Origin of the sequence: Geothrix terrae, from assembly GCF_022808775.1 — a bacterium.
In the GTDB taxonomy this organism is placed as follows: Bacteria; Acidobacteriota; Holophagae; order Holophagales; family Holophagaceae; genus Geothrix; species Geothrix terrae.
On sequence record NZ_JAKZLA010000001.1, the window covers coordinates 1 to 226,065 of the forward strand.

The window sequence follows — 226,065 nt, forward strand, 5'->3', positions numbered from 1 at the left end:
CTTCGTCGCGGCTTTTCCCCAGGGGTCACACCCGTTCCCATCCCGAACACGGCCGTTAAGACCTGGAGGGCCGATGATACTGCTCCCCACAGGAGTGGAAAAGTAGGTCGCTGCGACGTTAAATCCCAAACGGGCCATCCTTCGAGGTGGCCCGTTTTCGCGTACGGATCTCCGCATCCGCAGGCCATTTATCTGTCGCGGCGGATACACTGAAGGTTCCGCGTGGAGGATCTGATGAGCAAAGGTGTTTACACCTTCGGGGGAAACCGTAACGAAGGGGGCGCGGCCATGCGCAACCTTCTGGGGGGCAAGGGCTGCAACCTGGCCGAGATGGCGGGGCTGGGCATTCCAGTGCCCCCGGGATTCACGCTCACCACGGAGCAGTGCAACGCCTACTACACCCATGGCCGCAAGCTCGCCGAGGGCCTCAAGGCCGAAGTGGTCGATGCCTTGAAGTGGCTCGAGGGGGTGCGCGGCTGCGGTTTCGGCTCCCACGAGAACCCGCTCCTGCTCTCCGTGCGCTCGGGCGCCCGCGTGTCCATGCCCGGCATGATGGACACGGTGCTCAACCTGGGGCTCAACGACCAGACCGTGCTGGCCCTGGAGAAGGCCAGCGGCAATCCCCGCTTCGCCTGGGATTCCTACCGCCGCTTCATCACGATGTACAGCAACGTGGTGCTGGGTGTGGAGCACGCGCTGTTCGAGGCGGAGCTGGAGCGCGCGAAAGAGCGGCTCCACAAGCACCAGGACACGGAGCTCAGCGCGGATGATTGGAAGACCCTCGTCGCCGCCTTCAAGGAGATCGTGCGGGAAGAGACCGGGCACGCCTTCCCTCAGGAGCCCATGGAGCAGCTCTGGGGCGCCATCCGCGCCGTCTTCGAAAGCTGGAACACCGCCCGCGCCATCACCTACCGACGTCTCCACCGCATCCCCGATGACTGGGGCACGGGCGTCAACGTGCAGAGCATGGTCTTCGGCAACATGGGCGACGACTGCGGCACCGGCGTGGCCTTCACGCGCGATCCTGCCACCGGCGAGAAGCTGTTCTACGGAGAGTACCTCATCAACGCCCAGGGCGAGGACGTGGTGGCCGGCATCCGCACGCCCCAGCCCATCACCCGGGCGCAGGCCGACGGTACCGGTCTGAAGAGCCTCGAAGAGGCCATGCCCGCGGCCTTCGCGGAGCTGGACGCCACCTGCAAGCGCCTCGAGACCCACTTCAAGGACATGCAGGACATCGAGTTCACCATCGAGCGCGGGAAGCTCTACCTGCTGCAGACGCGCAACGGCAAGCGCACCGCCATGGCCGGCATCCGCATCGCCATCGACCTGGTGGACGAAGGCCTCATCGACAGCCACACGGCCCTGAGGCGCATCGATGCCGACAGCCTCTCCCAGCTCCTGGCGCCCGTCTTCGATCCGAAGGAGAAGGATCGTCTTCGCAAGGAGGGCCAGCTGCTCACCAAGGGCCTGAACGCCGGTCCCGGCGCGGCCACGGGGCGCATCGCCCTCACGGCCGAGCAGGCCGAGAAGATGGCTCAGGAGGGTCCCGTGGTGCTGGTGCGCGTGGAGACCAGCCCCGAGGACATCTCCGGCATGGTGGCTTCCCAGGGCATCCTCACGGCCCGCGGCGGCATGACCAGCCACGCGGCCGTGGTGGCCCGCGGCATGGGCAAGCCCTGTGTCTGCGGTGCCTCGGCTGTGCAGATCGACGTGGCCAAGGGCCTGGTGAAGGTGGGCGACCATCAGCTGAAGGCCGGCCACGACTGGATCTCCATGGACGGCTCCACGGGCGAGGTGTTCGCCGGCAAGCTGAGCGCCCATCCCTCCGAAGTGAATCAGGTGCTGGTGGACGGCCGCCTGAAGGCCGAGGATAGCGAGCTCTACCAGCGCTTCGCCAAGATCATGGCCTGGAGCCACGAGGCCAAGCGGATGAAGGTCCGCACCAACGCCGACACGCCCCATGATGCGGCTGTGGCACGGGCCTTCGGTGCGCAGGGCATCGGCCTCTGCCGCACGGAGCACATGTTCTTCGAAGGCGACCGCATCATCGCCGTGCGCGAGATGATCCTCGCCACGGACACCGAGGGCCGCAAGAAGGCCCTGGCCAAGCTCCTGCCCATGCAGCGTGAGGATTTCGAAGGCATCTTCAAAGCCATGGACGGCCTGCCCGTGAACATCCGCCTGCTGGATCCGCCCCTGCATGAGTTCCTGCCCCAGGACGAGGCGGGCCAGCGGGAGATGGCGGAAGTGCTGGGCGTGGACCTCGGCACCGTGGAACGCCGCGTGACGCAGCTCCACGAGTTCAACCCCATGATGGGCCACCGCGGCTGCCGTCTGGGCATCACCTTCCCCGAGATCATCCGCATGCAGGTCCGCGCCATCGCCGAGGCGGCGCTGAATGTGGCCGCCGAGGGCGTCAAGGCCATTCCCGAGATCATGGTGCCGCTCATCGGGACCGTGCGGGAGCTGACCTACACCAAGACCGAGATGCTGGACGAGATCGCCCTGGTGAACCAGGAGCGCGGCACCCAGTTCGCCTGCCCCATCGGCACCATGATCGAGATTCCCCGGGCCGCCATCACCTCCGACAAGATTGCCCAGGAGGCCGAGTTCTTCAGCTTCGGCACCAACGACCTCACCCAGATGGGCTTCGGCTTCAGCCGCGACGACGCGGGCAGCTTCCTGCCCGAGTACGTGGGCAAGAAGCTGCTGGAGGACGATCCCTTCCAGAGCCTGGATCAGGAGGGCATTGGCGAGCTGGTGCGCATCTCCTGCGAGAAGGGCCGAGCGGCGCGTCCCGGCATCAAGCTGGGCGTCTGTGGCGAGCATGGGGGCGATCCCCGCAGCGTGAATTTCTTCCACCGCGTGGGGCTCGACTACGTGAGCTGCAGTCCCTATCGCGTGCCCATCGCCACCCTGGCGGCCGCCCAGGCCGCACTGGACTGACCGAGCCTTAGACGAACGCCACGGACTGGGTGGCGGACGTCACGATGTAGCACCGCTCATTGTTCGAGCGCGGGTCGGCCGGGAGCAGGAAGAACCCCGGCCGCCCCGGCTGGTACCCCTGCGTGGTGCCCACCAGCACCTCCCCGTCCTTGAAGGTGACCTTGACCTTCCGGCCGGGGGCCGGGGCGTTGGGCGGGAATTCGTTGGTCTTCTGATGCTCCGGATCGCCCTGGAGGCTCCGGACGAAGTACAGGGCCTTGAGGTCCGGCACCTTCACCTCCAGTGGCTTGGCATCGATGCTTCCGTTCGAGGAGATGTGGAAGAGATCCTTCGCCGGAAGGAAGTCGTTGGTCTGGCCCTTCAGGGTCGTTCCGTCCAGGAATCGCGCCACCACTTGGTTCATGGGAGTCTCCGGGCCATTCAGGCCGGCGGGCGTCGCATACGCCCGCGTATGGGTTTTGGTGCCTTTAAATTACAAGCGCCTGGTTTCCCGCGCAAGCCCCTTGGCCTCGGGGAGCCACTGGGCGGGCAAACCGGGCCTGGGACTGCCCTGTGGGCACGATAGAATCGCCCTTTTGAGCGGATCATGGCCAAGACTTCCACCAAGGCGACATCAGATCAGCCCGAGATCATCTATTCGATGATGCGGGTCGGCAAGATCTACAACAACAAGCCCGTCATCAAGGACATCTCGCTCAGCTATTTCTATGGCGCCAAGATCGGCGTCCTGGGCCTCAATGGATCCGGCAAGAGCACCGTGCTGCGGATCATGGCGGGCGTGGACCACGACTTCAACGGCGAGGCCGTGCTCAGCAAGGGCTACACCACCGGCATCCTGGACCAGGAGCCCCAGCTCGACGAAGCCAAGACTGTACGCGAGATCGTCGAGGAGGGTGCCGCCGAGAAAGTGAAGTGGCTGAAGGACTACAACGCCATCAGCGACCAGTTCGCCGATCCCGATGTGGACATGGACACGCTGCTGGCCAAGCAGGCCGAGCTGCAGGAGAAGATCGACGCCCACGACTGCTGGGACCTGGACTCCCGGCTGGAGCAGGCCATGGACGCCCTCCGCTGCCCGGACCCCGACACGAAGATCGCCGTGCTGTCCGGCGGCGAGCGCCGCCGCGTGGCCCTCTGCCGCCTGCTGCTCCAGGAGCCGGACATCCTGCTGCTGGACGAGCCCACCAACCACCTGGACGCCGAGACCGTGGCCTGGCTGGAGAAGCACCTCCAGGACTACAAGGGCACGGTCATCGCCGTCACCCACGACCGCTACTTCCTGGACCATGTGGCGGAATGGATCCTCGAGCTGGACCGGGGCGAGGGCATCCCCTGGAAGGGCAACTACTCCAGCTGGCTGGAGCAGAAGCAGGGCCGCCTGGCCAAAGAAGAGAAGTCCGACCAGAAGCGCCAGAAGACCCTGGAGCGCGAGCTGGAGTGGATCCGCATGTCTCCCAAGGGCCAGCACACCAAGAGCAAGGCCCGCATCGCCAACTACGAACGGCTGGCGGGCGAGGAGGGCCGCCAGAAAGAGCAGGAGCTGGAGATCTACATCCCCAGCGGTCCCCGCCTGGGCGACCTGGTGGCGGAGCTGGAGGGCGTCACCAAGGCCTACGGCGACCGCGTGCTCTTCGAGAAGCTGAGCTTCGCCATCCCCCGGGGCGGCATCCTGGGCGTCATCGGCCCCAACGGCGCCGGCAAGTCCACGCTGCTGCGCCTGCTCACGGGCCAGGAGCAGCCGGACGCCGGCACCATCCGTCTCGGCGAGACCGTGCGCATGGCCTACGTGGACCAGCTCCGCGCTGGCCTCAACCCAGACAAGAGCGTGTTCGAGGCGGTGTCCGGCGGCTACGAGCAGATCGAGCTGGGCGGCAAGCTCATCAACGCCCGCGCCTGGCTGAGCCGCTTCGGGTTCTCCGGCGACTCCCAGCAGAAGAAGGTCTCCGAGCTGAGCGGCGGCCAGCAGAACCGCCTCAATCTGGCCCTCACCCTCAAGAGCGAGTCCAACCTGCTCTTCTTCGACGAGCCCACCAACGACCTGGACGTGAACACCATGCGGGCCCTGGAGGAGGCCATCGAGTCCTTCGCCGGCAGTGCCGTGGTCGTGAGCCACGACCGCTGGTTCCTGGACCGCCTGGCCACGCACATCCTGGCCTTCGAGGGCGACTCCCAGGTGCAGTTCTTCGACGGGAACTACACGGAGTACGAGCAGTACCGCAGGGACGTACTGGGCCTGAAGCCCTTCGATCCCCACCGCATCAAGTACCGGAAGCTCACGCGATGAAGATGGACGCCTCTCCGGTCCTCGCCTTCACCACCGCCGCGGCGGGCCTGCTCCTGGGCGCGCCCGCCCTGTGGATCGGCCTGGACCAGGGTGCCATCGCCCTCTGGACCTTCGGTGCCGCTGGCCTCCTGCTGGGCCTGCCCTCCCTGGTGGTGGGGCAGCGCGTCCGGGAGGGCTTCGGGAACCGCAGCCTGGAGCGGGAGCGCCTGACCCTCCGCCTCGCCAGCCACCTTCTGCGCCTCCTGGCCCTGGGCGCCATCCTGACCGCCGCGGCGGCCCTCATGGGCGACCGCAGGCCCCAGGCGGGTTCCACCCCGCTCATTCTGGCGGGCGTGGCCCTGGCTCTCCTGGCGCCCCTCTGGTGGGCCAAGCGGGCCCAGGCGGGGATCCATCCCAGCCTCGCATCGGACGCTTCCCGAACCCGCGCCCTGATGGAGCTGGGCGGCCTGCTCTTGGCCGGGGCGCTGCTCGACCGCTGGTTCCCCTGGGCCGATGCGGCCGCCGGGCTGGTCATGGGCCTGCGCCTGTTCATCGAGGGGCAGGCACTGGCCCGGGGCACGACCCTGGCCGCGGCGGCCTCCTGCGGCGGCTGCGGAAGCTGCGGCTGCAGCTAGGCCGATGCGCGTCCTCGAGCTGTTCTCGGGCCTGGGGGGCTGGCGCCTGGCCCTCGGGAACAAGGGCAGCGTGGCGGTGGCCTATGATGTGAGCGAGGCGGCCAACGCCACCTATGCCCTGAACCACGGTGAGGCCCCGAGGGCCCGTGAACTGGCCACGATCCCCCTCGTGGAACTGGCGGCCGCCGGGGCCGACACGTGGCTCATGAGCCCGCCCTGCCAGCCCTTCTGCCGCATGGGGAACAAACATGGCCTGGAGGACCGCCGCTGCCGGGCCTTCCGCCATCTCATGGATCTGTTCGACCAGGCGCCGCCGGAGCGCCTGGTGCTGGAAAACGTCGGCGGTTTCCTGGGCTCGGACGCCCATGCCCTGCTGGCGGAGCGCCTGCGCGCACACGGACTGTACCGCCTGGACCTGGAAGCCTGCCCCAGCCGCTTCGGCCTGCCCAACCAGCGGCCCCGCATCTTCATCGTGGCCTCGCGGAAGCCTCTGGCGGCGCAGCCCTTGCCGGACCTGCCCCCGTGCCCCCTGGAAGACTTCCTGGACGCGGAAGGGGACGAGAGTCTGTATCTGCGGCCCGAGGTCCTGGCCCGCCACCGTCACGGGATGGACTTCGTGGCGCCGGAGGACCGCCGCAGCACCTGCTTCATCGGCGGCTACGGCCAGCGCTTCGTGGGCAGCGGCTCTTTCCTGAAGACGCAGCGCGGCGTTCGCCGGTTCTCGCCCACTGAAGTGGCGCGGCTGCTGGGCCTGCCCGAACGCTTCCGCTTTCCCGCGGGGCTGTCGCTGGAGGCCCGCTACCGGCTGCTGGGCAACAGCCTCTCCATCCCCGTCGCGGCGTGGGCTCTGGATCACTTGTAGACTGCTGCTCATGCGCCTGCTGCTGTCCGCCTTCGCTCCGGAACTGGGTCCCTTGGCCGGAGATCCGCCGCCCGGCTGGGAAACCGCCACCGTGGGCATCGGCGCCGTGACGGCTGCGGTGGCCACGGCGCGGCTGCTGGCGGAGCGGCGGCCTGAGGCGGTGCTCTTCCTGGGCACCTGCGGGCGCTATGACGAGCGTCTGGCCCTGTTCGAGTGCCTGTGGGCCTCCGTGGCCATCGCCACGTCCCAGGAGGAACGGCAGGGCGGCGCCTATCGGCCCGGCCTCGAACGCATCCGCTGGGCGTCCACGCTTGCCGGGCCCCTGCCGCCGCAGGCCGTGGCCGTGCCGCCCGCCATCACCAAGACTCTGGAAGGCGCGGCCCTGCTGGCCTCCGTGGCCCCGGCCGAGCATCTGGAGCTCACGGGTGTCTTCGCGGCCTGCCACGCCGCCGGCGTGCCTTGCGGCGGGGCGCTGGTCGTCGTGAACGACGTGGGACCCGAGGCGCCGATGCAGTGGAAGGCCAACCACCTCGAAGGCAGCCAGCGGCTGGTGGAGACGCTCAAGGCCTCGGGCTACTTCGAAGAGGCGTGAGGGAAAGGGCGCCATCGCCGGTCTCGACGCGCCAGCCTGCCGGAACGGCGGACAGGCGCACGCCGGAGCAGGGCCCCGTGATCCAGGCGGCCACGTCCGCCTGATGCAGCGTGGCCAGGGTCTCCGGATGCGGATGCTCGAAGCGGTTACGCAGGCCCGCCGGGATCAGGGCCACCTCGGGTCGCAGGGCCGAGATCCAGGCCGGATCCGAGGCGTTGCGGCTGCCGTGGTGCCCCACCTTCAGGAGGCGGTGCGGCCCGGCCTCGTGGACGGCGCCGGGATCGCCCAGGTCCAGCAGGTCCCGCTCCTGGATGGCCAGGGCGTCGCCCATGAGCCAAAGCTCCCGGTCCCGCCAGGTCACGCGCAGCACCGTGGACACCATGTTGGCGTCCGGCAGGGCGTAGGCCCGGGCGGGCCAGCGCACGCTGAAGGCAGCCTCGCCGCGGGTCCATGCGTCGCCGCGCAGCAGACCTGCGGGATCGGCGCCGGCGGGGAGGAAGGCTTCCCATGGGTCCTCGTCTTCCGAGGTGACTGGCACTGAGGTCGAGGCCAGCGGCCAGATCCGCGCCAGGGTGGCCCAGCCGCCCGCGTGGTCGCCGTGCGCGTGGGTGAGCACCAGGTGCACGGGCTCCCGCACCCCGCGCCGGCTCAGCACCCGCGCCAGGCGACGGCCCGTCCACGGCCCGGGTCCCGTGTCGATGAGGGTGGCGTCGCCCCCGGGGACGCGCAGCAGCAGGGCGTCGCCCTGACCGACGTCCACGGCCTCCAGCGAGAGCAGATCTGTCGCGCGGCCCACGCCGCGGAAGGCCAGCAGCCCCAGGGAGGCGGCGACGAGGCCCAGGGTCAGCGCCCGGGTGCGCCGCAGCGTCCCCTGCAGGTGCGCCAGGGCCAGCCAGCCCAGGGCCAGCAGGAGCCAGGGCCACAGCTGGCCCGTGGCCAGGGGCGCGATGCCCGTAAGCGCGGGCACCAGGCGGTCGCCCATCCAGGCGAGCAGGGCCGCCGCGCCCTGGGTGAGGCCGGGCAGGGGCACCAGGATCAGCAGGAGACAGAGGGGAGTCAGGAAGGCCACCAGGGGCAGCACCAGCAGGTTCGCGAGAATGCCCCACCAGGGCGCGCCGCCATGCAGCAGGGCCAGCAGCGGCATGGTGGACAGCCAGGGCGCCGCCAGCCGCGCGAAGGGCAGGGCGAGGCGGCCCAGCAGCGGCGACAGCAGGCCGGCCAGGGGCTCCGCTCCCCACAGCAGGCCCAGCAGGGCCCACCAGGCCAGGAGGAAGCCCGGCTCCACGCCCGCCGCCGGGTGGCCCAGCAGCCAGAGCAGGAGGGCCAGGTGCAGGCCCGCCACCGGTGGCAGCTTCCAGCCGCTGCTGCGGCCCACGGCCCAGGCGATGCCCATGAAAAGCCCCCGCCACACCGGCGCCGAGAAGCCCACCAGGCCCGAGTAGAGCAGGCCCGCCGCGATGGCGCCGGCCGCGGCTCCCCGCAGGCGCAGGCGGCGCAGGAGGGCTTCCACCGCGGCCATCACGAGGGTCACCTGGAGGCCAGATACCACCAGGATGTGGATGGTGCCGCTCTCGGCGAAGACGCTGAAGTGCGTCTCGTCCGCCGGCGGGATACCCATGGCCAGGGCCCCCCACAGATCCTTTGCGGTGGCGCCCAGGGGCAGGGCCTCGAAGCGCCGCCGGGCGAAGGCCTGGAGGCGCAGCAGGGGGGAGGGCGCGGGGGGCCCGGCGGCCTCCATCAGCTGGGCCGAGGCCAGGTGGATGCGCCGGGGGGCCTCATCGCTGCGGGCCCGCCAGAGGGGGCGTTCCGCCAGAAAGACGGGGGCGGGCTGCACGGGCCGCAGCTCGGCGCGCAGGCGAACGGGCGCACCCGGAAGGGGCGGCGCCTGCTCGCCCTCGGCAGGGATGGTAAGGGGCAGGGAGAGGCCCCTCAGCGGCTCGGGGGCGGATACCTCCAGGCGGCTCCGCAGCCGCTCGCCCTGGAGGGTCCAGGGGGCATCGATGCGGCCCTCCAGGGCCTGGAAACCGGTGGGCAGGGCTGCCTCCCACCGGGCCTTCCGCGCCAGTCCCAGGAAGGTGAACCCCGCCAGCCCCAGGGCGAGCGGGACCACCGCCCAGCGGCGGATCCGGAACAGGGGGAGGGTGAACAGCCAGGCCAGGGCGCCGAGGGCCACCCACCGCGGGGCGAGGTGGCCGTCCCACCGCTCCGGAAGCAGCCAGGGCACGGCGCAAGCGGCCGCGAGGGCCCAGGCCAGGGGCCAGAGCGAAGCCCCGGACAGGCGCTGCCACAGGCTGGATCTGGAGAGCATGGGGGCAGTCTACCTGGGCTGTCCAAACCTTGACAGGGGGCCCCGGGCCAGGGACCCTGACAAACATGAATCCAGCCCGGGCCCTGCTGGTGGACGACGATCCCACCATCCTCGATGTGGTGGGCACGCTGTTGTCCCGGCACGGCCATGAGGTGGTGGGCACCGGGTCCGGCCGGCGGGGGGCCCAGTTCCTGAGGAACGAGCGGTTCGACCTGGCGGTGGTGGATCTCATGCTGCCGGACCTGAATGGCCTCGACCTGGCCCGGGAGGCCGTGGCCAAGCCCGACACGGTGGTGGTCGTGCTGTCCGGTTCGACCTCGGTGGAGACCGCCCTCCAGGCCATGCGCATGGGGATCTACGACTACGTGCCCAAGCCCTTCCGTACCGAGGAGCTGGAGCACACGCTGCTGCGGGCCATCGAGAAGGCGCAGCTGAACCAGGAGAACAAGCGGCTGCGGGAGCAGATCGAAGGACAGGCCGAAGGCCCGTCCATGGTGGGCTGCTCCGACGCCTGGCAGAAGCTCCAGAGCCTGCTGCGGCGTGTGGCGCCATCGCCCTCCACCGTGCTGATCACCGGGCCCTCGGGCACCGGCAAGGAGCTGGCGGCCCGGGCCATCCACCAGTGGAGCCCGCGGTCCCAGGGGCCCTTCGTCCCCATCCACTGCGGCGCGATCCCGGAGACGCTGCTGGAGGACGAGCTCTTCGGCCACGTGCGGGGGGCGTACACGGACGCCCGCAGCGATCGGGCCGGGCGCTTCCAGCAGGCGGAGGGCGGCACCCTCTTCCTGGACGAGATCGGCACCATGCCTCCGAGCCTGCAGGTGAAGCTCCTGCGCGTGATCCAGGAGCGCGAGTTCACCCCGCTGGGGTCCGCGCGCACGCTGAAAGCCGACTTCCGCCTGGTGGCCGCCACCAACGAGGATCTGGCCAGCCTCGTGGAGCAGAAGCGCTTCCGGGAGGACCTGTTCTACCGGCTGAACGTGATCCCCGTGCAGATCCATCCCCTGCGCGAGCACCCTCAGGACATCCCCGTGCTCGTGGCCCACTTCCTCCGCAAGTTTGCTCGGGAGCTGAACCTGCCCCTCAAGCAGGTGGAGCCCGCCGCCCTGCAGGCCATGGAGGCCTACCCCTGGCCCGGCAACGTGCGCGAGCTGGAGAACGCCGTGGAGCGGGCCATGGCCCTGGGTTCCGATCCCGAGCGGCTGCTCCACCAGGACCTTCCCGCGTCCGTGGCGGGACTCCTCCCCTCCCCGGCCTTTCCGCACCTGCCCCAGAACCAGGGTCTGGGCCGCTTCCTGGAAGACCTGGAGCGGCACCTGATCGAGGAGGCCCTCCAGGCCACCGGTTGGAACAAGAGCGAATCAGCCCGGCGCCTCGGCATGCGCCGCACCACCCTGCTGCACCGCCTCCGGGCCCTGGGCATCCCTCTGGATCGCCAGGACGGGATGGCGGAACCGGCCGTCCCCGTGGAGACCTCTGATGCCTGAACCGAAAGGCGCCCTTCTGGCCCTGCTTTGGGCGTGTCTGCCGCTGGGGGCCTGGTCGCCCAAGGTCCACGAGGCCCAGACGGCCAAGGCCGTCCGCCTGCTGCCCAAGGGCATGGCCGCTTTGCTGAGGGCCCATCCCCGGGAACTGCTGGAGGGCGCGCGCGGCGTGGCCAACGACCAGCCGCCCACCGTGGAGCAGGTGGAGGCCCAGTTCCGCACGGTCCTCCGCCTCAGCGACGAGAATCGCCGGCCCGAGGACATCGTCCGCGACCTGGGCGTGCTGGCCCACATGGTCCAGCTGCTGGCGGATCCCTCCGTGACCGAAGGGCTGAGCCCGCTCCGGGAGAGCTTCGAGGCCTACGCCGACCAGAACCTGACGCACCTGCTGGTGACTCAGGAGCCCTACTGGGCCGCCACGGGCAGCCTGGACCCGGGGCCGCCCCTGCGCCGCCTCCTGGCCACCAAGCTCGAACGGAACCGCCGCCTCCGGGATCACTTCGACGAGGATACGGGGCGCCGCATCGGCCCCTGGGACGATCTGTCCGTACCCTTCGCACAGCTTCAGCTGGCTTTTTCCAATGGGGTGCACGCCACGGCGAACCTTTGGATCCTGGCCTGGCGGGCGGCCGGCGACCAGTGGGAACTTCCGTCCGAACCGTGAATTCCCGCGCCTGACGGCGCTAGGCGAATGCGCGCACCTTAGGTTATCTTTCAGGACATCCCCTCTGGAGCAGTCATGGGCACCTACACCCGCCTCGGGTCCTATCTCCTGGCCTCTGAACTGGCCAACGATCCCTTCGGTTCGATCCATCGGGCGGTGGTCATTGCCGGGAGCAATTTCGATCGCCACATGCTGGTGCGGACCTTCTCTGAGGAGATGTTCCAGGCCGGCATGAACGCGCACCTGGCCGAGGCCGGCCGCGTGGTGTCCCTCCTGGGCGGCGCCCGCATCTACGGCATGGGCTATCGGCTGGAGACGGCCAAGACCCCCCACGTGGCCTGGGACTACGTGCCCGGCCGGAGCCTCGCCCAGCTCATCGAGAAGGCCCGGCAGGAGCAGATCCCCTTCGGCGTGGATCACGCCCTGACCGTCATCCAGGGCGTGGCCCAGGGCATCGTCCAGATGCAGGCCAAGGGCGTCAGCCACGGCGTGCTGAGCCCCTACAGCGTGTGGGTGAGCTTCGAGGGGGCTACACAGCTCGTGGACGCGCCCTTCGCCGCCATCGCCAAGGGCATGCTGGCCAAGGCCCCCATGGCCAAACGCAAGCTGGCCCCCTACCTTCAGGGGCCCGAGAACAACGCCCTCCAGACGGACCTCTTCGCGCTGGGCGCCGTGCTCTACGAGCTGCTCACCTTCGAGAAGCTGCCCGTCGGCGGCGACCTCCAGGCCACCCTGGACCAGGCCACCCTCAAGGCCGCCCAGGAAGAAGCGCCGCTGCCCACGGAGATCCGCGCCTTCCTCGGCCGCCTGCTGCTGGGCCGCCAGCCGTTCGCCACGGTGGAGGACTTCAGCACCGAGCTCGAACGCGTGCTCTACGACGGCGAGTACAGCCCCACCACGTTCAACATGGCCTTCTTCATGCACACGCTCTTCCGGGAGGAGAACGACCGGGATGCGGCGGCCATGAAGGCCGAGCAGGGCGACAACTTCCTCGGCTACACCGCCGCCGGCGAGAGCCTGCGCAGCGGCGCCACCCGCGCTGAGCACATCGACGGCCATGCGGACGAGCAGGTCAGCCAGAAGAACCGTACGGTCCTCATCGGCGGCGGCCTCGCCGCGGTGGTGATCCTGGGCCTGGGCTACATGTTCTTCGGGCGCCCCAAGGTGGATCCGGCCGTCCAGGCGCAGCTGGCGGAGTTCCAGCGGATCAAGGCGGAGATCGAGCAGCAGAAGGCCGACCTCGACGCCAAGGCCCGGGCCGAGGCGGATAAGACCGCCCAGCTCCAGAAGCAGCTCGGCGAGACCAAGTCCTCCGAGGAGAAGGCCAAGCTGCAGAAGCAGCTCGAAGAGTCCCAGCAGCGCAAGCAGGAGGTCGAGCGGCAGCAGAAGGCCGCGGAGCAGCGGATGGCCGAGCAGAGGGCCGCCGAGCAACGGCTGGCCGAGCAGAAGAAGGCCGCCGAGACCAAGGTCGCCGCGGCGCCGCCGGTGCCCGAGGCGCCCAAGCCGCAGCCCATGCAGGAGGCCTCGCGCCCGGCGGCGGTGCCCACGCCCGTACCCACTCCCCAGACTGCCGCGTCCAGGCAGGTGGCTGCCGTCAATGACCAGCCCGCCCGCGTGGTGAACCAGGTGGTCCCGATCTTCCCCCTCCGGGCCGTCCAGATGCGGTGGGAGACGAACCTGGATCACATCGTGCGCCTGAAGGTGTTCGTGGGTGAGCAGGGCCAGCCGCTGAAGGTGTCTGTGATCGAAGGGGTATCCGGGGCCTTCGGCTTCGACGAGGCGGCCATCGACGCCGCCAACAAATCGAGTTTCGCCCCCGCCATCCGCGACGGGAAGCCCGTGCGCGGCTGGACGCCCGAGATCGTCTACAAGTTCCCCAAGCGGAGGTAGTCGACGTTCCGCGTCGGGAAACGGGCCCTCCGGGGCCCGTTTCTCATGCCACGGACTGCGCCGCTGCGTTGGCCAGTCGATCCACCCGCTCGTTCTCCGCGTGGCCGGCATGGCCCTTCACCCAGCGGGCCTCCACGTGGTGCCGCGCCAGCTGCGCGTCCAGGGCCTGCCAGAGGTCCGCATTGAGGACGGGCTTGCCGTCAGCCTTCTTCCAGCCGCGCCGCTTCCAGTCCTTCAGCCAGGTGGTGATGCCCTTCACCACGTACTGGCTGTCGCTCTGGAGCAGCACCTGGCAGGGCTTCGTGAGCGCCTCCAGTCCGCGGATGGCCGCCGTCAGCTCCATGCGGTTGTTGGTGGTCTCCGCCTCGGGGCCCGAGGCTTCCTTCTCCTGGATGCCGGACGCGAGGTGCACCCGCAGCAGGTACCCCCAGCCACCCGGACCGGGGTTCCCTAGACACGCGCCGTCGCAGTAGAGCTCGATCTTCATCCCACCAGGGTAGGGGAAGTGGCGGCCACCTGTGCCACGGCCTTGCGGAGCAGCTCCACACCCAGGTCCAGGTCCTCCGGCCGGAGGTTCATGGCGGGGCGGAAGCGCAGGCCCTTGAAGCCCGTGGAGAGGATCATCATGCCCAGCTCGTGGCCCTTGGCCACCACGGCGTTGCGCAGCTCCGGCGTGGCGATGTCCAGGGCACAGAAGAGACCGCGGCCGCGGGGGTTCGAGGTGAGCTCGGGGAAGTCGCGGTGGATCTCCTGCAGGCCCTTGAGCAGGCGCGCGCCCTGCGTCACGCCGTGCTCCAGCAGGTTCTCCTCGCGGATGACGTCGATGATGCGCGTGCCGCGCACCATGTCCACCAGGTTGCCGCCCCAGGTGCTGTTGATGCGGCTGGGCACCTTGAAGACGCTCTCCACCTCGTCCAGCCGCCGGCCCGCGGCGATGCCGCAGGTCTGGGCCTTCTTGCCGAAGGCGATGATGTCGGGCTGCACGTCGAACCACTGGTGGGCCCACCACTTGCCCGTGGCGCCGAAGCCTGTTTGCACTTCGTCGAAGATCAGCAGGAAATCGTGACGATCCGCCAGGACTCGGAGTTTCTTCAGGAATTCGCCGCGGAAGTGGTTGTCGCCGCCCTCGCCCTGGATGGGCTCGATGATGAGGCAGGCGATGTCATCCGGATTCTGGGCCACGGCGGCCTCGATGGCGGCGATGGATTCCGCCTCCGCGGCCTCGACCTTGGCGAGGTCCACGGGGAACTCCAGCTTGGGGTTCGGCACCCGGGGCCAGGGGAACTTGGGGAAATACTGATGCTTGCGGGGATCAGCGGTGTTCGTGAGGCTCAGGGTGTAGCCGCTGCGGCCGTGGAAGGCCTCGCGGAAATGGATGACCTGCGACCCCTTCTCGCCTTTGCCCGCCGCCAGGTTCTTGCGCACCTTCCAGTCGAAGGCGGCCTTCAGGGCGTTCTCCACCGCCAGGGCCCCGCCGTCGATCCAGAACAGGTGGGGCAGGTAGTCCGGCGCGGCATGGGTGCCGAAGGCCTCCACCCACTCCGCGAAGGCCGTGGTGTAGATGTCCGAGTTGGCCGGCTTGTTGACGGCGATCTCGCCCAGGTACTGGACGAACTCGGGCTCCCGCAGGCGCGGGTGGTTGTGTCCCAGGGGCGTCGTGGCGAAGAAGGTGTAGAAATCCAAATACTTGCGGCCGTCGCGGGCATCGACGATCCAGGAACCGTGGGATTTCTCCAGGTCCATCACCAGGTGGAAGCCGTCCACCAGCATGTGGCGGCCCAGGGTGTCGAAGACGGTGTTCGGATCAATGTGCAGGCTGGTCATGGCGGCCCTCAGAGATATCGGTTCAATGTATGGTTGGGTCTGGAGCGGAGAGAGGCACGCATGATTCCCTGGATATCGGTTCAGGAAGCCCCGTTGGACGCCATGGCTTTACGAAATGTCATGGAGGACCCCCACGCCGGCGCCCTCGTCCTCTTCGAAGGCCGGGCCCGGGATCACCACGAAGGCCGCCCGGTGCTGGAGCTGGCCTACGAGGCCTACGTGCCCATGGCCGAGAAGGAGCTGGGCCTCCTGCGCGAGCGGGCCATCGAGCGCTACGGCCTCACCCGCTGCGGCATCCACCACCGCATCGGCGTGGTGCCCCTCACCGAGGCCGCCGTTCTAGTGGCCACCAGCAGCGCCCACCGTGCCGAGAGCTTCCAGGCCGCCGCCTGGATCATGGACGAGATCAAGCAGCGCGTCCCCATCTGGAAGCGCGAGAAGTATCGCGATGGCTCCGAGAGCTGGGTGGAGTGCACGCACCGGTTCCAGATGTAGTGAGGGTCTGAGGGCCTCATCTCCGCCCATCCAGGGCGCAAACCGCTGCGCGATTTGCGTATACGCACGGGCGTAGCCCGCGAGCCTCGATGGGCAGGATCTCCAGGATTGAATTTCGCTAAAAATTCGCCATACTTGGATCCCCCAGGAGGATCCAGTGCTGGCGATGTGGGTTCCCGAGCTGCCGTTCCAGCTGGCCTGCGGGCGGGACGGGGGCCTGCGGGACCGGCCCCTGGCCTTCCTGAGCCCCGAGAGCCCCCGCTCACCCGTGCTCTGGTTCGTGAACCGGCTGGGCCGGGCCGAAGGGCTGGCCCCGGGCCTGCCCCTGGACCAGGCGCTGCGACGGGCGCCGGGCCTGCGGGTGCTGGATCCCTCGCCCCAGATCTGGTGGGAGGCCCAGGCGGACCTGGGGACCTTCCTCCAGCACTGGACCCCCCAGGGCCAGCTCGGCCGCCTGGGGGAGGCGCTGGTGGAGCTCCAGGGCACCCAGCGGCTCTTCGGGCCCCTGGCGGACACCGCCGAGCGCATGCGCCGGGAGCTGGCCGAGCGCCGCGGCTGGGCCAGCCATGGCGGCCTGTCCCTCAGCGCCACCGCCGCCCAGCTCGCCGCCCGGGCCGAGCATGAGCTGGAGCGGGTGGGGGAGGGGGCCGAGGCCGCCTTCCTGGCCCCCCAGCCCCTGCGCCGCCTGCCGGATCTGCCCCCGCGTCTGCACGACCGCTTCCACCGCCTGGGCCTGCGGATCTTCGGCGACCTCCAGCCCGTGCCCCTGCCCGTGCTGGCGGAGCTGATCCACCCCAAGCTGGCGCCGGACCTGCGGGCCCGGGTGCGCGGCGAGGACCGGCCCCGCCTGCCCCTGCTCACCGAGCGCCCCGGCCACGCCCGCCACGGCTGGCGCCTCCAGCCCCCCCGCCTGCCCGAGGAGGTGGCCCTGGCCACCCGCTGCCTGGACTGGCTCTGGTCCGATCCCCGCCATCCCCGGACGCTGACCCTGCGCTGGTGGGACGTGGATGGCGAGCCCCACACCTGGCGGGCCGCCCCCGAGGACCTCATGGCGCCCCCCCTGGTCCTGGCCCGTCGCCTCCAGCAGGCCTTCCTGGCGGGCGCCACCCGCCGTCTCCTCGTGCGCGAGGTGGAGCTGCGCCTGGCCTGGGGTCTGGGCCGCGAGCGGCCCCTCTTCGAGGATCCCCGGAACGCCAAGCTCGAGCGCCTCGAACCCGCCCTCGCCCGCCTCCGCCGCCGCTTCCCCGACCGCGCCGTCCTGCCGGGGTGGATGGCCCCGGGCGCCTGAGGCCCCCATGTTCGCCCTCGGCATCTCCGATTTCAGCGTTGGTGAAGGCGTCTACCCGGCGAAACAGCTGCTGTCGCTGGCGCGGCGCCTGGGCTACCGCGACCTGGTCTGCTGGGACCGGGGGGTGGCGGGCTATCCGAAGCTGCGGGCGGAGCTGGAATGGATCCACGAGGCGCGGCGCCTGGAGGGCCTGCCGCCGGACCCGCGCTGGGCGGGCTTCCGCCTGCACCTGGGCAGCCGCTTCACCTGGCGGGGCCACGGCTACGGCGCGCTGCCCTTCACGGACGCGGGCTACGCCACCCTGAACCGCCTGCTCTCGGCCCAGGCCCACGACGCGGCGCCGGGGCCCGACATCCCGGGCCTGGGCGCGCCAGAGCCACCCCGGGACTGCGTGCTGCTGGCCGAGGATCTCGCGGGCCTGGACGCGCTGCTGCGGGAGGGCCTCTACGGCGCCCTGCTGGCCCACCCCCGCCGGGTCCAGGAGGCGCGGAAGGCGCTGGCGGCGGGCCTGGAGGTGGTGGCGCCCCAGGTGCTGCGCTTCCGCACGGCCGAGGGCCTGGAGATGCACCGCCTCAAGCGGGCCATCGACCAGCAGGCCACGCTCATCCGCACGGAAGCCCTGTGGGATCCCGCCGAGGCGGCCGTTCCCCGCGCCGACTGGGAGGCGCGTTTCCCCTTCGGCGAGCCCGCCGTGGAACGGGCCACGGCCGCCGTCCTGGAGCGCATCTCCGGCTGGTCCATCCACTGGGGCGCGTGGGTGCTGGCCGAGCCCCTGGGCCGCGAAGGCGCGGACCTGGATGCCCTCCTGCGCGAGAAGGTGCGTGCGGGCGTGGCGCGGCGCTTCCCGGAGCTCCGCGGGGACATCCTCGCCCGCATGGAGCGGGAGCTGGACCTCATCTCCAGCATGAGGTTCGCCCGCTACTTCCTGCTGGTGGAGGACATCGTGCGGGCCGCCCAGGGCGCGAAACCCCGCATCTGCGGCCGGGGCAGCGGCGCGGCCTCCCTGGTGAGCTACGCCCTGGGCCTCAGCAACGTGGATCCCGTGGCCACGAACCTCATGTTCGAGCGCTTCCTCACGAAGGAGCGCAAGGACCCGCCGGACATGGACATCGACTTCGCCTGGGACGAGCGGGAGGACGTCATCCAGAAGGTGTTCGAGCGCTACGGCCGCGACCGCGTGGCCATGGTGGCCAACCACGCCTTCTTCAAGGCCAAGGGCGCCCTGCGGGCCGTGGCCCAGGCCCACGGGCGGCCCGACAGCGAGCTGAAGCAGCTGGCCCGCTACGTCCGCGGCTGGGAAGGGGGCCTTGTCCGCGCCGCCGAGAACCCCGCCTGGGACACGATCCTGCGCCAGGCCCTGGCGCTGAAGGGCCACTTCCACCAGTTCTCCGTGCATCCCGGCGGCACGGTCATCACGCCCGGGCCCTTCTGGGAGCACGCCGCCTTCCAGCCCGCGCCGGCCAAGGACAAGGTGTCGACCACCACCTGGGACAAGGACGGCGTGGAGAACTACGGGCTGGTGAAGATCGACCTGCTGGGGAACCGCAGCCTCGCCGTCATCCGCGACGCCTACGCGGTGCTGGGCGACGCCGTGCCCGCCGAGCCGGGCGACCACTCCCGCAACGACCCCGACACCCAGGCCCTGCTGGCCCGGGGCGACAGCATCGGCGTCTTCTACGTGGAGAGCCCCGCCACGCGCCAGCTCCAGCAGCGGGTGCGTAAGGGCGACTTCGAGACGCTGGTGATCCACAGCAGCCTCATCCGCCCCGCCGCCTACCGCTGGGTGGACCGCTACGTGAAGCGCAGCCGCGGCGAGGAGGCCTGGGAACCCAGCGACCCCGTGTTCAACGAGCTGCTGTCCGAGAGCCATGGCGTGCTGGTCTACCAGGAGGATGTCATCAAGGTCTGCGTGGCGCTGGCGGGCTGGAGCCACTTCGAGGCCGACCAGCTCCGCAAGCTGCTGGGCAAGCCTGACTGCGAGGAGAAGCTGCCCTACTTCGAGGCCCGGTTCCGCGCCGGCTGCGCGGTCCGCGGCGCGCGACAGGCGACCGTGGACGAGGCCTGGGACATGATCCGCACCTTCCAGGGCTACTCCTTCTGCAAGCCGCACTCCGCCAGCTACGCCCAGGTGAGCTTCGAGAGCGCCTGGATCAAGGCCCACCACCCGGCGGTGTTCTTCGCGTCGGTCATCACCAACCAGGGCGGCTACTACCCCGCCATCGCCTACCTGGGCGACGCCCGCCGCCACCGCCTGGTGGTGCGGGGCCCCGATGCCAACGCCTCTGCCTGGGCCTTCAGCGCCGAGGGCGAGCAGGCCCTGCGCGTGGGCCTCATGCAGGTGCAGGGCGCCCTGGCGCCCGAGGTGCACCGGCTGCTGGAGAACCGGGAGCAGCAGGGCCCCTTCGCGGGTCTGGACGACCTGCTGGGCCGCGTGAAACCCTCCGTCACCACCGCCGAGGCCCTCTGCGCCGCCGGGGCCTTCGACCGCTGGGCCCCCGACGGCGACCGCACGCGCCTCATGTGGGCCCGCCTGGGCGGCGTGCCCCCCGGCGTGCGCCCGCGCCCCACGGACGCCTTTGACCGCGCGGATCTGGAGCTGCAGACCATGGACCTCACCCTGGAGATCCACCCCGCCGCCCTCGCCCGCGTGCGGAAGGGCGGGGGGCCCGACCGCGCCGCCGACGTGGCCAAGATCCTGGCCGGGGAGAAACCGGGGCGCCATCTCCGCTTCTGGGCCCTGGTGGTGGCGGACAAGGAAGTCGCCACCGAGAAGGGCGAGCGCATGCAGTTCGTCACCTTCGAGGACGAGACCGGCCTCTGCGAAGCCGTCGCCTTCCCCCCCGTCCTCCGCCGCCGCCAGCGCCCCTTCCGCGTGGGCGAGGTCGTCTCCATCCGCGGGACGACGACGCTGCAGGACGGGCTGGCGGTGTTCGAGGTGGGGTGAGACCTCGCGCGCGGTGGAGGCTGGTCCGGTGGGAACCGCCGGGGGTTCAAGCCAATCCAGGCCGCTGGCCGGGCTTCAGCTCGATCGCAGGTTTCACGATTCCTCGACGATGGCGAAGGCCCGCACGGGGAAAGTCCCCATCCCTTCCACGCGAGGGGGCGCGGCGTGGAAGCGGAACCCTTGGACGGGCACCTGATCCAGCCCCGTCAGGTGCTCCACAATGGGGATGCCCGCCGCCAGCAGGACGGAGTGGACAGGCCGGGCGCCGTCGCGGGTGTCGTCGATGTTCAGCGAATCGATGCCGACGAGTGCGGCCTTCTGCGCCACGAGCCATTCGGCCGCGTCCGAGGTGAGGTAGGGATGCCCCTCCCCGTACTGCTCGGTGCCCCAATGGCGGTCCCATCCAGTGTGGACCAGCACCGCCTTGCCCGCGACGTCGTAGGGGAGGAACGCAGCGCGGTCGATGGCCCGCTGGGCGCTTCCGGCGAGGCGGAGGACGAGGCCCTCAAGATTCGCCAGCGAGGCCAGGGGGATGCCGGCGAGGTCGGCACCGCCTTCATACCGGTGGAAGGGCGTGTCCAGGTAGGTGCCGGTGTTCGCGACCATGCTGATGCGGCCGATGTGGAATTCGCAGCCTGGCGCGTAGATGGTGCGGGAGGATTCCCGGCTGAGGTGCCCGGTGATCTCCGGGCCTGGGAGGCCGGGATAGGTCACCATCCCGTGCCGGATGGTGTGGCTCAACTCGATCAAGCGCCGCGGGCCCGGCCGGACTGGGCCCGCCTCCGTTCCGTGCTCAGTTCCGCGCGACCCCTTGTGGGGTTCCCGGAGCAGCTGCCGGTTCGTGAAGCGGACCGACTCGACCATCAGGAGGCTGAGGCTCCGGATGAACATCCCGGCCAGCTCCTGGTCGGTGATGTCCGTGCCGGGGATGTCCAGGCGGAAGCCCTGAGCCTGGAGGCCGCCTCCGTTGAGGAAGGTCACCTCCGCATCGAACTGAACCCGCCATTCGTCCGTCATGACCATGTCCTCCAGGGTTCAATTTAGGCGAAGTTTTTCTAAAAATATTTCGATATTTTTTAAAGATAAAGTTAAGATTATCTAATGGACCTCGACCCTCGCCGTCTCTTGATCTTGCGGGCCGTAGGGCTCCGGGGCGGCGTCTCCGATGCGGCCCAGCTGCTCCACCTGACGCCCTCGGCCGTGTCCCAGCAGATCGCCCTGCTCGAGCGCGAAGTCGGGGTCGACCTGCTGGACCGTTCGCAGCGCCCCGCGGGGTTGACAGCCGCCGGCCGGCTCCTGGCGGCGCGGGCGGAACGGATCCATGTGGAATTGACCGAGGGCCGGCGCGAGTTGACGGCGCTGAGCGGGCGGCTGAGCGGTCCGGTGGTGATCGCCTCGTTTTCGACCGTCATCCGGCACCTCGTCGTGCCGACGATCCGGACGCTCGCCAGGACCCACCCTGACCTCCAGCCCCGCGTGATCGAACTGGAGGGCCCGCCCGCCCTCAAGGAGCTGCGCAGCGGTGGCGTGGACCTGGTGATCGTGGAACACGACGGGGGGGTGGAGGAACCCTCGTACCAAGGTCTGGCGGCAAGGCCCTTGGCGGAGGACGGCTACCGGGTTGTCGTGCCGTCGGCGTGGCCGCTCGCCTCCCATCCGATGAAGGATCTGGCGACTCGCCGCTGGATCACGGGGCCGCCGGAAACCCCCATCGCCCAGGCCCTGGAGCGGCTCGCGGTGAGACACGCGTTCACCCCCGAGCGGGCGCACATCTGCGTCGAGTACCCGACGGTCCTCTCCCTCGTGGCGGCCGGTTTGGGCGCCGCAATCGTACCCGCGCTCGCCCTCGGTAGAGAGTTCGCCGATTGGGTCCATGTCACGGCAGTCCCCCACGTGGGGTTCCGACGGCTGAGCGCGCTGTACCGGGCTTCCGCCAAGGGCCCGGAACCCCTGGTGCCCGCCTTGATCGCCGCTCTGGATGAAGCCGTCCAGGCGCATGGCCTCCTCTCTGCGGGAGGGGTGGCCCGGGGACGCTGATCCCCCGATCCGACCTCTTCCCCCATCGAAGACATTCCACAGGGACCCCCCACGCGGCGGCGAAGGCTTCCCGAGCGGATTGAACTCACTCCGCGAGCCTCCTGCCACCAGGTTGTCAGGAGGGGGGGCGCAGACTCCTCGTTCACCTTGAGGAGGCCGTCATGTTCAATCGCCTGGAAGACTTCAGAACCACGTGGAAGGAGGAGGTCGAGGACACCTTGAAGATCCTGAGGGCCATCCCCGATCAGGCCCTGGAGCAGTCCGTGGCGCCCGGCTACCGGGACCTGCGCCGCCTGGCGTGGCACCTGGTGGGCGGCATGGGAACCCTCGCCGCCCAGATCGGGCTCCGCATCGGCGGGCCGGCCCGCGATGAGCGGGGCGAACTCGCAGTGCCGCCTCCCCAGCACATGGCCGCGATCGTGGAGGCCTACACCCGCTCGGCCGAATCCCTGCTGCAGGCCCTGGCGACCTGGGAGGACGCCGACCTCGAGAAGGTGGAGGTCGTCTTCGGGCACATGCACTGGCGGCGGGGCCAGGTCCTCCTCGCCGTGCTGGTCCACCAGGTCCACCACCGGGGCCAGATGACGGTGCTCATGCGCCAGGCCGGCATCCTCGTCCCCGAGTTCTACGGCCCCACCCGGGAAGGCTGGGAGGCGATGGGCATGCCCGCGCCCGCCGTCTGACGGGGCTTCCCGCTCCCCGGTTCCCCACCTGGCAGGGCCGACCCTGCCCTCACCTCGACAAGGAGTCGCCCATGAGCCACGCATCCCTCGCCCCGGCCGACATCGAGATCCTGGGGCCCTCCGACCGCGTTTCGCTGGCCACGAAGGAGACCATCCGCAGGTTCCACCAGGCCTTCGACGACCACGACCCCCAGGCCATGGAGGCGCTCGTGGCGGACGACTGCGTCATCGAGAACACCCAGCCCGCCCCGGACGGTTCCCGGCACGTCGGGAAGGCCGCGTGCCTGGCGGTCTGGCAGGGCCTGGCGAGCGCCGCCGGCACCTGGTTCGAGCGGGAGGAGGTGCTGGTCGCGGGCGAGCGCGTCGTCATCCGGTGGCGGTACCGGTGGGGCGCCGATGCCGCGCAATCCGTCCGCGGCCTCAACCTGATGCGGGTCCGGGAGGGACGCATCGTTGAGGCCATGGGGTACGTCAAGGCCTGACCGGGGCTCTCGCCGCCACCGCTTGATGGGGAATCATCCATGCTCGACGTGATCAAGACCAGCTACGCCTACGACACCTGGGCTACGGCCCGGGTGCTCGACGCCCTCGATGGGCTCAGCGACGAGGAATACAACGCCCCCGAGTGCAGCGGGAACGGGTCGATCCGGGACACCCTGGCCCACCTGCTGTCCTGCCAGTGGGGGTGGCTCTCCTGGCTCGACGGTTCCAAGAGCCTGGAGGAGGCCTACGGCCTGACCCTTCCCGGGGAGGCCATCGCCACGGTGGCCCAGGCCCGGGCCCACTGGGCCGCCATCGACCGGCAGACCCATGCCTACATCAACGCGCTGACCGACGCGGACCTGGTGGGATCGTGCGCCTGGACGGGCCTCGATGGCTTTTCCGATGCCGCCCCGCTCTGGAAACTGCTGCTCCACGTCGCGAACCACGGCACCCACACCCGCGCCCAGATCGTCGCTGGCATCCGGCGGGTGGGGGCGGATCCTGGAGACATCGACCTTCTCTGCTGGGAGCTGAACCACATGGGGCGCCGGTACCATGCCACGGCCTAGACGCGACCAACCCACCCGGCTGGAAGACTTGCCGAACATCGGCAAGTCCATCGCCGCCGACCTCCGCGGGATCGGCATCCTCGAGCCCGGCCAGCTTGCGGAGCGCGAGCCGCTGGCCGTGTTCCAGGAGCTGGCGGGAGCCATGGGCCCCCGCCACGACCCCTGCGTGCTCTACACGCTGCTCGCGGCGCAGCATTTCCTCCAGTGCGGCGAAGCCCTGCCGTGGTGGGCCTTCGCCACCGAAGGGAAGCGCCTGCTGGAAGGGCAGCCGACCCCGCCGGGAATGAGGCCTTGAACGGAGCTCAGTCTGCGAGGCATTGAAAGGATAGAAGGCCGTGCAGGCAGGACTCGAATTGATTTAGGGGTCCGGCCGAGTCGTGGGTTCTTGTTCTTTTCTTGGCCTGCGGAACATGTCAATGCCCAAGAGAAGGTACGCCATTGCAGTGGTCCACTGCCAAACACCACGCCAGCCAGCTGTCTTGTCGACGATGGCGACCACGATTCCAATAGACCCGACGCCAATTAGAAATAGTCCACCGCAGCGACTGAGGTTGGATTTAGATGCGACGTTCAACGTGGCCCCCATGGGCGAAGGGTTAGGTTGCATCTTACTAAATCAATCGTTAGCGAGAAGAAACAGTTATTGAATGGATTTTAGCCTGCGGCTTGAACTGTGCTGTCTCTCGAGAACCCTCAGGAAAGACACCTGTATAATCAATCCTGAAGGTTAAGTGCTCGGGATTATTCTGAAATTCAATATATTCGCGAGATTCGATAGCGCTTCTGGTGATCGATTTTGTTTTTCCATAGATCTTTTCCGCATCTAGAACCAAGGCCCCAATACGTAAGCCAGCCTCACTTACACAGGCCGGATTAAATGATTCAATGACAGTAATCTTCTTTGACCAGTCGATAGGTTTATCTGGATCCTCCTCGCCCGCATAAAGGGTCATCAAAGAATCTTTACCTAAGAGAACGTCAATCAAGGCGGCACCGTCTCCATCCGAAGTTCTTTCGAATGTTCCTTCTTGAAAGGCCTTTCTTGCTTCATCGAGAGACATTCCAAGCTTGATAGGCCCTATTCCTGTAGCTGTAATCAAAAAAGTTCGATGAGACAACATACTGGCATCCTGCTTTTCGATCTTTTGTGAAGCGGGTATCGCGGGTATCTTTGATCTATTAGGTATGGATTTGGAAAGGTCGCAAGAAGCCAAACCAATTATCATAACCAAGGTTAATGGCGGCACAAATTTTTGTATAATTTTTTCGATCATAACACCTCATATATTAAAACAAGTATAACTTAACGAATGAAGCTAACCGGACCCGCCTGCACCGAGGCGCTGAACGAAGCCGAGGAAGCGAGACGTTGAGAGAGAGAGAAAGGTAATGCAGGCGGGGTCCGAGTTGAGCGGAGGGTTAGGCAGTTCCGGCCGCAAAGTAAGGCAATTTGAAAGTCCTTGTTACACCATCGCCAGCGAACGAACTAGTTACTTTTGTACCGTTCGGGAATGAATGATGCTCAGACGTATTATCTGGGAAGCGGATCCTTACCTCTTCTCCAATGAAATTGATACCTGGAAATGGTTTCCGAACTTCGTCTGGGTAACAAACAGCCGCAAGGCTAGCAATCCTCCGAAGCGTATCTGCCCAGGTACCCACCACTGCGGTGGGCAAGGCATCTGACGGCAATGCATCTGGATCGAGAAGAACCCCCAAATTCATCAGGTAATTGGCAAGAATCCTGGACACACCAAATACATTGGCCATGTGAAACCTGAGATCCCGAGCGTATGAAAACGCAGAATTTCCGCCTGGGTGAATCCCTGTTACAGGCCCCACGACACCTGCCTCTACCAACCCCTCGATGTAATAGCCAGGGAAAGTGTTCGCTGCGTCATAAAAGGTAATGAGGCGCAACCGGCCCTGTTGGTGCTTGATGAAGTTATCAAGCTTCCCAATGAAATCTCGATAGGGATCTACCCTCCTCTTGTACTGCTCGATTTTTTTCTTGTTGGCCCTTTGTGCAGGATCTTCGAAAAAAGAGCCGACAATTTTCTCGCAATCCTCCATGTGTTCCATCAGAGAATCAAGCAGGTGATCTGTGGCCTCAAGCAGGAAGCCGTCATCTCCCGCCTTGATCGGCGGTTGGGCGATATGGTCGAATTTGACCAATTCAAGGGCGTCCAAAACATTCCCAAATCTTTTCAATACCGCTGAAGTCGATACATTGTAAGCCGCCAGTGGATGGCGTTTCATCTGCGATTCATGGAACAACTTGGATGGATCGCATCGATGCAGAATGCACATGGCGGCCGGTAGGGCAGCTGAGACTGGAAACTTTTCATTCACATCAATGATCATTATGGTTCCAAGAAATGCCTAACGATGGAAGCTGATCGGCCCCACCTGCACCGATGCGCTGAGCGGAGCCGAGGAAGCGGGAAGTTGAGAGAGAGTGGGAGACAACGCAGGCGGGGTCCGAGTTGAGCGGAAGGTTAGGCGTCAACCTCGATCAGCTCAAATTTGAACTCTACGAGGGGGTAGTTCATGTCGTCTCCTTTATATGCAGGCTCATCGAGTTTCACTTTTCCCATAAACCAACTACCTTTGGGTATTGCTTCAATTAATGTTGCAGATTTACCAATAATGTCTTTTCTATCTCTATAAAATCCATCTCTTTTTCCAATATCTGCAATTCGAATTTTTGCTCCGACTGGAGTTGATTTAGGTTTTGTACGCCGTGCGGGAACTCTCTCCTTACCGGCTTTGGTTCGGGTTTTGCTTTTAGAAGCGGCGAGCATCTTTCCAACGACCTCTGTCAAATGCGGCCGCAGAGCCGATGAAAATTGACTTGCATCCGAATATTCCCAAACTAATCCTCGGCTTTCGAGTTCTTCACGAAAGGCTACAATCTTGCCGAGTTGATTTATTTCATTTTGAGTTTTGGGTGGAGCAGAACTTGCTCTGTTGAAATAAAAAAGAATGTGTGGCTTGCCATGATTTTTCCAGTTCGTGTAGGCGAGTCTAAACTCTTCCTCGGTTCCTGAGTCAGCCTTTCCAGTCGGTGTTCCAAATCGCTTCCATAAAATGCCAACGAAGATATCATAAGGGCCAATTTGATCATTGATAATTTGCTGTGGTCGGCCCATGGCCGGAAATGAATGGGATTCCCATCGAATCAACTCCAATCGGACCTTGGTGTTGGGAAGAAGGGCAGCGATGGTCCTATTCAATTCATTAATAATTCCAGGCGTGCTTTCTCGTTCTGATGATACGTCACTGGGTGACGCAAGGAATACACGAATGGTCTCCAGAGTGTTGCTTGCGGCCATGATTTCTCCTGAATTCTGGGGATTGGCAATTTGACGCCTAACGAATGAAGCTAACCGGACCCGCCTGCACCGAGGCGATGAACGAAGCCGAGGAAGCGAGAAGTTGAGAGAGAGCGGCGGGCAATGCAGGCGGGGCCCGAGTTGAGCGGAGGGTTAGGCAGACCGGATTCGCTTAGCGAACGCACTGTCGATATTGGCGAGAAGCATATCGAAACCGAGTTTGAATTCACGCACCAATTCAAGCATATCGAGTCGGTTATGGATATAGAACTTGAGTTCTCGCGATGGCGATTCAACGAGATGGAGATGAATAAAGCCGTGATGAGCGTGATAGTCCCGCACATCACGCATTCTTAGAAACCACTCAGAGTGTTCCCGAATGTAGGTATGAAGCTCGGCAGGGATTTCTGACGGCGTTGTGCTGTTTCGACATTTTTTGACAATATCTGCGAAGCTTTTGAACTGTTGAGCGTTTGGTGCCGTAAGGAATTGTACAAGTGCGGCAAATTCATCAAGCAACGAGCGAATGAGAAACAAGAATGAAGCAAAGTTACTTCGCAGATTGTACAGTTCAAGAGAGAACGAGAGTTTCGGTTGATTTCTTTCACCAATAGTTTCTCGACGATTGGGATATTCCCTCATGAGATTGGCGGCAAGAGACTCCACAGATTGAAGGGCCAACTCTGCGCCGTGATATTTCTGGGACATCGAACGCCAAGCAATCTTGTAGTGTTCCGAAGCGGGCACTTCTTCCTGAATTAATCGATGGTTCGTGGAAAGCCTGTAATAGTACCCATGAAATTGGAAGGGCCACTCAGTCTCCTGAAGCGCCCGCATGAGCTGAGGGAAAAGCTCGTAATGGAGGGGCTCCTCGTAGCAAATTGTTTCCCCCTCCGGTGGAGGCAATAGCCATTGGTCTTTTCGCTCGACCGGTTTCCGTGTGAGTAGGAATTCCATAGGGTGAGGGCTGCCTAACGAATGAAGCTAACCGGACCCGCCTGCACCGAGGCGCTGAGCGGAGCCGAGGAACCGAGAAGTTGAGAGAGAGCGGAAGGCAATGCAGGCGGGGTCCGAGTTGAGCGGAGGGTTAGGCGACTCATTGATGGAACTCCAGCCTCATGCTCTGGGCCTGAACAGATGAACCAGGCCGTAGAGGCCTCGGCATTTCGACCAGTTCGAAGCCTGCTGATGTATATAGACGAACCGCAGAGGTGTCCCCGCAAGTTACGCCCAAGGATATCGACTTGGCACCCCGGGCCTTTGCCCATTGGATGGACGTAATCAATAATAAACGCCCCAAACCTTGACCACGATGCTCTGGCGCAACCCACATCTGGAATAGATGGATGGCCGAGGAATCAGCGCCATCGACTTTGGCCCAGGCCAGACCTGCCGGTTCATTCTCCGCGAAGGCAATCAAAGGCAAATCAAAGCCAGATTGACTAGCTGCCATCAGGCTCTCGGCCCATTGAGCGTCAGGGCGCTCAATTTCGTTTGCAAGGGTGCTTCCGAAGGCATCGGGGGAATCGGCGAGGGCTCGGAGTCGAAGGCCTTTATAGGTCTTCCACTCGGATGGTTGGAATTGACGAACTGAAGGGGATTGAGCCATGGGTGCGACGCTGGCGCCTAACGAATGAAGCTAAGCGGCCACGCCTGCGCCGAGGCGATGAGCGGAGCCGAGATAGCGAAATGCTGAGAGAGAGCGGAAGGCAATGCAGGCGGGGTCCGACTTGAGCGGAGGGTTAGGTTGTTAGTCGAAAAAATAGAAGAATTGGACCTTAGTGATGATGCCTTTTGCCGAATGGACCACCAAGGAATGGACGAAGCCGCTGAAGAGTTCCTGGGGGGCGATGAGAGGACGCTTTGAGAACCCAAAAATCGTTGGGACGACCGAAGCATCCGAGCCAACGACCAGGCCATCGAGTACAGGCCAAGCTGAGGATGTGATCGAAACCTCTTCGATGAGGAACGAACCCTTCGAGGGAAAGCCACCAATGGTGAGCCCATCGAATTCCAGAGTGAGGTAATCCTGTAGAGAGTTTGAATCACCGTCGTAGAACGGTCTTTTGGATTTGGTTTCTCGTTTGAGCTTGGCTAATTTCCTAAGGTCAGCTAACGATTTGCCTTCGAACAATGCAGTAGCTTTAGTTACCCAATCATCTACCTGCTCCACGGAAGGCCCGGGTTTAGTGATCATCGACTTAAGAGATTTGGCCTGTGGAACTGAGCAGGCATAGCTAAGGCTCGTGGCGCAGATCATCAAGACACAGGTTTTGGTTCTGAACGAAAGCATGGGAACAACCTAACTTTGTATTAGGCGAACTGAATGGCAGAAGCCAATGAACGCCTTTTGGGTGGAGGTCGAGGCTGGGCTATTTCGCGATCATGTTCCCACTTGGCCGACTTGATCCTCATCACAACCGGCTGAAAGGTGCGAAATGGCCGCTGAACGGTCAGGAGGGTCTGGCCGGGGGTCTGGATGGCGCGTGAGGGGCGATGAACCCTTCCGCTCGGGGCTCTGCTGGGAAAAGCCTTTTTTAGCCGGTGATGAACGGTGATGGACGGTGATCAAGCAGGGCAGGTCCTCGGATAAGCCCATGCTGTGTGCGGCCAGGGCCTCATCCGTGAAATCACTGAAATCACCGGAATCAGTGGCTGATGTGCCTTTTGGCTTTTTCATCCATGTCCATCCGTGGCTCCGCCCTCGGATCGGAACCTGTGGAAGGTCACGGGTTGACAGTGTTGCCGATCAGGAACGTGATGATTGTGTCGGTATCGAAGTTTTTGAACTTATGTTTTTAACTCTATTTTCATAAGCAATGACAAAATCTGTTTCCCAGGGGCCCTTATCTTCCGGGTTGCAGGGCGCGAACTGAAGGCTGCGCACAAACTCGGAAAACGTGGGATCGACCCGGCAATCAGCCGAGATTTTGACGATCTTCGAGACTCTGCCTTCTTTTGAAATGATCAGGTGAAACAGGATTTCGCCAGACGACCCCGGCCCGTTACGCAACGGGGTGTACATGAGGGGCGGGAGGATGGGTTTTTTCGAGAGCTTCAAGCGCGTGGAAACCACGAGGGGATGGCGTATCGTGACGGTGAGGGGCCCGGGGGCATCCGTCAGAACCGGTGGGATTTGGGCCAGACATGCCAGAACCAGCCAAGAAGATCCAACCATCATTGATGACTCCTGGGGATTGAAGGTAAATGACTTGGTCGCCATGCTGCCACTGGCCGACCCTGATCCCCGTCACAACCAGCCGAAGGGTATGAATTCGCTGCCGAACGGTTGCGTGCGGCCAGAACCTCATCCGTGAAATCACTAAATCAGTGGCTGATTTGCCTTTTGGCTTTTCCATCCGTGTCCATCCGTGGCTCAAACCATCCTTTTCATCCCGATCACCCCCGGAATCCCACCGCTCGCCCCAGGTCCCTTCCGGTTCCGGGGGCTTCGGTCCAGGATGCTTCGCGGAGGTGTCCCATGCGTCGGTTCGCTGTTGCCTTGCTCGCGGTTGCGCCCGTGCTCGTCGCCCAGGCACCGCCCCTCACGCTGCCCGAGGCCAGTCCCCGGGCCACGGTCAGCCAGACGGTGGGGCTGACGGACATCGACGTGAGCTACCATCGGCCGGCGGTGAACGGCCGAAAGATCTGGGGCGGGCTGGTGCCTTACGGCCAGGTCTGGCGGGCCGGGGCCAACGAGAACACCGTGGTGACCTTCTCCAGCCCCGTCCGCGTGGGCGGGACGCCGCTGCCGGCGGGGCGCTACGGCCTCCACATGCTGCCCACGGCCACGGCCTGGACCGTGATCTTCAGCAGCCAGTCCCACGGCTGGGGCAGCTACAGCTACGACGCCAAGGAGGACGTGGCCCGGGTGCCGGTGACGCCTGTGCCTGCGGAGCCGATGGAGCGCCTGGCCTACACCTTCGACGATCCCAGCGACCAGGGGGTCACCCTGTCGCTGCGCTGGGAGAAGCTGCGGGTGCCCATTCCCGTGGCAGTGGACACCAAGGCAGTGGTGGTGCAGAGCCTGCGGGAGCAGCTGCGCGGCCTCCACCAGTTCTACCCGGAGGCCTGGAGCGGCGCCGCGGGCTGGTGCGTCCGCAACGACGTAAACCTGGACGAGGCCATGACCTGGGTGGACCGCTCCCTCACCATGCGGGAATCCTTCACGGCCCTGCGCACCAAGGCCGCGCTGCTGGACAAGAAGGGGGACGCCAAGGGCGCCGAGGCCCTGCGGGCGAAGGCCCTGGCGAAGGCCACGGAGGTGGAGGTCAACCAGCTGGGCTACACCCTGCTGGGCCAGAAGAAGGTGGACGAGGCCCTCGCCCTCTTCCAGCGGAACGTGAAGGACCACCCCGACTCCTGGAACGCCTACGACAGCCTCGCCGAGGCCTACGCCCTCAAGGGCGACAAGGTCCAGGCCGCCGCGAACTACCGCAAGGCCCTCGACAAGGTGAAGCAGGAGGACCAGCGCACCCGCATCCAGGGGGAACTCGACAAGCTCAAGTAGCCTGAATGGGCGCTTGGGTTACCGGACCGAGGCCTGGGTCGGTCCGTCTGGTCGGCTGTTGATGTCTGGAAGCATGGATGAAAAAAGATGCATGATTCAGCTTGGCCGGACGGTAAATTCCCCTTATCGTGAATCCCCATGAGCCACCCCATGGAAAAGCGGTCCTGCCCCCGGATGGTCCTGAACCAGATCGTGGAATTCGAATGCGTGGACACGGTGCTGGGCCCGCCGGCGGAGATCCGGGCCACGGGCATCGGCCGCGACATCAGCGACGCGGGCGTGAGCCTGCTCACCAACTGCCTCCTGCACCGGGGCGAGGTGCTCACCGTCCATGTGCCCGTGGAGGCGGAGGCCACGCGGTCGGTCCTCTCCGAGGTGAAGTGGATCCAGCCCACACGGCATGGGATCCGGGTCGGCCTGAAGTTCATCGCCTGACGGGCACCTGCTAGGATCCCTGCATCCTTCACGCGGGGTTCCATGTTGGGACCGAGGTACCACAGGACAGGTGTATCCGTGGCGGCGACGCTGCTGGCGCTCACGGCCTGCACGCGGGCGCCGCGCCGGTACGTGGAGCGGCCCTCCTCCAGTCCGGTGGTGGCGCGGGCCATCCCCCGGCTGGGCTACACCCTGCAGGCCGGCGCCTTCGCCAAGGTGGAGAACGCGGCGCGCTTCGCCCAGGCGCTGCAGGCGCAGGGGCTGGAGGCGGCCTATTACAGCTCGGAGGACGGCCTCTTCCGAGTGCGCTTCGGGGACTTCGCCACCAAGGAGAAGGCCCGGGCCCGCGGCGAGGCCCTGAAGGCCGCTGGGGTGATCGAGGCGTTCTGGGTGGTGGCCCCGGACGGATCGGCCCCGGGGGCCTATGGGCGCCCCCGGGTCCATCCGGAGGACGAGCGGGGCCTGCGGGTCGGCCTGGTGGATGCCGCCAGGGGCTACCTGGGCGTGCCCTACCTGTTCGGGGGCACCACGGAGAAGGGCTTCGATTGCAGCGGCCTCACCGGCGCCGTGTACCGGCTCAACGGTTTGAAGCTGCCGCGTTCCTCCCAGGCCCAGTTCGACGCGGGCCGCCCCGTGGACCTGGACGGAGCCCGGGCGGGGGATCTGCTCTTCTTCGCCACGAACGGGGGCGGCCGGGTGAGCCATGTGGCGCTGTACCTGGGGGATGGGGCCTTCATCCACGCGCCGCGCCCGGGGCAGGGCATCCGCCAGGACCGGCTCTCGGACCGCTACTACAGCCGGGCCTTCGTGGGGGCCCGGAGCTACCTCTAGAATCGCCCTGGAAATAAATTCGTCGATTTTTTGAAAATTGGATGCGGAATGGCCTTAGACTGGAAATCGCCCGCCGGTCGTGCGGGTATCAAAAAGCGTTGCTGCCTCGCCTGGAAGGAACAATGCATCTACATCCAGGACGAAGAAAGCAGGTAGTTACATGGCTCAAGGAACCGTGAAGTGGTTCAACGCCGAAAAGGGTTTCGGATTCATCACCCCCGATGACGGAGGTGCGGATCTGTTTGTTCATCACTCCGCCATCGAGACCACGGGTTTCCGCACCCTGGACGAGAACCAGCGCGTGAGCTTCAACGTGGGTCAGGGCCAGAAGGGCCCCCAGGCCACCAACGTCACCAAGATCTAACCGTACCGTTCACACTGGATCGGCCTCCTTCGGGGGGCCGATTTCTTTTTCCGGGGCCCGCCACGGCCGGTCCCGTTCAGCTTATTTCCTTGGCCCGAAAGGCCTCCGACCGTATTCTGGTCCCTTGCGCAAGGAGGAGCCCATGGCTCACGAAGGTCACGAACACGGACCGGACTGCAACCACGATCACGACGATTCCTTTGAAATCGAAGTCGTTGAACTCGAAGACGAGAATGGCGAGAAGGAAGAGTTCGCGATTCTGGAAGAGCTCGAGTTCGAGGGTCGCGACTTCGCGATTCTGGCCCCCCTGGCCGAGCTGCAGGCCCAGGAGGACGGCACTGCCGACCCCGAGGAGGGCCTGAGCCTGGAGATCTTCGAGGTGAAGGACGACATGTTCACCCCCCTCGAGGACGAGGAGCTGGCCGAGCGCCTCATGAAGCACCTCGACGAGCAGGAAGCCAAGCTCAAGGCCGAGGAAGAGAAGGACTGAGCGCCACACCCATCATCCGTACGAAGGCCCCCGGTCGGGGGCCTTCGTGCGTAGCGGGAAGAGCCGGTACTCTGGAGGGATGCTGTCTGATCCCGTCTTCTTCGATGGCCGAGTGCTTTTCCTCACGGAGGATCCGGAAGGGATCCGCCGCCAGCTCGCCGGCGAAGACCTGGCGCCGGACCAAGCGCTTCCCCTGCGGGACCAGATCAGCACGGACGAGATCACGCCGGCCTTCATCTGCTACCACTACGACGAGAAGCTGGGCGACTTCCCTTACCTGGGTCTGAAGTGCGGCGAGGCCTTCCCGGTGAAGGAGGGCTCCGTGCGAGCGGGTGGCTTCGCGGTGAGTGTGGCGGGCAAGCGCCGGGGCAAGGGCAGCAGCCGCGAGGCCAGCCCCTACGCCGAGTGGTGCGCGGGTATCCGCCTGGTGATCGCCGAGAGCTTCGAGCGCATCTACCGCCAGAACTGCCAGAACCTGGGCCTGCTCGCCAGCACGGACTTCGGGCTGATCCCGCGGATCCGCCGAGGCGAGGCGATCCCCCTTTCCGAGTTCACGGCGGGCCTGGATCCCGTCACGGCGGAGATTGTCCGGCGGGGCGGCCTCTTCGCCTACAACGCCGCCCGGATGAAGGGCGAGGTGAAACCGCTGCTGCCCGCCCATGAGCCACGTCCCATGACCTACGCCGAGAAGCTGCTGGCGCGGCACGCCGTGGTGGACGCCGCTGCGGGGCAGGTGGGCCTGCCCGCCGTGGCGCCCGGCGACGGCCTCTTCGTGCAGGCTGACTGGCGCTTCAGTCATGAGTACGTGACGCCCATGGCGGCCAGCTTCTTGGAGAAGGCCCTGGGGCCGGATGCCGTGCTGCGCGATCCGGCCTCCATCCTCGCCTTCCGCGACCACCTCACCTTCCTGCGCCACAGCATGAAGGCCGAGCACCGGGCCCTGGGACTGCTCGCGGTCGCCGAGGGCCTGAAGCCCGCGCAGGAGGCCTTCTGCGCGAAGCACGGCATCCGGCTCCACGGGGAGCTGGCGGACGGCTCCGGCAGCGAGGGCATCTGCCACGCGCTCATGGCCGAGCGCTACGCCCTGCCGGGCCAGGTGGTGGTGGGCACGGACTCGCACACGCCCCACGCCGGGGCGCTGGGCTGCCTGGCCTTCGGTGTCGGCACCACGGACATCGCCAACGCCTGGGTGACGGGTGATGTGCGGGTCACCGTGCCGCCCACGCTGCGGGTGCGCCTGGACGGGCGCCTGCGCCCTGGCGTCTCTGCCAAGGACCTGGTGCTGCACCTGCTGGCCCAGCCCCTCATCCGCGAAGGCGGCGCCATCGGCCACGTCATCGAGTACCAGGGTGAGGCCCTGCGGGACTTGGACACGGACGAGCGGGCCACCCTCACCAACATGGCGGCGGAGATCGGCGGCTTCACGGGCCTCATCGCGCCGGACGCCGAGACCGTGCGCTTCGTGAAGGAGCGCCGGGGCGTGGAGATCACGCTGGAATCCTGGATGTGCGGTGACGAGGGCGCCGAGTACGCCCACACCCTGGAGGTGGATTGCGCGGCGCTGGGTCCCATGCTGGCCCGCCCGGGCGACCCGGGGAACGGCGTGGCCCTGGCGGATCTGGACGGGGCCGTGCCCATCCACATCGCCTACCTGGGCAGCTGCACCGGCGGCAAGCGCGAGGACCTGCGCCGGGCCTATGAGGTGGTGCAGGCCGCGGCGGCGGAAGGGCGACGCGTGCCCGAGGGCGTGCGGTTCTTCGTGCAGTGCGGCAGCGAGGACGTGCGTCGCCACGCCGAGGAGCAGGGCTGGCTCGCGGCCTTCGAGGCCGTGGGGGCCGTGGTGCTGGGCAGCTCCTGCGGCGCCTGCATCAATGCGGGGCCCGGGGTGTCCACCCGGCCCGACGAGGTGACCATCAGCGCCATCAACCGCAACTTCCCCGGCCGCAGCGGCCCGGGCCAGATGTGGCTGGCCAGCCCCGCCACCGTCGCCGCCAGCGCCCTGGCCGGGTGCATCGCGGAGGCGGAGGCGTGATCGATCCGGTGCTCGCCGCCCGCTACCGCGCCCTGGTGCTGGCGAACCTCGCCCGGCCGGGCGCGCCGGCCTGGGATCCGCAGGGGCCTGTGGCCGTGGTGGATGTGGCCCGCCAGCGCCTGGGCCTGCTGGAGGGCGGCCGCCTGGTCTTCGAGGCCGTCATCTCCACGGCGAGGAACGGCCTGGGCTGCGAGGAGAACTCCTACCGCACACCCACGGGCTGGCACCGCATCCTCGCGCGCATCGGCGAGGGGGCCGAGCCCGGCGCGGTGTTCAAGGCCCAGCAGCCCACCGGCGAGGTGTGGCGGGGCGAGGCCCGGGAGGAGGACCTCATCCTCACCCGCGTGCTCACCCTGGACGGGCTGGAGGAGGGTTGGAACCGCGGGCCGGGGCGGGATTCGCGGCTGCGCTGGATCTACCTCCACGGCACCAACCAGGAGCACGAGCTGGGCACGCCCGTGTCCCATGGCTGCGTGCGCCTCTCCAACGCCGATGTGGTGGATCTCTTCGGCCGCCTCGCGGAGGGTGATCCCGTGCTCATCGCCGAGGATCTGCCGGGCGACGAGTTCGGCCTGGGTCGCCTGCACTTCGCGGGTGTGGCGGGCAGCGGCATGAGCGCCCTGGCCCAGTTCGCGGCCATGAAGGGCGGCCGGGCCAGCGGCAGCGACCGCAGCTTCGACCGGGGCCAGCGGCCCGGAGCCCGGGCGCAGCTGGAGGCCCTGGGCGTGGTCATCCACCCCCAGGACGGCTCGGGCCTCGAAGGCGACTGCGCGGCCCTGGTGGTCTCCACGGCCGTGGAGGACGAGGTGCCGGACGTGGCGGCGGCCCGGCGCCTGGGCGTGCCCGTGCTGCACCGCTCGGAGCTGCTGGCTCACGTGGTGGCGAAGTACCGCACGGTGGCGGTGACGGGCACCAGCGGCAAGTCCACCACCACGGCCATGGTCTTCGAGATCCTGCGGGGCGCGGGGCGCGATCCCTCCGTCATCACCGGCGGCGAGCTGGTGGCCCTCCAGCGGGAGGGCCGCTGGGGTAACGCCTGGGCCGGCGCGTCGGACCTGCTGGTGATCGAGGCCGACGAGAGCGACGGCTCCGTGGTGCGCTACCGCGCGGCCGTGGGCGTGATCCTCAACCTCCAGAAGGATCACAAGGAAATGGATGCCGTCGCGGAGATGTTCCGCGCCTTCCGGGCCCAGGTGCGCGAGGCCGCCGTGGTGGGCGAGGCGGAGAACCTGCGGGCGTTCGCCGTGGGCGCGATCACCTTCGGGTTCGGGGAGAAGGCCGGCTTGCGGGCCGAAGGCTTGTCGCTTGAGGCGGAAAGCTCCGCTTTCCGCGCAGGTGGAAAGGACTTTGTCCTTCCTGTGCCTGGGGTCCACAACGTGGAGGACGCCCTGGCGGCCCTCGCGGCTTGTCAGGCGCTGGGCGTTCCTCTGGAGGACATGGTCGTGCCCTTGGCGGCCTTCCAGGGGGTGGCGCGGCGCTTCCAGGTGCTGGGTGAGCGGCGCGGCGTGACGGTGGTGGACGACTTCGGTCACAACCCCGCCAAGGTGACGGCCTCGATCCGTGCGGCCCACCTCCGCACGGTGGCCACCGGCGGCCGGGTGCTGGCGGTGTTCCAGCCTCATGGCTTCGGACCCCTGAAGTTCCTCCGGGCGGAGTTCGTGGAGACCTTCGCCACCGAGCTGGCGCCCCAGGACCGCCTCTGGTTCCTGGACGTGTTTTACGCCGGCGGCACGGCCGCGCGGGACATCACCAGCGCCGAAGTGGTGGCCGAGATCGCCGCGAGAGGCGCCGCCGCCCAAGCCGCGCCCTCGCGGGAATGGCTCGTGGAGCGTCTGGCCACCGAAGCAAAGGCGGGTGACCTCATCCTGGTGATGGGGGCGCGGGATCCGTCGCTCACGGACCTGGCGAGGGCCATCCTCGCCGCCCTCTGAACCGGGCGCTCCGGGTACCCTGGGACATGGAACCCACGACCCTCCGCGCTGTCATGGCCGCGCTCCGCAAGCCGGAGACGGGCTGCCCCTGGGACCTGAAGCAGACCCACGCCTCGCTGGCCCGCTACCTGCGCGAGGAGGCGGCGGAGGTGCTGGACGCCCTGGCGGCCCATCAGGCCGGCGACCCCGCCACCGAGGCGCACCTCTGCGAGGAGCTGGGCGACCTTTGGTTGCAGATCGCCTTCCACGCCCAACTGGCGTCGGATCGGGGCGCCTGGGACCTCCACGATGTGGAGCGCACAATCGTGGAGAAGCTGGTGCGCCGCCATCCGCACGTGTTCGCGGAGGTCGAGGTGGATGGCGCAGAGGAGGTGCTCACCAACTGGGCCGCCATCAAGCGCGAGGAGAAGGGGCTCCACGGCGGGGATCCGCGCCTGCTGGAGGGCATTCCCGCCTCGCTGTCACCCATGGAGGAGGCCCTGGAGATCGGCCGCCGCTGCGCGAAGGTGGGCTTCGAGTGGCCCGATCTCGAGGGCGTGCTGGACAAGGTGAAGGAGGAAGTGGCCGAGCTCCAGGCCGAGTCCGAGCCGGGCCGCGTGGAGGAGGAGTTCGGTGATGTGCTGTTCAGCCTCATGCAGTGGGCCCGCAAGAAGGGCGTGGACCCGGACCGGGCCCTGCGGCGCCAGATGACGCGCTTCAAGGGCCGCTTCCAGTCTGTGGAAGACGACGCCCGCGCCGCCGGCGGCTGGGAGCACCGTACCCTCGATGAGATGGAAGCCGCCTGGCAGGCCGCCAAACGGAGGCAGAAGCCATGATGGCCCTCGCGCTGCTCGCGTCACGCGGCGGATCCCCGCCCCCGCCTGTGGTCCTGCTGCTGATTCCAGCCGTCTTCCTGCTGGTCTCCTGGCTCACCAACCGGCTCATGGGCATTCCCGCGCTCTATGCGGCCTTCCCCGCCGATCCCACCGACCCCATCGAGAAGAACCTCGGCTGGCAGCAGGTGGAGTTCGGCGCCCTGCGCGGCCACTCGCCCGTGTCCCTGAAGGCCGGCCGGCGCTGCCTGCACCTGAAGCAGCCCTTCCCCTTCCAGCCCGCCTGGTGGCAGGGGCCGGCCAGCATCCCCTGGAACCAGATCCGGATCGAGAAGGAGGCCAGCGGCGACTGGTGGGCCTTCATGAGTGCCGCCGAGTTCCGCCTGGGCGCCGAGGGGCGGATGATCCGCCTGCGCGGCAAGGCCGCCCGGACCCTTCAGATTCTCGTGCTCGAGAAGCAGGGCACTGGAGGCCAGGCCTTCGCCGCAGGCCTGCCGCCGGGGCAGGGAGCGATCCGGCCCAGGTGAACGGCGGGGGACCCGCGCCTATTTCCCGGTCACCTTGGCATCCTCGATGATCACCGCGTAGGTGTAGCCGGCTCCGAAGTCCTTGTCGGTCTGGACCACGCCGTGGATGGTCACGGTATCGCCCACCGCCACTTCGGCCTGGCTGGTGGCGGTGAGGTCGTTCGTGCCTTTCTTCGGGTCCCCGCTGCCGTCCTGGAGGTGCAGCCAGTTCTTGCCCATGATGCCCTTGGTGAATTTCACGACCTTGGCGCGCAGCGTGACGCTCTTCCCTTTGAGGTTCTGTTTCTGGGCCCAGATCTCGGCCACGGTGCGGGCGTCCGCGCCGGAGGCTTTGGCCACCTTCCCGACCTTCACGGGCTTGGCGGGGCGCCCAGCCTGGCCGTGGGGATTGGCACCAGCCGGAGTCGCGCCCGGGGTGGCGAGGGTGCCGAAGTAGACCTCGGCGAAGGTCCGCTTCAAGGTCTTGGATTCGAAATTCGTCATCAGCACGGCATTGGCGACGGTGACCTCGGAGCCCTTCTCGGCCTTGGCCTCGGGGACGGCGGTCCACACCTCACCCTTGGCCGTCTTCAGGCGGAGGTAGCAGTAGGGCGAGGCGTCGAGGCGCTCAAGCACCTTGCCCGTCAGGTCCTCGCCCTGGGGGATCTGGGCTCCCGTGGGATGAGGCGCGGGCGACGAAGCCTGAGGCGGGGTGGCCGCCGCGGCATCCGGGCTGAAACCTGCCATCACCGAAGCGGCGAGAAGAAGGGAGAGGGCGCTGGACATGGGGGACCTTTCGAGTGATGAAGCGGAACATGGATCGGGCCGGGAGGTGGAATGATTCCGGTTGGCCCGTGGGGCCCGCCCTGATCAGGCGGCCGGATGGGGGTGCATCTTCGGCATCTTCGCCCCCAGGTGGCCGAAGTGCTTGCCGTAGGCGGCCATCATTTCCTTGCAGGCGCTCAGGAGGTAGCGGCGCTTGAAGCCGTCCGGCAGGGCCCGGATCTCGGGGATCTTCTGGGCGTAGAAGGTCATGTAGCAGCGCCCCAGGGCGATGGCGACCTCTTCGAGCGTCATGTCGTAGGGCTCGATGATCGGCGTGGACAGGTTGTACTTGGAATAATCGTGGACGCGCACCCGGTCCTGCATCTGGTCGTAGAGGGGTGTGAAGGGCATCGGCGTCAGGACCGGGAACACCGCGATATCGGGGTTCATCCGGATGGCGACCTCGATGGTGCGGTCGATGGAGGCCTGGGTCTCCGTGGGGTGTCCGATCATGAACGAGGCTTCGGTGACGATGTCGTGCTCGCGGGCGAGGCGGATGGCCTGGGCGATGGCGTTCACATCGTTGCCCTTGTTGAGGGAGGCCAGCAGCTCATCCGTGCCGGCCTCAGCCCCGATGTAGAGATGCACCACGCCCGCCTCCCGGTACTTGGGCAGCAGGTCGGCGTCGCGCACCACGTCCTCCGCGCGGGTCTCCATCAGCAGCCGGATGCCGAGCCTGGCGTCGATGATGAGGTCGAGGAGCCGTTCCCAGCGCTCCCGGTCATGGGTGGGGTACGGGTCGATCATCGTGATGGATTCGACGGCGTAGCGATCCACGAGCAGGCGGATCTCCTCGATGACATCCTCCGGTGTCCGGGCGCGCCAGTCGCCCCGCCAGAAGGCCCGGTGGCTGCAGAACGAGCAACCCATCATGCAGCCGCGGGAGGTGAGGATGGAAGCCATGCGGCCCGGCGGATCGATCCGGTAGCGGTAGGCGTCCCAGCCCAGCAGGTGCCAGGCGGGCTTGAGGGCATCGAGGTCCGTGACGTGCGGGCGGGTCTCGGTGACGATGACCTCGTCATCGCGCAGGAAGGCCAGACCGCGGACGCCATCCAGCACGCCGCCCTGAAGGGCCGCCAGCAGCTCGGGGAAAGTGGCTTCCGCTTCGCCGCGCAGGACGATGTCCACGGCCCCGGAGGGATCCCTCAGGAGCTCGGAATATTTGAAGGTGGGGAAGGGGCCGCCGATGAGCGTGGTGATGGCGGGGTCCACCGCCTTGGCCAATCCCAGGGCCTTCATGGCCGCGGGCACCACCGCCGTGCTGATGGCGCCGGTGACAGGCAGGTAGTCGTAGGCCACGACGACATCCGGGCGGTACTGTTCCACCTCCGCACGGATGGTATCGAAGCTGGCGCCCTCCCGGTTCATGGCGTCGTAGATGCGGGCCTCGTGTCCCGCCCCCTCGACGGCTCCGGCCAGGTAGGCGATCTGGAGGGGCGGCCAGGTGCCGATGACCTCCACCCCCCAGCTGGAGTAGGGCGGCACCACGAAGAGGATCTTGCTCACGACGTCACCCTCATTGCCTTTCGCAACATCATTCTGGGGTCAAAGGTGGCGGAATTAGTCACAATGCCCGGTCACTGGAAGTAGGCGGCGTGAAGCGAGGGCACCAGGAAGGGGAAGATGAAGGCCGTCAGGATGGAGACCCCGAAACAGCCGATGGTGAGCCAGGCCGTGGTCCGCGAGCCCAGGCGGTAGAACAGCCGCAGGTGAAGCAGGGAGCCGAAGCAGAGCCAGGTCACGAGTGACCAGGTCTCGATGGGATCCCAGCCCCAGTAGCGGCCCCAGGACTGATGGGCCCAGATGGCCCCCGCGATGATCGTGGTGGACCAGAACACGAAGCCGAAGCCCACGAAGCGGATCATCGAGGCATCCAGCAGGTCGGCCGTGGGGAACCGCTCCAGGAAGCGGCTCTGGGCGCCCTTGAGCTTCCTCAGGAGGAGGACCGCCGCAGCGAAGGCGAGCAGGAAGGCTCCCACCGCCAGCTTGGTGAAGAAGATGTGGAAGACGAGCCAGATGGACCGGAGTGTCGGAGGCAGGTCCTTGGCCTCAGGACTGGCCAGCAGACCCAGGCCCATCATCAGGATCGCGCCCGGGAGGGCCACCAGGGCCAGTCCCGCCCAGCTGGGCCGCCGCCACAGCACCACGAGCAGCATGAGGACGGCGATCCACGCATTGGAGGAGAGCACCTCGGACTTGGCCATGTAGGGCCCGTGCCCCACCGCGATCCAGCGCGCGAGGATGGCGCCGGCATGGGGCGCCAGGCCGAGGAGCGCGATCCGGGTGGCCCAGCGCACCCGGTCCGGGTGGTTCCACATCAGGGCGTGGGCGAAGAGCACGGCCGCCAGGATGTAGAGGGCCACTGAGGTCCAGTGCAGGATGGCTTCGAGGACGAATGGGCTCATGGAACGCTCCGGGCTTCAGGGCTTGCCGGGGGGTGGCGTGACGATGCTGTGGGCATCCTTGGCATCCATGGTCCAGGGCACCTCTTTGCGGCCCACCTGCGGCGGGGCGGCGAAGGCGATCTCCTCGACCATCCAGGCGCCTTTCAGCTTCCGGAAGTGGTAGGTCATCTCATAGCGGTCCACGGAGGCCTCGCCCACCTGCTCTCCCGTGCCGGTCCTCAGGTCCCGGTAGCGCCACTGCTCCCGGGTGCGCACGCGCAGGTCGCCTCCGGCCTGTTCGACGCTGGTCACCTCCAAGGATTCCAGGTGGGCGTCCAGGGCGATGCCCATGTCGGCATGCACGCCGATGAGGCCGGTGAGCCGCCGGCCATCCGGCGCGTTGGGGCCCACCACGGCATCGATGAGGAGGATGTCGTTCTTCCGGTAGGCCTCGCTCACCACCTCGTTGTAGCGGGTCACCAGGGCGCGGGCCTGCCGGTCTGACACGCGGCCACAGCCCAGGGCGAGGGCCGCCAGGATCAGGGAATAGAACCAGGGGCGCAGGGTCATGCCTCTCCTCCATGCTCGCGAACGAGCTGCGCGAAGCGTTCCTGGAACAGCGGCGCGAACCGGTGGGGCTTCAGCGCCACGACCACCCGCTCTCGGCCATCTTCCGGCGTCACGCTGACCAGCTCGTCCACCCGCGTCACCCCGTAGGTGAGGGCCGCTCCCGCCAACGCGACGATGAAACCGGCGTAGGCGAGTCCGATGGCGGGATCGTGGCTGCCGTGGAGCCGGGCCCAGTAGGGGAGCCCGTGCAGGCGGAACGTCCCGCCGCCGGGCAGGGCCAGGGCCTCGCCGGGCCGGAGGTCGGCCTCCGCGACGCGAAATTCTCCCTGGAGGATCCGCACCTCGGCATGGTTGGGGCGGCTTCCGCCCGCCGGCATCGGCACCCGGATGCGGGCCCGGAGGGAGCCGGGGCCCGGCGCGTAGGCTCCGAAGGCCTGCGGTTCCTTCCGCTCCAGGAGGACGGCCGTCCGGGAATCGGGGTTGGAGGCCCCGTCCCAGACCACCAGGGCGGCCGGTCCGAAGAGGCTGTCGGCATAGAGGCGCCCCCGGCTGACACGGAGATCCTGGTTGATGCTCAGGTCCCGGATCGGTCCGCCCTCCGCGGCGCCCTCGGCCACCTTCAGGCGGAGACCCATGAGGTCGCCGCCCTGGTAGCGCGTCGGCTCCACTGACACCAGCCTCAGAGAGCTGTCGAGCCGGAAGGGGGAGGCCAGGGGGCCCGGCTGCTGAAGGCCCCAGGCCTCCACGGTGGGGGGCAGGGTCTCGCCTTCGAAGAGGTCCACCACGGCCTGCACGCTGAAGAGGGCCCCCAGGGCCCCGGCGAGGATCACGGCCAGGAGGCCCGTGTGGAACAGGGGGGAGCCGGCGAGCCCAAGCCGCCCCCGGCTGCGGACGGATCGGGAGGCCGGCCCCTGCCCGGGGCGGGTGAACTCGAGCCGGAAGGGTGCGTTCCTGAAGTGGGCTTCGGTGGGAACCTGGCTCCAGGTCGCCCGGAGCCGCCGCGTCTGCTCGACGACCACGATGACGAGCGAGGCCGTGGCGAAGGCCAGCGCCCCGAGGAACCACCCGCTGGTGAAGACATGGTCCAGGGACAGGCGTTCCACCAGGACGGACGCGAAGGCGCCGTGCGACCGCAGGCTCGCGACCTGGGCCGCCGGGGATCGTCCGGCCTGGGGCAGGCTGGCTCCGAGGGCGCAGGCGGCGGTGATGACGAGGATCTCCGCGACGATGACGGCCGGCCGGCGAAGGAATCGCCTGACCGGGAGGAACGGGTTCCATCCCGGCATGGAGCGGAGGACCTCGTCGCGCGGGCTCACCAGGATTCCACCCCCGTTCCCGTGAGGGCGCTGTGGTGGACCGTCGTGTCGCAGTTGCTGGTTGCGTAGGTGCCCACGGCCGCCTTCTTGAACTGGAGGATCAGGGTGTTGGTGCGGTCACCCTGGTAGGCGTAGCGGGCGGGCATGTTGGTGTTGCAGGCCATGAGGCGCGACATCTTGCTGCCGTGGGGGATCACCACGTGGCAGGCGAAGCACTGGTGGCCTTCATGGGTGCTGTTCTTGGTGTGGACATCGTTGGTGAGCGCCGTGGTGAGCTGGTGGCAGTTGTTGCACCAGGACTGGCTTGCGACCGTGCTGCCCAGTGTCGCCGTGAGGGTGACGTTCGGCCAGTTCGCGGCCGGGGCGCCACCGGCGAATTCCCGCAGCATGAACTGGTTCGCCGACCCGTGCGGACCCTGGGCCGCCGTGCCGTTGGTGTTGTGGCAGTCGGAGCACATCATGGTCTGCGTCCCCACGGCGGTCCACGGGGCCTTCATGAAGGACGCGCTGAGCGCCTTGGGAGCGACGTTTCCGGTGTAGTTGTTGAGGCCGGTCACCACGGGATGGCCCGAGGCGTTGCTGGGGCTGAATTCCTGGGCGAGGTCGGTCTGTTCCCGGGTGATGACGTAGGCGGCGGCCGTCGCATCGGTGGTGCCCGTGTAGGGGGTGGCCAGGGTGATGGAGGTGGCGGTGGCGGCGGTGATCTTGTAGGCCGGCGAGGTGATGTTCTTCTGGATGTACATGCCCACCACAGTGCGGCCGGGCGTGGTCTCGGAATTGGTGGCGGTGGTGGTGACGACCCAGGTGGTGCCGGTGCCGGCCACGGTGGTGCTGCCGTTGGTGAACTTGGCGGTCCCGGTGTTGTAGAAGGTGGTGACGCCGCCGGGGCGGGTGGCGCCATAGCTGTCGTAGCTCGTATGGCACTTGAAGCAGACCTGGTACTCGTACGTGGCGCCGCTGGCGGCCACCGCGGGGGACCCGCTGGCGACCTTGGTGAAGGTGGCCGCGGTGGGGGTTGGCCACAGCCCCAGGCCGGTGTAGTTGAACTGGACGCCGTCCACGCCACGGAGGGCGTACATGTTGTTCAGCACCCCGCCGGCATCGGCGCGGAGGCGGTTCCGGTTGGCGTCGGCGGTGGTGGTGTAGGTGTGCACCCCGGGCGTGGCCATGTGGGGGTTGTGGCAGTCCGCGCAGCCGACGGTATGGCCGCTGGTGCGCTCCACGGGGTGGTGGTTGGTCTTGAGGATCTCGGTGCGGACATCCTTGGCAGGGGTGCCGTCGTGGCAGGTCTCGCAGAGGTTGTCCTGCCGGGCTCCGAGGGCGAAGGCGTACCGGCCGCCCGGGTTGTTGGCGTCGGGCCAGCCGTGGGGCGTGTGGCAGTTCTTGCAGGCGCCCCGCAGCGTGGTGTCCGTGATGGCGGGGTAGGTGCTGCCGCCGTACCCGTCACCTGGCCAGAGGATGCCGCTGGTGGGGTTGGTGTGCACATTGGCGGTGGTGGTGTCGGCCAGGGTGTGGCAGTCCGTGCAGAGGGCCAGGGAGTTGCTCACCCGGAGCAGCATGCCCGCGGGCGCAGTGGTGGTGGGTGCCTTGTGGACGTCATGGCAGGTCAGGCACTCCACGTTCCCGGCGGCGGAGAGGACCGTGCCCAGGGTCGGCGTCTTGGTGTTGGGGGCGGAGGCCAGGTTTACGTGGACCGGGTGCGAGGTGCCGCCCTTGCCGACGTTGCGGGCGGCATGGCAGTCCCCGCACATGGAACCGTCGTCGTTCCGCACCCTTTGGAAGTGGCGGTTGTTGGTGGTACCGGCGGTGTAGGTCTGGGAGGCGTTCGGGTCGAAGGGAGCCAGGGCCTGCAGGTGCTGGTCGTGGCAGGTGGAGCACATGAGCTTCCCGCCTTCCAGGTAGGTGGACATGCCTGAAGTGGGCTGGACCAGGTCGGGCCGGAGGTACAGGTAGAAGATGTCGTTGAGGACGAAGGTGCCCGTGCCGGAGAAGGCCAGGGAGACGCCCGAACTGCCCAGGGCCTGCGGCGTGGTGCTGGTGGTGATCGTCGTGGCGCCGCCGAAGGTGCTGGTGCCGTTGGTGGTCTGGGACCAGGCGACCTTGGCCGTGCCGGTGGCGCCGCCGGTGGTGACCTGGATCATGATGGTGGCCGCGTAGGCGCCGGTGTAGTCGCCCGAGGAGGCGATCGTGGCGGTGGAGGTGTTGGGAGAGCCCTTGATGAGCCGGCCTGCCGCGCTGGAATCCCAGCGGTGGGAGGTGCCGCCAGCGGTGGCGCCCACCAGGCTGGCGTCCGCGGGCACGGCCTGGTCCGTGGCGGTGAAGGCCTGGTTGGTGGCCTTGCCGCCGCTCACGTGGCAACTCAGGCAGAGGTTCACGTTCCCGCTCACGGTCGTGAGGGTGGCCCCGCTGGCCCCACCCATGACCTTGTGGCAGGTGGAGCAGTAGTTCAGCGATCCGTACGAATTCGCCGTGGCGATGTTGTGCGGGGGATCCGTGGCGTACAGGGCCGATGGCAGCCACCCACATCCGGCCAGCGCGAGCCAGAGGCACAAGCTCGAGGAGGGGCATCGGCTCATGGTGCGGATCTCCGGGTGGAGGGGCAGAGGAGGAGGCGGCAGGACCCGCGGCGGGTGCTTCCGGGGATCACCAGGTTTCGGACGAGGTCACCGCCACGCCGTGGTAACAGGAGGTCTGGCAGCTTCCGTCCTGGGAGTAGCCGGTGGCGGAAGTCGGCTTCTTGAATCCGGTGATCTTCATGTTGCTGACCGTGTTGTTGTAGGCGTACCGGGCCGGCATGGTGGTGCCACTCCCGCTGTAGCCGATGAGCCGGGACATCTTGCCCCCGTGGGGGATCACGATGTGGCAGTTCCAGCACTGGTAGCCGCTGTGGTTGCCGGTGTTGTGCGCTGTGTTGTTGCTCAGGGTCAGGGTGTGGCAGTTGGTGCACCAGCTGGTGCTGGCGCTGCTAAGCGTGATGTTGGGCCAGTTGGCGGGGTTGGTGCCGCGCAGCATGAACTGGGCGGCGGAGCCGTGGGGGCCCTGGGCGGCGGGCGTGGCGGCGTCCGTGTTGTGGCAGTCCGAGCACATCATGGTCTGGGTGCCCAGGTTCGTGGCCCAGGGGGCCTTCATGGTGGCGGCGGCGAGGGCCTTGGGGGCGGTGTTGCCCGTGTAGTTGTTCAGCCCGGTCACGACGGGGTGGCCGGACCGGTTGGCGGGATTGAACTCCTGCGCCACATCGGTCTCCTGGAGCAGGATCGGACCCGCCAAGAGGTAGCGGTAGACGCCCGTGGTGCCGGTGAAGTTGGCGCTCAAGGTCAACGAGGTGGGGCTGGAGACGGCCGTGATGGTGTAGGTGCCCGTCACGCCGCTGGCCTGGATGGTGTTGCCCACCAGGGATGAGGTCCAGTTGGTGCCGTAGCCCGTGACCGCCGTGCTGCCGTTGGTGAAGCTGGCGCCCGGGTGGAGGTAGAAGTCCTGGGGCGTGGTGGAGGTGGTGGCCGTGGTGATGGTGAGGCTGGTGGCCGAGGGCACGGCGGTGATCCGGTAGGCCGTGGTGTTGCCGCTGGTCATGGCGAAGAACTGGTTCACCAGGGCGCTGGTCCAGGTCGTGCCGTAGCCGGTGACGGTGGTGGTGCCGGTGATGGCGGCGGCGTCACGGGTCTCGTAGGCCACCGAGGCCGTGGTGGTCTGGCCGAAGGTGGCGGAGATGGTGAGGGAGGTGGTGCTGGCCACCGCGGTGACCCGGTAGTTGGTGCTGGTGGACCCGGAGGGGCGGATGTACTGGCCCACCATGTTCGCGGTGGTCCAGTTGGTGCCCGTGCCGGTGACCGTGGTGCTCGCATTGGTGAACTTCGCCGTGCCGGTTCCCGCCACCCAGGGCTGGGTGGTGCCGGAGACCAGGGTCAGGGCGCTGGTGCCGCCCGAGGTGATGCCGTTGGGCGCCGGGTTGGTTCCCCAGGCGTAGCTGGTGTGGCACTTGAAGCAGACCTGGTACTCGAACTCGGCGCCGGAAGCGGCGACGGTGGGCGAGCCGCCGGCGATCTTGGTGAAGTTGGCGGAGCCGGGAACGGCCCACATGCCCAGGCCGGTGTAGTTGAAGGCCACGCCGTCCACACCGCGGAGGGCGTACATGTTGTTCAGCACGCCCCCGGCGCTGGCGCGGAGACGGTTCCGGTTGGCGTCGGCGGTGGTGGTGTAGGCGTGGACGCCCGCCGTGGCCATGTGGGGGTTGTGGCAATCCGCGCAGCCCACGGTGCGTCCGCTGTTGCGCTCCACCGGGTGGTGGATGGTCTTGGTGATCTGGGTGCGGACATCCTTGATGGAGGGCCCGTCGGCGTCATGGCAGGTGAGGCAGAGGTTGTCCTGCTCGGCGCCCAGGGCGTTGGCGTACTTTCCGCCGGGGTTGTTGGCGTCGGGCCAGCCGTGGGGCGTGTGGCAGTTCTTGCAGGCGCCGCGGAGGGTGGTGTCCGTGATGGCGGGATAGGTGCTGCCGCCGTACTGGTCCTTGGGCCAGAGGATGCCGCTGGTGGGATTGGTGTGGGTGTTGGCCGTGGTGGTGTCCGCCAGGGTGTGGCAGTCCGTGCAGAGGGCCGTGGAGTTGCTCACCCGGAGCAGCATGCCGGCGGGAATGGTCGTGCTGGGGGCCTTGTGGACGTCATGGCAGGTCAGGCAGTGGACGTTGCCGCTGACGGTGAGGGGCACCGTGGTGGGGGTCTTGGTGTTGGTGTTGGCCAAACCCACAGGGAGGTTCACTGGATGGGAGGTCCCGCCCTTGCCCACGTTGCGCGGGGCGTGGCAGTCGCCACAGAGGGCGCCGCCATCATTGGCCACCCGCTGGAAGTGGCGGTTGTTGGTGGTGCCGGCGGTGTAGGTCTGGGAGGCGGCCGGGTCGAAGGGGGTGAGGGCTTGCAGGTGCTGGTCGTGGCAGGTGGAGCACATGAGCTGGCCGGACTCGAGGTGGGAGGCCATGGCGGAGGTGGGGCTCACGAGGTCGGGACGGACGTAGAGGTAGAAGACATCATTGGCCGCGAAGGTGCCCGTGCTGGAGAAGGCCAGGGAGACGCCGGAGCTGCCCAAGGGCTGGGCCGCGGTGCTGGTGGTGAAGGGGGTGCCGATGGCGGTCCAGGTGGTGCCATCGATGGTCTGCGTGCACGTGACCACCGCGGTGCCGGTGGCGCCGCCCGTGGTGACCTGGATCTGGATGGTGGCGGCATAGGCGCCGGTGTAGTCGCCGGAAGGCGTGATGGTGGCGGTGGAGTTGGTGGAGGTCTTGGTGAGGCGCCCCTGGGCGCCGGAGTCCCAGCGGTGGGAGGTGCCACCTGCGGTGGATCCCACGAGGCTCGCGCTCGCGGGCACGGCCTGGTCCGTGGCGGCGAAAGGCTGGTTGGTGGCCTTGCCGCCGCTGACATGGCAGCTCAGGCACAGGTTCGTGTTGCCGCTCACGGTGGTGAGGGTGCCGCCCGCGGCGCCATGGAGCTTGTGGCAGGTGGAGCAGTAGTTCAGCGACCCGTACGAATTGGCCGTCGCGATGTTGTGCGGCGGGTCGGTGGCCCGCAGGATGGCGCAGGCGGTGAGGAGCAGGCCAATGGCGAGGGTGGGGACCCAGGGGCGGAGGCTGCTCATTGGATACTCCCGGTCAAGTTGACCACGGTCACGTCGGCGATGCTTTCGAAGGCCCGTCCATCCGTCAGCCGGCCGGAGAGCACCAGGAAGGCGCTGCCGTCGGGCATGGTCGCCAGCAGGCGATCCTGGTCGAACCAGGCTTGGTACTCCACCCGGCCATCGAGGTCGAAGTCGCCGAGGAAGGCGCCGGGAACGCGGGTGGCTGGTACGCCGTTGGCGGTGAGGGATCCCCCTTGAATGGCGGAGGGATCCACGCCGGGGACCTTGATCAGGACTGACACCAGGCGCCGGTGCTGGATCTCGGGGAGCTCCCCGGACCGGCGGGCCTGGGGACCGCGGGGTCGGGCTCCGAGGGCGGAGAAGCGGCGGTCATCGGGATCTTCGCGCACCCACTGGGTGGGCTTCACGGTGAGGCTGGCGGAGAGGATGTGGGGATCGGTGTAGGCGTCCAGGCCGTAGATCTCGACGCGGGTGTTGCCCGGCGCGGCCACCAACAGCCGGTGGTTCCGGTCCACCACCAAGCTGGCGGGACCGCTGAGTTGGCCGGGATCTGAACCGAATGAGCCGAGGTTGCCGAGGATCGCGCCGGTGGCGGCATTCACCACCACCACCACGCCGCGATAGGAATCCGCCAGGAACAGGCGCCCCTGGGCATCCGCGAGCATGCCCTGGATGCGGCCGAAGGTGGTGTTGGAGCCGATCATGCCGATGGGGCCGCCGAACTTGCGCAGGTACGCGCCGTTGGCGTCGAAGACCTGGATCCGCTCGTTCCCCTGGTCGGAGACGAAGACCTCGCCCGTGGGCCCCACGGCCAGGCCCGTGGGGAAATTGAGCTGCCCCGCCTGGATGCCGGGGGTGCCGAACTGGCGCACCAGCTGGTTGTCGGGACCGTAGACCTTCACCAGGTTCGCCAGGCTGTCCACCACGTAGACCAGGCCGTCGGGGGTGATCTGGAGGTGGTTGGGCATCAGGAACTCGCCATCGCCCTGGCCCAGGTAGCCGGCGGGAACCCAGCCCGAAGTGAAGATGGCCACCCGGCCCTTGCCCGCTTCGCAGACGAAGATGCGGCCCGAAGCGTCCACGGCCACGCCCAGGGGCCGGTCGAGGCCGCGCCGGATGGCGAGGAACTTCCCGGTCTCATCCCGGATGCTGATGGCGCCCAGACGGGGATCCGCCACGTAGAGGCGTCCTGCCGAGTCTGTGGCCAGGCGCACAGGTTCGCGGAAGCCTTTGTCATAGGATCGCAACGGCGTGGCTGTGGGGAGCACAGCCTGAGCCACCAGGCCCGAGGCCGCCGGCGCCAGCAGAATGGCGGGCAATGCCCAGGAACGGAGGGAGATGAACCAGCCGTTCATGATGACGACCTCCAGAGGATCGGGGCTGCGGTGGGGGGGGGGTGAACCAGATCTGTGGACCTGGATCCCTTGAGCGTAGAGAGATTTTGCTTTTCACGATAACGATGTGATCTATGTCGTGTAACGCGCCTTGGTTGTGGTTGCCAACAAGCACGATCGTGGTTGGCTTTGGCCAGGAAAAAACACCTAGATGACAGAAATCACAAAAATAGATGACCTTTAGTTCGCTTATGGGCCCTATGGTTTCGGGGGTCGGCTGACAGGTTTCTGTGACGTTGTCCGATGCAAGACATCCACGAGGCAAAAAAGCCATGTTCAAGCGTTCCACCCTGCTGTCCGTCGCCCTCGCGTGCATCGCGAGCGCGACGGCGCCTCTGTCCGCGCAGAAGCCCGCCGCCCCTCCCGTGGCGCAGGACGAGGTCCTGGCCTGGCCGCCGCCGCCGTCTCCCACCCGCATCAAGTGGGTGGCCGAGTACCGCAACGCCTTCGACGTGGGCGCCAAGAAGAAACGCAGCTTCATCGACCGCCTGGCCGGCAAGGCCGAGGAGGTGGTCTGGCTCCAGCGTCCTTTGTCCGTGGCGGTGGACGACAAGGGTGTGATCTTCGTGGGCGACTTCACGGCCGGCATCGTCGCCATGGATCCCGCCAGCAAGAAGATCTGGGCCTTCTCGACCGTCAGCGGGGCCATCCTGGCCACACCCACAGGCCTGGCAGTGGACTCAAAGGTGGTCTATGCGGCCAGCGCCAACACGAACCAGGTGGTGGTCTTCGACAAGGAGGGTCGCCAGCTCAGCGCCCTCAGCAAGAACGACGGCATCAACCGCCCCGTGGGTCTGGCCGTGGACGAGGCCCGGGACCTCCTGATCGTGGTGAACGGTGGCGAGCACACCGTGCGCCTCTACAACCGGAGCCTCAAGCTCATCAAGACCATCGGTGGCCGGGGCAGCGAAGAAGGCCAGTTCAACTTCCCCTCCTACACCTGCATCGTGCCGGGCGTGGGCTTCGCGGTGGTGGACACCGGCAACTTCCGCGTCCAGATCTTCGATTTCAACGGCCGGTTCCTGCGGGCCTTCGGCAAGGCTGGCGACATGCCCGGCCAGCTCTCCCGCCCCAAGGGCATCGCCGTGGATCCCGAGGGCCACCTCTACGTGGTGGACGGCGCCTTCTGCAACTTCCAGATCTTCGACCAGGAAGGCCGGATCCTCCTGCCCGTGGGCACGGGCGGCGTACGGAAGGGCCAGTTCCAGATCCCCACCGGCATCGCCATCGGGGCCGACGGCGGCATCTACGTGGCCGATCAGATCAACGGACGCATCCAGAAATTCCAGTATTTGCGGGAGGAGAAGGGGGCGCCTGCCCCCGGACCGACCCCGCAATAAGCAGCACCCTGCTGTTTCTCACCCCCCACCCCCCCCCAACCACCTACGAGGTGAACCATGAAGTCCCTTCTCGTCGCCCTCCTGGCCGTCGGCTCCCTGAGCCTGAACGCGACCATCGTCGGCTCCAAGCACGACCTGAGCAGCACGGGCCCTGGTGGCAAGACCAACACCACCCAGGTCTGCGTGTTCTGCCACACGCCCCACGGTTCCGCCACCGGCGCCGCCCAGATCGTGCCCCTGTGGAACAAGACCACCACGGTCACCACCGGTTTCTCGATGTACACCAGCGGCACGCTGAACGGCACCACGGACGCCACCCCCACCGGCGCCAGCATGGCCTGCTTCACCTGCCATGACGGCACCCAGGCCGTGGGCAACATGATCAACCTGCCCAACGACATCGCGTCCGTCACCTACACGGCCGGCGGCCAGCTGCTCGGCACCGGCCTCGTGTCCGGCACCGCCCTGCTCGGCAAGGACCTCACCAACGACCACCCGATCTCCATCACCTACCAGCAGAACCTGGACGCCACGCTGAAGGATCCCACCACCTTCGCCGCGGGCACCGTGCGCCTGTTCCCCACGAACGCCAACGGCTCCAAGGTCCAGTGCGCCTCCTGCCACGACGTCCACAACTACGGCACCGCCGGTACCACCGCGCCCTTCCTGCGCGTGACGATGGTCGGTTCCGCCCTCTGCACCTCCTGCCACCTCAAGTAGCAGGAACGTCGGTCTAGACCCGCGGGGGGTGGGGTTCCACCCGCCCCCCGCTTTCTTCTGGCCTCCTTCCCGAAGGTCTGTTGTGAAGCTATGCCTTCTCACCCTGGTGCTCGTGGGCGCGGTCGCGGCCCGGGCCGAGGACTGCCCGCTGATCCTCAACCAGCGGTTCCAGCTCCACTACAACCAGTGGCAGTCCAATCAGGCGCCAACCATGGCGACCACGCAGGCCGTCTACGAAGTGGACGCGGGCGTCCCGATCTTCACCTACCGCCTGGGGGCCCTGGCCCTCAACGGCGCATTGGAATACAACCGGCTGGCCTACGGCGCCGCCACGGATTCCGATGCCGGTATCAGCCGCTATGGGGCGCGCCTCAGCCTCTTCCCCTACCGCCCCTTCCGCCTTTATCTGGATTACCAGCACTCCCAGTCGCCGGACCTCTTCGATTCAGGCCGCGTGAAGGGCGATACCTGGGGCGCCGGCGCCACCTACCACAGCCGCATCCTCCAGGATGTCCGCCTCTCCTACCGGCACGGGGATTCGAAGCTGGGGGACGAGCGCGAGGATTGGTCCCAGTGGAAGCTGGAGGCGAACCAGCGGGTGGGCGGCACCCAGGTCACGTTCCAGTCTCTGCGGCAGGATTACGAAACCCGCATTCCGGGCCAGGGTTGGCGCTACTTCCAGGCGAACCTGGACACCGAATCCCATTCGGCCGCCGACTGGACCCTGCGGACGCGGTCCCAGTTCCAGGATTCCATCAGCAGCAGCTGGTTCGACGCCGGAGCCACCTTCTACGGACCCATCAGCGGGGCCTGGCATTCCCTCACGAATGCCTCCGCCGGAGCCAGCACCACCGGGGACACCCGCACGGGCCACACCTTCGCCTCCGAATCCCTGGTCTATGCCGCCGGGCGCTGGAACGCCTACGGCACCGGCGCGATGAGCCGGACGCTCACGGACGCCGCGGGCCAGGACACGCGGATGGATTCCGGCACCCTGGGAGGCACCTACACGCTGACGCAGGACTGGCGGATCCACGGCGACCTGGGTGTCTCGGCCTTCGAGCAGGGCCTGCCGGCTCTCGTCATCCGGCGCACCACCACGACCATGAACCTTGGCATCGCCCGCGGCGGCGATGTGCCTGAACTCATCCGGCACACCCTCTTCTTCCTCAGCGACTGGTCTTTCACCCGCCGGACCACGGAGGAATACCCGCCCGACTACGTGCCTTCGGAGCTGGCTCAGGAGCTGTTCCAGCGGCGCATGCGTCAGACGGGCAATTTCGGCTTCACGGCGGACCTCTGGCGCATCTCCGACAACGCCAGCCAGGGCCGGGTGGACTGGGCCCGGTTGACGGGCCAGATCCAGACCCGGGGGCGCCTCACGCTCTACGTGGCGGGCGACTACAAGGACGACCGCGGCCTCTCCATTCCCGGCGTCGAGGCGCGGAACACCGACCTGATGATGAATGGCTCCTACCAGCTGGGCATCACGTCGATCACGGCCTCCGCGGGCTATTCCAGCAACAGCCAGCGTCTCACCCCGGGGGCGGCGGCCCCCATGGCCACCTGGGCCGGCGCCCAGGATGAATCGAGCCGCCACTACGCGTTGGGGCTGTCCACCCGGCTGGGGAAGGTTCCCGTGGGCGCCCTGGTCCAGCGCTACGATGCGGCCCTCACTCCGGCGGCCACGACGCTCTACACCTGGGCGGACCTCAGCTTCCGGCAGGTCTCGCTCCGGGTGCGCTACGAGACCACCCGTATGGACAACGGGCTCCACAGCAGCCGCATCACGGTGGACCTGCTGCGCTGGTTCGATACCATCTGCTCGAGGGCCTGGCGATGAGGCGATTCCTCCTGGGTGCCGCGATCGTGTGGCTGGCGTTGATTCCGGTCGCGGGCCAGGCCATTCGGGCCCCGCAGCCCGTCCAGGTCCGGGGCGGCCCTTCCCTCGCCCATGCGGCCTGCGCCGCCTGCCACCAGGGGCACCGGGCCGTGACGCCCGCCCGGTCCAAGGCCGGGCGCGGGAACCCCGACCGGGTCTGCCTGGCCTGCCATGAGGGGACAAACCTCGCCACCACGGCGGATCACGCTCCCAAGCTGCCCCCCTGGAACGGCCAGGGCTCCGGCCACCTCAGGGATCGCCTCGGCGCCCGCCGGCCCACCGACTACCGACGGGCCGTCCGCCAGGGTGGCCGTGTGGTGACGCTCACCCAGGACTGCACGGGCTGCCACGACCCCCACGGCAAGGAGCGAGGCCGCCTGCGCCTCACCGCCTTCGACGTCCGCGGTCAGCTGCTGGACCGCCGGCCCCAGTCCGTGGCCGAGGTCTGCTTCGGGTGCCACGCCGGCCCCGAGGCGGCGCCCCTCCTTTCCGGACCCGCCGACCTGGGCGCCCTCTTCGCCAAGGGTGCCGCCTCCAGCCACGCCATCGGCGCCACGGCTGCCGGCCGCCCGGACCTGCCCAGCCTTCGGACCTCCACCTTCCGGGATCCCCTCGACTGCGGCTCCTGTCACGACAATCCGGATTCGGCGGGCGCGAAGGGGCCCCACGTCTCTCCCCAGGCCTCCATCCTGAAGGCCGCCTTCGGGCGGGAGAAGGATCTGGCCCGGCTGGGGGAGCGCGCCAACGACCTCTGCTACCTCTGCCACGACCGGCAGTCCATCCGCGCCAACCAGTCCTTCCCCTTCCACGCCCAGCATCTGAGCGGGTTCACCAGCAGCGGCTCCGTGGCGGCCCAGCGGCAGACTCCGGCCCTCTCCGAGGCCTCGGCGGTGCTGGGCCTGCGCTCCCCGCGGGACTTCCGGCCCGGGCGAGGCGGCGCCTTCCAGCCCGGCTACGGCGAGCCCACCACCTGTGCCACCTGCCACGCGTCCCACGGCTCCCTGCGGCAGGCCTCCCTCATCGAGTTTGACCGCTCCGTGGTGGGCGCTTCCTCCGTGGGCGCCCCTTCCTTCCAGCGGTCGGGCCTCGGCCACGGCACCTGCACCCTCAGCTGCCACGGCTACGACCATGTGCAGACGCGCTATTGATCGCGGGCCGTCCAGGTGTTCTTCCAGGAGCTTTCCATGCATGACGCCCCCTCGTTGCGGAACGGCTTCACCCGGGTCCAGATGGCGATCCTGGTGGGCGCGCTCGGGCTGGGCCCTGCCATGACGGCGGCGCCCATCCGTCGTCAGGCCCGCATGGTCGATGCCGAGGCGGAACACCTGAAAGCGATCCGGGCGGCGGCGCCGGGCTTATCCGTCGAAGCGGCGAGAGTCAGGCTCGCCCGGCTGGAGAAGGCCTGGGCACTGGCCACGGCCAAGGGCCTTCTGAAGACCCCCGAGTGGCAGGAGCGGCGTCAGGAGGGGCGCCAAGCCGTGCTGGGGAGGGCCTACCTCGACTCCCGGCCAAGTCATTCCGGCATGACCGAGGAGCAGGTCAAGGCCGCCTTCCTGGCCCAAGGCGAGGAACGCCATGTGTCGCACCTCCTGTGCAAGACCCAGGCGGATGCCGAGGCGGCCTTGAAGCGCATCCAGGCGGGAGAGCCTTTCGAGAAGGTGGCGGCGGAGGTCTCCGTGGATCCCAGCGCGGCCCAGAACCAGGGCGACCTGGGCTGGATCCGCCAGAAACAGATGGTGACCGCCTTCGGTGATCCCGTCTTCGCGGCCCCCGTGGCCGCGCTGGTGGGTCCCCTGCAGAGCGAGTTCGGCTGGCATGTCGCCAAGGTCTGGGAAGCCCGGCACGAAACGGAGGCGGACTTCGCCGTGCACCGGGAAACCCTGCTGAAGGAGGCGGCGGCCACCCAGATGAAGATGAAGCGGGAGGCTGCCCTGGAGGCGCTCCGCCCCCGGTATCCCCTGGTTCCCGATCTGGCCGTGCTGGGCGCGGACCGCACCACGGAGACTCTGCCCGGCGATGAGAAGAAGGTCGCGGGCCGGGTGGCAGGGGCGGCCATCAGCCTGCGGACCCTCAAGCGCCACCTGGTGGATGTCCTCAAGACCATGGGCTCGAGCCACTCCCTGGGAGCGGCCACCAAGGCCCGATTCATGGAGGGCGTGGCGGACGACATCCGTCTGTCCGAGGCGGCCCGCAAGCAGGGGCTGGATCGCCGCCCCGGGATCCAGGCCGCTCTCTGGCTGGACGAGCGGGAACGTGCCTACACCCGGTACGCGGAGGCCTTCCTCGCCGAGGCGCAGGTGTCCGAGGCCGAGCTGGCGAAGCACCACGGGGCCTTCCCCGACCGCTTCCGGCAGGTGGGGGGCCTGCGCCTGCAGGTGCTGGTGGCCGATTCCAAGGACGAAGTGGACGCGGCCCTGAATGGCGTGCGGACTGGCCTGCCCTGGCGGGAGGCCGTGGCGCGGTATGCCAGCGCTGAGGCCACGGGCAACCCCGAGCCCGGCTGGGTGGAGGTGGCCTCGCTCAAAACGCTGGTGCCCCCCACGCTCATGCAGGCTCTCCTGGCAGGGCCCCTGGGCCAGCCGGTGGGCCCCATGCTGGGCCCGGATGGCTACATGATCTTCAATGCCCTGGAGCGCCGCCCCGGCCCTGTGATGCCCCTGGAGGAGTGCCGGGAGGCCGTGCGGGCGGACTACCTCAAGGCGCATGGCCACGACCTGGTGGAGCGCAGTCTGGGCGACTGAAAGCCGCCCAGAAGATGCCAAAGCCCCCCGGGTGACCGGGGGGCTTTGACGTGGGGGCGGACAGCTCTCCTGGGAATGCGATCCTACGAGTGGCAGGCGTCGCAGCCGGAGACGGCCAGGAGCTTCGGGCTCTTGGAGAAGTGGGGCTGATGGCAGGACAGGCAGGTCAGGGGCTTGCCTGTGGCCTTGATGGTGCGGTCCGAGGTCGGATGGTTGGCCACGGGGTGGTCAGCCTTCTTGTCCTTGTGGCAGTTCAGGCAGAGGCTCTGCACGTTCCCGCGGGGGAAGCCCTTGGCGTCGCCGCCGTGGGCCGTGTGGCAGGTGGCGCAGAGTCCGTCCATCACGGGCTTGTGCCGGGAGGCCGCCTTGGTGGCCTCCTCCCGCAGCCCGTCATGGCACTGGAGGCAGAGATCCCGCGGATTGCCCGCCAGCAGCGAGGGCAGGGTGGATGCGTGGGGCGTGTGGCAGGCGGTGCACTCGCCGTTGGCCACGGGGGGGTGGGGGAAGGCCTTCTTGGCGGCCGTGGCCACGCCGTCGTGGCAGTTGAAGCAGAGGCCGGGCATGGCTTCGCTGGTCGCGAAGGGCTTGGGCGCGGCGGGGTTCACATGGCAGGTGCTGCAGCCGCCCTCCGCCACCGGGGGGTGGGCCGTGGCCTTGAGCATGCCGCCGTTGTTCGAGCCATGGGGATCGTGGCAGGTGGCGCAGTCCTTGGCGGACACGGGATAGCCTTTGTGGGCCTTCTTCAGGTCCCCGGCGTCATGGCAGCCGATACAGAGCTCCTCCACGGGCTGCAGGAGGCCCTTGGCCAGCTTGCCCGTATGGGCCCCGTGGCAGCTGAGGCATTCGCCGGAGGCGGCGGGCTGGTGGGCGTGCTTGGACTTGATGGCCGTGGCGATGGCCGTATGACAAGTGAGGCAGAGATCGAGGGGCTTCTGGCGCAACAGGTGCGGAGCCTCGGTCTGATGGGGCGCATGGCAATCTCGACAGTCGCTGTCAAGGTAGGGCTTGTGTCCCCAGCCACCCTGGGGTGGCTCGGTCTTCTCGTGGCAGGTGAGGCAGACCTGGCTGCCGGGCTTGTCCAGCAGGCCTTCGTTTTTCGAGGCGTGGGGCCGGTGGCAGGACATGCACTCGCCGCCCTTGAAGGGCTGGTGCTGGGTGGCACCGGCCTTGGGCTCCAGGTCCGCGTGGCAGCCCTGGCAAAGCTGGGGCACGGGCTGGTCCAGGCGGGGCGTGCCCACCGGGAGCTTGGCGCCGGGGACCGGGGCCATGTGGCAGTTGGCGCAGCTCTCCAGGAAGGGGGGATGGGCGCCCTTGAGGATCAGGCCCTTCTTCGTCGAGGTGTGGGGCTCGTGGCACCCCAGGCAGTCCACCTTCGCGAGGGAGCCGGTGAGGTGCTTCCGGCCCAGGGCTTCGTCGGCCAGATCGTGGCAGGTGGCGCAGGTCTCCTGGATCCGGGGGGAGGCCAGCAGGGCCGGCCCGCTGCCGGAGTGGGGGCTGTGGCAGCTGCTGCACTGGCCGTCGTTCACCGGGGAATGCACGACCTGGAACCTGTCCTTGCGGGTGTGGCAGGCGTAGCAGCCTTCGGGTTGGTCACGCCTGAGGAACTTGGCCTGGTCGCCGCCGTGGGGATCGTGGCAGGCGAGGCAGCCGCGCTTGCCGGTGGCGGGCTGGTGCTTGGCGTCGCCCTTCATCAGGTCGCCGTGGCAGGCGGTGCAGAGCTTCTCGGTATCGTCCTTCACGAGCTTCGCGAGCGCGCCGCCGTGAGGCGTGTGGCAGGCGCTGCACTGGCCGTTCTTCACGGGGGCGTGGAGCACCTTCCGCTTCACGATCTTCTCGTGGCAGGCACCGCAGGCGGCCAGCTCGCCGCCCTTGATGAGCTTGGCGGACGCTGAGGCGTGGGGCGTGTGGCAGGCGAGGCACTGCCCCTTCTTCGCCGGGGCATGGGCCACCTCGCCCTTCGCCACGCCCGTGTGGCAGGTGGCGCAGAGCGTCTCGCCGGGCTGCTTCAGGACGGGAGCCGTGGCGGTGGCGTGGGCCCCGTGGCAGGCGAGACAGTCGCCCTGGGCGGCCGGAGCGTGCTGGCTCCTGCCCTTGACGAGAGCCTCGTGGCAGGTGAGGCACAGCTGGTTCGCGGGCGCGGTGAGGAGGGCCTTCTCCTTCGAGTCGTGCGGCCGGTGGCAGTCCATGCAGGCGCCGTCCCGGAAGGGCGGATGCAGGGACTTCCCCTTGGCGAGGTCCGCGTGGCAGCCGGTGCACAGCTCCTGGGGCGGGGCCGTGAGGAGGCCCTTGGCATCCCCGGCATGGGGCCGGTGGCAGGTGAGACACTTCCCATCCTTCGCCGGCTGGTGCTGAACGCCGGGGCCGGGCAGGGGGCCGTGGCAGTCGAGGCACAGCTCCGGCACGGGCTTCGCCAGTTTCACGGCGCCGCCGGCGGCGGGCGCGTGGCAGTCGGCGCAGTAACCAGGCGCGAAGGGGGCGTGCTGGCGGTCGCGCAGCAGGCCCTTGGCCGCGCCGCCGTGGGGGTTGTGGCAGGTGGCGCAGGCCTCCGCCTTCAGGGGGAAGCCGCCGTGGGTCTTCGAGAGGCCGGCCACGTCATGGCAAGTGCCGCACTGGCCCGGAACGCCCGCCTTCAGGAGGTTGCGCGTGGCGGAGGGATGGGGCTGGTGGCAGGCCAGGCAGTCGTCCGTGGCCGGATGGGGATGGGCCGACGTGGTGCGGGCCTTGATGTCCGCGTGGCAGGAGAGGCACAGCTCCTGGACGTCCTTCCGGAGCAGGCGCCTCCGCCCGGTGTCGTGGGAGCCATGGCAGGCGCCGCACTCGCCCTTGGATTCGAAGCGGTGCGCCGGGCGCTCCTCGGCGGTCCGCTTGAAGCCCTTGTGGCAGATGGCGCAGAGGACTCGGCCGCCACCCTCGTGGAGCAGGTTGACGTTCGCTGTGCCGTGGGGCTTGTGGCACCACTGGCACTTCCCGTCGAGCAGGGGCTTGTGGGCCGTGGTGGGAGAGGCGGCCTGACGGACCTTGGGATGGCATTCCTGGCATGTTCGGGGCGCGTCTGCGGCCCGGCAGGGCACAAGGCCCGCCAGCAAAGCGAACAGAAGGAAGGCGAGGGTCCGGCGTGAAGGGGTCATGGCGTCGGCGGTCTCAGAAAGGAGCCCAATGGGGGGGTGGGCATACCTCATCTTAGTGTCATCTTTGCTTTGACCAAGATCCCACGCAGGCTCTCTGCGAAGGCCTGACCCGCGAAAAGTCGTCTGGATTTGTTTATTTCCGGTATGTCGAATGGTGGCGGGATGGACCGCTTGTCGCGGACTGTCATGGGAGGGTCACGGGATTGTCCGAGCCCCCGTCCATGCCATCAGGTTTCTGAAGACAACATTTCCGGAGGTGCATCTGGGTCGACGGCCGGTGAGCGGTCTGGTCTTCCCCGTCCGACGATTCACGTTCTGCGGCGGGTGATGCCGGTCACGATTCGCCCGGCCTGACAGCGAACCGTCCTTATGCACGCTTCAGGCCGTATGCGATCGGGGGACCCGGACCTCACTTCTTGTGGCAGCTCCGGCAGAGGAAGGAACCCTCCATGGTTGCCCGCAGGAACGGTGCCGTGGTTCCCGGTGTGCCGTAGTTGTGGACATCGTGGCAGGAGGAGCACTGCACCTTCGCGCCCGTGACGTTCTCCGGATAGAGGCGCACGGCGACGAGGGAGGCTGCGGGCTGGAGACCGGTGTCCAGGTTGTCCTGGTAGGTGATGGAGATGGGGTGATCGTTGCTCAGGTCGGTCCCAACCAGAGCGCTGCCGCTGCTGATGCGGCCGGTGCCCGGGCTGACGCCTCCCTTCGCGCTGATGTAGGTGTCGTTGCCGCCGCCGAGCGGAGCGACCACCAGGGAACCCACGGCCACCGAGCCGTCATGGCAGGAGAGGCAGGCCAGACTCGGCCCTGTGGGTTGCGAGTCCACGGTGCCCTTGAGGTTCGCGCCGGCGTGGTTCGTGTTGTTGTACATCGTGAACGCCGCGACGGTGGTGGTGTGGTTCCAGTCCGGGATGAGCTTTGAGCTGCTTCCGCCACCGGGGTTGTGGACTGTGTGGCAGAACACGCAGGACCTGGTCGCCAGGGTCACGGAGTTCAATCCCGTGATGCTCAGGTCATGGGCCGTTCCGTCCACTCCCATGGCGGGGGGAAGCGCCAGAAGAAGGGTCGGTGCGAGGGCGATGGCAAAGGCACGCAGGCAGATGCGCATGGCGGTCTCCTTCAACCCTGCTATCGGCTCCTATGGGAATTAAAATAATATGAAAACTCGTTCAATCAAAAAAATACAAGAATATCTGCTTTGGATGCAACGGGGCGCACACTGCGAAAGCCCCCTGGGATGGGTCCCCAGCGGGTCCTTCGAACCTGCATCCGAAATGGATGAGCTTTCCGTGTCTGTGAGCGGCTTTTCGACCATCTGCGCCGGCTTCTTTAATCAGCCGGGGTGCACGAAGGTGGCCTCGGGGGGTGCCCCTGAGTCACACCGCGTCGGCGATGGCCTTGCGGCCCATGTCGGGGGTGCGGGGCCGTGGTCCAGACCCACGCCACGGGTCTGACGCCGAGACAGGGAACCCTCCGGCCGCGCTGAATCTCCAGAACTCGGCTGTTGTGCGGGTGTCGGATGGATCAGTCGAGGTTCAGCTGCATGACACCCCAGGCGGAAGCCGTATAGAGGGTGCCTCCACGGAGGGTGATGCCCGAGCCGAGGAAGTTCAGGGTTTCGGGGGTGTTGAAGACCGGAACCCGGCAGGCCACGCCGATGGGTGAGATCTGCAATGGATCGTTCCTGCCGAAGTCCTGGACGTAGACGTTGCCGTTGCCGTCCACCGCGATGCCGCTCGGCGAGTGGATGAGCTGGCCCACATCCGCCACGCTGGCGCTGCCCGCGCTTCCGAGTGTGAAGTGGAGGGTGGTCACCGCGCCATCGGGAGTCATCCGTCGAATGGCAGCGTTGTAGCAATCCGCCACGAAGATGGTTCCCGAAGGATCCACGGCGATGCCGTAGGGATGGTTGAATCTCGCCGAGGTGCCGGCGCCGTCCGTGAACCCAGCCTGCCCGGCTGTTCCCGCGAGGGTCGTGACCAGGCCATCGGGGCTCATGCGTCGAATGGCGTTGCCATCGGTCACATAAAGGTTGCCCGCGGCATCGGCGGTGATTCCCGAGGGTGCCGTGAGCCGGGCCTGGATGCCCAGTCCGTCCTGGGTTCCCTTCAGGCCGGCGGTTCCAGCCACCGTCGTGACCTCCCCGGCCGGGGTGATCTTCCGGAGGGTCGCATTCAGGCTATCCGTCACGAAGACGTTGCCGGACGCGTCGACAGCCGTGCTCACGACCGCGCCGAAGAGGGCCTGGGAAGCCGGGCCGTCGAGGGCTCCGCTCTGGTTGGGGACTCCGGCGTAGGTGCTGACGGTGCCCGTCGGTGTGATTTTCAGGATCGTGTTGTTGCTGGAGGGCACAAAGGCATTGCCGGCGGCGTCCATGCCGAAATTCACGGGGCCGAAACGGGCGGGTCTCTGCTGGCCCGCCAGGGTGGTCACCTCGCCATCCGGGCTGATGCAACGGATCGCACTGTTCTGGTAGTCGGCGACCAGCACCTGACCGGCGGCATCCACGGCCAATCCGGAGATGGTGGTGAACCTGGCCGTGGTTCCTGGACCGTCGATCCAGTCCAGGTGCCCCTCAGCGCCGGCAAGGATCGAAACCACGCCGGCCGGGGTGATCTTGGCGATGGCATTCTCCCCGCCCACGAACAGGCTGCCGTCGGAGCCGAGCGCCAAGGCGTTGGGGCCCCACAAGGGCAGGGTGGTCGGCCATGGCGCGCGGGTGGTGACGAGTCCTCCAGGGGTGATCGACCGGATGGCCCAGTTGCCGCTGTCCACCACCTGGAGGGTGCCTGAGGTGTCGACGACGAGCCCGCTCGGCCGGACGAATCGGGCCGAGGACCCGGACCCGTCGACGCGTCCAGCCATCCCGGGAGATCCGGCCAGGGTGCTCACCTGCCCCTGGGGGGTGACCAGCCGGATGGTGTGGTTTCCGGTGTCCGCCACGTACACATTCTCAGCGGCATCCACCGCCAAGCCCCTGGGATAGTTGAACAGGGCCGAGGTTCCCATCCCGTCGGCACTTCCCGCCTGGTCGGAAACACCCGCAAGGGTGGTCAGTGTGCCTCCGGGCTTGAACCGGCACAGCGAGGATCCGACGAAGAAGTAGAGGTTCCCAGAGGGACCCATGGTCATGCAGGAGGGTCCTCCCTGAGGCAGAGATGGGAGGGGCGTCGACACCAGACCCTGGGGCGAGAGCATGCGGATGGCACGGTTCCCGTAGTCCGCGATGAACAGGTTGCCGGAGGAGTCGGACGCCACGGCTGAGGTGTAGTTGAACCTGGCGAAGGCCGCAGGTCCGTCGACGGCAGGTGAGTTTGGGATGCTGGCCAACAGGCTGGCCGAACCAGCGGTCGCCGGGAAGACCGTCAGCGTGCAGGTGGCGCTGGCGCTTCCGCCGGCGTTGGTGGCCGTGAGGGTGTAGGTGGTGGTCTGGTACGGATGGACCCAGCAGGTGGAACCGGTGACGGTTCCGATGCCATGGTCGAGGCTCAGGCTGGTCGCCCCGGTGACGTGCCAGGCCAGCTGGGCGGAGGATGACGTCCCGAGAAGGTAGTCAGGGGCACTGAAATAGCCGATGGTCGGGGCAGGCGTGGGAGCCGGGGCCGGGTTGGACGGGTGGTCGCCGCCTCCGCAGGCCAGGCTGCCCGCCAGAAGTCCCGCCAGGGCCACTCCCGGAACAAGGCGGCAGAAGAGCCTTCGAACGGGGCCGACCGCTCTGCCTTCGGATGGGATAAGAGTCCTCGTGAGCACGTGGTCCTCCCCTGCGACTTTCGGTGGAATCACGGTCAGTATGTCGTCTATCCGGCCTGTCTGGGTAAAAAAAGCCGGTTTTGGGGCGATCCGGCCCGGTCTGAGGGGCGTCACACCGCGTCGGCGATAGCCTTGCCCATGTCGGATGTGCTGGCCTTGCCGCCCATGTCGGGGGTGCGGGGACCCGTGGCCAGCACCTTCTCGATGGCGGCGGTGACGGAGGCGGCAGCTTCGGGGCAGCCGAGGTGGTCCAGCATCATGGCGCCGGCCCAGATCTGGCCGATGGGATTGGCGATGCCCTTGCCGTAGATGTCTGGCGCCGAGCCGTGGACGGGTTCGAACATGGAGGGGAACTCGCGCTCGGGGTTCAGGTTGGCGCTGGGGGCGATGGCGATGGTGCCCGTGCAGCCGGGGCCCAGGTCCGACAGGATGTCGCCGAAGAGGTTGGAGCCCACCACCACGTCGAACCAGTGCGGGTTGCGCACGAAGTGGGCGCAGAGGATGTCGATGTGGAACTGGTCCACCTTCACGTCGGGGTACTTCGCACCCATGGCCTTCACCCGCTCGTCCCAGTAGGGCATGGTGATGGCGATGCCGTTGGACTTGGTGGCCGAGGTGAGGTGCTTCTTCGGGCGCTTCTGGGCCAGGTCGAAGGCGTACTTCAGGATGCGGTCCACGCCCTGGCGGGTGAAGACGGTCTGCTGGACGGCCATCTCCTGGTCGGTCCCTTCGTAGAGCCGGCCGCCGATGCTGGAGTACTCACCCTCGTTGTTCTCTCGCACCACGATGAAGTCGATGTCGCCTTCCTTGCGGCCCGCGAGGGGGCAGGGCACGCCGGGCATGAGCTTCACCGGGCGGACGTTGGCGTACTGCTTGAAGGCGCGTCGGATGGGGATGAGCAGGCCCCAGAGCGAGACGTGGTCGGGGACGCCGGGGAAGCCCACGGCCCCGAGGAAGATGGCGTCGTGGTGCCGGATGCGGTCCAGGCCGTCCTCGGGCATCATGCGGCCAGTCTCGAGGAAGTACTCGCAGCTCCAGGGGAACTGGTCCCACTGGAAACGGAGGCCATGTTTCGCCGCGGCGGCCTCCAGCACCCGGATGCCTTCGGGCACCACTTCCTTGCCGATGCCATCACCAGGAATGACCGCGATCCTCAAGTCACGCATGGGGTGCTCCTGTGAAAAAGCTGCAAATGTATCTATTCGATGATGGTATGGGGCCGAAAGGCCGTGCAGATACCTCTTCACACTATGCGACTCAGGGGTAGACTACGCACCGAAATTCGACCCCCTTCCCACACATGGAGGCTCCTCATGAGCCACGAACCCGTTTCAGGAACGGCCCCGGGCGGAGGCCTGTCCGGTTGGCAGGGCGCCAAGCCCATTCCGGCTTTGGCCACTTTGGTCCTCGGCCTGATCTTGTATTTCGGACTGCCTCAGATGGTGTCGGTGCCGGACGCCAAGCTCTTCACCGGCCAGCCCGCGGTCCCCAAGCCGGCCGCGGCGGCGCCCGCGAAACCCGCGGCCAAGCCCGCCGCCCCCACGGCCACGCCCGCTGCGCCAGCGGCTGCTCCCGTCGCTGCTCCGGCTCCCGCCAAACCCATGACGAAGGCCCAGCTGGAGGCCAAAGCGAAGGCGGAGGCGGACGCCAAGGCCAAGGTCGAGGCTGAGGCCAGGGCCAAGGCGGAAGGCGAGGCGAAGGTGAAGGCCGAGGCCGATGCCAAGGCCAAGGCAGACGCCGAGGTCAAACGGAAGGCCGACTGGGTGCGCGGGCTGCACCTCTTCGCCATCTTCGTGAGCACCATCGTGGGGATCATCGTCAAGGCGCTGCCCATGGGGGCGGTGGCCATGGTCGGCATCGCAATCACGGCCCTGTCGGGCACCCTCGGCATCGCGGATTCCATCAGCGGGTTCTCCGATGTGACGATCTGGCTCATCGTCCTGGCCTTCTTCATTTCGCGGGGCTTCATCAAGACGGGGCTGGGCGCCCGCATCGCCTACAACTTCATGGCGCTGCTCGGCAAGCGCACGCTGGGCCTCAGCTACGGGCTGGCGGCCACGGACCTGGTGCTGGCACCGGCCATCCCCAGCAACACGGCCCGCGGCGGCGGCATCGTCATGCCGGTCATGGCCTCGCTGGCCCGCGCCTACGGAAGCAACCCCGGGGATGGGAGCGCCCGCAAGATGGGCTCGTTCCTCACCCTCACGGCCTACCAGGTGAACTGCATCACCAGCGCCATGTTCCTCACGGCCATGGCCGCCAACCCCCTGGCCCAGAAGCTGGCGGGCGACCTCAAGGTGAACATCACGTGGGTCGGCTGGGCGCTGGCGGCGGTGGTTCCCGGCGTCGTCGCGCTGTTGCTGATCCCGTTCATCATCTACCGCCTCCATCGGCCTGAGATCACGGAGACGCCAGAGGCCGTGGAAATGGCCAAGGGCCACCTGCGGGACCTCGGCCCTGTCAAACGCCAGGAATGGATGATGCTGGGCGTCTTCGTGCTGCTGCTGGTCCTCTGGATCTTCGCCAAGCAGCTGGGCGACCTCAATGCGACCACCTCGGCGCTCACGGGGCTGGCGGTGTTGTTGATCTCCGGCGTCCTCACCTGGGACGACATCAAGGCCGAAACCGGCGCCTGGGACACCCTGGTGTGGTTCGCGGCCCTGGTGATGATGGCCAGCTTCCTCAACAAGCTGGGCATGGTGCCCTGGTTCAGCAAGTCCATGGGCGGCATGGTGGCGGGCAAGGGCTGGATCGCGGCCTTCCTGGTGCTGGCCCTGGTCTACTTCTACAGCCACTACTTCTTCGCCAGCAACACGGCCCACGTGGCCTCGATGTACGCGGCCTTCCTCGGCGTATCCATCGTGGCCGGCGCACCGCCCGTGCTGGCGGCCCTGGTGCTCGCGTTCTTCAGCAACCTCTTCGCCGGCATGACCCACTACGGGACGGGCCCGGCGCCGGTGCTCTTCGGCACCGGCTATGTGGAGCTCGGCACCTGGTGGCGGACGGGGCTCATCGTGAGCGTCGTGAACATCGTCATCTGGGTGGGCCTCGGCGGCCTGTGGTGGAAGGTGCTGGGGCTCTGGTAGCGCCCGTGCAGCCATGAGAAAGCCCCGCCAGCCGGCGGGGCTTTCTCATGGCCGGGGAGCCGGCTCAGGCGAGGAGCTTCGACAACCCGAAGGCGACGCAGGTGGAGACGCTGACGCCGATGAGGCCGGGGATCATGAAGCTGTGGTTGAGGAGGTACTTGCCGATCCGCGTGGTGCCGGTGCGGTCCATGTTGATGGCGGCGAGGTCGCTGGGGTAGAAGGCGAAGAAGAAGTAGGCGTAGCTGGCGGGGATGAGGCCCAGCAGCAGGGGCGTGGGCAGGCCCAGGGCGTAGCCGAAGGGCAGCATGATGGTGAGCGTGGCGGCCTGGCTCTTCACGAAGGCGGACACGCAGAACATGGCGATGGCGAAGGTCCAGGGAGCCATCTGCACCATGGCCTTGATGTGGGCCACCAGGTAGCCCTCGTTGGCCTTGATGAAGGTCTCGCTCATCCAGGCGATGCCGAAGATGGAGACGACGGCGATCATGCCCGCGATGAAGACGCTGGAGCGGGCGATCTCGGGGGCCTTCACTTCCGTGGCGAACAGGATGAAGGCGCCGAAGGCCAGCATGATGACCTGCACGACTGTGGTCATGGGGATGGGCTTGCCGTTCGCCATGGGCAGCAGGCCGGGCTTGAGGGCGATGAGCACGATGGTGAGCACGCCGGCGAAGAAGAGGCCCACGGAGAGCTTGGCCTTGAAGGGGATCACCTTGTCCAGGGTGGTGACGTCGCCTTCCAGGCCCTTGGCGAAGTCGGGATCCTTCATGCGCTCAAGGAATTCGGGATCCTGGTCCAGCTCCTTGCCGCGGTTGAAGCTCCAGGCCGCGGCGGCCAGCACACCGATGATGCCGGCGGGCAGGGTGATGCGGACGATGTCGAAGAGGCCCACGGGGTGCCCGTTCTTGGCGGCCATGGCCAGGAAGGTGGTGACGGCGGCGGCCACGGGACTGGCGGTGATGCCCATCTGGGAGGCCACGCTGGAGATGGCCATGGGGCGCTCGGGCCGGATGCGAGTCTTCAGGGCCACGTCGGAGATGACCGGCAGCAGCGCGTAGACCGCGTGGCCCGTGCCCACGCAGACCGTGAGGAAGAAGGTGGAGAGCGGCGCCAGGATGGTCACGTACTTGGGGTGGGCGCGGAGCAGCCGTTCGGTCAACTGCACCAGGTAGTCCAGGCCGCCCGCCACCTGGAGGGTGGCCGAAGCCGTCACCACCGCCAGGATGATGAGCATGACGTCCACCGGCGGGGTGCCGGGGGCGACGCGGAACAACAGCACCAGCACGGCCACGCCCAGGCCGCCGATGAGGCCCAGGGCGACACCGCCCTTGCGGATGCCGATCAGGATGGCGCCCAGGACCAGGATGAATTGGATCCAGAACATCAACGCGGGGGACAACATGCATTCTCCTTGAGATCGAGGGTGTTTGGTTTCTCCACCCCTCGCCCGGCGAGCGTAGCAGACCGATCGGTAGTTAATGGTCGCTGTCATCACTTTCTTTAGTTGGTAAACCTTCCCCCGGGGTGGAAGAAGGGCGCCGGGCCCGTCCCGCACCGGCTCCGGGGCAGGCTACGATGACCTGTGAGCGCCTCCCGGTGATGCCCCTCCCCTTCCATCTGGTGACCTTGACCCACGCCACCTGGGACCAGGCCCTTGCCTGCGCCCGCAGCCTGGGTCCGGACGCGCTGCCTGAGCTGAGGCTGGATCTCTTCCCCGAGGCTGAGCCAGGGGAGCTGGTCCGGGCGCTCGGGGGCCGCTGCCTCGCGACCTGCCGGCGGCGATTCGAGGGCGGCCGCTGGCCGGACGAGGACGAGGCGGGACGGATGACCCGCCTGCTGCAGGCCGTGACGGCCAAGCCGGCCTGGGTGGATCTGGAGTGGGACCTGCCGATTCCCGCCGCGCTCCGGGCCGCCCGGCCCGGGGTGGGCCTGTTGCGCTCGGTGCATGTGGCGCCCGGCGTCTTCGATCTGGATCAGCGGCTGGCGGCCCTCCCCGAGGGGGATGCCTTCAAGTGGGTGGGCTGGGCCGGACGCCTCGGAGATGGCGGCCGTCTCAGGCCGGCCCTCGCCCGGACCCGGGACCGCGGGATCACCCTGTCGGCCTTTCTCATGGGGCCCAAAGGCCTCGCCAGCCGGGCCCTGCAGGCTGCCTGGGGCGGCGCCTTCACCTACGCCGCTCCCGACGACGGGCCCGCGGCGGCCCCGGGCCAGCTCCCGCTCGCCACCCTCCGCGCATGGCGCTGCGCGGACCTGCCCCGAGACTGCGGCCTCTGCGGTGTCATCGGAGATCCGGTGCTGCACTCCCGGGGGCCGGCCTTCCACAATCCCCGGTTCCAGGCGGCGGGCCGGAACCTGCTGTATGTCCCGCTCCTGTGCGGGGAGGCCGCCGAGGCCGCGGAGGCCCTGGAGGCCCTCGACATCCTCGGCCTCAGCATCACCGCCCCCCTCAAGCTGTCCCTCCCCCGGGCCCTCGGCCTGGAAGGCCCGCTGAACACGCTGTGGCGCCGGGGACCGGACGGCCCATGGAGCGGCGCCAACACGGACGCCGAGGCGCTTGGACAGGCGCTGTCACATCTCGCCTCCGGACCGGTGCTGCTGCTCGGTGGGGGTGGGGTGGGACGCACGAGCCGCCAGGTTCTGGAGGCTGCCGGCCGGCCCGTGCTGCAGGCCTCCCGCCAGGCGCCGGCCAGTTCCGCGGCGGTGACCGCCTTCGCGCCCGTGGGCGTGGTGCAGGCCACCAGCCTGGGCATGGACCCCGACGATCCCGTCCCGTTCCCCGACCTCCTGGAGGCCTCCCGCCTCAGCGCCCGCTGGGCGGTGGAGTGGATCTACAAGGAGGACACGGCCTTCGGGACCTGGGCCCGCCACGCCGGCCTGGCGCTGGTGTCCGGGGCCTCGCTCTTCGAGGCCCAGGCCGAGGCGCAGAGCCGCCGGTTCATCGCAGACTGCGGCCAAGCTGGCTGAGAGCGGACGGCCGATAGCTGATAGCTTCTACTCATGGACCTGCTGCTGGTCGAGGACAAGGACAGCTTCCGGCGCCTGCTCATCCAGGCCCTGGAGGGTTCGGCCTGGTCCGTGCGGGCGGTGGCGGATCCGCAGGAGGCCCTGCGGGCCCTCGAGGTGGCACCGTCCCATGTCCTGGTGACGGACCTGCGGCTGCCGGGCATGAGCGGGCTGGAGCTGATCCGGCGCGCCCGCCAGCTGCATCCCGCCCTGCGGGTGGTGCTGATGTCCGCCTTCGGGGAACCCCGGGACATCGTGGAGGCCATGCGCCTGGGGGCGGAGGACTTCCTGCCCAAGCCCTTCGACCTGGATGCCTTTCTGGCTCTCCTGGACCGCCTCCGGGCTCTGGTGGGCGCGCCCCCGCCGGACCCCGCGGAGCCCTGGGTCGCCCACAGCGCTGGCATGCAGGCCCTGGACCAGGCCCTGCGAAGGACCGCGGGCACGGCACTGCCGGTGCTCTTCGTGGGGGAACACGGGGCGGGGAAGGGCCGCTGCGCCCGTCGTCTGCACGCCCTCCGCCACCCCGGAGCCCCCTACCTGAGCCTGTCCGCCGCCACCCTCGGGCCAGAGGGCCCGGACCCCAACCTTCTTGAGCTTGTCCAGGGCGGGAGCCTCTACCTGGCGGGGCTGGAGCATCTGGCGCCGGAGGCCGTGGCGCCCCTGGCCCGGGCCATCGATGCGGCTGGCGCCGGGTTCCGCTGGATGGCCGGGTTGGACGAGGGCGCGGGGCTCTCGCCGGAGCTGGCCCAGCGCCTGGGTTCCCTCGAGCTCCGGGTGCCCCCGCTGCGGGAGCGCCGAGAGGATCTCCTGGCCCTGGCCCGGGCACTGCTCGAGCGGACCGCCCGCCTGGAAGGCCGGACCGCGCCATGGCTCGAGCGGACGGCGGAGCGCCAGCTGCTCGGCCATGCCTGGCCGGGGAACGTGCGGGAGCTGGAGGCGTTGCTGGCCCGGGCCCTGGGCCTCTCGGACGGACCCGCCATCCGGGCGTTTCCGGATCTGGAACTGGGTTGCTCGAACATCCTCAGCCTGCCCTGGCCCGAGCCGGGGCCGCTCGAGACCATGCTGCGGGCCGCCTCGCGCGCCGCCGAGGGCCAGCTGCTGCGGCGCGCCCTGGCCGAGGCCCATGGGGACCTGCCGCGGGCGGCGGAGGGGCTCGGGCTCACCCTGCGCAGCCTGGCTCAGCGCTTGCGGGACCATGGCATCCCTCTGGAAGATAGAGACAACCCCGTGCCCCGGAAGGCCCCATGATCCAGGATCCAGCCCAGGCCCCTCCCGTCGTCGCCCCTCCCGCGCGATCACTGGAAGCCGTCCGTCCCGCGGTGAGGGCCGGCCTGGCCGCGCTCCAGGCCGTGGTGGTGGGGAAGGACGCCCAGGTCCGGCGGGCCTTCGCGGCCCTGCTGGCGGGCGGCCACGTGCTGCTGGAGGACCTGCCGGGCGTGGGGAAGACCACGCTGGCCAAGGGCCTTTCGCGCATCCTGGGCGGCAGCTTCCAGCGGGTGCAGGGCACCAACGATCTGCTGCCCTCGGACCTGCTGGGCGTGCATCTGTGGGATGCCAAGGACCAGGCCTTCCGGTTCCAGCCCGGCCCGATCTTCTGCCAGGTGCTGCTTCTGGACGAGCTGAACCGCATCGGCCCCAAGACCCAGAGCGCCATGCTCGAGGCCATGGTGGAAGGCCAGGTGACCCTGGATCGCAGCACCCACCGGCTGCCGGACCCCTTCTTCGTCATCGCCACGCAGAACCCCATGGATCACGCGGGCACCTTCCCCCTGCCGGAGAGCCAACTGGACCGCTTCTCCTGCTCCCTGCACCTGGGCTACCCCAACCGTGAGGCCGAGCGCCGGATCCTCAAGGGCGAGGCGGGCTCGGATCGCCTGGACGCCCTGCGCCCGGCCCTGGACCTGGACGGCTGGCGGCAGGCCCGGGCCGCCGTGCGGACCGTGCGGGTGTCCGACGCGGTGATGGACTATGCGGAGCGGATGGTGGACCGCATCCGGACGGGCGGCGGCTTCTGCTCCACCCGCGCGGTCAAGCACTGGCTGGGCCTGGCCCAGGCCGAAGCCTGGCTGGAGGGGCGCGATTTCATCACGCCGGATGACCTGCAGGCCACCCTGGCGGACACCATGGCCCATCGGGGCAGCCTGGACGACCGGCGCCTCAACCGCGCCGAGCGCCGGGAGCAGCTGGCCCGCCTGCTGAAGGACCTGCCCGTGGGATGGACGGGATGAGAGACGACGAGACCGTAGGCCAGATCCTGCGGGACGCGCGCGTGGCCAAGGGGCTGTCCCGCGAGATCCTGGCGGTGGAGCTGAAGCTGCCCCTGCGCCACATCGAAGCCATCGAATCCGACGACTGGGCCTCCCTGCCGCCGGGACGCCCCCGGCCTCTGGCCCGCCAGCTGGCCGAGCGCCTGGGGGTGGATCTGGATTTCCACACGAGCGCCTTCCAGATCGTGCCCGGGGCCCAGGAACTGCCGGCTCCGGACCCCCGGCAGGAGCGGCTGGAGCGCATCGTCATGGGCCTCCTCACCGTCGCCTCGATCCTGGTGGCGGCCTGGCTGGTGGTGCCTGGTCCCAGCCTCGGCCGGAAGCTGGCCCCCAGCTACCTGACCACCTTGCCCAAGGCCACTTTGCCGCCTCCGCCGCCCCCGTCCACCTCCCCCTATCCCGTGCTGGGCGAGCTCCTGCCCGAGGCCCCCCTCAACGATCAGGGGATCCTGATCAGCCTGCGCGCCATGGACACCTGCGAGGTGCGCCTGGAACCCGTGCCGGAGGCCGGCGGGCAGGTTCAGACCCACACGCTGCGGGTCTCCGAACCCTGGCGGCTGCGCGCGAAGGGCCCCTTCACCCTCAGCCTCGACAACGCGGGCGTGGTCAACGTGGAGGTGGCCGGGGTGCGGATCGCCCACGGCCAGAATGTGGGCGAGGCCTGGTCCGGCCGGTTCGATGCCGAAGGGCATTGGCTGCGCCCGCCCGCCGCACCCGCCCCCCCGCCGGCGGAACCCCAGCCGCCCGATGACCAGGAAGACGGAACCGAGCCATGAGCATGAACCCCATCGTCGAACGCTTCCTTCAGGGCACCCTGCCCGAGACCATGGCCATGGCCCTGGTGGGCGGAAGCCTGCCGGTTCCCACGAAGGACCTCCTCCAGGCCCTGGCCCATGCCGCGATCCAGGAGACCCCCTACACGGCCAGGGCCCTCGAATGCCTCGCCTCCATGCCGGAATCCATGCTCGCGGGAGCCCTCCTGGGTCCTGTGGACCCTCCTGGGCCCCTGCAGCTGGTGCTCTGCCACCGGAAAGAGCCGGCCCTGCTGGAAGAGGCCCTGCTGAATCCATCCCTGTCCGCGGCGATCGTGGAGGCCTCGGTGCCCAGCCTGCCGGGCTCGGTGCTGGAGATCGTGCTGAACAACCAGGTGCTGTGGATGGAGCGGCCGAGGATCCTCGACCTGCTGGAGGAGCACCCCGAGGGCGAGTACGTCATCAAGCGCCGGGTGAACGAGTACCGCTTCGATGTGCTGCGCCTGGTCCCGGAGGAGGTCAAGAAGGAGCGCCTGGAGATCCTCGACGAAGTGCAGGCCGGGCACCTGGACAAGGCCTGGGCCGAGCTGCCCCTGCCGAAGGAGACGTCCAAGGAGGAGGAGGAGGCGGAGATCGAATCCGAGGAAATGGCCGCCGAGCGGCGCCTGCTGGCGCAGAAGCCTCTGGTGGATGACCAGGGCCAGGAGATCGTCCTCACCCTCTCCCAGCGGGTGGCGAGGCTCCGGACCAACCAGAAGATCATGCTCGCCATCAAGGGCGGCAAGGAGGAGCGCACCATCCTCATCCGCGAGGCCAACCGCCTCATCCAGGTGAACGTCATGCGGAACGGCCGCATCACGGAAGGGGAGGTGGCCTACATCGCCCAGATGCGCACCGTGAACGACGAGGTGCTCCGGATCATCGCGGGCAACCGCGAGTGGATGAAGAAGTACACCATCACCAAGGCCCTGGTCCTGAACCCACGCACGCCGCTCCCCCTGGCCATGACCCACTTCAAGCGCCTGCTCGAAAGCGACATGAAGCTGCTCATGAAGGACCGCAACGTGGCCGAGCTCCTCCGCCGCGAAGCCAAGCGGTTCCTGGAGATGAAGTCGCAGGGGAAGGGCTAGGGCGCGGGCTGCTTGCCGGCCTGGGCCTTCCACAGCCGCAGGGCGGCCAGGGCGTTGGCCACGTGCTGGTCGGGCTTGAGGTCCGTGAAGGTGTGGATGATCCGGCCATCCGGGGCGATGACGTAGGATGTGCGATTGGCGAGCTGCGGCTTGGCGGCCAGGACAGCGTCGTAGGCCTTCATGATGGCCTGGTCGGAATCCGACAGCACCGCGAACTTGCCCCGGCACTCGCTCACGGAGAACTTGTTGAGCTTGTCGATGTCGTCATGGGACACGCCGACGACGGTGGCGCCGAGCTGGTGGAACGTGCCCACCGCTTCGGCGAACAAGTGGGCCTCGGTGGTGCAGCCGGGGGTGAAGGCCGCCGGGTAGAAATAGAGGACCACCGGGCCTTTCTGGAGGGCCGCGGCCAGCGAAAAGGATGAAACCTGGCCCCCGAGCGAGGCCTGGGCTTGGAAATCCGGGGCCTTGTCTCCGACCTTCAGGGCCGCGGAGGCCGGAAGGACCGAGACCAGCGAAACCAGGGCCAGGGTGGGCAGCTTCAGCCGGGACATCGGAACCTCCTTTGCTGGTGGATCTTGCGTGGCCTCAGGCCCGGGTGACCTGGACCTACGGATCGTTGGATTCCACAAGGTGAGTGTTGTGACATGGGAAATGGTTCCGGCCGGGGAAGGGAGTCAGCCTGCCAGCGATTCAGCCTCGTTCATACCCACGGGCGATGGGGATTCCTGCGCGCCGCCTGCGGCGCCGCGCAGGCCGCGCGAATCGCTGGCACGCCGCTTGACGCCTGCGGCAGCCCCCCGGGCTGCCTTCGGCTGCGGCTACCTGCCAGCGATTCAGCGATTTCAATCCCCGTCTTTCTCTATCTCCAAAACCGAAGGGGCCCCTCTGGGACCCCTTCGGTTTTGGAGCGGGCGATGGGGATTGAACCCACGACATCAAGCTTGGGAAGCTTGCGTTCTACCACTGAACTACGCCCGCGGCAGGGGTTCATGCTAGCGCAAGGCAGGGCCGGAGGCCAGCCCTGCTCAGCCCAGATAGGCCGCGATGACGCGCTCGTTCCGCCCCAGCTCCTCGGGCGTGCCTTCGACGGCGATGCGGCCGCGCTCCATGACGTAGGCGTAGTCGGCCACCTCGAGGGCGCTCTTCGCGAACTGCTCGACGAGGAGGAGCGTGATGCCCTCCTCCTTCAGGCGGCGGATGGTGCGGAAGACCTCCTGCACGATGACCGGGGCGAGGCCCATGGAGGGCTCGTCCAGCAGCATCACCTTGGGCCGGGCCATGAGGGCGCGGCCGATGGCGAGCATCTGCTGCTCGCCGCCCGAGAGGGTGCCAGAGGCCTGCTTCGCCCGGTCCTTCAGGCGGGGGAAGAGCCCATAGACGCGGTCCAGATCGGCCTGGGCGCCCGACTTGAACCCCAGGAACTTGGGCAGCCGGCCGTAGGCGCCCAGCAGCAGGTTGTCCTCCACCGAGAGGGGGCCGAAGACCTTGCGGCCTTCCGGGGAATGGGCGAGGCCCAGCCGCGCGATGCGGGAGGCGTCGAGTCCCTGCACATCCTTGCCATCGAGCACGACGCGTCCGCGGGAGGGGCGGAGCATCCCGGAGACGGCGCGCATGGTCGTGGTCTTGCCCGCGCCGTTGGCGCCGATGAGCGCCACCACCGCGCCGGGTTTCACGGTGAGGGTGGTGCCCACGAGCACCTCGCTGGCGCCGTAGCCTGCATGAAGGTCATCCACGATGAGCATGCCGGTCTCCTTCACGCGGGCAGGGGTTCGGCGCCGCTGGAAGGCGCGGAATCGCTGGCCTGGCCCAGGTAGGCCTCGATGACTTTGGGATGGCGCTTGACGTCCTCCGGGGCCCCTTCGGCGATGACCTTGCCGCCGTCCAGCACCGTCACCTGGTCGCAGAGCTCGCTCACCACATCCATGTGGTGCTCGATGAGGATGATGGTGACGCCCCGGGCGTGGACCCGCTTGATGATCTCGATCTGCTGGAGGACGTCCGGATGGGAGAGTCCCGCCGCGGGCTCGTCGAGGATCAGCAGGTCTGGCTTGCGGGCCAGGGCCCGCGCGATCTCCAGGAAGCGTTGGGCGCCATAGGTGAGATCCTTCGCCCGGGTGCGCGCCTGGTCCTTGAGGCCGATGAGGTCCAGCAGGGCGAGGGCGTCCGCCTGCGCGCGCCGCTCCTGTGCGCGGGCGAAGCCCAGCAGCACGAGGGGGAGGGGCATCTTGTAGACGTTCTTCAGCGCGACCATCACGTTCTCGATGGCCGTGAGTTCGCTGAAGAGCTGGAGGTTCTGGAAGGTGCGGGCCACGCCGGCCCGGGCCACCCCGGTGAGGCTCCCCTGGGGGAGTGGGGCACCCCGGAGGGTCACGCCGCCCGAGGAGGGTGTGTAGAGACCGGAGATCACGTTCACCACGGTGCTCTTGCCGGAGCCGTTCGGCCCGATGAGGCCGTGGATCGTGCTGGCGCGCACCTGCATGGACAGCCCGTCGACGGCTTTCACGCCGCCGAAGTGCCGCTTGAGGTCCTCCAGGACGAGCAGGGAGCCGTCGCCCTGGGTGCGCTGCGGAAGGACCGCCTCCAGGTCCGAAGGCTCCGGCAGGGGGGAGGGGGGCACGCGGAACAGCTTGGCGAGGAAGATGGCCAGGAAGCCCATCAGGCCCTCGGGCAGGCCCACCACCACGGAGAAGAGCATCAAGGCGAAGATGCCCTTGCGCCAATCTTCGGTGTTCTCCACGAAGAAGCCGCCGATGGCCAGGATGCCCATGGCGACCACGGGCGCGAGAGCCTGGAAGGGGCGGGTGGTCTTCTTGAGCAGGCCCCGCAGGCCCGCCGCCAGGGCCAGGGCGAACCCGGCTCCGCTGAAGATGTGGAAAAGGAGGGCATTGGAGAGCAGGTTCGGCAGCAGGACCACCACCGTGGCCCCCACGAAGGCGCCCCAGAGGCTCTTGCGGCCGCCCAGCACCACGCCCAGCAGGAGGATGATCATCAGCTCGTAGACGAAGCTCTGGGGCTGGAGGTACTGGAAGTTGAAAGCGTACAGCCCCCCCGCGAGCCCGCCAAGGCCGGAGCCCAGCGAGAACGCGGCGACCTTGTGGTAGTAGGTGCCCACGCCCATGGCGTCCGTGGCGATGGGGCTGTCACGCAGCGCCTCGAAGGCTCGGCCCCACTGGGAGGCCAGCAGGTTCCGCATCACCATCCAGACCATGGCCAGCAGGACCAGACACAGCCAGAAGAAGATGGGCGGGGTGAGCGTGAGCCCGAACAGGGGAGGCCGCGTCAGGCTGAGGCCCTGCGCCCCCCCGGTGAGGCTCTCCAGCTCGTTGAGGGCCGTGGTGCTGAGGGCGGCGAAGCTGAGGGTGGCCAGGGCGAACTGGGGTCCTTCGAGGCGCAGGGCGGGCAGCGCGAGGAGGCCGCCCAGGGCCAGGCCCACGGCCGTGGCTGCGGCGAGGGCCGGCACCAGGCCGAGGCCCAGCTTGGTGACGACCAGGCCGGCGGTGTAGGCGCCCAGGCCCAGGAAGGCCACGTGGGCGAGGTTCACCTGGCCCAGGTAGCCGACGGTGACGTCGAGCCCGATGAGCAGGATGCCGTAGATGGCCAGCAGCGTCAGCAGGCCCAGGGCGTAGGGGTTGACCACCATCAGCGGGATGGTGGCGAGGAAGGCGAAGACGAGGAGCTCCGCGCCGCGGAGGAAGAGGATGCGCTTCATCTCATACCTTCCGGATGACGGCCTTGCCGAAGACGCCGGTGGGACGGACGGCCAGCGCGAGGATCAGCAGGGTGAGGCCGGGCGCTTCGCGCCAGCCGCTGCCGAGGTAGAAGCTGGCCAGGCTCTCCAGCGCGCCCAGGGCCATGCCGATGAGCACCACGCCGAAGCCCGAGTCCAGGCCCGCCACCACGGCCACGGAGAAGGCCTTGAGAATGAGGGCGGAGGCCATGGTGGGGCCGACGGTGGTGATGGGGGAGACGAGGATGCCCGCCAGGGCCGCGACGGCGCCCGAAAGTGCGTAGGAGAGCATCACCGTCCGCGTGGCGCTGATACCCATGAGCTCGGCGGCGTCCCGGTCGGCGGAGACGGCCTCGAAGGCCTTGCCCAGCAGGGTGCGGCGCTTGAACAGCTCGATGAGGCCCATGATGGCGAGGACACCCACGGCCACGGAGAGCTCCAACCGCGTGACATCCACTCCGAATACATGGATGGGATCGGCGGAGATGGGGGTGGGGAAGGGGCGGTCGTCGCGCCCCCAGATGTTCTCGGCGGCGGAGAAGAAGAAGAGGCCCAGGATGATCGAGAGCAGGATCCAGCCCTCGCTCTTCTGCTCGAGGGCCAGCCGGACACCGGCCCGCTCCACGACCAGGCCCAGCAAGGCGCCGAAGAGCAGGCCCCCCGGCACCATCAGCCAGTAGGGCAGGCCCAGGTTGGTGAGGGTGAGGCTGAAGAAGGCGGACACCATCACCAGCTCGCCCTGGCCGAAGTTGATGCTCTTGCTGGTGGCGTAGGTGAGCTGGAAGCCGTAGGCGATGAGGGCGTAGACGAGGCCCATGAGGGCGCCGCTGACGGCCATCTGTCCAATGATCGAAGGGTTCATGTCGGGGCCCTCGGTGCGGGGCGGAAAAGGCGGGGGGCCGAAGCCCCCCGGGATGTGGCGGTGGTGGATTGGCTACTTGGTCTTGCCCTTGGCCTTGGCGGCCGGCTTGGCGGCGGGCTTCGCCGGGGTGCCGGCGGCCTCCTTGATGAGGCGGGCCTTGTCCGAGGCATTGCCGAAGACCACGCGGCCGTCCTGCACCATGCCCATCACGACCTGCTCGCGGCGGAAGGCTTCGTGGGTGGTCACGTCTGCGGGATTCCACTTGGTGTAGGGGTGGTTCCAGGTGGCGATGACGCCCTTCACGGGCTCTTTCAGGTCCTCCAGGGCCTCCTTGATCTTGTGGGTGTCCGTGGTGCCAGCCTGCTTCACGGCGGCGGCGAAGATGTAGACCGCGTCGTAGCCCTGGGCGGCGGCCACGGCGGAGGGGATGCGGTCCACCTTGTAGGCCTTGTGGTAGCCGTCGATGAAGGCCTTCGCCTTGGGCGTGATGGGCTCCTCGATGAAGGTCTGGGGCATCAGGGTGCCGTTGCCGTTCTTGCCGGCGTTGTCGATGTAGTTGGACATGGAGAGCGTCCAGCCGCCGATCAGCGGCGCCTTCAAGCCGATCTTGGCCATGCCGTTGGACACGGCGGCCAGCTCGGGGCCGATGGCCCAGATCAGGACGGCCTGGGCGCCGGCGGCCTTGGCGCGGAGCAGCTGGGCGGTCATGTCCTTGTCGCCGATGTTGAACTTCTCCTGGGCCACCACCTGGAGCTTGTTCCCCTGGAGCTTGATCTGGTTCAGCATGTCGTCGCGGCCGGACACGCCGTAGTTGGTGGAATCGAAGATCACGGCCACCTTGGTGAACTTGCGGTTGATGGCCTCCTCGACCACCATGGCGGCCTGGATGCCGTCGTGGGCGGCGAAGCGGAAGATGGAGAGGTCCTTCACGCCGGCCTTGCTCCACTGGGTCATGGAGGCGGAGCCCGCGGCGGGGCAGATGATCTTGGTGACTCCCTTCTCCTGGAGGTGCTTGTCGCCGGCCATGCAGACGCCGGTGTTCACGGTGCCGATGACGCCGGAGAGGTCGCCCATGGCGGCCAGCTCCTGGGCGATGAGGGCGCCGCGCTCGTTCTTGGCCTCGTCATCGCGTTCGATGATCTCGATCTTCATCTTCCTGCCGCCGACCTGGATGCCGCCGGTGGCGTTGATCTCCGCGATGGCCAGCTTGGCGCCGTCCCGCGTGGAGGTGCCCATGGGGGCGGAGCCGCCGGTGAAGGGGCCCGTGATGGCGAGCTTGACGGTGTCCCCGGCGTGGAGGCCGAAGGCTGCCAAGAGAAGGGATCCATAGAGGGTCTGCCTGAGCATGGGGGTCTCCTAGGAAGCAGGTTGTGGGGAATTGGGACGGATTATGGCAGGTTGCGCCGGGGGGTGGGGTCCCAGACGGCCTGCGGTGGCGCCTTGATTTCCGCAGGGCCGGGAGGCCGGTCGCGCAGGGTTGGCGCGCGGGGCTGGAAGGGGTGATCTGCCACCCATGTTCGTACGGTCCCCAGGACGGGAAGGGCGGAAAATCGGTCCACCGGTTCCAGGAGGTTCCCGTCCGGTTGGAAACCGGTCCGGAGCGGTCGGAACGGCATGCCGAACGCGATCCGCGGGCGGCTCTGGGGCGGCGGGAACCCGGTATCGTAGGGGACACCCACAGGAAAGGGGGGACCGTGAAGCTGCTGTTTTCCCTCATCCAGGTGGCGTCTTTTTTCTTGTTCGTGGCTTACGCCTACTGCAACTCACCCATGTTCCGGATGCGCCGCCTGGAAACCGCCTCGCGCCGGGACCTGGCCGTCATGTACCTCTTCTTCTCGGTGATCTCCATCGGGGGAACTTACCTCGGCCTCCCGGTGCATGGGGCCCTGGCCAATACCCGCGCCATCGGGCCCGTCCTGGCCGGGCTCGTGGGGGGGCCGTACCTGGGGCTGGCGGTGGGGCTCACGGGGGGCCTGCACCGGTACTTCTACGGGGGGTTCACGGCCCTCGCCTGCGGGGTGTCCACCACGGTGGAGGGCCTGGTGGGTGGGATCGTCCACACCTACCTGGCGCGGCGGTACGGGGCGGAACGCCCCCTCAGCCCCCTGACGGCCCTGGTCACGATGATGGTGGCGGAATCCCTGCAGATGATCATCATCCTGCTGGTGGCCCGGCCCTTCCCGGACGCCCTCCAGCTCGTGGAGGCCATCGCCTTCCCCATGATCGCCGCCAATTCGCTGGGGGCCGCGATCTTCATGAGCATCCTCCGGGACCGCCGCGATCTCTACGACCAGGTGGGGGCCGCCTCGACGGCCCGGGCCCTGCGCATCGCGGGGCGGACCCTGGGGCCGCTGGCCAAGGGGTTCACGCCCGACGTGGCCCCGGAGCTCGCGAAGATCATCCTGGAGGAGACGGGGGTCGGAGCCGTGGCCATCACGGACACCCAGACCGTGCTCGCCTTCGTCGGCCTCGGATCTGATCACCACAAGCCGGGCATGACCCTCGCGCCCGAGTGCCACCGTGCCATCCTCCAGCGGGATGTCCAGTTCATGGACGGCGCGCACGAGGCTTATCACTGCGGATATTCGGACCAGTGCCCCCTGGGCTCGGTGCTGGTGATCCCGCTGCAGGTGGACGGCGAGGTGATCGGGACCATCAAGCTCTTCGAGCCCGCCAGCAAGCGCTTCCTGAGCATCAACCGCACCCTGGGCGAAGGGCTCGCGCAGCTCCTGGCCACGCAGCTGCTCCGGGCGCGCTACGAGGAGCAGAAGAACCTGCTGGTGCTGGCGGAGCTGAAGCTCGCCCACGCCCAGATCAATCCCCACTTCCTGTTCAACTCGCTGACCACCATCCAGGCCATCATGCGGCGCGACGCGAACCGGGCCCGGGAGCTGCTGAACCACCTCTCCACCTTCTTCCGCATGAACCTCAAGCGCAGCCCCGAGTTCTCCACCCTGGAGGAGGAGCTCACCCACGTGAACGCCTACCTGGAGATCGAGAAGGCCCGCTTCCAGGAGCGGCTGACCGTGGCGATCGACGTGGATCCCACCCTGCTCCAGGTGAAGCTGCCCACCTTCACCCTCCAGCCCCTCCTGGAGAACGCCATCAAGCACGGCATCGCCGACAAGCTGGAGCCCGGTGCGGCGCGCATCCATGCCTTCTGGGAGGATGGCGCCGCCCGGATCGACGTGGAGGACGACGCGGGCACCTATTTCGAGCGCAAGGAGCGCGGGAAGGATGGGCTCGGGCTCGGGATCGTGGAGAAGCGCATCCGGAACCTCCTGAAGGGGGGATCCGGCCTGACCGTGACCTGCGACCCTCACGTGCGGACCTGCGTGTCGATCCGCATCCCCGCGGAGGAGGCCCGGGCATCATGATGCGGACCTTGATCGTCGATGACGAGATGCACGTGCGGGAGGAGCTGGAGACGCTGCTCTCCGAGACCGGGGAATACCTGGTGCTGGGGACCTGCTCCAACGCGATCCAGGCCCTGCGCGCGGTGAAGGCCATGCGGCCCGAGGTGATGTTCCTGGACATCCACATGCCCAAGGTGGACGGCTTCCAGTTCCTGGGGATGCTCGATCCGGAGGTGATGCCCCTGGTGGTGTTCGTGACGGCCTATGACGAGTACGCCCTCAAGGCCTTCGAGGAGAGCGCCCTCGACTACCTGCTCAAGCCCGTCCAGGCGGACCGGCTCGCCCGCACCACCGAGAAGCTGAAGCGGTTCCTCCGGGAGGGGGGCCGGCCGGCCTACGACAGCCCTTCCATCGAGCGGATCCCCTGTATTTCGGGACACGGCATCAAGCTCGTCGACGTGGCGGAGATCGAGTTCGTGCGCTCCAGCGGAAGCGGCGTCCACCTGGTGACCGAGAAGGGCGAGTTCCTCACGGAACTCACCCTGGCGGTCCTGGAGGCCAAGGTGCCCTCCCTGGCCCGGTGCCACAAGCAGGTGCTGGTGAACCTCCGCCAGATCGATGAGATCCTCCGCCAGGACGCTTCGTCCCTCATCCGGACCCGGTCAGGGAAGCTCGTGCCCGTCAGCCGCCGCTTCCTGCCCCAGCTCAAGGAGCGGCTGCTGATCCGCTGAGGTCGATGGGGCGGCCAGGCCGGCCAGGACCCAGGCCAACAGGGGCTCCCCGCCAGCCACGTGCTGCTCCGCCACGTACAGGGGAAGCTCCAGCGCGGAGCGATGCCCCGGGCCCAGCTTGACCGCGTCCTTCTCCGTGCAGACGAGCCAGGCCGCGCCGGCTTCCCGCGCCTTGGCCTGGAGCCAGGCCAGTCCGCTGGGTGAGGGGCCCTGGTGGTCCGGATAGCTGTGGGTTCCGGCCCAGGGCTGGCCGGCCACCAGCAGGTCGGCGTAGAAGGCTTCCGGGTGGCCGAGGCCGCACCAGGCGAATGCGGGCCCGAGACCCGGAAGGGGAAGGGGGCTGTGGTCGTCCGTGCCCCACCGGCGCAGCGCCCCCAGGGTGAAATCCACCCAGAAGAGGGGACCGCCGCTGCCGTGGTGGGCCCACCAGGCCTCGACCATCGCGCGATCCTTCACCCGGGCGGCCCTCGTGATCACCAGCGCATGGGCCCGGCGGGCGCTGTCCACGGGTTCCCGCAGATCGCCCAGGGGCAGCATCCGCCCGTTTCCCCAGAGCCTCACGCCATCGAGCACCAGCACGTCCAGGTCCCGGTGGAGGGCGCGGTGCTGGAAGCCGTCGTCCAGCAGCAGGCAGCGCAGGCCCGGGCGCTGGGCCAGGGCCCGGAGGGCGGCCGCATGCCGCTTCCGCCCCACCACCATCCGTTCAGGGCCCAGGCGCCGGGCCATGAGCAGGGGCTCGTCTCCGGTCTGACGGGGGTTGGAATCCGCCTCCACGCTCATGGGGTCGATGTCCCGCCGCCCACCATAGCCCCGGGACAGCACGGCGTTGGTCCACCCGGCGGCCTCCAGACCTTCGGCCAGGAACAGGGTGAGGGGTGTCTTCCCGGTCCCCCCGGCGCTGAGGTTGCCGATGGACACCACCGGGACGGGGACGCGGGAGATCCGCTCGGGATGGGCGTCGAAGCTGCGGTTCCGGGCGCGCACGACGATCCCGTACAAGGGGGACAGCGGGGCGGCCAGATGACGCAGAATGGACATGGATCAGAGTGTCCAACAAAACCCCCACGGGGTCACGCAAGGGACCAGGGTAGCGGAGGAGAGATGAGCGAGGGGATCCTGCTGGAGCCGGTGACGCGAGGCACGCTGCTGCCTGAATCCGCGCGGGTGGAGCGCCTCCGGACGGCCGTTCCGCAGATCCTGGCGGCCCTGGAGGGCGAGACGGACGAGGTGGCCGTCCAGGCGACCCTGGCCTGCCTCCTCTGGGAGACGCTGCCCCAGGCCAACTGGTGCGGGTTCTACCGCCGCGTGGCCGACCGGATGCTGGCGGTCGGTCCCTATCAGGGCGGCATGGGTTGCCTCCGCATCTCGTTTGAACGGGGTGTGTGCGGGGCCTGCGCGCGGACGGGCGCCACCCAGCTCGTGCCCGACGTCCATGCCTTTCCCGGCCACATCGCCTGCGATGACGCGACCCGCTCAGAGCTCGTGATACCCATCACGGTCAGCGGCCGCCTCCGGGCCGTTCTTGACCTGGATTCACCCCACACCGGGGGTTTTTCGGCGGCCGAGGCCCGGATCCTCGAAGACCTGATGGCCCGGGTCTTCTCGGAGGCGGTTCACCCATCGCCTGGCATGGGTTAACCTAAGGCACTCCCCGGGATCTGCATGGCTGAACCCAGCTTCATCGATCAAAGCAAGCTGCGCTTCCGCGAAGGCGAGGTCATCTTCCGCAAGGGGGAGATGGCCCAGCAGATGTATATCATCCTCGCGGGCCGGGTCCGGCTTTACGTCTCAGAGGAGCCGAAGGGCGAATGGACGGAAGAGCTGTCCAAGGGGGACTTCTTCGGAGAGGGAAGCCTGCTGGAGGCCCTGCCGCGTCAGCACACGGCCCTGGCGCTCGAGGATTCGGATCTCATCGCCATCAACCGCGGCACCTTCATGCGCATGATCCGTCAGAACCCCGAAGTGTCCGTGAAGATGATGCAGCGCCTCGCGCAGCGGCACCGGGAGCTGGGCGAGCGGGTGGAAGAACTGGATGCCAGCCGCCCGGCCAAGGCCGCGGGCACTCCCGTGGCGAACCTGGTGTCCGTGCTCAGCGGCAAGCCCCATCCCATCCTGGCCCACGGCTCGCTCATCGGCCGTTTCGACCCCACCACGGGCGTGCATCCCGACATCGACCTGACCGAAGAGGACCACAACCTCAGCGTGTCCCGGCGCCATGCCCGCATCCTCTGCGAACACGGCCGCTACTTCCTGCTGGAGGAGCCGGGCGTGGCGAACGGCACCTTCGTGCGGGGGGAGCGCATCCAGCCCGGCGAGCCCCGGGAGCTCAAGCACGGGGACCGCGTGGGCTTCGGCATGGTGGTGCTCTTCTTCGAAAAGAGCTAACTTTCCACCGGACGGAGCGCGGGAGGTGGCCATGGGTACGGACCTGCACGTCGAATTGTGGCGGGATGAGCACGGCGTCATCCGGGAGCTGGTGCAGTTCGGCCTGGACGAGATCGGCGGCGCCTGCGTCATCCGGGAGCGGAACAGCCTGGACGCCTTGGACGGCGACGTGAACGAGGGTGACATGGTCGTCGCCCGGTTCGGCGACCCCGAGGACGCCCGGGACTTCCTGCGCGATGAGGGGTTTGAACCGATCTAGCTTTTTACTCACTCCAGAACATCCCCCGGCGTCGCCGGGCGATGTCCTGGAGCGATGAACGGCATTCTGAGAAAGGAAAACGACGATGAATTCCCTGTTCAACCCCGCCGACCGGGATGCCTTGGCCCGGCGGTTCGCGGAGCTGGAGCCGGGTGCCCAGCGTCAGTGGGGGAAGATGGATCCCGCCCAGATGATGAAGCACTGCTCCCTCGCCCTGGGCGATCCCCTGGGTGACCGCCAGGTGAAGCAGCTCCTCCTCGGAAAGCTGATCACGCCCTTCATCCGGAGCCAGGTCTTCGGAGAGAAGCCCTTCCGCCGCAACTCCCCCACCGACCCCATCTATGTGGTGTCCAGCCCCCAGGACTTCGAGACCGAGCGCACCCGGCTGGCCACGCTCATCGACCGCGTCGTCCAGCGCGGCACCGCGAAGACCGAAGGCAGGATCCACCCCTTCTTCGGACGGCTCAGCGGCGACCAGTGGGGGTGCCTGATCTACAAGCACTTCGACCACCATTTGAGGCAGTTCGGGGTTTGAATCCTTTCTTATCTGCAGAATCGCCCGGCATTCGCCGGGCGATTCTGCAGATGGGAACGGCGCTGGTCAGTTCTGGCCGATGCCCATGGCCTTGGCGGCCTTGGTGAGCTCAGGGACGACCTCGAACAGGTCCCCCACGATCCCGTAGTTCGCCAGCTTGAAGATGGGCGCCTCGGGATCCTTGTTGATGGCGACGATGAACTTCGAGCCGCTCATGCCGGCGATGTGCTGGATGGCGCCGCTGATGCCGCAGGCGATGTAGAGGGTCGGGCTCACGACCTTGCCGGTCTGGCCCACCTGCATGCTGTGGGGCAGGCCCCAGCCGGCGTCCACGGCCGCGCGGGAGGCGCCGACCACGCCACCGAGGGCGTCCGCCAACTCCTCCAGGATCTTGAAGTTGGCGCCGTCCTTCATGCCGCGGCCGCCGCTGACGATGACATTGGCTTCGCTGAGGTCCACCTTGCCGCCGGCCTTGGCGAGGATCTCCTTCACCACGGACTTGAAGTCCCCGGCGGGGGCCGCCAGCGTCTCCACGGCGCCAGCGCCAGCCTTCTCGGCAGCGGGGAACACGTTGGGACGGGTGGTGGCCGTCTGCACGGCGCTGGAGAAGGTGGTGGTGGCGAAGGCTTTGCCGGCGTAGACCGGGCGCACGGCCTGGAGCTTGCCGTCCGCCATGGAGAGGCCGGTGACGTCGGAGGCATAGCCGGCGCCCAGGCGCGCGGCGGCGCGGGGCAGCACGTCCTTGCCCACCGCGGTGGCGGCGGCGAGCAGCACCGTGGCGCCCTTGGCCTTCACGGCGTCCGCCAGCAGCTGCGCGAAGGCGTCACTGGAATAGGAGGCCAGGGTGGCGCCTTCGGCGGTGAGGATCACGTCTGCGCCGAACTTGGCGGCTTCGGCGGCCCCGGCACAGGAGGCGCCAGCGAACAGGGCGCCGACCTTCTTGCCGGACGCGTCAGCCAGGCGGCGGCCTTCGCTGAGGGCCTCGGCGCTGGGCTTGCGGATCTGGCCGTCCTTCAGTTCACAGAACACGAGAATCATGGATGTCGTCCTTTCGAATATCGGATCAGTCAGCGGAGGAGGACCGGCTAGAAGACCTTGGCTTCATCCTTGAGGGCCTGGAGCAGCGCCTGGGCCTGCTGGGCGGCGTCGCCCTGCAGCAGGCGGCCGGCGGGGCGCTCGGGGGGCAGGGCCAGGGCGCTCACCTGCGCGCCGGCGGTGACGGCGGCGGCATCCAGCTCCTCGATGGTCTTCTTCTTGGCCGCCATGATGCCCTTGAGGCTGGCATAGCGGGGCTCATTGAGGCCCTTCTGGGCGGTGATCACGGCGGGCAGGGCGCCCTCGACGATCTCCGAGCCGCCTTCGATCTCGCGCTCGGCCTTGAAGGTGCCTTCGCCGAGCTCGAGCTTCACGATGACGTTGGCCTGGGCGATGCCGAGCAGCTCCGCGAGCATGGGGCCCATGGCCGCGTTGTCGCCTCCCAGGCCCTTGTTGCCGCAGAGGATCAAGTCGAAGCCCTTGTCCTTGGCATAGGCGGCGATCATCTGGGCCACGGCGAAGGCATCACCCTGGCCGTCGCCCTTCAGCAGCACGGCGCTGTCGGCGCCCAGCGCCAGGGCGTTCTTCAGCACGTCCTTGGCGGTGTCGCCTCCCACGGAGAGCGCCACCACTTCGGCGCCCTTGCCCTCCTTCAGACGAATGGCCTCCTCCAGCGCGTACTCGTCGTAGGGGCTGGTGATCCACTTGACGTCCGCAGGATCGAGGGACTTGCCATCCGCGGCGACTTTGATCTTGGTCTCAGTATCGGGGACCTGTTTGAGGGCGACGAGGATCTTCATGGGCGCTCCCTGATGCGTCATGGATAAGCCGGTGGGGACCGGCGGAAAAATGGATTCTAGCGCGGCGTGACCTTCCACTTTACCGGCCTTTGAGGATCTTTGTGCCTGGAATCACGTGTCTGTCTCCAGGTAAGTTGCGCTTGCCTTTGGGTAGGAACGGGGCGCCTTCCGGTATGGTGGTCGGATCATGAGCGATCGCATGCCGAGCTTCGATGGAGCCCTCGTCCTCACCGGTGGGGGGACGGGGGGGCATTTCTTCCCAGCCATGGCCTTGGCGGAAGGCGCACACCGCCGATGGCCGCAGCGGGCCATCGCCTTCGTGGGGGCCCGCCGGGGTATCGAGGCCCGGGAGCTGCCGGCCAGCCCCTGGCCGCACTTGCTGCTTGATGTGGAGGGGTTCTTGGGCCGGTCGCCCCTGCGCGCCGCGAGATCCGCCTGGAAGCTCTGGCGCGCCACGGCCCACCTGAAGGCCCTGTGGCGCTCCGCCCGGCCGTGGGCGGTGATCGGCACCGGCGGCTACGGCGCGGCTCCGGCCCTGCTCGCCGCGCGGGCCTTGGGCATCCCCTACTTCCTGCATGAGAGCAACGCCGCGCCGGGCGCCCTGGTGAAGCTCCTCGCCCCGAAGGCCCGGCGGGTCTGGTGCGGCCTCGAAGGCGTGCATTCCCTGCTGCCCGGGGCGGACTGTCGGGTGGTGGGCACGCCGGTGAGGGAGGCTTTCCTGCGGGACTTCCGGGCGGCATCGGCGCTGGAGCCGCCCTTCCGGCTGCTGGTCCTGGGAGGGAGCGGCGGGGCGCGGGCCCTCAATGAAGCGCTGCTGGAGATCGCGCCTTCACTGCTGGAGGAGGCCACCGGGTGGGAGGTGCTCCATCAGGCCGGCCCCGCCGAGTTCGAGCGGCTGAAGGACCGCCCGCGCCATCCGCGCCATGCGCTGGTCCCCTTCATCCACCGCATGGACGAGGCCATGGAGGCGGCCAGCCTCGTCCTGAGCCGGTCCGGGGCCAGCACCTGCGCCGAGCTGAAGGCCGCGGGGCGGGGGGCGATCCTGGTGCCCCTGCCGACCAGCGCCAATGATCACCAGCGGATGAACGCTTTGGCCCTGGCCTCGGAGGGCCGCGCCATCGTGGTCGAGCAGGGCCCTGAGTTCCCGGCGCGGCTCGGCGCGTCCCTCGCGCTCCGCATGACCGACGCGGAGGCGCGGAGGCACCTGTCCGCTCCGCCTGAACCCAACCAGGCCGTGGACCTCAGCCTGGACGACCTGGGGGCCTACTTCGCGCGGGGCTCCGCGGCCCAGGCCACCAGCACGGAGATGAAGTAGAGGCCCAGCAGGACGACGCTGAAGAAGATGGTGGTCACCACCACGTCGCCCGGCGTGAAGAACGCGCTGAAGATGAGGATCGCGATGGTGGCGTGGCGCCAGTACTTCAGCATGAGCCGCGCGGTCACGATGCGGAACTTCGCCAGGAAGAAGAACAGGACCGGCAGCTCGAACATCACGCCCGTGATGAGCGTGGTGGAGATGAACAGGTCCAGGTAGTCCGAGGCGTGCAGGTTGGCGCGCAGGCCCGCCTGGGCGGCCTCCTGGAAGAGGATGTCCCCCAGGAACTTGAAGGCCTGGAAGTAGGCGAAAGCGGAGCCGGCCAGGAAACAGGCCGAGGTGACGAAGACGAAGGGGATGACGAGGCGGCGTTCCTTGGGCAGCAGACCCGGTCGGATGAAGGCCCAGAGCTGGTAGAAGAGGAAGGGGGCGCAGAACACGGCCGCGGCCCATAGCGAGAGCCGCATCATGCTGAAGAAGGGCTCGGTGAGGTCCGTGAAGGCGAAGGGGTCCAGGCTTCCGACGGGCTTGCCTGTCTGGCGCGCCATGGCTTCGAGGAAGGGCTTCTGCGCCCAGGCCCAGAGCTTGAAGCGGTAGGCATAGGTGATGGCGAAGCCCACGGCCACGATGCCGAGGGATCTGACGATCCGCACCCGCAGTTCCTGCAGGTGCTCCCAGAAGCTCATCTTGTCGGGCGGCGTGGCCGGAAGCGCCATGGTCCTCAACGGGGAGAAAAGGCCGGTCTCCCCAGGGAGACCGGCCGGTGGAGGGCCTGGAGGCCTACTGCTTGTCCTTGTCGGAGGAAGAGGAGGCCGGCGGGGTGGTGACGTCCTCCTTCACGGAATCCGTCAGCTCGCGGCTGGCCTTCTTGAATTCCTGGATGCCCTTGCCGAGGCTCTTGCCCAGTTCCGGCAGGCGGGAGGGGCCGAAGAAGATCAGCAGCGCGATGCCGATCAGCAGGATTTCCATCATTCCGAGATTGCCCATGTTGTTGCTCCTTGGCAGGGTGGGAATGCCCTTCAGGGTTTGAGATCCGCCAGCGTCAGGCCGGCCGGAAGGTCCAGTTCCATTCTAAGCAGGGCCTGCCCGTGGGTCTTGCCCTGAGCATCGGTTTTCACGCTTTCGCTGCCGCCCCCGCCCAGGGAGTCGTGCAGGATGAAGTTGAGGGCCTTGAGGTTAGGGACCTCGAAACGTTCAACACTACCTTTGCATATGGTTGAAAAGTGATGCTTGACACACTCGGGCGTAAGTTCTTGTTGTAACAGGCTATAGCCGGTCTCCGTGTAGGCGATGACGCCCACGTTGGAACCGTCCCCCTTGTCGCCGCTCCGGGCGTGGGCGATGTCCTCAAGGCGGATGAGGGTCATTTGACCTCCACGGAACGGCGTCCCAGGGAATGGTACGTCCAGCCCTTGGCCTCCATGGCCTCCGGCCGGAAGAGGTTGCGGCCGTCGAACATGCAGCGTGACTTGAGGGCCTTGGCGACGACCTCGAGGTCGGCCGCCTTGTAATCCGCCCACTCGGTGGCGATGAGCAGGGCGTCCGCGCCCTCGCAGGCCGCCAGCGGGGTCTCTGCGTAGCGGACCTTGTCGCCGACCTTCGCCTTCACGGCCTCCATGGCGGCGAAGTCATGCACCACCACGTCCGCTCCGAGGTTCACCAGGCCGTCGATGAGCTCCAGGGCCATGCTCTCCCGAATGTCATCGGTGTTGGCCTTGAAGGCCAGGCCCCACAGGGCGAAGCGCTTGCCCTTCAGAGGAGCGGGCACGCCCGGCTTCACCCCGAAGTGGGCTTTCACCTTCCGGAGGAGCACCTGCTTCTGATGCCGGTTGGCCTCCACCGTGGTGGCCAGGGTCATCATGGGATGGCCGTGCTCGCGCCCCACCTTCAGGAGCGCCTGCAGATCCTTGGGGAAGCAGGAACCACCGAAGCCGGGTCCCGGGTTGAGGAAGGCGGGGCCGATGCGGTGGTCCGCGCCGATGGCGGTCTTCACGTGGTCGATGTCCGCGCCCACGCACTCGGCCAGGTTGGCGATCTCGTTGATGAAGCTGATGCGCAGGGCCAGCATGGCGTTGGCGGCATACTTGGTGAGCTCGGCGCTGGGGGGATCCATGCGGAACCACTTGCCGCCGCTGCGATCCAGGAAGGACTGGTAGAGCCCCTTCATCACCTTCTCGGCGTGGTCCGTGTGGCAGCCCACCACCACGCGGTCCGGCTCCAGGAAGTCGCCGATGGCCGAGCCTTCGCGGAGGAACTCGGGGTTGCTCACGACTTCGAAGGCGCGATCTGTATGGGATGCGATTTCCGCGTGGACCCGCGCCGCCGTGCCCACCGGCACCGTGCTCTTGTCCACCACGATGAGGGGGGCGGCGTCCTTGGCGCGCAGGGTCATGGCTCCACCGATCTGGCCCGCCACGGCCAGCACATACTTCATGTCCGCGCTGCCGTCCTCGCTCTGGGGGGTGCCGACGCAGATGAAGGCCGCGGCGGCCTCCGCGATGCCCTCTTTGAGGTCAGTGGTGAACCGCAGAGCGCCTGACGCGAGATGCCTCCGGAGCAGATCATCCAGGCCCGGCTCGAAGATGGGGGATTCGCCCCGGCTGAGCGCGGCGACCTTGGCGGCATCCACATCCACGCCGAGGACGCGGTGCCCCGCCTCGGCGAAACAGGCGGCGGCCACCAGCCCCACGTATCCCGACCCGATGACCAGCACCTGCATGGCGTCCTCGCGCAAAGCATCCAGTGTAGCCACATCCCCGCTTGCTATCATTTCCCGGACGGAGGCAGCAGCATGGCGATCCTGGCGGCACCCACGGGCAATGAAGTCAACCTGCTGGAGGTCATGCTCCATGCGGGCCCCGTCGCCAAGTCGGTGTTGACGATCCTCTTCACCTTCTCGCTCCTGAGCTGGGTCGTGATCATCCGCAAGGCGCTGCTCTACCGCCGCAGCCGCGAGGTGTCCGAGCGCTTCCGCGGCGCCTTCAAGCGGGCCACGGACTGGCGCGACCTCAAGCAGCAGGTGGAGCGGTTCGCCATGAGTCCCCTGGTGGGCCTGTTCGTGGCGGGCTACGGCGAAGTCACCTACCAGCTCCGCCAGGTCGGGCCCGACGGCCGGCCCCAGCTCCGCAGCATGGAGGCGGTGGAGCGCAGCCTCCAGCGCGCCAGCGTGGTGGAGATGGGCCGGCTGGAGCGCTCCCTGGGCGGCCTGGCGACGGTGGCGGCCGTGAGCCCCTTCATCGGCCTCTTCGGCACGGTGTGGGGCATCATCGATGCCTTCCGCGGCATTGGCGCCACGGGCAATGCGAACCTCGCCACCGTGGCTCCCGGCATCTCCGAAGCCCTGGTGGCCACGGCCATCGGTCTGGTGGCGGCCATCCCCGCGCTCATGGCCTACAACTTCTTCCAGGGCCAGCTGAAGCAGTTCCAGACCGAGCTCGATGACTTCTCCCTGGAGTTCATCAGCCTCTCGGAACGGAACTTCACCTGAGACGCCCACGCCTGCCGCTCTCCCTCGACTGGGAGGACTGGTTCCAGCTCTGCTGCCCGCCCTACGACCAGCCCGAGGCCCTGGACCGCTTCGAGTGCCGCCTTCCGCGGGCCACGGAGCTGTCGCTGGCCCTCTGCGCGGACCTGGGCGCCAAGGCCACCTGGTTCTGCCTGGGTGACCAGGCCCGCCGGCACCCGGCGCTGCTGCGGCGCATCGTGGCGGAAGGTCACGCGGTTGGCCTGCATGGGCTCACGCACCGCCGGGCCTTCGAGATGGATCGGGCCATATGGCGCGCCTCTGTGCGCGACGGCAGGGCCCTGCTGGAGGATCTCACCGGGCAGCTCGTGGTGGGCTATCGGGCCCCGGAATGGAGCCTTCGCGGTCCTGCCGCGGACTGGTGGCGGGACCTGCCGGAGCTGGGCTTCCGCTACGATTCCAGCCGCGCGCCCCTCGCCGTCATCGGCGATCCCGGCTGGCCCCGGCGTCCCCACCTGCTGATGGAAGGGCTCTGGGAGCTGCCGCCGCCCGTCCTCTGGTCTGGTCCGCCCCGCTCGCCCCTCTGGGGTTGGGGGCCGCGCGTGCTGCCTTTCAGCCTGGTCCGCCGGGCCCTGGAGGCCCTGGCTCTGGACGATGCCGGCACCCCGCTGACGCTGCATCCCTGGGAACTCGACGAAGGCCAGCCGGAACTGCCCGGCGCACCCTTCGGCCACCGGTTTGCCCACAGTGCGGGCCTGAAGGGGCACGGGGCGCACTTCCGCGACCTGCTCGCGGGTTTCCGCCTGACGACCCTCGAGGCCTGGGTGGAGGAGCGATGACCGGGACTCCCCTCGTCCTTCTCGCCCCGTCCGAGGACAAGGCCTCCGGAGGGATCCGCGCACGCATGCCCGAGACGCCCGCCCAACGATGGGTGCGCGAGCGCCTCGTGGCCCTGGCGAAGACCGGCTCGCCAGAGGCGCTGAAGAAGGCCTTCGACGTGAAGGACCTGGCCCTGGACAAGGCCCGGACCGAAGCGCTGGCGCTGGCCCGGCCCGTGCCGTTGCTGCCGGCCCTGGCGCGCTACACGGGCGTGGCCTTCCAGGCGCTGGGTGCGGGGTCCCTGCCACCGGAGGTCTGGCGCCAGGTGTTCATCCTGTCCAACCTGCGGGGCCTGGTGCGCGGCGACGAGCCGGTGCCGCCCTACAAGCTCAAGCTGGCGGCCATCCCGGGGTTGAAGGCCCACTGGCGGAAAGCGCTGCCGGCGCAGCTGGAGGCGCTGCCGGAAGGCTCTGTGTGGGAGCTGCTTCCGGGCGATTCCGCCGATCTGCTCAAGGGCTGGACTCGCCCCCGGCACACGGTGGAGATTCTCGATGCCCGGGGAAAGGCCATCAGCCATTTCGCGAAGAAGTACCGGGGACTGGTGGCGCGGTGGATCCTGCTCCACGGGCAGGGCGATCCCAGGAAGGTCCTGAAGGGACGCATTCCCGGGTGCCAGTGGGCGGGAGTGGACGAGAACGACCGGGGTGGACTGGCCCTCCGGCTGCTGGTGGAACCATGAGCGACGATTGCAACCGCACCCCCTTCTGGCAGCGCCAGCCCCAGCTTCCCCTGGAGATCCAGCGGTTCTTCCAGGCCCGCATGGAGGCGGCCCTGGGCGATCCGGAGGCCCGCCAGGTCCTGGCCTGGCCCACGATCCTCGGCGCACCGGGCCTGCGAAAAGCCCACCCCGACGGACTCCCCGAGGCTGAGCTGCTGACCCACGCCGTCCGCATGCTGGGCGCCCTGGGCCATCACGACCCGACCGCCGCCTGGCAGGCCCACCTGGGCGCCTGGCCGGACACGGCGGAAGGCGGGCCCAGCGGCTGGCGCCCAGCTGAGGTCTGGGGTGCCTGGGGTCCCCTGGTGAGCCTGCGCTGCGGCTGGCAGCTGGCGGCCCTCACGCCGCTGCCCCTGGGCGCCCGGTACCCGCTGGCCTGCGGCGTGTCCCTCTTCAATCACGGCCTCTACCACGAGTGCCACGACGCCCTAGAGCCACTGTGGGACGCGGCGGAGGGCGACCTGAAGGGGCAGCTCCAGGGGCTCATCCTGCTGACGGGCGGGTACCACCACCTCCAGCAGCACAACCTGCCGGGCATGGTGGCCCTGTGGGAGGAAGCCGTCGGCCGCCTGGAGGCCTGCGGCGGGCGCGTCTCCACGCCCTGGGGCGAGGTGCGGGCCGAGGTTGCGCTGGACCTGACGGTGCGGCGGCTGGACCATGGAAGGCGCACGAAGGATGGCGGGGACCTGTCGGCCTTGTGGGCCCTGGATCGCCCTACCTGGGAGCTGGCATGAAGGATAGGGTCGATCTGCTGGTGCTGGGCGCGGGGATCGCGGGCTGCTCCGCGGCCCTGCGCGCGGCGGATCAGGGCATCTCCGTGGTGCTGGTGGCCAAGGACGAGCTGGGGGGGAGCAACACCGCCTGGGCCCAGGGCGGCATCATCGGCCAGCCGCCGCCGGAGGAAGGCGATTCCGCGGACTTGCTGGCCGCGGACATCGAGGCCGCGGGCGCGGGCCTCTGCCGGCCCGAGGCCGTGCGCCAGCTGGCCGAGGAGGGGCCGAAGCTCTGCCGGAGCTTCCTCTGGGAGCGGCTGGGCGTGCCTTTCGACCTCGGGACCGGCGGGACGCCGGATCCCACGGCCGAAGCCGCCCACAGCGCGCGCCGCATCTACCACGCCAAGGACGCCACCGGGCTGGCCATCCAGACGGCGCTCAGCGAGGCCGTCCGGAAGCACCCGAACATCCGCCTGCGGGAGGGGCTCTGTCTGGTGGACCTCATCACCAGCCCCCACCACAGCCTCAGCCCGGTACGGGTCTATGAGCCCATCCGCGTCCACGGCGCCTACCTCTTCGACCCCACCACGGGCGAGGTGGAAGGCCTCCTGGCCCGCCGCACGATCCTGGCCACCGGCGGCCTGGGCTACCTGTACCTGCACACCACGAACCCCCCCGGGGCGACGGGAGACGGCCTGGCGGCGGCCTACCGGGCCAGCGCTCGCATCGTGAACTGCGAGTACCTCCAGTTCCACCCCACGACCCTCTACGTCCCCGGCAAGCCGCGGACGTTGCTGACCGAAGCCCTCCGGGGCGAAGGGGCTCAGCTGCTCAACCGCAAGGGCGAGCGGTTCATGTCCAAGTACGCCCCGGATCAGATGGAGCTGGCACCCCGCGATGTGGTGAGCCGGGCGATCTTCCAAGAGATGGCGGTCAGCGGGGAATCCTGCGCCTACCTGGATCTGGCCCCGGTGGCGGCGAAGCTGGATCTGGATGAGCACTTCCCCACGATCATGGCGGCCTGCCGGGCCGAGGACATCGATCCGCACCGCCACCCCATCCCCGTGGTGCCCGCCGCCCACTATTTCTGCGGCGGCGTGCTGGTGGACCTGGAGGGCCGTACCAGCCTGCCGGGCCTCTTCGCGGCCGGAGAGGTGGCCTGCACGGGGCTCCATGGCGCCAACCGCCTGGCCTCCACCAGCCTTCTGGAGGGCCTGGTGTGGGGCTTCCACAGTGCCGACGCCGCCGCGCGGGAGCTGCGGGAGACCGTGGATCCGGATCCCGGCGAGCTGGCCGCCTGGCGCATGCCGGAGGAACCGGAGGAGACCGACCCCCTCCTCATCGACCAGGACTGGCGCCTCATCCGCAGCACTCTCTGGAACTACGCGGGCATCGTCCGCAGCAGCGCCCGCCTGGAGCGGGCGCGGTCGGACCTGCACTACCTGGCCCACCGCATCGAGCGCTTCTACCACCAGACACCCCTCAGCCGGGAGCTGCTGGAGCTGCGCAGCGGCATCCTCTGCGCCCGGCTGATCCTCAACGCCGCCCTCCAGAACCCTGAAAGCCGCGGCTGCCATTACCGCATCGATTGATTGCCGGTCGCGGGACAATGGGGCATGGTGCTGTCCGTCTTCGACCTCTTCCGCATCGGCATTGGACCGAGCTCCTCGCACACCGTGGGGCCCATGCGGGCCGCCCGCGGCTTCGCCCTCGGACTGGAGGCCTCGGGCCTGCTCGAAGCCACGGGTGAGGTGCGGGTGGAGCTGTTCGGCAGCCTGGGCGCCACGGGGAGGGGCCACGGCAGCGACAAGGCGGTGATCCTCGGCCTGCTGGGAGAGACCCCGGAAGGGGTTGATGTGGAGGCCGTGGAGGGCCTGGTGGCGCGGGTCCGCGACTCGGGGCGGCTGGCCCTCCTCGGGAAGCAAGAAGTCCCCTTTCGCGAGGCGGACCACTTGCATCTGCTCCACAAGAGCCTGCCCTTCCATCCGAACGGGATGCGCTTCACGGCCCTGGACGCGGCCGGCGGGGTGCTCCACGCCCGGGTCTACTACTCCGTGGGCGGCGGCTTCGTGGTGGAGGAGGGCCTCCCCGTGCAGGTGGCCACCGGTCCGGAGCCACCGTTCCCCTTCCACACGGCCAAGGGCCTGCTGGACCACTGCCGGGCGCAGGGCCTGCCCGTCAGCCAGGTCATGCTGGCGAACGAGCGGGCCTGGCGCTCCGAGGCGGCGATCCAGTCGGGCCTCCAGGAGCTCTGGTCGGTGATGCAGGCCTGCGTGCGGCGCGGCTGCGCCACCGAGGGATCGCTGCCCGGCGGCCTGAAGGTGCCGCGCCGCGCCCCGGCGCTGTTCCGCCGCCTGACCGAATCCCCGGAGGCGGGCCTCAAGGATCCCCTCACGGCCCTGGACTTCGTGAGCCTCTACGCATTGGCGGTGAACGAGGAGAACGCGGCCGGGGGCCGGGTGGTGACGGCCCCGACCAACGGCGCCGCGGGCATCATCCCGGCCGTCCTGCACTATTACCGGCGCTTCGTGCCCGGGGCCACGGACGAGGGGGTGGCGCGGTTCCTCCTGACGGCTGGGGCCATCGGCGCCCTCTACAAGGAGAACGCCTCCATCAGTGGCGCCGAGGTGGGCTGCCAGGGCGAGGTGGGCGTGGCCTGCTCCATGGCCGCCGGGGCCCTGGCCGAAGTGATGGGCGGCACGCCGGACCAGGTGGAGAACGCCGCGGAGATCGGCATGGAGCACAACCTGGGCCTCACCTGCGATCCCATCGGCGGCCTGGTGCAGGTGCCCTGCATCGAGCGCAACGCCATGGCCAGCGTGAAGGCCATCAACGCCGCCCGCATGTCCCTGCACGGCGATGGCCACCACTTCGTGAGCCTGGACAAGGTCATCAAGACCATGCGCGACACCGGCGCCGACATGAAGAGCAAGTACAAGGAGACGGCCCGTGGCGGCCTGGCGGTGAATGTGCTCGAGATCCCGCTAGACTTCACGGTGAACCTGCCGGAGTGCTGATGCGACCGTCCGCTGCCCTGCTGTTGCTGGTCCCCGCCCTTCTCTCGGCCCAGGCCGGAGGCCTGGACGGGGGACGGCTCGACTCCTCCTGGTTCGGTCCTGGCGCCGCATTCCAGGCGTCGAAGGCCCTGGGCTTCCAGTGGCTGAAGCCCGGCCTGGACCTGCGGGGCAGGGCGGTCCAGCTGAGATCCTGGGAGGCGCCCGCGTGGGTTCTGGGCAAGCGGGACCTCAAGGACCAGACCTTCCTGACCCGCGTCGAAGGGGCCCTTCCCGCAGCCCTGGAGCGGGGCCTCCGCCGGGGCCTGAAGGGGAGCCTGCCCGTTTCGGCCGGTGCCGGGGACGTCCACCTGGTGGGGCGGATCGTGGACGCCATCGGCCAGGCGGATGACTACATGGCCGCGGGGAGAGTCGCCCTGTCCTTCGACCTCAAGCTCGTGGACGGGAAGACGGGCGAGCTGCTGGGCGCCTTCCATGACACCCTCGAAAGCGGGGCCCCCGATTACATGTCTGCTCGCTTCGAACGCTGGAGCGAGGATCTGGGCTGGCTGCTCGCCGCTCCTGCGGTCCCGAAGGAACTAGCCAAGCCCGCTCTGGGGCCCGCCGTTCCGCCGGCTTTTCCGGCGCCCGCCGTCACCAGGCCCGTCACGGCGACGCCTCCCTTCGACCTGCCGGGCGCGCTGAGCCGCATCGAGGGCCTCCGGCGCGACGGCCTCCTCAGCGACGAGGAATATCAGGCCCTGCGCAAGAAGGCCGAGGAGAAGGCCGGATCGCCTAGATAGGCCATTCCCCCGCGCCTTCGCGCAGGAGGACGGGCTCCTCGGCGCTGAGATCCAGGATGGTGCTGGGGATGCCCAGGGGCTGGCCGCAGTCCACCACCATGTCCAGGGCGTGGCCCAGCTCTTCCTCGATCTCCCAGGCCGTGTTCAGGATGGGCTGGTCCGGCAGCGCGACGCTGGTGGTGATGATGGGCTCGCCGAGCATCGCCACCAGCGCGTGGCAGAACGGCTGGTCCGGGATGCGGAGGCCCACCACCTGCTTGTTCTGGAGGTAGCGCGGCACTTCGCGGCTGGCAGGCAGGAGCACGGTGTAGGGCCCGGGCAGCAGCTGTTTGAGGATGCGGAAGGTGGGCGTGTCCAGGTGGCGGGTGTAGCGGCAGAGCATCTCCATGTCCGAGCACATGATCGACATGGGCTTCTTCGGATCGCGACCCTTGATCTGGTGGATGCGGTCCACGGCCTTCTTGTGGGATACCAGGCAACCCAGCCCGAACAGCGTATCCGTCGGGTAGGCGATGACGCCATCCTTCCGTAGCAGCTCCGCGAGGCGCTCGAGCTGACGCACCTGGGGTGTCTCGGGGTGCAGGGTGAGGATCATGGCGTGTCCAGCTCACCCCAGCGGGCGCGACCGGCGGAGGGATGATCCTGGGGCCGCTGGAAGAAGCGTTCCGCCAGCGTCGGATCCAGGGCCGCGGCCACCCCGGTCCGCCGGCCCTGGAGGGCCAGCAGGGCCACCACCGTGAGGCTGTCGGTGATCTCGCCCGCGAGCACGCGGCGGAGGCAGTCCTGGAAGGGCTCGCGGTGGAGCATTAGCTCTTCGTCGTCCTCCGGGTGATGGCCATCCGCGGAACTGAGGTCCGTGGCCAGGAAGAGGAAGGCCTCCTCCTCCGTGGATGAGTTGCTGGTGTGGAAGAAGGCCAGGGGCTTCCACACCTGGGCCGCGAGGCCGGCTTCCTCCGCCAGCTCCCGGCGCATGGCCTCAAAGGGGCTCTCCGAGACATCGCCGCCGCCCTCGGGGATCTCCCAGGAATAGGCCTCCAGCGGATAGCGCCATTGGCCCACGAGCACCACGCGGTCCTGATCGTCCAGCGCCAGGACCCCGCAGGCGGTGCGGTGGAATCCGCAGACGGCATAGCGGCCTTCGGCGCCCTTGCGATGGCTGAAGCGGTCCTCGCGGATGCGGATCCAGGGCGAGTCGTAGACGAAACGGCGGCCGAGGACCGTGTAGGGGTCCGGGTGTTCGGGCCGGGGCAGGGGCTTCAGTTCCATGTTCTGAACATAGCAAAACGCCCGCGGGTGTGTGACCTCTCTCCGAGTGGAGAAACGAAGAAGCCCGGCTTTGCCGGGCTTCTTCGTGGGGGTCCGGGGGGAGGCTCCATGTCCACGAGCCGTTGGGCGAGTGGGAGCCACGCATCGCGGGGCGTCACATGGAGGCGCACAGCGCGAAACCTCCGGAGAAAAGAAGAAGCCCGGCTTTTGCCGGGCTTCTTCGTGGGGGTCCGGGGGTATGCGCGCAGCACGGAACCTCCGGAGAAAAGAAGAAGCCCGGCTTTTGCCGGGCTTCTTCGTGGGGGCCCGGGGGTATGCGCGCAGCGCGGAACCCCCGGAGAATATTTACCGACGGAGGCCGAGGCGATCGATCAGCGTGGCGTAGCGCTCCTTGCTCTTCTTCTTGAGGTAGTCGAGCAGGCGGCGGCGCTGGCCGACCATGATCATGAGACCGCGGCGGCTGTGGTAGTCCTTGGTGTGGGTCTTGAAGTGCTCGGTCAGGTCGTTGATCCGCTTGGTCAGGATCGCGACCTGCACCTCGGGCGAACCCGTGTCCGACTCGTGCTGCTTGTAGTCGTCGATGATGATCTTCTTCTGTTCCACGTTCAGGGCCATGCTGGCTCCTTTTCGGGGGATCGCCCGTCACCCGTTCCTCAGTCCCGTACCGAGGATGGGTCGAACTTGGAGGAGGCCAAGTGCCTTTATCAAGGTTGCTTCGCGCCAGGTCATTCGTCGTGGTGACGGCCTCTGGCCGTCATCCTTGGCTTCGCTGGCGCTCAGCCTGCGGACCGCAATGCTCCCGTTGGTCGCATTCGGCCCTATTCTCCACATCGCCTGCGGCGTGTGTCAAATGGTGGTGCGGATAGAGGGACTCGAACCCCCACGTCTTGTGAACACTAGTACCTGAAACTAGCGCGTCTACCAATTCCGCCATATCCGCTTGAAAGAACGATCCGGGGCCCGCAGGTTCCGGATGTGCCGAACACCAAGCCTAGCGTGGTCCACGCTTCGAGGCAACAGAGATTCTCGGCAGACGCCCCTACCACTCGCGATAGGGGATGCCGTTCATGCCGGTCCCCGGGGCGAGGCTGTAGACATCGTAGACGTGGCCGCCCCCCCAGCTGGAGCTGTTGGCGTCGTCGTTGGTGTTCCGGAGGCCCCATTCCGCCTTCCCCGTGAAGGGATCCACGGGGACGCGGCGGAGGAAACGCACTTTGCGGCTGAGAGAGCCGGCCGCGGGGACGCCTTCCACCAGGACTTCCAGGCTCTCGGGATAGCCGTTGGCCTCCGCCGGCGGGGCCTTGATCTTCTGCTGATCCGCCTGCTTCTTGTACTCGTCGATGGCCAGCCGCATCTCGCGCAGATCTCGGCGCAATTCCAGCTCCTTTTCGCGCTTGAGCCCGTTGCGGGCCAGCGGCACGGTCACGGAGGCGAGGATCAGCAGCACGGTGGCCGTGACCACCAGCTCCAGCAGGGTGAAACCCCTCTGGCGGCTCACTGCACCGTCACAAGCGCGTTGGACCAGCGCCCGGAGATGGGGCTGGTGCCCGCCAGGAACTGCCCGCTCTGGATGAGCACGGGCGCGTTGCCGGGGGTGAGGCCCGTCAGCTCGAGGGTGGCGAGCTGTCCGCTGTCCACCTCGGGGCTGTTGCGCTTGAAGACGAGCTTCAGCGTGCCGTCCTTCCCCGGGACCTGTTCCAGGCTGCCGCCCTCCGTGGTGATGAAATCGCCAGGCGCTACAGAGCCGAGCTTCAGGCCCGCGGGCAGGCGGAGTTCCACCGTGCCCGAGCTGAGCCCCTTGCCACCGCTGACCGTGAGGCCGATCTGGACGCGCTCGCCGACCTTGATCTCGGAGGCCACCGGCGTCATGAAGATCACCAGATCGGAGGCTGCGGGGGCGCCCTGGTCGATGGGTGCGGTGTCGGGTTTCTTTTCCTGGATCGCGGTGGAAGGCGCGGGCGGGACCGGCACAGGCGCAGCGGGAGCGGCGGCGGAACCGGGCTGCGCGGGGGCAGGCTGGCCGGGCGCAGGAGCTGCGGCTCCAGCCGGGGCGGGCTTGGGGGGCTTGGGCGCGAACATCCCCGTCTGGGACGCGGCGTCATCGGGGTTGAATGCGGCGAGATCCTGCTCCGTGAGCACCGGCTTCCGCACCAGCACGGCCCGGATGGTGAGGATCACGTCGGTCTTGGCCTTGCTGTTGCGTGTGTTCCCGGTCAGGCGGCCGATGAGGGGGATGTCGGCGAGGCCCCAGATGCCCTGGAGGCTCTTCTGCTCTTCGTCCTTCAGCAGGCCGCCGAAGATCGCGGTCTCACCGTCACGGAGACGGGCGGAGGTGATGATCTCCCGCTTTCCGAGGTCCGGTCGGCCCGGCGTGGAGCCGGATTTCAGCGTGGTGACGAGGCTGTTGATCTTGAGGGTGATCTCACCGTTGTGGTGGACGCGGGGCTCCACCTTGATCTTCACGCCCACATCCTCGTAGGAGAACGAGGTCTGGCCGACTCCGCCAAGGAGCGAGGAAGCCGAGGTGGTGCTGGTGGTGCCCGTCGTGGGCAGGGACAGCTGGCTCTGCGTGGTGGAGATCTTCTCGCCGATGTTCACTTCGCCGGTCTCGCCCGAAAGCACCCGGACGTTCGGGCTCGCCACCAGGCGGGCGTCACCGTTGCCCTTCAGGAAGTCCAGGGCCAGGTTCGGGAAGAGCACGCGGATGTCGGCGGTGTGGATCTTGGTGAAGCCTGAATTCGTGTTGAGGCCCGAGGTGTTGTTCACCGTGGTGGCGCCCATCCGGAAGGTCCCCGAAGTGTCAGAGGCGTTGATCACCGGCAGCAGACCCACCTGTTCCAGGCTGTTCTCCGTGACTTCCATCAGCTCCATGTAGACCATCACCTCGGCCTTGGCCTTGTCGAGGCTGCGGATCACCTGGTCCACGACGGCCAGTTCCAGGGGCTTGGCCTTCACGATGATGGCGTTGATGCGCTTGTCGGTGAACACGCGCAGCTGGGGGTTGAGCGTGGTGAGGGTGGAGCGCAGCTCCGTGGGATCGGCGTTGGACAGGTAGTAGGTCTTGAGGAGCTGGTTCTCGTACAGGTCGCGGTTCTGCGGGGTGGCCTTGAAGACCATGATGGTGTTCTTGTCGATCACCTTGTAGAACAGGTCGTTCTGCAGCATCAGGGTGTCCAGGATGCGCTGGAAGGGCAGCCCCCGCAGGTCGATGGAGATGTTCTGATCCTGGAAGGACGAGTGGGTGATGATGTTCACCCCCGAGGCGCGGCTGAGGGTGGCGAAGATCTCGCGCAGGCTGGTCCGGCGGCTGAAGTTCAGGTCGAGGCCCTCCAGGGACCGCGGGTTCAGCTGCACGGCGTTCACGGTGTCGGCCTTGGCCTTCAGGACTTCGAGGTCATCGGCGGCGTCCGCCTCGGCCTTGTCCTGGGCGACTTTCTGCTCCAGCCGGATCAGCCAGTCCTGGGCGATCTGGTTGTCCGGGTCCAGCACCAGCGCCTTCTTGACTTCCATCAGCACGGTGTCGGTCAGGCCCCGCTGCTCCGCCTGGCGGGCGAGCGCGATGTGCCCCTCCGCCGCGCGCTGGGAGGCCCGCTTGATGCCGATGCGGGCCTTGGTGTTCGAGGGATCCCGGCGCAGCACCTCGCGGTAGGAGGCCACGGCATCGTCGTAGCGGCCTTCGTCATAGGCCTGGTTGGCCTTGTGGAGGCTGCAGCCGAGGACCAGGAGCAGCATCGCGGCGGCGGCGATGATCTTGCGGGCGGGTGCGAAGGAGGAGAGCGGCATCGGTGGCATCCTTCGGATCAGAATTGATTGACGGGTGCGCCGCCGGAGGCGTCGCGGGCCTCCAGGACCATCCGCAGGTCTGGATACTTGGTGTTCTGGAATTCAGCCCGGGTATCGAGGATGGACACCAGCTTCCAGCGGTCCCCGACGAGGGTTCCCTGGACCAGGGTCACGGGCTCCTCGCCCTTCATGAAGGCGCCCACCACGCCGGCGGGGTTGCCTTTGAAGAAGCCGAGGTAGCGGAGGTTCTGGGGCCTGCCGGCAAATTCCGCGGCCTTCTCCTGGGCCAGTCGCTGGCGCTCCAGCTCCTCGGGCGTGGGGGGCGGCGGGGGCGGGGGCGGCTTGACGGGCTTGGGCGGGGGCGGCCCCCGGGGCGCTAGCGCCGCGCGACGCTCCAGGTTGGCGCTGCAAAGGCAGCGCCAACCTGGAGCGTCGATGGGCCGGATATCATGTAGAAGTAGCCAGGGAGATGATCCCGGCGATAGCGGCTGGGAGCGCCTCCCTCCGCCCCGCACCTTTTTCCCATCACAGATTCCAACGGTTCCATTCGCGGTCGCCTCAGGCAGTCCGGCATTTCGTCATGCCCACATCGCGTGGGGTTCACGAAAGAGGAGGGGAGCCCATGAGACAGAAGCGGGTCGTTGTCTCCCACTACGGCGGGCCTGAGGCGCTCCAGGTGATCGAAGAGGCGTGCCCCGAACCAGCGGCCGGCGAAGTGCGGGTGAAGGTGCTGGCCGCAGGGGTCGCCATGCCCGACATCATGGCGCGCGAGGGCATCCACCCCGAAACACCCCCGGTGCCTTACACGCCGGGCTGGGATCTGGTCGGAGTGGTGGACCTCCCCGGCCCGGGCGTTTCGGGGTTCGCGCCGGGCCAGGTGGTTGCCGCGATGCCGATTCATGGCGCCTATGCGGAGTTCATCTGCCTGCCGGAGCGCGAGCTCGTCCCGGTGCCTTCCGGGTTGGACCCGGCGGAAGCCGTGAGCCTCATCCTCAACTACATCACGGCCTACCAGATGCTTCATCGTTCCGCCAAGGTCAAGCCGGGCCAGCGCGCGTTGATCCATGGCGCCTCCGGTGGCGTGGGAACGGCGCTTCTGCAGCTCGGCCGCTTGGCCGGGCTGGAGTTGTACGGCACCTGCTCTCTGCGCTCCGCTCCGGCCGTGTCCGAGCTGGGCGCCACCCCGATCGACTACCAGCATCAGGACTTCGTGGCCGAAACCCGGCGCCTCGCGGGCGGCGGTGTCGACGCCGTTTTCGATCCCTTTGGGGGCGCCCACCTCTGGCAATCCCGGGGGGCATTGCGGTCCGGGGGAAAAGTGGTGGGCTACGGCAACACCACGACACTGCGCGGAGAGGGACTGGGTGCCGGCCGCGCCGGTCGTCGCAATCGGCTCCATGGAATCCCCATCTACCTGCTCTACATCCTCGGGGGCTGGGTCCTCCCTGGCCGGAGGCGGGTGGTCCCCTACAGCATCCAGACGCTCAAGCGGCTGCGACCGGCTCTGTTCCGCCAGGACCTCATCACCCTGCTGGACCTGCTTCAGCAGCAGAAAATCAGGCCGCTCGTCGCACAGCGGCTGCCGCTTTCCGGCGCGAGAGAAGCCCAGGAACTGCTGGAAAGGGGCGGCGTGATCGGGAAGATCGTCCTGATCTGCGCCGATTCGAGGACTTGAGGAGAGGCCCTCCGCCTCAGAATTTGGCCGCAGGCCAGATTCCGAGCCCCCGCTACACTGGAAGGTCGTCAGAAAGCCCGCCCGTGACCTTCCCCCATTCGCCCTTCCACATCCGCGACGTCGAGGTGCCCAACCGCCTCGTCATGGCGCCGCTGCATGAGATCACCGACCAACCCTTCCGGAAGTTCATCCGGGAGGTCGGCGGGGTGGGCCTCACGGTCTCGGAGATGATCAGCAGCGAGGCGCTGATCCGGCACGCGGTGAAGGCGGAGAAGATGATGGCCGCCACAGGCGAACGGCCGCTTTCCATGCAGATCTCCGGCGGGCGGCCCGAGGCGCTGGCCGAGAGCGCGGCCCTGTGCGAGGCCGCCGGCGCCGACCTGGTGGACCTGAACATGGGCTGCCCGGCCAGCAACGTGACCAAGGGCGGGGCCGGGTCGGCGCTGCTCAAGGACATCCGTCTGGCGGAGCGCTGCGTCACTTCCATGGTGAAGGCGGTGAAGGTGCCCGTCACCGTGAAGATGCGGGCGGGCTGGGACGCCTCCCAGAAGGAGCGGGGCGAGTTCCTGGACTTCCTGCGCATGTTCGAGGCCGCGGGCGTGCAGGCCCTGGCCATCCACCCCCGGACCCGGGCCCAGCAGTACGAGGGTCACGCGGACTGGAGCATCATCGCCCGGGCCGTGGAGGCGGGTACCTCATACCCCATCATCGGCAACGGCGACGTAAACGTGCGGGCGGACGCCTTCCGCATGGTTGAGGAGACGGGCTGCGCCGCCGTGATGATCGGGCGCGGGGCGCTCTACAATCCGTTCCTCTTCCGGCAGATCCTGGAGCCGGAATTCATCGTGACCACGGACATGCGCATCGACGCCACCCTGCGGCTCTTCCAGATCCTCCTGGACCTGCTGGAGCCCCGCGAGGCCCTGCACAAGATCAAGAAGATCGGCGCCTGGTTCACCAAGGGCGTGCCCGGCGGCCATGGCTTCCGCCAGAACCTCCACGCCGCCAGCGATCCCCAGGCCCTCATGGCCGCCATCGACGCCCTGAGGCACCAGGCCGCCTGATTCAGCGCCGGCGCCCGCCGCCGCCGAAGATGGAGCCCATGACGCCGCGGATGATCTGGCGGCCGATGGAGCTGCCAGCGGCGCGGATGACGCTCTTGCCGAAGGCTTCGATCATGGAGTCGCTGCGGCGGGCGGGTTCCTTGTTGGCCTTGGCCTCTGCCTTGGCCTGGGCCTCGGCGGCCTCCTGCTGCATGGCCTGCTCGGCGCGGGCCTTGAGCTTCTCGAAGGCGCTTTCCCGGTCCACGGCCTGCTCGTAGTGGCCCGCCAGCAAAGAGGTCTTGATGACCTGCTGCCGCTCCTCCGGCGTGATGGGTGAGAGCTGGCTCTGGGGCGGGCAGACGAAGGCACGCTCCACGATTCCGGGACGGCCCTTCTCGTCCAGCAGGGACACCAGGGCCTCGCCCACGGCCAGCTCGGTGATGGCCGTGGCCACGTCCAGGTCCGGGTTGGCCCGGAAGGTCTCGGCGGCGGCCTTCACGGCCTTCTGGTCCCGCGGCGTGAAGGCGCGCAGGGCGTGCTGCACGCGGTTGCCCAGCTGGCCCAGCACCTTCTCGGGGATGTCCAGCGGGTTCTGGCTCACGAAGTAGACGCCCACGCCCTTGGAGCGCACCAGGCGCACCACCTGCTCGATCTTGTCCAGCAGGGCGTCGGGCGCGTCGTTGAAGAGCAGGTGGGCCTCGTCGAAGAAGAAGGCCAGCTTGGGCTTCTCGGGATCGCCCACCTCGGGCAGGCGCTCGAATAGCTCGGAGAGCAGCCAGAGCAGGAAGGTGGCGTAGAGCTTGGGGGCGTTGATGAGCTTGTCCGCCGCCAGGATGTTGATGACGCCGCGGCCCTTGGAATCGGTCTGCATGAGGTCGTCGAGGTCGAGGGCGGGCTCGCCGAAGAAGGCCTCGGCGCCCTGGCTCTCCAGCTCCAGCAGGCCGCGCTGGATGGCGCCGATGCTGGCGGCGGAGACGTTGCCGTAATGGGTCTTGAACTCGGCGGCATGGTCGCCCATGAACTGGAGCATGCTGCGCAGGTCCTTGAGGTCCAGCAGCAGCAGGCCGTTGTCGTCGGCGATCTTGAACACCAGGTTCAGCACGCCGCCCTGGGTGTCGTTGAGGTTCAGCAGCCGCGCGAAGAGCAGGGGGCCCATGTCGCTGACGGTGGTGCGCACCGGGTGCCCCTGCTGGCCGTAGAGGTCCCAGAAGGTCACGGGATAGCCTTTGTACTCGAAGCCCTCGAGCTTCAGCTGGCCGACGCGCTCGGCCACCTTGGGGTTGTCGCCGCCGGGCTTGCAGACGCCGGGCAGGTCGCCCTTCACGTCCGCCAGGAAGACGGGCACGCCGATGGACGAGAACCGCTCGGCCATGGTGCGCAGGGTCACGGTCTTGCCCGTGCCGGTGGCGCCGGCCACGAGACCGTGGCGGTTGGCCATGCGGGGCAGCAGAGTGAGGTCGGACGCACCTTTGGCGATCAGGAGGGGCTCGGACATGGGGGCCTCGTGATGGTGATGGAGAAGAGTCTAGCGGCTCAGGCTGGCCCGGCGGCCGTGGCCTCCTCCAGGCCGAAAGCCGCATTGTCGGTGTGGGGGGCGCGCCGGATGGCGCAGGCCTCTGCGGGGCAGCGCTCGCAGTACAGGCGGCCGCAGGGGTCCACGTGCGTGTGCACCTCACCTTCGATGTCGGCCTCTTCCAGCGCGCGCTTGCCGAAGCCTTCGCAGAGGTCGTGGGCCTGCCGCACGGGGTAGTACTCGGGCACCACCATGTGCACGTCCACGTGGGTGTAGCGGCCCGAGCGGAAGGTGCGCATCTCGTGGACGGCGATGATGTCCCAGGTCCGCACCCGGTTCATGGAGGCGAGCACCCGGGCCAGCACCTTGGGATCCTCCATGTCCAGCAGGGCCTGGGAGGATTCCTTCACCAGGCGGAAGCCCGTGCGGGCCAGCAGCAGGCCCACGATCATGGCCATGACGGGGTCGAGCCACTTGATGCCGGTGAGCTTCACGGCCAGCAGGCCGGCGACGATGCCCACGGTGGTCCAGAAGTCCGAGAGGATGTGGTGTCCATCCGCCTCCAGGGCCTTCGACCGGGTCTTCCGGCCCTGGGCGAGCAGGAACCAGCCCAGCAGGCCGTTCAGGGCGCCAGCCACCAGGTTCACCGCCAGGCCCAGCCCCAGGTTCTTCAGCTCCACCCCGTGGATGAGCCCGTGGGCAGCCTCGAACAGGATGAAGGCCGCGGCCAGGGAGATGAGGCCCCCTTCGAAGGCGGCGCTGAAGTGCTCGATCTTGCCGTGTCCGTAGGGGTGCTCCTTGTCCGCGGGCTTGCCGGCGAAGACCACGGCGCCCAGGGCGAAGATGGCGGCCACCACGTTCACCACGCTCTCGATGGCGTCGGATTTCAGGGCCACCGAGCCCGACAGGATGTAGGACAGGTACTTCAGCCCCAGGACGGCCACGCCCGCCGTGATGGACAGCAGGGCGATGCGGACTCGGGAACGCTGTTCGAGGTGTTCGGCGGACATGGCGGCTCCGGGTTCCACGGTACCAGCCGAGAGGAAGAAAGGACTCCACGAAGGGCACGAAGTGGGAAACGAAAACACGAAGACACAGACTCATCCTTCGTGGTCTGGCTCTATTCTTCGCACCCTTCGCGGAGATCCTTTTCGCGGGTCTATTCGAATTCCTCGAAGAGCCCCCGCTGCACTCCGTTGCCGGGATCGGCCGGGAAGGGGAAGGCCGCGGGCGGGGACCAGGGGCGGTCGGGATCGAAGGGCGATGGCGGCGGGAGATCCGGCGGAAGCCAGCGGAGGGCGGGGGCGGGCTGGATCTGGGCCAGCATCGCCTGCGCTCCGGCTTCGGGAGGCACCGCGGGTACCCGCAGCAGGATCGTGGGCGGGTGGTCCAGGGTCTCGGGCCAGCCGGCGGGCTGGAGGGCGCGAGCCTCGATGGGCGCGGGATCACGGGGGTCCGCGGCCAGGCCGGGGGTGAAGGCCCCGGGCGCTGGAGGAAGCGGCAGGCTCGCCCGCCAGGGCAGGCCCTCCCGTAGGGCCTGGCGTCCAAGCAGAGCCGCCGTGACGGGATCGCCGCAGGCGCCCAGGTGGATCGGTGTCCGCAGGCGCTCCTGGAGCAGGGCCTTGAGGGCGCGCAGCTGGCCGAAGGCCGCGGGCCAGGCGCCACCGGCGCGCTGGAACTCGATACCACCCGCCAGGGCCAGGCGCCAGCCCGCCGCGCGGCGCAGGAAGGGCAGGTCCACCCATGCATTCGCTGACATGCGCTGGGCCAGGCCCCGTTCTGCCGCCCCCTGGGCTTCGGACATGGCGGCGATGAGCGCCTCGCCCGAGGCCAGCGTGGAAAGCGCGCCGAGAGGCAGGACCACCTCGCCCCAGAGCCAGCCGGGCGGCACCTCGTCGCCGGGGGCGGGTGTGCCCAGGTCTGGCAGGTGCCAGGCGGTCCCGGTTCGCGGCGCCCAGCCGATGACCCCCTGGCGCCAGGCTTCGCCCAAGGGGCCTTCCGGCGCCTCCGGGGCATGCAGCCAGGCGCGGAAGGCCCCGCCCGGGAGCTGGACCGCCGCCTCCGGGCCCAGGTGCAGGGTGAGGCCGGGGATGGCGGAGATGGCCTCCCACCAGCCCTGGCGGGACTCGGCGGGCAGGGCTTCCATCCAGGCGGGGGGATGGTCCCAGACCAGTCCGAAGCCCCCCGGAAGCAGTGACACCAGGTTCATGAGCCGGGCCAGGGCGCGTCCGGGCGCCGCATTGACCGAGGCCAGGCCCTCCTCGAGGAAGCGCGACCCGGCCCAGCCGGCCCAGGGTCCGTCCGTCGCCGTGCGCAGGATGAAGCCCCGGCCTTCGTGCTCCGTCACCGGGCCTCCCTGGCAGCGGATTCAAGGGAGGCGGACCCAAGGTAGGTGGATACGGGCGCGAACATGGGCCGTCCCATCCCGCCCGGGGTGAAGGCATGATCCCAGCGCTCCCGCAGACGGCGGGCGGCTTCCCGGGCCGCGGCATGGTCATCCCGTCCCCGCAGTCGCAGGCCCAGCCAGGAAGCCGACAAGAGGCAGCCGGTGCCCCGGCGCTGGCCCGGCAGCCGGGGCGCGGCATCCAGGGCCTCGGTCCCGTCCCGGGTGATCCACAGGTCCTGCACCACGTCACCGGCGGCGTGTCCGCCCTTGAGCCATACGGCGGCGGCCCCGGCCTCGAGCCAGGGGGTCGCGAGGGCCGAGGGGTCCGCCGCGCGGATGGCCTCCGGAGGCAGGCCGGCGAAAGCGGCGGCCTCGCCCCGGTTGGGGCTCACCACCCAGCCGCCCATGGGCAGCAGGTCCGCGGCCAGGCGACGGAGGTCCCCGCCATCGTGCAGACCCACGCCGGCGCTGGGGGCGAGGATGGGATCCCAGATCCGGACAGGCGGGGCGAGGTGGCGCAGGGTGGCGCAGAGGCGGCGGAAGGTGTCCGCTTCCAGGGCGCAGAGGCCGACCTTCACGCCCCAGCGGCCCGCCAGGTGGGGGGCGAGGGTTTCCAGGCGCTGGACCGGGTCCATGGCAGGCGCGTCGATCCGTGAGCAGCCCAGGCCATTCTGGAGGGTCTCCGCCAGGCTCACCGCCATGGGCTGGCACCCCAGCTCCGCCAGGGCCAGGGCATCACGCAGCAGGCCTGCTCCGCCGGACGGATCCATCCCGCCCAGGCACAGGGCGACGGGCGGGGCGCTGGGGTGGGTGGCATCCATGGCGAAATTCCAGGATGACACAGGATGATCGCCTGGCGCTCTTCGATGGATTTGGCCGCATCACAAAGAGAAAAGGGGTTTACCGCCTGCCATCCACAGGAAACCGAGAAGGTTGGCCCGTTGTGGCCTCAGGAGCCTGCCTGACCATTAATAAATAAAAAAAGGCTTTTGGTACAAAACAGGACCCGCCGGAGCGGGTCCTGAGATCCTGGTGTCCGGCAGGGCCGGTCAGCCTGGTCCTACTTGCGCTTCTTGCCGCCCTTGCCGTTGACTTCGTCAGCCAGCTTCTTGCCGGGCTTGAACTTGGCGACCTTCTTGGCAGCGATCTTGATGGGCTTGTTGTCGCGGGGGTTGCGGCCGGTGCGGGCGCCGCGGTTGGCGACGGAGAAGGTGCCGAAGCCGACGAGGGTGACCTTGTCGCCACTGCGCAGGGCGGAAGCGATACCACCGAGCACCTGATCGAGGGCGGCGGCAGCCTGGGCCTTGGTGATACCGGCCTTATCGGCAACGGCGCTGACCAGTTCAGCCTTGTTCATGGAAACCTCCGAATTTGGGGATCTGTGTCCCCGGGTTGAGGAAAACGGAATCGGCTCCGTGTGGAGACGACCGTACCTATTGGGTTTTCGAATATCACTGGCCCGGAAAAGCCGATGAATACTGTATTTCCTAAACTGCCAAGAAGCTACGCCGCAGACGCAGCATGGTCAAGGTTTTTCTTTCAAAAAAATTCGCAGATCGGCCTCCCTGGGGATTCTTGGATGCCATGGAACACATGAATGGCCGGAAACGCTGGAGCCTAAGTGCCATGGATGTCGCAGATCACCGTAGAACGGGCCATTGGGCCGGAGCCCCCCCGTGGAAGGGGCGCCAGAGGCGGTTCGCGGCCTATGATGTCCTATGGCACATCCCTACTTCCTCACCGTGGCCTACGCGGGCGGGGGTTTCCACGGCTGGCAGATCCAGACGAGCCTGCGGAGCGGGCAGGGCGACCTGTGGAAGGCGCTGCGCGCCTTCGATCCGGAAGCACCCCTGCCCCAGGGCACGGGACGCACGGACGCGGGCGTGCATGCCCGCGCGCAGGGGGTGCTGATCCACACCACGCGGGTCTGGGACCCTTACCGGCTCCTGGCCGCGCTGAACGCGCATCTGCCGAAGGACATCCGGGTGATGGGAGCGCAACCGGCCCCGGAGGGTTTCTTCCCCCGGCAGCACGCCGTGGCCAAGCGCTATGTCTACCGGCTGGGCCTGGGACCGTCGGAGGACCCGCTGATGGCGCCGTTCCGCTGGCATGTCCACCAGGCGGCGCCGCTCGACCTCGTGGCCATGGCGGAGGCCGCGAGCCAGATGCTGGGGACCCATGACTTCTCCAGCTTCCGCTGTGCCGAATGCGTGGCGAAGACGCCCGTGCGCACCATCCACGCCCTTCGCCTGGAACCAATGGAAGGCGGCGTGGACCTCACCTTCGAAGGCAGCAGCTTCCTCATGCACCAGGTCCGCATCATGACCGGCACGCTGGTGGAAGTGGGGAAGGGGAAGCGGAGCCCGACTTCTCTCAGCGCCTTGATCGCTGCGAGGGACCGCACTCAGGCCGGCCTCACCGCCCCGCCCGAGGGCCTCTGTCTGGAGAAGGTGTGGTACGAGGCCCGGTGGGCCATCGGTGAGCCCAGCCCCTGGGGTGAGCGGGAGTAAGCAGGCCTGAATCCTCAGTCCAGATAGAACCCCACGCCCTGCCAGACCTTGAAGCGGGTCTTGCCGTCCGTCGAGGCGGCCGGGTCGAAGACGAGCTTTTTCGCCGCTTCCACGCATGCCTCATCCGCTTCCCTCTCGTCGGGACCATCCCCGGGAAGGCCCTGGATCAGCCGCGAGGCGACCACTTCGCCCTTCTCGTTGACCAGGACGTTCACCACGACGACCCCCTTGGGCCGGGCCTTGAAGAACCCCGAGGACTTCAGGCGCGGAACCACCCGGTTCAGGTTGATGGGGCGGGCAGGCTGGACATCCTGGCTCAGCACCACCAGATCGCCCTCCGCCGGGACAGCGCTCGCCTTGGCACGAAGCTGCTCATTCTCCGCCCGGAGCTTCGCCGCTTCGGCCTTGGCCTCCTCGGCCTCCTGGCGGGCGGTCTTCACGTCCTTCAGGATGGCATCGCCGCCCCGCTCGTTCTCCTTGAGGGAGGCGCGGACGTCGTCCAGTTCCTTCCGGGCGGCCTCCGCCTCCGTCTTGGACAGGTCCCGGGCCTTCTGGGCCGCGGCCAGCTCCTGCTGGATGTCCTCGGTGGCTGCGAGCCGCTGCTTGAGGCTGTCCCGCTCTTCCGTGAGCCGCTTCACCTGGGCCTGGAGCTGGGCGGTGGTGGGCTTCTTCGCCGCGGCGAGGGGCAGGGCGATCAGCAGCAGGGCGATGGCTATGCGCATGGCACCTCCGGATCCGGGGAGATCAGCGCAGGGCGGCACCCGCCTGGTCGCTCCCCTTGATGGGTTTCGATGTCCTGAGAATCCCACGCTTGATGAGGCGGGAGAAGATGGCAAGGCACTCATCCTGCTCGAAGGGCGCGATGGACAGGATGTCGCGGATGGACCACAGTCCGTTCACGCGGGTGGCCAGGAAGGCCTCATTGGATCCGAGATCGGTGGTCACCAGCTGATCCAGGCTCACCGCCAGCTCGGGCACCAGCTCCTGATCCAGCTTCTTGTCCTCCAGAAGGTTCTGGACCACGGCCATCATCCGGCCTGCGTCCAGATGCCTCGGCTGATCCTGGAGGATGCGCCGGAGTTCCTCCTGGGCCTCCTGGAGCTTCTGCGTCTCCATGAAGGCGCGGGCCCGCTGGAGGTGGAGGCTCGGGTTCTCCCCCAGCCCGCCGCCTGGATCCACGATGCGCACCAGGCCCTTCTCGTGGAGGTCGAAGAGCAGCTTGTTGATCTTGTACTCGGGCATGCGGATGGTGAGCATGAGCTGGTCCACGCGGACCTGGCCATCCATGCGCGCCAGGATGTCCGCGTCCTCGGAGGCGAGGGGCAGGCACTCGGCGATGGCCTCCGGGATGGGCGCGAGCACGGCGTCGCCGCCCCGGATGACCCGCCGGATGCGCTTCCATTCATCCATCCGGCGCGCGCCCTCCAGCACGACGCCGGTGACGTCGAGGCTGAGCAGCATGGACTTCTGGTGGGAATCGACGCCGTCGTGGTACTCGAAGCTGCCCACGCTCCAGAGGAACGTGTCGTAGATGCTCTCCTCGACCTTCACCTGGACGATGCGCCGGATCTCCGCCTCGGTGATCAAGTGGCGATCGACGAGGATGCGCCCGAGCAGCTGCTGCTCGTCCTCCTGGGTGGCCAGGGCCTCGCGCAGCTGGTCCTCGGTGATGCGGTTGAAGGCGAGCAGGTACTGGCCCAGGTACTCCCTGGGATCGGAGGACCAGACGCTGGTGATGCGGCCCTCGTGGAGCGCCACGCGCTTGGTGTGCAGGGGACCGCGGAGCTCCAGCACGCCGGATTTCTTGCCGACGGCCAGCCACTGGAAGAGATCTTCCAGGCCCATCGTCGCCAGATCACCGCTCAGGGCCAAGACCTTGCCTCCCGTCCCGTCAAGAGTACCGCGATCCTTGGCTGGAACCCAGGATGATCAGGAATATCCAAGCTCCGTGCGGCCTGATCCGCGACCGCTCCGGCTTCGGTCAGAGCCGGTCCAGGGTGGCGCGGATGGCCTGGTTCAGCAGGTCGGGGTGGTGCCGCGCCATGGGGGCTTCCGGGTCCAGCAAGGGGAACCGGTGCACGGGGATGCCCAGGACCTCGTCGGCGGGCGCGGAGATGGGTTCGCCCCCCTCCTCCCGGTAGCGGGCGAGCATGTCGGGCCGGAGCGGCGCCGAATTGGCGATCACGGCCGAGATGCCGACGCGCCCGAAGGCGGCGATGGCGGCCACATGGTTCTCCAGGTCCATCCCGGAGGATTCCCCGGGCTCGGTCATGAGGTTGGCCACGTAGATCACCGGGGCCCGGGAGATGGCGACGGCCTCCTGCAACTCGGAGAGCAGGAGGTTGGAGATGGTGGAGGTGTACAGGCTGCCCGGGCTGAGGATCACCAGATCCGCCCGCAGGAGGGCCAGCACGGCCTCGGGCAGGGGCTCGGCGTCCGCGGGCTCCATCCAGAGGCGGGCCAGGGGAGGGCGGCAGGAGCCCACGGCGGTCTCGCCCTGATAGAGGCGCCCGTCCATGTCCTCGGCGCAGAGGGTGATGGGGACCACCGTGGAGGGGAAGAGGCGCCCCACCGTCACTAGCACGCCCGAGAGCTGGCGGATGGCGCGGACCCAATCTCCCGTGAGATCCGCCAGGGCCCAGAGCATCAGGTTCCCCAGGGAGTGCCCGGCCAGGCTGCCGTCCCCCTTGAAGCGGTAGTTCAGGAGGTCCGAGAGCGCCGAATCCTCCAGCGTCAGCGCCGAGAGGCAGTTGCGGAGGTCCCCGGGCGGGATGCCGCCCAGCTCGTCGCGGAGCCGGCCGGAGGATCCGCCGTTATCGGACACGGTGACGATGCCCGTGAGCTTCCAGGGGTCGCGGCTCCGTCCCGCCTCGCGCTTCAGGGACCGCAACAGCGCGGCGAGGCCGGTGCCCCCGCCCAGGGCCACCACCTTCAGCGGCTGATCGGCATGGAGACCCAGGGGGCCCGGCACGGGGATGATCCGGCTGGCCTAGCGGCCTTCGGTGAAGGCGAAGAGCGGCGACTTCCGGACGGAGTTGAAGTCCGGCTCCATGTGCCACTGGAAGAGCAGGTCGCCGTCGAGCTCCACGGCCTTCTTCATGCTTTCCGCGGAGGCCTCGGCGTTCTCCGCCTGGGCGAAGGCCACCGCCCGCAGGTAATGCAGGTTGCCCTGCGCGGGGTGCGTCTTGATGGCTTTCTCCAGCAGCTTGAGGGCGCCATCCGCATCGCGCCGGTTGAGGCAGGCCTGGATCTCGGTGATGGCGTCGGCCGTGGCGGCCTTGGGGGGATGCAGCTTCGATTCGGCCAGGGCGCGATAGACCTCGGCCCGGCGCTTGACCGCCCAGTCGCCGGCGGCCCGGGCTTCTTCCATCAGCGTGTCCAGGGCCTTCACGGCCTCGGCGTACTTGCCGCCATCCACCAGCTTCACGGCCTTCGCGAACGCGTCCGCGAAGAGGTAGGGCTGGCCAGCCGGGGCGTGGGTGGACTTGGGAGCTTGTTCTGACTTGGCTTTCGTAGCCATACGGGATCCTCTGGAAGCCTTGGAGAAACTATAGGATGACAGCTTTTCCCGGGCAAATCCCATGGTGGTGCCCGGATTCGGCCATCAAGCCTTGAACAAGGCCTTTTCGCGGTTGAGGAGCCGGGTGGAAACGTAGGTCATGAGCCCCGCCAGGCCCACCGTCATGGCGAAGGCCACGAGGTATTCCAGCTGGTCGAACTGCTGGCTGAAGAGCTTGCGGAGGGACAGGCAGACGTTCACCACGGGCACGTAGGTCAGGAAAGGCATCTTGTCCACGCCCGGGGCCATGGTGAACACGCCGAGGAACACCACCAGGAAGATGCCCGGCGTGATGGCGCTGCCCGCCTCGATGGTGTTCCGGGCCTGGATGCCCATGAGCAGGATGAAGTTCGAGAAGAAGAGGCCCAGCGGGACCATGATCATGAAGGTGAGGCCCAGGGTCATGGGGTTGGCCACAGCGGCCAGGGCCTGCATGGAATTCGTGGCCCCGCCGGTCATGAAGGGGATGGAGAGGCCCATGCTCAGCAGGTTCAGTAGGGCCGCGATCACGCCCATGCTGAAGATGTAGAGCAGCTTGCCGAGGATGATCTGGTTCCTCGGCAGGCGGGTGGCCATGAGGCTCAGGAGGGTGTGGCGCTCCTTCTCCCCCGCCGTGGCGTAGATCCCATGCTGCATCGATCCGGTGTACATCATGATCATCAGCAGGTAGGGGAGGATCCGCCCCATGACCTTGCCCATCTCCAGGGCCGGGTCCGCGGCGTTCTTCACTTCCAGCTTCAGAGGCTCCGCCAGCTGGGGGGACGCGCCAAGGTCCTCAAGCCGGGTCTGGATCCAGCTCTTCTCCTGGTTTCGCAGGGCCTCCTTGACCCGCTTCAAGGCCAGCTCCGAGGTGTGTTCGCTTTCATCGACAGTGGCGGTCAGGGAAAAGGTCTCGTGCCGTTGAAGCGCCTCCATCGCGCCGGGATCCGCCTCCAGGGCCAGGTCCAGCTTCTGGTCCCGGACGGCCTGCTTGAGGTCGCCCTCGGGTTTCGGCACCAGCTCGAAGCGTTTCGGGTCGGCCTGCAGCGTCCCGGTGAGGGCGCCGGATGGATCCGCCAGGTAGATGCGGCTGGCCTTGCCCCGGTTCTGGGCCTCGTCCCGCTTCGCCATCTTGGCCATCATGCCGAAGATGGCCGGGTAGAGGAGGAAGGGCAGCACGAAGGCGAAGAAGAGGGTCTTGCGGTCCTTGGACAGCTCCAGGAACTCCTTCTTGGCGATGAGCAGGGCGCCGCGCATCAGTGGCCTCCTTCGACTTCGGATTCGGCCGCCAGTTGGAAGAAGACCTCATCGAGGGTCTTCGCGCGCCGGGAGAGCAGCAGGTCCCTGGGCGGCGCGTCGCCATGCAGCTTGCCGTCGAAGATGATGCCCACGCGGTCGCAGATGTCCTCCACCATGGGCATGACGTGCGTGGACACGATCACCGTGCGGCCCTCTTCCCGCATGATGCCGAGCAGGTCCAGGACGGTCTTGGCGGTGAGGACGTCCAGGCCCGTGGTGGGCTCGTCGAAGATCACCACCTTGGGGTCGTGCAGCAGGGCCCGGGCGATGCTCACCTTCTGCTTCTGTCCGGAGGAGAACCCCTCCATCTTCACGTCGGCGAAATCCGCCAGCTGGAGCTTCTCCAGCAGGTGCATGCCCCGGCGCTCGGCGATCCGGGGATCCACGTCCTGGAATTCGCCAAAGATCCGCAGCAGTTCCCTTGGGGTGAAGCGGGCGTACACTCCCATGTCCGTGCTGAGGTAGCCCAGGCACCCTCGCACCGCCTCCGGCGCCCGCCGGGTCTCGTGGCCGCAGACGTGGATGGAGCCCGCATCGGGGTCCATGAGCCCGGCGATCATGCGCAGGGTCGTGGACTTGCCGGCGCCGTTGGGCCCCAGCAGGCCGTAGATCTCACCCGGCCTCACTTCCAGCGAGATCCCGCGCACCGCGTCGATCCGCTTGGCGACGTGGGTTTTCCTGTCCTTCACCGAGAAGGATTTATGGACCTCGTGGAGCTGGATCACCGGACCTCCGGAAGGACAGGCCCCAGTGTAGGGGGAAGCGCGCTCCCCTGGCCCCAGGACCGGCGAACGGCCCAAACCGGCCGGCGAACGGGAGTAGCCGGACCTTCAGTGGTGGCCGAGGGCGCCCGTGGCGCTGAGCGCCAGCATCACCATGCCCAGACCCAGGCAGTAGACCGCGAAGCCATTGAGCTTCGGCTTCCGCGTGAAGCGGTCCAGGAGGCCGATGGCCAGGTACCCCGAGATGGCTGCCGCCAGGACGCCGATCCCGCAGAGCAGGGCGGGAGAGGCCGATCCGGCGGGGAAGGCCAGGTCCGCGGGCAGAGGCTGGTGCTTCAGGATGGGTTTCAGCAGGCCCCGCAGCTCCACGGCCGCGGCGGCGGCGATGGTGGGCACGCCCAGGAGGAAGCTGAACCGCGCCGAGACCGGCAGGCGCAGGCCCTGGAACACGCCCATGGAGATGGTGGAGCCAGAGCGCGACAGCCCGAATCCGCCGCCGATGCCCTGGATGGCGCCCACGGCGAGGGCGTCCGAGGCGCGCAGGTCGCTGATCCCCCGTCCCGCCTGGTCCTCATGGCGCAGGTTGTTCCGCTCGCGGCTCAGGCGGTTGGCCAGGTAGAGGAGGCCGGCGGTGCAGATCAGCCCGATCCCGTAGACCCACAAGTGCTCCTTCGCCGCCTCCTTGACCGCCTTGGTGGCCAGGCCGAAGACCCCCGTGGGGATCATGGCGATGAAGAGCCACAACGCCAGCTTCCGGCCTTCGGAATCCCGGCCCACGCAGCCCATGGCCACCTGGAGCAGCTCCCGACGGAAGTAGATGATCAGGGCGATCAGCGTCCCCCCGTGCAGCAGGACGTCAAAGGCCAGCGGCATGGGCCGCCCGTCGAACATCAGGTGCTCCGCCAACGTCAGGTGCGCCGTGGAGGACACCGGCAGGAATTCCGTCAGGCCCTGGATCAATCCCAGGAGGATGGCGTGCAGCAGGTTCATTCATGCTCCTACGATTCATTGAGTGTGCCATGCATGGTTGAATCTTCTTATGCGATCCATCGACCTCCGCTCCGACACCGTGACCCAGCCTTCGAAGGAGATGCGCGCCGCCATGGCGGCGGCGGAGGTGGGAGACGACGTGCTGGAGCGCGATCCCACCATGGTCCGGCTGGAGGGCTGGGTGGCCGAGCTGCTGGGCATGGAGGCGGCGCTCTGGGTGCCCTCGGGCTGCATGGGCAACCTCATCGCCCTGATGCTGCACCTCAAGCGGGGTGACCGGTTCCTGGCGCCGGCCCAGGCCCACGTGCTGGGGTCCGAGCTGGGCACGGCGGCCTGGCTGGCGGGCGGCATGCCCGAGGCCCTGGCCTGGGAAGGTGGCCCCGGCCGGCCCACCCCGGCCCAGGTGACGAAGGCCGCGGGAACCCCCGGCCCCTACTACACCCTGCACACCACCCTGCTCTGCCTGGAGAACACCCACAACTTCGCCGGCGGCACCGTGACGCCGCGGGAGGAGCACCGCGCCCTCGTGGCCGCGGCGAAGGCCGCGAAGCTGGCGGTGCATCTGGATGGGGCGAGGATCTGGCACGCCGCCGCGGCGCTTGGGCTCCCGCCGTCCGCCCTCACCGAGGGCGCGGACACGGTGCAGGTCTGCCTCAGCAAGGGTCTGGGCGCGCCCATGGGCTCCCTCGTCTGCGGGTCGAAGCCCGCCGTGGCCGAGGCCCGGCGGCTTCGCAAGATGCTGGGCGGCGGCGTGCGCCAGGGCGGCGTGGTGGCGGCCGCGGGCCTGGTGGCCCTGGACTACCTGCCCCGCATCGTCGAGGACCATGCCAAGACCCGGAGGCTGGCGGAGGGGATGCGGGCCTTCGGCATCGCGGCTCCCGTGCCCGAAACGAACATCCTGCTGGTGCCGGTGCCCAATGCGGCCGCGGCCCTGGCTGCCCTGGAGGCCGTCGGCGTCCGCGCCCTGCCGGTCGGATCGGCCGTCCGGTTCATCCCCCACCGGGATGTGGAGATGGCGGACATCGAGGAGGCCCTGCGCCGCATCGAGCCCCTGGCCTACCTGCTGCGGACCGCCTGACCATGAAGCTCCGCCTGGCCCTCCTGACCCTCGCCTTGGCCGCCCTGGCGGCGGGCGGATACTGGCTGTACCAGGATGCGCTTGTGCCGGTGCCCCTGGCTCCGGGTGATGCCCTGTTCGTGCCCGGCCAGCCCGAGTTCGGCGAGGACGAGGCGGTGGTGGAGGCCCTGCTGCCCGCAGGCGCCGGCGTGGAGGCCTTCCTGGTCGCCCAGTCCGATCTCGCCTTGCTGGTGAGGGCGCCGGAAGGCGGCTGGACGGGACAGTTGCTGTCGACGCTTGAGGGGTCGCGGCATGGTCGCCGGTGGCGCCTCGTGGCGCGGCCCGGCTGGCGGATGCAGGACGGGACCGTGCTCGACGCGCCCCGGATGGCAAAGGCGCTCGAGCCCGAACTGGGAAAGCTCGGGGGGACCTCCCGCCTGATCGATGGCGCGACGCTGGACCTGCGCTTCAGGGCCCCCCAGAAGGGCCTGCCGGACCTGCTCACCCGCTGGCGGATCCCCGGCAGCGGGCCCTTCGTGCGGCAGGGGATGACGCTGACCCGCTTCGAGCGCTTCACCCCCGGGCGCCCCGGGTTGGCGGGCGTGCGGATCAGCACCGATCCGGCCCTGCTGGAGAGCCGTGCCTGGGCGGAAGGCCTGGCTGCTCGCCGCTGGGCCTGGGCCGCGTTCCCCGGGCAGGTTGCCCCGGAGGACATGGCGAAGGCCCGCCTCGCCCCCTACGACGAATTCCGCCTGAAGGACGGCACCGTGTGGTTCCTCTCCCGCCGCATGCGGCGCCTGAGGCCGGATGCTTCGGACTGGACGCGCACCCGCCTCTTCGGTGCCTGGCGGAGCAGCACCGAGCTACCCTACGACCCGCTGGGATTCTGACCTACTCCAGATTTGCGGATTGCTCGCGGATCTGATCCAGGACGCCCTTGGCTTCCATGACGGCGCGGGTCATGGCGATGCGTTTGCACTTGCTGCCGGTGGTGTTGAGTTCGCGGAGGACTTCCTGGCACCACACGTCGATGGCCTTGCCTTCGAGGCGGCCGGCGGCAAGGCGCTCGGCGAAGTCGTCCAGGTGGGCGGCGAGGCGGGTCAGCTCTTCGCGCACGTCCTGGCGCTCGGCGAGCACGCCCGCTTCGGCGAGCAGCCGCTCGGCGGGGAGCTGGCCCGTGAGGCGCGCGTCCTCCAGAAGCTGCTCGACGCGCTGGTGGTAGAGACCGGGGAGGTCGGCGGCCTGGAGCTCCGCTTCTGCCTGGAGCCGCTCCCGGAGGGACTGCAGCCGCGCGAGCGCATCCTCGAAGAACGGTCGCAGTCGCTCGGCTTCGCGGATCCGGCCCGCGTTCCAGAGCTCCAGAAGGGCGGCCATGGCCTCGCGCACGGGAGCCTCCAGCCGCTCCGCCAGGTCCGGATCTGGAGCCTGGAAGGCACCGGGCACCCGGAAGAAGGCCTCCGCCGTCATGGGCGGCAGGTTCAGCCATTCAGCGTCCTCCTGCCAGCCCTTGGCGAGGGCGCGCAGCAGGGCGCGGTTCAGGCGGGGCTCGAGGGAGGGGTCGTCCTGCACCTCCACCGCGAGGTCGAGCTTCCCGCGCGACCCTGCTTCGCGCACCTGCGCGCGGAGGCCCGCCTCCAGGGCGAAGAGGGCGGGGGGCAGGCGCAGGCTGAGATCCAGTGCCTTGTGGTTGACGCTGCGCAGCGTCAAGCGGAGCTGTCCGGCGGCCAGGGGCCGGACGACCTCGGCGAAGGCGGTCATGGATTTCATGGGGGACCCCGGATGTTGCAGTCATTCAGGGTAGCGCGACGCCAGGCTCGTGCTGATCGCCGTTGGAAAGCAAAGGAACACCACCAAGACGCCAAGGCACCAAGAAAAGCAAATGCAGGTCTTGGTGCCTTGGAGTCTTGGTGGTGGGGATTTCTTGAATCCTCGTCGAATTCAGCGCCCGCCGATGGCCAGCCAGGGCGCCTCACCTCGCCGCCGGGTCTCGTAGGCCTCGATGTCGGGGAGGTTCGCCTCGCTGCGCTTGATCTCGTCCATGCCCTCCAGCAAGGTCGTCTTGCGCGCTGGCTCGATCTCGAAGCGGAAGGATCGCCCGCCGCCGGAGATGGTCTGGGCTGCGAGGTCCACGGTGAGGGAACCCTCCGCTTCCGCGAGCTGGGCGATGGCCTCCGCGGGCAGGACCACCGGGAGGATGCCGTTGGCGAAGCAGTTGTTGAAGAAGATGTCGGCGAAGCTGGGGGCGACGACGCAGCGGATGCCGAAGTCCAGCAGGGCCCATGGCGCGTGCTCGCGGCTGGAACCGCAGCCGAAGTTCGGTCCCGAGAGCAGGATGGTGGCCTGCCGGTAGGGCTCGCGGTTCAGCAGGAAGTCCGGCAGTTCCCGGCCCTCGGGGCTGTAGCGGATCTCGTGGAAGAGGTGGCGGCCCAGGCCCGAGCGCACCAGGGTCGTGAGGAACTGCTTGGGGATGATGAGGTCCGTGTCCACGTTGGCGCGGAGGAGGGGCGCGGCGATGCCCGTGAGGGTGGTGAAGGGGAGCATCAGGCCTCCAGCAGACGGCGGACGTCGGTGAAGTGGCCCGCCACGGCGGCGGCGGCGGCCATGGCCGGGCTCACGAGGTGGGTGCGGCTGCCGCGGCCCTGGCGGCCCTCGAAGTTGCGGTTGCTGGTGCTGGCACAGCGCACGCCGGCCTCGAGCCGGTCCTCGTTCATGCCGAGGCACATGCTGCAGCCGGGCTGGCGCCACTCGAAGCCAGCCTCGAGGAAGACGCGGTCCAGGCCCTCGGCCTCGGCCTGGCGCTTCACCAGGCCCGAGCCGGGCACCACCAGGGCCCGCACACCCGGAGCCACCTTCCGGCCCCGCGCCACGCCCGCGGCCTCGCGGAGATCCTCGATGCGGCCGTTGGTGCAGGAGCCGATGAACACGGCCTGGATGCCGATGGCCTCCATGGGCGTGCCCGGCTCCAGGCTCATGTACTCCAGGGCGCGGAGGATGGCCTCTCGTTCATCGGCGTTGCGGGCGTGGGCGGGGTCAGGCACGCGGCCCGTGATGTCCGTGACCCACTGGGGACTGGTGCCCCAGGTGACCTGGGGGGCCATGTCGCGGAGGTCGACGACCACCTCCTGATCGAAGACCGCGTCGGGATCGGATGCGAGGGTGCGCCAGTGGGCGACGGCGGCGTCCCAGAGGGCCTCCTTCGGCGCCAGAGGCCGGCCGGCCACATAGGCGAAGGTGGTGTCGTCCGGGGCCACCAGGCCCGCCCGGGCGCCGCCCTCGATGCTCATGTTGCAGAGGGTCATGCGGCCCTCCATGGTGAGGGCGCGGACGGCGGGGCCCGTGTACTCCATCACGCAGCCCGTGCCGCCGGCGGTGCCGATCTGGCCGATGAGGCGCAGGGCCATGTCCTTGGCGCCAGTACCGGCGGGCAGGGTGCCCTCGAAGCGCACCCGCAGGTTCTTCGAGCGGCGCTGGGGCAGGGTCTGAGTGGCCATGACGTGCTCCACCTCGCTGGTGCCGATGCCGAAGGCCAGGGCCCCGAAGGCGCCGTGGGTGCTGGTGTGGCTGTCACCGCAGACCACGGTGGTGCCCGGCAGCGTGAAGCCCTGCTCCGGACCTACCACGTGGACGATGCCCTGGCGGTCGTCCAGGAGGGGGATGTAGGGCACGCCGTGGGCCTTCACGTTGGCCTCAAGGGCTTCCACCTGGAGGCGGCAGGTCTCGTCGGAGATGCCCTTCTCCCGGTCCCGGGTGGGCACGTTGTGGTCCGCCACCGAGAGGATCTGCGCCGGCCGGCGCAGGGCGCGCCCGGCCAGGACGAGACCTTCGAAGGCCTGGGGGCTGGTGACCTCGTGGACCAGGTGGCGGTCGATGTAGATCAGGCTGGTGCCGTCGGCGCGGGTGGCCACCAGGTGCTCGTCCCAGATCTTGTCGTAGAGGGTGCGCGGGCTCATGGGCTCTTCCTTGCTGGAGCGGAGTCGGGGTGGTCGAAGTCGATGGCGCGGATCAGGTCGAGGAAGGCCCTCGTGGCGGGGGACAGGGCCGCCTCGCGGCGGGTGACGATGCGGATGAGCTTCTCCACCTGGAGCTCGCGGACGGGGATCTCCACCACCCGGCCCTCGCGGACGGCCGCTGTGGTGGTCATGCGGGGCAGGATGGCCAGCCCGGCCCCCAGACTCACGAATTCGAGGATGGTGGCGATGGAGGCCAGCTCCATGGTGAGACGGAGCGGGGTGTTGCAGCGGGCGAACAGCTCGATGATGGCGGTCCGGGTGGGCGTGGGCGCGTTGTGGGCCACGAAGCGCTCCTCCCCCAGGTCCGTGATGCTGACGTTCTTCCGCTTCGCCAGTCGATGCCCGGGCGGGACCACCAGCACCATGCGGTCCCGGTGGATCACCTCGCTCACCAGCTCAGGGTGGAGGGCGTCGTAGGAGACGAAGCCCACGTCCAGCCGGCGTTCCAGCACCTCGGTGGGGATGCGCTCTGATGTCTGGCGGTAGGCCTGGATCTTGATGGCGGGCCAGGCCTGCTGGTAGGCCAGGAGGATCCGGGGGAGCAGGAACTCGGACACGCTCTCATTGGCGCCCACGTTGAGACGGCCCTGCTGGAGGCCCTTCAGGGCCCCGAAGGTGTCGAGGATCTCCTGCCGCAGGTCGAACATGCGCTGCGCCAGGGGGAGCAAGGTGGCGCCCGCGTCCGTGAGCGTGCCGCCCTTGGTCGTGCGGTCCACCAGGGTCTCGCCCAGCTCCTCCTCGAGGCGCTTCAGGGCGAGGCTCACGGCGGGCTGGGTGCGGAAGAGACGCTCCGCCGCGCGGGAGAAGCTCTTCTCGCGCGCGACCACCAGGAACGTTTCCAGCTGTCCGAGGTCCATGGACCCTCCGTCGGGAAGTGTAGGGTTTTAAGTATTACTTATGTAATCATAAAAAAAATTAAATGTATTTATGGGTTGGACTGGAGGATCTTTTGGTGATCCCTCCGGCCCCGGCCGGTCCAGGAGTCCTTTATGGGCAGTGAGCGGATCGCCATTTTCGACACCACCCTCCGCGACGGAGAGCAGTCGCCCGGCTGCAGCATGAACCTGGACGAGAAGCTGCTGATGGCGCGCCAGCTGGAGGCGCTGGGCGTGGATGTCATCGAGGCCGGCTTCCCGGTGGCCTCCGAGGATGACTTCGCCGCCGTGCAGGCCGTGGCCCGCGAATGCCGGAAACCCGTCATCGCCGCCCTCTGCCGCGCCCTTCCCAAGGACATCGAACGGGCCTGGCAGGCGGTCTCCGGTGCCGCCCGGCCGCGCATCCACACCTTTCTGGCCACCTCGGACATCCACCTGGAGTACAAGCTCCAGAAGTCCCGCGAAGAGGCCCTGGCCATGATCCGCGAGGGCGTGCGCACGGCCAAGGGCTTCACGCCGGACGTGGAGTTCTCCGCCGAGGACGCCACTCGCAGCGACTGGGACTTCCTGGTGGCGGTGTTCACCGCGGCCATCGAGGAGGGGGCGACGGTCCTCAACGTGCCCGACACCGTGGGCTACACCGTGCCCGACGAGTACGGCCGCCTCATCCGGTACCTGCGGGACAAGGTCCCGGGCATTGACGGCGTCACCATCAGCGTCCACTGCCACAACGACCTGGGCCTGGCGGTAGCGAACTCCCTGGCGGCGGTGGCCGCGGGGGCCCGCCAGGTGGAGTGCACCGTGAACGGCATCGGCGAGCGGGCCGGCAACGCCGCCCTCGAGGAAGTCGTCATGGCGCTGTCCGTGCGCCGGGACGCGATGCCCTACGAGACGGGCATCCACCGGGAGGCCATCACACGCGCCAGCCAGACCCTGGCCAACATCACCGGCGTCCAGGTGCAGCCCAACAAGGCCATCGTGGGCCGGAACGCCTTCGCCCACGAGAGTGGCATCCACCAGCACGGCATGCTGAGCCACCGCTCCACCTACGAGATCATGACCCCCGAATCCGTCGGGGCGAACCGCACGAGCCTGGTGCTGGGCAAGCACTCGGGCCGCCACGCCCTGGGCAAGCGCTTCGAGGAGCTGGGCTACCCCCTGGACAAGGGGGCCCTGGAGAAGGCCTACAAGCTCTTCACCAAGCTCAGCGACCAGAAGAAGGAGATCTTCGACGAGGACCTCCTGACCATCGTGCGCGACGGACTCACGCATATTCCCGAGGCCTTCAAGCTCCGCGCGGTGCAGGCCACGGCTGGCACCGCCATGTTCGCGACGGCCCTGGTCACCCTGGCCGGCGAGGCGGGAGAGGCCACGGAGACCGCCATGGGCGACGGCCCGGTGAACGCGGTCTTCGCGGCGGTGGACAAGCTCACGGGCCTGAAGGGGAAGCTGGTGGATTTCCGCGTGTATTCCATCACGGGCGGCGCGGACGCGGTGGGGGAGGTGTTCGTCCAGGTCGAGTTCGGCGGCGTCGTCCAAGGGGGGAAGGGCGCCAGCACGGACATTGTCGAGGCCAGCGCCCGGGCCTACCTGAACGCCTCCAACAAGGTGCTGTTCGCCCGCCGCTCCGCCGAGACACCCGCCGCTGGTCCCGTCCGCCGCCAGGGGGTGATGTGATGAAGGAAATCCTGCCGCAAGGCCTTGAATCCGCCGACGCCAGGACGGACATTGCCGTCCAGGCCGCCGCGCTGCCCGCCCCGTCCCCAGAGGATGGAGCGGACCCTGATCAGTACCTGTGGGGAGTCTGAACGTGGAAGCCCGCATCACCCTTCTTCCCGGCGACGGCGTGGGCCCCGAGGTGGTCCGCGAGGCGGCCGCCTGCCTCACCGCTGTGGCCAAGGCCTTCGGCCACCAGTTCCACCTGGAGGAAGCCCTGATCGGTGGCGCGGCCGTGGACGCCACGGGGGATCCGCTGCCGGCGGACACCCTCGCCACATGCCAGGCCGGCCATGCGGTGCTCCTGGGCGCCGTGGGCGGGCCCGCCTGGGATCGCCACCCGCGCGAGCAGCGTCCCGAGTCGGGTCTGCTGCGCCTGCGGCGCGCCCTGGGCCTCTACGCCAACCTGCGCCCCGTCAAGGTCCACCCCGCCCTGGAGGACGCCTCGCCCCTCCGCCCGGAGGTGGTCCACGGCACGGACCTGATGATCGTCCGAGAGCTGGGCGGCGGCCTCTATTTCGGAGAGCCCCGGTCCTTCTCGGAGGAGCGGGCCGTGAACACGCTGCCGTACACCCGCACCGAGGTCGAGCAGGTCGCCCGGGTGGCCTTCGAGCTGGCCGCCGGCCGCCGCCGCAGGCTGGTGTCCGTGGACAAGGCCAACGTGCTGGAGACCTCCCGCCTCTGGCGGCACGTGGTGGATGAGCTGGCTCCGGCCTATCCCACGGTCAAGGTCTCCCACGCCTATGTGGACAGCTTCGCCATGGCCCTCATCACCCGGCCCCGCGACTTCGACGTGGTGCTGACGGAGAACCTCTTCGGGGACATCCTCAGCGACGAGGCCGCGGTACTCGCGGGCTCGCTGGGCCTGCTGCCCTCGGCCAGCCTGGGCGGTCCCGTGGGCCTCTACGAGCCCATCCACGGCTCCGCGCCGGACATCGCCGGGAAGGATGCGGCGAACCCCATCGGGACCATCCTCTCCGCGGCCATGCTCCTCCGCCACAGCCTCCGGCTCGAGGCCGAGGCCCGGGCCCTGGAATCCGCGGTGGACCGCGTCCTCAAGGGCGGCCATGGCACCTCGGACCTGGGAGGCCTCAAGCACCACCACGGCACCCAGGCCCTGGGCGCCAAGATCCGCGACGCCATCCGCCCCCCCGGCGCCAAGGGGGCCCGGCTGGCCGACTCCGCCTACGCCTGGTGTGGTTCGCCCGAGGGTGCCCGCAGCCATCTCTGATCTTCAACCGCCCCATTCCTCCGTCCGGAAACCCAACCCATGCCTGCCACCTTTGCCCGCATCGACGTGATCCCGCCCTTCCGAGTGCGGGCCATCGTCGTGATTACCGGGCTGCCCGGGCTGGTACTGCGGCTGGCGGGCTAGGGGCGGGGACGGCAGCTTCCGGATCCCGGCCCCGCACCTCCAGGCGGGGCCTTTCTACATCGGCCCGACCCCCTTCGAAATCGATTCTCCTGAGGATTCCCATGACCCCCCCATATGGCCTGACTTCCCGGTTGACTTTTCCCGCGGGATCCCTAAAACTCGTCGCCCATGAGCCTCTCCCACCTCGACCACTCGGCTGCTGCGGCGATGTCGCCCGCAGTGGCGCGCCCCGTGGCCGACCTGGTGGCCATTCCCGCCGTGCTGATTATTAGCGGCGAGGTGGGGGCCCCCTAGACGTTCTCGGAACCAACCGAAACCGGCCCCGCACCTCGAACGATGCGGGGCCTTTCCACATCTGGTCCTGTCATCCCCGAGGTCGGTGGCCTTCCACAGAGGAAGACCATGTCAGACGCAGGACAACCCCTCAACCGCCGCAGCCGGGTCATCACCCAGGGGCCCGATCGCGCCCCGGCCCGGGCCATGCTCAAGGCCATCGGCTTCACGGACGAGGACCTGGCGAAGCCCATCATCGGCATTGCGAACACCTGGACCGAGATCGGCCCCTGCAACTACCACCTGCAGGAGCTGGCGGAGCGCGTGAAGGCCGGCGTCCGCGCCGCTGGCGGCACGCCCATGGAGTTCTGCACGGTCTCCATCAGCGACGGCATCACCATGGGCACCGAGGGCATGAAGGCCTCCCTGGTGAGCCGCGAGGTCATCGCCGATTCCATCGAGCTGGTGGCCCGGGGCAACGCCTTCGACGCGCTGGTCTGCCTCTCCGGCTGCGACAAGACCAACCCCGGCGTGGCCATGGCCCTGGCCCGCCTGGACATCCCTGGCCTGATCCTCTACGGCGGCTCCACGGCCTCGGGGCACTGCGGCGGCAAGGACCTCACGGTGCAGGACGTCTTCGAGGCCGTGGGGGCCCACAGCGCCGGCCGCCTGGACGACGCGGGCCTGAAGGAAGTGGAGGATGCCGCCTGTCCCGGCGCCGGTGCCTGTGGCGGCCAGTTCACCGCCAACACCATGTCCGCCAGCCTGGAGCTCCTCGGCCTGAGCCCCATGGGCCTCAACGGCATTCCCGCGGAGGATCCCCGCAAGGGCGAGGCCGCCGAGACTTGCGGGCGCCTGGTGATGGAGCTGTTGAAGCGCGACCTGCGTCCCAGCGCCATCCTCACCCGCGAGGCCTTCGAGAACGCCGTGGCGGCCGTGGCAGCGACGGGCGGCTCCACCAACGCTGTGCTGCACTACCTGGCCCTGGCCAGGGAGGCGGGCGTGCCCTTCACGCTGGAGGACTTCGACCGCGTCAGCGCGCGCACCCCGCTGCTGGCGGACATGAAGCCCGGCGGGCGCTTCATGGCGCCGGACCTCTACGCCGCCGGCGGCATCCGCCTGGTGGCCAACCGCCTGCTGGAGGGCGGGCTCATCCACGGCGCGGCCCTGACCGTGACCGGCCGCACGCTGGGCGAGGAACTGGCCGGCGCGCTGGAGACGCCCGGGCAGGAGGTGGTGCGACCCTTCGACCGGCCTCTGAAGCCCAGCGGCGGCCTCGTGATCCTGCGGGGCAGCCTGGCGCCGGAGGGCTGCGTCATCAAGGTGGCGGGTCACGAGCGCCTTCACCACACGGGCCCCGCCCGCGTCTTCGAGCACGAGGAGGACGCCTTCGCGGCCGTGCAGGCAGGCCGCATCGACCCCGGCGACGTGGTGGTGATCCGCTACGAGGGCCCGAAGGGCGGTCCCGGCATGCGTGAGATGCTGGGGGTCACGGCGGCCCTGGTGGGCGCCGGCCTCGGCGAATCCGTGGCGCTCCTCACGGACGGCCGGTTCTCCGGGGCCACCCGGGGCCTCATGGCGGGCCATGTGTCCCCGGAGGCGGCCGTAGGCGGCCCCATCGCCCTGGTGCGCGAGGGCGACACGGTGGTCTTCGACATCCCCTCCCGCCGCCTGGACCTGAAGGTGCCGGAGGCGGAGCTGGCGAGGCGCCGGGCCGAGTGGAAGGCCCCGGCGCCACGCTACCGGACGGGGGTCTTCGCCAAGTACGCCGCCACGGTCGCCAGCGCGGCCGAGGGCGCCATCACCCTGGCCCAGTGAAGGAGGAACCGTGAGCAAAGCGGGAACGCACACCGGGGCCCAGCTCATCTGGGAATGCCTGACGCGGGAGGGCGTCACCACCGTGTTCGGCTATCCGGGCGGGGCCATCCTCCCCACCTATGACGCCATGGTGGACTTCTCCATCCGGCACGTGCTGGTGCGCCACGAGCAGAGCGCCGTGCACATGGCGGACGGCTACGCCCGGGCCTCGGGCCGGGTGGGCGTGGTGGTGGCCACCTCGGGCCCCGGCGCCACGAACCTGGTGACGGGCCTGGCCACGGCCATGATGGACTCCACGCCACTGGTGGCCATCACGGGCCAGGTGGGCTCCGGCGTGCTGGGCACCGACGCCTTCCAGGAAGTGGACATCACGGGCATCACACTGCCCGTCACCAAGCACAACTACCTGGTGACACGGGCCGCGGACATCGTGCCCGCTCTGCGGGAGGCCTTCGCCGTGGCGAAGAGCGGGCGCTCGGGCCCCGTGCTGGTGGACATCACCAAGGACGCCCAGCAGGGCAGGGCGGACCTCGACTGGGAGGCGGCGGAGCCCATCCGGCACCTGCGCCACCTGCCGCCGCCCCTGGATCCCGAGGCCCTGGCCCGGGCCCTGGAGCTGATCCGCCACGCCAAGCGGCCCATCATCCTGGCGGGCCACGGCATCCAGATGTCCGGCGCCCGGGCCGAAGTGCTCACCCTGGCCGAGCGGGCCGACATCCCCTTCGCCCTGACCCTCCTGGGCCTGGGCGCGGTGCCCGCGACCCACCCCCTCAGCCTCGGCATGATGGGCATGCACGGCGAGGCCTGGGTGAACAAGGCCATCCAGGAGGCGGACCTCCTGCTGGCCTTCGGCATGCGCTTCGATGACCGGGTGACCGGCAAGCTCAAGGAGTACGCCCCCCACGCGAAGAAGATCCACATCGACATCGACGCCAGCGAACTGGGGAAGAACGTGCCCGTGGATGTGGCCATCGCCGGGGATCTGCTCACGGTTCTGCGGGCCCTCCTGCCGGATGTCCCCGTGGCGGACCGGTCCAAGTGGCTGAAGCAGATCCGCGGCTGGCGTGGCGATTCCGCCGTGCGCGACATCAAGAACCTGCCCGATGACGGCCACCTGTACGCGGCTCACGTGATGCACGACCTCTGGCGCCTCACGGGCGGGAACGCCGTGGTGGTGACGGACGTGGGGCAGCACCAGATGTGGGAGGCGCAGTACTACCACCACGACGCGGAGCGCAGCCTCATCACCAGCGGGGGCGCGGGCACCATGGGCTTCGCCCTCCCGGCGGCCATCGGCGCCAAGCTGGCCCGGCCCGAGGCCGAGGTCTGGGTGGTGGCCGGCGACGGAGGCTTCCAGATGACCTTCGCCGAGCTGATGACCGCCGTGCAGGAGGGGGTGAAGGTGAACATCGCCATCATCAACAACGGCTTCCTCGGCATGGTCCGCCAGTGGCAGGCCCTGTTCTACGAGGGCCGCTACGCGGCGACGCCCATCCTGTCGCCGGACTTCGTGAAGCTGGCCGGCGCCTTCGGCATCCACGGCCAGCGCGTGGACACGCGGGCGGATCTGGCCGAGGCTGTGGCCGCGGCCCGGGCCGCCGAGGGCACCGCCCTCATCGAGTTCCGGGTGGAGCAGGAGGACAGCGTCTATCCCATGGTTCCCGCCGGCGCCGCCCTGCACGAGATGATCCGCCGTCCCGCCACTCATGCCGGCGCCAGCGCCATCGCCGAAACCGGATCCGACCCCGTCTGAAAGGAATCCCATGCCCCATGTGCTCGTGGTCTATACCGATGATGAACCGGGCGTGCTGACGCGGGTGGCCTCGCTGTTCCGCCGCCGGGGCTTCAACATCCACTCGCTCACCGTGGGCCCAACCGAGCGACCCCACCAGTCCCGCATGACCATCGTCGTGGACGCGGAGGAAGCCACCGTGCGACTGGCGGTGGAGCACCTCAGGAAGCAGGTGAGCGTCCTCGAGGTCCAGCAGCTGGGCGACCGGCCCAAGGTGGTGCGGGACCTGGCCCTCATCCGCGTGGCGGCGGGTCTCGACGTGCGCTCCGAAGTCCTCCAGCTCGCCCAGGTCTTCCGCGCCAACGTGGTGGACATCGCCGGCGACAGCCTCGCCATCGAGTGCACCGGCGGCCCCGACAAGATCGACGCCCTGGTGGACGCCCTTCGGCCCTTCGGGATCCTCGAGCTGGGGCGCACGGGGGCCGTCGCCATGGCCCGGGGCTCCCGGGCTTCGCCGCAGCCGCGCCTCACGGCCGCCCCCCAACCGGCCAGCAACCAGGCCATGTCCGTCTGATCCCCAAACCACCGACTTCCGACCACCCACCAAGGAGCCTCCCATGGCCAAGATCCACTACGACGCCGACCTCGGCCTCATCCGCGCCCGCAAGGTCGCCATCCTGGGCTACGGCTCCCAGGGCCATGCCCACGCCCTCAACCTCAAGGACAGCGGCGTCCACGTCCGCGTGGGCCTGCCCGCCAGTTCCGCCTCGCGAGCCAAGGCGGAGGCCCAGGGCCTCACCGTCACCACACCCGCAGAGGCCGCGGCCTGGGCGGACGTGATCATGGTGCTCACGCCCGATACGGGCCAGGCGGCGCTCTACCAGGAATCCATCGCACCCCACCTGGTGCCGGGGAAGACCCTGATGTTCGCCCACGGCTTCAACATCCGCTACGGCTGCATCGAGGTTCCCGCGGGCGTGGATGTGAGCCTGGCGGCCCCGAAGAGCCCCGGCCACCGGGTCCGCGAGGTCTTCGTGGAAGGCGGCGGCACGCCGGGCCTCGTGGCCGTCCACCAGGACGCCAGCGGGCAGGCCCTGGCGGTGGCGCTCTCCTACGCGGCGGCCATCGGCCTCACCCGCGCCGGCGTGCTGGAGACCACCTTCACCGAGGAGACCGAGACGGACCTCTTCGGCGAGAAGGCGGTGCTCTGCGGCGGCACCAGCGCCCTGGTGAAGGCGGGCTTCGAGACCCTGGTGGAGGCGGGCTACCAGCCCGAGATCGCCTACTTCGAGTGCCTGCACGAACTGAAGCTCATCGTGGACCTGATGCAGCGGGGCGGCCTCAGCTACATGCGCTACAGCATCAGCGACACGGCCGAATACGGCGACTACACCGGGGGCCCCCGCATCGTGACCGCCCAGACCAAGGCGGAAATGAAGGAGATCCTGAAGGAGATCCAGGACGGCCGCTACGCCGAGGCCTGGCTGGAGGAGAACCGCACGGGCCGGAAGTGGTTCGAGGCTCAGCGGGCCGCCGACTACGACCACCCGCTGGAGCAGGTGGGGCGTGAATTGCGTCGCATGATGCCCTTCCTGGACCCCGTCGAGGTGCCGGCTCCTGCGGTCAAGAGCTGACATACCAGCTGTTGCATACGGAACATCCATGCCCATCCGGCCCGGCGGATCCTGACGCCGGGCCGGATGGCTTCTCGGGGAGGTGATTTTGACCCCGAGTAGGAAGGTTGAACCCCGTCACAGGGGGAATGGCCTCAGAATGACATTGGGAGAAAAGCCATTTCCGCTCCCACGGAGCCAAGCATGTCCGAGTCTTTCTTCAACACCGCGTCTCTGCCGACCCTCCAGGGTTGGCAGGCACCCGGTTCCATGGATTTCCAGGCCGCCTTCCTCCGCGCCGGGGGCTGGGCGCTGACGCGCACCGAGGCCTTTCCGGACGCCGCCAAGCTGCGGGAACGCCTGCAGGAACTGAAGGCCTCCATGCGCGAGGGCGCCCGCATCGGGCTGGACCTGCGCGGCCTCCGCGACAGCGCGGATTCGGTCATGGCCGCCGCCCGCGAGGCGGGGGTGGCCTTCCTGCTGCACACGGCGGAGCTGCCCCCCACCCTGGCCATGCTCCGCCACGCGAACCTGCCCCGCATCGTGGCCGTGCAGAACGCCGAGGAGGCGGCCCAGGCCAAGGCCGGCGGCGCCTCGGGCCTCCTGGCCCGGGCGGGCTTGGTGGCGGCCCTGCGGCACCTGGGCCTGCCGGTGATGGCCACGGCCGACACCGAGGCCGAGGCCCGGCAGGCCATGGCCGACGGCGCCGTGGGCCTCCAGCCCCGCACGCCCTCCCTCCTGGATGCCTCGCCCCTGGCGGCGTTCCGGACCCGGCTCATGGCGGGTCTCGATTCCATGGCCCAGTCCCTGGTGCGCAAGGGCGCCTGCACGCTGCCCCGCCTGCGCATCCGCAACCTCGACCTGGCCTATCCCATCCAGCAGGGCGGCATGGGCGTGGGCATTTCCTGGGAGGGCCTGGCGGGCGCCGTGGCCCACGAGGGCTGCGTGGGCCTCGTATCGGCCATCGGCACGGGCTACCACGGCTCCGCCAATCCCAAGATGCGCCTGGGCCGCCCCGACGGCTCTGATTCGCTGAATCCCCCCAAGGCCCTGGAGTGGATCATCCGGGAGGCCCGCGAGCGCTCGGCCGGCCGCGGCGCCGTGGGCGTGAACATCCTCTGCGCCATCGAGGGCTACGAGGCCGCCGTGAAGGCCTCCCTGGCCGGCGGCGCCCAGATGATCGTGTCCGGCGCGGGCCTGCCCCTGGGCCTGCCGGGCATGGTGGGCGACGCAGATGTGGCCCTGGTGCCCATCGTGTCCTCGGGCCGGGCCCTCAATGTCATCTGCAAGCAGTGGCAGCGGAAATTCAGCCGCCTGCCGGACGCGGTGGTGCTGGAGGGCCCCGAGAGCGGCGGCCACCAGGGCTTCAGCCACGAGGGCTGCGCCGATCCGGCTCACACCCTGGAGAACATCCTGCCCGAGGTCATCGAGGAGCGGGACAAGTGGGGTGACTTCCCCATCCTGGTGGCGGGCGGTGTCTGGGACCATGCGGACATCCAGCGCTTCCTGGCCCTCGGCGCCTCCGGCGTGCAGATGGGCACCCGCTTCATCGGCACCTTCGAGTGCGACGCCTCGCCGATCTTCAAGGAGGTCATCCTCCGCGCCAAGGCCGAGGACATCGGCCTCATGAAGTCCCCCGTGGGCCTGCCCGCCCGCGGCGTGCGCACCTCCCTGCAGGCGCGCATAGAGGCCGGTACCGCGCCCCAGATCCGCTGCGTGAGCAACTGCCTGTCGCCCTGCGGCCACGGCAAGGGCGCCGCCGCCGTGGGCTACTGCATCGCCGATCGTCTGGCGGACGCCATGAAGGGTGACGAGGAGAATGGCCTCTTCTTCACCGGCAGCAACGGGGCCAAGCTCCGTGACCTGATCAGCGTCCGCGACCTCATCGAGGAGCTGACCCAGGATCCGGGGCTGCAGCGCGTCTACGCCTGAAGCCCTGAGCGGCTCTAACAAATCGGCGCACGCGAAGGCCGCAGAGGAAGCGGAGATAGGCTGAGAAGAGAATCATCAGGCTTTGGCCTGATTTCCCCTGCGTCCCTCAGCTTTCTCCACGACCTCCGCGAATGTGGTGGCCTTCAGTCAACCGCGCCGCTCGGCCACGATCTCCAGGACCATGGGCGTGATCATCAAGGTCCGGGAGTCGGCTTCGGCGGCGCGGAGTGCCTCGCGCACGGAGCGGACCCAGGCCTCGTCCACGCGGCCCAGCTCCAGGAGGCGCAGGAGGTTGGTCTCCACGAAGGCGGAGGGCCACTTCCAGATGAAGTCCGTGGGAGGGATCACGAAGATCTTCGGCTCGAGGCGCGTCACGGCGAGGCCGGCGGCCTCGAGCAGGGTGGGGAGGGAGAGCGCGATGTCCGGCTCACCGCCGGAGGCCCGCCAACTGGCCATGACTTCCGATACGAACGACTCCAGGGGCGGGCAGGGGGGCGCCAGGCGCCAGGTGCGGTAGTCCAGGTACTCGTGGAAGATGGCCACGCCTCCGGGCTTCAGGGCCCGGGCCACGACGCCCACCAACTTCGCGGGATCGGATACGAAGGAGGCTACCCAGCGGCACCAGGTGGCGTCCATGTCCGTCACCTCCAGGGGGCCCGCCATGAGGTCCTGCTCGTGGAAGCGGACATTCGCGAGGCCGCGCGCCTGGCAGGCCCCGCGGGCATGCTGGAGGAAGTTGCCCGAGCGCTCGGCGGCATGGACCTCGCCCGTCGGGCCTACGATCTCGGCCAGGTCCAACGTGGCGTAGCCGGGGCCGGCGCCGACATCGAGCACCCGGGAACCGGTGGTGATCCCCGCCCTCCGCCAGCATTCCAGCACCTGGGGGCGCCAGACCCGGTGCTGCAGTCCCAGCCGCTCGATCTCCTCCCGGTGCGTCCCGAGGACATAGTCGCGCTCGTCGGATCCGGCCACCCCCGCCTCCATGCCTGTCATGACGCCAGTCTAGCCGGGCGGGCTCAGCTGGCGTTGGGATGCCGCTCCAGCAGCTGGCGCAATGGCGCGTTGCGCTTCACGGCGTCCTGGCGGCGGAGGTGGGCGATGAGCTGGGGCGGCGTGGCGCTCCAGCGGCCCAGGTTCTGGATGAGCAGGGTGGAGACGTAGGTGCGGCGGCAGAGCAGGGCGGTGGCGTGGCCATCCAGTGTGAGGCCCACCAGGCTGGCCAGGCAGCGGCCCTCGGTGGTGAGGATGAGCTCGGCCTTCTCCTCGCCCGTGCGCTGGGTGAAGCTGGCGCGGAGCAGGTCCCGGGCCATGGCGCGCACCTGCTCCGGCGCGTCGCGGGAGGTGGCCACCAAGTACTGCTCTGCCAGGCGCCGGGAGGACCAGAGGCGGCGGTAGAGGCTGGCCGGGAGCAGGGGATTCTGGAGGAGGGCCCGGCGAACCCCGGCGTCGTTCGTGAAGCCGGCCCGTCCGCCCAGGGCCTCCAGACCCGCCGTGGTGCGGTGATGGGCGGCGATGAGGCGAGCGTGAACAGGGCCCACCCGGGGGTTCTCCAGCACCGAACGGATCACCTCGGCCGTGGGGTCGAAGCACCATGCGCTCAGCTCGGGCTCCACGGCGATCCGGGCCAGGGCCACCCGCTCGTCCACGGGCTTCGGGTGCAGCTGGTGCTCGAAGAGCTGGCGGTGGGTCGCCGTCCGGGCGGCGGCCGTGGGGGTGTCCTCCTCGGCTTCCTCGCCCCCTTCTGCTTCCTCCGCCTCGGATTCGCGCGGGGGCGGTGGTGGCGTCGGGCGCGGACGGGCCGCGGGGGGTTCCGGAACCACGGCCCCCAGGGCCACCAGGTCCCGGAGCATGCCGGTCAGCTGGTCCTGGCCCAGGCCCGTGAGGGCAGCCAGGGTCGGGATGTCCAGCGTCCCGTCCAGGCGCGACAGCAGGTAACCCTGCTTGGGATCGAGGGGCAGCGAGCGGGCATCCACTTCCGCCCGCGGGACAGGTCTCCAGGTCATCGGAAGAGCATAGGCTGGATGAGGGACACGGCCTACTCCTCCACCACGCCCTTCAGCCACGCCTTGCCCCGCAGGCGCTCGACACTGGTCTCGGGGAAGAGGTCCAGGGGGCTCCGTCCCTCCAGCCCCAGCCGGGGCACGGCGGCACAGGCGAAGCCCAGGCGGGCGCCTTCCTGGAGGCGCAGGGGGAGCTGGGCCACGGGGCGCACCTCGCCGGTGAGGCCGACCTCGCCCATGAAGAGGCCCTTCTCGGCCAGGAGCCGGCCCGTGGCGCTGCTGCACAAGGCGGCGATGACGGCCAGGTCCGCGGCGGGATCCTCGATCTCCAGGCCGCCGGCCACGTTCACGTAGACGTCCCTGTCGTGGAGCTGCACGCCGCCCCGGCGCTCGGCCACGGCGCAGAGCATGGACAGGCGCTGGCCGTCGATGCCGAGGGCCGTGCGGCGGGGGATGCCCAGGCCTGCGGCGGCCACCAGGGCCTGGATCTCCACGACCATGGGCCGGGTACCGCTGAGCACCACGGTGGCGGCGCAGCCGGGCCGGGGCTCGGCGTCCAGGAAGAAGGGATTGCCTTCGGCAGGCACCAGGCCCTTCTCGGTCATGGCGAAAACGCCCAGCTCGAAGGCGGCGCCGAAGCGGTTCTTGAGGGCGCGCAGCAGGCGGTGGTGGTGGTGCCGGTCGCCCTCGAAGGCCAGCACCGTGTCCACCAGGTGCTCCAGCACCTTGGGGCCCGCGAGGCCGCCGTCCTTGGTGACGTGGCCCACCAGCACCAGGGGCGTGCCCGTGGTCTTGGCCCAGCGGGTGAGCATGGCGGCGCAGCCGCGCACCTGGCTCACGCTTCCGGCGCTGCTCTCGAAATCGGGGTCGAAGAGGGTCTGGATGCTGTCCACCAGCAGAAGGCCCGGCTTCATGCGCTCGGCCTCCTCGATGATGCGGCGAACATCCGTCTCCGCCAGCAGGTGGATGCCTGGGTTCTCGGCCCCAAGGCGCTGGGCCCGCAGCTTGATCTGGCGCTCACTCTCCTCGCCGCTGGCGTAGAGGACGGTGCCCTCCGCCGTGGCCGCCCACTGGAGCAGCAGCGTGGACTTGCCGATGCCCGGCTCGCCGCCCAGCAGGGCCACCATGCCCGGCACCACGCCGCCGCCCAGCACGCGGTCCAGCTCCACGAGGCCCGTGGGGCTGCGCTGGGTATCCGTCACCTCCACATCGGGAAGCGCCACGGGGCCCGTGTAGTGGCTCTGTGAATAGGCCGACCTGGCGCGCTGGAGGTCGCGCTTCAAGGACCCGCGCACCTCCTGCACCGTGTCCCAGGCGCCGCAGGCCGTGCACTTACCCAGGGCCTTGGGATGGCGGGCGCCGCAGGCCGTGCACTCGAAGAGTGGACCGGACTTCGCCATCAGGCCGGGATCTCGCGGCGGATGAAGGTCACGATGTCATCGGTGTTCGTGCCGGGCTGGAAGATCTCGCGGATGCCGAGGGCCTTGAGGCCGGGGATGTCCTCGTCGGGGATGATGCCGCCGGCGAAGACCAGCACGTCGTCCGCGCCCTGCTCCTTCAGCAGCCGCATGACCTCGGGGAAGATCTGGTTGTGGGCGCCGCTGAGGATGCTCAGGCCCAGCACGCGCGCGTCCTCCTGCACCACGGCCGCCGCGATCTGCTGGGGCGTCTGGCGCAGGCCCGTGTAGATGACCTCCATGCCGGCGTCCCGCAGGGCGCGGGCCACAACCTTGGCGCCGCGGTCGTGCCCATCGAGGCCCGGCTTGGCGATGACGACGCGGATCGGCGCTTGGCTCATGGAGACTCCGGTGGGCGATTTACCAGTTTTCAGTCTGCCTCAGCGCCTCGTAAAGGCCAATGGCGGCGGCCTGGGCCAGATTCAGGCTGCGGTGGTGATCGCCGAGCATGGGGATGCGCACCAGCTGGTCCTTGTGGGTCGCCAGCAGGTCGTCGGGCAGGCCCACGGTCTCCCGGCCGAACACCAGGCCGTCGCCGAAGGCCCAGGGGATCTGGGTGTGGCGCTTGGCCCCCTTGGTGCTGAAGAACCAGAGGCGCATGGCGGGGTTGCGGGTCTGGAAGTCCTCCCAGCTCTCGTAGTGGGTGGGCTCCAGCTTCTCCCAGTAGTCCAGCCCCGCCCGGCGAAGGTAGTAGTCGCTGGTGTCGAAGCCCAGGGGGTGGATCAGGTGGAGCTTCGCCCCGTTGTTCACGCAGAGGCGCCCGATGCTTCCGGTGTTCTGCGGAATCTCGGGCTGGTGCAAGATGATGTGGAACATGGGGGGTCCTGATGAGCGCCGCTACCAGCGAATGTCTATTCTGCAAGATCGCGCGGAAGGAGATCCCCGCGACCCTAGTGTACGAAGATGACAGCTTGCTCGCCTTCAAAGACATCTCGCCCCAGGCGCCGGTGCACCTGCTGATCATCGCGAAGGGGCACTGCGAGGGTCCGGCGGACATGACCCCAGAGATCGCCGCGGCCGTGGGTCGCATCCCCCAGGTGGCCGCCCGCCTGGCCCGGGAATGCGGGGTCGCCGCCAGCGGTTGGCGCCTCCTTACCAACTCCGGGCCCGATTCGGGGCAGACCGTGTTCCATCTCCACTTCCACCTCCTCGGCGGCAAGCCCCTGGGCGGGAAGCTCTGCCTCTGAACTGAACCCGGTTACCTTCTATTCATATTTAGCGAAAAAGACACGCCTTTGCGTGTCTTTTTCGCTTTTATTTCCGCTTGTGGCATCTCGGCGCCTTTCTAGACTTTGAAGTGGTTCTCAGTGGAGAAAAGTGGTCTGAAGTGGATCAAAGTGGTCTCTTCCCTCCTCCTGGTATCTCCTGAGGCCGCAGTTGAAAGGCGATGCCGGTGCTGCGACTCCGCGGTAATTCACCGGCCACGGTGGACGAGAAGGGACGATTGAAGCTCCCCTCTTCCTTCAAGGCCGAGCTCGAATCCTTCGCCCAGGGCGAGGGGGTCGGAGCTCTGCGTGAAGGCGCCGGCACCCTGCGGCACTATCTGACGTCCCTGGACGGCCGCTCCGCCCGCCTCTACCCCCTGCCGGTCTGGGAGGCCATCGAGGCCCGCCTGGCCGCCCTGCCGTCCACCAGCCCCGCCAAGCGCAAGTTCCTGGAGACCACCGCCTACTTCGGCAGCGAAGTGGAGCCGGACGCCCAGGGCCGCTTCGTCATCCCGCCCATCCTGCGCGAGGCCGCCCAGCTCACCGGCGAGGTGGCCGTGCTCGGCCAGATGGACCACCTGGCCCTGTGGAACAAGGCCGGCTTCGAGCGCCGCCTGGCGGCCGAGCCACTTGGCGCCGAGGACCTGGCCCAGCTCGCGGACCTGGGGATCTGATAATGGCCACTCAGCCCCCCACCCATGTCCCCGTCCTCCTCCAGGAGGTGCTGGACAACCTGGTGCTGCCCCCGGCGGCCCGGATCCTGGACCTCACCCTGGGCCTGGGCGGTCACGCCGAGGCCCTGCTGGCCCGCTGCGACAAGGGCGCCCGCTACCTGGGCGTCGACCGCGACCCCGAAGCCCGCTACCTGGCCCGCCGCCGCCTGGGCGATGATGCGCGCCTCGAGATCCTGGCCTGCGCCTACGAGGACCTCTGGAACGATGCCCGTTTCCTGGCCTGGAAGGCGGAATCCGCCCCTGGCGGCTTCGACGCCATCCTCGCGGATCTGGGCGTCTCCACCCTCCAGCTCCGCAGCCCGGAACGCGGCTTCAGCTTCCGGGATGAAGGCCCACTCGACATGCGCATGGACACCACCTCCGGCCCCACTGCCGTGGAGTGGATCGCGGAACAGACCGACGAAAGCCTGGCCGACGCGATCTACCAGTACGGCGAAGAGCGCGCCAGCCGGCCCATCGCCCGCGCCATCCTCCGGGCGCACCGCGAAGGCCGGCTGGCCACCACCAAGGATCTGGCCGAGGCCGTCTACACGGTCATCCCCCGCGAGCCCGCCAAGCGCAAAGGCCATAGCGACCCCGCCACCCGCACCTTCCAGGCCATCCGCATCGCCGTGAACGGCGAGCTGGACCGGCTGGCCGCCGCCCTGGAAGCCGCCGCCGGACACCTGCGCCCCGGCGGGCGCCTGGCCGTCATCAGCTTCCACAGCCTGGAGGACCGCATCGTCAAGCAGACTCTGCGGCGCCTCGCGGGCATCTACGACGGACCGGGCCGGACGGCCCCCGTCACGCTCCCCAAGCTCCTCAAGCTCATCCATCCCGGTGGTCTCGCGCCCAGCGAGGCCGAGGCCGCCGCGAATCCCCCCTCCCGCTCCGCCCGCCTCCGCGTGGCAGAGCGCCTCCCCTGATCGAGGTCAACCATGGCTGCCGGAATCCTGCCCAGCCCCACCGCTCCCGTCCGGACGGTCGAGAGCGAAGGCATCCTGCGCATGCTGCTCCTGGTACTGGCCCTGGCCATGCCCCTGGGCGTCCTGGCGTACCTGAAGATCCAGAGCACCCGCCTGGGCTATGCCATGGGCGACCTGAAGGAGCGCATCCGCAAGGAGGAGGAGCTCCAGCGCAAGCTCCTGCTGGAGCGCAGCCGCTACCAGCGGGATGAGGAAGTCCAGAGCTATGCCGAGAAGGCCGGGCTCCAGCCCCGCAAGCAGAGCCACCTGGTCCGCCGTGGCTTCACCCCGGAGGATCAGCGCCTGGCCAAGCTCCGCCCGGTGTCGTCCGATGGATTGTAGTCTGTAGGCAGGGGGCCGCCGCCCTCGCCACCGTTCCATCCCGCCCTGGCCTTCCCGTGTCCATCCGCTTCGCCACCGAGCCCCGCGTATCCCGCCGCCTCCTGGGCCGGCAGGATCCCCAGGATCTGCTGAATCAGCGCCTGCCCTGGATCATGGGCGGCTTGGCCTTCTGGGCCCTGCTCATCCTGCTGCGCTTGCTCTGGCTGCAGGGCGTCGAGCACAGGAAGTACCAGGCCAGGGCCGATCAGCAGCACACCACCATCGTGCCGATCCCCCCCATCCGGGGCGAGCTGCGGGACCGGCGCGGGGAGCCGCTCGCCATCTCCATCAAGGTGGAGAGCCTTTTCGTCGATCCCCGCGTGTTCTACCCGGACTACAAGCCGGGAAGAGGGGAGGAGCGCCAGTGGGGCGAGCCTGACCGCAAGGCGGCCGCGGCCGTGGCGGCGAAGCTTGCGCCCATCCTGGAGCAGACGCGGGCCCAAGTGCTGGAGAAGCTCCTGAGGAAGAAGACCTTCGTCTATCTGGAGCGGCACCTGCCTCCGGTCAAGACGGCCGCCGTGCGGGCCCTGAACCTGGATGGCGTCGAGTTCCAGCCTGAAAGCCAGCGGTTCTACCCCCGGGGCAGCCTGGCGGCGCAGATCATCGGCTTCACCAACATCGACGGCCTGGGCCAGCTGGGCATCGAACAGACCTACGACAAGCAGCTGGCGGGGGTGAAGGGCGAGCTCATCGCGCCCAAGGACGCCCACGGCAAGCTGCTCATCCTCCAGGAGAACTACAGCAAGATCCCCGTGAACGGGGCCTCGCTCCAGCTCAGCCTGGACGCCTCCATCCAGCACATCGTGGAAGACGCGCTCGAAGAGGGTGTGCGTCTCTCGCGCCCGCGCACCGCCTACGCGGTGGTGGTGGACCCCCGCACCGGGGAGATCCTCGCCATGGCCGGCACGCCCACCTTCGATCCGAACCACATCCTGCCCAAGAAGTTCCGCAATCGCACTGAATCGGAACTTTCCTCGGCAGAACGGGACGAGCTCAACCGCGAGCTGGAGCGCCAGAAGGCGGCCCGCAAGGTGCATCCGGTGGAGGATGTCTACGAGCCCGGCTCCACCATGAAGATCTTCACCGCGGCCATGGCCCTGGAGGAACGCAAGATCCACCTGGGTGAGCGCATCGACTGCATGTCGGGCCGCTGGCAGTACAGCGCGAAAGTCCCGCCCATCACGGACACCCACCGCCACGGCCTCCTCACCTTCGAGGAAGTGCTCTGGCAGAGCTCCAACATCGGCGCCGCGAAGATCGGCATCCGCCTCGACCCGGCGGTGCACTACCAGTACTTGCGGAAGTTCGGCTTCGGCGACGCGACGGGGCTCAACTTCCCAGGTGAGAGCTCCGGCCGCCTCATCGCGCCGGACCGCTGGAGCGTGCCCACCCAGTACACGATGTCGTACGGCTACGGTCTCAGCACGACGCCTCTGCAGATCCTCATGGCCGGCTGTGTCCTGGCCAACGGTGGCAAGCTCATGCAGCCGATCCTCGTGCAGCGCATCTACAACGACAAGGGCCTGCTGCTGAAGGAATTCAAGCCCACCGTGCGCGGCCAGGTCATCAGCGAAGAGACGGCGAACCTCATGAAGGAGACCCTGAAGGGCGTCATCACCCAGGGAACCGGAAAGAAGGCGAAGCTCGACAACGGTGTAGAGGCCTTCGGCAAGACGGGCACCAGCCGCAAGCTCATCGACGGCCAGTACGATCCCAAGCGCCACTTCGCGTCCTTCATGGGATTCTTCCCGGCCGACAAACCCCAGTTCGGGGTTCTGGTGATGCTGGACGACCCCGCCGGCGATACCACCGGCGGCGACGTGGCGGCGCCCCTGTTCAAGCGCATCGGCGACGGGATCCTGCGGTTCCGGCAGACCTCTCCGGACCCCGACCGCGAGGCGGACCTGAAGCTGTCGCTGCGTGACTGGCCTGTGAGCGAAACGGACGAGGCCGCCCTGCACGTGGAACGGGGCCGGGTGCCCGACCTCCAGGGCCTCAGCCTCAAGGCCGCCATCCATCGGGTGGTGCTGGTGGGCGGGAATCCGAAGGTGGACGCGGCGCCCGGCGCCACCGCCACGCACGTGGTGGGGCAGAGTCCTGCGCCGGGAGCCCCGCTGGAACCGGGCACGGCGGTGAAGATCAAGGCGGGGATGCCATGAAGCTGGATGTGCTCATCGATGGCCTGGCCGTGCGCCGATCCGGGCCGGATGTCGAAGTGGCGGATCTCACCAGCGACAGCCGTGAGGTCCGTCCCGGCTGGGCCTTCCTGGCCCTCAAGGGCGAGAAGGCCGATGGCGCCGCCTTCGTGCCGCAGGCGCTGGGGCAGGGCGCCTCGGCCGTAATCTCCGAATCCCCGGTCGACCTGCCCTCGACCGTCGCAGGCTGTGTCTTCACGGACGATCCCCGGCTGCGGATGGCCGACCTGGCCCGCCGCCTCCATGGGGCGCCGGATGAGCGCCTGGCGCTGATCGGCGTCACAGGCACCAACGGCAAGACGACGACCACCACGCTCATCCGCCAGCTTCTGCGGGGAGCCGGCCTCGGTTGCGGCCTGGTGGGCACAGTGCTGAACGCTGCCGGGGATGTGGAGGAAGAGGCGATCCGCACCACCCCGGAAAGCCCGGCCTTCTACCGCTGGTTGCGCCGCAGTGTGGAGGCCGGCGACGCGGCTTCCGCGGTGGAGGTGAGCAGCCACGCGCTCTGCCTCGGCCGCGTCCACGGCGCGCGGTTCAAGGTCGGCGTCTTCACGAACCTCACCCAGGACCACCTGGACTACCACGGCACCATGGAGGCCTACTTCGAGGCCAAGCGCCGGCTTGTCGCCCAGTGCGGCCGGTTTCTCGTGAATGCTGACGACCCCTGGGGCCGCGCCATGCTGGAACGGGAGGGCCATGCCAGTTATGCGGTGGATCGCGCCGCCCGCTACCAGGCCCGGGATCTGGACCTGGGACCCACGGGGACCCGGTTCACCCTGGCCTCGGAGGGACGGAACTGGAACGTCAGGAGCCCGCTCCTGGGCCGGTTCAACGTGTACAACCTGCTGGCGGCCCTGGCGGCCTGTGCCGAGGCGGGCTTCGATCTGGACCGGCTGGTGCCCGCCGTACCCATGGTCAAGGGCGCACCCGGGCGTCTGGAGCGCGTGGATTGCGGCCAGCCCTTCGGCGTGATGGTGGACTACGCCCACACGCCGGACGCTTTGGAGAAGCTGCTGGCGGAGGGTCGCCGCCTGCTGCCGCCGGGCGGTCGCCTGCACGTGCTGTTCGGTTGCGGGGGCGATCGCGACCGCGCCAAGCGCCCGCTCATGGCCGCTGCGGTGGCCGCGGGGGCCGACGTGCTCTGGCACACCAGCGACAACCCGCGAGGTGAGGATCCAGAGCGCATCCTGGACGATGCGGCCCCGGGCATCCCGGAGTCCCTGCGCACCGATGGCGTCCGCTACCACCGCAACGCGGACCGGCAGGAATCCGTGCGGCAGGCCCTGGCGGACTGCCGCCCCGGCGATCTGCTGCTGCTGGCGGGAAAGGGCCACGAGCCCTACCAGGAGATCCGGGGTGTGAAATACCCCTACAGCGACCGTGCGGCCGTGGAAGCCGCGCTGCGGGGCAGCCGATGACGCGGATCCTTCCCGTCTCGGGCCCAGAGGATCCGGCCATCGCGGAGGCCGCTGGCCTGCTGCGCGCGGGGGGCCTGGTGGCCTTCCCCACGGAGACCGTGTACGGCCTCGGGGCCGACGGCCTGAATCCCAAGGCGGTGGCTCGGATCTACGCCGCCAAGGGGCGCCCGGCCACGAACCCGGTGATCCTTCACGTGGCCGACGCGGCCTCCGCCCAGGCGCTTGTCTCCCGCTGGTCCCCCGAAGCGCAGATGCTGGCGGAGCGGTTCTGGCCCGGGCCGCTGACCCTGGTCCTGCCCGCTTCAGACACCGTACCCTCCATCGTCCGCGCCGGCGGTCCCTCGGTGGCCCTGCGCTGCCCGGCCCATCCCGTGGCTTTGGCCTTGATCCGCGCCACCGGGCGCCCCCTGGCTGCGCCTAGCGCCAACCGCAGCCAGCATCTGTCGCCCACGCTGGCCCAGCACGTGGCCTCCAGCCTGGGCGAGGCGGTGGATCTCATCCTCGACGGGGGGCCGACGGAGGCGGGTCTGGAATCGACGATCCTCGACCTGTCCAGTGGCCGGCCTTGCGTGCTTCGCCCCGGCCCCATCCCGCCGGCCGACCTCGAGGTTCTGGTCGGTCCCGTGGACCTCTGGACAGGGGCGGTCCAGGCGGGCGACCGCCAGGCGGCTCCCGGCATGGCCGAGCGCCACTACGCCCCCCGGGCTCGGCTGCAGCTGGTGGCGCCAGGTTCCGGCTTGCGCGAGACCTTGGGCGAGACATCGGGATCCGTGGCGTATGTGGCCCTCGGAACCCTCCCCCCGCTTCCCCCGGGGGTCCGGGGCATCCTCCTGCCTCTGGATGCGGACATGGTCGGGGCGAGGCTCTATGCCCTCCTCCACGAACTGGACGACGCAGGCTGCGAGCGTATCTTCATGGAGCGCCCGCCGGAGGATGAGGCCTGGCTGGCCGTTCGCGACCGTCTCCGGCGGGCCTCGGCGAAGGAGCGGCCATGAGCCCATTTACGAGCCTCTGGTCCCTGTTCCAGGCCGCCTCCCAGGTGGGCGGCGAGATCCTGGGCGACGGCGCCGTGGTGCCGTCGTCCCTTTCGTTGGATACCCGGACCCTCGAGCGCGGCGCCTGCTTCGTGGCCCTGCGGGCGGAGCGGGATGGGCACGAATTCGTCTCCCAGGCAGTGGAGAAGGGGGCCACCTGCCTGCTGGTGGACCATCCGGTGGACAGCGGGTGTCCACAGCTTGTGGTGCCGGATACCTTGGCCGCCCTCCAGCGCTGGGGCCAGGCCCGGCTGGCCGCGGTGCGCCCCAAGGCGGTGTTCGGCGTCACCGGGAGCGTCGGCAAGACCAGCACCAAAGAACTGCTGGCGGCGGCCGTGGGCGGTTGGAAGACACCCGGGAACCGCAACAACACCCTGGGCCTGCCCGAGGCTCTGGCCACCCTGCCTGAAGGGCTCGGTGCCGCCGTGCTGGAAATGGGCATGAGCACGCCCGGGGAGATCCGGCGCCTCACGGAGATCGCCCCCCTGGACTTCGGCCTCATCACCTTGGTTGGCACCGCTCACGCTGAGAATTTCGCCAAGGGCCAGCAAGGCATCGCCGAAGCCAAGGGCGAACTGGTGGCCGGCCTCGCGAGGGGCGGCGTCTGGGCCCACCTGGCCTCGGACCCGTGGTGCCGCTGGATCGCGGAGCAGCCCTGGGCCCGCCATGCCGAGGCCCTGCCCGTGGGTGAGGGGCACCCCTACGACTGGGGGGGCGTCGAGTCCCTGGGGGCCGCGGGGGAGGCGTTCCTCCTGCGCACGCCCAAGGGCACGTTCCCGGTGCGGCTCCAGCTCCCCGGAGAGCATCAAGTGCGCAACGCCGCCCTGGCCGCTGCCCTGGCCGTCCATGCGGGCCACGATCCGGAACGCGTGGCGGCGGGCCTGGGAGCGGTCGCGCCGGAACCGGGCCGGGGCCGGCTCCACGGCCTCCCCAATGGTGGCTGCCTGCTGGACGAGAGCTACAACGCCAGCTCCGACTCCATCCTGGCCTGCGCCCATGCCCTGTTGGACCTGCCGGGCGGGGAGGCGGTGGCGGTCCTCGGCTCCATGAGGGAACTGGGGGCCCACTCCGCGCAGATCCACCGCGAGACCGGCGCCGCCCTCAAGGCCCTGGGGCTGTCCCGACTCTGGGCCTATGGGGACTTCGCGGAGGATTACGCGGAGGGCTTCGGTCTCCGCGCCGTGGCCTTCCCTGATTTCGAATCGTTGCGCGACGCTGCCGCAGGTCTTTCCGCCATCCCACCGGGAGCCCGTATCCTGGTGAAAGGCAGCCGGTTCTGGCGCTCGGAACGCGCTGTCGAGTGGCTTCTCACCCACCCCTGACCCTCAGACTCCAGACTTCGGACCCCCCATGCTTCCTTGGCTCCTCTATCCCTTCCGCGACGCGATCCCCGGTTTCTCGGTCTTCCGCTACGTCACCTTCCGGACGGCCATGGCCGCGGCCACGGCCATGATCCTCAGCCTGGTGCTGGGGCCCTGGGTGATCCGGACGCTGACCGCCCTCAAGATGGGCCAGCACATCCGCGGCGAGGGGCCCGAGCACCACCAGAAGAAGGCGGGGACGCCCACCATGGGCGGCATCCTCATCCTGCTGGTGATCACGGTGTCCACGCTGCTGTGGTGCGACCTCAAGAGCGGCGCCATCTGGGTGGCGCTCATGGCGCTGCTGGGCTTCGGCACCGTGGGTGCGTTCGATGACGCCCAGAAGCTGCTCAAGAAGCAGAACCTCGGCCTCAGCAGCTGGCAGAAGATGGCCCTGCTCACCGGCATCTCGCTGCTGGTGGCCTGGCTCATCCTGCACTTCGGCCTGCGCGGCGCGGCCACCAGCCAGCTCTCGGTGCCCTTCTTCAAGAACTTCCGGCCCAACGTGGGCGTTTTGCTCATCCCTTGGATCTGGCTGGTGATGGTGGGCACCAGCAACGCCGTGAACCTCACGGACGGCCTCGATGGGCTGGCCATCGGAGGCACGCTCATCGTGTCGCTCACCTACGCGATCCTGGCCTACGTGGTGGGCCACGCGAAGATCGCGGCCTACCTGGTGGTGCCCCACGTTCCCGGTGGCGCTGAGTTATCCGTTTTCATGGGGGCCATGGCGGGGGCCTGCCTGGGCTTCCTGTGGTTCAACGCCCACCCGGCCGAGGTCTTCATGGGCGACACGGGCTCCCTGGGCCTGGGCGGGGCGCTGGGCACCGTGGCCGTGGTCATCAAGCAGGAAGTGCTGCTGGTCATCGCCGGCGGACTCTTCGTGCTGGAAGCCGTGAGCGTCATCCTCCAGGTGGGCAGCTTCAAGCTCCGCGGCGGCAAGCGCATCTTCCGCATGGCACCCTTCCACCACCACCTCGAGCTGGGCGGTCTCCAGGAAACGAAAGTGGTGATCCGCCTCTGGATCACCGCCATCGTCTGCTCGATCCTGGCCCTCAGCTCTCTGAAGCTGCGATAGGCTTCGGCCGCGTGGGCCAGGGTTGGCCCAGGATGAAGCCCTGACCCCAGGGCACGTCCGCGTCCATGACGGCTTCCAGCTCCTCCATCGTCTCGATGCCTTCGGCGATGAAGCCGATGCACATGTGCCGGGCGAAGTGGGAGAGCGCGTTGAGGAGGGCGGCCTGGTAGGGGCGACGGTGGACCTGCTCCACGAGGCTCCGGTCGGCCTTGATGTAGTCCGGCGCCAGCCGCGCCATCTGCGTGAGGCTCGCCACGCCGGCTCCGAGATCATCCACGGCCACGCGCAATCCGGCATCGCGCAGCCGCTTGGCGTAGGTCTGGAGCGCCTCGAGATCATGCATGCCCTGGGATTCGGTGAACTCCATCACCACGCATTCCACGGGAAAGGGCAGGGCTTCCAGCCAGCGGGGCAGGCGCGCCCAGAATCCCGGCGCCTCCAGGCTCACGGGCTCGAGGTTCACGAAGTGGAGGTGGCTGCCGGTCCCGCGCTGAGCCAGGGCCGCGAACGTGGCATCGAGGAAGCGCAGGTCCAGGGTCAGCCGATCCTCCGGCGGGAGGGTGGGGTTCTGCAGGATCGGCCCGACGGGATGGGTGATGCCCGCCTTGTCCAGGTGGCGGGCCAGGTATTCCTGGGCCACCATGCGATTATCCTGCAGCCGGTACATGGGCTGGACGTGAGGCACGATCGTGCCCTCTCCACTCAACAGACTTTCCAGGATGCCCTTGGGCATGGCCACTCCACATTCGTTCAAGGGTCCTGCGTTCAGTGTAGCGCCGTAGCGCGCCACATGCTCACATGCAGGAAGGTCCGTCGCGGGTTACGCTGGAACCAGGGGGCGACATGCGCACCGTGGTCATGGGAGCGGGACGTTCGGGCTTGGCGGCGGCCCGTTTCCTCGCGTCGCAAGGACGGCCCGTGGTGCTGACGGACAGCCGGCCCGGGCCCGATCCCGCCTTGGAACTTGAGCTGGCCCGAGCGGGCATTCCCGGAGTGTGGGGCAGCCATCCTGAATCGCTCCTGGATCATTGCGGCGAACTTGTCATCAGCCCCGGGATTCCTCCCAGCGCGCCCTTTGTTGCAGCTGCCATCTGCAGAGGCATTCCTGTCATCGGCGAAGTGGAGCTGGCCCACCGTGCCCTCAGGGACCGGCATGACGGGAGCCGCGTGCTGGCCGTGACCGGCACCAACGGCAAGAGCACCACCACCGATCTGGTGGCCCACCTGCTCAAGGCGGCAGGCCTGCCTGCGGTGGCCTGCGGCAACCTGGGCACTCCCGTCATTGAGGCCGTGACCACGGGTGTCAGAGGGGCGGTCTACGTGGTGGAGCTGAGCAGCTATCAACTCGAGACCGTCGCGGCCTTCCACGCCGAGGGCGCCGCATTCCTGAATCTGACGCCGGACCATCTCGCCCGCCACGGCAATCTCGAGGCCTATCGTCGGGCCAAGTTGCGGATCTTCGAACGGCAGACCACCGATGACCTGCGGGTCGTCCCCGCGGCTCATCCCGAGTGGTGGCAGGATGCGCCGGGCGGCGGGCGGATCGCGCGCTTCGGCTGGACCGAGTGCGAAGCCTGGTGCGATGCCGGGGGCCACCTCCGCCTTCATGGCGAGGTGCTCCTCCACCGCGAGGATCTGCGCATTCCCGGCGACCACAACGTGGAGAATGCCCTGGCGGCGGCCCTCCTGGCCCGCCATGGCGGCGCGGATCCCGAGACCATCCGCCAAGGGCTGCGGACCTATCCGGGGCTGGCCCATCGCATCGCCTTCTGCGGCGAGAAGGGCGGCGTGCGCGCCTACAACGATTCCAAGGGCACGAATGTGGATGCCACGGTCACGGCCATCAAGGCCCTGCCGGGCCCGCTGGTGCTGCTGCTGGGGGGCACGGACAAAGGCGCCAGCTACGAACCGCTGCGCGAGGCGCTGGACGGCAAGCTGCGGCGCCTGGTGTTCCTGGGTGAGGCCATTCCCCAACTCACCCGCGACCTGGGCGACCTGCCCCATGATGTGGTGCCGGCCTTCGATGAGGCTGTGCGGGCAGCCCTTGCCCTCGCGCGCTCCGGTGACCAGGTGCTCCTCAGCCCAGCCTGCGCCAGCTTCGACCAGTTCGATAACTTCGAACAGCGCGGGGAGCGCTTCGAGAGTCTGGTGAAGGTCTGGCTCCAGTAGAATCGGTTATGCACGATGCCGCCCGAGCCGCCGCCGATCTCCGCGCCATGCTGGGCGCCGATGCCGTCCTGACAGAGGCCAACGACCTGGCCCGCTACGAGGATGGCTGGCGCTACGGGAAGGGCAAGGCCCTGCTGGCGGTGCGCCCCGGGACCACGGAGCAGGTGTCGGAAGTCATGGCCTACTGCCACGAGCGGGGTATCCGGGTGATGCCCCAGGGTGCCAACACGGGTTTGGTGGGCGCCTCCAACCCGGACGCCAGTGGCGAGATGCTCGTGCTCAGCCTGGAGCGGCTGAACAAGCGCCTGGAGGTCGACGCCATCAACCGCACCGCCGTGGTGGATGGCGGCGTGCTGCTCAGCACCCTGAACGCGGCGCTGGCGGAGCACGGTCTCATGTTCCCCATCGACCTCGGGGCGGATCCCACCATCGGCGGCATGATCGCCACGAACACGGGCGGGACTCGCCTCCTGAAGTACGGCGATGTGCGCTACAACCTCCAGGGCCTGGAGGCGGTGCTGGCGGACGGCACGGTGGTGGAGGTCATGAACCACCTCCGGAAGAACAACACGGGCCTCGACTTCAAGCAGCTCTTCGTGGGCACCAGCGGCGCCTACGGCGTGATCACCGGGGCGGTGCTCCAGGTGGTGCCCGTACCCCGGCAGCACGCCACAGCCCTGGTGGGCTGCGCCTCCGGCGAGGCCGTGCTGGCCCTCCTGAAGGCGCTGGAGCGGGAGATGGCCGACGTGTTCACGGCCTACGAGGTCATCAGCGCCAATGCCCTGGGCCCCGTGTTCAAGCACCACGAGGACATCCGCAACCCCTACGGCACCGCCCAGCCTCCCGCGTACACCGCCCTGGTGGAGCTGTCCTCCACCCTCCCCGGGACGGCCCTCAACCTGGCGGAAGTGCTGGAGGAACGCCTGGGCGCCTTTCTGGAGGGCGAGAGCGGCGAGGGCATCACGGACATATTCATGGGCAAGCCCGAGGACTTCTGGGCCATCCGCCACCACATCAGCGAGAGCCTCCGAAACGAGGGCAAGGTGCTGGCCTTCGACATCAGCGTGCCCCGGAGCCGCATGGCCGCCTTCACGGACGCCGCGGTGGCCCTGTTGGCCAAGGACTATCCCTTCGTGCGCTGCTGCGACTTCGGCCACTGGGGCGACGGCGGGACCCACCTCAATCTCGTGTGGAACGAGGGGGAGGCCCCGAGGCCCACGGCCCGGATCGTCGAGGAGCTTCAGTCGCGGATCTACGAGCTGGCGGTCCGGGGCTTCGACGGCTCCTACAGCGCCGAGCACGGGGTTGGCCCCCACAACCAGCGCTTCTACGACGCCTACACTCCGGAGCCCGTGAAGGCCGCAAACCAGGCCCTCAAGCGGCACCTGGACCCCAAGGGCCTCCTGGGCACCACGCGGCTGGGCTGAACCGGGGCTGTCCAGCGATGGCCGCCGGCCGCGTCCAAGGGTAGATTCGAAGGATCCCCGGAGGCTCCATGCGCCCTTCCATCTTCGCCCTGTCCCTGGCGGCGCCCCTGCTGGCGCAGGCACCCGCGCCCAAGGCGGACCTCTTCGAGCCGGTGCGGTTCCTCGCCGGGGACTGGGTGGGGGAATCGGACGGGAAGCCCGGCTCCCCCAGCGGCGCGGCCTCCTTCCGGTTCGAGCTGGAGGGAAGGGCCCTCGTACGGCGCAGCCACGCCGACTACCCCGCGGCCAATGGCCGTCCGGCCGCCCACCACGAGGACCAGATGACGGTCTTCGTAGAGGGTGGCCAGCTCAAGGCCTTCTACGTCGACAACGAGGGCCACGTCATCCGCTACGTGGCCACCGCCATTCCCCAGGGCGTGGCCTTCACCAGCGAACCTGCCCCGGGCCCGCGCTTCCGCCTGACCTACCTCCGCGGCACCGCCGACACCGTCACCGTCCGCTTCGAGATCGCTCCGCCCAACGCCCCCGAGGCCTTCAAGCCCTACGTGGAAGGCGTCACTCGCAAGGTGAAGTGAGTTCTCCCTGGCCGTTCCCTGCTGCAAAACGGGCTCCCGATTGGGAGCCCGTTTTGCAGCGATGAAAATGGCTTCAAGCCTTGTGGTGAGGTTTCTGCTCCCAGAAGCGCGGCGGCGCGTAGCAGATGGCCATGAAGACCAGCTGGCTCAGGCCGAAGCCCATGAGGGCGTAGAAGGCCTGGTCCATGAAGCCGTAGGAGTGCAGGCCCACGCCCAGCATGTTCACGCCGAACCAGGAGCAGGCGGTGATGATGTTGCCGAAGATGGCCATCACCATGGTGCCGCGCTCGCGGACATAGCCGGCCCAGCGGGCGTGGAGGATGATGGCGTTCCACAGCACGATCAGCAGGGCGCCGTTCTCCTTGGGATCCCAGCCCCAGAAGCGGCCCCAGGACTGGTCGGCCCAGATGCCGCCCAGCACGGTGCCCACGAAGCTGAAGAAGAGGGCGAAGCAGATGATGCCGTAGGCCATGTCCACCAGGGCCTTGTCCGTCTCCACGTCCACCTTGCTGACGATGTGCTTCCGGATGGCGTAGGCGATGGCGATGGCGCCGGCCAGGAAGGTGCCGGAGTAGCCGATGGTGATGGTCACCACGTGGGTGGCCAGCCAGAAGTTGGAGTCCAGCACGGCCCGCATCATCTCCATGGTGTCGCCCTCGGTGCCCAGGTTCTGGGCGACGATCAGGGAGGCGAAGCCCGCCACGGCGGCCACGGCGGTGCCGAAGCCCTTGCGGTACATCCGCTCCACGATGAGGCCCAGGATCACGGCGCCCCAGCCCACGAAGATGGCCGAGGAGTAGAGGTTCGTCACCGGCGGGCGGCCCTGGAGGATGATGCGCGCCGCCAGGCCCAGGGTGTGGACGATGGCGCCCGCGAAGAGCAGCGAGTAGGCGGTGGGGCGCAGCAGCTCCGGTTTCCAGATCCAGGAGATGCACAGGACGATGAACGCCACGAAGTAGATCGACAGGCCCACGAAGAAGGGCTGGGCCCGGTTGAAGACGACCTCGTTGGTCGCGTGGCTGAGGGCCCCGGGCTTGAGGGTGGAGACCACCCCGTTCATGTCGGCCAGGGCCTGGTTGAAGCTGGCGGCGTCGTTGGCGACGTAGGCCGCGTTGAGCCGCGCGAGGGGGACCAGGGCCGGGTGGACGCCCTGGCCGGCGGCCATGGCGCGAAGGCTCTCGCCCACGTTCTTCCAGGCATCGGGACTGCCGCCGGGGAGGGGTGGCAGGATGCGGAACTGGGACAGCTGCATCAGGTCCTGGTGGCGGGCGGAAGCCTCTGGATCGCTGATGGACTGGAGCTCCCAGCCGAGGCCGGGCGAGCCGGCCAGCTGGAGGGTGTTCCTCAGCTTGTAGTAGAGGTAGACGCGATCGAACAGGTTGACGATGGCGCTCTGGAAGCGGGTCCGCTTCTGGGGCGCGATGGGCTGCGCCGTCTGGGCCTGCTTCTGGATTTCCTCCAGATGGGAGGACAGGTCCGCGAAGCTGAAGTAATTGCGATTCTGCTTCTGCTGAGCCCCGATCAGCCCGATGACATCCGGATCATCGATGACGAAGATGGGCTGCTGGTCAGCTACCTGGGGGCGGAACATCACATCGAGGATCCACTCGTCGGGGCCGATGGTGCGACCTTCGTAGCGGAAGCCCTGGCGACTGTGGATGACCAGCAGGGAGTTGCGGGCCACGGAATCCAGCGGCTTGACGCGCCCGCCTTCGAGGATGGGGATGTTGCCGAAGCCGGCGACGTCGAAGCCGCGGACCTTCCCGCCGGGGAGGGCGAAGATCAGGGCGATCAGGAGGGCGAGGGCCCCGGCCGCCCAGGAGAGGTATTTCTGCACAAAGGTCATGTCAGCCCTCCTTCTTGTCCTGGCGCCGCTTCAGGGAGCGCCGCAGGACGATGGCGAAGTGCACGAGCAGGCCCAGGGAGACCAGCACGCAGGACACATAGGGGAGAAGCCAGCCGGGATTTTCGACCACGGAAAGGATAGACAGGGTGTCGTTCTTGCCAAAGCTCGCCTGGTAGAAGGTCTTGCCCTCGTACCGCAGCGGCTGGTTCATGTAGATGAGCACCTCGCGGGATTCCTTCTGGGAGGGATTCACCACCTGGACCAGGCTGGAGAAGTTCTTGGGGATTTCCGTGCCCGGATAGACGTCGTGCCGGAACTGCTTCAGCGTGAAGGCGTAGGGCAGGTACTGGCGGCGGAGGCGCATGGTGAGCAGGTAGGTGTGCCCTTCGTGGGTGAAGGACTGGGGCGCCCCGAGGGCCATGGAAGCCAGCCAGATGCCGTAGCTGCGGCCGCCGGCCACGGGCTCCACGAACACGGAACCCGTGTTCAGCTCGTTGTCGTTGGTGACCGTGGGTCGCTCCACGACGGAGATGCCGGGGCCGATGCCCGCGGTCGCCAGGGACGGCGGCGCGCCGGGAGGCAGGTTGGAGAGCTCCGAGTTGGGGTAGTAGCGCTTCACGTTCAGGGTGATGGGCGTGCCCGGGATGGCGATGGACCCGCCTTTGGCCAGCAGGGTGTCGGGCACCGAGTAGACCTCGTCCCAGGCGGGGTCGGTGGTGTCGATGACGGCCAGCTCCATGTTCTTGTAGCTCTGGACGTAGTTGACGGTCTGGCCCACCTCGATGGACATGTTGGTGTCCACCTGCATCATGCCGGCCACGAACTCGCCCGCGAACAGGATCACCAGGCCCGCGTGGACCAGCCACATGCCGGCCTTGGCCCAGCTGCGCTGGATGTCGAGCGTCTTGGCGATGAGGTTGAGGGTGAGGAGGAGGCCCACCAGACCGCCGCCCGGGAACACGGGCAGGGGGAAGGACAGGAAGCTGAACTGCCGCCATACGAAGAAGCTGCGCATGTAGGCGTTCACCGCGCCCTGGGTGCCCATCTCCACCTGGGCCAGGGTGCAGAGCACCACGAGCGCCATCAGGCAGGCGAGCAGGACGATGGTGAGTTGGAAGGACTTGAAGAACTTCCAGATGCGGGAGGCGAGTGTCTTAATCAAGGCGGAGGCTCTCCAGGATGCGCATGAAATCAGGCTTGGCCTTGGCCACGGGACCGGCGTCCCCCGTCAGCTTCAGGAACCAGGTGTTGCCGTCGGGGGTGGAGATCAGGCCGGCCACCATGCGGCTCTTGGTCTGGCCCTCGCTGGTGAAGTCGTAGACGTTGAGCGCGCCAGCCTTGGTCTTCACCACCTTCCGCGCGGCAGCCAGGGCCGCCTCGTCGATGGGGCCCAGGCCGATCTGCCCGCGCCAGCGGTTCACGTTCGCCAGCTCGCCGCCGGCGGCACCGGGCAGCACCACCACCGTGGCTTCGTTCTTGCCAGCCACCGGCGACTTGAAGGTGGCGAAGCGCATCCCCTCGCCGGGGACTTCGCTCCAACCCTGAGGCAGGGACCACTTGAGGGACCCCTGGCCCGAGGGCCGGGGGGGCGCGGGCATGCCCCCATCGGCCGGTGGCATTCCCATCGGTCCGGAGGGGGCCTCCTGGCCCGTGCCGTCCAGCCGCGCGGCGGCGGACTCCTTGGGCACCCGGTAGTGACTCACCTGGTCCCGGTTGCACCCGAGGGCGGCCAGGGCCAGGAGCCCGGCGCCGGCCAGCAGAGAAGCCTTCGAGATGAAGGACGTAGGTCGGTGGGGGAGCGTCAATGTTTTCAACAAAGGGTTCCTCGGGGACATTTCAGAATACCGGACCTTCCAGTGTGAAGACAGGCAAGGATGGGGGCGGGCTTACAGGTCGAGCCGCAGGACGGCTTCATCGATGAGTCGGGCCAATTGGTGGTCCTTTTCCGTGATGCCTCCTGCGTCATGGGTGGTCAGGGTGATCCGCACGCGGCCCCAACCAAAGAGGATATCTGGGTGATGATTCATTGCCTCGGCAGGTTCCACGACGCTGGTCACAATCCGGAAAGCGGTCATGAAATCCGGGGTCCGGAACTCCCGCACCAGGCACCCGTCCTGTTCGATCCAGCTCATGGCCGCGCCTCCTGGGCCAGGGTGGCCGCCAGTTCTGTCAATTCCGCTTGCAGAAGCCACTCATCCGGATAGGCCCGAGCCCGGTCCGCCAGGGTTTGGAGCCGCCGCTCGTCTCCGGCCTCGCGCAGGGCCCGGGCCTCCTGATAGAGGCCGGCCAGACCCGGGGAAAGGGAGGATGCCTTGCGGGTCCGGGCCTGGGCTTCGGCCTCGCCTTCCGCGAAGGTCCCCTGGGCGCCGTACCAACGGTCCCAGGTGCCCGGATCCGCAGGGCCCCCGGCGACGGAAGGCAGGCTGGAACTGAGGAAGAGCAGGGCCCAGCTGGGCAGGTCGAGGGGGCGGCCGTCCTGGTGGCCCCTCAGGTTGATGACCTCGTGCTCACCCACCCGGAAGCCCGTGAGGAAGAGTCCCGAGGGCAGGTCCAGGCTGAAGGGGCCGCGAGGGGGCAGGACACCGCGCCCGAAGGCCACCAGGGCCGTGCCGGGCCAGGGCGAGCCCTCGGCCGTGCCCTTCCGGGAGATCATCACGGGGCCCTCCACCCGCGCCAGGGCCGTGGCCAGGCCCGGGGCCAGCTCGCCACGGGCGGGGATCCGGGCCACCACCTTGCCCGTGAGCTCCAGGCCGCCCTCCAGGCCCAGGTGGTTCACCGTACGGGCCCGCAGCGCTTCCTCCAGGCCGTGGTCGCCCCCCCTCCTCCAGCCCAGGGTCGCCTCGAAGGCCTCCAGCACCTCGAACAGATGGTCGAAGTCCCGGGCCACGAAGAGCTGGGGCTGCATGCGGGTGATGTCGTATTCGGTGTCTGCGCAGGCGAGGCTGAGGGGCACCTTGGTCACGGCGGGCGTGAGGCAGTGGGCGGCCTCGCCGAGACTGCTGAGGAGGCCAGCCCCATAGAGCTTGGGGTCCGCCAGGTCGCCCACCAGGCCGTACTCGGCGGTCCACCAGTAGAGGCGGCTGGCCTTGGTGCTCTCGCTCACATAGCGTCGGCTGGCGGAGGCGGCCCGCAGGCGCTCCTCGGCCAGGTGGGCCTCGGCCTCCGTGGCTTCGGGATCCTCCTTGACCACGCTGAGGTTGCGGATGGCCTCGTAGACGGCCTGGTCCTCCACCGAGGCGATGGCCCGGAAGCCCGCCTCACCGCAGCGCTTCAGGTAGTCGGCGTAGCGCCGGTCCGCCAGGATGGGCGCATGGCCGGCGCTCTCGTGGACGATGTCGGGCGCCGGGGTGTACTCGATGTGCTCGTGGCTGCGGATGTCCGCGGCGATGGCCAGCACGCCCAGGGACTGCAGCTCCGTGAACACCGCGGGGGGGATGAAGCCCCGCACGCCCACGGCGGACCAGCCCAGTCCCTCGAGCTTGAGGTTCATCTCGTCCAGGCTGGGGATGCGTTCCAGGCCGATGCCCGTGGCCGCCAGGCCCGAGAGGTAGCTGGCGTGGGCCGTGTCCTTCAGGCGGTCCGCCAACCGGTGGAGGATGTGCCGCCAGACCGCGTGGTCCCGCGGCGTGTAGGCGTCGTAGTCCTGGGCCGCCACATAGCGCCGCAGGTGGGCCGGAAGCCGGTCGATGGCGCGCTGGGTGGGGCTGGGAGACGTGGAAGGGGAGGCCATCATTGAATTCTAATCCGAAATCAATGCTGCGGCCCGCCAAGCCACAAAGCGCCTCAGGTTCCACCCTACTGCGGGCTACCCTGGTCTCATGGCCTTCGACCCCTGGGAACCCTACCGAGACCTGCGCTTTGCCGGCACCCGGGAGCATCCGGAGCACGGTTCCTGCTTCATCGCGGAGGGCCGGATCCTGGTGGAGGACCTCCTCTCGGCGGGTCGGGCAGGGCGCCTGCAGGTCGTATCCGTGGCCGCGACCACCACCGCGGCCGAGGCGGCGCGGGCCCTGCTCCCGGAAGGGACGGAGCTGCTGGTGGCCGAGCCGGGGGCCCTGTCGGAGCTGGCGGGCTTCTCCTTCCATCGCGGCCTCATGGCCCTGGCCAAGGTGCCACCGCCGCCTCCGGTGTCGGCGCTGCTCCAGGCGCGGCGGCTGCTGGTGCTGCCGAGGCTCTACGACGGCGAGAACCTGGGTCTGCTGCTGCGCAGCGCGGCCGCGCTGGGGCTGGATGGCGTGCTGGCGGGACCGGGGCCGGGCCTCTGGAGCCGCCGCACGGTGCGGGTCTCCATGGGCGCCGTCTGGCGCATTCCCGTGTGGCGGGTGGAGGATCCCTGGCCTCTTCTGGCTGACTGGAGGGCCGCGGGACCGGGCTCGGAGATCGTCGCCGCCGCGCTCACGCCGCAGGCGGGGGACGCCCGTCGCTGGCAGCCCGCCCCGCGCAGCGCCCTGGTGATGGGACCGGAGGATACGGGCCTGGACCCGGACCAGCTGGCCTGCTGCGACCGCGCCGTGGCCATCCCCATGGCCTCGGGCATGGACAGCCTCAACGTGGCCGCCGCGGGGGCCATCCTCATGTTCCGGATGATGGAGCAGCCCTAGGGCTCGAGGCTGCTGGCGATGTCCACCAGGCGCGTCAGCTCGGCCACGACCTCGCGGCGGTCGGTGTCCTGCTCGTAGAGGGCCGACACCTTCTTCCGCGCGGCGGCCACGTCGCCGCAGGCTTTGCCCCGGGCGATGAGTTCCTTGCAGCTCTCCGGCATGGGGCCCCAGTTCCCGCACTCCACGAAGTGGTCGCTGAGGAAGATGAACTTGGGGATCGCCTCGCCGCCGTTGGTGAGGAAGCGGGTGAACACGTCCGGGTGCTGCTGCCGGCTGATGTAGCGGACGTTCAGGTTCGGACCGGCCTCGGCCAGGCGCTGGAGCACGGGCGCGTGGCGCACCACGTCGCCGCACCAGTCCTCGGCGATGGCGACCACGTGGACAGGCCGGGGCAGGGTGGCCATGAAGCGCGCCGCCGGCGGGGCCAGCGTCAGGGCGCGATGCTGGGTCTCGATCTTGTCGCGCTGCTCGGGGGATTCCGCTTCGGCCAGCCAGTCGGCATAGGTGAGGCCGGACTCGAGCACGGCCTTCCAGTCCAGAGTCGGCAGGGTGGCGGGGCGGGGCATGGAACCTCCAGCGAACCTCTGATGCTGCCATGCCCGGCCTCGTGACTGGACGTACCTTTGGAGTGGCGCGGACCGCTGCCCGCGGGAAAGGGGGGCGCCATGAGGGCCATGTGGAATGCCACCAAGCCACCTCTCGAATGGGTGGATCCCATGGTGAGGGTGCCGAAGTACGAGCTCCATGCCGGCGACGAGGTGCTGGCGCGCCTATCCCTGGAGCCGCTCTGCCGGACCTTCGCCACGGTGGAGACGGCGGAGGGGCGCTGGACCTTCAAGCAGACGGGCATCCTCGCCACGCTCGTCCACATCCGCGAAGCCGGGGCCGGCCAGGATCTGGCCGTCTTCCATCCGGGCTTCCTGGGGCGGGGGCTGCTGCGGTTCTGCGACGGCGAGACCTTCCAGTGGCGGCGGGCCCACCACAATGGAGGCTGGTCGTTCCGCGACAAGGATGGCCGCGTGTTGCTGACCCTCCGCCTGGAACCCTCGCCACCCGGAGAGCCCTGGCCCCGCCGGACCCGGGCGGAAGTCGACATCACGGCGGAGGGCCGCCCCAACCCGCGGACACCCCTGCTGACGGCCGTCGGCTGGTTCCTGATGCTGCTCCACCCGCTTTAGCGGGTCTCTGCAGATTCCCGTCAGCCGATGGCATCCCGGACTCGCAGGTCCAGAGGCCACGCACCGGGAAGTGCCTTCTTCACCCCGGGGCCCCGTGGTCTAGAGTGGAGGTCCGGTCTTTTCAGGAGCTCCCATGACCACCGCCAAAGCCTACGCCGTGTCCTCCGCCAAGGCCCCTCTGGCACCCTTCCAGATCGAGCGCCGCGCCGTGGGGCCGCACGATGTGCAGATCGAGATCGCCTACTGCGGCATCTGCCACTCCGACCTGCACCAGGTGCGCGACGAGTGGGGCGGCTCCAAGTACCCGATGGTCCCGGGCCATGAGATCGTCGGAAAGATCACCGCCGTGGGCGCCCATGTGAAGGCCTTCAAGGTGGGCGATCTGGCCGGCGTGGGCTGCATGGTGGACAGCTGCCGCACCTGCCCCAGCTGCCAGCGGAAGCTGGAGCAGTTCTGCGAGAAGGGCGTGGCCTGGAGCTACAACAGCACCGAGATGGACCGCGTGACGCCCACCTACGGCGGCTACTCGTCCAGCATCGTGGTGGACGAGGCCTTCACGCTGAAGGTCTCACCCAAGCTGGACCTCGCCGCCGCGGCGCCCCTGCTCTGCGCGGGCATCACCACCTACTCGCCCTTGCGCCACTGGAACACGAAGAAGGGCGACAAGGTGGGCGTGGTGGGTCTGGGCGGCCTGGGCCACATGGCCGTGAAGATCGCCGCCGCCATGGGCGCCGAGGTGACCATGCTCAGCACCTCGAAGTCCAAGGAGGCCGATGCCCGCAAGCTCGGCGCGCACCACTTCGGCCTCACCTCCGACGACGCCACCTTCAAGCGGCTGGCGGGCCAGTTCGACCTCATCATCGACACCATCTCCGCGCCCCATGACTACAACAAGTACCTTGGCCTGCTCCGGATCGAGGGGGCCATGGTGCTGCTGGGCGTGCCCCCGGAACCCACGCCCGTGGCGGCCCATGCCCTCATCGGCGGCCGGAAGATCCTCACGGGTTCGCTCATCGGGGGCGTCCAGGAAACCCAGGAGATGCTCGACTTCTGCGCCGAACACGGCATCGTCTCGGAGATCGAGCTGATTCCGGTCCAGCAGGTCAACGAGGCCTACGAGCGGATGCTCAAGAACGACGTGCGCTACCGCTTCGTGCTGGACATGAAGACATTGTGATTGAATCCGCGTAAATGCGGGCGGTCACAAGGAAAAAAGCGGTTGGCAGCGTAGATCTGAAGATGTAACCTTCCGGGGCTCCCCCTCTCCTCCATCAGGCGGAGATCCCATGCCACCCCTTGCCCCTGGCTCGTCCCTCGGCGCCTACGAGATCGTGGGCACGCTGGGCGCCGGCGGCATGGGAGAAGTCTTCCGGGCCCGGGACACGAAGCTGGGCCGGGATGTGGCGATCAAAGTCCTGGCCGAATCCTTCGCCTCGGATCCGACGAGGTTGCGGCGGTTCCAACAGGAAACACGCGCGCTGGCCGCCCTGTCGCATCCCAACGTGGTGCAGGTCTTCGACGCGGGCGAGCACCACGGAGTTCCCTACCTCGTGATGGAGCTGGTGGAGGGCGAGACCCTTCGGAAGCGGATGGCCACCGGGCCCATGCCCTGGCGCCAGGCGGCGGAACTTGCGGCGGCGGTGGCGGACGGTCTCGCGGCAGCCCATGCCAAGGGCATCATCCATCGGGATCTCAAGCCCGAGAACCTGATGCTGACCCTGGATGGCCATGTGAAGATCCTCGACTTCGGACTGGCCAAGCTGCGGAAGGAACAGTCCAGCCCGCATGCGCCCAGGCTGACGGCGGGGGCACCCCAGCTTGCCGGGAGGCTCACGGAAGCTGGTCTGGTCATGGGAACCGCCGACTACATGAGTCCGGAGCAGGTGCGCGGCCAGGCAGTGGAGGCCCCGAGCGACCTGTTCAGCCTGGGGGTGATCCTGTGGGAGCTGGTGACGGGCGGTCACCCCTTCCGCCGGAGCACGCCAGGGGAGACGATGCGGGCCATCCTGATGAACCGGCCGGAGCTTCCAGGCGGGAAGGAACGGCTGCCTTCGCCCTTGGGGGGCATCCTGCGGGTCTGCCTGGCGAAAGACCCCGCCGAGCGGTTCAAGACAGCCCGGGCCATGGCGGAAGCCCTGCGTTTCGCCGCGCGTTCGGAATTGGGCCCGCGTCCGATCCTGGGGCGCTCAGGCTACCCCTCGCCGACGCGCGGCCTCCAATTCCTGGGTGCCGGACTGGCGCTGGCCCTCCTGGGCTCAGGTGCGGGCATCTACGCTTGGCTGCGGAGCCATCAACCCGCCTCTGTGCCGGCGACCAAGGCGAGGGACCTGCCCAGCGTCCTGGCCCTGCCCGCGCGGGTGTACGGAGCCGAGGATTCGGCCTTCCTCACGGACGCCGTGCCCAACACCCTGTCCACGCTGCTCTCGAAAGTGGAGGGCCTGGACACGAAGGCGCCGCCCTCTAGCTTCCAGATGGAGAAGTGGAAGGGGGACCTGGCCCGCGTCACGGAGGCCTATCACGCAGATCACCTGGTGGTCACGACCATCACCAAGAACGCCAAGCGCTTGATCCTCAACGTTCAGCTTGTCGATACGCGGACCTGGAAAGTGCGGTGGGGGCATCAATACGAAGGAACCCAGGCGGACTACAACACCCTGGTCCGCGACGCGGCGGAGGCCGTGGCTCGGACCCTGACCCGGGAAGAAGGCCTCGGGCCTGTCATCGCCCGGCCGACCACCGGCTCTGAGGGGGAACTCGCCTTCGGCGAAGGGCGGCACTTCCAGTATCGGTACCGTGCGCTGGGACGGAGCCAGGACTTCGATCAGGCCGTGGCCGCCTTCGAGAAGGCCTTCCGCCTGGATCCGCGCAACACTGAAGCCGCGGTGCAGCTGGCATGCCTGCACGGATGGCGCGCCTACGAGGCGGGCACGGCGCAGGCGGGCGAAGCCGAGCGGCGGCTCGAGGCCACGTGGGCGCGGCGGGCCCTGGAGATCGATCCCCGTAGCGGGTTGGCCTGGAGCCTCCTCGGGGCCGTGGAGGCGCAGGGGCGACGGGAGAACCCGGACCTGGCGGTGGAATACGCGGTGAAGGGTGTGTGCCTGGCCCCGAACCAAGCCCAGGTCCACATCACCATGGCCACCATCCTGTCCGGGCCAGGGTCGGTGGGGCTCTTCATCGCGGGTGGCCGGCGGTCCATGGAGCTGGATCCCATGGATCTCACGGGACCCGCCTTCGTGGCACTGGGCCTGGCCTGGATGGGCCGGGCCGAGGAGGCCCTGGCCATGGCGGATCGAGCCCTCCTGAGGGAACCGGAACATGTGCTGCTCAACCACACGGTCCGGCCCTACGCCCTGGCACAATTGGGCCGGCCGGCCGAGGTGGAGGCGCACGCCACGCGCCTGGGCCGGCCGGTCGGCACGACGATCCAGTTCTGGTGCGCGGCAGACCGCGGACAGCAGGCGGAGGCCCGGGCCCTCGCGAAGATCCTGCGGACCCGTTGGCTGGGTCCCAAGATGCGGGCCATCGACATCGGGAATGAAGTGCTGTTCAACGCGCCCTACCTGGTCAAGGTGGGGCTGTACGACGACGCCTTCCGCCTCCTCCTGCGGAGCGTGGAGGTGGGCAATCCCCCCTGCCTGGATTGGCTCATGACCAACCCGGAGATGCAGCGATTGCGCCCTGATCCCCGGTTCGCGAGGGTTCTCCAGGCCTCCCGGAACGGTGCTGCCCTGGTGGCAAGGCAGCTCGGCCGGGCCCAGATCCGGGGAGACCTCCCGGAGTACCTGTATGGCCCCTTGGAGGACCTGCACCGTCACATCAGGCTGGCCTCACCGCCGGGGTCATGAGAAGCGCCCCGCGGGGCGGGGCGCTTCGAGGCCGGGACCGGCGCCTACCGGTACTGGAACACCAGGTCCAGGGTGGCGGGTCCACCCTTGGTGCCGTTCTGCCAGGGGGTGATCGTGATGTCCTCAATGACGCCCTTCTGCAGGTCGAGGTTCAGCAGCTTGGGATTGAACAACAGCTCCCAGTTGGTGGCCTGCCCCATGGCCATGACGCACCCATTCTTCAGGGCCTCCGGACGGGTGCCGAAGGCGGGGATGGTGTCGTTGACCTGGTGCACCAGCGCCGTGGCATAGGGCGATCCATCGCGGATCAGGGGATCGTTGGGCAGGAGCGCCAGCAGCTGGACACCGCGCTGGACGATCGTCGACCCGGCGGGTCCCACCTGCATGGGATGCCGCGCGTCGACCACCGTGAGGGTGGTTCCTTCGGGCAGGGCCCTCTGGAGGTCCGCCAGCTGGTCTCGGCTGCGGCCATAGTCGCAGACGACGCCGAAGTGGGTTTTCCCCTGGTAGATGATGCCCGCCGCCTTCACCACGGGGCCGAAGTCCTCGGCGGCGAGCGAGGCAGTGAGGGCAGCCAGGGCGAGCAATGTGGTGGGTCGGAACATGGAACACCTCCATGAAAGGGACCCGGAGCGATCCGGGTGGCGCCGAGCCAGCGCTGCGGCGGAAGAAAGGCTGGGAAAGACCACCTCTCCCCGCCATAACCGATGGCTTACGATGTAATCGCACGAAAATATTGAGTTGTTACGACCGATTCGGTGCGGGACAGACTTGATCTCTCCTGGAGATGGGACCGGTTAGATTCCGGTGAGATCGGAGTGTTGATGGGGGCCCGGCCGATCCCATACTTGCCACGCCTCCCAGGAGCGTCGGATGACCCGGCTGGCCTTTGGCGGATTCGAGCTGGACCCCCACACTGGCGAACTCTGGAAGGGAGAGGATTGCGTCCGGATCCAGGACCAGCCCCTCAAGCTGCTGCTCTGCCTGCTCGAGAGGCCGGGCCAGATCGTGGGGCGCGAAGAGCTCCAGAAGCGGGTCTGGTCCGGGGACATCCATGTGGGCTTCGAGGATGGTCTCAATGCGGCCGCCTGGCGCCTCCGCCAGGTGCTCGGGGACTCCGCGGAAGCGCCCGCCTTCATCGAGACGATCCCCCGCAAAGGCTACCGCTTCGTGGGGAAGGTGGTCTCCCTCCCGGGCAAGTCCCCTCCGCCCTCCGGATCCTTCCCAATGCCTGTCTTCAGGCCTCCCTCTGGTTCCGGGATGGACGCGTTCACCCCCACTCGGGACCGTCGGCCGTGGCGTCCTTGGACGCTGTGGTTCGGAGTCGCCCTCGGGCTGGGCCTCCTGGGCGCTGGCGTGATGCTCTGGGGGTTCATGAGGACCCCCACGGTGACCCTGGTCGTCACTCCGCTGTCCAACGTGACGGGTGATCCCGCGGTGGACTACTTCGCTTCCGCCATGTCCCGGCAGGTCACCCAGGACCTTGCGAACGTTCCAAGCCTGGATGTCCAGTCCGTTGAAAGGCCCGATTCGGACAGGTCTTTGCCGAAGGCCGCGCTGACCCTCACCTGGACCCTGGATCGGGAGGCCTGGGGCTACCGCATCCACGTGAACCTGAGGGATGCCCAGGGGCGCAGCCGGGGCGACCGCACCTTCCCCGTCCCGCCGGAGGAATTGCACCGGATCCACCGGACCGTTGCCGACTACATCGCCCAGCAGGCGACAGCGCAGGTCGCGGGGCAGGCGACGGGAGAGGCCGTGGGGGCGGCGGTGGCGCCACAGATGGGCGCGGATGCCGGGGTCAGGCTGGCGGGATGGGCAGACCGTGCTGGCGGAGGAAGCTGAGCTTGTCCCAGTAGCCGCGTTGGAAGGCGATCCTCCCGTCCAGCACGCGGAAGAAGCCGCAGCCGCGCAGGCCCAGGGGATCCCGCCACTCGAGGATCGCCCACTCGCCATCCTCGAAGAGGTTCTCCACCAGGCACACCATATCCGCCGCCGCGAACTCCCGCGCGAACATGGCCCGGATCGCCTCTCGGCCCGCCACCGGGGTTTCGGCCACCTGGTGGTTCACCGCGTCCTCGTGGTACATCGCGGCCAGCGCCTCGGCATCGCCGCGGTTGAAGGCCTCGACCCAGGCCGAGACCAGGTTTCGTGGGGTGTGTGGCATGGGGACTCCGGGTGGCGGGGCGTCAGGCCTGGGGCCGGTCCTTCATCTTGGCGGCGTTGTAGGCAACGCTTCCACCTCTGGCGACGCTGAGCGACTTCCAGGAGTCTGGCGCCAGGTGTTTCGCGAGGAAGACGATCTGGCCCGTGTGGTAGGGGTAGTGGGCGAGCTGGCGGTTGATGGCTTCGAGCACGGTGTGGGTCTCCTTCCGGATGGTCACCACGCGGTCGAGGTCGGCGGCGGTGAGGCTTCCCAGGGTATCGAAGAGGCAGGCCCAGCCCCGTTCCCAGCGGTCGCGCAGGGCCTCGGGGTCGAAAGTCTCGGGATCCTCGAACTCGGTGTCGCGGTGGCGGTCCGGCTTCTCGCCATCGGTGGTCAGGAAGTCGGTCCAGCGGGAGAGCATGTTGCCCGAGAGGTGCAGCATCAGCGTGGCCAGGCTGTTGGATTCCGGATCCAGCCGGTGGGTCCAGCGTTCCACGGGCACCTGCGCGAGGGCGCGGTCGCACTGGGTGCGCGCTTCGCGGAAGCGCTTGAGGGCATCGGCCAGGTAGAGGTCGCCGTTCAATGGAGGCTCCTGGGAAGGGGTGGCAGGTGGGATCGAGGCTGGGCCCGCCTCAGGACAGGATGGCCGTGGGAGGCGCATAGGCCTTGGACATCCGCCGGAACTCGATCCGGATGTCCTCGAAGTCATGGAATTCCGCGCCCGTTTCCGCGTAGCCCAGGCCCCGGTAGAAGCGGATGGCGCGGTCGTTGCCGTGGTACACCACCAGCCAGGCGGACGGGGCCTTGCGGGCCCTCATTGCGTCCTCGCCCGCCTGCATGAGGCGCCGCCCGCCTTCAGCTTCAGGAAGCCCTGGAGGCGGCCCCCCGCCTCGGCCACGAAGTAGAGGTTGGCGGTCTTGGCCAGGCTTCCGCCGATCTTCCGGGCGGAGTAGGTCCCGTCCAGGTAGCGGGCCAGCACGTCTTCCCGGAACAGCGCCCCGAAGGCCCAGGAGAAGCTCTTCCGGCCCAGGGAGGCGATGGCTTCGGCATCTCCCGCGACCGCACTGCGCACCGTCGTGTTCATCCCAGGCTCCTCGAACAGGGGATCGGCATGACTGAGAACGATTCTCGATCGCCGGGAATCCGATTCGAGGATGCCGGCTCGTCCGGGCCCGGGCCACCCGACTCTTGCGGTATTTGACGATCAGACAACTTTCGCGCCGGCCGGCCGGGCGAACCCCGACCGGATCCGCCGCACCAGCACCGGCACGACGAGCATGGCGCCGAGGACGATCCACATGGTGGTGTTCGGGTTCTTGATGACCGTGTTCAGGCGCAGGGTCGTGAGGGCGATGACGCCGTAGTAGAGCATGTCGCCCGTGATGGCGATGGCCCAGCCCGCCAGGAAGCCGTGGCCCGCGGCCAGGGCCGCGCTCCGGCCGGTCATGGGGTCCACGCCGAAGGCGATCATGACGAGGGAGATGGGCCCTGCGCCGGGGCCGCCGACATGCGCGGCGCTGCGGGCCATGACTTCCCGCATCGCCGCACCGAACCGGGCCAGGAAGGGCACCCGCCGTCCCAGCGCCACGAACCCCCGGAGCACCGGCTCGAAGGCCAGGGCCAGCAGCACGTCCGACACGAAGTACAGCCCCGCGGTCAGGGGCCAAGCCAGCCCTTTGGACTGCGCCAGCAGCACCCCCGCCGGGATCCCGCCCCCAACGGGGAGCAGGAAGAGGAGGAGGACGGGAAGCATGAACCCATGCTACCCGGCTGACCGCCGAGGCCTGGTGCCAATGGGACCGTGGCAGGCCCTCTTAGCTCCGGGTGCCCTTCGGGTCGAGAGACCTCGGATAGGTGCGCTCCTCCTGGATCTGGCCGTTCTCCTTGTGGATCTTCACAGAGCCCGGGTGGTCGTGCATGTAGGCACGCATCTGCCCGATCGCGTCCGCCTTGGTCATCGCGTGGACGACCGGCCGGTTGCCTCCCTCAGGCTTGAGGTTCCAGGCGTTACCTTCCTTGGCGAGGTGATAGTTTTTCATACCGCCCTCCTCATGTGGCTATCGCCGGTGCTGAAGATAGGCCTTTCCTGCAGCATGGCCAATGAAGCTGCCGCGCCCTGCGGCGGTGGCCCTTGAATGGGCCTCCGTGCTGCCCGGGATCTTCAATGCCTGGAAATAACGGGGGGCGTCACCTTGAAGACGAAGGCAGGAACCAGATCCATGCCCAAGTGCTTGGCGCAGATCGCCCGATGATGGCCATCGAATCGGAACATCCTGTAGGGGAGATCGAACTCGGCTACGTCCACCAGCAGGACCGGCCGACGAATCCCGTCCCTCTCGACGCTCCGGGCAAGCCGCCGGAACTCCTCCGCCTTCGCCAAAGCGCAAGCCAGGGTCCGTCCATGGTTCCCGATCTGGATGTCCTGGATGTAACGGGCCTGTTCCAGTTGAGCACCGTTTGCCCGAAGTACTTCCAGGTAGGCCTCATTCTCCTCGTGGTTCTTTTCCAAAACCGAATCGACTGGTATCCATAGGGCATCGACACGGGTGAAGCGCGGGGTCTCATAATGCCTGGCGGTGACGGAGGCGGCCTTGCACCAGTCCCTTTCGAATTTCACGTGGGTTTTGGGCCATACAAGGGCCAGTAATGCCTTGAATTGCATGGCGAAGGATGGCGGTTGTTCGCCACGGTCGATCTCACATGGTTTTCTGGAAATCATCTGGAGCACAGACACCCCTTTCGAGCTTTTCCTGGTTGGTGGCTCAAACCTAGGTTGCTAAAACCTGACTTGCAACACCGTAGGTCCGGTAGGAAATTGACTACACTAAACAGAGATCTGCCCGGTCGTCCACTTTCACCTGGATCAGGTATGCCGGATCCGTTGGAACCGGACTTGAGAACCCACCTGACCTTGGGGATTCCGCCATTCCGCCAGGGGTATGGATTCAGTAGGCAGGGCCCAGCCGACCCCCAGGCAACCGCCGGCAGACTGACCCGTCCATGAAGTGCCGTGGGGTTTTGTTACGACCTCTTAGGCGCTGTTGCGAGGGACGTTTAGCCCCACACCCGCTTGCCGCCCACCCAGGTGCCGAGGACCTGGCCGGGCAGGCTCCAGCCCTTGAAGGGAGTGTTGTAGGACTTGGACTGGATGAAGGCGCGGTCCACCTGGACCTTGGCGCCGGGATCGAAGAGGACGAAGTCGGCGGGGGCGCCGGGCTGGAGGCTGCCGAGGCCGCGGCGGTCCAGATGGAAGGCCTGGGCGGGCTTCCAGGAGAGCAGGGCGATGGCCTGGGCCAGGTTGAGGACCTTGCGGTTCACCAGCAGCTCCATCGTGAGGGGGAGGGCGGTCTCCAGGCCGATGACGCCGAAGGCGGCGATGGGCAGCTCCACTTCCTTGTCGTCCCAGGCATGGGGCGCATGGTCAGTGGCGATGGCGTCCACCGTGCCGTCCGCGAGAGCCTCCAGCACCGCCTGGATGTCAGCCTCGGTGCGGAGGGGCGGGTTCATCTTGTAGTCGCTGTCGAACTTCATCAGTTCCTTGTCCGACAGCGCGAAGTGGTGGGGCGTCACCTCGCAGGTCACATTCAGCCCCCGGGCCTTGGCCTCGCGCACCATGCGCAGGGAGCCCTTCGTGCTGAGGTGGGCCAGGTGCAGATGGCCGCCGGTGTGCTCGGCCAGGACGATGTCCCTGGCCACCATGGCCTCCTCCGCCGCTGCGGGGATACCGAGACAGCCGAGCGACGCGCTCACGGCGCCCTCGTGCATGTAGCCCTTGCCGGCCAGGTCGCGATCCTCCTCGTGGGCCACCACGGGGACTTCCAGCCAGCGCGTGTACTCCAGCGCCCGTCGCATCAAGGCCGAGTTGCCGATGGGCTGGCCGTCATCGGAGAAGGCGACGCAGCCCGCGGCCTTCAGGGTGCCCATGTCCGCCAGTTCCTCGCCCTTCATCTCGCGGCTGACGGTCCCGATGGGGAAGTAGCGGCACAGGTCGGCTTTCGCCGCGCGGGTCAGCATCATTTCCGTGATGGCCACGCTGTCGTTCACGGGCTTGGTGTTGGCCATGGCGCAGACGGAGGTGAAACCGCCGGCCACCGCGGCCCGGCTACCCGTCTCGATGCTCTCCTTGCGGGTCTGTCCCGGTTCGCGGAAATGAACATGCAGGTCCACGAAGCCCGGTGCCAGCACCGCGCCGCCGCCATCCAGCACTTCGGCTCCGGCCGCGAGGAGGTCGTGCTCCGCCTCCGTCCCGATGGCCGCCACGGCCCCCTCAACCACCAGCAGCGAGCCCGGCCCGTCCAGGTTCTGCACGGGATCCACAAGGCGGACGTTCTTCACGAGGAGGGACATGGGGGCTCCGGGGATGCCTTCAGATCTAGTTTGGGCTGTCCGCTGTCAACTGTCAGCTGTCAGTGGCCGACAGCCGACAGCTCATGGCCCCTCTACTCCATCCGGTAGTTCGGGGCTTCCTTGGTGATCATGACGTCGTGGGCATGGCTCTCGCGGAGGCCGGCGCCGCTGATCTCGACGAGGGTGGCCTTCTGCTGGAAGTCGGCGACGGAGGCGCCGCCGCTGAGGCCCATGCCGGCGCGGAGGCCGCCCATGAGCTGGGTGACCAGGTCGGCCATGCGACCCTTGTAGGGCACCTGGCCTTCGATGCCCTCGGGCACGAGCTTGGTGTCGTCCTTGCCTTCCTGGAAATAACGGTCCTTGCTGCCCTGCTTCATGGCGCCCAGGCTGCCCATGCCGCGGTAGGACTTGAAGGTTCGGCCGGCGTAGAAGATGGTTTCGCCGGGGGCTTCGTCGGTGCCCGCGAAGAGGCTGCCGATCATGACCGCATCGGCGCCCGCTGCGATGGCCTTGGCCACATCACCGCTGAACTTGATGCCACCGTCGGCGATGCAGCTGACGCCAGCCTCGCGGCAGGCCCGGCTGGCTTCCGCCACGGCCGTGATCTGGGGCATGCCCGCCCCGGTGACGATGCGGGTGGTGCAGATGGAGCCGGGCCCGATGCCGACCTTCACCGCATCGGCGCCTGCGGCGGCCAGGTCCTTCGCGCCCTGGTAGGTGGCCACGTTGCCGGCGATGAGGGCCACGCCGGGGTGTGCCTTCTTGAGGGCCTTCACGGCGTCGATGATGCCTTTGCTGTGGCCGTGGGAGCTGTCCAGGCAGAGCACGTCCACCTTGGCTTCCACCAGGGCGGCGGCGCGGTCCAGCAGCTCTTTGCCTACGCCTACGGCGGCGCCCACGCGCAGGCGCCCATGGGTGTCCTTGCAGGCATTGGGGTACTCGATGGACTTCTCGATGTCCTTGACGGTGATGAGGCCCTTGAGCTGGCCCTGGCCGTCCACCACCAGCAGCTTCTCGATGCGGTGCTTCTGCAGGATGCCCTTGGCCTCCTGCAGCGTGGTGCCCACGGGCACGGTGATGAGGTTCTCCTTGGTCATGGCCTCGCGCACCGGGAGCTCCCAGCGGGTCTCGAAGCGCAGGTCGCGGTTGGTGAGGATGCCCACCAGGCGGTGGCCCTCCACCACGGGGACGCCGCTGATGCGGAACTTGGCCATGAGGGCCTCGGCGTCCCGGATGGGCGCGTCGGGTCCGATGGTGATGGGGTCCGTGATCATGCCGGATTCCGACCGCTTCACCTTGTCCACTTCCTCGGCCTGGCGCTCGGGGCTGAGGTTCTTGTGGATGATGCCGATGCCGCCCAGCTGGGCCAGGGCGATGGCCATGCGGCTTTCCGTCACCGTGTCCATGGCGGCGGAGAGGAGGGGGATGCGCAGGCCGATGTCCTTAGTCAGCCGGGTGCCCAGGTCCACCTGGTTGGGGTGGATCTCCGAGTAGCCGGGGACGAGCAGGACGTCGTCGAAGGTCAGCGCGCGCATCAGGGGCAAGGTCAGCATGGGGAGCCTTTTTCCGGACCCGCAGCCTGCGGGACCTTGCATCCCATGGTCTCACGGCTGGGGCGCGGGTTCCAGCGGACGCTCGCAACGCAGGCCGTCCCGGGAACTTCCGCGCCATGGACCCCAGGTGCCGCAGGTCCCGGCAAGGTCGGGACACCGGGGCTGAAAGGGGCAGCCCGGCGGGCGATCCTGGGGCGCGGGAAGGAAGCCCGCATCCCGGGAAGGCTGCCTCCGGGCGCCCGCCAGAAGGCGCGCGGTGTAGGGGTGGCGGGGGCTCTCGAGGAGACGGGCGGCGGGTCCTGACTCCACCGGTTCGCCGCCGTAGAGCACCAGCAGGCGGTCGCAGGCCCTCGCCGCCAAGCCCAGGTCGTGGGTGATCCACAGGAAGCCGAGGTTCCGCTCCTGCTGGAGTTCGAGCACGACCTCCAGGAAGGCCTGCTGCGCCGCTGGATCCAGGGCCGTGGTGGGCTCGTCGAGCACCAATAGCTCCGGATCGCAGGAAAGGGCGATGGCCAGAGCCAGCCGTTGCCTCTGGCCGCCGCTGACCTGATGGGGGAAGCGGGCCAGGAAGGCCGGGGTGGTGGGCAGGCGCAGCCGCTCGAGCAGCGGGGCGAGGCGGGCCAGGGCCGCTTCAGGCGATTCTTTCCGGTGGACACCCGGCAGCAGGGTCAGGTGCTGGGCCAGGGTCAGCAGAGGGTTCATGACCTGCCGGGGGTCCTGGGGCATCCAGGCCATCCGGGCGCCGCGAATGCGGTCCCATTCCCGTCCGGGGTGGTGCATGGGAACGCCGAAAGCCGTGAACCTTCCCCCCGCCGGCCGCACTCCAGGAGGCAGGACACCGAACAGCGCCTGCGTCAGCAGGCTCTTGCCCGACCCGCTCTCTCCCACCAGACCCAGGCGGTCACCGGGAGCCAGGTGGAGGTCCAGCGGCCCGAGCAGGCGGACCCCGTCCACCCGTTCCAGGAGCAGCGCGTCGATGGCCAGGGACATGGCCTGAGAATGGCATGGAAGTGATGGAAGTCAAAGGGTTCCATAGAGTCCCCGATTGCCCCTTGACGCCTTCCGGGGGGGTCCTACCCTTGGGCCACCTGATCACCCTGCGGGCCCGGCAGAGGCCCGCCCAGGCAAGGAGGATTCATGGATTTCCTGCGCCCAGATCTCCAGGAGCGCCTGATGAAGGAGCACTTCGAATTCCGCAAACTCATGGAAGAGCACAGGGCCGCTGACACGCGCCTGTGCGACCTCCAGAGGAAACCCACTCTCTCCGCCAAGGAATCCCTCGAAGAGGTGGAGCTCAAGAAGACCAAACTCCGCGCCAAGGAACGCATCTACTCCATCGTGCAGGAGGCCTCAAGGCACGTCGAACAGTAGGCCCTCCGCACTCGCAGGAGAAGCCCCGGGAATCGGCCCGGGGCTTCGTTTTGGTGACCGAGGCCTGGAGATCTTTCTGCGTCAGGCCGTGAGAATCCTAGGCCTGTAGGGCTCACCGACCCAATAGACCAGCTCCAGCAGCTCCTCCACATCCCACAGCAGCACGTTGGCGCGGGCGCCGGGGTGGAGGTGGCCGAGATCCTCGCGGCGGAGGCTGCGGGTGGGGTGCAGGGTGAGGGCGGTGAAGGCCTCCTCGAAGGTCATGCGCAGCTGGAGGCAGCCCAGGCGCAGGATGGTGAGAGGGTCCACGCAGGGGCAGGATCCGGGGTTGAAGTCCGTGGCCAGGGCCACGCGGCAGCCGGCCTCGATCATCTTCCGGGCCGGAGCCCAGTCGCGCATGCCGAGGAAGAGCGTGGTTCCGGGCAGCAGGACGGGCGTGACGCCCGCGGCGGCCATGGCCTTCATGCCCGCCTCGCTGCAGAACATGAGATGGTCCGCGCTGGCGGCCCCCAGCTCCGCGGCCAGCTCGGCGCCGCCGGTCCAGGAGAGCTCGTCGGCATGGACGCGGGGGATCAGCCCCAGGCGCTTCCCGGCCTCGAAGATTCGGCGGCCCTGGTCGGCGGTGTACACGCCCATCTCCACGAACACATCGCAGAAGCGCGCCACGCCGGGATGGCGACGCACCAGCTCCGGCAGCCACTCGTCCGCCACGGCCCGGGCGTTGGTCTCGGCATCGCCGTTGAACTCCGGCGCCAGGTCGTGGGCTGGCAGCAGGGTCACGTCCAGGCTCCACCCGCGCGCCTTGAGCTCGGCGTAGGCGGCCGTGAGGCGGGATTCTGTTTCCAGCTCCAGGCCGTAGCCAGTCTTGCACTCGAGATGGACGACGCCGCGCTCGCGGAAGGCCTTCAGCCGCGCTTCGCCCGAGGCCACGAGCTCCGCGACCGTGGCGCCGCGGGTGGCCCGGACGGTCTCCCGGATGCCGCCACCCTCTGCCGCGATCTGCTGGTAGCTGACGCCATGGAGGCGCCGGTTGAACTCGCCGGAGCGGTTTCCGCCGAAGAGCAGATGGGTGTGCGGGTCCACGAAGCCCGGCGTGGCCCAGGCGCCACCTCCATCCACCTTGGGCGCGCCCTGCCATTCCGCCGGGAGGTCCATGGCCCGGCCCAGCCAGGCCACCCGGCCGCCGTCCAGGGCCAAGGCCGCGTCGGGAACGCGATCCACCGCCCAGGCCCGGGTGGGATCGGGGGTCAGCAGGCCCCGGAGGTTCACGAGCACGCGGCGGTCCGACATGGGTCCAGTCTGCCAGCAAAAAATTCCCAAGAGGTCCCTTGCGCCGGGTCGCCAGCTTGATAGCATCGCTCGACACCGGAGGTTCCAGTGCGGGGCAGGGGGCGTGGCATGAGGCGACTCGCGCAGAGTCTGTGTGTGCTTGGAGCGGTCCTGGCTCCCGCGGCGGCACAGGAAACCGTGCCGGCCTGGGCTCGGGAGTACGCCGCGCACTGGTCCACTTACCGCACGGATGCCCGAGGCCAGCGGAACTGGCAGGCCGTTCCCTTCGCCCAGATGACCCAGGGTGAGCAGTGGGCGCAGTTCATGGAGCACCTCAAGCAGGGCGGGAAGGCCCAGCGCGCGGCGCTGGCCTTCCTCAGCCAGCGGACTCCCTCGGTCTGGGCCTCGGAGGGGCTGAAGACCGGGGATCCGGAGGTCGCCCTGGCCCTGCATCGCCTCGGCTTCCGTCAATCCGGGGGCGATCCCTTCGCCTACCTCGGGGCGCCGGATCGCGTGGACCGCCCCTGGACCCACGGGTTGGGCCTGCATCTGGACAAGGCTGGCTGGCGGTTCCAGTGGATTCCCAGTCCGGCGCTCTTCACTCAGGGAGGGAACGCGGCGTTGCCGAAGGGGCTGGGCCGGGCCGCCCAACCCGGCGTGCTCATCCACCTGAAGGCGCTGCGCCCCGGGCTCGAGAGACTGGTGGCTCTCAGCGGTGGGACGGGCCCCGACGCGCAGGGCATCCTGCCGGCGCTCGGCCAGGGCAGCCGGCTGGGCTTCACGGCGCGCCACCTGGAACCCTGGCTGAAGAAAGCCTCGCCGGCCCTGGAACCCCTGGGGAACCGCGAGGCCTGGGTGCTGCACTACGGCACCGCGCGCGCCGGTGCGGACGAGATCCAGGGAACGCTGGTCTTCATCCCCGGGGACCTGCCGGCACGCACGCAGCTGACGATGGCGCTGTTGCGGCTGAACCCCTCCAGCTCCGGCGCGCGGTCCCGCGTGGTGACATGGACAGGCCCTGGCACGTCCACGGAAGTCCAGCAGCTGCGCGGCTCCGGCGGCGTCTTCCACCTGATCCAGATGGCCGAGGGCACCTGGATCAGCGACCGCGAGGCCCCGCTTCGCGCCCTGCTGTTCCCCGGGCCCGTGCCCACCCTGGGGGAACGCCCGGAATGGGCCCGCGTGGCCCTGTCGGCCGCGACGCCGGATACGGAGCTCTCCTTCTGGCTGGCGCCGCGCATCGGCGCGGATGCGGCTTTCGAGGTGCAGGCCCTCCGCCGCCGGCAGATGAACGCGCAGCAGGGCACCTGGCCCAACCCCTTCGTGGCCAAGGCCGCGCCCCGCACTGGCGCCCTGGCGGTCTCCCTGGGGGCCGGCCCCACCGAGAAGCTGGTTGAGGCGATCCTCCGTGTGGACGATGCCACGGAATTCCGGATGCCGTCGATGCCTGCGTTCGCGGACGGGGGCCGGGCTCTGAGCCCAGACCAGATGAAGGCCTACCAGGAGGCGCTCGCGGCGGCCCAGGAGCGCCAGCGCCAGCGGGCGGCCCTGCGCCAGGACGCCCAGGCCCTCCAGGCCTGCCTCGACCTCCGCGGCGCGGCCTTCTTCTGGAACGGCTGGGTGACGGCGCCGCCGCTGACGGGAGCGGAAAAAGCAGCCCTGACCGAGCTGACCAAGCTTCGGCGCGAGGATCCCTGGCGGGCCATGCGGCTCCAGCAGGATGGGAAGGTGACCGCCTTCGGGGGCTTCGGCGAGCCCGGCATGGCCCCGAGCGTGGCCTTGGCCTTCCCTGTGCAACCCGCCCGGCGGACGCAGGCCGAGAACCTCCTGAAGAAGGTGCTGCCGCGGCTCTTCAAGGGCCAGAACCAGAAGCAGGCCTTCGGCTCGGCGGAGCTGCACCGCATCCTCACGGCCCAGGCCTTCCGGCCTGCCTGGATCCTGGTGGCCGACACGCTGGTGCTGGGCACGGATGAGGGCGCGGTGAAGGCCGTCGCTGCCGGTCTCCAAGGCCAGGCGCCCACCCTGGCGGACAGCGACTCCCGGGCCTGGGCCCGCATGGAAGTGGACGGGGCCCGGGCCTCTTCCGAATTGGAGAACCTGCTGCTGGCCTTCCTCCGCAGCCGCAGTGGCGGCGGGTGGTGGATCGGCGAGGCCTCGAGCCAGGATGACGCGACGGCGGAACTGGCGGCCAGCCTCGGACCCTTCCTGGGCGCCCTGAAGGCCCTGGGACCGGTGCGCATCGAGTGGAACTGGACCGCGGCGGGCCTGGAGGGGCGTCCGCGATGACACCATTCCGGCTCCTGCCCGCGGCCCTGGCCGCGGGGGCCGTGGCCTTCATGGCTCTGGCCCCGGTGCGCCACCGGGCGTTCCTGGAGACGGATCCCTCCAATCCGGTCGCCAGGATCCGCCTGGACAGCCGCTCCCTGCTGGGCCTGCGCCGGCCGGCCTGGGGGACCCGGGTGGACGGCGCGGCGACCTGGGGAGACAGCCGCAGCGGCTTCTTCCTCCACGCCGCGGCTCCCGCCCAGGCCGTCATCCGCGCCTGGCCACGATTCCGACAGTCACTGTCTATTCCGGCGGCCACCAGCGGCTCGACCACCCTCCTGGACGAAGGCGACCGCGAGGCATTCCGGGACTGGTTCGTGGCGCTCCTGGAGCAGCAGGTGGAGGCGCCCAGCCCTGCCTGGGAGCCCGCCCAGCGGGACTGCGCCGGCCTGCTGCGCTTCGCCTTCCGGGAGGCCCTGGCGGCCCACACTGCGGGCTGGCGGGCGCGGGTGGCCTTCACGGATGGCGCTCCGGGACAGGATCCCTCGCCGGCCTTCGCGGCGGCCTGGCGCCAGGGGTTCCCCACGCCGGAAGGGCTCCGTCCCTTCGCCAAGGGCGCCTTCCTCCGGCAGCTGTCCTGCGTGCCGCTGGGGCGCGACCTGGCCCTGGCGAAGCCCGGGGACCTGCTCTTCTTCGCCCGGGGCGGGGCCCACGCCCAGCCCGACCACGCCATGGCCTTCGTGCGGCCCGATGTGGATGGCCTCCCCATGCTGCTCTACCACACGGGACCCGAAGGCAGCGGTGCCTCCCGGCAATCCGGCGAGATCCGCCGGGTGCGCCTCGACGACCTGATGCACCACCCCGATCCCGACTTCCGTCCCCTGCCCGAGAACCCCGCGTTCCTGGGCCTCTTCCGCTGGCGGGTGCTGGCGGAGGCGGCCTCTGAACCTCTCCCTCCCAGGTCCTGACATGCGCTGGTTCCGTCCGCTTCTCACCCTGCTGCTGCCCGCGATCCTGCTGCTGCCCACCACGGGCACGGCTCAGAAGCGCGGCGCGGAGGCCCCCTGGCGGGAGGGCGGATGGACCGGCGCCTTCGCCAACCTGAGGCCCACGCTGCCCGGGAAGCCGGGCCAGCTGGAGGCGGCCGGACCCATTCCGGCCGAGGCGCGCATCCGCATCTACCGCGTGGAGGACCCCGAAGCCCTGCTGAAGAAGGTGCTGGCGGACCGGGGCCGCGCCGTGGCGGAAGGCGGCCGCGGCGTCCAAGATCCCCTCGACCTGCTGCGCGAGGCGGTCCTGTGGGGCGGGCGGCGGGCCTTCGTCACGGTCCACCGCACGGCCACCCAGGCCCTCCGGGACGCCGCCAAGCAGACGGATCGCCTGCGCTCGGCCCGCACCTCGCCGGACCGGATCCGCGAAGGTGTTGCCCTGCCCATCGAAGGCCAGCCCGGGATCACCTTCGTCACCGAGCTCGTACCGCGTATCAGCGAGGATGTCGCTGGCAAGAAGGGCCACCCGGACGACGAATCCGGAGACGACGGTTTCCTCAGCCGGGTGGACCTGCCCGCTCAGGCCGCCGGCCTGTACCTGGTGGAAGTGCTGCGCGGCAGCGACGCCGCCTACGTGCCGTGGCTCGTCACGGACCTGGCCCTGCTGGCGGAGCAGGACGGCGCGCGGATCCGCGTGCAGGCGGTCGATGCGCGGGACGGCTCGGCCAAGCCCGGCGTGTCGGGGCAGATCCTCGAGGGCTCCAAGGCCCAGCCCCTGGCCTTCGACGGCTCGGGAATCGCCGAGGCCGCCGCCACGCCCGGCGTGCGCCGGGTGGTGGTAGCCCGCAGCGGCGCGAGCTTCGCCCTGCTGGCCAGCGAGGGACAGGGCTCCGCGGCCGTGCGCCAGCGCCTCTACGCTTTCACCGAGCGGCCTCTCTACCGTCCGGGCCAGGAGGTCTTCGCCAAGGCCATCCTCCGCCGGGTGGAGGACGGCGAGAATCGCGTGGCGGGTGGCGCCGCGGACCTCCCCTTCACGGTGCTCGATCCCGAGGACACGAAGGTGACGGAGGGCCGGGCCAAGCTGCTGAGCGCGGAGACGGGCACCTACGCCGCCCAGTTCACCCTTCCGGGCGCGGGCCGCCTGGGCCTCTACCGCCTCGTCTTCCAGGGGCCGCAGGGGCCGGGCCAGGCCGAGTTCAAGGTGGAGCAGTTCGTGAAGCCCGCCTTCGAGGTCAAGGTTACGGCCGCGAAGGCCAAGGTGGGCCTGGGCGACATGCTGGCGTTCCACGCCAACGCCCGCTATTTCTACGGCGCCGCCGTGCGCGGGGCCAAGGCGGACTGGTTCCTCTACAAGGTGGTGCCGCCGAAGTCCCGCTGGATCTGGGACGACGAGGATGCCGGCCCGGCGCCCGAGCTCATGGAGAGCGGGCAACTGGAACTGGACGAGGAGGGCCAGGCCGATCTGCCCACCTTCAAGGCCGAGAGCGATGGCCTCTGGCGCATGGTGGTGAAGGTGGCGGACGCTTCGGGCCAGCGCAACAGCGGCCAGGCCCAGGTGCGGGCCGCCGCTGGCGACCTGGTGTTGATGATCGCTTCGGACCGCCAGGTGGCGCTACCCGGCAGGCCCTTCCAGGTCACGGCCCGGGCCCTGGACCTGGATGGCAAGGAGGTGCCGGGCGTGGCCATCTCCCTGCGCGCTGCCCGCATCGTGGCCCAGAAGGACACCGCGTACTGGTGGTCCCGTCCCAACGCCCTGAAGCCCGGCGAGACCATCGCCTCCGCGCAGGGACCCCAGGCCATGCTGAGCATCCCGGAAGGGGGCGCCTTCCTGCTGGTGGCCGAGGCCCGCGATTCGAAGGGCCGCCCCGTGACCGCCCAGCGCCAGATTACCGTGGCGGCCGAAGGCACGCCGCTGCCCGCGGTGCCGGATCTCCGCGCGGCCGCGGACAAACCCGAGTACCAGCCCGGCGACACGGCCCGGGTTCTCGTGCAGCTGCCCCGGCCCCGGCTGACCCTGCACTGGGCGCTGGAGCATGAGGACCTCGGCCGGCACCAGAGCCGGATCGTCCAGGGCACCACCGCCCTGATCGAGATCCCCGTCACCGCCGCCATGCAGCCCAACGCCTGGGCCGTCTTCGAGATCGTGAGCGAAGGCCGCCGCCAGATGGTGGAAGTGCCGCTCCGCGTGCCGAAGCGGGACCGCCGCCTCCAGGTGGCCGTCACCACCGACAAGGAGCGCTACCAACCCGGCCAGCCCATGAAGGTGTCCGTGGAGGTGAAGGACGCCTCTGGAAAGCCTTCCGCCGCGGACCTCAGCGTGGGTGTGGTGGACGAGGCCATCTACGCCCTCAGCCAGGAGCTGAACCCCGACCCCGTGCGCTTCTTCCATCCCACGCGCCGCCACGGCGTGCTGCGGTCCGGGTCCACGGACTGGAGCTTCCACGACCTCCTCCGCCGCCAGCGCCCCGTGTGGAGCCTCAAGCAGACGAAGCGCGGCGACTTCAAGGCCGATGACGACGAGAAGGTGCGGCAGAACTTCAAGGACACCGCCCACTGGGCGCCCTTCGTGGCCGCGGGCCGCGATGGGAAGGCCAGCGTCGACCTGGTGCTGCCGGACAACCTCACGGCCTGGCGGGCCACGGCCACCGCGATTACCGCCGACACCAAGGTGGGTGTGGGCCGGGCTTCCAAGCCCGCCTCCAAGCCTCTGCAGGTGGCTCTCACCCTGCCGCGCACGCTGAGCGTGGGCGAGGAGGCCCGGGCCATCGCGCTGGTGCGGAACCTCTCGGGCCAGCCCATCCAGGGCCGGATCCGCATGGAGGTGCAGAACGGCCGCTTCTCCGGGACGCCCGAAAGTGCCTTCACCCTCCAGGACCAGGGCGAGTACCGCTTCGCCCTGCCGCTGTTCTCGGACAAGACCGGCCCGCTGACGGTCACGGCCCGCGTGGAAGGCGGCGGCCTGAAGGACGCCGAGCGCCAGCGGGTGGCCGTGCAGGACCAGCTGGTGCCGGCCTCCCTGTCGGGCTCCATCCTGCTCGATGGCGGCGCCCAGACGGTCACGATCCCCGCGCCCCCCTCGGCGAAAGGCGAGGCGGCCCTGGTGCTCACCCCCGTGGGCAACCTGGAGCACCTGGCGGCGCCCTCGCTGCCCTACCTCATCGGCTATCCCTACGGCTGCGTGGAGCAGACGCTCTCGAGCTTCGTGCCCAACCTGCTGGTGGCCGACCTCGTGAAGCAGGGCGCCATGCCGGATCTGGACTGGAAACAGCTCACCAACCTGGACCGTAACATCCGGGACGGCGTGTTCAAGGTGTACGGCTACCAGATGCCCAATGGCGGCTGGGGCTGGTACGCGCCCAACGACTTCGGCCTGGACGCCAACCCCCACACCACCGGCTATGCCATCCAGAGCTTCGCCACCATGAAGCGTCTCGGCTATGCCGTGGATGAGGGCGTCTATCGCCGGGGCCGCCTCGCTGCCATGAATCTCTTCCAGCAGGTGGCGCGGCAGGCGGACCAGGCGACGGCGGCCCAGCGCCAGCGGAACAGCCACGGGCAAACCGCCGATCCCCAGGCGGACGCGGCCTTCCTGCTGGCCTCCCTGGCCCAGACCGGCGAGCCCATCGCCGGCCTGGTGGACAGCGCCGCTGACAAGGTGCTGCAAGGCCGGTGGTCCGGCGACCATGTGCTCGCCATGGTGGCCCTGGCCGCCGCCCAGGCGAAGCATCCCAAGGCGGCAGCCCTGGCTGAGCGCCTGGAGCAGCGGGCTGTGGTGAAGGGCGGCCTGGCCCGCTGGGAGGGCCGGCGCGATGTCTGGTGGGGCTATGCCTCCGGCGACGTGGTGCCCACGGTGATGGCGCTGAAGGCCCTCTGCCTGGTGCGCCCGCAATCGCCGCTGATCCGCCAGGGCGAGACGTTCCTGGCTTCGGAGTACCGGGGCTATGGCTGGTATTCCACCTGGAGCACGGGGCAGATCGTGGACCTGCTGCCCTACCTCTTGAAAACCCGCAAGCTGGACTGGGGGGCGCTCGCGATCCAGGCCTCGGTGCAGGGGGGCCCCACCTGGGACTTCAAGGAGCGGCCGCAGGCCCGCCGGTGGAATGCCCGGGAGGCCCGGGCCGGCACCTTCGCCATGGCCGAGCCGAAGCCCGTCACGGTCAGTGCCAGCGGCCGGGGCCTGCTCGTGTGGACCTACGCCTACCAGGTGCCCGGCAGCGCCGCGGGCGTGCCCAAGGGCGACGCCTCCACGGCGCTGCGCATGTCGGTGACCCGCGACCTCTGGCGCCTGAGGACCCCCCAGGAGACCGGCAACGCCAGCCAGGGCTGGATCCGCCAGCCCTGGACCGGCACGCTGAAGGCTGGCGAGGAGGCCTGGATGCAGGTGTCCTTCCGCACGGACCGTGACGCGGACTACGTGATGCTGGAGGTGCCCATCCCCGGCGGCCTCAACCCGACCGTGAAGCTCGAGGGCTTCGTGCTCGAGGGGAAGGCCTTCACGGAGGAAGGGGCCTCGGACCGTTGGGTGAAGCCGCGGATCGAGGTGCACGCGGACAAGGTGACCTTCCTGTTCCCCCACACCTGGAGCTGGGACACGCAGACTGTCCGGATCCTCCTGCGGGCGGGCATGGCGGGCCACTATCGGCTCAGGCCCGCCAAGCTGAGCCTCATGTCGAATGAAGGGCAGTGGGTCACCAGCGACGGGCTGGACCTGAAGGTGGTGGATGGAGGTGCGCGATGAAGGCCGGGCTGATCCTCTCCCTGCTGCTGTCGGCCACCTTCCTAGGGGCACAGAAACCGCGCCCGGCCAAAGCTCCCGCCGCGGCCTACGTGCCGGACCTGAAGCTCTGGCGCCTGGAGGCGTCGCCGGCCCTGGGTGGCTGGTCCGGCGACCGCACCGTGGCGCTGAAGGTGAAGCTGGTGGATCCCAAGGATCCGAGCCCGCCCAAGGACGAGCCCCAGCCTCGCTTCTTCGACGAGGAGGACGAGGGGGACTTCGCCCCGCCGGCCGAAGACACCCGCACCGCCGATCAGCTGCGCCGGGAGCGGCTGGCGCGGGAGGCGGAGGCGGCCCGCAACGCCTGGCGATCGCGCACCCTGCTGGTGTGGCTCAACGGTGCCTCGATGCGCTGGCAGGCCAGTGTGGGCACTACCCTGAACATGGAACTCACCGCCCAGAACGGCGAGAACCGGCTGGAGATCCTGGAGCCGGATTCGGGCCTGAAGGTGGTCCGGAGCTGGTGGGTGTCCACCACCCGCACGCGGCTCCGGGTGGTGAGCCTCCAGGTCAATGACGAGTACGCCAGCGGCAGCCTCCAGGTGCAGGAACCGGACGGGGCCCTGGCGCAGGGCGGGCGTCGCACGCCTTCCGGCGGCATGCTGCGATGGTCCGGCGAGTACACCCACGACACACCACCGCCAGGCACCTATGCGCTGAAATGGACCGGGGGCTGGCGGGGCGGTAAGCCCGCCCGCATCCACGTGGAGGCCGTGCTCGACGGCGGCACGGACCAGGAGCGGCGCTGGACCTGGGAACGCCTGATCCTGCCAGGTTCCGGCCCTGTCATGCTGGGAACCTTCGATGTGGAACCTTAGGCTCATCTCGCTCTTTCTGGCCTCCGTCCTGCTGGCCGCCCAGCCGGCACCGGAGGAAGGGCCCACGCCCGCCGTGATGGCCGCGGTCCGGGCGCCCGTCCTCCGGCCCGGCGAAGGCTTCGCCATCACCGTGGGGGATGGCGAGGTGCATGCCTTCGGCGAGGCGCGGAAGGAAGCCCCCATGGGCAGCCTGGCCAAGCTGGCCTGGATGAAGCTGGAAGGGAGCGAGTGGTCCACGTCCGGCGTCAATTACCGCTGCAAGGGTGCCGATGGGCCCTTTGTCTGCTGGAACCGCGAAGGCCATGGCCGCGTGGACCTGGCCCGGGCCCTCCAGGAGAGCTGCAACCTCGCCTTCCTGGTCTGGATCGAGGGTTCCCGCGAGCGCTGGGCGCAGGACTACGGCCCGGATGCGGCCCGGGCCAGGCTCGAGGAGACCTTCGGGCCGTTCCTCGGGCGGCGGATGCCTCCGGGCGAGGGGCTCCCGCCGCTGACAGCGGCCTGGGTGGGTGACGGCGATCTGCTGCGCACCAGCCCCGAAGCTTTCCTGCGCTGGCTCATGGACCCGAGCCAGGCGGAGGTCGTCACCTTCGGCAAGCGCTACCTGGCGGGCTTCTGGGTGGAGGTGAAGGACCTGTTCGGCAAAGAGGACTGGTGGTTCAAGACCGGCACGGGCCCGGTACCCGGCGATCCTTCTGCCACCAGCGCCTGGGTGGCGGGCGGCCGGCGATCGGTCCTGGTGGTGCTCCACCTCCCGCGGGGACGTGGCAAGCAGGAGGGCATGACGCGCATCCGGGAGATCCTGGGGCTGAAGCCTTGATCCTGCTGGTCGCCCCGGCGCCTGCGCCGCCGTTCACGCCACCGGTGATCGAAGGAGATGGCGCCAATCAGGGCCCACTGGAGGACTCGCTGCGGGCGGCCTTCATGTCCACGGCGGGGTACGGCCCCTGGCCTTCGGGCCCCTGGCGGGTTCGCGTCCACGCGGATGCGGCCGCCTTCGAAAGGGACACAGGCGCGCCGACCGGCCGGAGTGGCCAGTGGCTGGGCGACACGCTGCACTTGCGCCCCTGGGATCAGCTGCGGCGCCGGGATCTCGGCGCCATCCTGCGCCATGAGCTGACCCACCGGCGTCTGCGGGAGGCGCGCCTCCGGCGCTGGGCGGAAGAGGCGAGATGCCTGTGGGCGGAGGGTCACGCCAAGCCGCCGCGGGCTTGGCCCGCCGCGCCGCCGGCGGGCGTCCAGGCGCGCCTGGATCGGGCCCTGGCGGGAGGCGCCACCCGCGAACAGGCCTGGGCCTACCGCTGGCTGCGGGCCTGGCTGCGCGGCGATCCCCTGCCGCAGCCGCCGGGCCGGACCGGTGCTGCCGCGGAACGCTGGATCCAGGAGGCTCCCATTCTGGCCGAGATGGTCACGGTGGTCTGGCCTTCAGAGCGCCTGCGGGGGCCCATGGTGGTGAATGGACATCGCCTGTCGCATCGCCTGGGGAGGACCTGGCGTTTCCATGGAACCATCCGTTTCCAGGCGGGTTTTCCGGTCGCACCGCTCCGGGGCACAGTGCAGGTCCGGGCCGAGCGCCACGGCTGGCGCCTGGCCTGGACGACCTCTCGAATCGCCTGGGTCGCCGCGGCCACTGAGGGGGAGCTCGGAACCGACTCGCCCTTCGAGGCCCGGCGCGCCCTGGCCGCGGTACTGGAGCGCTGGCTGGACGGCCATTCCCGGCAGCACCCGGGCGGCGTTCTCTGTCCCTTGACCCACTGCGCCGTGGTGCGGGGTGGGGCCTCGCCGGGCACGACCCAGGCTGCGAAGGCGGCTCCGGTCCTGGACCTGGATTCCCGCTGGGCCTTCTTCACGGGTTCCGCCGGCGGGCACCCGCTGAGCCCCCGGGAAGTCTGGGGTGACGGACCGGCGGTGGCCGGCAAAGCTCCGGAGGTGCCCGGGGATCGCTGGATGACCTGGGAGCGCAGGCTGGATGCGTCGCAGGTCGCGGCCCTGAAGCGGGATGTCGCCATCGGTCTGAGACCGGGACAGCTCGGCATGAAGCTGGGCGCCTCCGGCCCTTACGCGGTGGAGGCGTTGCGCCTCGCCGCAGGTCGGCGGTACGGCTGGACCACGTGGCCCAGCGATGCCTGCGAGGCGGAGATGCTGGCCGACGGATCCCTCCGCCTGACGGGGCGGGGCTGGGGCCACAATGTGGGCCTCTGCCTCAGCACTGCGCGCTTCCGCGCGGCCCAGGGCGCCGCGGCGGAACAGATCCTCGCCGAGGCCTTCCCGCCATCGTGGCGGACGCCATGACCTGGTGGGTGTACCTGCTCCGCTGCGGAGATGGCACCCTCTACTGCGGCATCGCCCTCGATGTGGCGGCGCGGTTGAAGCTGCACCAGGAGGGCCGGGGCGCCAAGTACACCCGGGGCCGCGGGCCCCTGGAGCTGGCGTACCAGGAAGCCTGCGGCTCGAAGGCGGATGCGCTGCGGCGGGAACGGACCCTCAAGCGCCTGAAGCGCCCGGGAAAGGAGGCCCTGATCGCCGCGGCTACAGGAAGACCGTGATCGCGAGGCGGATGCCCGGATAGCGGGGATTGACCAGGTAGTAGCCGTCGCCGTAGTAGTCGATGTACACGCGGTCGGCCAGGTACCAGTCATCCACCCAGAACTCCGGCCAGGGATCCACGATGAGGAACCAGTAGCCCCCGCAGCGGAACCGGGGATAGCCCTGGTAGATCACCGGCCGGCTGCCGATGAAGAAGGGATGGCTCCCCCCGAAGCGGGAGACGAACTGCGGCTCGGGAATGCGGTAGCCGCCATAGCCCCCGCGCTGGGCCCAGGTCCGGTGGTCACGTTCCCAGTGCTGGGCGCGATGCTCACGCCAGCTGGAGTGGGCCGGCCAGGCGTCGCGGCGCCAGGTGTCCCGGGATTGCCAGGCGCGGGCGCTCTCGGCGGCGCGCGGAGAGGGACGGGCGTCCCGGCCCTGCGGGCGGGAGGTCTCCCGGCGGTCGGTGGGGGGCCTCAAGGCGCCGGGGGCCTCGCGCCGGTCCATGCGTCCTCCGGGGCGTCCTTCAGAGCGTCCCTCGGGCCGCGCGAAGCGTTCCGGCCGCTCCTGTCGTTCGGGCCGCGCCTGGCGTTCGGGCCCAGGCATGGGGTGGGCCCGCTCCATGTCCCTCGAGGGGCGGGGCGCCTGGGGCGCGGCCCGCATGGGCGAGGGCTGCTCCCGCCCTCGTTCGGGGACTCGCTCAGGGCCTCGTTCGGGGGCACGGCCCTCGCGGGGGCGATCAGGCCGGGAACCTTCCTCCCGGCGGTCGTGTTGGGCCGAGGCCGGCATGGCCAGGACTGCCAGAAGCGACAGAACCAACGCATTGGACGTTCGATGGCGTGTCATGGACTCCTCCTTTCCACGTCCTCGATGGAGGCACTGGATAAGATGCTGGAAAAGCAGGATCAGTGCCAGCCCATGGCGCTCCATCCTCCAAGCCAGGGTGTTCCGGTCCTTTGGAGACCGGCCTCCACAGGACCGGAATCAGTGCTGCAGCAGGTTTCGCAGCTCGTCCATCTGGGGCTTCGAGGCAAGCGGACGGGCTGGCTGGGAGCCTTCGATGGGCACCGCGAGCACATCCGCCGATTCGGCCTTCCGCGCATCGCTCCGGGTCTCCACGACCAGGTAGACCGTTCGACGGAGGCTGTCGTAGTGCCAATTGGCACACGTGGTTCCCGGGGTCGTGACCGCGCGCAGATTGCGGCCCGACGCATCGCAGAGCCAGATCCGGGCCTCGTCACCTTCGTCGAGGCGGCCATTCCCGTTCGTGTCGGAATCGACGATGCTCACCAGAAGGCCGTCCACCCGGGCGCTCCTGCCCTCTTCCCCATCCTCGAGGGTGTCGTAGCGGAGGATGAGGCTCTTCCGGGCGAGGAGGGGCCGGGAGGCCAGCGTCTTCGCGTCCACGAACAGGAGGTTGAAGAGCGGGACGTTCGGGGAGCTCTTGCTGTAGCTTCCGATGCCCCGGGGCTCCTCGGATTCCTGCGGGAGTCCCTCCACGGGAACGAGCAGGGTGTCCGTGCCCTTCAGGGGTTTCGGAAGGCCAAGGCGCAGGATGGCGGCCTGGGTGGGGGTGTCCGACATGGTCGCCGGGACTCCGGCCGGAAGGCTCTGGCCCCGGTCGCGAGAGGGCCAGAGCGTGGTGAGGCCGGTGATCAGCAGAACGAGCAGGCCCGCCAGCAGGAGCGTTCCATTCACGGCCCAGAGCAGACGGTTGTAGCGCTCGAGGTCGAGCCTCATGCCAGCCGCCCGGTGGCCATTTCGCGCAACAGGCCCGCGACGGCGGCCTTCGGGTCCTCGGCCTTGAACACGGCGTTGCCGGCCACCAGGCAATCGGCGCCTGCGCGGATGAGGTCGGCGGCGTTCTTCATGCTCACGCCCCCGTCCACCTGGATGAAGAAGGGCACGTTGCGCTCGGCCCGGAGGGCATCCAGGCGCTTCACTTTGTCGAGGACGCGGGGGATGAAGCTCTGGCCGCCGAAGCCGGGGTTCACGCTCATGAGCAGCACGAAGTCGAAGTCGCCCACCAGGTCGACGAGCGTCTCCACGGGCGTGCCGGGATTCAGCACCACGCCGGCCTGGCCGCCTGCCTGCCGGATGGCGGCCAGGGTGCGGTGCAGGTGGGGATCGGCCTCCTGGTGGATGCTCACCCAGCCGGCGCCCGCCTTCACGAAGTCCGCGGCATAGCGCAGGGGCTCCACGATCATCAGGTGGCAGTCCAGGGGCAGGGCCGTGGCCTTCCGCAGGCTCTCCACCACGGGCAGGCCGATGGTGATGTTGGGCACGAAGCGTCCGTCCATGACATCCACGTGCACCACCTGGGCACCCGCGGCGGCGATCATCCCCAGTTCCTCGCCCAGCCGCGTGAAGTCCGCGGAGAGCAGGGATGGGGCCAGCAGGGGGGATGCGGGGCGGAGGCTCATCTGCCTAGTGTGCCAGGGGTACCTCGACCCCGTTCACCCACAACCGCGCGGGCTTCACCTTCCGCAGAGCTTCGGGCGTGAGGGAGCCCAGGGGCACCTGGACCCACAACAGATCGGCCACGGCGCCCTTCTGGAGCGTGCCCAGGTCCTTGGCGTGGCCCAGGGCGGCGGCATTGCCGCTGGTGTAGGCGCGGAGCGCTTCGGCGCGCGTGAGGCGCTGTGCGGGCAGGAATCCCCCGGGCGGATTTCCGGCGGGGTCCTGGCGCGTCTCCGCGGCGGCGAGGCTCACGAAGGGGTTGGGGTCCTCCACCGGGGCATCGCTTCCGAAGGCCAGCAGGGCCCCGCCGTTCGCAAGGGTCCGCCAGGGGAAGGCCTCGTCCACGCGGTCAGGGCCCAGACGGGCGGGGGTCCAGCTGTGGTCGGAGGTGCAGTGGACGGGCTGGATGCTGGCCACGACGCCGAGCTTCCCGAAGCGGGCCGCGTCCGCGGCGGTGACGATCTGGGCATGCTCGATGCGCGGGGGCAGGGAACCTTTGCCCTTCTTCATGGCCTGGGCGATCAGGTCCAGGGCGGCGCGGTTCGCGGCGTCGCCGATGGCGTGGATGGCCGGCTGGAACCCGGCGCGCAGGGTGATCGAGACATCCAGCGCGACCTTGGCGGGATCCGTGACCCAGAGCCCGCGGGTGGTGGGTTCGTCCGCGTAGGGGGCCAGAAGCCGCGCCCCGCGGCTGCCCAGGGCGCCATCGAGGTAGAACTTCACGCCTTGGACCTGGAAGAAGGACAGGTTCTTCGCCCGACCCTGCCTGAGCTCGCGCAGCATCAGGGCATGGTCGTGGTTCATGTATGCGAACACCCGGATGGGCAGCGCCCCCGCGGCGGCCAGGCGCCGGTAGGCTGCCAGCTCGCGCGTGCCCACCCCCATGTCGGCCACGGCCGTGAAGCCGTCGGCGCGCAGGGCGGCGAGGCCCGCCTTGAGCCGCGCCTCCAGCTCGGCGGAGCTGGGCTCGGGAATGAGCTTCTCCACGAGCTGCACGGCCCCGTCCAGGAGGATGCCTGTGGGCTGTCCGCTGGCGTCCTTCAGGATGCGTCCGCCCTCGGGATCCGGGGTCTTGGGGCCAATGCCCGCCAGGGCCAGCGCGGCGCTGTTCACCCAGGCCGCGTGGCCATCCACCCGCTGGAGGAAGGCCGGCCGGGAGCCCGCGATGGCGTCCAGGTCGGCGGCCCTGGGGAAGGCCTTGCCCGGCCACCGGTTCTGGTCCCAGCCCCGTCCCAGCAGCCAGCCCTTGGGATGGGCGGCGGCCCAGGCCCGGAGGCGCTCCAGCGTGCCCGGCAGATCCGCCGGTCCCGTCAGGTCCGCCTTCCGGCTCAGGGCGCCCAGCCCACCCACGTGGGCATGGCCTTCGATGAACCCAGGCAGCAGGGTGCCTCCCGGGAGCTCGACCCGCTGCGCGGTGGGATGGGCCTTGGCAAGCACCTCCACGGGACCGACCGCCAGGATCCTCCCCTTCCGGATGACCACGGCCTGGCCGCGCTGCTGGCCCTGGTCGGTCCACAGATCGGCGCCCTGGATCAAGCGGTAGGAAACGGGAGGGGCGGAGGGTGGCATCGGCATGGGTGGGTCCCTCGGGGTTTCTGGAAGCATAACTTCGCGAAGATTCGCCCTGGAAGGGCGCGGAGGAAGGAGCGCAGGAAGGGGGGCTGGAGGGGCGGGTGGCCCGAGTCCGAATTGGTATAAAAGTGTGATAATTGATGCATAAAAATTTATATTACATGTATTTAGATATATTCGCCGGGTGACGGCCATCACTGACGGCCCCTCCGGGTTCGCGGACAGTTGACCATTGGGTAATGAATAAGGAGCCCCGTGCCACCCTGGACCGAAACCGCAGATTGGCTGAAGACCGACTCGGGCGCCTTCCTGACGGCCGGACGGATGCCCCTCGGGACCACCCCTTGGACCGACCAGGAAGCCCGCGCGAGGCTGGTGGCCATGGCCCGCTGGATCCTGTTGGCGATCATCGGCGCCTACGGGCTCTTCGCCGGCGGCATCTTTTCCGTCAGCGCCTACGGGTTCTTCCTCACCCGCGCCCAGCTGGCCTTCCTGGCGGGCGCCGTGGCTTCCATGGCCGCCTACAGCCTGATCCTCCAACAAGGCTGGTTCGGAGCGAGAGGCTTCCGTTACTCGGATCACGCCCAGATCCTGCTGGACCTCTTCTTCATCACCGTCCTGATCCACTTCAGCGGGGGGCCGTCCAGCTGGTTCTGGCCGGCCTACCTGATCGCCACCATGGAGGCGGCCTTCCTGCTGCCCCGCCCGCGGGAGGTCTGGGCCGTCGGCGCCATCGGCGGGGCCATGCACGGCCTCATGCTGGCGGGGCACTATTTCCGCCTGCTGCCACCGGTGGCCATGCCTTTCGCCTCGGAGGGCCTCGGCGCCAATCCGCTCTACCTGTGCTTGGCCTGGTCCTGGGCCGCGATCCTGAATGCGGCGGTGGCCTTCATCACGGCCCGCCTCATGGGGGTCATCCGGTGGGAGCACCGGGCCCTGAAGGCCCGGGAGGCCCAGCTGCAGCAGTTCGTGGACACGGCGAACGACCTGATCGTCTGCCTCACGCCCGAAGGCCGGTTCCTGTACGCAAACCCCCTCTGGGTGAGGACCCTGGGGTACGGCCTCCAGGATCTGGAGACCACCACCTTCTTCGATCTCATCGACCTGGACCACCGGGCCCGCCTGCTGAAAGAATTCGGGCGGGCCATGAAGGAGGCGCGGGGGACCGCCATGGAGGCCGACGTCCTGGCCAGGAGCGGGACCCGCATCTCCGTCGAGGGGAACCTCGCCCCGACCCTCAAGGATGGGCGCCCGGGAATGGTCTGGTGCATCTGTCGCGATGTAACTGCGCGGCGGCAGGCCGAGGAGCAGCTTTTCCGGATGGCCCACTTCGACGGCCTGACGGGCCTGCCCAATCGGGCCTCCCTGCTGGAGAAGCTGAACGGGGCCCAGGAGGCGGCCCGGAGGTCTGGCCGGAGCCTCGCGGTGCTGTTCGTGGATCTGGACCGCTTCAAGCTGATCAATGACACGCTGGGCCACGCGGTGGGCGACGAGCTCCTGCGCCAAGCCGCGCAACGGATGAAGGCCGCGGTCCGAGAGAGCGACGCCGTCAGCCGCATCGGCGGCGACGAGTTCATCGTGACCCTGAATGATGTGCAGGGCCCCAAGGAGGCCTCCGCTCTGGCGGGACGGCTCCTCAGGCCGCTGGCGCGGCCTTTCCACATCGGCGGTCAGGAGATCTTCGTGACGGCCAGCGTCGGCATCAGCCTTTTCCCGGAGGATGGCGAAGGGGGCGAGGCCCTGGTGAAGAAGGCCGACAGCGCGATGTACCACGCCAAGAGCCGGGGCAGGAACAACTACCAGTTCTACCATCCGGGGATGGACCAGGACGTCGAACGGAGGCTCGTGCTGTCCACCGGGCTCCGCCACGCCCTGGAGGCTGGCGAGTTCCGTGTGCTCTACCAGCCGAAGGTCGAGGTGGACACGGGCCGGATGACCGCCATCGAGGCCCTGGTCCGCTGGGAGCATCCCGACCTGGGCCTCCTCTCTCCCTCGGAGTTCATCCCGCTGGCCGAGGAGACCGGGCTCATCCTCCCCATCGGCGAGTGGGTGCTGCGCGAGGCGTGCAGCCAGGGCGCCCGGTGGCAGGCGCAGGGCCTGCGCCCCATGCGCATCGGCGTGAACCTCTCCGGCTACCAGCTCCAGCAGGTCGGCATGGCGGCGGCGGTGCGGCGGATCCTTGAGGAGACGGAGCTGGATCCGCAATGGCTGGAGCTGGAGATCACGGAGACGGTGGTCATGCAGAATCCAGCGCTGGCCGTGGCCGTGCTGGACGAGGTGAAGGCCCTGGGCATCCACGTCTCCATCGACGATTTCGGGACGGGCTACTCGTCCCTCGCACAGCTCAAGCGCTTCCCCGTCAGCACCATCAAGATCGACAAGTCCTTCATCCGCGATCTGGAGCACAACCCCACCGACGCCGCCATCGCCACGGCCATCATCGCCATGGGTGCCTGCCTCAACCTGCAGGTGGTCGCCGAGGGCGTGGAGACCGAGGGACAGCTCGCCTTCCTCCGGGAGCGCCAGTGCCACGGTGCCCAGGGATTCCTGTTCGGCCAGGCAGTCCCGGCGGAGGCGATCGCCAGTTCCCTGGACCAGGAGGACCGGGAATCCCGGATCGTGATGGTGACCTAGGGCCCGCCAGGGGCCGGAGTCCCGATGCTATCGTGGATTCCACGGAGGCCCCATGTATCAGAAGGATTTCCTGGACCAGGTGCGCGCGCAGCTCACGGTGGTGGAGGATCCCGCGAAACTCCGCGAACGGGCCTTCGAGACCAGCTCGGGTATCCCGCTGAAGAACAGCTACACGCCAGCGGACCTCGCGGGCCATGATCCCCTGCGCGACCTGGGCGCCCCCGGGAAGTTCCCCTTCACGCGACATGTGCAGCCCACCGGGTACCGGGGTCGCCTCTGGACGATGCGCCAGTACGCCGGTTTCGCCACCGCTGAGGAGAGCAACGCCCGCTACCGCTACCTGCTGGAGCAGGGCACCACTGGGCTTTCCGTGGCTTTCGACCTGCCCACGCAGATCGGCATGGACCCCGACCACCCCATGGCCCTGGGCGAGGTGGGCAAGGTGGGTGTGAGCATCAGCTCCATCCACGACATGCGGACGCTGTTCCGGGACATCCCGCTGGACAAGGTCAGCACGAGCATGACCATCAACGCCCCGGCCTCGGTGCTGCTGGCCCTCTACCTGGCCGTGGCGGATGAACAGGGGGTTCCCTGGGACAAGGTGAGCGGCACCATCCAGAACGATATCCTCAAAGAGTACATGGCCCGCGGCACCTACATCTTCCCGCCGCGCCACAGCCTGCGCCTCATCACGGACATCTTCGCCTTCTGCGCGGATCAGGTGCCGAACTGGAACACCATCTCCATCTCCGGCTACCACATCCGCGAGGCGGGCTGCACCGCGGCCCAGGAAATCGCGTTCACCCTGGGCGACGGCATCGCCTATGTGCAGGCGGCCCTGGATGCGGGCCTGAAGCTGGAGGCCTTCGCACCGCGCCTCAGCTTCTTCTTCAACGCCCACAACCAGTTCTTCGAGGAGGTGGCCAAGTTCCGCGCCGCCCGACGTCTCTGGGCGCGGATCATGAAGGAACGTTTCAAGACGACCGATGCAAAAAGCCAGATGTTGCGTTTTCACACGCAGACGGCGGGCAGCACGCTGACGGCCCAGCAGCCGGACAACAACATCGTGCGAACCACCGTGCAGGCCATGGCCGCGGTGTGCGGCGGCACCCAGAGCCTGCACACCAACAGCCGGGACGAGGCCCTGGCCCTGCCCACGGAGCAGAGCGCCATGATCGCCCTGCGCACGCAGCAGATCCTGGCCCATGAGTCCCGCGTGGCGGACGTGGTGGATCCCTTCGCGGGCAGCTATCTCATCGAATCCCTGACGGATGAGCTGGAAGCCCGGGCCTCGGCCCTGCTGGCCAAGGTGGACGAGCTGGGTGGCATGGTCGCCGCCATCGAGAAGGGCCTTCCCCAGCGGGAGATCCAGAACGCCGCCTATGCCTACCAGAAGGCCGTGGAGAAGGGCACCCAGGTCGTGGTTGGCGTGAACCGGTTCGCCATCAGCGGCGAGACCGCCCCGGACCTCCTGAGGGTGGACGAGGCTCTGGGCGAGACCCGGCGCCGCCAGGTGGCGGCGGTGCGGGGGCGCCGGGACCAGGCCGCCGCGTCGGCCCGGCTGGCGGAGCTGTCCGCCGCGGCCAGGGGCACGGAAAACCTCATGCCGCGCATCCTGGCCGCCGTGAAGGCCGAGGCGACGGTGGGAGAAATCTGCGACGCGCTCCGGGCCGTCTTCGGGGAGTATCAGGAGCATCTGGTGCTCTAGGTCACATCAGAGGGCCGGAATGTCGCTTGAAAGGGTGGTCCAGGCATCCGAATTGCAATATCGTGACCAACCCGTCCCGCTCCTGCGGGACCCCATCCCGGAGGCATCATGCGTATCGCCATCCTCACCGCCGCTGCGGCGCTGCTCCTTGCTCTTCCCGCCCAGGCCAAGATGCCCTTCGTCAAGAAGGCCCAGGAGCTGGGTTTCACCGACGTCAAGGACTGCAAGGCCTGCCACGTGGGCGCCCCCAAGAAGGGTGGCGAGATGACCGCGCGCGGCAAGTTCCTCGAAGAGACCAAGGCCAAGAAGAAGGCCGCCGAGGTCGACCTGAACTGGCTCAAGGACTACAAGGGCAAGTGAGCCGCTGACGCGGGCTCGCGATTTCGCCGGGCGGGTCTCCCGCCCGGTTTTTTCTGTACTCCGGAGGTGTCCTATCAATGGATTCCGACACCTGTAGCGACATGTAACTCGGAGCATACAAGAACTTCGGAATTGGATCGGTCCGTGATCTAAATCACCATCAGGTATCTTATTGGGAGGTAACCGCGCTAGGGTGATAGCCGACATGTGAGGTAGCTATGCGCCTGCTGCTCGCTGGATTGCTCTCCGCCTTCCTCGCCGCCGCTCCCCCTTCGGCCAATGATTGTGTCGCCTGCCATGACATCGACTTGGCCAAGTTCGCGACCACCAAGCACGGGAGCATGGCGTGCACGGATTGCCACAGCAGCATCACCAGGCTGCCCCACGCCGATAAGCCCGCGCCGGTGAACTGCGCGGACTGCCACAGCGATCAGGTCACGGCCTACAAGAAGAGCGTCCACGGCGTCGCCAAGCAGAACGGAATGACCGACGCGGCCACCTGCGCCTCCTGCCACGGCCCCGCCCACGGCATTCTCGGCGCGGGCGATCCCGCCTCGAAGGTGGCCAAGAAGAACCTGGCCGACACCTGCGGCACCTGCCACTCCAACCCCGACTTCGTCGCACGGCACCAGATCCCCTTCGTCAAGCCGGTGGAGGCCTACCGCCTGAGCGTGCACGGGCGCGAGGTGGCCAAGGGGAACGCCAGCGCGGCTTCCTGCTCCGACTGCCATGGCAGCCATGACATCCTCGCCTCCCGGGATCCAAAGGCGCGGGTGAACCGCGCCAACGTCGCGGAAACCTGCGGCGTCTGCCACAGCGACATCCAGGCCATCTACGCCGACAGCGTCCACGGGCTGGCCCTGAAGCGCGGGTCCAAGGATTCCCCGACCTGCACCGGATGCCACGGCGAGCACGAGATCCTGGCACCCTCGGAGCCCGGCTCCCTGGTGAACTCCGCGCGCGTGTCCACCAGCACCTGCGGCCGCTGCCACGGAGACGAGCGGCTGAACACCCGCTACGGATTCGGCGACAAGGTCCCCGCCTACCAGGACAGCTTCCACGGCCTTTCCGTCCGGGGCGGCGGGAAATCCGCGGCCAACTGCGCGTCCTGTCACGGGGTGCACAACATCCTGCCTTCGGCGGATTCCAGGTCCACGGTGAACCCGGCCAACCTGGCCCAGACCTGCGGGAAGTGCCATCCGGGCGCCGGGGCGAAGCTGGCGGCGGCTCCCATACACGTGCGCACGGCCACCATGACGGAGCATGTCTCCGTGCGGTGGATCCGGCTGGCGTACCTCGTCCTCATCCCCCTGACCATCGGGTTCATGCTGCTGCACAACTTCCTCGACTGGCTGGCCAAGCTGCGGCGCGGACCGCATCACGGCGCCACCCACGAGGGCTTCCCGCGCATGAACCTGACGTTCCGGATCACCCATGCCATGGTGATCGTGAGCTTCATCTCCCTCGTCATCACGGGCTTTGCCTTGAAGTTCCCGGAATCGGCCTGGGTGAAGCTCTTCCAGTCCTTCGATCCGACTTCCAGCCTCCGCGGCGTGGTCCATCGCGCCGCGGCCGTGGTGATGATGGCGGGCACGGTGTTCCACTTCGTCCACCTCGCCCTGTCGAAGCGGGATCGCATCATCCTCGTGGAGCTGCTCCCCTCCTGGCAGGACGCCAAGGACATCTTCAACATGCTCCGGTTCAACCTGGGCCTGATCAAGGAGCGCCCCACCTTCGGCATGTTCGGCTACCCGGAGAAGATGGAGTACTGGGCCTTCATGTGGGGCACCGTGGTGATGGCCGTGACGGGCATCCTGCTGTGGGCCGAGAACTGGAGCCTGCGCCACTTCCCGAAGTGGGTCCTGGACGCGGCCACGGCGGCCCATTGGTACGAAGCCATCCTGGCCACGCTCTCCATCCTCGTCTGGCACTGGTACCTGGTGATCTTCGATCCCGATGTCTACCCCATGGACCTCGCCTGGCTGAACGGCAAGGCCTCCGCGGACCACATGCGCGAGACCCGGCCCGAGTACTACCGGAAGACGATCGAGAAGCACGGAACCGAACACCACGACGCTTGATGCCATCCCCTTAGCGCCTCACTGACCCCTCCCCACCCCATAGGAACCAACCCCATGACCTGGACTTCTACCGATACTCAGGCTCCCGCCGCCGCCAGGCGGCGCGGCGGAAGCCTGCTGCTGGCTCTGATCACCGGCCTCCTCCTCGCCTCGGCGCCCCTGTATGCCGCTCCTGCCAAGGCAGCCGCCAAGGAAAGCTGCTTCGACTGCCACAGCGACAAGGACCTCACCAAGGAAGGGCCGAATGGCACCACCGTGCCGCTCTTCGTGGATGCGGCGCGGTTTGGCGGCTCGGTCCACGCCTCCCTCTCCTGCAAGACCTGCCATGCCGAGCTCCACAAGGACCATCCGGGCGATGGCAACCCGGTGCCGAAGGTGAAGTGCGGTACCTGCCACACCGAGGAGGACAAGGTCTACCAGGGCAGCATCCATGGCATGAGCAAGGCCATGGGCGCGTCGGCGGCGGCCAGCTGCGTGGACTGCCACGGGAACCACTACATCGTCCCCGTGAAGCAGACGGATTCGCCGGTCTACAAGATGAACCTCTCCCAGACCTGCGCGAAGTGCCACGCCAACAAGAACCTCACCGACGAATACAAGATGAAGTACCCCCAGGTGGCTTCCCAGTACCAGGAGAGCATCCACGGGAAGGCGCTGCTGCAGAAGGGGCTCATCGTGGCGCCCAGCTGCAACGACTGCCACGGCGTGCATGACATCAAGCGGACCGTGGACCGGAGCTCGCCCATCAACCATGCCAACGTCGCCAAGACCTGCGGCAAGTGCCACGTCACTGTGGAGGAGATCTACAACAAGAGTGTCCACGGCCAGCTGCTGGCCAAGGGCGATCCCCGCGGCCCGGTCTGCATCCAGTGCCACTCGGCGCACCAGATCGAGACCCCGGTGAGCGGACACTTCAAGGCCGGCAGCGACATGGTCTGCGGCAAGTGCCACGCCGACCGGCTCGAGCACTACCGCGACACCTACCACGGCAAGGCCATGGCCCTGGGCAAGGCCAACACCGCCAGCGCCGTGGCCGCCTGCTATGACTGCCACGGCCACCATGATGTCCTGCGGGCCGCGGATCCCAACTCCCGCCTCTCTCCCGCGAACATCGTCAACACCTGCAAGCAGTGCCACGCCAATGCCACGGTCAGCTTCACGAAGTACGCGCCCCACGCGAATCCCATGGACCGCAAGAACTACCCGGTGCTGCACTACGTCTTCCTGGTCATGACCACGCTGCTCGTGTGCACCTTCTCCCTGTTCGGCGCGCACACCCTCCTGTGGCTGTTCCGCTCCATCTGGCTCTACCGCCACGACTCCAAGCAGTTCCGCGAGGCCAAGATCAAGATCCAGGAGGACGACGAGCAGTTCACCCGCTTCCAGCCCTTCGAGCGGTTCCTCCACATCCTGGTGGTGACGAGCTTCCTGCTGCTGACCGTCACCGGCATGCCCCTGAAGTTCTACTACACCAACTGGGCGAAGGCGATCTTCCGGTTCTTCGGCGGGGCCGACGTCGCCCGCACCCTGCACCACTTCGGCGCAGTGATCACCTTCCTCTACTTCGCCCTCCACGTGAGCACCACCCTGGCGCACCTCTGGCAGAGGCGCGGCTTCCTGAAGGACCCTGAGACGGGCTCCATCCGGCTGAGCCGGGTCTTCACGGCCATGGCCCTCCCTGATTCCATGATTCCCACCAGGCAGGACCTGAAGGACTTCGTGGCCCACAACCGCTGGTTCTTCGGCAAGGGACCCCGTCCCGAGTTCGATCGCTGGACCTACTTCGAGAAGTTCGACTACCTGGCCGTGTTCTGGGGTGTCTTCGCCATCGGCGTTTCCGGCCTGATCATGTGGTTCCCGGAGTTCTTCAGCAAGTTCATGCCGGGCTGGATGATCAACGTGTCGCTCATCATCCACTCGGACGAGGCCCTGCTGGCAGCCGGCTTCATCTTCACGGTCCACTTCTTCAACACGCATTTCCGGCTGGAGAAGTTCCCCATGGATACGGTCATCTTCTCGGGCCGCATCTCGAAGTCCGAAATGCTCCACGAGCGGAAGCGCTGGTATGACCGCCTGGTGGCCGAAGGCCGCCTGGACAGCTTCCGCGTCAAGGACGAGTGGGAAGCCTGGAAGGGCATCGCCCGCAGCGCCGGCTACATCTTCTTCGGCGTGGGCCTCGTGCTGCTCTTCCTGATCATCTTCGCCATGACCTCGCGCCTCGCGCACTGAGGCGCCTCGGCGCCCAGTCCAACCGCTCTTTGGCACACCCCGACCACGCAGATCTGCGTCCCGCCCCTCCCGGGCGGGGCCGGGTGGTCGCGACCGGGACTCCGGTCGTCCATCTGCCTTTCTCCCCTCCCCCTGATCCCTGTGGATCGGATCACCACCCCCATGAAGGAGCTGACATGCGCCGCATCACTCTCCTCACCACCGCCCTCATCCTCGCGGCCGCTCCCGCGGCCATGGCGAAGATGACCACCGTGAAGGGCGCCAAGTGCACCGCCTGCCACGAGGGCGCGCCGAAGGACAAGAAGTTCAATGCCGCGACCACCAAGATGCTCGCCAAGTACAAGGAAGCCCAGTGCAAGGACTGCCACGGCTGGGCCGAGGGCAAGCTGACCACCTTCAAGAAGAAGTAGTCTTCCTGCTTCAGAAAAAGGGCGGCGCCGGTTCGGCGCCGCCCTTTTCTGGTTCTAGAGGAGATTAAAGACCGAGCAGGGTGCGGGCCTCGGCTTCCAGGCGGTCCAGCTGGGCGGCCTCGCCGCGTCCCTGGAGGTACACCTTCAGCTTCGGCTCGGTGCCGCTGGGGCGGAAGGCGGCGAAGGCACCGCTCTCCAGGCGGAACTTGAGGACATTGCTGCGGGAGATGGGCAAGGCCACCGGGCGGTTGTCCGGACGATCGAGGATGGGCTCCGTCCGGCCCTCGCCGTGCCAGAGGCCCGTCTGGAAGTCCTCCCAGCTGACGACCTTCTCGCCACCGAGCGAGGCCAGCCCTGCGGCGCGGATGCGGCCCATGGCCTCCGCGAAACGCTTGGCGCCGCCGGGCCGGGGGTCCTCCAGGTTCACCAGGCGGTTGTGGAAGGTGCCCACCCGGGCCATGAGGGCCTCCACGGCCTGGAACAGGGTCTGCCCCTTGGCCTTGTAGTGCCCGGCCATCTCGGCCACGACGAGGGCGGCGGTGACGCCGTCCTTGTCCCGGAGGTCGGGGGGCAGCAGCATGCCGTAGCTCTCCTCCGCGCCGAAGGCGTAGGCCTCGCCCAGCGCTTCCAGGCGGTCCATGCACACGGCGATGTTCTTGAAGCCCGTGAGGGTCCACACGACGGGCAGCCGGTGGTGGCGCGCCACCTCGGCCATGAAGTCGGAGGTGACCACCGTGCTCACCACGGCGCCCTTCCGGCCCTTCTGGGTGCAGAGGTAGTCCAGCGTGAGGGCCGCCAGGTCGTTGCCGGACATGAGCTCCCACGTCCCGTCGCGCTTGGCCACCACGCCGATGCGGTCCGCGTCGGGGTCGTTGGCGAGGATCACCTCGGCGCCCGTGGCCTCGGCTTCCTTCAGGGGCGCGGCGTAGGCGGCCAGTTCCTCGGGATTGGGCCGAGGCGCGGTGGGGAAGGTGCCGTCCTGGATGCCCTGGCTGGGGCTGAGGGTGAGCGGCAGGCCGGCCCGCTCGAAGAGGGCGGGCACGAAGGCCACGCCGGTGCCGTGGAAGGGCGTGTAGAGGATGCGGGCGGCCTCGAAGGCCTTGGGATGCTGGAGCAGATCCTGGCCCATGGCGAGGTAGGCTTCCTCCACCTCCGCGGGAATGGGCTGGATGCGGCCGGCCGGCGCCACCGGCAGTTCGGGCACCAGGGGCAGGGTGGCCATGTGGGCCTCCACCTCCGCGTCCCAGGGCTCCACCACCTGGCCGCCCAGATCGTTGTAGGCCTTGAAGCCGTTGTACTCCTTCGGATTGTGGCTGGCGGTGACGATGGCGCCGCAGCCGGCTCCCAGCCGCTTCATGGCGAAGCAGAGGAAGGGAGTGGGCAGGGGGCGGTCGCCGAGAAACACCTGGTAGCCCGCGGCGGCCAAGACCTCGGCGCAGGCCCTTCCGAAGGCCTGGGAGTTGAGGCGGGTGTCGAAACCCACGACGGCGACCATCTTCCCGGGAGCCCGCCGGCTGGCCACGCTGGCCAGGGCCATGGACACGCGGCGGATGTTGGGGCGGTTCATGCGGCGCAGGCCTGCGGCCATGAACCCCCGCAGGCCGCCGGTGCCGAAGGCGAGAGGCTCAGAGAAGCGATCCTCCAGCTCCGCTGCAGCCTTGGCGTCCCCTGCCTCGGCGGCCTTCAGCAGCGCCTCCAGCTCCGCCCGGAGCTCCGGCTCCAGGTGGGGGAAGGCTAGGTAGGCGCGGGCGGAATCGAGGCTCATGGCAGGTCCTGTGCGAACGGTCCAGGATCGCAGGTCAGGACCCGGAGGTGAACCCCAAGGGCTTGCGGGCCACCACCTGGACCACGGCTCCGAGGCCCTGATGGTGGGCGCCTTCGCGGATGTCCCGCAGCAGCTCCCGGCCCACTTCCAGCTCCAGGCCGGGCAGGAGGCCCCGCAGCTCATCGAGGGTGTCGAGAAGATCCGGTTCCTTCGGTCCGCCGGTGCCGTAGTCCAACTGGCGGGGCGTGTAGCCTTCCAGGATGAAGACTCCGCCAGGGGCGAGAGCCGCGGCGCAGCGGGGGTACAGATCGCGTCGCAGGGCGGAGGGCAGGTGGCAGAAGATCGAGATGATGCCGCTCCAGGAGGCGGCTCCGAGGTTGAAGTCCGCGAGGTCGGCGACCACTGTGGAGAGGGCCACGCCGCGGCTGGTGGCCAGCTCCCGCGCGCGGGCCAGGCCGACTGGCGACTGGTCCACGGCCGTGACGGCATGGCCCAGCGTGGCCAGGTACACGGCATTGCGACCCTGGCCCTCGCCCAATCCCAGCACGGGGCCAGGCGGGATGCGCGGCGCCATCTCCCGCAGGAAATCGTTGGGCTCGGAGCCGTAGGTCAGCTCGGTTTCCGAATAGCGCGTGTCCCAGAACTCGCGGCCCATCAGGCGCCTCCCAGGGCGATGCCCTCCAGCAAGAGGCTCAGCCCTGCGCTGCCGCCGTACCAGCGGAGGTCGCTGCCCAGGGCCACGATGCGGGTGAGGAAATCGCGCAGGTTGCCGGCGAAGGTGAGCTTGTCCACGGGTTCGGCCAGCACGCCGTCGCGGATGCGGAGGCCCGAGGCGCCCACGCTGAGGTCGCCGCTGACGGGATCCACCGTGTGCAGGCCCATGATTTCCGTGATGAGCACGCCGTTGCCGGCCAGGCGGTAGAGGGCTTCGGGGGCGGTGTCCCCGGCCAGGGGGAAGAGGTTGAAGGTGGTCGCGCCAGGCTGGCTGCCGAAGCCGCGGCCGGCGCTGGCCGTGGGCGCCTGGCCCATCTCGGCGGCGGTCTTGAGGGTGTGGAGGTAGGTCTTCAGAGTGCCGCCTTCGATGAGCACGTTGCGACGCGTGGGCAGCCCTTCGGCGTCCCAGGGCTCCGTACCGAGGGCGGGGCGGCCCGGGGCTTCGGCCAGGCGGCCGTCGTCCACCAGGGTGAGCAGGGGCGAGGCGATGGGCTCGCCCAGCTTGCCGGCGAAGAGGCTGCGGCCCTTGATCACGGACTCGGCATCCAGCATGCCTGCCACGATGCCCAGCAGGTCCACGGCCACCTCCGGGTGGAGCACCACGGGGTACTTGCCGGCGGGCAGACGCTGGGGATGGAGCTTCCGCTCGCCCTTGAGGGCCGCCTCCGCCCCGATGGCAGCGAGATCCAGGCCCGGCCTGCGGGCCACATCCCAGTGCCAGGCCGCCTGCCGCTCGTCGCCATCGGCCACGGCCAGCTCGATGGCCGCGGAGCAGCTGGACCACGCATCCGGCGTGCGCACGCCCTTCTGAGTGAGCAGCAGGCTGGCGCCGGAGCCGTCGCTCCAGGCCGATTCCCGCACGGCGGCCACCTTCGATGAGGCCTTCCGGGCTCCGGCTTCCAGCTCCAGCGCCCAGGCGATGCGCTGCTCGGGCGTGAGGGCCTCCACGGCGCCATCGAAGCGGCTGGGGAGATCATCCGTGCCTTCGGGATCGGCCTGCCGCAGCCAGGGGTCTTCGTCGCCCAGGGCGCTCAGCTCCCAGGCCTGGGCGAAGAGCCCCCGGAAGTCCGCCGCGGCCAGGTCCGTGGTGGTGGCCAGGCCGGTGCGGAAGCCCTTGCCGCCGGCCCGGATTACGCGCACGCCCAGGCCTCCGCGCTTGCTGGTGGTGAGGTCCTCGAGGGCGCCGTTTTGCACTTTGGCCTTGCGGCCGCGGGACACGGAGACGAAGGCCTCGGCCCCCTCCGCGCCCTGCCTCAGGGCGTGCCGGATGCCGTCCTGGAGGCGATCTTCGAGGGACTCGGGAATGAAGGTGCGGAACGGATCGGTCATGTCAGGCTTCCTTCTCGAAGGCGGACTGCAGGATCGCCAGCGCCGGGCCATCGAAGGCCACGAGGGTGATGGTCTGCGGGAGGGCATGGACCGCCTGCCACTCGCGGCAGGCCCTGACGGCGATGCCGGCGGCGCGGGCCGGAGGGAATCCGTAGATGCCGGTGCTGATGGCGGGGAAGGCCACGGTGCGGCATCCCTGGCCCTCGGCCAGACGGAGGCTCTCGCGGTAGCAGGAGGCCAGCAGGTCGTCCTCGCCGGAGCCACCGCCCTGCCAGACGGGCCCTACCGTGTGGATCACGGCCTTCGCGGGCAGGCGGTGACCGGCTGTGATGACGGCCCGTCCCGTTTTGCATCCGCCCTGGCGGTTCCGGATGACCTGGCACTCCTCCAACAACCCCGGCCCCGCCGCGCGATGGATGGCTCCATCCACACCGCCGCCGCCCAGCAGGCTGCTGTTCGCGGCGTTGACGATGGCGTCCACGGCCAGGGTGGTGATGTCGGCCTGCACCACCCGCAGGCGCGCGCCGGTCAAAGGACGCTCGGCAGGGGCTCGGCGGTACCGCCGACCACGAGGGAGGGGCAGAGGATGGTGGGCAGCGCATCGCTCACGGGCACGCCCTGGCCATCCTTGCCGCAGGTGCCGATGTCGAAGTGGTGGAGGTCGCTGCCGATGCGAGTGAGCTGCTTGAGTACCTCGGGACCGCAGCCACTGAGGGTGGCGTTCTTCACGGGGTACTTCGGCTCGCCGTTCTCCACCCAGTAGCCTTCGGTCACCTGGAACACGAAGTTGCCCGTGACCGTGTCCACCTGGCCGCCACCCATGTGCTTCACCAGCAGACCGCGGTCCAGATCCCGGAGGATGGCCTCGGGTGCTTCGTTCCCGGCGGCCAGGAAGGTGTTGCGCATGCGGGGGATGGGCAGGTGGCGGTAGCTCTCCCGGCGGCCATTGCCCGTGGGCTCCGTGGCCATCTTCCGGGAGGTCTTGCGGGACTGCAGGTAGGCCTTCAGCACGCCATTCTCGATGAGCACCACGCGGCTGACGGGGTTCCCCTCGTCGTCGATGGCCTGGCTGCCGCGCTTGTGGGGCAGGGTGCCGTCGTCGATGATCGTCACGCCCTCGGCGGCCACCTTCTGGCCCAGCTTGCCCGCGAAGGCGCTCATGCCCGCGAGCGCGAGATCCGCCTCCAGGCCGTGCCCGCAAGCCTCGTGGATCATGGTGCCCCCAGCGCTGCTGCTGAGCACCACGGGGAAGGTGCCCGCGGGCGCGGGCTGGGCGTCCAGGGCCTGGATGGCCAGGCGCACGGCCTCGCGGACGGTGCGGGACACCGCCTCATCCGTGAACAGCTCGAAGCCCCGCGTCTCGCCCAGGGTCTGGTAGCCGGTCTGAAGCTGGCTGTCGTCGCCGGCGGTGACATTGGCCCGCAGGACGCCCTGGGTGCGGTGGTCCTCGGTGAGGCGGCCGGTCCAGCTTCCGTCATTGCGCTCTGCGGCGGCGATCCAGACCCGCTGGGTGTTGTCGCCATAGCCCACAGAGACCTGCTTGAGGGCGCCGGGCCGCAGGGCCTGGGCCTCCTTGCGCGCCAGGGCCTCGGCGCGGCGTACCAGGGCCACCTTCTCGCCGAGGGGCACCGTGTCGGGATCCCGCTCCACGGGGCTGGGGGTGGGATGGCGCTCCAGGGCCAGGGCGGGAAGGTCCGCGGGCGAGCCGGTGCCCGGCGCGGCCAGGGTCCGGGCGGCCTCCACCAGCTCGTCGAAGGCCGGGGCGATGAGGTCCGCGAAGCGGGTGGTCTCGCCGTCCATCAGGCGCAGGCTCGCGCCGAAGGTCTCGGAGGCGAGCACGTCCTCCATGCGGCCGTCGTCCATGCCCAGGGCATGGGCCCGGCGCCGTTCCACGAAGACCTCGGCGTAGTCGCCGCCCTTGTGGAGCAGGGCGGTGAGGACCTCGCGGAGCTGGTCGGCGGTGAAGGGTGCAGGCATCGGCGATCTCCAGGTCCGCGCGCGGCGGATCTTCCAGTTTGACAGAAGGGAAGCCTCGGCTCCCGCGAGGATCCCGGCGAGGTCCCTGCCGTCGTTGGGGATCACCAGGTCCGCATGAAGGGCGCGCTCCGGGGCCGAGGCCTGGGCCCGCAGGCGGGCCAGGGCGGCCTCCCGGGGCATGCCGTCCCGGGCCACGAGGCGCGCCAGCCGCAGGTCCTCCGGCGCATCCACCGTCCAGAAGGCGTCGAAGTGGTGGGCCCGGCCCCGCTCCACCCACAGCGCCGCGTCCAGCACCGCGCCGCGGGTGCCGGGAGGGAGCGCCTGGAGGCGTTCCGCCAGGAGGGCCTCGATGCGGGGATGGAGGATGGCGTTCAGCCGGGCCCGCGCTCCGTCATCCGCAAACACGTGGGCGGCCATCCAGGCCCGGTCCAGTGTGCCATCCGGCTGGAGGCAGCCGGGCCCGAAGGCCGCGACGATGGCCGCCAGCCCGTCGCCGCCGGGTCGCACCGCCTCTCGAGCCAGGGCATCGGCATCGATCACGGCCCAGCCCCGGTCCGCCATCCGTTTCGCCACGAAGCTCTTGCCCGCCGCGATGCCGCCGGTGAGGCCGAGGAGGGGGAAGGGTGAAGTCAGCATGGCGGCTCCCCCCTGATTCTGCGCTCAACCGCCCCGGAACGGCACGGAGCCTGAATCCGGAGTCTCGGCTACACTGGTTCGTTCCTCTTCTTGACCCGAGGTCACATGAAAGACGCGACACCCGAACAGGCCATGGATCTCTCCCAGCTGGAAAAGCCGGTGCTCGAGCTGGAGGCCCAGATCCGGGCCATGGAGATGGACCCCTCCCAGTCCAAAGAACGGGAAAAGCTGCAGAAGAAGCTGGACAAGCTGAAGGCCGAGCTGTTCACGAACCTCACGGACTGGCAGCGGGCCCAGCTCGCCCGCCACCCCAAGCGCCCCTACACGCTCGACTACCTGGAGCGCATCTGCGAGCGTTTCGAAGAGCTGCACGGCGACCGGCGCTTCGGCGACGACGCGGCCATCGTGGGCGGCATGGGCTGGATCGAGGGCAACCCCGTCATGATCATCGGCCAGCAGAAGGGCCGGGACACCAAGCAGAAGATCCTCCGCAACTTCGGCATGCCCAAGCCCGAGGGCTACCGCAAGGCCCTGCGGCTCATGAAGCTGGCCGAGAAGTTCCAGCGGCCTGTCCTCTGCCTCATCGACACGCCCGGCGCCTACCCGGGCGTGGACGCCGAGGAGCGTGGCCAGGCCGAGGCCATCGCCCGCAACCTGCTGGAGATGGCCAAGCTCGAGGTGCCCGTGGTGGCCGTGGTGTTGGGAGAAGGCGGCAGCGGCGGGGCCCTGGCCCTGGGCGTGGCGGACCGCGTGCTTATGATGGAGAACGCCATCTACTCCGTGATCTCGCCCGAGGGCTGCGCCTCCATCCTGTGGAAGGATGCCAGCCAGGCTCCCAAGGCCGCGGCGGCCCTCAAGCTCACGGCCCCGCACCTGCTGGAGCTGGGCGTCATCGACGGCATCGTGAAGGAGCCCCTGGGCGGCGCCCACTCGGACTTCGACGCCGCGGCCGCCGCGCTCAAGGAGGCGGTCATCGAAGCCTTCTCCGAGCTGTCCGAGCTGTCCGCCGAGCAGCTGGTGGAGGAGCGGTATCAGAAGTTCGCCCGCATGGGCAGCGTGGGCTGAGATGGAGGCCAAGCTCTGGGCTCTCCGGCGGGAGATCCCGGCGGGGCCGTCGCCCTGGAAGGCCCTGGCCGCGGCCTGGAACCTGGAGCCCCGCCTGGCGCGGCTGGCCTGGCTGCGGGGCGTGGATCGGCCCGAGGACCTGGGCTGGCGGCTGGACTCCTCCTGGGCACGGAGTACGGACCCCCACCTGCTGCCGGGCGTGGATGCGGCCGTGGCGCGCATCCGCCACGCCGTGGAGGCCCGTGAGCGCATCGTGGTCTACGGCGACTACGACGTGGACGGCGTCACCGCCACAGCCCTGGCGGTGCGGGCCCTGGAGCGTATCGGGGCCGAGGTCTCCTTCTTCATCCCCAACCGTTTCTCTGATGGCTACGGCCTCCACCTGGACTGCATCCGGGAGCTGAAGGAAACCCGAGATCCCGGGCTCCTGGTCTCTGTGGACTGCGGCGTGCGCAGCGTGGATGAGGTGAAGGCCAGCACGGAGCTGGGCCTGGATTGGGTGATCACGGACCACCATGCCCTGGGTCCGGAGCTGCCGCCGGCCTGCGCGGTGGTGCATCCCCACCTCGACGGCTACGCCAACCCCTTCCTGGCAGGCGTGGGCGTGGCCTTCAAGCTGGCCCAGGCCCTGCTCGGCGCCGTGCCCCATCCCGCGGGTGCCGACGCAGCATTCCTGGACGGGATGCTCAAGCTGGTGGCCATCGGGACCGTGGCGGACATGATGCCGCTGCGGGACGAGAATGCCCTGCTGGTGCGCCGGGGGCTCGATTCCCTGGGCGGGAAGAACGGCCCCGGCCTGGCGGCCCTGCTCCGGGCCGCGAAGAAGGAAGGCGCCCTGGGCGGCCAGGACATCGCCTTCGGCCTGGCGCCGCGGCTCAATGCCGTCGGTCGCATGGGCGGCGCCGAGGATGCGGTGCGCCTGCTGCTCACGCGGGACGCTGCCGAGGCCGAAGTGCTGATGGCCCGGGTGGAAGCCCTCAACCAGGAGCGCCGCGCCATCCAGGAGGAGCTGGCGGCCCGCCTGCCGCGCCCGGACGGCGCGGCCTTCGACTTGGCGCTGGATCCCACCGCCCACAAGGGCGTCATCGGCATCGTGGCGGGCCACCGCATGCGCGCCTCGGGCCGACCTGCGGGCGTCTGCACGGTGATCGACGGCGTGGCGCACTGCAGCCTGCGGGCCCCGGAAGGCTATGACCTCAGCGAGCTGCTGGCGCTGGCCCAGCCCTTCATCCTGGGCGGCGGCGGGCACCGCGCGGCCGCGGGGCTCAGCTTCGAGGCCTCGCGACTGGCGTTCGTCCGCCAGGTTCTGGAGCGGGGCGCGCAAGCCCAGGCCGGAGGGCGGGAGATCCCACCCCTCCTGGTGGATGGCGCCCCCGGCGATCTCCCGGAGGATGCGGACCTCGCCCGCCTGGAGCCCTTTGGCCAGGGATTCGCGCCGCCCCTGGCTCGGCTGGAAGGCTCCGTGGCCTCTTCATCCTCGTTCGGGGCCGATCACTGGAAGCTGCGCCTGGCGGGTCTGGCAGATCCCGTCACCTGGTTCGCCGGCCACGCGCGTCCGGCGCAGCCGCAGGTGGGAGATCGTCTCTGTGTGTCCGCCACGCCCCAGGGCAGCGCCCGCTGGGGCCGCTCCTGGCTGGTGGACGCCCCGCTCGGGGGGATGGCGCCATGAAGGTCCGGGCCCTGCTCCAGGATCTCCCCCCTGCGCGGCACCCGCTCTGGCGGGGCCTGGGCTGGGCCCTGGCGGCGGGAACCCTGGGTTTCACCTTGCGTTTCCTGATCGTGGGCAACGAAGGCATGCCCGGACGGACCGCGAGCGGCGATCCCCTCTTCGGCGCAGGCACCAAGGGCACCCTGGGAACGCTCACGGAGCAGCTGGGCCCCAACCGCATGGTGCTGACCTACCGGACCATCGAAGGCTCGGAAGAGGACCTGCACCTGGAGACGGTGACCGGGCGCCTGGATGAGCAGACCGGACAATGGCGCATGTGGTCGCCCAAGGCCCACCGGCAGGCGGGCGTCTGGACGCTCCAGGGTCCGCTGGACCTGGAAGTGGCCGACCCGGCCACCAAAGCGCTCCTGGGCAAGGGCCGCGTGGAGAACGCCGGTCCCGCCCTGCGCTGGGTCGGGGGGGAATGGGAAGGTCTGGCGCCCCTCCGCTGGGAGGCCCTGGAGGGCTCCGCCCGGGGCGTCTGGAACCTGCCCGCCGGGTGGCGGCGCGAGGCGGACGGCCGCTTCCGCGTGGACCAGGGCCCCGTACGCTGGCAGGCCCCTCCGGCCGGGGTCGGGCCAGCCACCCTCCAGGCCATGGAGGCCGAGCGGCTCTGGGCCATGCCTGGCTTCCAGACGGGCCATCTGGAGGGAGTGAAGGCCCGCCTGACCGAAGGATCGCTCCAGGCCTCGGTGGCGGACCTGACCCCAGACACCGTCACCTGGCCAGGCCCCCTGTCCTTCGAACGCTCCGATGGCTGGCACGGCGACGCCAAGGGCGGCGTGGCGCCGCGGCCCGCGCCCGGGGCGACCTTCCAGCAGGTGGAGTTCCGAACCTTCAGGGCCCGACGCGCGGGACCCGAGGGAGAGGAGCTCCTCTCCACCGAGGGTGCGCGATGGACGCCCGCCGGGTTGCGCCTGGAAGGCAACGTGGTGTGGGACCAGCCCATGGATGGCCAGCGCCTCGTGCTCCGGGCCCCGCGGGTGCTCATGCGGGAAAAGCCGGGCGGGGACCTCCCCGAGCCCCTGCCCGTGGGTCACGCCGTGGCGGAGGGACATCCGATCCTCACCTGGGGACGGCGGAATCTGTCCTCACCCCGCATCTCCGTGGAGCGGGCCACCCGGCGCTGGAAGCTCCAGGCTCCGGTACTGGGCCGCGGCGAGGATGGAACCTTCAGCGGCGGCGCGGGGCAGGGCGATCCCCGCTCCTGGACCATCGAAGGGCCAGTGCAGGTGAACCTGTTCTCCGGAGGCAATCTGCGCGGGGCCCGGCTTGTCTGGGAAGACACGCTCTGGACGCTCACGGGCCGGCCCGCGGGCTGGAGTCGCCTGCGGGAACGCCTGTCTGGCCCGCGCATCCTCAGGAAGGGCGAGACGGTGAGCTTTCCGGAAGGCCTGAACGGTACCCTGGCCGCAGCGGACGGGGACCTGTACCTGCGGGCTGAACAGGGACAGAGCGAAGGCCAGAAGATCCTGCTCACTGGTGGCGTGGAGTGCCAGGGACAGGGCTGGCGGCTGGCGGCGGACAAGGTGACGGTCATCGTGGGGCCGGACCGCACGGCGAAGCTGATCCAGGCCCAGGGTGCCGTCACCCTCAAGGGCCGCCTCGGCGAGGGGCAGGGCGAGGCCCTCGATCTCGAGCCCGGGGCCCAGACGGCCAAATGGCAGGGCCGCGTGCGCGGCAAGGGCGCGGGACCCGGGTGGTGAATCCCCGGCCGGTATCGGGCATGATGGGTTGAACATCGTAATAGGAGGCACCATGAGCCGGTTCCGGTCCCTGCCACCCCTGGCCCTTCTTCTGGCGGTCATGCCGGTGCTGGCGGCCCCGCCGGCCAAGGCGCCCGCGCAGGCCCGGAAGGAATCGCCCCTGGTGGACATGCCCCTTCGGAACCTGGGGCCGGCGGTCACATCGGGACGGGTATCGGACATCGCCGTCGATCCCCGCAGGTCGGACACCTGGTACGTGGGCGTGGCCTCCGGCGGGGTCTGGAAGACCGTGAACGCCGGCGCCACCTGGACGCCCCTGTTCGACAAAGAAGGTTCTTTCTCCATCGGATGCGTGACGGTGGATCCCCACGACCCGAACACGGTGTGGGTGGGCACCGGCGAGAACAATTCCCAGCGCTCGGTGGCCTACGGCGACGGTGTGTACCGCAGCCTCGACGGCGGGAAGCATTGGGAGAACATGGGGCTCAAGACCAGCGAGCACATCGCGAAGATCCTCGTGGATCCGCGCGACAGCCACGTGGTCTTCGTGGCTGCGCAGGGGCCCCTCTGGAACGACGGTGGAGAGCGCGGGCTCTACAAGACCACCGACGGCGGAAAGACCTGGAAGGCCGTGCTGACGGTCGACGCGCACACGGGCGTTACCGACGTGGTGATGGATCCCAGCCGTCCCGATGTCCTCTACGCGGCTACGTACCAGCGGCGGCGCCACGTCTGGGGCATGATCGACGGCGGCCCGGGCAGCGGCATCCACAAGAGCCTGGATGGCGGCCAGACCTGGGTCAGGCTCAAGGATGGCCTGCCCAAGGAGGACATGGGCCGCATCGGCCTGGCGGTTCCCGAAGGCGAGCCGGATACGGTCTACGCCACCATCGAGGCTGCCAACAAGGCCGGCGGTTTCTTCCGGAGCACGGATGGAGGCCGCACCTGGGAGCGCCGCAACGAGCAGGTCTCCGGCAGCGCGCAGTACTACCAGGAACTCTTCTGCGATCCGAAGGATCCGCGGCGCGTGTATTCCATGGACACCTGGATGCAGGTGACCGAGGACGGTGGCAAGACCTGGCGCCGCGTGGGGGAGAAGCACAAGCACGTGGACAACCACGCGCTGTGGATCGATCCCGCGAACAGTGAACACCTGCTCGCCGGTTGTGACGGAGGCCTGTACGAGAGCCGGGACCGGGGCGCCACCTGGGTCTTCACCGCCAACCTGCCGGTCATCCAGTACTACCGGGTGGCCGTCGACAACGCGAGGCCCTTCTACACCATCTATGGCGGCACCCAGGACAATTTCTCCATGGGCGGCCCCAGCCGCACGCGGAACCTGCACGGCTCCACCAATCAGGACTGGTTCGTGACCCAGGGCGGGGACGGCTTCTACAGCCAGGTGGATCCGGACGATCCGAACACGGTGTATTCCGAAAGCCAATACGGCGGCCTGGCCCGCTTCGACCGCCGCACGGGCGAGCGGGTGGAGATCCAGCCCCAGCCCGCGCCCGGCGAGGAGCCTTTCCGCTGGAACTGGGATGCGCCGCTGCTGATCAGCCCCCACAGCGGGAAGCGCCTCTACTTTGCCGCCCAGAAGCTCTTCCGCAGCGACGACCGGGGCGACAGTTGGACCGCGGTGAGTCCCGACCTGACGCGGAAGATCGACCGCAGCCGCCTCAAGATCATGGACAAGGTCTGGGGCGTGGACGCTGTGGCCCGCAACACCTCCACCAGCTTCTTCGGCAACATCGTGGCCCTGGCGGAGAGTCCCCGAGCCGAGGGGGTGCTCTACGTAGGTACGGACGATGGCTTGCTCCAGGTCAGCGAAGACGGCGGCAAGGCTTGGCACAAGACGGACCGCTTCCCCGGTGTGCCCGACCTGACCTACGTGTCCTGCCTGTCGGCGAGTCCCCACCAGGCCGGCACGGTGTACGCCGCCTTCGACAACCACAAGGCGGGTGACTTCCGGCCCTACCTGCTGCGTTCCCGGGACCGCGGGCGCACCTGGGAATCCATCGCCACCGGGCTGCCTGAGCGCGGCAGCGTCTACACCGTGCGCGAGGACCCGGCCCGGGAGGGCCTGCTCTACTGCGGCACGGAGTTCGGCCTCTTCTTCAGCCTCGATGCCGGCAAATCCTGGTCGAAGTTCTCCAACCTGCCGAGCATCGCCGTGAAGGACCTGGCCATCCAGGAGCGGGAGGGCGATCTGGTGGTGGCCACGTTCGGACGCGGCTTCTTCATCCTCGATGACCTGACCGCCCTGCGCGAGGCCAAGCCGGAGGACTTCACGACCGAAGCGCACCTCTATGGCCTGAGACCCGCCCAGGCCTACATCCCCGCCGTCCCGTTCGGCGGCCCCGGGAAATCCTTCCAGGGCGACTCGCTTTTCCTCTCACCCAATCCGCCCTTCGGGGCTGTATTCACCTACCACGTGAAGGATGAGCCGAAGACGCTGAAGAGCCAGCGCCACGAGAAGGAGAAGGAAACAGCCAAGGCCGGCCAGGATCCTGCCATTCCCGCCTGGGACGCGCTCCGTGCAGAGGACCGGGAGATTCCACCCGCGGTGGTCCTGACCATCGCCGCGGGTGACGGGCAGATCGTCCGGCGCCTCGCCGCGAAACCCGAGAAAGGCCTTCATCGCATGGCGTGGGATCTCCGCCTCCAGGATCCGTCTCCCGTCCGCCTGAAGACCTCGGGCGACCGGGATCCATGGGATTACGGTGATCACGGCGCCCTGGCGGCGCCGGGGCGCTACCAGGCCACCCTCTCCTTCCAGGTGGATGGCGTGCTGAAGCCGGTGGCGGGTCCCGTCCCGTTCGAGGTGAAGCCCCTCGACGCCGACCGCCTCACGGCCGCCCAGTGGACTGAATACAGTGCCTTCTGCGCCCGTATGGGCGAGGCCCAGCGTCGGGCCATGGGCGCTTCCGAGCGGCTGAGCGAGGTTCAGACCCGTCTCGATTTCGTCCGGAAGGCGCTGCTGGAGACGCCTGCCGCCGATGCGGCGAAGCTGGAGCAGGCGCGTAAGCTCCATGGGGAGCTGAAGGAGCTGCGCACCCTCCTCAGCGGGGACGCCACCGTGGCCAGGTACCAGGAGCCCACGGCTCCGGGCGTCTTGGGTCGCATCCGCGAGGTGACCGGCAGCGTGTGGGCCACCACGCAGCTTCCCACCGGCACCCAGCGCCAGAACCTGGCCTGGGCCGAGGACGGCCTGAAGGCCTTCCAGGGACGGTTCGAGACGGCCTTGGGTGCCCTCAAGGCCCTGGAGGACGCCCTGGATGCCGCCAAGGCCCCGTACACCCCTGGCCGAGCCCTCCCCTGAAGCTTTCCCCTTCCGCGCGCCGGCCACGGCGCGCGGCCCTCGGCGCCATCAGGCGGGGCAGTATGTTCTGATAGAACCATGACAGAGCCCACCCCCTGCCTCGAGGCCGTGAACCTCCAGAAGCGATACGGTGACCGCACCGTGGTGCGGGACGTGAGCCTCTGCGTGGGCATGGGTGAAGTGGTGGGGCTGCTGGGGCCGAACGGCGCGGGCAAGACAACAACCTTCTACATGGTGGTCGGTGTGGAGGCGCCGGACCGCGGGGACATCCGCTGGCTGGGTCAGGACGTGACGGCCCTGCCCATGCACCGGCGGGCCCGGCTGGGCATCGGCTACCTGGCTCAGGAATCAAGCGTATTCCGGGGCCTGACGGTGTGGGAAAATCTCATGGCGCTGGCGGAATTGCAGCCCATCCCGAAGGCGGAGCAGAAGGACCGCTGTGAACGGCTTCTGGCCGATTTTCACCTGGGCAAGGTGCGCGACACGCTGGGCATGAGCCTCTCCGGCGGCGAACGGCGGCGTTGCGAGCTGGCACGCGCCCTCGTGACCGAACCTCGGATCATGCTTCTGGACGAGCCCTTCGCCGGCGTGGATCCCAAGTCCGTGCTGGAGATCCAGGGCCTCATCGATGACCTCAAGGCGCGAGGCATTGGCGTTCTCATCACGGATCACAATGTCCGCGAGACCTTGCAGATCGCCGACAGGGCCTATATCTTGGCGGACGGGATGATCATGAAACACGGCCTGCCCAGCGAGATCGCAGAGGATCCGGACATCCGCCGGGTCTACCTGGGCGACCGATTCAGGTTGGACTGATGGCGGCGGGCCCCTACCTCTCCCAGCGGCTGGCCCAGAGCCAGACCCTTGCGCTGACACCTGCCATGCAGCTGAAGCTCAAGCTGTGGCAGATGAACCTGCAGGAGCTGTCGCAGACCATCGAACGCGAGCTCGAGGACAACCCTCTGCTGGAGCTGGCTGACGACAGCGATGAAGTGCCGACCCTCGAGGCCATCGAGGAAGGGCGCGATTCAGATGTGACGGAAGCCACGTCCGACCAGGCCGCCGAGGGCGTGGAACTGCCCGAAGGGGTGGACACCATGGATCTGGGACCGATCCTGGATGCGGCGGGTGAGATGAATCCCGAGAGCGACCTGGAGAAGTTCACGGAAGAGGGGGTGGCCCAAGTCCAGGAGACCGAGCTGGGCGCCGAGAACAGCTGGGACCAGGATCTCCCCCGCACCAGCAACCTGCCGGAGGAGGATCGCCTCTCCTGGGAGGACCGCCTCAGCGCCAACGAATCGCTCCAGGACCACCTGGTGGGCCAGCTCTACGAGACCCTGGAGAACGATGATCCCCGGGCGGCCCTGGTGGAGCGGCTGATCGACCGGCTCGACGCGAAGGGCTTCCTGCGGATCGATCCCGACCAGCCCTCCGTGGAGGCCACACCGGCGTCCCTGGCGGCGGATCTGGGCGTCACGGAGGAGGCGCTGCGCGCCGCCCTGGATGTCCTCCAGGAGTTCGATCCCTCCGGTGTGGGGTGTTTCACGGTGCAGGAGAGCCTGCTGCTCCAGCTCCGTCACGCCGGTGCCGAGCCTGACGACCTGGCGGTGCGCATCATCCACGATCACTCCGCCCTGCTGGCTCAGCGGGACAGCGCCAAGCTGCGCCGCGCCCTGGGTTGCACGGATGCGGAGTTGTGCGTGGCCATGGACCAGCTCAAGCACCTCAACCCCTCGCCGGGACGGGCCTTCGACCCCGAAGGCGAGCGGGTGGTGAAGCCCGACGTGGTGGTGCTCAAGGGCGAGGACGGGAACTGGAAGATCTATCTCAATGATGAGGGCCTGCCCCGCCTGCGCGTGAACGGCGACTACCAGCGGTTCCTTGCCTCCAGCGAGGCCAAGTCCGACAAGGATTTCATCCGTGAGCGCTTCCGCAGCGCGCGGGACTTCATCCGGGGCGTGGAGGATCGCAACCGCACCGTGCTGCGGGTCTCCGCGCAGATCGTGGAACTCCAGAAGGAGTTCCTCGAGCACGGCATCGAGAGCCTGCGCCCCATGGTGCTGCGCGACGTGGCCGAGGCCACGGGCTTCCACGAAAGCACCATCAGCCGGGTGGTGAAGGCGAAGACCATCCACACGCCGCAGGGCCTCTATGACCTGAACTACTTCTTCTCGGCGCGCCCCAAGGATTCGGACATCTCCGCCACCGTGGTCAAGCATCGCATCAAGGCGTTCGTGCAGGCCGAGGACCCTGCCAAGCCGCTGTCCGACGAGGCCATCGCCGGCCTGCTCGAGCGGGACGGCATCAAGGTGGCCCGCCGCACGGTGAACAAGTACCGCGAGGAACTCAAAATTCCTCCGGCCTCCCAGCGTCGACGCCGGTAGCGGGCCGAGGCCCCCTCCTGCGCCGGTTCCACGATTCCCGGGCCACCCGGCCCCTTTCAGGAGTGTCCCATGAAGGTCCACTACACCGGCCGTCACGTGGAGCTCACCGAGCCCCTGAAGCAGTTCACCAAAGAGCGGCTGGACAAGATGGCCACCTATCTGGACGACATCATCGACGTCCATGTGATCCTGGGTGTGGAGAAGCACCGTCATGAGGCGGAGATCACGCTGAAGACCCGCGCCAACGCCTTCGTGGCCTCGGCCACGACCGCGGACATGTATGCCAGCATCACCCAGGCCATCGAGAAGCTGGACGTGCAGGCGCACAAGCACCAGGGCAAGCGCAACGACCGGCCCCACGAAAGCGCCAAGGCGGGCGCCGTCGAAGAGTAGCCATTCCCGTGTTTCCGAATCAAAGGCGGTCCTTCGGGACCGCCTTTGATATCCTGGAGGTTCCGGAGTCCGCCATGCCCGATCCCACCCATCTCTACGCCCCGAAGACCACCACCGAACCCACCCAGATCTGCGAGAAGTGCCGCAATCCCTACACACTGGAGCACTTCCAGCACGGCATCCCCGGCCAGGAGTGCGTCTGCCGCCGGTGCCTCCAGGTCATGGGGTACCAGGTCTAGGCATGCTGAAGGCCCTCGATACCCCCGAGGCGATCCTGGAGGGCGTCCTCCAGGGCCGCCGCGTGTCCGCCGCGGAAGCCCTGCTGCTCATGGAGCGGGCGGAGCTGCCGGACCTGGCGGTGGCCGCCACCGCCGCCCGGGATCGCCACAACGATCCCCGTCGCGTGAGTTACGTCATCGACCGCAACGTGAACTACACGGACGTCTGCAATGTCTACTGCACGTTCTGCGCCTTCTACCACAAGCCCGGGGACACCCGCGGCTACGTGCTCACGAAGGAACAGCTCAAGCAGAAGGCTGAGGAGACCCAGGCCATCGGCGGCACGGGCTTCCTGCTGCAGGGCGGCGTGAATCCCGACCTGCCCTGGGACTACTACCTGGACCTGGTGCACTACCTTCACCACGATCTGGGCATCTGGGTCCACGGCTTCTCGCCTGTGGAGATCCAGATGATGGCGAAGCTGAGCGGCCAGACCCTCGGCAAGACCATCGCGGACCTGCGCGAGGCGGGGCTCGGCTCCATCCCCGGCGGTGGCGCGGAGATCCTGGTGGACCGCATCCGCAAGAAGATCGCGCCACTCAAGGGCGGCCGCGAGAAGTGGCTGGAAGTGATGGAGGCGGCCCACGAGGAGGGCGTCAAGACCACGGGCACCATGATGTTCGGCATCACGGAGACCCTGGCCGAGCGCATCGAGCACCTGGAGGCCCTGCGCGACCAGCAGGATCGCGCCCTGGCCCGGAACAATGGCGGCGGCTACACCGCCTTCGCCGCCTGGCCCTTCCAGAGTGGCCACACACCATGGGAGGGCAAGGTGCCCAAGCCCACGGATGTGGAGTATCTCCGCACCATCGCCATCGCCCGCATCTTCCTCGACAACTTCGCGCACATCCAGAGCAGCTGGGTCACCATGGGTCGCAAGACCGGCCAGGTGGCCCTGCACTACGGCTGCGACGACATGGGCAGCCTCATGCTCGAGGAGAACGTCGTCAGTGCCGCGGGCACCTGCTACAGCGTGAACAAGGACGAGATGACCCGCATGATCCGCGCCGCGGGCTATGAGCCGTGGCAGCGGGACAACATCTACGGTGAAGTCCGGGGCTGAGTCCATCTCAAGGCCATCCCAGGGATCGGCCGGGTGTGGCTTCCGCCCCGGTCTGGCGATCAGCTCCGGTGGGCGGGAGCCAGGTCCTCCAGCGCGTCCAGGCGTTCCACGTCCATCTCGGTCATGCCGTCCGGCCCGATGAAGGCCATGGGCTTGAACCGGGCCCCCCAGCGGACTTCGTCGGCGGTGTAGGACGTGCGGGCATAGATGGTCTGCGAGAAGGTGTCGTCGAAGGCCTTGATGAGCACGATGAACTCCGCCTTCGCGTGGCGGAGGTCCGCCTCCGTCAATCCGAACAGGGGGCTGGTCTCATCAATGGGGTGCACGACCGTCCAGCTGGAAGGGAACAGGTGGATCTTCGGACGCTCCAGGGGCAGCAGCATGAAGCGCCGGGTGGCCGAGGCCGGATCCTGGAGGGAGAGGCTCACGGTGGCCTCCACCTCGATGAGCTCGTTGCTGCGCATGTTCACGAGACGGAACATGAAGCCGGTGAGGCCCTGGTAGGGGGCCATCACGGCCGGGTTGCTGAACCGCAGGCACGCCTGAGGCCGGGAGAACCGCCCGTAGAGGAGGCCCGTGGCCAGGGCGAAGCTCAGGAGGCCCAGGAGCGATTCCAGCGCGGCGGCCACGTTGGCGAGGAATCCGTGGGGGCTGATGTGGCCATAGCCCACCGTGGTCAGAGTCTGGGCGCTGAAGAAGAACGCATCCTGCAGCCGCTCCCGGAATCCCATGCCCCCTTGGCGGGTGAACTGCTCCATGCCGATGCCCAGGTAGATCAAGGCGAAGACGGCATTGGTGGCGAGGAAGGCCAGGAACAGCAGCCCCAGGAAACGCCCCCAGCCCATGGTGATGAGGTGGTGATAGAGGTCGTAGGGGCGGAAGCGCGGCAGGCCCATGCGGCGGACATTGAAGGAGCCATCCTTGTTGACTCCGCGTTCGCGGCCGGCTTGGAGACCCAGGCCCAGGTCGTCATCGATGGGCGTTCTGCGAAGGTTGGGATTCATGGCGTCCTGAGGATGGGAAATCCCTGAGTGTAGCCGCCAGGGCCGGTTGTGGGAGTCCGGGCTTGATCTGGCCTGGTCGCAGGACTCACCATGGGCTGCGACCCCAGAGGACGCACCCCTGGATGTCCATCCCAATCAATTTCCGAGCGACACGGTGAATCGAGCCTTCATCAAGGATCCGGATGACGCGGGGCGCCCCGAAGTCCTGCCCGACCGACCCCAGAGCCCCCATACGAACTATGTGACGCCCGCCGGGCTGCGGCAGCTGCAGGACGTGAAGGAGGACCTGGCGGCCCGCCAGAGCCGGCTGCTGGCGGAGGGCAAGCTCGCCAACCCCCAGGAGCTGGCCATCGTCCAGCGCGACCTGCGCTACTACCAGGAGCGCCTGAACCGTGCCGTCCTGGTGGCTTCCGACGGCAAGCCGAAGGACCGCGCGCATTTCGGGGCCGCCGTGGAAGTCTGCGACGAAGCCGGCGTGATCACGACGTACACCCTCGTCGGCGAGGACGAAGCCGATCCCTCCCGGGGCAAGGTCAGCTGGGTCTCGCCGCTGGGCGAGGCCCTGCTGAACGCGGAATCCGGCGATGAGGTCGTGTGGCGGCGACCTGCCGGGACGATGCGCCTGGAGATCCTCAGCGTCCGCCCGGGCGCATCGGAGTGATCAGCGCCAGATCTAGGGCTTTGCCTTCAGCGCCCCGAGCAGCATCTCCGCCAGGGGACGGATGCGGCCGGGCTCGCTGAGATAGGCGCCGCGGGCGGCCACGAGGCGGGCGGAGGAGCGGCCGAGGATGGCGGTCTCCACCAGGCCGTGGGCCTTGAGGGTGCCGCCGGTCTGCACCAGGTCCACGATGGCGTCCGCGAGGCCCAGCAGGGGCGCCAGCTCCGCGCTGCTGCTGAGGGGCACCAGCTCGGCGGTGAGCTCTTCGTGGGCCAGCCAGGCCTCGGTGGCCTTGGGGAACTTGGTGGCCAGGCGCAGGTGGGGCTTGGCCCGCAGGTCGTCCAGGCTGACGCCCGCCTTGGCGCAGAGCGACAGTCGGCAGGCGCCGAAGCCCAGATCCGCCAGCTCCAGCAGGTCCATGTCCATCTCGTCCAGCGTGTCCGAGCCCACGATGCCCAGCGATGCCACGCCGGCGGCCACGTAGCGCGGCAGGTCCGCACCCTTGAGCAGCAGGGCCGCCACGCCGGGGGTGGCGGTGGGGATGCGCAGGACGCGGGATTTCAGGGCCGCCGCGTCGAGGGCCAGGGGCGTGCCGGCCAGCAGGGGCACCAGCTCGTCGCCGAGCCGTCCCTTGGGAAAGGCGATGAGCAGAGTCTGGTTCATCGGGGTTCCTCGAAGAGGTCGGGGCGGGTGGCAGCCAGGTCGAGCAGGCGCGACAGACGAACACAGAAGCCCGCGGCTTGCCAGGGACGGCCCAGGCCCGGGAAGAGGCGGTCGTAGCGGCCGCCCGCAGCGAGTTCCTGCTGGGCGCCCGGGGCCCACAGGCGAAGGGTGGGGCCCGTGTAGAAGCCGAGGCCCGCCACGTCCGCCAAGTCCACGCGCAGCTCCAGGTTGGGCGGGAGGATGGGCAGCAGAGCCTTGAGGGCCCGATCCATGTGGTTCCGCTCCTCCTCCAGCAAGGCGGCGTAGGGGCTGGCAGCCAGGGCGCTCAGGGTTCCGGGACCGTCAAGCTCGGACAGCAGGGCCTCCGCATGGGTCGTGAGGCGCACGGCGGAGGGATGGCCGTCCAGGGCCTCGCGCACGCGGTGGGGCGCGCGGCGGGAGAGGGCCGCCACCACGGCGTCCGCCAGCTCGCCGAACAGGCCTTCGGCCTCCAGGGGGCGGCGCACCAGGGCCGCGTTCCCAAGGTGGAGGATGGCGCTCTTCAGGCCCAGGAGGCCGGGCACGGCCATCAGCAGCCGGGCCAGCTCCACATCCGCCTCCGCAGCGGGCTCGCCTTCGGGCTGGATGCGCTCGCAGCCCACCTCGAAGCGCTCCACGGCCTCCCAGGGCTGCACAGGGCGCCGGAACACCGCGCCGGCATAGGCCACGCGGTCCGGCGGCGCGGGGAAGGTGCGGGTGAGGAGGCCGGCCAGGGCCACGGTGAAGTCCCAGCGCAGGGCCACCAGCTCGTCGCCGTCGAAGAACCGCAGCGCGCCTTCCGGCGGGGTTTCCCGCAGGACGAGCGAGGGATGCAGCTCGCGGTAGCCATGATCCGCCAGCAGGCCCATGAGGGCGCCCTCCCAGCGGCGCAGCCGGGCGGCGGAGTTGAAGAGCAGGTCGGGAAAGTGGGGCGTGCGGACGGCCATCAGGCGGGCCCTCCCGTGCGGTCGGCGTGACGGCGGTGGAGCACCTCCACCACATCCAGCAGGCTGGCACCACGCTCCAGCAGCAGCATGTCGAGGTGGAACAGCAGGTCTGCGGCCTCGCCGAGGAACTCTTCGCGGTTGTCGTTCTTGGCGGCGATGACCACCTCGCCAGCCTCCTCCACCACCTTCTTGGCGATGCGATCCACGCCCTGGGCGAAGAGCTTTTGGGTGTAGCTGCCGTCCACATCCGCCAGCGCCTTGCGGGATTTCAGGAGGGTCTCCAGACGACCGAGCCAGGGCAGGGTGGTGGGCCAGGGGGCGGTGGCCTGGCCTTCTCCGGGGGCGGCATCGAAACAGCTTTCCGTGCCGCGATGGCAGCTCGGGCCTTCGGGCTCCGCGAGGATGAGCAGGGCATCCGAATCGCAGTCCGGGCGGATCTGGATCACCTGGAGCCGGTTCCCGCTGCTCTCGCCCTTCACCCAGAGGGCCTGGCGCGAGCGGCTCCAGAAGGTGACGAAGCCCGTGTCGAGGGTGAGCTGGAGGGATTCCCGGTTGAGCCAGGCCACCATGCGCACCGCGCCGGCGCGGTCCTGCACGATGCCGGGGATGAGGCCGGCGGAATCGAAGGTGAGGGTGTCGAGGTCCATGTCAGATCCGTACGGAGAGGTCGTTCTGGGCGAGGTAGGCCTTGAGGCGGGGGATGGGCAGGATGCCCTCATGGAAGAGCGTGGCGGCCAGCACGGCGTCGGCGCCGTGCTCCAGGGCCTCCAGGAAGTGGACCTCCAGGCCCGCGCCACCGGAGGCGATGAGGGGGATGGGCAGCTCCGAGGCCAGGTCCAGCAGGGGCAGGTCGAAGCCGTCGCCGGTGCCGTCGCGATCCATGGAGGTGAGCAGGATCTCGCCGGCGCCCAGGTCATTGAGTTCCCAGAGCCAGTCCACGGCAGACCGCTCGGTGGGTTCGGTGCCGCCCTTGAGGTAGACGCGCCAGCCCAGGTCGGCGTCGCGCTTCACGTCCACGGCCGCCACCACGCACTGGCGCCCGAAGGCGTCCGCCAGTTCGCAGACCAGGTCCGGCCGCAGGGATGCGGCGGTGTTCACGGCCACCTTGTCCGCACCGGCGCGCAGGAGGCTGCGGGCGTCCTCCACGCTGGATACGCCGCCGCCCACGGTGAAGGGGATGCTGAGCTCCCGGGCCACGTCGCGGACCCAGGCCTCCCGCGTGCCGCGGTTCTCCAGGGAAGCGGCGATGTCGAGGAAGACCAGCTCGTCCGCGCCCTCCTGGTCGTAGCGGCGCGCCAGCTCCACGGGGTGTCCCAGGTCGCGGAGCTGCTTGAACTGGATGCCCTTCACCACACGGCCGTTCTTCACGTCCAGGCAGGGGATGATGCGCTTGGCGGGCATCAGGCGCCTCCTGTCAGAGCGGCGCGGGTGCGCGGGTCGTCCAAGGGAATGTGGCCCTCCATGAGGGCCTTGCCGCTGATGGCGCCCACCACGCCGGGCAGCGCGGCCAGGGCCGGAAGGTCGGACAGGTCCTTCACCCCGCCGGAGGCCTGCACGCGGAAGCCCTCCCGGGCCACCCAGGCCGTGGCTTCGAGGCCCGGCCCCTCCAGCGTGCCGTCCCGGCTCACGTCCGTGACCAGGGCCCGGTCGAAGCCCAGGGTGAGGAGGGCCTCGAAGACATCCGTGGAGTCGCAGACGCTGTCGGCCTGCCAGCCGCGGGTGACGATCCGCTGACCCTTGAGGTCCAGGGCGGCCACGATGCGATCGCCCGGGAGGCCCCGCAGGGCCGAGGGCTGCTCCACGGCCAGGGTGCCCACCACGGCGTCGAAGCCCAGGGCCAGCACCTCCTCGATGGCCGCGCGGTCCCGCAGGCCGCCGCCCAGCTGGAAGCGGACCTCCGGGTAGCGGGCGGGGAAGGCGGTGAAGGCGCCCTGGCGGGGCTCGCCGAAGGCCCCGTCCAGGTCCACCAGGTGGATGCGGCGGGCGCCAGCTTCGATCAACTGCTCGACCCACGCTTCCGGCGTGAAGTCATAGAAGGTGGCCTGCTTCCGGTCCCCGTGCCGCAGCCGCACCAGGCGGCCCTGCATCAGGTCCATGCTCGGGATCAGTTGCATGGCGCCTCCAACGTCAAAGGCATGGTTCCTCCGGGGCGATTGCGGTGGCGCCCATCCAGGTGAGCGCAGCCTGGAGCAGCCTCAGACCGTCGGGCCCGGACTTCTCCGGGTGGGGTTGGAATCCCATGACCTTCCCCCGGGCCTCGACGGCGGCAAAGGGACGGCCGTGATCGGCCAGGTAGACGGTGTCGGCCGAGGGCTCCAGGGCGTAGCTGTGGACGAAGTAGAGCCAGGCACCCTCGGCGTCCGGCAGTGCGGGGTGGTCGCTCGCCCGGCGCACGCGGCTCCAGCCCATGTTCGGAACCTTCACCCCGGGCCCCAGGCGGCGAACGAGGCCAGGGACGAGCCCGAGGCCCGGCGTGCGGGGCGCTTCTTCACTGCCTTCAGCCAGCAGCTGGAGGCCCAGGCAGATGCCCAGCAGGGGCCGGCCTTCCGCCACCAGCGCGGGCAGCAGACCCCACCAGCCGCGTTCCTGGAGGGAGCGCTGAGCCGCTTCGAAGTGGCCCACTCCGGGCAGCACGATGGGACCGGATT

General features: G+C 68.7%; 203 protein-coding genes, 2 tRNA genes and 1 rRNA gene (1 of these 206 only partly in view). 105 read left to right on the forward strand and 101 right to left on the reverse strand.

All coding sequences use genetic code 11. The annotated features are described in order from the left end of the window. The first annotated feature begins 3 nt into the window (after window positions 1-3). Both rrf and ppdK read left to right on the forward strand, forming a co-directional pair. Window positions 4-119, forward strand: a 5S ribosomal RNA gene (rrf, locus tag MLE42_RS00005). Window positions 120-234: 115 nt separating this feature from the next. Then, window positions 235-2,949: a pyruvate, phosphate dikinase gene (gene ppdK / locus MLE42_RS00010; RefSeq protein ID WP_243285827.1), complete on the forward strand. Its 2,715-nt coding sequence runs from the start codon at window positions 235-237 to the stop codon at window positions 2,947-2,949. A 7-nt stretch (window positions 2,950-2,956) separates the two neighbouring features. On the opposite strand, the gene MLE42_RS00015 is transcribed toward ppdK, so the two are convergent. Further along, window positions 2,957-3,352, reverse strand: a complete 396-nt coding sequence (locus MLE42_RS00015) for a DUF6982 domain-containing protein (RefSeq protein ID WP_243285828.1) — start codon at window positions 3,350-3,352, stop codon at window positions 2,957-2,959. A gap of 183 nt (window positions 3,353-3,535) precedes the next feature. On the opposite strand from MLE42_RS00015, the gene ettA reads away from it, so the two are divergent. From ettA to MLE42_RS00035, 4 genes are read left to right on the forward strand one after another with little or no spacing between them, the layout of a single operon-like run. Then, entirely contained in the window at window positions 3,536-5,233 is a 1,698-nt protein-coding gene (ettA, locus tag MLE42_RS00020; RefSeq protein WP_243285829.1) for an energy-dependent translational throttle protein EttA, read from the forward strand. After that, complete coding sequence (locus MLE42_RS00025; RefSeq protein WP_243285830.1) at window positions 5,230-5,847, forward strand: hypothetical protein; 618 nt, start codon at window positions 5,230-5,232, stop codon at window positions 5,845-5,847. Before ettA ends, MLE42_RS00025 begins: the two co-directional genes overlap by 4 nt. Before the next feature lie 4 nt (window positions 5,848-5,851). Beyond that, complete coding sequence (locus MLE42_RS00030) at window positions 5,852-6,709, forward strand: DNA cytosine methyltransferase (protein WP_243285831.1); 858 nt, start codon at window positions 5,852-5,854, stop codon at window positions 6,707-6,709. Window positions 6,710-6,719: 10 nt separating this feature from the next. After that, window positions 6,720-7,301, forward strand: a complete 582-nt coding sequence (locus MLE42_RS00035; RefSeq protein WP_243285832.1) for a phosphorylase family protein — start codon at window positions 6,720-6,722, stop codon at window positions 7,299-7,301. On the opposite strand, the gene MLE42_RS00040 is transcribed toward MLE42_RS00035, so the two are convergent. Beyond that, a complete protein-coding gene (locus MLE42_RS00040; protein WP_243285833.1) occupies window positions 7,270-9,609 on the reverse strand; it encodes a ComEC/Rec2 family competence protein in 2,340 nt (779 codons plus the stop codon). The two genes, MLE42_RS00035 and MLE42_RS00040, sit on opposite strands and share 32 nt — an antisense overlap. 65 nt (window positions 9,610-9,674) lie before the next feature. Here MLE42_RS00040 and MLE42_RS00045 point away from each other — a divergent pair, with 65 nt between their 5' ends. From MLE42_RS00045 to MLE42_RS00055, 3 genes are all read left to right on the forward strand, one after another. Further along, on the forward strand, window positions 9,675-11,096 hold the full coding sequence (locus tag MLE42_RS00045; RefSeq protein WP_243285834.1) for a sigma-54-dependent transcriptional regulator: 1,422 nt from the start codon (window positions 9,675-9,677) through the stop codon (window positions 11,094-11,096). Continuing rightward, entirely contained in the window at window positions 11,089-11,757 is a 669-nt protein-coding gene (locus MLE42_RS00050) for a hypothetical protein (protein ID WP_243285835.1), read from the forward strand. Before MLE42_RS00045 ends, MLE42_RS00050 begins: the two co-directional genes overlap by 8 nt. 75 nt (window positions 11,758-11,832) lie before the next feature. Continuing rightward, a complete protein-coding gene (locus MLE42_RS00055; RefSeq protein WP_243285836.1) occupies window positions 11,833-13,647 on the forward strand; it encodes an energy transducer TonB in 1,815 nt (604 codons plus the stop codon). Window positions 13,648-13,690: 43 nt separating this feature from the next. Here the strand turns inward: MLE42_RS00055 and rnhA are convergent, their stop codons facing one another. Beyond that, on the reverse strand, window positions 13,691-14,134 hold the full coding sequence (rnhA, locus tag MLE42_RS00060) for a ribonuclease HI (protein WP_243285837.1): 444 nt from the start codon (window positions 14,132-14,134) through the stop codon (window positions 13,691-13,693). After that, a complete protein-coding gene (lat, locus tag MLE42_RS00065) occupies window positions 14,131-15,471 on the reverse strand; it encodes an L-lysine 6-transaminase (protein WP_243285838.1) in 1,341 nt (446 codons plus the stop codon). Before lat ends, rnhA begins: the two co-directional genes overlap by 4 nt. Window positions 15,472-15,531: 60 nt before the next feature. On the opposite strand from lat, the gene MLE42_RS00070 reads away from it, so the two are divergent. From MLE42_RS00070 to MLE42_RS00080, 3 genes are all read left to right on the forward strand, one after another. Further along, the gene (locus tag MLE42_RS00070; protein ID WP_275975618.1) at window positions 15,532-15,966 is read left to right on the forward strand and encodes a molybdenum cofactor biosynthesis protein MoaE; all 435 of its coding nucleotides are present in this window, start codon (window positions 15,532-15,534) and stop codon (window positions 15,964-15,966) included. Between the two features lie 166 nt (window positions 15,967-16,132). Next, window positions 16,133-17,254: a Y-family DNA polymerase gene (locus MLE42_RS00075; protein WP_243286416.1), complete on the forward strand. Its 1,122-nt coding sequence runs from the start codon at window positions 16,133-16,135 to the stop codon at window positions 17,252-17,254. Between the two features lie 7 nt (window positions 17,255-17,261). Next, entirely contained in the window at window positions 17,262-20,198 is a 2,937-nt protein-coding gene (locus tag MLE42_RS00080; protein ID WP_243285840.1) for a helix-hairpin-helix domain-containing protein, read from the forward strand. A gap of 93 nt (window positions 20,199-20,291) precedes the next feature. Here MLE42_RS00080 and MLE42_RS00085 read toward each other — a convergent pair whose 3' ends face one another. Beyond that, entirely contained in the window at window positions 20,292-21,215 is a 924-nt protein-coding gene (locus MLE42_RS00085; protein WP_243285841.1) for a cyclase family protein, read from the reverse strand. An 84-nt stretch (window positions 21,216-21,299) separates the two neighbouring features. Between MLE42_RS00085 and MLE42_RS00090 the strand changes: the two genes are divergently transcribed. The 5 genes from MLE42_RS00090 (at window position 21,300) to MLE42_RS00110 (ending at window position 24,265) form a co-directional block, all read left to right on the forward strand. After that, the gene (locus MLE42_RS00090; protein WP_275975619.1) at window positions 21,300-22,235 is read left to right on the forward strand and encodes a LysR family transcriptional regulator; all 936 of its coding nucleotides are present in this window, start codon (window positions 21,300-21,302) and stop codon (window positions 22,233-22,235) included. Between the two features lie 161 nt (window positions 22,236-22,396). Continuing rightward, the gene (locus MLE42_RS00095; protein WP_243285843.1) at window positions 22,397-22,918 is read left to right on the forward strand and encodes a DinB family protein; all 522 of its coding nucleotides are present in this window, start codon (window positions 22,397-22,399) and stop codon (window positions 22,916-22,918) included. Between the two features lie 71 nt (window positions 22,919-22,989). After that, window positions 22,990-23,400 carry a nuclear transport factor 2 family protein gene (locus tag MLE42_RS00100; RefSeq protein ID WP_243285844.1) on the forward strand — a complete coding sequence of 137 codons (411 nt, stop codon included), beginning with the start codon at window positions 22,990-22,992 and terminating at the stop codon, window positions 23,398-23,400. Between the two features lie 39 nt (window positions 23,401-23,439). Continuing rightward, window positions 23,440-23,970: a DinB family protein gene (locus MLE42_RS00105; RefSeq protein ID WP_243285845.1), complete on the forward strand. Its 531-nt coding sequence runs from the start codon at window positions 23,440-23,442 to the stop codon at window positions 23,968-23,970. Further along, window positions 23,957-24,265 carry a helix-hairpin-helix domain-containing protein gene (locus MLE42_RS00110; protein ID WP_243285846.1) on the forward strand — a complete coding sequence of 103 codons (309 nt, stop codon included), beginning with the start codon at window positions 23,957-23,959 and terminating at the stop codon, window positions 24,263-24,265. Before MLE42_RS00105 ends, MLE42_RS00110 begins: the two co-directional genes overlap by 14 nt. A gap of 328 nt (window positions 24,266-24,593) precedes the next feature. On the opposite strand, the gene MLE42_RS00115 is transcribed toward MLE42_RS00110, so the two are convergent. The 7 genes from MLE42_RS00115 to MLE42_RS00145 form a co-directional block, all read right to left on the reverse strand. Beyond that, window positions 24,594-25,244 carry a hypothetical protein gene (locus MLE42_RS00115; protein WP_243285847.1) on the reverse strand — a complete coding sequence of 217 codons (651 nt, stop codon included), beginning with the start codon at window positions 25,242-25,244 and terminating at the stop codon, window positions 24,594-24,596. A gap of 145 nt (window positions 25,245-25,389) precedes the next feature. Then, the gene (locus MLE42_RS00120) at window positions 25,390-26,334 is read right to left on the reverse strand and encodes a hypothetical protein (protein WP_243285848.1); all 945 of its coding nucleotides are present in this window, start codon (window positions 26,332-26,334) and stop codon (window positions 25,390-25,392) included. A gap of 134 nt (window positions 26,335-26,468) precedes the next feature. Further along, a complete protein-coding gene (locus MLE42_RS00125; RefSeq protein WP_243285849.1) occupies window positions 26,469-27,305 on the reverse strand; it encodes a DUF4062 domain-containing protein in 837 nt (278 codons plus the stop codon). Window positions 27,306-27,458: 153 nt separating this feature from the next. Further along, window positions 27,459-28,052 (reverse strand): hypothetical protein, encoded by a 594-nt coding sequence (locus MLE42_RS00130; RefSeq protein ID WP_243285850.1) that lies wholly within the window; start codon window positions 28,050-28,052, stop codon window positions 27,459-27,461. Between the two features lie 349 nt (window positions 28,053-28,401). Beyond that, window positions 28,402-28,914: a GNAT family N-acetyltransferase gene (locus tag MLE42_RS00135; protein ID WP_243285851.1), complete on the reverse strand. Its 513-nt coding sequence runs from the start codon at window positions 28,912-28,914 to the stop codon at window positions 28,402-28,404. Window positions 28,915-29,055: 141 nt separating this feature from the next. Further along, complete coding sequence (locus MLE42_RS00140; RefSeq protein ID WP_243285852.1) at window positions 29,056-29,598, reverse strand: hypothetical protein; 543 nt, start codon at window positions 29,596-29,598, stop codon at window positions 29,056-29,058. Window positions 29,599-30,054: 456 nt separating this feature from the next. Further along, window positions 30,055-30,528: a hypothetical protein gene (locus MLE42_RS00145; RefSeq protein ID WP_243285853.1), complete on the reverse strand. Its 474-nt coding sequence runs from the start codon at window positions 30,526-30,528 to the stop codon at window positions 30,055-30,057. Between the two features lie 258 nt (window positions 30,529-30,786). Between MLE42_RS00145 and MLE42_RS00150 the strand changes: the two genes are divergently transcribed. From MLE42_RS00150 to MLE42_RS00190, 9 genes are all read left to right on the forward strand, one after another. Further along, complete coding sequence (locus tag MLE42_RS00150) at window positions 30,787-31,815, forward strand: DUF2911 domain-containing protein (protein WP_243285854.1); 1,029 nt, start codon at window positions 30,787-30,789, stop codon at window positions 31,813-31,815. A 150-nt stretch (window positions 31,816-31,965) separates the two neighbouring features. Then, entirely contained in the window at window positions 31,966-32,250 is a 285-nt protein-coding gene (locus tag MLE42_RS00155) for a PilZ domain-containing protein (protein WP_243285855.1), read from the forward strand. A gap of 78 nt (window positions 32,251-32,328) precedes the next feature. Beyond that, window positions 32,329-33,081, forward strand: a complete 753-nt coding sequence (locus MLE42_RS00160; RefSeq protein WP_243285856.1) for a C40 family peptidase — start codon at window positions 32,329-32,331, stop codon at window positions 33,079-33,081. A 160-nt stretch (window positions 33,082-33,241) separates the two neighbouring features. Further along, window positions 33,242-33,445, forward strand: coding sequence for a cold-shock protein (locus tag MLE42_RS00165; RefSeq protein ID WP_243285857.1), 204 nt, complete (start codon window positions 33,242-33,244; stop codon window positions 33,443-33,445). A gap of 142 nt (window positions 33,446-33,587) precedes the next feature. Further along, window positions 33,588-33,935 carry a DUF1292 domain-containing protein gene (locus MLE42_RS00170; protein ID WP_243285858.1) on the forward strand — a complete coding sequence of 116 codons (348 nt, stop codon included), beginning with the start codon at window positions 33,588-33,590 and terminating at the stop codon, window positions 33,933-33,935. Window positions 33,936-34,014: 79 nt separating this feature from the next. Beyond that, complete coding sequence (locus MLE42_RS00175) at window positions 34,015-35,967, forward strand: aconitase family protein (RefSeq protein WP_243285859.1); 1,953 nt, start codon at window positions 34,015-34,017, stop codon at window positions 35,965-35,967. After that, on the forward strand, window positions 35,964-37,898 hold the full coding sequence (locus MLE42_RS00180; RefSeq protein WP_243285860.1) for a L,D-transpeptidase family protein: 1,935 nt from the start codon (window positions 35,964-35,966) through the stop codon (window positions 37,896-37,898). Before MLE42_RS00175 ends, MLE42_RS00180 begins: the two co-directional genes overlap by 4 nt. Window positions 37,899-37,924: 26 nt before the next feature. Next, the gene (gene mazG, locus MLE42_RS00185) at window positions 37,925-38,713 is read left to right on the forward strand and encodes a nucleoside triphosphate pyrophosphohydrolase (RefSeq protein ID WP_243285861.1); all 789 of its coding nucleotides are present in this window, start codon (window positions 37,925-37,927) and stop codon (window positions 38,711-38,713) included. Then, the gene (locus MLE42_RS00190) at window positions 38,710-39,237 is read left to right on the forward strand and encodes a hypothetical protein (protein ID WP_243285862.1); all 528 of its coding nucleotides are present in this window, start codon (window positions 38,710-38,712) and stop codon (window positions 39,235-39,237) included. The genes mazG and MLE42_RS00190 overlap by 4 nt, the downstream gene beginning before the upstream one ends. A gap of 18 nt (window positions 39,238-39,255) precedes the next feature. Here the strand turns inward: MLE42_RS00190 and MLE42_RS00195 are convergent, their stop codons facing one another. From MLE42_RS00195 to MLE42_RS00235, 8 genes are all read right to left on the reverse strand, one after another. Continuing rightward, window positions 39,256-40,002 (reverse strand): hypothetical protein, encoded by a 747-nt coding sequence (locus MLE42_RS00195; protein WP_243285863.1) that lies wholly within the window; start codon window positions 40,000-40,002, stop codon window positions 39,256-39,258. Window positions 40,003-40,086: 84 nt separating this feature from the next. Next, a complete protein-coding gene (locus MLE42_RS16240) occupies window positions 40,087-41,547 on the reverse strand; it encodes a B12-binding domain-containing radical SAM protein (RefSeq protein WP_243285864.1) in 1,461 nt (486 codons plus the stop codon). Window positions 41,548-41,618: 71 nt separating this feature from the next. Continuing rightward, entirely contained in the window at window positions 41,619-42,446 is an 828-nt protein-coding gene (locus tag MLE42_RS00205; RefSeq protein WP_243285865.1) for a cytochrome c biogenesis protein, read from the reverse strand. 15 nt (window positions 42,447-42,461) lie between these two features. Then, on the reverse strand, window positions 42,462-42,995 hold the full coding sequence (locus MLE42_RS00210; RefSeq protein WP_243285866.1) for a hypothetical protein: 534 nt from the start codon (window positions 42,993-42,995) through the stop codon (window positions 42,462-42,464). Beyond that, a complete protein-coding gene (locus MLE42_RS00215; protein ID WP_243285867.1) occupies window positions 42,992-44,311 on the reverse strand; it encodes a cytochrome c biogenesis ResB family protein in 1,320 nt (439 codons plus the stop codon). The genes MLE42_RS00210 and MLE42_RS00215 overlap by 4 nt, the downstream gene beginning before the upstream one ends. Then, window positions 44,308-46,887 carry a cytochrome c3 family protein gene (locus MLE42_RS15925; RefSeq protein ID WP_275975621.1) on the reverse strand — a complete coding sequence of 860 codons (2,580 nt, stop codon included), beginning with the start codon at window positions 46,885-46,887 and terminating at the stop codon, window positions 44,308-44,310. Before MLE42_RS15925 ends, MLE42_RS00215 begins: the two co-directional genes overlap by 4 nt. 67 nt (window positions 46,888-46,954) lie before the next feature. After that, window positions 46,955-49,933, reverse strand: coding sequence for a cytochrome c3 family protein (locus tag MLE42_RS15930; RefSeq protein ID WP_275975622.1), 2,979 nt, complete (start codon window positions 49,931-49,933; stop codon window positions 46,955-46,957). Further along, window positions 49,930-51,288, reverse strand: a complete 1,359-nt coding sequence (locus tag MLE42_RS00235) for an NHL repeat-containing protein (protein WP_243285868.1) — start codon at window positions 51,286-51,288, stop codon at window positions 49,930-49,932. The genes MLE42_RS15930 and MLE42_RS00235 overlap by 4 nt, the downstream gene beginning before the upstream one ends. A gap of 311 nt (window positions 51,289-51,599) precedes the next feature. Between MLE42_RS00235 and MLE42_RS00240 the strand changes: the two genes are divergently transcribed. The 5 genes from MLE42_RS00240 (at window position 51,600) to MLE42_RS00260 (ending at window position 58,010) form a co-directional block, all read left to right on the forward strand. Then, complete coding sequence (locus MLE42_RS00240) at window positions 51,600-52,667, forward strand: NHL repeat-containing protein (protein WP_243285869.1); 1,068 nt, start codon at window positions 51,600-51,602, stop codon at window positions 52,665-52,667. Between the two features lie 57 nt (window positions 52,668-52,724). After that, entirely contained in the window at window positions 52,725-53,387 is a 663-nt protein-coding gene (locus MLE42_RS00245) for a cytochrome c3 family protein (protein ID WP_243285870.1), read from the forward strand. A gap of 82 nt (window positions 53,388-53,469) precedes the next feature. After that, window positions 53,470-55,230, forward strand: a complete 1,761-nt coding sequence (locus MLE42_RS00250) for a hypothetical protein (RefSeq protein ID WP_243285871.1) — start codon at window positions 53,470-53,472, stop codon at window positions 55,228-55,230. Beyond that, the gene (locus MLE42_RS00255) at window positions 55,227-56,417 is read left to right on the forward strand and encodes a cytochrome c3 family protein (protein ID WP_243285872.1); all 1,191 of its coding nucleotides are present in this window, start codon (window positions 55,227-55,229) and stop codon (window positions 56,415-56,417) included. Before MLE42_RS00250 ends, MLE42_RS00255 begins: the two co-directional genes overlap by 4 nt. A gap of 36 nt (window positions 56,418-56,453) precedes the next feature. Beyond that, window positions 56,454-58,010 (forward strand): peptidylprolyl isomerase, encoded by a 1,557-nt coding sequence (locus MLE42_RS00260; RefSeq protein ID WP_243285873.1) that lies wholly within the window; start codon window positions 56,454-56,456, stop codon window positions 58,008-58,010. Window positions 58,011-58,093: 83 nt separating this feature from the next. Here the strand turns inward: MLE42_RS00260 and MLE42_RS00275 are convergent, their stop codons facing one another. The 4 genes from MLE42_RS00275 to MLE42_RS00290 all read right to left on the reverse strand — a co-directional run bounded on the left by MLE42_RS00275 (window position 58,094) and on the right by MLE42_RS00290 (window position 66,054). Continuing rightward, window positions 58,094-61,138: a cytochrome c3 family protein gene (locus tag MLE42_RS00275; protein ID WP_275975623.1), complete on the reverse strand. Its 3,045-nt coding sequence runs from the start codon at window positions 61,136-61,138 to the stop codon at window positions 58,094-58,096. Window positions 61,139-61,547: 409 nt separating this feature from the next. Continuing rightward, the gene (locus tag MLE42_RS00280) at window positions 61,548-62,246 is read right to left on the reverse strand and encodes a cytochrome c3 family protein (RefSeq protein WP_243285874.1); all 699 of its coding nucleotides are present in this window, start codon (window positions 62,244-62,246) and stop codon (window positions 61,548-61,550) included. 416 nt (window positions 62,247-62,662) lie between these two features. Next, the gene (locus MLE42_RS00285) at window positions 62,663-64,807 is read right to left on the reverse strand and encodes an NHL repeat-containing protein (protein WP_243285875.1); all 2,145 of its coding nucleotides are present in this window, start codon (window positions 64,805-64,807) and stop codon (window positions 62,663-62,665) included. 191 nt (window positions 64,808-64,998) lie between these two features. Then, window positions 64,999-66,054 (reverse strand): tartrate dehydrogenase, encoded by a 1,056-nt coding sequence (locus MLE42_RS00290; protein WP_243285876.1) that lies wholly within the window; start codon window positions 66,052-66,054, stop codon window positions 64,999-65,001. 147 nt (window positions 66,055-66,201) lie between these two features. Between MLE42_RS00290 and MLE42_RS00295 the strand changes: the two genes are divergently transcribed. After that, window positions 66,202-67,974, forward strand: coding sequence for an anion permease (locus MLE42_RS00295; protein WP_243285877.1), 1,773 nt, complete (start codon window positions 66,202-66,204; stop codon window positions 67,972-67,974). A gap of 64 nt (window positions 67,975-68,038) precedes the next feature. Here the strand turns inward: MLE42_RS00295 and MLE42_RS00300 are convergent, their stop codons facing one another. Beyond that, window positions 68,039-69,376, reverse strand: a complete 1,338-nt coding sequence (locus MLE42_RS00300; RefSeq protein WP_243285878.1) for an anaerobic C4-dicarboxylate transporter — start codon at window positions 69,374-69,376, stop codon at window positions 68,039-68,041. Between the two features lie 197 nt (window positions 69,377-69,573). Here MLE42_RS00300 and MLE42_RS00305 point away from each other — a divergent pair, with 197 nt between their 5' ends. The 5 genes from MLE42_RS00305 to MLE42_RS00325 are packed head-to-tail and all read left to right on the forward strand — an operon-like array spanning window position 69,574 to window position 75,126. Next, a complete protein-coding gene (locus tag MLE42_RS00305; RefSeq protein ID WP_243285879.1) occupies window positions 69,574-70,938 on the forward strand; it encodes a type I 3-dehydroquinate dehydratase in 1,365 nt (454 codons plus the stop codon). 33 nt (window positions 70,939-70,971) lie between these two features. After that, window positions 70,972-72,225: a sigma-54-dependent transcriptional regulator gene (locus tag MLE42_RS00310; protein ID WP_243285880.1), complete on the forward strand. Its 1,254-nt coding sequence runs from the start codon at window positions 70,972-70,974 to the stop codon at window positions 72,223-72,225. Beyond that, a complete protein-coding gene (locus tag MLE42_RS00315; protein ID WP_243285881.1) occupies window positions 72,222-73,205 on the forward strand; it encodes an AAA family ATPase in 984 nt (327 codons plus the stop codon). The genes MLE42_RS00310 and MLE42_RS00315 overlap by 4 nt, the downstream gene beginning before the upstream one ends. Further along, window positions 73,202-74,020: a helix-turn-helix domain-containing protein gene (locus MLE42_RS00320; protein WP_243285882.1), complete on the forward strand. Its 819-nt coding sequence runs from the start codon at window positions 73,202-73,204 to the stop codon at window positions 74,018-74,020. The genes MLE42_RS00315 and MLE42_RS00320 overlap by 4 nt, the downstream gene beginning before the upstream one ends. Continuing rightward, window positions 74,017-75,126: a hypothetical protein gene (locus MLE42_RS00325; RefSeq protein ID WP_243285883.1), complete on the forward strand. Its 1,110-nt coding sequence runs from the start codon at window positions 74,017-74,019 to the stop codon at window positions 75,124-75,126. The genes MLE42_RS00320 and MLE42_RS00325 overlap by 4 nt, the downstream gene beginning before the upstream one ends. On the opposite strand, the gene MLE42_RS00330 is transcribed toward MLE42_RS00325, so the two are convergent. From MLE42_RS00330 to MLE42_RS00355, 6 genes are all read right to left on the reverse strand, one after another. Beyond that, on the reverse strand, window positions 75,123-75,680 hold the full coding sequence (locus MLE42_RS00330; protein ID WP_243285884.1) for a peroxiredoxin: 558 nt from the start codon (window positions 75,678-75,680) through the stop codon (window positions 75,123-75,125). The two genes, MLE42_RS00325 and MLE42_RS00330, sit on opposite strands and share 4 nt — an antisense overlap. A gap of 352 nt (window positions 75,681-76,032) precedes the next feature. Next, window positions 76,033-76,107: transfer RNA gene (locus MLE42_RS00335), tRNA-Gly, on the reverse strand. A 47-nt stretch (window positions 76,108-76,154) separates the two neighbouring features. Further along, the gene (locus tag MLE42_RS00340; RefSeq protein ID WP_243285885.1) at window positions 76,155-76,871 is read right to left on the reverse strand and encodes an ABC transporter ATP-binding protein; all 717 of its coding nucleotides are present in this window, start codon (window positions 76,869-76,871) and stop codon (window positions 76,155-76,157) included. 11 nt (window positions 76,872-76,882) lie between these two features. Continuing rightward, window positions 76,883-78,838, reverse strand: coding sequence for a branched-chain amino acid ABC transporter ATP-binding protein/permease (locus tag MLE42_RS00345; RefSeq protein ID WP_243285886.1), 1,956 nt, complete (start codon window positions 78,836-78,838; stop codon window positions 76,883-76,885). Window position 78,839: 1 nt separating this feature from the next. Beyond that, the gene (locus MLE42_RS00350; protein WP_243285887.1) at window positions 78,840-79,718 is read right to left on the reverse strand and encodes a branched-chain amino acid ABC transporter permease; all 879 of its coding nucleotides are present in this window, start codon (window positions 79,716-79,718) and stop codon (window positions 78,840-78,842) included. Between the two features lie 72 nt (window positions 79,719-79,790). Beyond that, window positions 79,791-81,065: an ABC transporter substrate-binding protein gene (locus tag MLE42_RS00355; RefSeq protein ID WP_243285888.1), complete on the reverse strand. Its 1,275-nt coding sequence runs from the start codon at window positions 81,063-81,065 to the stop codon at window positions 79,791-79,793. A 347-nt stretch (window positions 81,066-81,412) separates the two neighbouring features. On the opposite strand from MLE42_RS00355, the gene MLE42_RS00360 reads away from it, so the two are divergent. Then, on the forward strand, window positions 81,413-83,095 hold the full coding sequence (locus MLE42_RS00360) for a LytS/YhcK type 5TM receptor domain-containing protein (RefSeq protein ID WP_243285889.1): 1,683 nt from the start codon (window positions 81,413-81,415) through the stop codon (window positions 83,093-83,095). Then, window positions 83,092-83,805, forward strand: coding sequence for a two-component system response regulator BtsR (gene btsR, locus MLE42_RS00365; protein WP_243285890.1), 714 nt, complete (start codon window positions 83,092-83,094; stop codon window positions 83,803-83,805). Before MLE42_RS00360 ends, btsR begins: the two co-directional genes overlap by 4 nt. Here btsR and lpxK read toward each other — a convergent pair. After that, the gene (gene lpxK / locus MLE42_RS00370; RefSeq protein WP_243285891.1) at window positions 83,737-84,843 is read right to left on the reverse strand and encodes a tetraacyldisaccharide 4'-kinase; all 1,107 of its coding nucleotides are present in this window, start codon (window positions 84,841-84,843) and stop codon (window positions 83,737-83,739) included. The two genes, btsR and lpxK, sit on opposite strands and share 69 nt — an antisense overlap. Before the next feature lie 63 nt (window positions 84,844-84,906). On the opposite strand from lpxK, the gene MLE42_RS00375 reads away from it, so the two are divergent. The 4 genes from MLE42_RS00375 (at window position 84,907) to MLE42_RS00390 (ending at window position 86,984) form a co-directional block, all read left to right on the forward strand. Then, complete coding sequence (locus MLE42_RS00375) at window positions 84,907-85,443, forward strand: GAF domain-containing protein (protein ID WP_243285892.1); 537 nt, start codon at window positions 84,907-84,909, stop codon at window positions 85,441-85,443. 24 nt (window positions 85,444-85,467) lie between these two features. Beyond that, on the forward strand, window positions 85,468-86,190 hold the full coding sequence (locus tag MLE42_RS00380; RefSeq protein WP_243285893.1) for a cyclic nucleotide-binding domain-containing protein: 723 nt from the start codon (window positions 85,468-85,470) through the stop codon (window positions 86,188-86,190). 31 nt (window positions 86,191-86,221) lie between these two features. Beyond that, entirely contained in the window at window positions 86,222-86,449 is a 228-nt protein-coding gene (locus MLE42_RS00385) for a hypothetical protein (RefSeq protein ID WP_243285894.1), read from the forward strand. Window positions 86,450-86,534: 85 nt separating this feature from the next. Then, complete coding sequence (locus MLE42_RS00390; RefSeq protein WP_243285895.1) at window positions 86,535-86,984, forward strand: DUF1569 domain-containing protein; 450 nt, start codon at window positions 86,535-86,537, stop codon at window positions 86,982-86,984. Window positions 86,985-87,050: 66 nt separating this feature from the next. On the opposite strand, the gene MLE42_RS00395 is transcribed toward MLE42_RS00390, so the two are convergent. Both MLE42_RS00395 and MLE42_RS00400 read right to left on the reverse strand, forming a co-directional pair. Beyond that, the gene (locus MLE42_RS00395) at window positions 87,051-88,022 is read right to left on the reverse strand and encodes an electron transfer flavoprotein subunit alpha/FixB family protein (RefSeq protein WP_243285896.1); all 972 of its coding nucleotides are present in this window, start codon (window positions 88,020-88,022) and stop codon (window positions 87,051-87,053) included. A gap of 47 nt (window positions 88,023-88,069) precedes the next feature. After that, window positions 88,070-88,819 carry an electron transfer flavoprotein subunit beta/FixA family protein gene (locus MLE42_RS00400; protein ID WP_243285897.1) on the reverse strand — a complete coding sequence of 250 codons (750 nt, stop codon included), beginning with the start codon at window positions 88,817-88,819 and terminating at the stop codon, window positions 88,070-88,072. Between the two features lie 187 nt (window positions 88,820-89,006). Here MLE42_RS00400 and MLE42_RS15935 point away from each other — a divergent pair, with 187 nt between their 5' ends. After that, entirely contained in the window at window positions 89,007-90,134 is a 1,128-nt protein-coding gene (locus MLE42_RS15935; protein ID WP_275975624.1) for a UDP-N-acetylglucosamine--N-acetylmuramyl-(pentapeptide) pyrophosphoryl-undecaprenol N-acetylglucosamine transferase, read from the forward strand. On the opposite strand, the gene tatC is transcribed toward MLE42_RS15935, so the two are convergent. The 4 genes from tatC to MLE42_RS00430 form a co-directional block, all read right to left on the reverse strand. Then, entirely contained in the window at window positions 90,083-90,850 is a 768-nt protein-coding gene (gene tatC, locus MLE42_RS00415) for a twin-arginine translocase subunit TatC (RefSeq protein ID WP_243285898.1), read from the reverse strand. The genes MLE42_RS15935 and tatC overlap by 52 nt on opposite strands. A 64-nt stretch (window positions 90,851-90,914) precedes the next feature. After that, window positions 90,915-91,121 (reverse strand): twin-arginine translocase TatA/TatE family subunit, encoded by a 207-nt coding sequence (locus tag MLE42_RS00420; protein ID WP_243285899.1) that lies wholly within the window; start codon window positions 91,119-91,121, stop codon window positions 90,915-90,917. A gap of 32 nt (window positions 91,122-91,153) precedes the next feature. Next, entirely contained in the window at window positions 91,154-91,501 is a 348-nt protein-coding gene (locus MLE42_RS00425; RefSeq protein WP_243285900.1) for an AtuA-related protein, read from the reverse strand. Beyond that, window positions 91,498-92,886, reverse strand: a complete 1,389-nt coding sequence (locus MLE42_RS00430; protein ID WP_243285901.1) for a UDP-glucose dehydrogenase family protein — start codon at window positions 92,884-92,886, stop codon at window positions 91,498-91,500. The genes MLE42_RS00425 and MLE42_RS00430 overlap by 4 nt, the downstream gene beginning before the upstream one ends. A 39-nt stretch (window positions 92,887-92,925) precedes the next feature. Here MLE42_RS00430 and MLE42_RS00435 point away from each other — a divergent pair, with 39 nt between their 5' ends. From MLE42_RS00435 to MLE42_RS00465, 7 genes are all read left to right on the forward strand, one after another. Further along, on the forward strand, window positions 92,926-93,621 hold the full coding sequence (locus MLE42_RS00435) for a MotA/TolQ/ExbB proton channel family protein (RefSeq protein WP_243285902.1): 696 nt from the start codon (window positions 92,926-92,928) through the stop codon (window positions 93,619-93,621). A 119-nt stretch (window positions 93,622-93,740) separates the two neighbouring features. Further along, window positions 93,741-94,436: a DUF3473 domain-containing protein gene (locus tag MLE42_RS00440; protein ID WP_420843059.1), complete on the forward strand. Its 696-nt coding sequence runs from the start codon at window positions 93,741-93,743 to the stop codon at window positions 94,434-94,436. Then, complete coding sequence (gene yaaA, locus MLE42_RS00445) at window positions 94,433-95,155, forward strand: peroxide stress protein YaaA (protein ID WP_243285903.1); 723 nt, start codon at window positions 94,433-94,435, stop codon at window positions 95,153-95,155. Before MLE42_RS00440 ends, yaaA begins: the two co-directional genes overlap by 4 nt. Continuing rightward, complete coding sequence (locus MLE42_RS00450) at window positions 95,152-95,928, forward strand: DUF309 domain-containing protein (RefSeq protein ID WP_243285904.1); 777 nt, start codon at window positions 95,152-95,154, stop codon at window positions 95,926-95,928. Before yaaA ends, MLE42_RS00450 begins: the two co-directional genes overlap by 4 nt. Then, window positions 95,925-97,499, forward strand: coding sequence for an L-aspartate oxidase (gene nadB, locus MLE42_RS00455; protein WP_243285905.1), 1,575 nt, complete (start codon window positions 95,925-95,927; stop codon window positions 97,497-97,499). Before MLE42_RS00450 ends, nadB begins: the two co-directional genes overlap by 4 nt. 24 nt (window positions 97,500-97,523) lie before the next feature. Further along, window positions 97,524-98,924, forward strand: a complete 1,401-nt coding sequence (locus MLE42_RS00460; protein ID WP_243285906.1) for an L-serine ammonia-lyase — start codon at window positions 97,524-97,526, stop codon at window positions 98,922-98,924. Further along, window positions 98,924-99,703: a hypothetical protein gene (locus tag MLE42_RS00465; protein ID WP_243285907.1), complete on the forward strand. Its 780-nt coding sequence runs from the start codon at window positions 98,924-98,926 to the stop codon at window positions 99,701-99,703. The genes MLE42_RS00460 and MLE42_RS00465 overlap by 1 nt, the downstream gene beginning before the upstream one ends. Here the strand turns inward: MLE42_RS00465 and MLE42_RS00470 are convergent. From MLE42_RS00470 to MLE42_RS00500, 7 genes are all read right to left on the reverse strand, one after another. Next, entirely contained in the window at window positions 99,696-100,298 is a 603-nt protein-coding gene (locus MLE42_RS00470; RefSeq protein WP_243285908.1) for an L-threonylcarbamoyladenylate synthase, read from the reverse strand. The genes MLE42_RS00465 and MLE42_RS00470 overlap by 8 nt on opposite strands. After that, window positions 100,295-100,969, reverse strand: coding sequence for an NUDIX domain-containing protein (locus tag MLE42_RS00475; RefSeq protein ID WP_243285909.1), 675 nt, complete (start codon window positions 100,967-100,969; stop codon window positions 100,295-100,297). The genes MLE42_RS00470 and MLE42_RS00475 overlap by 4 nt, the downstream gene beginning before the upstream one ends. A 345-nt stretch (window positions 100,970-101,314) precedes the next feature. Continuing rightward, entirely contained in the window at window positions 101,315-101,584 is a 270-nt protein-coding gene (rpsO, locus tag MLE42_RS00480; RefSeq protein WP_243285910.1) for a 30S ribosomal protein S15, read from the reverse strand. 239 nt (window positions 101,585-101,823) lie between these two features. After that, window positions 101,824-101,909, reverse strand: a tRNA-Leu gene (locus MLE42_RS00485). Window positions 101,910-102,008: 99 nt separating this feature from the next. Then, window positions 102,009-102,467, reverse strand: coding sequence for a type II secretion system protein (locus MLE42_RS00490; RefSeq protein ID WP_243285911.1), 459 nt, complete (start codon window positions 102,465-102,467; stop codon window positions 102,009-102,011). Beyond that, on the reverse strand, window positions 102,464-104,752 hold the full coding sequence (locus MLE42_RS00495) for a secretin N-terminal domain-containing protein (protein ID WP_243285912.1): 2,289 nt from the start codon (window positions 104,750-104,752) through the stop codon (window positions 102,464-102,466). Before MLE42_RS00495 ends, MLE42_RS00490 begins: the two co-directional genes overlap by 4 nt. Window positions 104,753-104,769: 17 nt before the next feature. Then, window positions 104,770-105,267, reverse strand: coding sequence for a hypothetical protein (locus tag MLE42_RS00500; protein ID WP_243285913.1), 498 nt, complete (start codon window positions 105,265-105,267; stop codon window positions 104,770-104,772). A 107-nt stretch (window positions 105,268-105,374) separates the two neighbouring features. Between MLE42_RS00500 and MLE42_RS00505 the strand changes: the two genes are divergently transcribed. Both MLE42_RS00505 and dusB read left to right on the forward strand, forming a co-directional pair. After that, a complete protein-coding gene (locus tag MLE42_RS00505) occupies window positions 105,375-106,427 on the forward strand; it encodes a medium chain dehydrogenase/reductase family protein (RefSeq protein WP_243285914.1) in 1,053 nt (350 codons plus the stop codon). A gap of 83 nt (window positions 106,428-106,510) precedes the next feature. Beyond that, window positions 106,511-107,491, forward strand: a complete 981-nt coding sequence (dusB, locus tag MLE42_RS00510; protein ID WP_243285915.1) for a tRNA dihydrouridine synthase DusB — start codon at window positions 106,511-106,513, stop codon at window positions 107,489-107,491. A 1-nt stretch (window position 107,492) separates the two neighbouring features. Here the strand turns inward: dusB and MLE42_RS00515 are convergent, their stop codons facing one another. From MLE42_RS00515 to MLE42_RS00535, 5 genes are all read right to left on the reverse strand, one after another. After that, a complete protein-coding gene (locus MLE42_RS00515) occupies window positions 107,493-108,965 on the reverse strand; it encodes a helicase HerA-like domain-containing protein (RefSeq protein ID WP_243285916.1) in 1,473 nt (490 codons plus the stop codon). A 38-nt stretch (window positions 108,966-109,003) separates the two neighbouring features. Beyond that, on the reverse strand, window positions 109,004-109,993 hold the full coding sequence (locus tag MLE42_RS00520) for a cation diffusion facilitator family transporter (RefSeq protein ID WP_243285917.1): 990 nt from the start codon (window positions 109,991-109,993) through the stop codon (window positions 109,004-109,006). 149 nt (window positions 109,994-110,142) lie between these two features. Next, entirely contained in the window at window positions 110,143-111,330 is a 1,188-nt protein-coding gene (locus tag MLE42_RS00525; protein ID WP_243285918.1) for a hypothetical protein, read from the reverse strand. Beyond that, entirely contained in the window at window positions 111,327-112,190 is an 864-nt protein-coding gene (locus MLE42_RS00530) for a bifunctional hydroxymethylpyrimidine kinase/phosphomethylpyrimidine kinase (protein ID WP_243285919.1), read from the reverse strand. Before MLE42_RS00530 ends, MLE42_RS00525 begins: the two co-directional genes overlap by 4 nt. A 239-nt stretch (window positions 112,191-112,429) precedes the next feature. Continuing rightward, on the reverse strand, window positions 112,430-112,726 hold the full coding sequence (locus MLE42_RS00535; protein ID WP_243285920.1) for an HU family DNA-binding protein: 297 nt from the start codon (window positions 112,724-112,726) through the stop codon (window positions 112,430-112,432). Window positions 112,727-113,087: 361 nt separating this feature from the next. Here MLE42_RS00535 and truA point away from each other — a divergent pair, with 361 nt between their 5' ends. Next, entirely contained in the window at window positions 113,088-113,879 is a 792-nt protein-coding gene (gene truA / locus MLE42_RS00540) for a tRNA pseudouridine(38-40) synthase TruA (protein ID WP_243285921.1), read from the forward strand. A 14-nt stretch (window positions 113,880-113,893) separates the two neighbouring features. Here the strand turns inward: truA and MLE42_RS00545 are convergent, their stop codons facing one another. From MLE42_RS00545 to MLE42_RS00575, 7 genes are all read right to left on the reverse strand, one after another. Further along, window positions 113,894-114,601: a hypothetical protein gene (locus MLE42_RS00545; RefSeq protein ID WP_243285922.1), complete on the reverse strand. Its 708-nt coding sequence runs from the start codon at window positions 114,599-114,601 to the stop codon at window positions 113,894-113,896. Window positions 114,602-114,623: 22 nt separating this feature from the next. Then, on the reverse strand, window positions 114,624-115,751 hold the full coding sequence (locus MLE42_RS00550; protein WP_243285923.1) for a DUF4388 domain-containing protein: 1,128 nt from the start codon (window positions 115,749-115,751) through the stop codon (window positions 114,624-114,626). Between the two features lie 109 nt (window positions 115,752-115,860). Continuing rightward, window positions 115,861-116,850 (reverse strand): gluconeogenesis factor YvcK family protein, encoded by a 990-nt coding sequence (locus MLE42_RS00555; RefSeq protein ID WP_243285924.1) that lies wholly within the window; start codon window positions 116,848-116,850, stop codon window positions 115,861-115,863. A gap of 18 nt (window positions 116,851-116,868) precedes the next feature. Then, window positions 116,869-117,399, reverse strand: a complete 531-nt coding sequence (locus tag MLE42_RS00560; RefSeq protein ID WP_243285925.1) for a hypothetical protein — start codon at window positions 117,397-117,399, stop codon at window positions 116,869-116,871. An 84-nt stretch (window positions 117,400-117,483) separates the two neighbouring features. Next, a complete protein-coding gene (locus tag MLE42_RS00565; protein ID WP_243285926.1) occupies window positions 117,484-118,674 on the reverse strand; it encodes an ABC transporter permease in 1,191 nt (396 codons plus the stop codon). Continuing rightward, window positions 118,674-119,441, reverse strand: coding sequence for an ABC transporter ATP-binding protein (locus MLE42_RS00570; protein WP_243285927.1), 768 nt, complete (start codon window positions 119,439-119,441; stop codon window positions 118,674-118,676). Before MLE42_RS00570 ends, MLE42_RS00565 begins: the two co-directional genes overlap by 1 nt. A 105-nt stretch (window positions 119,442-119,546) precedes the next feature. Beyond that, window positions 119,547-120,428 (reverse strand): undecaprenyl-diphosphate phosphatase, encoded by an 882-nt coding sequence (locus MLE42_RS00575; protein WP_243285928.1) that lies wholly within the window; start codon window positions 120,426-120,428, stop codon window positions 119,547-119,549. Window positions 120,429-120,477: 49 nt separating this feature from the next. On the opposite strand from MLE42_RS00575, the gene MLE42_RS00580 reads away from it, so the two are divergent. Together MLE42_RS00580 and MLE42_RS00585 are read left to right on the forward strand one after the other, a co-directional pair. Then, on the forward strand, window positions 120,478-121,506 hold the full coding sequence (locus tag MLE42_RS00580; protein ID WP_243285929.1) for a GntG family PLP-dependent aldolase: 1,029 nt from the start codon (window positions 120,478-120,480) through the stop codon (window positions 121,504-121,506). 2 nt (window positions 121,507-121,508) lie between these two features. Further along, entirely contained in the window at window positions 121,509-122,375 is an 867-nt protein-coding gene (locus MLE42_RS00585; RefSeq protein ID WP_243285930.1) for a periplasmic substrate-binding domain-containing protein, read from the forward strand. Between the two features lies 1 nt (window position 122,376). Here MLE42_RS00585 and MLE42_RS00590 read toward each other — a convergent pair whose 3' ends face one another. The 4 genes from MLE42_RS00590 to MLE42_RS00605 all read right to left on the reverse strand — a co-directional run bounded on the left by MLE42_RS00590 (window position 122,377) and on the right by MLE42_RS00605 (window position 126,352). After that, complete coding sequence (locus MLE42_RS00590) at window positions 122,377-123,252, reverse strand: YicC family protein (RefSeq protein WP_243285931.1); 876 nt, start codon at window positions 123,250-123,252, stop codon at window positions 122,377-122,379. Between the two features lie 171 nt (window positions 123,253-123,423). Then, entirely contained in the window at window positions 123,424-124,026 is a 603-nt protein-coding gene (leuD, locus tag MLE42_RS00595; RefSeq protein WP_243285932.1) for a 3-isopropylmalate dehydratase small subunit, read from the reverse strand. Then, the gene (gene leuC / locus MLE42_RS00600) at window positions 124,026-125,435 is read right to left on the reverse strand and encodes a 3-isopropylmalate dehydratase large subunit (RefSeq protein WP_243285933.1); all 1,410 of its coding nucleotides are present in this window, start codon (window positions 125,433-125,435) and stop codon (window positions 124,026-124,028) included. Before leuC ends, leuD begins: the two co-directional genes overlap by 1 nt. Further along, complete coding sequence (locus MLE42_RS00605; protein ID WP_243285934.1) at window positions 125,432-126,352, reverse strand: LysR family transcriptional regulator; 921 nt, start codon at window positions 126,350-126,352, stop codon at window positions 125,432-125,434. Before MLE42_RS00605 ends, leuC begins: the two co-directional genes overlap by 4 nt. 132 nt (window positions 126,353-126,484) lie before the next feature. Here MLE42_RS00605 and MLE42_RS00610 point away from each other — a divergent pair, with 132 nt between their 5' ends. The 8 genes from MLE42_RS00610 to MLE42_RS00640 all read left to right on the forward strand — a co-directional run bounded on the left by MLE42_RS00610 (window position 126,485) and on the right by MLE42_RS00640 (window position 136,829). Then, a complete protein-coding gene (locus MLE42_RS00610) occupies window positions 126,485-128,047 on the forward strand; it encodes a 2-isopropylmalate synthase (protein ID WP_243285935.1) in 1,563 nt (520 codons plus the stop codon). Window positions 128,048-128,180: 133 nt separating this feature from the next. After that, window positions 128,181-129,317, forward strand: coding sequence for a 3-isopropylmalate dehydrogenase (leuB, locus tag MLE42_RS00615; RefSeq protein ID WP_243285936.1), 1,137 nt, complete (start codon window positions 128,181-128,183; stop codon window positions 129,315-129,317). A 312-nt stretch (window positions 129,318-129,629) separates the two neighbouring features. Next, a complete protein-coding gene (locus MLE42_RS15940; protein ID WP_275975627.1) occupies window positions 129,630-129,755 on the forward strand; it encodes a hypothetical protein in 126 nt (41 codons plus the stop codon). Window positions 129,756-129,863: 108 nt separating this feature from the next. After that, on the forward strand, window positions 129,864-131,552 hold the full coding sequence (gene ilvD, locus MLE42_RS00620; protein ID WP_243285937.1) for a dihydroxy-acid dehydratase: 1,689 nt from the start codon (window positions 129,864-129,866) through the stop codon (window positions 131,550-131,552). Window positions 131,553-131,562: 10 nt separating this feature from the next. Next, on the forward strand, window positions 131,563-133,305 hold the full coding sequence (gene ilvB / locus MLE42_RS00625) for a biosynthetic-type acetolactate synthase large subunit (protein ID WP_243285938.1): 1,743 nt from the start codon (window positions 131,563-131,565) through the stop codon (window positions 133,303-133,305). A gap of 10 nt (window positions 133,306-133,315) precedes the next feature. Continuing rightward, window positions 133,316-133,858 (forward strand): acetolactate synthase small subunit, encoded by a 543-nt coding sequence (gene ilvN, locus MLE42_RS00630; protein ID WP_243285939.1) that lies wholly within the window; start codon window positions 133,316-133,318, stop codon window positions 133,856-133,858. Between the two features lie 43 nt (window positions 133,859-133,901). Beyond that, window positions 133,902-134,918: a ketol-acid reductoisomerase gene (ilvC, locus tag MLE42_RS00635; RefSeq protein ID WP_243285940.1), complete on the forward strand. Its 1,017-nt coding sequence runs from the start codon at window positions 133,902-133,904 to the stop codon at window positions 134,916-134,918. Between the two features lie 183 nt (window positions 134,919-135,101). Then, window positions 135,102-136,829 carry an NAD(P)H-dependent flavin oxidoreductase gene (locus MLE42_RS00640; protein WP_243285941.1) on the forward strand — a complete coding sequence of 576 codons (1,728 nt, stop codon included), beginning with the start codon at window positions 135,102-135,104 and terminating at the stop codon, window positions 136,827-136,829. A 147-nt stretch (window positions 136,830-136,976) separates the two neighbouring features. Here MLE42_RS00640 and MLE42_RS00645 read toward each other — a convergent pair whose 3' ends face one another. The 5 genes from MLE42_RS00645 to MLE42_RS00665 are packed head-to-tail and all read right to left on the reverse strand — an operon-like array spanning window position 136,977 to window position 141,102. Then, window positions 136,977-137,801: a class I SAM-dependent methyltransferase gene (locus MLE42_RS00645; protein ID WP_243285942.1), complete on the reverse strand. Its 825-nt coding sequence runs from the start codon at window positions 137,799-137,801 to the stop codon at window positions 136,977-136,979. 44 nt (window positions 137,802-137,845) lie between these two features. After that, window positions 137,846-138,832: a hypothetical protein gene (locus tag MLE42_RS00650; RefSeq protein WP_243285943.1), complete on the reverse strand. Its 987-nt coding sequence runs from the start codon at window positions 138,830-138,832 to the stop codon at window positions 137,846-137,848. Window positions 138,833-138,864: 32 nt separating this feature from the next. After that, entirely contained in the window at window positions 138,865-140,229 is a 1,365-nt protein-coding gene (gene radA / locus MLE42_RS00655) for a DNA repair protein RadA (RefSeq protein WP_243285944.1), read from the reverse strand. After that, on the reverse strand, window positions 140,229-140,627 hold the full coding sequence (locus MLE42_RS00660; protein ID WP_243285945.1) for a cobalamin B12-binding domain-containing protein: 399 nt from the start codon (window positions 140,625-140,627) through the stop codon (window positions 140,229-140,231). Before MLE42_RS00660 ends, radA begins: the two co-directional genes overlap by 1 nt. A 19-nt stretch (window positions 140,628-140,646) precedes the next feature. Continuing rightward, entirely contained in the window at window positions 140,647-141,102 is a 456-nt protein-coding gene (locus MLE42_RS00665; RefSeq protein ID WP_243285946.1) for a tRNA (cytidine(34)-2'-O)-methyltransferase, read from the reverse strand. Between the two features lie 11 nt (window positions 141,103-141,113). Here MLE42_RS00665 and MLE42_RS00670 point away from each other — a divergent pair, with 11 nt between their 5' ends. From MLE42_RS00670 to mraY, 9 genes are all read left to right on the forward strand, one after another. Beyond that, complete coding sequence (locus tag MLE42_RS00670; RefSeq protein ID WP_243285947.1) at window positions 141,114-141,473, forward strand: histidine triad nucleotide-binding protein; 360 nt, start codon at window positions 141,114-141,116, stop codon at window positions 141,471-141,473. 206 nt (window positions 141,474-141,679) lie between these two features. Then, on the forward strand, window positions 141,680-142,165 hold the full coding sequence (locus tag MLE42_RS00675) for a division/cell wall cluster transcriptional repressor MraZ (protein WP_243285948.1): 486 nt from the start codon (window positions 141,680-141,682) through the stop codon (window positions 142,163-142,165). 2 nt (window positions 142,166-142,167) lie between these two features. After that, window positions 142,168-143,130 carry a 16S rRNA (cytosine(1402)-N(4))-methyltransferase RsmH gene (rsmH, locus tag MLE42_RS00680; protein WP_243285949.1) on the forward strand — a complete coding sequence of 321 codons (963 nt, stop codon included), beginning with the start codon at window positions 142,168-142,170 and terminating at the stop codon, window positions 143,128-143,130. Between the two features lie 12 nt (window positions 143,131-143,142). Beyond that, window positions 143,143-143,511 (forward strand): hypothetical protein, encoded by a 369-nt coding sequence (locus MLE42_RS00685; RefSeq protein WP_243285950.1) that lies wholly within the window; start codon window positions 143,143-143,145, stop codon window positions 143,509-143,511. Between the two features lie 56 nt (window positions 143,512-143,567). Continuing rightward, on the forward strand, window positions 143,568-145,709 hold the full coding sequence (locus MLE42_RS00690; protein ID WP_243285951.1) for a penicillin-binding transpeptidase domain-containing protein: 2,142 nt from the start codon (window positions 143,568-143,570) through the stop codon (window positions 145,707-145,709). Continuing rightward, window positions 145,706-147,163, forward strand: a complete 1,458-nt coding sequence (locus tag MLE42_RS00695) for a UDP-N-acetylmuramoyl-L-alanyl-D-glutamate--2,6-diaminopimelate ligase (RefSeq protein WP_243285952.1) — start codon at window positions 145,706-145,708, stop codon at window positions 147,161-147,163. The genes MLE42_RS00690 and MLE42_RS00695 overlap by 4 nt, the downstream gene beginning before the upstream one ends. Continuing rightward, the gene (locus MLE42_RS00700) at window positions 147,160-148,158 is read left to right on the forward strand and encodes an L-threonylcarbamoyladenylate synthase (protein ID WP_243285953.1); all 999 of its coding nucleotides are present in this window, start codon (window positions 147,160-147,162) and stop codon (window positions 148,156-148,158) included. The genes MLE42_RS00695 and MLE42_RS00700 overlap by 4 nt, the downstream gene beginning before the upstream one ends. Then, the gene (locus MLE42_RS00705; RefSeq protein WP_243285954.1) at window positions 148,155-149,519 is read left to right on the forward strand and encodes a UDP-N-acetylmuramoyl-tripeptide--D-alanyl-D-alanine ligase; all 1,365 of its coding nucleotides are present in this window, start codon (window positions 148,155-148,157) and stop codon (window positions 149,517-149,519) included. The genes MLE42_RS00700 and MLE42_RS00705 overlap by 4 nt, the downstream gene beginning before the upstream one ends. Before the next feature lie 28 nt (window positions 149,520-149,547). Further along, on the forward strand, window positions 149,548-150,636 hold the full coding sequence (gene mraY, locus MLE42_RS00710) for a phospho-N-acetylmuramoyl-pentapeptide-transferase (RefSeq protein WP_243285955.1): 1,089 nt from the start codon (window positions 149,548-149,550) through the stop codon (window positions 150,634-150,636). Here the strand turns inward: mraY and MLE42_RS00715 are convergent. Further along, a complete protein-coding gene (locus tag MLE42_RS00715; RefSeq protein WP_243285956.1) occupies window positions 150,614-151,369 on the reverse strand; it encodes an EAL domain-containing protein in 756 nt (251 codons plus the stop codon). The genes mraY and MLE42_RS00715 overlap by 23 nt on opposite strands. 110 nt (window positions 151,370-151,479) lie before the next feature. Between MLE42_RS00715 and murD the strand changes: the two genes are divergently transcribed. From murD to MLE42_RS00730, 3 genes are all read left to right on the forward strand, one after another. Next, window positions 151,480-152,805 (forward strand): UDP-N-acetylmuramoyl-L-alanine--D-glutamate ligase, encoded by a 1,326-nt coding sequence (gene murD / locus MLE42_RS00720; RefSeq protein WP_243285957.1) that lies wholly within the window; start codon window positions 151,480-151,482, stop codon window positions 152,803-152,805. A gap of 8 nt (window positions 152,806-152,813) precedes the next feature. Next, on the forward strand, window positions 152,814-154,232 hold the full coding sequence (locus MLE42_RS00725) for an FAD-binding oxidoreductase (protein WP_243285958.1): 1,419 nt from the start codon (window positions 152,814-152,816) through the stop codon (window positions 154,230-154,232). A 68-nt stretch (window positions 154,233-154,300) separates the two neighbouring features. Continuing rightward, window positions 154,301-154,807, forward strand: coding sequence for a hypothetical protein (locus tag MLE42_RS00730; protein ID WP_243285959.1), 507 nt, complete (start codon window positions 154,301-154,303; stop codon window positions 154,805-154,807). Window positions 154,808-154,880: 73 nt separating this feature from the next. Here MLE42_RS00730 and MLE42_RS00735 read toward each other — a convergent pair whose 3' ends face one another. The 5 genes from MLE42_RS00735 to MLE42_RS00755 all read right to left on the reverse strand — a co-directional run bounded on the left by MLE42_RS00735 (window position 154,881) and on the right by MLE42_RS00755 (window position 160,383). Then, window positions 154,881-156,653, reverse strand: a complete 1,773-nt coding sequence (locus tag MLE42_RS00735; protein ID WP_243285960.1) for a cytochrome c biogenesis protein — start codon at window positions 156,651-156,653, stop codon at window positions 154,881-154,883. A gap of 1 nt (window position 156,654) precedes the next feature. Next, a complete protein-coding gene (locus MLE42_RS00740; protein ID WP_243285961.1) occupies window positions 156,655-157,815 on the reverse strand; it encodes a cytochrome c biogenesis ResB family protein in 1,161 nt (386 codons plus the stop codon). Continuing rightward, window positions 157,808-158,467, reverse strand: coding sequence for a hypothetical protein (locus tag MLE42_RS00745; RefSeq protein WP_243285962.1), 660 nt, complete (start codon window positions 158,465-158,467; stop codon window positions 157,808-157,810). Before MLE42_RS00745 ends, MLE42_RS00740 begins: the two co-directional genes overlap by 8 nt. 72 nt (window positions 158,468-158,539) lie before the next feature. After that, on the reverse strand, window positions 158,540-158,785 hold the full coding sequence (locus MLE42_RS00750) for a 4a-hydroxytetrahydrobiopterin dehydratase (protein WP_243285963.1): 246 nt from the start codon (window positions 158,783-158,785) through the stop codon (window positions 158,540-158,542). Continuing rightward, entirely contained in the window at window positions 158,782-160,383 is a 1,602-nt protein-coding gene (locus MLE42_RS00755; protein ID WP_243285964.1) for an aromatic amino acid hydroxylase, read from the reverse strand. Before MLE42_RS00755 ends, MLE42_RS00750 begins: the two co-directional genes overlap by 4 nt. A gap of 88 nt (window positions 160,384-160,471) precedes the next feature. On the opposite strand from MLE42_RS00755, the gene MLE42_RS00760 reads away from it, so the two are divergent. Beyond that, window positions 160,472-161,254, forward strand: coding sequence for a TrmH family RNA methyltransferase (locus tag MLE42_RS00760; protein WP_243285965.1), 783 nt, complete (start codon window positions 160,472-160,474; stop codon window positions 161,252-161,254). Here MLE42_RS00760 and MLE42_RS00765 read toward each other — a convergent pair. Beyond that, window positions 161,251-161,820 carry a thioredoxin family protein gene (locus tag MLE42_RS00765; protein WP_243285966.1) on the reverse strand — a complete coding sequence of 190 codons (570 nt, stop codon included), beginning with the start codon at window positions 161,818-161,820 and terminating at the stop codon, window positions 161,251-161,253. The genes MLE42_RS00760 and MLE42_RS00765 overlap by 4 nt on opposite strands. A gap of 99 nt (window positions 161,821-161,919) precedes the next feature. Between MLE42_RS00765 and MLE42_RS00770 the strand changes: the two genes are divergently transcribed. The 3 genes from MLE42_RS00770 to MLE42_RS15945 all read left to right on the forward strand — a co-directional run bounded on the left by MLE42_RS00770 (window position 161,920) and on the right by MLE42_RS15945 (window position 166,277). After that, complete coding sequence (locus MLE42_RS00770) at window positions 161,920-162,432, forward strand: disks large-associated family protein (RefSeq protein ID WP_243285967.1); 513 nt, start codon at window positions 161,920-161,922, stop codon at window positions 162,430-162,432. 133 nt (window positions 162,433-162,565) lie between these two features. Further along, window positions 162,566-163,609, forward strand: coding sequence for an NAD(P)-dependent alcohol dehydrogenase (locus tag MLE42_RS00775; protein WP_243285968.1), 1,044 nt, complete (start codon window positions 162,566-162,568; stop codon window positions 163,607-163,609). A 109-nt stretch (window positions 163,610-163,718) separates the two neighbouring features. Beyond that, complete coding sequence (locus MLE42_RS15945; protein ID WP_275975628.1) at window positions 163,719-166,277, forward strand: protein kinase domain-containing protein; 2,559 nt, start codon at window positions 163,719-163,721, stop codon at window positions 166,275-166,277. A gap of 44 nt (window positions 166,278-166,321) precedes the next feature. Here MLE42_RS15945 and MLE42_RS00785 read toward each other — a convergent pair whose 3' ends face one another. After that, complete coding sequence (locus tag MLE42_RS00785; RefSeq protein WP_243285969.1) at window positions 166,322-166,882, reverse strand: type 1 periplasmic-binding domain-containing protein; 561 nt, start codon at window positions 166,880-166,882, stop codon at window positions 166,322-166,324. A gap of 268 nt (window positions 166,883-167,150) precedes the next feature. Here MLE42_RS00785 and MLE42_RS00790 point away from each other — a divergent pair, with 268 nt between their 5' ends. Next, complete coding sequence (locus MLE42_RS00790) at window positions 167,151-168,122, forward strand: winged helix-turn-helix domain-containing protein (RefSeq protein ID WP_243285970.1); 972 nt, start codon at window positions 167,151-167,153, stop codon at window positions 168,120-168,122. Here MLE42_RS00790 and MLE42_RS00795 read toward each other — a convergent pair. From MLE42_RS00795 to MLE42_RS00840, 10 genes are all read right to left on the reverse strand, one after another. After that, window positions 168,079-168,444 carry a nuclear transport factor 2 family protein gene (locus MLE42_RS00795; protein WP_243285971.1) on the reverse strand — a complete coding sequence of 122 codons (366 nt, stop codon included), beginning with the start codon at window positions 168,442-168,444 and terminating at the stop codon, window positions 168,079-168,081. The two genes, MLE42_RS00790 and MLE42_RS00795, sit on opposite strands and share 44 nt — an antisense overlap. A gap of 22 nt (window positions 168,445-168,466) precedes the next feature. Then, window positions 168,467-169,006: a DUF1572 family protein gene (locus MLE42_RS00800; RefSeq protein WP_243285972.1), complete on the reverse strand. Its 540-nt coding sequence runs from the start codon at window positions 169,004-169,006 to the stop codon at window positions 168,467-168,469. A gap of 49 nt (window positions 169,007-169,055) precedes the next feature. Continuing rightward, complete coding sequence (locus tag MLE42_RS00805; RefSeq protein ID WP_243285973.1) at window positions 169,056-169,241, reverse strand: N-acetyltransferase; 186 nt, start codon at window positions 169,239-169,241, stop codon at window positions 169,056-169,058. Then, entirely contained in the window at window positions 169,238-169,507 is a 270-nt protein-coding gene (locus MLE42_RS00810) for a hypothetical protein (protein WP_243285974.1), read from the reverse strand. The genes MLE42_RS00805 and MLE42_RS00810 overlap by 4 nt, the downstream gene beginning before the upstream one ends. A 120-nt stretch (window positions 169,508-169,627) precedes the next feature. Beyond that, window positions 169,628-170,176, reverse strand: coding sequence for a hypothetical protein (locus MLE42_RS00815; protein WP_243285975.1), 549 nt, complete (start codon window positions 170,174-170,176; stop codon window positions 169,628-169,630). A 61-nt stretch (window positions 170,177-170,237) separates the two neighbouring features. Continuing rightward, window positions 170,238-170,462, reverse strand: a complete 225-nt coding sequence (locus MLE42_RS00820) for a DUF2188 domain-containing protein (protein WP_243285976.1) — start codon at window positions 170,460-170,462, stop codon at window positions 170,238-170,240. Window positions 170,463-170,584: 122 nt separating this feature from the next. Continuing rightward, window positions 170,585-171,151 carry a hypothetical protein gene (locus MLE42_RS00825; protein ID WP_243285977.1) on the reverse strand — a complete coding sequence of 189 codons (567 nt, stop codon included), beginning with the start codon at window positions 171,149-171,151 and terminating at the stop codon, window positions 170,585-170,587. Between the two features lie 326 nt (window positions 171,152-171,477). Then, window positions 171,478-172,770: a dihydroorotase gene (locus MLE42_RS00830; RefSeq protein WP_243285978.1), complete on the reverse strand. Its 1,293-nt coding sequence runs from the start codon at window positions 172,768-172,770 to the stop codon at window positions 171,478-171,480. A 92-nt stretch (window positions 172,771-172,862) separates the two neighbouring features. Further along, window positions 172,863-174,323: an IMP dehydrogenase gene (gene guaB, locus MLE42_RS00835; protein WP_243285979.1), complete on the reverse strand. Its 1,461-nt coding sequence runs from the start codon at window positions 174,321-174,323 to the stop codon at window positions 172,863-172,865. A 51-nt stretch (window positions 174,324-174,374) separates the two neighbouring features. Then, on the reverse strand, window positions 174,375-175,313 hold the full coding sequence (locus MLE42_RS00840; protein WP_243285980.1) for an oligopeptide/dipeptide ABC transporter ATP-binding protein: 939 nt from the start codon (window positions 175,311-175,313) through the stop codon (window positions 174,375-174,377). 147 nt (window positions 175,314-175,460) lie between these two features. On the opposite strand from MLE42_RS00840, the gene MLE42_RS00845 reads away from it, so the two are divergent. Then, on the forward strand, window positions 175,461-175,694 hold the full coding sequence (locus tag MLE42_RS00845) for an HP1242/YdcH family protein (protein WP_169720655.1): 234 nt from the start codon (window positions 175,461-175,463) through the stop codon (window positions 175,692-175,694). Window positions 175,695-175,775: 81 nt separating this feature from the next. Here MLE42_RS00845 and hutI read toward each other — a convergent pair whose 3' ends face one another. Next, the gene (hutI, locus tag MLE42_RS00850; RefSeq protein WP_243285981.1) at window positions 175,776-176,984 is read right to left on the reverse strand and encodes an imidazolonepropionase; all 1,209 of its coding nucleotides are present in this window, start codon (window positions 176,982-176,984) and stop codon (window positions 175,776-175,778) included. A 177-nt stretch (window positions 176,985-177,161) separates the two neighbouring features. Here hutI and MLE42_RS00855 point away from each other — a divergent pair, with 177 nt between their 5' ends. The 7 genes from MLE42_RS00855 to MLE42_RS00885 are packed head-to-tail and all read left to right on the forward strand — an operon-like array spanning window position 177,162 to window position 188,352. Further along, entirely contained in the window at window positions 177,162-179,249 is a 2,088-nt protein-coding gene (locus MLE42_RS00855; RefSeq protein WP_243285982.1) for a hypothetical protein, read from the forward strand. Next, a complete protein-coding gene (locus MLE42_RS00860) occupies window positions 179,246-180,196 on the forward strand; it encodes a DUF1175 family protein (protein ID WP_243285983.1) in 951 nt (316 codons plus the stop codon). The genes MLE42_RS00855 and MLE42_RS00860 overlap by 4 nt, the downstream gene beginning before the upstream one ends. Window position 180,197: 1 nt before the next feature. After that, the gene (locus tag MLE42_RS00865) at window positions 180,198-184,955 is read left to right on the forward strand and encodes an alpha-2-macroglobulin family protein (protein ID WP_243285984.1); all 4,758 of its coding nucleotides are present in this window, start codon (window positions 180,198-180,200) and stop codon (window positions 184,953-184,955) included. Further along, a complete protein-coding gene (locus tag MLE42_RS00870) occupies window positions 184,952-185,809 on the forward strand; it encodes a hypothetical protein (protein WP_243285985.1) in 858 nt (285 codons plus the stop codon). Before MLE42_RS00865 ends, MLE42_RS00870 begins: the two co-directional genes overlap by 4 nt. After that, on the forward strand, window positions 185,796-186,626 hold the full coding sequence (locus MLE42_RS00875; RefSeq protein ID WP_243285986.1) for a hypothetical protein: 831 nt from the start codon (window positions 185,796-185,798) through the stop codon (window positions 186,624-186,626). Before MLE42_RS00870 ends, MLE42_RS00875 begins: the two co-directional genes overlap by 14 nt. After that, a complete protein-coding gene (locus tag MLE42_RS00880; RefSeq protein WP_243285987.1) occupies window positions 186,623-188,098 on the forward strand; it encodes a hypothetical protein in 1,476 nt (491 codons plus the stop codon). The genes MLE42_RS00875 and MLE42_RS00880 overlap by 4 nt, the downstream gene beginning before the upstream one ends. Beyond that, window positions 188,095-188,352, forward strand: a complete 258-nt coding sequence (locus MLE42_RS00885) for a GIY-YIG nuclease family protein (protein WP_243285988.1) — start codon at window positions 188,095-188,097, stop codon at window positions 188,350-188,352. The genes MLE42_RS00880 and MLE42_RS00885 overlap by 4 nt, the downstream gene beginning before the upstream one ends. On the opposite strand, the gene MLE42_RS00890 is transcribed toward MLE42_RS00885, so the two are convergent. The 4 genes from MLE42_RS00890 to MLE42_RS00905 all read right to left on the reverse strand — a co-directional run bounded on the left by MLE42_RS00890 (window position 188,336) and on the right by MLE42_RS00905 (window position 192,367). Continuing rightward, on the reverse strand, window positions 188,336-188,839 hold the full coding sequence (locus MLE42_RS00890) for a hypothetical protein (RefSeq protein WP_243285989.1): 504 nt from the start codon (window positions 188,837-188,839) through the stop codon (window positions 188,336-188,338). The two genes, MLE42_RS00885 and MLE42_RS00890, sit on opposite strands and share 17 nt — an antisense overlap. A gap of 477 nt (window positions 188,840-189,316) precedes the next feature. Beyond that, window positions 189,317-190,072, reverse strand: coding sequence for a hypothetical protein (locus MLE42_RS00895; protein WP_243285990.1), 756 nt, complete (start codon window positions 190,070-190,072; stop codon window positions 189,317-189,319). Continuing rightward, window positions 190,069-190,755, reverse strand: a complete 687-nt coding sequence (gene rpe / locus MLE42_RS00900) for a ribulose-phosphate 3-epimerase (RefSeq protein WP_243285991.1) — start codon at window positions 190,753-190,755, stop codon at window positions 190,069-190,071. Before rpe ends, MLE42_RS00895 begins: the two co-directional genes overlap by 4 nt. Before the next feature lie 4 nt (window positions 190,756-190,759). Further along, window positions 190,760-192,367, reverse strand: coding sequence for an amidohydrolase (locus MLE42_RS00905; RefSeq protein WP_243285992.1), 1,608 nt, complete (start codon window positions 192,365-192,367; stop codon window positions 190,760-190,762). A 252-nt stretch (window positions 192,368-192,619) separates the two neighbouring features. On the opposite strand from MLE42_RS00905, the gene MLE42_RS00910 reads away from it, so the two are divergent. From MLE42_RS00910 to MLE42_RS00935, 6 genes are all read left to right on the forward strand, one after another. Next, on the forward strand, window positions 192,620-194,998 hold the full coding sequence (locus MLE42_RS00910) for a putative bifunctional diguanylate cyclase/phosphodiesterase (protein ID WP_243285993.1): 2,379 nt from the start codon (window positions 192,620-192,622) through the stop codon (window positions 194,996-194,998). Between the two features lie 52 nt (window positions 194,999-195,050). Beyond that, window positions 195,051-196,706: an acyl-CoA mutase large subunit family protein gene (locus MLE42_RS00915; RefSeq protein WP_243285994.1), complete on the forward strand. Its 1,656-nt coding sequence runs from the start codon at window positions 195,051-195,053 to the stop codon at window positions 196,704-196,706. 108 nt (window positions 196,707-196,814) lie between these two features. Then, window positions 196,815-197,066, forward strand: coding sequence for a hypothetical protein (locus MLE42_RS00920; RefSeq protein ID WP_243285995.1), 252 nt, complete (start codon window positions 196,815-196,817; stop codon window positions 197,064-197,066). Window positions 197,067-197,284: 218 nt separating this feature from the next. Then, window positions 197,285-199,147 (forward strand): cytochrome c3 family protein, encoded by a 1,863-nt coding sequence (locus tag MLE42_RS00925; RefSeq protein ID WP_243285996.1) that lies wholly within the window; start codon window positions 197,285-197,287, stop codon window positions 199,145-199,147. 54 nt (window positions 199,148-199,201) lie between these two features. Then, window positions 199,202-201,376 carry a cytochrome b/b6 domain-containing protein gene (locus MLE42_RS00930; RefSeq protein WP_243285997.1) on the forward strand — a complete coding sequence of 725 codons (2,175 nt, stop codon included), beginning with the start codon at window positions 199,202-199,204 and terminating at the stop codon, window positions 201,374-201,376. A gap of 176 nt (window positions 201,377-201,552) precedes the next feature. Further along, the gene (locus MLE42_RS00935; RefSeq protein ID WP_243285998.1) at window positions 201,553-201,786 is read left to right on the forward strand and encodes a cytochrome c3 family protein; all 234 of its coding nucleotides are present in this window, start codon (window positions 201,553-201,555) and stop codon (window positions 201,784-201,786) included. A gap of 64 nt (window positions 201,787-201,850) precedes the next feature. Here MLE42_RS00935 and MLE42_RS00940 read toward each other — a convergent pair whose 3' ends face one another. Genes MLE42_RS00940 through coaE form a run of 5 tightly spaced genes read right to left on the reverse strand, consistent with a single transcriptional unit; the run spans window position 201,851 to window position 208,207 of the window. After that, window positions 201,851-203,551, reverse strand: a complete 1,701-nt coding sequence (locus MLE42_RS00940; protein ID WP_243285999.1) for a phospho-sugar mutase — start codon at window positions 203,549-203,551, stop codon at window positions 201,851-201,853. A gap of 34 nt (window positions 203,552-203,585) precedes the next feature. Beyond that, complete coding sequence (locus MLE42_RS00945) at window positions 203,586-204,206, reverse strand: class I SAM-dependent methyltransferase (RefSeq protein WP_243286000.1); 621 nt, start codon at window positions 204,204-204,206, stop codon at window positions 203,586-203,588. After that, window positions 204,206-205,594 carry a TldD/PmbA family protein gene (locus tag MLE42_RS00950; RefSeq protein ID WP_243286001.1) on the reverse strand — a complete coding sequence of 463 codons (1,389 nt, stop codon included), beginning with the start codon at window positions 205,592-205,594 and terminating at the stop codon, window positions 204,206-204,208. Before MLE42_RS00950 ends, MLE42_RS00945 begins: the two co-directional genes overlap by 1 nt. 1 nt (window position 205,595) lies before the next feature. Then, window positions 205,596-206,126: an O-acetyl-ADP-ribose deacetylase gene (locus MLE42_RS00955; RefSeq protein ID WP_243286002.1), complete on the reverse strand. Its 531-nt coding sequence runs from the start codon at window positions 206,124-206,126 to the stop codon at window positions 205,596-205,598. Further along, a complete protein-coding gene (gene coaE, locus MLE42_RS00960) occupies window positions 206,123-208,207 on the reverse strand; it encodes a dephospho-CoA kinase (RefSeq protein WP_243286003.1) in 2,085 nt (694 codons plus the stop codon). The genes MLE42_RS00955 and coaE overlap by 4 nt, the downstream gene beginning before the upstream one ends. A 105-nt stretch (window positions 208,208-208,312) precedes the next feature. Here coaE and MLE42_RS00965 point away from each other — a divergent pair, with 105 nt between their 5' ends. The 9 genes from MLE42_RS00965 (at window position 208,313) to MLE42_RS01005 (ending at window position 220,127) form a co-directional block, all read left to right on the forward strand. Further along, complete coding sequence (locus tag MLE42_RS00965; RefSeq protein ID WP_243286004.1) at window positions 208,313-209,272, forward strand: acetyl-CoA carboxylase carboxyltransferase subunit alpha; 960 nt, start codon at window positions 208,313-208,315, stop codon at window positions 209,270-209,272. 1 nt (window position 209,273) lies between these two features. After that, window positions 209,274-210,941: a single-stranded-DNA-specific exonuclease RecJ gene (locus MLE42_RS00970; RefSeq protein WP_243286005.1), complete on the forward strand. Its 1,668-nt coding sequence runs from the start codon at window positions 209,274-209,276 to the stop codon at window positions 210,939-210,941. Beyond that, complete coding sequence (locus MLE42_RS00975; RefSeq protein ID WP_243286006.1) at window positions 210,938-212,686, forward strand: hypothetical protein; 1,749 nt, start codon at window positions 210,938-210,940, stop codon at window positions 212,684-212,686. The genes MLE42_RS00970 and MLE42_RS00975 overlap by 4 nt, the downstream gene beginning before the upstream one ends. A 52-nt stretch (window positions 212,687-212,738) precedes the next feature. Next, window positions 212,739-216,008 carry a VPS10 domain-containing protein gene (locus MLE42_RS00980; RefSeq protein WP_243286007.1) on the forward strand — a complete coding sequence of 1,090 codons (3,270 nt, stop codon included), beginning with the start codon at window positions 212,739-212,741 and terminating at the stop codon, window positions 216,006-216,008. Window positions 216,009-216,086: 78 nt separating this feature from the next. Next, entirely contained in the window at window positions 216,087-216,824 is a 738-nt protein-coding gene (gene lptB, locus MLE42_RS00985; RefSeq protein ID WP_243286008.1) for an LPS export ABC transporter ATP-binding protein, read from the forward strand. After that, window positions 216,824-218,392, forward strand: a complete 1,569-nt coding sequence (gene rpoN / locus MLE42_RS00990; protein WP_243286009.1) for an RNA polymerase factor sigma-54 — start codon at window positions 216,824-216,826, stop codon at window positions 218,390-218,392. The genes lptB and rpoN overlap by 1 nt, the downstream gene beginning before the upstream one ends. A 69-nt stretch (window positions 218,393-218,461) precedes the next feature. Next, window positions 218,462-218,785, forward strand: a complete 324-nt coding sequence (gene hpf, locus MLE42_RS00995; protein ID WP_243286010.1) for a ribosome hibernation-promoting factor, HPF/YfiA family — start codon at window positions 218,462-218,464, stop codon at window positions 218,783-218,785. 74 nt (window positions 218,786-218,859) lie between these two features. Continuing rightward, on the forward strand, window positions 218,860-219,024 hold the full coding sequence (locus tag MLE42_RS01000; RefSeq protein ID WP_243286011.1) for a hypothetical protein: 165 nt from the start codon (window positions 218,860-218,862) through the stop codon (window positions 219,022-219,024). Between the two features lie 2 nt (window positions 219,025-219,026). After that, window positions 219,027-220,127, forward strand: coding sequence for a CofH family radical SAM protein (locus MLE42_RS01005; RefSeq protein ID WP_243286012.1), 1,101 nt, complete (start codon window positions 219,027-219,029; stop codon window positions 220,125-220,127). Window positions 220,128-220,186: 59 nt separating this feature from the next. On the opposite strand, the gene MLE42_RS01010 is transcribed toward MLE42_RS01005, so the two are convergent. Next, window positions 220,187-221,131: an ion channel gene (locus MLE42_RS01010; protein WP_243286013.1), complete on the reverse strand. Its 945-nt coding sequence runs from the start codon at window positions 221,129-221,131 to the stop codon at window positions 220,187-220,189. Window positions 221,132-221,285: 154 nt separating this feature from the next. Between MLE42_RS01010 and MLE42_RS01015 the strand changes: the two genes are divergently transcribed. Then, window positions 221,286-221,792: a GreA/GreB family elongation factor gene (locus MLE42_RS01015; RefSeq protein ID WP_243286014.1), complete on the forward strand. Its 507-nt coding sequence runs from the start codon at window positions 221,286-221,288 to the stop codon at window positions 221,790-221,792. Window positions 221,793-221,804: 12 nt separating this feature from the next. On the opposite strand, the gene hisG is transcribed toward MLE42_RS01015, so the two are convergent. The 6 genes in view from hisG to hisH are tightly spaced (at most 13 nt apart) and all read right to left on the reverse strand, a layout consistent with a single transcriptional unit that may run on beyond the window. Continuing rightward, entirely contained in the window at window positions 221,805-222,452 is a 648-nt protein-coding gene (gene hisG / locus MLE42_RS01020) for an ATP phosphoribosyltransferase (protein ID WP_243286015.1), read from the reverse strand. After that, window positions 222,449-223,417, reverse strand: a complete 969-nt coding sequence (locus MLE42_RS01025; RefSeq protein ID WP_243286016.1) for an ATP phosphoribosyltransferase regulatory subunit — start codon at window positions 223,415-223,417, stop codon at window positions 222,449-222,451. The genes hisG and MLE42_RS01025 overlap by 4 nt, the downstream gene beginning before the upstream one ends. After that, the gene (gene hisIE / locus MLE42_RS01030) at window positions 223,417-224,064 is read right to left on the reverse strand and encodes a bifunctional phosphoribosyl-AMP cyclohydrolase/phosphoribosyl-ATP diphosphatase HisIE (protein WP_243286017.1); all 648 of its coding nucleotides are present in this window, start codon (window positions 224,062-224,064) and stop codon (window positions 223,417-223,419) included. Before hisIE ends, MLE42_RS01025 begins: the two co-directional genes overlap by 1 nt. A 1-nt stretch (window position 224,065) precedes the next feature. Further along, window positions 224,066-224,818 carry an imidazole glycerol phosphate synthase subunit HisF gene (gene hisF / locus MLE42_RS01035; protein WP_243286018.1) on the reverse strand — a complete coding sequence of 251 codons (753 nt, stop codon included), beginning with the start codon at window positions 224,816-224,818 and terminating at the stop codon, window positions 224,066-224,068. Further along, window positions 224,818-225,531 (reverse strand): 1-(5-phosphoribosyl)-5-[(5-phosphoribosylamino)methylideneamino] imidazole-4-carboxamide isomerase, encoded by a 714-nt coding sequence (locus tag MLE42_RS01040; protein ID WP_243286019.1) that lies wholly within the window; start codon window positions 225,529-225,531, stop codon window positions 224,818-224,820. Before MLE42_RS01040 ends, hisF begins: the two co-directional genes overlap by 1 nt. Before the next feature lie 13 nt (window positions 225,532-225,544). Continuing rightward, a protein-coding gene (gene hisH / locus MLE42_RS01045; RefSeq protein ID WP_243286020.1) for an imidazole glycerol phosphate synthase subunit HisH crosses the window boundary here: on the reverse strand, window positions 225,545-226,065 show its 3' portion. It continues 121 nt past the right edge of the window; the window shows 521 of its 642 coding nt (coding positions 122-642); the start codon falls outside the window, past its right edge; it ends in the stop codon at window positions 225,545-225,547.

Bases quoted from the DNA above. Each gene is read 5' to 3' on its own strand.
- MLE42_RS00795 (WP_243285971.1), bottom strand. From the start codon at position 168,444: ATGCCACACACCCCACGAAACCTGGTCTCGGCCTGGGTCGAGGCCTTC.
- MLE42_RS00925 (WP_243285996.1), top strand. From the start codon at position 197,285: ATGCGCCTGCTGCTCGCTGGATTGCTCTCCGCCTTCCTCGCCGCCGCT.
- MLE42_RS00905 (WP_243285992.1), bottom strand. From the start codon at position 192,367: ATGCCGATGCCACCCTCCGCCCCTCCCGTTTCCTACCGCTTGATCCAG.
- MLE42_RS00820 (WP_243285976.1), bottom strand. From the start codon at position 170,462: ATGAAAAACTATCACCTCGCCAAGGAAGGTAACGCCTGGAACCTCAAG.
- MLE42_RS00660 (WP_243285945.1), bottom strand. From the start codon at position 140,627: ATGAGCCAAGCGCCGATCCGCGTCGTCATCGCCAAGCCGGGCCTCGAT.
- rnhA (WP_243285837.1), bottom strand. From the start codon at position 14,134: ATGAAGATCGAGCTCTACTGCGACGGCGCGTGTCTAGGGAACCCCGGT.
- radA (WP_243285944.1), bottom strand. From the start codon at position 140,229: ATGGCGAAGTCCGGTCCACTCTTCGAGTGCACGGCCTGCGGCGCCCGC.
- MLE42_RS00470 (WP_243285908.1), bottom strand. From the start codon at position 100,298: ATGATCCTCACCCTGCACCCCGAGACACCCCAGGTGCGTCAGCTCGAG.
- MLE42_RS00665 (WP_243285946.1), bottom strand. From the start codon at position 141,102: ATGTTCCACATCATCTTGCACCAGCCCGAGATTCCGCAGAACACCGGA.
- hisG (WP_243286015.1), bottom strand. From the start codon at position 222,452: ATGAACCAGACTCTGCTCATCGCCTTTCCCAAGGGACGGCTCGGCGAC.
- MLE42_RS00840 (WP_243285980.1), bottom strand. From the start codon at position 175,313: ATGTCCCTGGCCATCGACGCGCTGCTCCTGGAACGGGTGGACGGGGTC.
- MLE42_RS00135 (WP_243285851.1), bottom strand. From the start codon at position 28,914: ATGGCTCAATCCCCTTCAGTTCGTCAATTCCAACCATCCGAGTGGAAG.
- MLE42_RS00980 (WP_243286007.1), top strand. From the start codon at position 212,739: ATGAGCCGGTTCCGGTCCCTGCCACCCCTGGCCCTTCTTCTGGCGGTC.
- MLE42_RS00350 (WP_243285887.1), bottom strand. From the start codon at position 79,718: ATGAACCCTTCGATCATTGGACAGATGGCCGTCAGCGGCGCCCTCATG.
- MLE42_RS00100 (WP_243285844.1), top strand. From the start codon at position 22,990: ATGAGCCACGCATCCCTCGCCCCGGCCGACATCGAGATCCTGGGGCCC.
- MLE42_RS00915 (WP_243285994.1), top strand. From the start codon at position 195,051: ATGTATCAGAAGGATTTCCTGGACCAGGTGCGCGCGCAGCTCACGGTG.
- MLE42_RS00055 (WP_243285836.1), top strand. From the start codon at position 11,833: ATGGGCACCTACACCCGCCTCGGGTCCTATCTCCTGGCCTCTGAACTG.
- MLE42_RS00715 (WP_243285956.1), bottom strand. From the start codon at position 151,369: ATGCCCAAGGGCATCCTGGAAAGTCTGTTGAGTGGAGAGGGCACGATC.
- MLE42_RS00190 (WP_243285862.1), top strand. From the start codon at position 38,710: ATGATGGCCCTCGCGCTGCTCGCGTCACGCGGCGGATCCCCGCCCCCG.
- leuC (WP_243285933.1), bottom strand. From the start codon at position 125,435: ATGAGCCCGCGCACCCTCTACGACAAGATCTGGGACGAGCACCTGGTG.
- MLE42_RS00590 (WP_243285931.1), bottom strand. From the start codon at position 123,252: ATGAAATCCATGACCGCCTTCGCCGAGGTCGTCCGGCCCCTGGCCGCC.
- MLE42_RS00580 (WP_243285929.1), top strand. From the start codon at position 120,478: ATGCGATCCATCGACCTCCGCTCCGACACCGTGACCCAGCCTTCGAAG.
- MLE42_RS00545 (WP_243285922.1), bottom strand. From the start codon at position 114,601: ATGCGCATAGCCATCGCCCTGCTGCTGATCGCCCTGCCCCTCGCCGCG.
- MLE42_RS00810 (WP_243285974.1), bottom strand. From the start codon at position 169,507: ATGAACACGACGGTGCGCAGTGCGGTCGCGGGAGATGCCGAAGCCATC.
- coaE (WP_243286003.1), bottom strand. From the start codon at position 208,207: ATGCTGACTTCACCCTTCCCCCTCCTCGGCCTCACCGGCGGCATCGCG.
- mraY (WP_243285955.1), top strand. From the start codon at position 149,548: ATGCTTCCTTGGCTCCTCTATCCCTTCCGCGACGCGATCCCCGGTTTC.
- leuD (WP_243285932.1), bottom strand. From the start codon at position 124,026: ATGCTCCCCTTCACCACCCTCACGGGCATCGCCGCGCCCCTCCTCCGC.
- MLE42_RS01000 (WP_243286011.1), top strand. From the start codon at position 218,860: ATGCCCGATCCCACCCATCTCTACGCCCCGAAGACCACCACCGAACCC.
- MLE42_RS00040 (WP_243285833.1), bottom strand. From the start codon at position 9,609: ATGCTCTCCAGATCCAGCCTGTGGCAGCGCCTGTCCGGGGCTTCGCTC.
- MLE42_RS00260 (WP_243285873.1), top strand. From the start codon at position 56,454: ATGCATGACGCCCCCTCGTTGCGGAACGGCTTCACCCGGGTCCAGATG.
- MLE42_RS00125 (WP_243285849.1), bottom strand. From the start codon at position 27,305: ATGGCCGCAAGCAACACTCTGGAGACCATTCGTGTATTCCTTGCGTCA.
- MLE42_RS00035 (WP_243285832.1), top strand. From the start codon at position 6,720: ATGCGCCTGCTGCTGTCCGCCTTCGCTCCGGAACTGGGTCCCTTGGCC.
- hisIE (WP_243286017.1), bottom strand. From the start codon at position 224,064: ATGGACCTCGACACCCTCACCTTCGATTCCGCCGGCCTCATCCCCGGC.
- MLE42_RS00515 (WP_243285916.1), bottom strand. From the start codon at position 108,965: ATGTCCGAGCCCCTCCTGATCGCCAAAGGTGCGTCCGACCTCACTCTG.
- ettA (WP_243285829.1), top strand. From the start codon at position 3,536: ATGGCCAAGACTTCCACCAAGGCGACATCAGATCAGCCCGAGATCATC.
- MLE42_RS00505 (WP_243285914.1), top strand. From the start codon at position 105,375: ATGAGACAGAAGCGGGTCGTTGTCTCCCACTACGGCGGGCCTGAGGCG.
- rpoN (WP_243286009.1), top strand. From the start codon at position 216,824: ATGGCGGCGGGCCCCTACCTCTCCCAGCGGCTGGCCCAGAGCCAGACC.
- MLE42_RS00475 (WP_243285909.1), bottom strand. From the start codon at position 100,969: ATGGAACTGAAGCCCCTGCCCCGGCCCGAACACCCGGACCCCTACACG.
- ppdK (WP_243285827.1), top strand. From the start codon at position 235: ATGAGCAAAGGTGTTTACACCTTCGGGGGAAACCGTAACGAAGGGGGC.
- MLE42_RS15930 (WP_275975622.1), bottom strand. From the start codon at position 49,933: ATGAGCAGCCTCCGCCCCTGGGTCCCCACCCTCGCCATTGGCCTGCTC.
- MLE42_RS00940 (WP_243285999.1), bottom strand. From the start codon at position 203,551: ATGAGCCTCGATTCCGCCCGCGCCTACCTAGCCTTCCCCCACCTGGAG.
- MLE42_RS00080 (WP_243285840.1), top strand. From the start codon at position 17,262: ATGTTCGCCCTCGGCATCTCCGATTTCAGCGTTGGTGAAGGCGTCTAC.
- MLE42_RS00770 (WP_243285967.1), top strand. From the start codon at position 161,920: ATGAGGGCCATGTGGAATGCCACCAAGCCACCTCTCGAATGGGTGGAT.
- MLE42_RS00895 (WP_243285990.1), bottom strand. From the start codon at position 190,072: ATGAGGCTCGACCTCGAGCGCTACAACCGTCTGCTCTGGGCCGTGAAT.
- truA (WP_243285921.1), top strand. From the start codon at position 113,088: ATGGCACATCCCTACTTCCTCACCGTGGCCTACGCGGGCGGGGGTTTC.
- MLE42_RS00145 (WP_243285853.1), bottom strand. From the start codon at position 30,528: ATGGCGACCAAGTCATTTACCTTCAATCCCCAGGAGTCATCAATGATG.
- MLE42_RS00105 (WP_243285845.1), top strand. From the start codon at position 23,440: ATGCTCGACGTGATCAAGACCAGCTACGCCTACGACACCTGGGCTACG.
- mazG (WP_243285861.1), top strand. From the start codon at position 37,925: ATGGAACCCACGACCCTCCGCGCTGTCATGGCCGCGCTCCGCAAGCCG.
- MLE42_RS00165 (WP_243285857.1), top strand. From the start codon at position 33,242: ATGGCTCAAGGAACCGTGAAGTGGTTCAACGCCGAAAAGGGTTTCGGA.
- lptB (WP_243286008.1), top strand. From the start codon at position 216,087: ATGACAGAGCCCACCCCCTGCCTCGAGGCCGTGAACCTCCAGAAGCGA.
- MLE42_RS00380 (WP_243285893.1), top strand. From the start codon at position 85,468: ATGGCTGAACCCAGCTTCATCGATCAAAGCAAGCTGCGCTTCCGCGAA.
- MLE42_RS15940 (WP_275975627.1), top strand. From the start codon at position 129,630: ATGAGCCTCTCCCACCTCGACCACTCGGCTGCTGCGGCGATGTCGCCC.
- MLE42_RS00520 (WP_243285917.1), bottom strand. From the start codon at position 109,993: ATGTCCGCCGAACACCTCGAACAGCGTTCCCGAGTCCGCATCGCCCTG.
- MLE42_RS00975 (WP_243286006.1), top strand. From the start codon at position 210,938: ATGAAGGTCCGGGCCCTGCTCCAGGATCTCCCCCCTGCGCGGCACCCG.
- MLE42_RS00705 (WP_243285954.1), top strand. From the start codon at position 148,155: ATGAGCCCATTTACGAGCCTCTGGTCCCTGTTCCAGGCCGCCTCCCAG.
- MLE42_RS00725 (WP_243285958.1), top strand. From the start codon at position 152,814: ATGCACGATGCCGCCCGAGCCGCCGCCGATCTCCGCGCCATGCTGGGC.
- MLE42_RS00025 (WP_243285830.1), top strand. From the start codon at position 5,230: ATGAAGATGGACGCCTCTCCGGTCCTCGCCTTCACCACCGCCGCGGCG.
- murD (WP_243285957.1), top strand. From the start codon at position 151,480: ATGCGCACCGTGGTCATGGGAGCGGGACGTTCGGGCTTGGCGGCGGCC.
- MLE42_RS00300 (WP_243285878.1), bottom strand. From the start codon at position 69,376: ATGTTGTCCCCCGCGTTGATGTTCTGGATCCAATTCATCCTGGTCCTG.
- MLE42_RS00945 (WP_243286000.1), bottom strand. From the start codon at position 204,206: ATGGGCCGCGAGTTCTGGGACACGCGCTATTCGGAAACCGAGCTGACC.
- MLE42_RS00670 (WP_243285947.1), top strand. From the start codon at position 141,114: ATGAGCGCCGCTACCAGCGAATGTCTATTCTGCAAGATCGCGCGGAAG.
- MLE42_RS00295 (WP_243285877.1), top strand. From the start codon at position 66,202: ATGAGCCACGAACCCGTTTCAGGAACGGCCCCGGGCGGAGGCCTGTCC.
- MLE42_RS00450 (WP_243285904.1), top strand. From the start codon at position 95,152: ATGAGCGACGATTGCAACCGCACCCCCTTCTGGCAGCGCCAGCCCCAG.
- MLE42_RS00650 (WP_243285943.1), bottom strand. From the start codon at position 138,832: ATGACCTGGAGACCTGTCCCGCGGGCGGAAGTGGATGCCCGCTCGCTG.
- MLE42_RS00605 (WP_243285934.1), bottom strand. From the start codon at position 126,352: ATGGACCTCGGACAGCTGGAAACGTTCCTGGTGGTCGCGCGCGAGAAG.
- MLE42_RS00495 (WP_243285912.1), bottom strand. From the start codon at position 104,752: ATGCCGCTCTCCTCCTTCGCACCCGCCCGCAAGATCATCGCCGCCGCC.
- MLE42_RS00015 (WP_243285828.1), bottom strand. From the start codon at position 3,352: ATGAACCAAGTGGTGGCGCGATTCCTGGACGGAACGACCCTGAAGGGC.
- MLE42_RS00875 (WP_243285986.1), top strand. From the start codon at position 185,796: ATGTGGAACCTTAGGCTCATCTCGCTCTTTCTGGCCTCCGTCCTGCTG.
- MLE42_RS00830 (WP_243285978.1), bottom strand. From the start codon at position 172,770: ATGTCCCTCCTCGTGAAGAACGTCCGCCTTGTGGATCCCGTGCAGAAC.
- MLE42_RS00735 (WP_243285960.1), bottom strand. From the start codon at position 156,653: ATGACCTTTGTGCAGAAATACCTCTCCTGGGCGGCCGGGGCCCTCGCC.
- MLE42_RS00765 (WP_243285966.1), bottom strand. From the start codon at position 161,820: ATGCCCCGCCCCGCCACCCTGCCGACTCTGGACTGGAAGGCCGTGCTC.
- nadB (WP_243285905.1), top strand. From the start codon at position 95,925: ATGAAGGATAGGGTCGATCTGCTGGTGCTGGGCGCGGGGATCGCGGGC.
- MLE42_RS00870 (WP_243285985.1), top strand. From the start codon at position 184,952: ATGAAGGCCGGGCTGATCCTCTCCCTGCTGCTGTCGGCCACCTTCCTA.
- yaaA (WP_243285903.1), top strand. From the start codon at position 94,433: ATGACCGGGACTCCCCTCGTCCTTCTCGCCCCGTCCGAGGACAAGGCC.
- MLE42_RS00280 (WP_243285874.1), bottom strand. From the start codon at position 62,246: ATGCGCATCTGCCTGCGTGCCTTTGCCATCGCCCTCGCACCGACCCTT.
- MLE42_RS00075 (WP_243286416.1), top strand. From the start codon at position 16,133: ATGTGGGTTCCCGAGCTGCCGTTCCAGCTGGCCTGCGGGCGGGACGGG.
- MLE42_RS00885 (WP_243285988.1), top strand. From the start codon at position 188,095: ATGACCTGGTGGGTGTACCTGCTCCGCTGCGGAGATGGCACCCTCTAC.
- MLE42_RS01040 (WP_243286019.1), bottom strand. From the start codon at position 225,531: ATGCAACTGATCCCGAGCATGGACCTGATGCAGGGCCGCCTGGTGCGG.
- MLE42_RS00340 (WP_243285885.1), bottom strand. From the start codon at position 76,871: ATGCTCATCGTGGATGACCTTCATGCAGGCTACGGCGCCAGCGAGGTG.
- MLE42_RS00085 (WP_243285841.1), bottom strand. From the start codon at position 21,215: ATGACGGACGAATGGCGGGTTCAGTTCGATGCGGAGGTGACCTTCCTC.
- MLE42_RS00115 (WP_243285847.1), bottom strand. From the start codon at position 25,244: ATGATCGAAAAAATTATACAAAAATTTGTGCCGCCATTAACCTTGGTT.
- MLE42_RS00805 (WP_243285973.1), bottom strand. From the start codon at position 169,241: ATGAGGGCCCGCAAGGCCCCGTCCGCCTGGCTGGTGGTGTACCACGGC.
- MLE42_RS00140 (WP_243285852.1), bottom strand. From the start codon at position 29,598: ATGCTTTCGTTCAGAACCAAAACCTGTGTCTTGATGATCTGCGCCACG.
- MLE42_RS00045 (WP_243285834.1), top strand. From the start codon at position 9,675: ATGAATCCAGCCCGGGCCCTGCTGGTGGACGACGATCCCACCATCCTC.
- MLE42_RS00965 (WP_243286004.1), top strand. From the start codon at position 208,313: ATGAAAGACGCGACACCCGAACAGGCCATGGATCTCTCCCAGCTGGAA.
- MLE42_RS00400 (WP_243285897.1), bottom strand. From the start codon at position 88,819: ATGAAGATCCTCGTCGCCCTCAAACAGGTCCCCGATACTGAGACCAAG.
- ilvD (WP_243285937.1), top strand. From the start codon at position 129,864: ATGTCAGACGCAGGACAACCCCTCAACCGCCGCAGCCGGGTCATCACC.
- MLE42_RS00685 (WP_243285950.1), top strand. From the start codon at position 143,143: ATGGCTGCCGGAATCCTGCCCAGCCCCACCGCTCCCGTCCGGACGGTC.
- MLE42_RS00390 (WP_243285895.1), top strand. From the start codon at position 86,535: ATGAATTCCCTGTTCAACCCCGCCGACCGGGATGCCTTGGCCCGGCGG.
- rpsO (WP_243285910.1), bottom strand. From the start codon at position 101,584: ATGGCCCTGAACGTGGAACAGAAGAAGATCATCATCGACGACTACAAG.
- MLE42_RS00815 (WP_243285975.1), bottom strand. From the start codon at position 170,176: ATGCTTCCCGTCCTCCTCCTCTTCCTGCTCCCCGTTGGGGGCGGGATC.
- MLE42_RS00775 (WP_243285968.1), top strand. From the start codon at position 162,566: ATGACCACCGCCAAAGCCTACGCCGTGTCCTCCGCCAAGGCCCCTCTG.
- MLE42_RS00305 (WP_243285879.1), top strand. From the start codon at position 69,574: ATGCCCCTCCCCTTCCATCTGGTGACCTTGACCCACGCCACCTGGGAC.
- MLE42_RS00865 (WP_243285984.1), top strand. From the start codon at position 180,198: ATGCGCTGGTTCCGTCCGCTTCTCACCCTGCTGCTGCCCGCGATCCTG.
- MLE42_RS01025 (WP_243286016.1), bottom strand. From the start codon at position 223,417: ATGGCCGTCCGCACGCCCCACTTTCCCGACCTGCTCTTCAACTCCGCC.
- MLE42_RS00435 (WP_243285902.1), top strand. From the start codon at position 92,926: ATGGCGATCCTGGCGGCACCCACGGGCAATGAAGTCAACCTGCTGGAG.
- MLE42_RS15925 (WP_275975621.1), bottom strand. From the start codon at position 46,887: ATGAGCCGATGCCCCTCCTCGAGCTTGTGCCTCTGGCTCGCGCTGGCC.
- MLE42_RS00755 (WP_243285964.1), bottom strand. From the start codon at position 160,383: ATGGCCTCCCCTTCCACGTCTCCCAGCCCCACCCAGCGCGCCATCGAC.
- MLE42_RS00240 (WP_243285869.1), top strand. From the start codon at position 51,600: ATGTTCAAGCGTTCCACCCTGCTGTCCGTCGCCCTCGCGTGCATCGCG.
- MLE42_RS00090 (WP_275975619.1), top strand. From the start codon at position 21,300: ATGGACCTCGACCCTCGCCGTCTCTTGATCTTGCGGGCCGTAGGGCTC.
- MLE42_RS00565 (WP_243285926.1), bottom strand. From the start codon at position 118,674: ATGCGCGGCGCCCTGCTCATCGCCAAGAAGGAGTTCCTGGAGCTGTCC.
- MLE42_RS00255 (WP_243285872.1), top strand. From the start codon at position 55,227: ATGAGGCGATTCCTCCTGGGTGCCGCGATCGTGTGGCTGGCGTTGATT.
- MLE42_RS01010 (WP_243286013.1), bottom strand. From the start codon at position 221,131: ATGAATCCCAACCTTCGCAGAACGCCCATCGATGACGACCTGGGCCTG.
- MLE42_RS00585 (WP_243285930.1), top strand. From the start codon at position 121,509: ATGAAGCTCCGCCTGGCCCTCCTGACCCTCGCCTTGGCCGCCCTGGCG.
- MLE42_RS00070 (WP_275975618.1), top strand. From the start codon at position 15,532: ATGATTCCCTGGATATCGGTTCAGGAAGCCCCGTTGGACGCCATGGCT.
- rsmH (WP_243285949.1), top strand. From the start codon at position 142,168: ATGGCCACTCAGCCCCCCACCCATGTCCCCGTCCTCCTCCAGGAGGTG.
- MLE42_RS00150 (WP_243285854.1), top strand. From the start codon at position 30,787: ATGCGTCGGTTCGCTGTTGCCTTGCTCGCGGTTGCGCCCGTGCTCGTC.
- MLE42_RS00345 (WP_243285886.1), bottom strand. From the start codon at position 78,838: ATGAAGCGCATCCTCTTCCTCCGCGGCGCGGAGCTCCTCGTCTTCGCC.
- MLE42_RS00730 (WP_243285959.1), top strand. From the start codon at position 154,301: ATGCGCCCTTCCATCTTCGCCCTGTCCCTGGCGGCGCCCCTGCTGGCG.
- MLE42_RS00970 (WP_243286005.1), top strand. From the start codon at position 209,274: ATGGAGGCCAAGCTCTGGGCTCTCCGGCGGGAGATCCCGGCGGGGCCG.
- MLE42_RS00935 (WP_243285998.1), top strand. From the start codon at position 201,553: ATGCGCCGCATCACTCTCCTCACCACCGCCCTCATCCTCGCGGCCGCT.
- MLE42_RS00425 (WP_243285900.1), bottom strand. From the start codon at position 91,501: ATGACCCTCATCCGCCTTGAGGACATCGCCCACGCCCGGAGCGGCGAC.
- tatC (WP_243285898.1), bottom strand. From the start codon at position 90,850: ATGGCGCTTCCGGCCACGCCGCCCGACAAGATGAGCTTCTGGGAGCAC.
- MLE42_RS00640 (WP_243285941.1), top strand. From the start codon at position 135,102: ATGTCCGAGTCTTTCTTCAACACCGCGTCTCTGCCGACCCTCCAGGGT.
- MLE42_RS00275 (WP_275975623.1), bottom strand. From the start codon at position 61,138: ATGACCCCTTCACGCCGGACCCTCGCCTTCCTTCTGTTCGCTTTGCTG.
- ilvC (WP_243285940.1), top strand. From the start codon at position 133,902: ATGGCCAAGATCCACTACGACGCCGACCTCGGCCTCATCCGCGCCCGC.
- MLE42_RS00375 (WP_243285892.1), top strand. From the start codon at position 84,907: ATGAGCGAGGGGATCCTGCTGGAGCCGGTGACGCGAGGCACGCTGCTG.
- hutI (WP_243285981.1), bottom strand. From the start codon at position 176,984: ATGTCGGACCGCCGCGTGCTCGTGAACCTCCGGGGCCTGCTGACCCCC.
- MLE42_RS00210 (WP_243285866.1), bottom strand. From the start codon at position 42,995: ATGACCCTGCGCCCCTGGTTCTATTCCCTGATCCTGGCGGCCCTCGCC.
- MLE42_RS00030 (WP_243285831.1), top strand. From the start codon at position 5,852: ATGCGCGTCCTCGAGCTGTTCTCGGGCCTGGGGGGCTGGCGCCTGGCC.
- MLE42_RS00860 (WP_243285983.1), top strand. From the start codon at position 179,246: ATGACACCATTCCGGCTCCTGCCCGCGGCCCTGGCCGCGGGGGCCGTG.
- MLE42_RS00920 (WP_243285995.1), top strand. From the start codon at position 196,815: ATGCGTATCGCCATCCTCACCGCCGCTGCGGCGCTGCTCCTTGCTCTT.
- guaB (WP_243285979.1), bottom strand. From the start codon at position 174,323: ATGCTGACCTTGCCCCTGATGCGCGCGCTGACCTTCGACGACGTCCTG.
- MLE42_RS00695 (WP_243285952.1), top strand. From the start codon at position 145,706: ATGAAGCTGGATGTGCTCATCGATGGCCTGGCCGTGCGCCGATCCGGG.
- MLE42_RS00235 (WP_243285868.1), bottom strand. From the start codon at position 51,288: ATGAACGGCTGGTTCATCTCCCTCCGTTCCTGGGCATTGCCCGCCATT.
- MLE42_RS00465 (WP_243285907.1), top strand. From the start codon at position 98,924: ATGCGACCGTCCGCTGCCCTGCTGTTGCTGGTCCCCGCCCTTCTCTCG.
- MLE42_RS00790 (WP_243285970.1), top strand. From the start codon at position 167,151: ATGACCCGGCTGGCCTTTGGCGGATTCGAGCTGGACCCCCACACTGGC.
- MLE42_RS00195 (WP_243285863.1), bottom strand. From the start codon at position 40,002: ATGTCCAGCGCCCTCTCCCTTCTTCTCGCCGCTTCGGTGATGGCAGGT.
- MLE42_RS00245 (WP_243285870.1), top strand. From the start codon at position 52,725: ATGAAGTCCCTTCTCGTCGCCCTCCTGGCCGTCGGCTCCCTGAGCCTG.
- MLE42_RS00530 (WP_243285919.1), bottom strand. From the start codon at position 112,190: ATGGATGCCACCCACCCCAGCGCCCCGCCCGTCGCCCTGTGCCTGGGC.
- lat (WP_243285838.1), bottom strand. From the start codon at position 15,471: ATGACCAGCCTGCACATTGATCCGAACACCGTCTTCGACACCCTGGGC.
- MLE42_RS00610 (WP_243285935.1), top strand. From the start codon at position 126,485: ATGGGCAGTGAGCGGATCGCCATTTTCGACACCACCCTCCGCGACGGA.
- ilvN (WP_243285939.1), top strand. From the start codon at position 133,316: ATGCCCCATGTGCTCGTGGTCTATACCGATGATGAACCGGGCGTGCTG.
- MLE42_RS00750 (WP_243285963.1), bottom strand. From the start codon at position 158,785: ATGAGCTGGATCGAACAGGACGGGTGCCTGGTGCGGGAGTTCCGGACC.
- MLE42_RS00330 (WP_243285884.1), bottom strand. From the start codon at position 75,680: ATGTCCCGGCTGAAGCTGCCCACCCTGGCCCTGGTTTCGCTGGTCTCG.
- MLE42_RS00050 (WP_243285835.1), top strand. From the start codon at position 11,089: ATGCCTGAACCGAAAGGCGCCCTTCTGGCCCTGCTTTGGGCGTGTCTG.
- MLE42_RS00420 (WP_243285899.1), bottom strand. From the start codon at position 91,121: ATGGGCAATCTCGGAATGATGGAAATCCTGCTGATCGGCATCGCGCTG.
- MLE42_RS00460 (WP_243285906.1), top strand. From the start codon at position 97,524: ATGGTGCTGTCCGTCTTCGACCTCTTCCGCATCGGCATTGGACCGAGC.
- MLE42_RS00325 (WP_243285883.1), top strand. From the start codon at position 74,017: ATGAGCATGAACCCCATCGTCGAACGCTTCCTTCAGGGCACCCTGCCC.
- rpe (WP_243285991.1), bottom strand. From the start codon at position 190,755: ATGAGCCTCCGCCCCGCATCCCCCCTGCTGGCCCCATCCCTGCTCTCC.
- MLE42_RS00095 (WP_243285843.1), top strand. From the start codon at position 22,397: ATGTTCAATCGCCTGGAAGACTTCAGAACCACGTGGAAGGAGGAGGTC.
- MLE42_RS00110 (WP_243285846.1), top strand. From the start codon at position 23,957: ATGCCACGGCCTAGACGCGACCAACCCACCCGGCTGGAAGACTTGCCG.
- MLE42_RS00205 (WP_243285865.1), bottom strand. From the start codon at position 42,446: ATGAGCCCATTCGTCCTCGAAGCCATCCTGCACTGGACCTCAGTGGCC.
- MLE42_RS00320 (WP_243285882.1), top strand. From the start codon at position 73,202: ATGAGAGACGACGAGACCGTAGGCCAGATCCTGCGGGACGCGCGCGTG.
- MLE42_RS00355 (WP_243285888.1), bottom strand. From the start codon at position 81,065: ATGCTCAGGCAGACCCTCTATGGATCCCTTCTCTTGGCAGCCTTCGGC.
- MLE42_RS00310 (WP_243285880.1), top strand. From the start codon at position 70,972: ATGGACCTGCTGCTGGTCGAGGACAAGGACAGCTTCCGGCGCCTGCTC.
- MLE42_RS00175 (WP_243285859.1), top strand. From the start codon at position 34,015: ATGCTGTCTGATCCCGTCTTCTTCGATGGCCGAGTGCTTTTCCTCACG.
- MLE42_RS00315 (WP_243285881.1), top strand. From the start codon at position 72,222: ATGATCCAGGATCCAGCCCAGGCCCCTCCCGTCGTCGCCCCTCCCGCG.
- MLE42_RS00575 (WP_243285928.1), bottom strand. From the start codon at position 120,428: ATGAACCTGCTGCACGCCATCCTCCTGGGATTGATCCAGGGCCTGACG.
- MLE42_RS00155 (WP_243285855.1), top strand. From the start codon at position 31,966: ATGGAAAAGCGGTCCTGCCCCCGGATGGTCCTGAACCAGATCGTGGAA.
- hisF (WP_243286018.1), bottom strand. From the start codon at position 224,818: ATGCCCGCCAAGCGCATCATCCCCTGCCTGGACGTGAAGAACGGCCGT.
- MLE42_RS00785 (WP_243285969.1), bottom strand. From the start codon at position 166,882: ATGTTCCGACCCACCACATTGCTCGCCCTGGCTGCCCTCACTGCCTCG.
- MLE42_RS00700 (WP_243285953.1), top strand. From the start codon at position 147,160: ATGACGCGGATCCTTCCCGTCTCGGGCCCAGAGGATCCGGCCATCGCG.
- MLE42_RS00395 (WP_243285896.1), bottom strand. From the start codon at position 88,022: ATGATTCTCGTGTTCTGTGAACTGAAGGACGGCCAGATCCGCAAGCCC.
- MLE42_RS01005 (WP_243286012.1), top strand. From the start codon at position 219,027: ATGCTGAAGGCCCTCGATACCCCCGAGGCGATCCTGGAGGGCGTCCTC.
- MLE42_RS00890 (WP_243285989.1), bottom strand. From the start codon at position 188,839: ATGGACCGGCGCGAGGCCCCCGGCGCCTTGAGGCCCCCCACCGACCGC.
- MLE42_RS15935 (WP_275975624.1), top strand. From the start codon at position 89,007: ATGAGCGATCGCATGCCGAGCTTCGATGGAGCCCTCGTCCTCACCGGT.
- MLE42_RS00950 (WP_243286001.1), bottom strand. From the start codon at position 205,594: ATGACCGATCCGTTCCGCACCTTCATTCCCGAGTCCCTCGAAGATCGC.
- lpxK (WP_243285891.1), bottom strand. From the start codon at position 84,843: ATGTCCATTCTGCGTCATCTGGCCGCCCCGCTGTCCCCCTTGTACGGG.
- MLE42_RS00845 (WP_169720655.1), top strand. From the start codon at position 175,461: ATGGATTTCCTGCGCCCAGATCTCCAGGAGCGCCTGATGAAGGAGCAC.
- MLE42_RS00760 (WP_243285965.1), top strand. From the start codon at position 160,472: ATGGCCTTCGACCCCTGGGAACCCTACCGAGACCTGCGCTTTGCCGGC.
- MLE42_RS00385 (WP_243285894.1), top strand. From the start codon at position 86,222: ATGGGTACGGACCTGCACGTCGAATTGTGGCGGGATGAGCACGGCGTC.
- MLE42_RS00535 (WP_243285920.1), bottom strand. From the start codon at position 112,726: ATGAACAAGGCTGAACTGGTCAGCGCCGTTGCCGATAAGGCCGGTATC.
- MLE42_RS00120 (WP_243285848.1), bottom strand. From the start codon at position 26,334: ATGATCATTGATGTGAATGAAAAGTTTCCAGTCTCAGCTGCCCTACCG.
- MLE42_RS00170 (WP_243285858.1), top strand. From the start codon at position 33,588: ATGGCTCACGAAGGTCACGAACACGGACCGGACTGCAACCACGATCAC.
- hpf (WP_243286010.1), top strand. From the start codon at position 218,462: ATGAAGGTCCACTACACCGGCCGTCACGTGGAGCTCACCGAGCCCCTG.
- btsR (WP_243285890.1), top strand. From the start codon at position 83,092: ATGATGCGGACCTTGATCGTCGATGACGAGATGCACGTGCGGGAGGAG.
- MLE42_RS00930 (WP_243285997.1), top strand. From the start codon at position 199,202: ATGACCTGGACTTCTACCGATACTCAGGCTCCCGCCGCCGCCAGGCGG.
- MLE42_RS15945 (WP_275975628.1), top strand. From the start codon at position 163,719: ATGCCACCCCTTGCCCCTGGCTCGTCCCTCGGCGCCTACGAGATCGTG.
- MLE42_RS00560 (WP_243285925.1), bottom strand. From the start codon at position 117,399: ATGGCTACGAAAGCCAAGTCAGAACAAGCTCCCAAGTCCACCCACGCC.
- MLE42_RS00290 (WP_243285876.1), bottom strand. From the start codon at position 66,054: ATGCGTGACTTGAGGATCGCGGTCATTCCTGGTGATGGCATCGGCAAG.